General features: G+C 72.6%; 182 protein-coding genes, 1 tRNA gene, 4 pseudogenes and 1 riboswitch (1 of these 188 cut by a window edge). Of the genes and pseudogenes, 96 read left to right on the top strand and 91 right to left on the bottom strand.

Annotated elements, in window-relative coordinates:
* Nucleotides 1-266: 266 nt before the first annotated feature.
* Nucleotides 267-4,217, top strand: coding sequence for an ATP-dependent RNA helicase HrpA (gene hrpA, locus KGD83_RS23270; protein WP_212641170.1), 3,951 nt, complete (start codon nucleotides 267-269; stop codon nucleotides 4,215-4,217).
* A gap of 34 nt (nucleotides 4,218-4,251) precedes the next feature.
* On the opposite strand, the gene KGD83_RS28850 is transcribed toward hrpA, so the two are convergent.
* Complete coding sequence (locus KGD83_RS28850) at nucleotides 4,252-4,767, bottom strand: type II toxin-antitoxin system TacA family antitoxin (RefSeq protein WP_249352009.1); 516 nt, start codon at nucleotides 4,765-4,767, stop codon at nucleotides 4,252-4,254.
* 364 nt (nucleotides 4,768-5,131) lie between these two features.
* On the opposite strand from KGD83_RS28850, the gene KGD83_RS23260 reads away from it, so the two are divergent.
* Nucleotides 5,132-6,217 (top strand): lactonase family protein, encoded by a 1,086-nt coding sequence (locus tag KGD83_RS23260; RefSeq protein ID WP_394358124.1) that lies wholly within the window; start codon nucleotides 5,132-5,134, stop codon nucleotides 6,215-6,217.
* 98 nt (nucleotides 6,218-6,315) lie between these two features.
* Here the strand turns inward: KGD83_RS23260 and KGD83_RS23255 are convergent, their stop codons facing one another.
* Nucleotides 6,316-7,380 carry a Kelch repeat-containing protein gene (locus tag KGD83_RS23255; protein WP_212641169.1) on the bottom strand — a complete coding sequence of 355 codons (1,065 nt, stop codon included), beginning with the start codon at nucleotides 7,378-7,380 and terminating at the stop codon, nucleotides 6,316-6,318.
* Nucleotides 7,381-7,485: 105 nt separating this feature from the next.
* On the bottom strand, nucleotides 7,486-8,409 hold the full coding sequence (locus tag KGD83_RS23250; RefSeq protein WP_212641168.1) for a hypothetical protein: 924 nt from the start codon (nucleotides 8,407-8,409) through the stop codon (nucleotides 7,486-7,488).
* Between the two features lie 388 nt (nucleotides 8,410-8,797).
* Here KGD83_RS23250 and KGD83_RS28845 point away from each other — a divergent pair.
* The 10 genes and pseudogenes from KGD83_RS28845 to KGD83_RS23205 form a co-directional block, all read left to right on the top strand.
* Nucleotides 8,798-9,304 (top strand): annotated as a pseudogene (locus KGD83_RS28845) (Scr1 family TA system antitoxin-like transcriptional regulator); the annotation flags it as partial.
* Nucleotides 9,294-10,727, top strand: a complete 1,434-nt coding sequence (locus tag KGD83_RS23245; protein WP_212641167.1) for a choice-of-anchor A family protein — start codon at nucleotides 9,294-9,296, stop codon at nucleotides 10,725-10,727. The pseudogene KGD83_RS28845 and the gene KGD83_RS23245, both read left to right, overlap by 11 nt.
* Before the next feature lie 206 nt (nucleotides 10,728-10,933).
* A complete protein-coding gene (locus tag KGD83_RS23240) occupies nucleotides 10,934-11,566 on the top strand; it encodes a biotin transporter BioY (RefSeq protein ID WP_212641166.1) in 633 nt (210 codons plus the stop codon).
* Entirely contained in the window at nucleotides 11,566-12,246 is a 681-nt protein-coding gene (locus tag KGD83_RS23235; protein WP_212641165.1) for an energy-coupling factor ABC transporter ATP-binding protein, read from the top strand. Before KGD83_RS23240 ends, KGD83_RS23235 begins: the two co-directional genes overlap by 1 nt.
* On the top strand, nucleotides 12,243-12,857 hold the full coding sequence (locus tag KGD83_RS23230; protein ID WP_212641164.1) for an energy-coupling factor transporter transmembrane component T family protein: 615 nt from the start codon (nucleotides 12,243-12,245) through the stop codon (nucleotides 12,855-12,857). Before KGD83_RS23235 ends, KGD83_RS23230 begins: the two co-directional genes overlap by 4 nt.
* Before the next feature lie 133 nt (nucleotides 12,858-12,990).
* Entirely contained in the window at nucleotides 12,991-13,971 is a 981-nt protein-coding gene (locus tag KGD83_RS23225; RefSeq protein WP_212641163.1) for a serine hydrolase, read from the top strand.
* Nucleotides 13,972-14,115: 144 nt separating this feature from the next.
* A complete protein-coding gene (locus KGD83_RS23220; RefSeq protein WP_165435997.1) occupies nucleotides 14,116-15,693 on the top strand; it encodes a recombinase family protein in 1,578 nt (525 codons plus the stop codon).
* 945 nt (nucleotides 15,694-16,638) lie between these two features.
* Entirely contained in the window at nucleotides 16,639-16,857 is a 219-nt protein-coding gene (locus KGD83_RS23215; RefSeq protein WP_013151564.1) for a hypothetical protein, read from the top strand.
* A gap of 86 nt (nucleotides 16,858-16,943) precedes the next feature.
* Nucleotides 16,944-17,789: a P22 phage major capsid protein family protein gene (locus tag KGD83_RS23210; RefSeq protein WP_212641162.1), complete on the top strand. Its 846-nt coding sequence runs from the start codon at nucleotides 16,944-16,946 to the stop codon at nucleotides 17,787-17,789.
* A gap of 442 nt (nucleotides 17,790-18,231) precedes the next feature.
* On the top strand, nucleotides 18,232-18,756 hold the full coding sequence (locus KGD83_RS23205) for a hypothetical protein (RefSeq protein ID WP_212641161.1): 525 nt from the start codon (nucleotides 18,232-18,234) through the stop codon (nucleotides 18,754-18,756).
* 132 nt (nucleotides 18,757-18,888) lie between these two features.
* Here the strand turns inward: KGD83_RS23205 and KGD83_RS23200 are convergent, their stop codons facing one another.
* Entirely contained in the window at nucleotides 18,889-20,094 is a 1,206-nt protein-coding gene (locus KGD83_RS23200; protein ID WP_013151566.1) for a helix-turn-helix domain-containing protein, read from the bottom strand.
* A gap of 159 nt (nucleotides 20,095-20,253) precedes the next feature.
* Between KGD83_RS23200 and KGD83_RS23195 the strand changes: the two genes are divergently transcribed.
* From KGD83_RS23195 to KGD83_RS23185, 3 genes are all read left to right on the top strand, one after another.
* Nucleotides 20,254-20,508, top strand: coding sequence for a hypothetical protein (locus KGD83_RS23195; protein WP_126625042.1), 255 nt, complete (start codon nucleotides 20,254-20,256; stop codon nucleotides 20,506-20,508).
* Between the two features lie 220 nt (nucleotides 20,509-20,728).
* On the top strand, nucleotides 20,729-21,073 hold the full coding sequence (locus KGD83_RS23190; protein WP_013151569.1) for a hypothetical protein: 345 nt from the start codon (nucleotides 20,729-20,731) through the stop codon (nucleotides 21,071-21,073).
* A 56-nt stretch (nucleotides 21,074-21,129) separates the two neighbouring features.
* Nucleotides 21,130-21,279, top strand: a complete 150-nt coding sequence (locus KGD83_RS23185; protein ID WP_156095246.1) for a hypothetical protein — start codon at nucleotides 21,130-21,132, stop codon at nucleotides 21,277-21,279.
* 229 nt (nucleotides 21,280-21,508) lie between these two features.
* Here the strand turns inward: KGD83_RS23185 and KGD83_RS23180 are convergent, their stop codons facing one another.
* Nucleotides 21,509-21,775: a GntR family transcriptional regulator gene (locus tag KGD83_RS23180; RefSeq protein ID WP_013151570.1), complete on the bottom strand. Its 267-nt coding sequence runs from the start codon at nucleotides 21,773-21,775 to the stop codon at nucleotides 21,509-21,511.
* A 424-nt stretch (nucleotides 21,776-22,199) separates the two neighbouring features.
* On the opposite strand from KGD83_RS23180, the gene KGD83_RS23175 reads away from it, so the two are divergent.
* Entirely contained in the window at nucleotides 22,200-22,352 is a 153-nt protein-coding gene (locus KGD83_RS23175) for a hypothetical protein (RefSeq protein WP_165435999.1), read from the top strand.
* 738 nt (nucleotides 22,353-23,090) lie between these two features.
* Here the strand turns inward: KGD83_RS23175 and fabG are convergent.
* Complete coding sequence (fabG, locus tag KGD83_RS23170) at nucleotides 23,091-23,828, bottom strand: 3-oxoacyl-ACP reductase FabG (protein WP_212641160.1); 738 nt, start codon at nucleotides 23,826-23,828, stop codon at nucleotides 23,091-23,093.
* A 340-nt stretch (nucleotides 23,829-24,168) separates the two neighbouring features.
* Here fabG and KGD83_RS23165 point away from each other — a divergent pair, with 340 nt between their 5' ends.
* Entirely contained in the window at nucleotides 24,169-24,666 is a 498-nt protein-coding gene (locus KGD83_RS23165) for an ATP-binding protein (RefSeq protein ID WP_212644570.1), read from the top strand.
* Between the two features lie 249 nt (nucleotides 24,667-24,915).
* Nucleotides 24,916-25,764, top strand: coding sequence for a helix-turn-helix domain-containing protein (locus tag KGD83_RS23160; RefSeq protein WP_212641159.1), 849 nt, complete (start codon nucleotides 24,916-24,918; stop codon nucleotides 25,762-25,764).
* Nucleotides 25,765-25,995: 231 nt separating this feature from the next.
* Here the strand turns inward: KGD83_RS23160 and KGD83_RS23155 are convergent, their stop codons facing one another.
* The 5 genes from KGD83_RS23155 to KGD83_RS23135 all read right to left on the bottom strand — a co-directional run bounded on the left by KGD83_RS23155 (nucleotide 25,996) and on the right by KGD83_RS23135 (nucleotide 31,160).
* Entirely contained in the window at nucleotides 25,996-26,229 is a 234-nt protein-coding gene (locus KGD83_RS23155) for a DUF397 domain-containing protein (protein WP_013151575.1), read from the bottom strand.
* Nucleotides 26,230-26,640: 411 nt separating this feature from the next.
* A complete protein-coding gene (locus tag KGD83_RS23150; RefSeq protein WP_249352006.1) occupies nucleotides 26,641-27,708 on the bottom strand; it encodes a metal ABC transporter substrate-binding protein in 1,068 nt (355 codons plus the stop codon).
* 142 nt (nucleotides 27,709-27,850) lie between these two features.
* Nucleotides 27,851-28,522 carry a potassium channel family protein gene (locus KGD83_RS23145; protein ID WP_013151577.1) on the bottom strand — a complete coding sequence of 224 codons (672 nt, stop codon included), beginning with the start codon at nucleotides 28,520-28,522 and terminating at the stop codon, nucleotides 27,851-27,853.
* 28 nt (nucleotides 28,523-28,550) lie between these two features.
* Nucleotides 28,551-30,002, bottom strand: a complete 1,452-nt coding sequence (locus tag KGD83_RS23140; protein WP_212641158.1) for a TrkH family potassium uptake protein — start codon at nucleotides 30,000-30,002, stop codon at nucleotides 28,551-28,553.
* A 243-nt stretch (nucleotides 30,003-30,245) separates the two neighbouring features.
* A complete protein-coding gene (locus tag KGD83_RS23135; RefSeq protein WP_212641157.1) occupies nucleotides 30,246-31,160 on the bottom strand; it encodes a cation diffusion facilitator family transporter in 915 nt (304 codons plus the stop codon).
* A gap of 117 nt (nucleotides 31,161-31,277) precedes the next feature.
* Here KGD83_RS23135 and cmtR point away from each other — a divergent pair, with 117 nt between their 5' ends.
* From cmtR to KGD83_RS23115, 4 genes are all read left to right on the top strand, one after another.
* Nucleotides 31,278-31,607 (top strand): Cd(II)/Pb(II)-sensing metalloregulatory transcriptional regulator CmtR, encoded by a 330-nt coding sequence (gene cmtR, locus KGD83_RS23130; protein ID WP_212641156.1) that lies wholly within the window; start codon nucleotides 31,278-31,280, stop codon nucleotides 31,605-31,607.
* Nucleotides 31,608-32,281: 674 nt separating this feature from the next.
* The gene (locus KGD83_RS23125; RefSeq protein ID WP_212641155.1) at nucleotides 32,282-35,485 is read left to right on the top strand and encodes an efflux RND transporter permease subunit; all 3,204 of its coding nucleotides are present in this window, start codon (nucleotides 32,282-32,284) and stop codon (nucleotides 35,483-35,485) included.
* A 495-nt stretch (nucleotides 35,486-35,980) separates the two neighbouring features.
* Complete coding sequence (locus KGD83_RS23120) at nucleotides 35,981-36,838, top strand: SigB/SigF/SigG family RNA polymerase sigma factor (protein WP_212641154.1); 858 nt, start codon at nucleotides 35,981-35,983, stop codon at nucleotides 36,836-36,838.
* A 200-nt stretch (nucleotides 36,839-37,038) separates the two neighbouring features.
* Nucleotides 37,039-37,209, top strand: coding sequence for a hypothetical protein (locus KGD83_RS23115; protein ID WP_212641153.1), 171 nt, complete (start codon nucleotides 37,039-37,041; stop codon nucleotides 37,207-37,209).
* A 132-nt stretch (nucleotides 37,210-37,341) separates the two neighbouring features.
* Here the strand turns inward: KGD83_RS23115 and KGD83_RS23110 are convergent, their stop codons facing one another.
* Nucleotides 37,342-37,824 (bottom strand): ATP-binding protein, encoded by a 483-nt coding sequence (locus tag KGD83_RS23110; RefSeq protein ID WP_212641152.1) that lies wholly within the window; start codon nucleotides 37,822-37,824, stop codon nucleotides 37,342-37,344.
* 681 nt (nucleotides 37,825-38,505) lie between these two features.
* Here KGD83_RS23110 and KGD83_RS23105 point away from each other — a divergent pair.
* The 6 genes from KGD83_RS23105 to KGD83_RS23080 all read left to right on the top strand — a co-directional run bounded on the left by KGD83_RS23105 (nucleotide 38,506) and on the right by KGD83_RS23080 (nucleotide 48,256).
* A complete protein-coding gene (locus KGD83_RS23105) occupies nucleotides 38,506-40,149 on the top strand; it encodes a family 2 glycosyl transferase (RefSeq protein WP_212641151.1) in 1,644 nt (547 codons plus the stop codon).
* 595 nt (nucleotides 40,150-40,744) lie between these two features.
* The gene (locus tag KGD83_RS23100; protein WP_212641150.1) at nucleotides 40,745-41,725 is read left to right on the top strand and encodes an ABC transporter permease; all 981 of its coding nucleotides are present in this window, start codon (nucleotides 40,745-40,747) and stop codon (nucleotides 41,723-41,725) included.
* Nucleotides 41,726-41,795: 70 nt separating this feature from the next.
* Nucleotides 41,796-42,707: an ABC transporter permease gene (locus KGD83_RS23095; protein WP_212641149.1), complete on the top strand. Its 912-nt coding sequence runs from the start codon at nucleotides 41,796-41,798 to the stop codon at nucleotides 42,705-42,707.
* Nucleotides 42,708-42,718: 11 nt separating this feature from the next.
* The gene (locus KGD83_RS23090) at nucleotides 42,719-44,902 is read left to right on the top strand and encodes a dipeptide ABC transporter ATP-binding protein (protein ID WP_212641148.1); all 2,184 of its coding nucleotides are present in this window, start codon (nucleotides 42,719-42,721) and stop codon (nucleotides 44,900-44,902) included.
* 85 nt (nucleotides 44,903-44,987) lie between these two features.
* Nucleotides 44,988-46,694, top strand: coding sequence for an ABC transporter family substrate-binding protein (locus KGD83_RS23085; RefSeq protein ID WP_212641147.1), 1,707 nt, complete (start codon nucleotides 44,988-44,990; stop codon nucleotides 46,692-46,694).
* Nucleotides 46,695-47,200: 506 nt separating this feature from the next.
* A complete protein-coding gene (locus KGD83_RS23080; protein WP_212641146.1) occupies nucleotides 47,201-48,256 on the top strand; it encodes a pectate lyase family protein in 1,056 nt (351 codons plus the stop codon).
* On the opposite strand, the gene KGD83_RS23075 is transcribed toward KGD83_RS23080, so the two are convergent.
* The 3 genes from KGD83_RS23075 to KGD83_RS23065 all read right to left on the bottom strand — a co-directional run bounded on the left by KGD83_RS23075 (nucleotide 48,249) and on the right by KGD83_RS23065 (nucleotide 52,236).
* The gene (locus KGD83_RS23075) at nucleotides 48,249-49,163 is read right to left on the bottom strand and encodes a hypothetical protein (RefSeq protein ID WP_249352005.1); all 915 of its coding nucleotides are present in this window, start codon (nucleotides 49,161-49,163) and stop codon (nucleotides 48,249-48,251) included. The two genes, KGD83_RS23080 and KGD83_RS23075, sit on opposite strands and share 8 nt — an antisense overlap.
* Nucleotides 49,164-50,173: 1,010 nt before the next feature.
* A complete protein-coding gene (locus tag KGD83_RS23070; RefSeq protein ID WP_212641145.1) occupies nucleotides 50,174-51,049 on the bottom strand; it encodes a hypothetical protein in 876 nt (291 codons plus the stop codon).
* Between the two features lie 86 nt (nucleotides 51,050-51,135).
* Nucleotides 51,136-52,236, bottom strand: a complete 1,101-nt coding sequence (locus KGD83_RS23065) for a pilus assembly protein TadG-related protein (protein WP_212641144.1) — start codon at nucleotides 52,234-52,236, stop codon at nucleotides 51,136-51,138.
* 421 nt (nucleotides 52,237-52,657) lie between these two features.
* Between KGD83_RS23065 and KGD83_RS23060 the strand changes: the two genes are divergently transcribed.
* Nucleotides 52,658-53,629: a hypothetical protein gene (locus tag KGD83_RS23060; RefSeq protein ID WP_212641143.1), complete on the top strand. Its 972-nt coding sequence runs from the start codon at nucleotides 52,658-52,660 to the stop codon at nucleotides 53,627-53,629.
* A gap of 13 nt (nucleotides 53,630-53,642) precedes the next feature.
* Here KGD83_RS23060 and KGD83_RS23055 read toward each other — a convergent pair whose 3' ends face one another.
* From KGD83_RS23055 to KGD83_RS23035, 5 genes are all read right to left on the bottom strand, one after another.
* On the bottom strand, nucleotides 53,643-56,069 hold the full coding sequence (locus tag KGD83_RS23055) for a glycosyltransferase family 4 protein (RefSeq protein ID WP_212641142.1): 2,427 nt from the start codon (nucleotides 56,067-56,069) through the stop codon (nucleotides 53,643-53,645).
* Nucleotides 56,070-56,367: 298 nt separating this feature from the next.
* A complete protein-coding gene (locus KGD83_RS23050; RefSeq protein ID WP_212641141.1) occupies nucleotides 56,368-57,039 on the bottom strand; it encodes an aggregation-promoting factor C-terminal-like domain-containing protein in 672 nt (223 codons plus the stop codon).
* A 35-nt stretch (nucleotides 57,040-57,074) separates the two neighbouring features.
* Nucleotides 57,075-57,599, bottom strand: a complete 525-nt coding sequence (locus KGD83_RS28840; protein ID WP_249352004.1) for a hypothetical protein — start codon at nucleotides 57,597-57,599, stop codon at nucleotides 57,075-57,077.
* Nucleotides 57,600-57,611: 12 nt separating this feature from the next.
* Nucleotides 57,612-58,121, bottom strand: coding sequence for an OmpA family protein (locus KGD83_RS28835; protein WP_249352003.1), 510 nt, complete (start codon nucleotides 58,119-58,121; stop codon nucleotides 57,612-57,614).
* A gap of 596 nt (nucleotides 58,122-58,717) precedes the next feature.
* Nucleotides 58,718-58,954, bottom strand: a complete 237-nt coding sequence (locus tag KGD83_RS23035; protein WP_212641139.1) for a hypothetical protein — start codon at nucleotides 58,952-58,954, stop codon at nucleotides 58,718-58,720.
* Nucleotides 58,955-59,691: 737 nt separating this feature from the next.
* Between KGD83_RS23035 and KGD83_RS23030 the strand changes: the two genes are divergently transcribed.
* Nucleotides 59,692-60,873, top strand: coding sequence for a TIGR04222 domain-containing membrane protein (locus KGD83_RS23030; RefSeq protein ID WP_212641138.1), 1,182 nt, complete (start codon nucleotides 59,692-59,694; stop codon nucleotides 60,871-60,873).
* A gap of 179 nt (nucleotides 60,874-61,052) precedes the next feature.
* On the opposite strand, the gene KGD83_RS23025 is transcribed toward KGD83_RS23030, so the two are convergent.
* Nucleotides 61,053-62,060, bottom strand: coding sequence for an LLM class flavin-dependent oxidoreductase (locus tag KGD83_RS23025; protein ID WP_212641137.1), 1,008 nt, complete (start codon nucleotides 62,058-62,060; stop codon nucleotides 61,053-61,055).
* 186 nt (nucleotides 62,061-62,246) lie between these two features.
* Between KGD83_RS23025 and KGD83_RS23020 the strand changes: the two genes are divergently transcribed.
* The gene (locus KGD83_RS23020; protein ID WP_212641136.1) at nucleotides 62,247-62,600 is read left to right on the top strand and encodes an ArsR/SmtB family transcription factor; all 354 of its coding nucleotides are present in this window, start codon (nucleotides 62,247-62,249) and stop codon (nucleotides 62,598-62,600) included.
* 226 nt (nucleotides 62,601-62,826) lie between these two features.
* Nucleotides 62,827-64,932, top strand: coding sequence for a serine/threonine protein kinase (locus KGD83_RS23015; RefSeq protein ID WP_212641135.1), 2,106 nt, complete (start codon nucleotides 62,827-62,829; stop codon nucleotides 64,930-64,932).
* A 170-nt stretch (nucleotides 64,933-65,102) separates the two neighbouring features.
* Here KGD83_RS23015 and KGD83_RS29265 read toward each other — a convergent pair.
* Nucleotides 65,103-65,546: pseudogene (locus KGD83_RS29265) on the bottom strand (DUF418 domain-containing protein); the annotation flags it as partial.
* Nucleotides 65,547-66,751: 1,205 nt separating this feature from the next.
* Between KGD83_RS29265 and KGD83_RS23010 the strand changes: the two are divergent.
* Nucleotides 66,752-67,687 carry a nitroreductase/quinone reductase family protein gene (locus tag KGD83_RS23010; protein ID WP_212641134.1) on the top strand — a complete coding sequence of 312 codons (936 nt, stop codon included), beginning with the start codon at nucleotides 66,752-66,754 and terminating at the stop codon, nucleotides 67,685-67,687.
* 128 nt (nucleotides 67,688-67,815) lie between these two features.
* Here the strand turns inward: KGD83_RS23010 and KGD83_RS23005 are convergent, their stop codons facing one another.
* The 8 genes from KGD83_RS23005 to KGD83_RS22970 all read right to left on the bottom strand — a co-directional run bounded on the left by KGD83_RS23005 (nucleotide 67,816) and on the right by KGD83_RS22970 (nucleotide 75,605).
* Entirely contained in the window at nucleotides 67,816-68,730 is a 915-nt protein-coding gene (locus KGD83_RS23005; protein ID WP_212641133.1) for a type II secretion system F family protein, read from the bottom strand.
* A gap of 13 nt (nucleotides 68,731-68,743) precedes the next feature.
* Nucleotides 68,744-69,676, bottom strand: a complete 933-nt coding sequence (locus KGD83_RS23000) for a type II secretion system F family protein (protein WP_212641132.1) — start codon at nucleotides 69,674-69,676, stop codon at nucleotides 68,744-68,746.
* Nucleotides 69,677-69,728: 52 nt separating this feature from the next.
* Complete coding sequence (locus tag KGD83_RS22995; RefSeq protein ID WP_212641131.1) at nucleotides 69,729-71,054, bottom strand: CpaF family protein; 1,326 nt, start codon at nucleotides 71,052-71,054, stop codon at nucleotides 69,729-69,731.
* 135 nt (nucleotides 71,055-71,189) lie between these two features.
* Nucleotides 71,190-71,558, bottom strand: coding sequence for a TadE/TadG family type IV pilus assembly protein (locus tag KGD83_RS22990; RefSeq protein WP_212644566.1), 369 nt, complete (start codon nucleotides 71,556-71,558; stop codon nucleotides 71,190-71,192).
* Nucleotides 71,559-71,695: 137 nt separating this feature from the next.
* On the bottom strand, nucleotides 71,696-72,052 hold the full coding sequence (locus KGD83_RS22985) for a pilus assembly protein (protein ID WP_212641130.1): 357 nt from the start codon (nucleotides 72,050-72,052) through the stop codon (nucleotides 71,696-71,698).
* A gap of 175 nt (nucleotides 72,053-72,227) precedes the next feature.
* On the bottom strand, nucleotides 72,228-73,643 hold the full coding sequence (locus KGD83_RS22980) for an AAA family ATPase (RefSeq protein ID WP_212641129.1): 1,416 nt from the start codon (nucleotides 73,641-73,643) through the stop codon (nucleotides 72,228-72,230).
* Nucleotides 73,644-73,646: 3 nt separating this feature from the next.
* Nucleotides 73,647-74,438 (bottom strand): Flp pilus assembly protein CpaB, encoded by a 792-nt coding sequence (gene cpaB / locus KGD83_RS22975; RefSeq protein WP_212641128.1) that lies wholly within the window; start codon nucleotides 74,436-74,438, stop codon nucleotides 73,647-73,649.
* Nucleotides 74,439-74,507: 69 nt separating this feature from the next.
* Nucleotides 74,508-75,605 (bottom strand): hypothetical protein, encoded by a 1,098-nt coding sequence (locus KGD83_RS22970; RefSeq protein WP_212641127.1) that lies wholly within the window; start codon nucleotides 75,603-75,605, stop codon nucleotides 74,508-74,510.
* A gap of 650 nt (nucleotides 75,606-76,255) precedes the next feature.
* On the opposite strand from KGD83_RS22970, the gene KGD83_RS22965 reads away from it, so the two are divergent.
* On the top strand, nucleotides 76,256-76,723 hold the full coding sequence (locus KGD83_RS22965; RefSeq protein ID WP_212641126.1) for a YkvA family protein: 468 nt from the start codon (nucleotides 76,256-76,258) through the stop codon (nucleotides 76,721-76,723).
* A gap of 148 nt (nucleotides 76,724-76,871) precedes the next feature.
* Here KGD83_RS22965 and rpsN read toward each other — a convergent pair whose 3' ends face one another.
* From rpsN to KGD83_RS22950, 3 genes are all read right to left on the bottom strand, one after another.
* Nucleotides 76,872-77,177 (bottom strand): 30S ribosomal protein S14, encoded by a 306-nt coding sequence (rpsN, locus tag KGD83_RS22960; protein WP_047871987.1) that lies wholly within the window; start codon nucleotides 77,175-77,177, stop codon nucleotides 76,872-76,874.
* The gene (rpmB, locus tag KGD83_RS22955; RefSeq protein WP_212641125.1) at nucleotides 77,177-77,413 is read right to left on the bottom strand and encodes a 50S ribosomal protein L28; all 237 of its coding nucleotides are present in this window, start codon (nucleotides 77,411-77,413) and stop codon (nucleotides 77,177-77,179) included. Before rpmB ends, rpsN begins: the two co-directional genes overlap by 1 nt.
* Before the next feature lie 90 nt (nucleotides 77,414-77,503).
* Nucleotides 77,504-78,598, bottom strand: a complete 1,095-nt coding sequence (locus KGD83_RS22950; RefSeq protein ID WP_212644565.1) for a GTP-binding protein — start codon at nucleotides 78,596-78,598, stop codon at nucleotides 77,504-77,506.
* A gap of 162 nt (nucleotides 78,599-78,760) precedes the next feature.
* Between KGD83_RS22950 and KGD83_RS22945 the strand changes: the two genes are divergently transcribed.
* Nucleotides 78,761-79,174: a VOC family protein gene (locus tag KGD83_RS22945; protein WP_212641124.1), complete on the top strand. Its 414-nt coding sequence runs from the start codon at nucleotides 78,761-78,763 to the stop codon at nucleotides 79,172-79,174.
* 72 nt (nucleotides 79,175-79,246) lie between these two features.
* Here the strand turns inward: KGD83_RS22945 and KGD83_RS22940 are convergent, their stop codons facing one another.
* Entirely contained in the window at nucleotides 79,247-79,534 is a 288-nt protein-coding gene (locus KGD83_RS22940; protein WP_212641123.1) for a YciI family protein, read from the bottom strand.
* 372 nt (nucleotides 79,535-79,906) lie between these two features.
* Here KGD83_RS22940 and KGD83_RS22935 point away from each other — a divergent pair, with 372 nt between their 5' ends.
* Together KGD83_RS22935 and KGD83_RS22930 are read left to right on the top strand one after the other, a co-directional pair.
* Nucleotides 79,907-80,395, top strand: coding sequence for a type II toxin-antitoxin system RelE/ParE family toxin (locus KGD83_RS22935; protein WP_249352002.1), 489 nt, complete (start codon nucleotides 79,907-79,909; stop codon nucleotides 80,393-80,395).
* Nucleotides 80,311-80,541 carry a helix-turn-helix transcriptional regulator gene (locus KGD83_RS22930; RefSeq protein ID WP_249352001.1) on the top strand — a complete coding sequence of 77 codons (231 nt, stop codon included), beginning with the start codon at nucleotides 80,311-80,313 and terminating at the stop codon, nucleotides 80,539-80,541. The genes KGD83_RS22935 and KGD83_RS22930 overlap by 85 nt, the downstream gene beginning before the upstream one ends.
* A gap of 41 nt (nucleotides 80,542-80,582) precedes the next feature.
* Here the strand turns inward: KGD83_RS22930 and KGD83_RS22925 are convergent, their stop codons facing one another.
* From KGD83_RS22925 to KGD83_RS22900, 6 genes are all read right to left on the bottom strand, one after another.
* A complete protein-coding gene (locus tag KGD83_RS22925) occupies nucleotides 80,583-80,756 on the bottom strand; it encodes a hypothetical protein (RefSeq protein WP_212641121.1) in 174 nt (57 codons plus the stop codon).
* Nucleotides 80,753-82,486 carry a TRAFAC clade GTPase domain-containing protein gene (locus tag KGD83_RS22920; RefSeq protein WP_249352000.1) on the bottom strand — a complete coding sequence of 578 codons (1,734 nt, stop codon included), beginning with the start codon at nucleotides 82,484-82,486 and terminating at the stop codon, nucleotides 80,753-80,755. Before KGD83_RS22920 ends, KGD83_RS22925 begins: the two co-directional genes overlap by 4 nt.
* Complete coding sequence (locus tag KGD83_RS22915) at nucleotides 82,483-85,122, bottom strand: GTPase-associated protein 1-related protein (protein ID WP_212641120.1); 2,640 nt, start codon at nucleotides 85,120-85,122, stop codon at nucleotides 82,483-82,485. The genes KGD83_RS22920 and KGD83_RS22915 overlap by 4 nt, the downstream gene beginning before the upstream one ends.
* Before the next feature lie 110 nt (nucleotides 85,123-85,232).
* Complete coding sequence (locus KGD83_RS22910; protein ID WP_212641119.1) at nucleotides 85,233-86,447, bottom strand: TRAFAC clade GTPase domain-containing protein; 1,215 nt, start codon at nucleotides 86,445-86,447, stop codon at nucleotides 85,233-85,235.
* Nucleotides 86,441-90,604, bottom strand: coding sequence for a hypothetical protein (locus KGD83_RS22905; RefSeq protein WP_212641118.1), 4,164 nt, complete (start codon nucleotides 90,602-90,604; stop codon nucleotides 86,441-86,443). Before KGD83_RS22905 ends, KGD83_RS22910 begins: the two co-directional genes overlap by 7 nt.
* Before the next feature lie 466 nt (nucleotides 90,605-91,070).
* Nucleotides 91,071-93,098, bottom strand: coding sequence for an acyltransferase family protein (locus KGD83_RS22900; RefSeq protein ID WP_212641117.1), 2,028 nt, complete (start codon nucleotides 93,096-93,098; stop codon nucleotides 91,071-91,073).
* Between the two features lie 520 nt (nucleotides 93,099-93,618).
* Between KGD83_RS22900 and KGD83_RS22895 the strand changes: the two genes are divergently transcribed.
* Complete coding sequence (locus KGD83_RS22895; RefSeq protein ID WP_212641116.1) at nucleotides 93,619-94,758, top strand: hypothetical protein; 1,140 nt, start codon at nucleotides 93,619-93,621, stop codon at nucleotides 94,756-94,758.
* A 134-nt stretch (nucleotides 94,759-94,892) separates the two neighbouring features.
* Here KGD83_RS22895 and KGD83_RS22890 read toward each other — a convergent pair whose 3' ends face one another.
* Both KGD83_RS22890 and KGD83_RS22885 read right to left on the bottom strand, forming a co-directional pair.
* A complete protein-coding gene (locus tag KGD83_RS22890; RefSeq protein ID WP_212641115.1) occupies nucleotides 94,893-96,269 on the bottom strand; it encodes a choice-of-anchor A family protein in 1,377 nt (458 codons plus the stop codon).
* Nucleotides 96,270-96,615: 346 nt separating this feature from the next.
* Nucleotides 96,616-97,365: a TetR/AcrR family transcriptional regulator gene (locus KGD83_RS22885; RefSeq protein ID WP_212641114.1), complete on the bottom strand. Its 750-nt coding sequence runs from the start codon at nucleotides 97,363-97,365 to the stop codon at nucleotides 96,616-96,618.
* A gap of 112 nt (nucleotides 97,366-97,477) precedes the next feature.
* Between KGD83_RS22885 and KGD83_RS22880 the strand changes: the two genes are divergently transcribed.
* Entirely contained in the window at nucleotides 97,478-98,215 is a 738-nt protein-coding gene (locus tag KGD83_RS22880; RefSeq protein ID WP_212641113.1) for an SDR family oxidoreductase, read from the top strand.
* 98 nt (nucleotides 98,216-98,313) lie between these two features.
* Nucleotides 98,314-98,979: a DUF6518 family protein gene (locus KGD83_RS22875; protein ID WP_212641112.1), complete on the top strand. Its 666-nt coding sequence runs from the start codon at nucleotides 98,314-98,316 to the stop codon at nucleotides 98,977-98,979.
* Between the two features lie 552 nt (nucleotides 98,980-99,531).
* Here the strand turns inward: KGD83_RS22875 and KGD83_RS28995 are convergent.
* Nucleotides 99,532-99,918, bottom strand: a complete 387-nt coding sequence (locus tag KGD83_RS28995) for an NAD(P)-dependent oxidoreductase (protein WP_256448806.1) — start codon at nucleotides 99,916-99,918, stop codon at nucleotides 99,532-99,534.
* A 124-nt stretch (nucleotides 99,919-100,042) separates the two neighbouring features.
* Nucleotides 100,043-100,153 (bottom strand): annotated as a pseudogene (locus tag KGD83_RS29260) (D-2-hydroxyacid dehydrogenase); the annotation flags it as partial.
* A gap of 413 nt (nucleotides 100,154-100,566) precedes the next feature.
* On the opposite strand from KGD83_RS29260, the gene KGD83_RS22865 reads away from it, so the two are divergent.
* From KGD83_RS22865 to KGD83_RS22830, 8 genes are all read left to right on the top strand, one after another.
* Entirely contained in the window at nucleotides 100,567-101,328 is a 762-nt protein-coding gene (locus KGD83_RS22865; protein WP_212641110.1) for a FadR/GntR family transcriptional regulator, read from the top strand.
* A 123-nt stretch (nucleotides 101,329-101,451) separates the two neighbouring features.
* On the top strand, nucleotides 101,452-102,279 hold the full coding sequence (locus tag KGD83_RS22860) for a hydroxypyruvate isomerase family protein (RefSeq protein WP_212641109.1): 828 nt from the start codon (nucleotides 101,452-101,454) through the stop codon (nucleotides 102,277-102,279).
* Nucleotides 102,276-103,271 (top strand): 2-hydroxy-3-oxopropionate reductase, encoded by a 996-nt coding sequence (locus KGD83_RS22855; protein WP_256448805.1) that lies wholly within the window; start codon nucleotides 102,276-102,278, stop codon nucleotides 103,269-103,271. Before KGD83_RS22860 ends, KGD83_RS22855 begins: the two co-directional genes overlap by 4 nt.
* A 145-nt stretch (nucleotides 103,272-103,416) precedes the next feature.
* On the top strand, nucleotides 103,417-105,534 hold the full coding sequence (locus KGD83_RS22850) for an alpha-amylase family protein (protein WP_212641107.1): 2,118 nt from the start codon (nucleotides 103,417-103,419) through the stop codon (nucleotides 105,532-105,534).
* A complete protein-coding gene (locus tag KGD83_RS22845; RefSeq protein ID WP_212641106.1) occupies nucleotides 105,531-107,558 on the top strand; it encodes an alpha-amylase family protein in 2,028 nt (675 codons plus the stop codon). Before KGD83_RS22850 ends, KGD83_RS22845 begins: the two co-directional genes overlap by 4 nt.
* A gap of 154 nt (nucleotides 107,559-107,712) precedes the next feature.
* Nucleotides 107,713-108,954, top strand: coding sequence for an ABC transporter substrate-binding protein (locus tag KGD83_RS22840; protein WP_249351999.1), 1,242 nt, complete (start codon nucleotides 107,713-107,715; stop codon nucleotides 108,952-108,954).
* Between the two features lie 3 nt (nucleotides 108,955-108,957).
* A complete protein-coding gene (locus KGD83_RS22835) occupies nucleotides 108,958-109,881 on the top strand; it encodes a carbohydrate ABC transporter permease (protein ID WP_212641105.1) in 924 nt (307 codons plus the stop codon).
* Nucleotides 109,881-110,759 carry a carbohydrate ABC transporter permease gene (locus KGD83_RS22830; RefSeq protein WP_212641104.1) on the top strand — a complete coding sequence of 293 codons (879 nt, stop codon included), beginning with the start codon at nucleotides 109,881-109,883 and terminating at the stop codon, nucleotides 110,757-110,759. The genes KGD83_RS22835 and KGD83_RS22830 overlap by 1 nt, the downstream gene beginning before the upstream one ends.
* Before the next feature lie 3 nt (nucleotides 110,760-110,762).
* Here KGD83_RS22830 and KGD83_RS22825 read toward each other — a convergent pair whose 3' ends face one another.
* Complete coding sequence (locus tag KGD83_RS22825; RefSeq protein WP_249351998.1) at nucleotides 110,763-111,452, bottom strand: GntR family transcriptional regulator; 690 nt, start codon at nucleotides 111,450-111,452, stop codon at nucleotides 110,763-110,765.
* Between the two features lie 339 nt (nucleotides 111,453-111,791).
* Here KGD83_RS22825 and KGD83_RS22820 point away from each other — a divergent pair, with 339 nt between their 5' ends.
* Together KGD83_RS22820 and KGD83_RS22815 are read left to right on the top strand one after the other, a co-directional pair.
* Complete coding sequence (locus tag KGD83_RS22820) at nucleotides 111,792-112,523, top strand: CPBP family intramembrane glutamic endopeptidase (RefSeq protein ID WP_212641102.1); 732 nt, start codon at nucleotides 111,792-111,794, stop codon at nucleotides 112,521-112,523.
* A gap of 360 nt (nucleotides 112,524-112,883) precedes the next feature.
* The gene (locus KGD83_RS22815) at nucleotides 112,884-114,065 is read left to right on the top strand and encodes a DNRLRE domain-containing protein (RefSeq protein ID WP_212641101.1); all 1,182 of its coding nucleotides are present in this window, start codon (nucleotides 112,884-112,886) and stop codon (nucleotides 114,063-114,065) included.
* A gap of 478 nt (nucleotides 114,066-114,543) precedes the next feature.
* Here the strand turns inward: KGD83_RS22815 and KGD83_RS22810 are convergent, their stop codons facing one another.
* The 7 genes from KGD83_RS22810 to KGD83_RS22780 form a co-directional block, all read right to left on the bottom strand.
* The gene (locus KGD83_RS22810) at nucleotides 114,544-115,584 is read right to left on the bottom strand and encodes a HEAT repeat domain-containing protein (RefSeq protein ID WP_212641100.1); all 1,041 of its coding nucleotides are present in this window, start codon (nucleotides 115,582-115,584) and stop codon (nucleotides 114,544-114,546) included.
* A 206-nt stretch (nucleotides 115,585-115,790) separates the two neighbouring features.
* A tRNA-His gene (locus KGD83_RS22805) sits at nucleotides 115,791-115,866 on the bottom strand.
* Between the two features lie 67 nt (nucleotides 115,867-115,933).
* Nucleotides 115,934-116,584, bottom strand: coding sequence for an oligoribonuclease (orn, locus tag KGD83_RS22800; RefSeq protein WP_212641099.1), 651 nt, complete (start codon nucleotides 116,582-116,584; stop codon nucleotides 115,934-115,936).
* A gap of 86 nt (nucleotides 116,585-116,670) precedes the next feature.
* Complete coding sequence (locus tag KGD83_RS29045; protein ID WP_212641098.1) at nucleotides 116,671-118,683, bottom strand: DUF2510 domain-containing protein; 2,013 nt, start codon at nucleotides 118,681-118,683, stop codon at nucleotides 116,671-116,673.
* A 99-nt stretch (nucleotides 118,684-118,782) separates the two neighbouring features.
* Nucleotides 118,783-119,526: a hypothetical protein gene (locus KGD83_RS22790; RefSeq protein ID WP_212641097.1), complete on the bottom strand. Its 744-nt coding sequence runs from the start codon at nucleotides 119,524-119,526 to the stop codon at nucleotides 118,783-118,785.
* A gap of 224 nt (nucleotides 119,527-119,750) precedes the next feature.
* A complete protein-coding gene (locus KGD83_RS22785) occupies nucleotides 119,751-121,526 on the bottom strand; it encodes a substrate-binding domain-containing protein (protein ID WP_212641096.1) in 1,776 nt (591 codons plus the stop codon).
* A gap of 269 nt (nucleotides 121,527-121,795) precedes the next feature.
* Nucleotides 121,796-123,553, bottom strand: a complete 1,758-nt coding sequence (locus tag KGD83_RS22780) for a substrate-binding domain-containing protein (RefSeq protein WP_212641095.1) — start codon at nucleotides 123,551-123,553, stop codon at nucleotides 121,796-121,798.
* A gap of 412 nt (nucleotides 123,554-123,965) precedes the next feature.
* On the opposite strand from KGD83_RS22780, the gene KGD83_RS22775 reads away from it, so the two are divergent.
* The 5 genes from KGD83_RS22775 (at nucleotide 123,966) to KGD83_RS22755 (ending at nucleotide 129,922) form a co-directional block, all read left to right on the top strand.
* Entirely contained in the window at nucleotides 123,966-124,589 is a 624-nt protein-coding gene (locus KGD83_RS22775; RefSeq protein ID WP_249351997.1) for a hypothetical protein, read from the top strand.
* Nucleotides 124,590-124,941: 352 nt separating this feature from the next.
* The gene (locus tag KGD83_RS22770) at nucleotides 124,942-125,760 is read left to right on the top strand and encodes a TrmH family RNA methyltransferase (protein WP_212641093.1); all 819 of its coding nucleotides are present in this window, start codon (nucleotides 124,942-124,944) and stop codon (nucleotides 125,758-125,760) included.
* Between the two features lie 57 nt (nucleotides 125,761-125,817).
* Nucleotides 125,818-126,750 (top strand): 2-hydroxyacid dehydrogenase, encoded by a 933-nt coding sequence (locus tag KGD83_RS22765; protein ID WP_212641092.1) that lies wholly within the window; start codon nucleotides 125,818-125,820, stop codon nucleotides 126,748-126,750.
* 165 nt (nucleotides 126,751-126,915) lie between these two features.
* On the top strand, nucleotides 126,916-128,592 hold the full coding sequence (locus tag KGD83_RS22760) for a bifunctional 3'-5' exonuclease/DNA polymerase (protein WP_212641091.1): 1,677 nt from the start codon (nucleotides 126,916-126,918) through the stop codon (nucleotides 128,590-128,592).
* Between the two features lie 163 nt (nucleotides 128,593-128,755).
* Nucleotides 128,756-129,922 carry a C40 family peptidase gene (locus tag KGD83_RS22755; protein WP_212641090.1) on the top strand — a complete coding sequence of 389 codons (1,167 nt, stop codon included), beginning with the start codon at nucleotides 128,756-128,758 and terminating at the stop codon, nucleotides 129,920-129,922.
* 391 nt (nucleotides 129,923-130,313) lie between these two features.
* Here KGD83_RS22755 and KGD83_RS22750 read toward each other — a convergent pair whose 3' ends face one another.
* Complete coding sequence (locus tag KGD83_RS22750; RefSeq protein WP_212641089.1) at nucleotides 130,314-132,119, bottom strand: gamma-glutamyltransferase family protein; 1,806 nt, start codon at nucleotides 132,117-132,119, stop codon at nucleotides 130,314-130,316.
* Nucleotides 132,120-132,677: 558 nt separating this feature from the next.
* Entirely contained in the window at nucleotides 132,678-134,195 is a 1,518-nt protein-coding gene (locus tag KGD83_RS22745) for an ICP22 family protein (RefSeq protein WP_212641088.1), read from the bottom strand.
* A 255-nt stretch (nucleotides 134,196-134,450) separates the two neighbouring features.
* Here KGD83_RS22745 and KGD83_RS22740 point away from each other — a divergent pair, with 255 nt between their 5' ends.
* On the top strand, nucleotides 134,451-135,410 hold the full coding sequence (locus tag KGD83_RS22740; protein WP_212641087.1) for a glycerophosphodiester phosphodiesterase: 960 nt from the start codon (nucleotides 134,451-134,453) through the stop codon (nucleotides 135,408-135,410).
* A 191-nt stretch (nucleotides 135,411-135,601) separates the two neighbouring features.
* On the top strand, nucleotides 135,602-136,855 hold the full coding sequence (locus tag KGD83_RS22735) for an alanine racemase (RefSeq protein ID WP_212641086.1): 1,254 nt from the start codon (nucleotides 135,602-135,604) through the stop codon (nucleotides 136,853-136,855).
* 76 nt (nucleotides 136,856-136,931) lie between these two features.
* On the opposite strand, the gene KGD83_RS22730 is transcribed toward KGD83_RS22735, so the two are convergent.
* Nucleotides 136,932-138,512 (bottom strand): beta-N-acetylhexosaminidase, encoded by a 1,581-nt coding sequence (locus tag KGD83_RS22730; protein ID WP_212641085.1) that lies wholly within the window; start codon nucleotides 138,510-138,512, stop codon nucleotides 136,932-136,934.
* Nucleotides 138,513-138,796: 284 nt separating this feature from the next.
* Between KGD83_RS22730 and KGD83_RS22725 the strand changes: the two genes are divergently transcribed.
* The 3 genes from KGD83_RS22725 (at nucleotide 138,797) to KGD83_RS22715 (ending at nucleotide 141,294) form a co-directional block, all read left to right on the top strand.
* Complete coding sequence (locus tag KGD83_RS22725) at nucleotides 138,797-139,666, top strand: DMT family transporter (RefSeq protein ID WP_212641084.1); 870 nt, start codon at nucleotides 138,797-138,799, stop codon at nucleotides 139,664-139,666.
* A 12-nt stretch (nucleotides 139,667-139,678) separates the two neighbouring features.
* Nucleotides 139,679-140,878, top strand: a complete 1,200-nt coding sequence (locus tag KGD83_RS22720) for a glycosyltransferase (RefSeq protein WP_212641083.1) — start codon at nucleotides 139,679-139,681, stop codon at nucleotides 140,876-140,878.
* A gap of 107 nt (nucleotides 140,879-140,985) precedes the next feature.
* The gene (locus KGD83_RS22715) at nucleotides 140,986-141,294 is read left to right on the top strand and encodes a hypothetical protein (protein WP_212641082.1); all 309 of its coding nucleotides are present in this window, start codon (nucleotides 140,986-140,988) and stop codon (nucleotides 141,292-141,294) included.
* 160 nt (nucleotides 141,295-141,454) lie between these two features.
* On the opposite strand, the gene KGD83_RS22710 is transcribed toward KGD83_RS22715, so the two are convergent.
* Complete coding sequence (locus KGD83_RS22710; RefSeq protein ID WP_212641081.1) at nucleotides 141,455-142,393, bottom strand: LysR family transcriptional regulator; 939 nt, start codon at nucleotides 142,391-142,393, stop codon at nucleotides 141,455-141,457.
* Nucleotides 142,394-142,539: 146 nt separating this feature from the next.
* Between KGD83_RS22710 and KGD83_RS22705 the strand changes: the two genes are divergently transcribed.
* Nucleotides 142,540-143,868: a pyridoxal phosphate-dependent aminotransferase gene (locus KGD83_RS22705; RefSeq protein WP_212641080.1), complete on the top strand. Its 1,329-nt coding sequence runs from the start codon at nucleotides 142,540-142,542 to the stop codon at nucleotides 143,866-143,868.
* 226 nt (nucleotides 143,869-144,094) lie between these two features.
* On the opposite strand, the gene KGD83_RS22700 is transcribed toward KGD83_RS22705, so the two are convergent.
* Nucleotides 144,095-145,234 (bottom strand): glycosyltransferase family 4 protein, encoded by a 1,140-nt coding sequence (locus KGD83_RS22700; RefSeq protein WP_249351996.1) that lies wholly within the window; start codon nucleotides 145,232-145,234, stop codon nucleotides 144,095-144,097.
* A 459-nt stretch (nucleotides 145,235-145,693) separates the two neighbouring features.
* On the opposite strand from KGD83_RS22700, the gene KGD83_RS22695 reads away from it, so the two are divergent.
* Together KGD83_RS22695 and KGD83_RS22690 are read left to right on the top strand one after the other, a co-directional pair.
* Nucleotides 145,694-145,948 carry a DUF6457 domain-containing protein gene (locus tag KGD83_RS22695; protein WP_212641079.1) on the top strand — a complete coding sequence of 85 codons (255 nt, stop codon included), beginning with the start codon at nucleotides 145,694-145,696 and terminating at the stop codon, nucleotides 145,946-145,948.
* A gap of 512 nt (nucleotides 145,949-146,460) precedes the next feature.
* Complete coding sequence (locus KGD83_RS22690) at nucleotides 146,461-147,879, top strand: alanine/glycine:cation symporter family protein (protein ID WP_212641078.1); 1,419 nt, start codon at nucleotides 146,461-146,463, stop codon at nucleotides 147,877-147,879.
* Between the two features lie 100 nt (nucleotides 147,880-147,979).
* On the opposite strand, the gene thiD is transcribed toward KGD83_RS22690, so the two are convergent.
* The 4 genes from thiD to KGD83_RS22670 form a co-directional block, all read right to left on the bottom strand.
* Nucleotides 147,980-148,783, bottom strand: a complete 804-nt coding sequence (gene thiD / locus KGD83_RS22685; RefSeq protein ID WP_212641077.1) for a bifunctional hydroxymethylpyrimidine kinase/phosphomethylpyrimidine kinase — start codon at nucleotides 148,781-148,783, stop codon at nucleotides 147,980-147,982.
* Nucleotides 148,771-148,869: riboswitch (TPP riboswitch) on the bottom strand. Its footprint overlaps the gene before it by 13 nt.
* Before the next feature lie 126 nt (nucleotides 148,870-148,995).
* Nucleotides 148,996-149,691: a DedA family protein gene (locus tag KGD83_RS22680; RefSeq protein ID WP_249351995.1), complete on the bottom strand. Its 696-nt coding sequence runs from the start codon at nucleotides 149,689-149,691 to the stop codon at nucleotides 148,996-148,998.
* Nucleotides 149,692-149,710: 19 nt separating this feature from the next.
* On the bottom strand, nucleotides 149,711-150,640 hold the full coding sequence (locus tag KGD83_RS22675; RefSeq protein ID WP_212641076.1) for a DUF368 domain-containing protein: 930 nt from the start codon (nucleotides 150,638-150,640) through the stop codon (nucleotides 149,711-149,713).
* Between the two features lie 488 nt (nucleotides 150,641-151,128).
* On the bottom strand, nucleotides 151,129-152,802 hold the full coding sequence (locus KGD83_RS22670; protein WP_212641075.1) for an acyl-CoA synthetase: 1,674 nt from the start codon (nucleotides 152,800-152,802) through the stop codon (nucleotides 151,129-151,131).
* A gap of 362 nt (nucleotides 152,803-153,164) precedes the next feature.
* On the opposite strand from KGD83_RS22670, the gene rocD reads away from it, so the two are divergent.
* Complete coding sequence (gene rocD, locus KGD83_RS22665) at nucleotides 153,165-154,439, top strand: ornithine--oxo-acid transaminase (protein ID WP_212641074.1); 1,275 nt, start codon at nucleotides 153,165-153,167, stop codon at nucleotides 154,437-154,439.
* Between the two features lie 26 nt (nucleotides 154,440-154,465).
* Here the strand turns inward: rocD and KGD83_RS22660 are convergent, their stop codons facing one another.
* Both KGD83_RS22660 and KGD83_RS22655 read right to left on the bottom strand, forming a co-directional pair.
* Nucleotides 154,466-155,914, bottom strand: a complete 1,449-nt coding sequence (locus tag KGD83_RS22660; RefSeq protein ID WP_212641073.1) for an SGNH/GDSL hydrolase family protein — start codon at nucleotides 155,912-155,914, stop codon at nucleotides 154,466-154,468.
* Nucleotides 155,915-155,965: 51 nt separating this feature from the next.
* Nucleotides 155,966-157,204, bottom strand: coding sequence for an 8-amino-7-oxononanoate synthase (locus KGD83_RS22655; RefSeq protein WP_212641072.1), 1,239 nt, complete (start codon nucleotides 157,202-157,204; stop codon nucleotides 155,966-155,968).
* Between the two features lie 247 nt (nucleotides 157,205-157,451).
* Here KGD83_RS22655 and KGD83_RS22650 point away from each other — a divergent pair, with 247 nt between their 5' ends.
* On the top strand, nucleotides 157,452-158,804 hold the full coding sequence (locus tag KGD83_RS22650; protein WP_212641071.1) for an adenosylmethionine--8-amino-7-oxononanoate transaminase: 1,353 nt from the start codon (nucleotides 157,452-157,454) through the stop codon (nucleotides 158,802-158,804).
* Nucleotides 158,801-159,538: a dethiobiotin synthase gene (gene bioD, locus KGD83_RS22645; RefSeq protein WP_212641070.1), complete on the top strand. Its 738-nt coding sequence runs from the start codon at nucleotides 158,801-158,803 to the stop codon at nucleotides 159,536-159,538. Before KGD83_RS22650 ends, bioD begins: the two co-directional genes overlap by 4 nt.
* On the opposite strand, the gene KGD83_RS22640 is transcribed toward bioD, so the two are convergent.
* The gene (locus KGD83_RS22640) at nucleotides 159,504-159,989 is read right to left on the bottom strand and encodes a DUF3291 domain-containing protein (RefSeq protein WP_212641069.1); all 486 of its coding nucleotides are present in this window, start codon (nucleotides 159,987-159,989) and stop codon (nucleotides 159,504-159,506) included. The two genes, bioD and KGD83_RS22640, sit on opposite strands and share 35 nt — an antisense overlap.
* 119 nt (nucleotides 159,990-160,108) lie before the next feature.
* Here KGD83_RS22640 and KGD83_RS22635 point away from each other — a divergent pair, with 119 nt between their 5' ends.
* Nucleotides 160,109-161,584, top strand: a complete 1,476-nt coding sequence (locus KGD83_RS22635; protein WP_212641068.1) for an aminotransferase-like domain-containing protein — start codon at nucleotides 160,109-160,111, stop codon at nucleotides 161,582-161,584.
* Nucleotides 161,585-161,735: 151 nt separating this feature from the next.
* Here KGD83_RS22635 and KGD83_RS22630 read toward each other — a convergent pair whose 3' ends face one another.
* Complete coding sequence (locus tag KGD83_RS22630; protein WP_047868874.1) at nucleotides 161,736-162,350, bottom strand: superoxide dismutase; 615 nt, start codon at nucleotides 162,348-162,350, stop codon at nucleotides 161,736-161,738.
* A gap of 778 nt (nucleotides 162,351-163,128) precedes the next feature.
* On the opposite strand from KGD83_RS22630, the gene KGD83_RS22625 reads away from it, so the two are divergent.
* The 3 genes from KGD83_RS22625 (at nucleotide 163,129) to KGD83_RS22615 (ending at nucleotide 167,913) form a co-directional block, all read left to right on the top strand.
* Entirely contained in the window at nucleotides 163,129-164,175 is a 1,047-nt protein-coding gene (locus KGD83_RS22625) for a class I SAM-dependent methyltransferase (RefSeq protein WP_212641067.1), read from the top strand.
* A 73-nt stretch (nucleotides 164,176-164,248) separates the two neighbouring features.
* Nucleotides 164,249-166,261: a glycosyltransferase gene (locus KGD83_RS22620; RefSeq protein ID WP_212641066.1), complete on the top strand. Its 2,013-nt coding sequence runs from the start codon at nucleotides 164,249-164,251 to the stop codon at nucleotides 166,259-166,261.
* Nucleotides 166,258-167,913 carry a glycosyltransferase gene (locus tag KGD83_RS22615; RefSeq protein WP_212641065.1) on the top strand — a complete coding sequence of 552 codons (1,656 nt, stop codon included), beginning with the start codon at nucleotides 166,258-166,260 and terminating at the stop codon, nucleotides 167,911-167,913. The genes KGD83_RS22620 and KGD83_RS22615 overlap by 4 nt, the downstream gene beginning before the upstream one ends.
* Before the next feature lie 91 nt (nucleotides 167,914-168,004).
* Here KGD83_RS22615 and KGD83_RS22610 read toward each other — a convergent pair whose 3' ends face one another.
* From KGD83_RS22610 to KGD83_RS22595, 4 genes are all read right to left on the bottom strand, one after another.
* On the bottom strand, nucleotides 168,005-168,460 hold the full coding sequence (locus tag KGD83_RS22610; RefSeq protein ID WP_212641064.1) for a MaoC family dehydratase: 456 nt from the start codon (nucleotides 168,458-168,460) through the stop codon (nucleotides 168,005-168,007).
* A 136-nt stretch (nucleotides 168,461-168,596) separates the two neighbouring features.
* Nucleotides 168,597-169,754, bottom strand: coding sequence for an enolase C-terminal domain-like protein (locus tag KGD83_RS22605; protein WP_212641063.1), 1,158 nt, complete (start codon nucleotides 169,752-169,754; stop codon nucleotides 168,597-168,599).
* A 394-nt stretch (nucleotides 169,755-170,148) separates the two neighbouring features.
* Complete coding sequence (gene ald, locus KGD83_RS22600; protein ID WP_212641062.1) at nucleotides 170,149-171,270, bottom strand: alanine dehydrogenase; 1,122 nt, start codon at nucleotides 171,268-171,270, stop codon at nucleotides 170,149-170,151.
* A 324-nt stretch (nucleotides 171,271-171,594) separates the two neighbouring features.
* Nucleotides 171,595-172,812 carry an amidohydrolase family protein gene (locus KGD83_RS22595; RefSeq protein WP_212641061.1) on the bottom strand — a complete coding sequence of 406 codons (1,218 nt, stop codon included), beginning with the start codon at nucleotides 172,810-172,812 and terminating at the stop codon, nucleotides 171,595-171,597.
* A 388-nt stretch (nucleotides 172,813-173,200) separates the two neighbouring features.
* On the opposite strand from KGD83_RS22595, the gene KGD83_RS22590 reads away from it, so the two are divergent.
* Both KGD83_RS22590 and KGD83_RS28815 read left to right on the top strand, forming a co-directional pair.
* Nucleotides 173,201-175,396: a cytochrome c oxidase assembly protein gene (locus tag KGD83_RS22590; RefSeq protein ID WP_212641060.1), complete on the top strand. Its 2,196-nt coding sequence runs from the start codon at nucleotides 173,201-173,203 to the stop codon at nucleotides 175,394-175,396.
* 87 nt (nucleotides 175,397-175,483) lie between these two features.
* A pseudogene (locus KGD83_RS28815) lies at nucleotides 175,484-175,831 on the top strand (LLM class flavin-dependent oxidoreductase); the annotation flags it as partial.
* A gap of 319 nt (nucleotides 175,832-176,150) precedes the next feature.
* On the opposite strand, the gene KGD83_RS22580 reads toward KGD83_RS28815, so the two are convergent.
* From KGD83_RS22580 to KGD83_RS22560, 5 genes are all read right to left on the bottom strand, one after another.
* Entirely contained in the window at nucleotides 176,151-176,579 is a 429-nt protein-coding gene (locus tag KGD83_RS22580; RefSeq protein WP_212641059.1) for a hypothetical protein, read from the bottom strand.
* A 47-nt stretch (nucleotides 176,580-176,626) separates the two neighbouring features.
* Nucleotides 176,627-179,614, bottom strand: coding sequence for an AAA family ATPase (locus KGD83_RS22575; protein WP_212641058.1), 2,988 nt, complete (start codon nucleotides 179,612-179,614; stop codon nucleotides 176,627-176,629).
* The gene (locus KGD83_RS22570) at nucleotides 179,614-180,771 is read right to left on the bottom strand and encodes an exonuclease SbcCD subunit D (protein ID WP_212641057.1); all 1,158 of its coding nucleotides are present in this window, start codon (nucleotides 180,769-180,771) and stop codon (nucleotides 179,614-179,616) included. Before KGD83_RS22570 ends, KGD83_RS22575 begins: the two co-directional genes overlap by 1 nt.
* Nucleotides 180,772-180,874: 103 nt before the next feature.
* Nucleotides 180,875-181,534 (bottom strand): O-methyltransferase, encoded by a 660-nt coding sequence (locus KGD83_RS22565; protein ID WP_212641056.1) that lies wholly within the window; start codon nucleotides 181,532-181,534, stop codon nucleotides 180,875-180,877.
* A 145-nt stretch (nucleotides 181,535-181,679) separates the two neighbouring features.
* On the bottom strand, nucleotides 181,680-182,393 hold the full coding sequence (locus tag KGD83_RS22560; protein ID WP_212641055.1) for a metal-dependent hydrolase: 714 nt from the start codon (nucleotides 182,391-182,393) through the stop codon (nucleotides 181,680-181,682).
* 413 nt (nucleotides 182,394-182,806) lie between these two features.
* Between KGD83_RS22560 and KGD83_RS22555 the strand changes: the two genes are divergently transcribed.
* From KGD83_RS22555 to dapB, 11 genes are all read left to right on the top strand, one after another.
* Nucleotides 182,807-184,690, top strand: coding sequence for an ABC transporter substrate-binding protein (locus KGD83_RS22555; protein ID WP_212641054.1), 1,884 nt, complete (start codon nucleotides 182,807-182,809; stop codon nucleotides 184,688-184,690).
* Complete coding sequence (locus KGD83_RS22550; protein WP_212641053.1) at nucleotides 184,687-185,757, top strand: ABC transporter permease; 1,071 nt, start codon at nucleotides 184,687-184,689, stop codon at nucleotides 185,755-185,757. The genes KGD83_RS22555 and KGD83_RS22550 overlap by 4 nt, the downstream gene beginning before the upstream one ends.
* Nucleotides 185,754-186,800, top strand: a complete 1,047-nt coding sequence (locus tag KGD83_RS22545; RefSeq protein WP_212641052.1) for an ABC transporter permease — start codon at nucleotides 185,754-185,756, stop codon at nucleotides 186,798-186,800. The genes KGD83_RS22550 and KGD83_RS22545 overlap by 4 nt, the downstream gene beginning before the upstream one ends.
* On the top strand, nucleotides 186,797-187,819 hold the full coding sequence (locus tag KGD83_RS22540) for an ABC transporter ATP-binding protein (RefSeq protein ID WP_212641051.1): 1,023 nt from the start codon (nucleotides 186,797-186,799) through the stop codon (nucleotides 187,817-187,819). Before KGD83_RS22545 ends, KGD83_RS22540 begins: the two co-directional genes overlap by 4 nt.
* Nucleotides 187,820-187,853: 34 nt before the next feature.
* The gene (locus KGD83_RS22535) at nucleotides 187,854-188,933 is read left to right on the top strand and encodes an ABC transporter ATP-binding protein (RefSeq protein ID WP_212641050.1); all 1,080 of its coding nucleotides are present in this window, start codon (nucleotides 187,854-187,856) and stop codon (nucleotides 188,931-188,933) included.
* 145 nt (nucleotides 188,934-189,078) lie between these two features.
* Entirely contained in the window at nucleotides 189,079-189,987 is a 909-nt protein-coding gene (locus KGD83_RS22530) for an arylamine N-acetyltransferase family protein (RefSeq protein ID WP_212644560.1), read from the top strand.
* A gap of 213 nt (nucleotides 189,988-190,200) precedes the next feature.
* Nucleotides 190,201-191,487: an ergothioneine biosynthesis glutamate--cysteine ligase EgtA gene (gene egtA, locus KGD83_RS22525; RefSeq protein ID WP_212641049.1), complete on the top strand. Its 1,287-nt coding sequence runs from the start codon at nucleotides 190,201-190,203 to the stop codon at nucleotides 191,485-191,487.
* The gene (gene egtB / locus KGD83_RS22520) at nucleotides 191,484-192,824 is read left to right on the top strand and encodes an ergothioneine biosynthesis protein EgtB (RefSeq protein ID WP_212641048.1); all 1,341 of its coding nucleotides are present in this window, start codon (nucleotides 191,484-191,486) and stop codon (nucleotides 192,822-192,824) included. The genes egtA and egtB overlap by 4 nt, the downstream gene beginning before the upstream one ends.
* Nucleotides 192,824-193,567, top strand: a complete 744-nt coding sequence (egtC, locus tag KGD83_RS22515; RefSeq protein WP_212641047.1) for an ergothioneine biosynthesis protein EgtC — start codon at nucleotides 192,824-192,826, stop codon at nucleotides 193,565-193,567. Before egtB ends, egtC begins: the two co-directional genes overlap by 1 nt.
* A gap of 65 nt (nucleotides 193,568-193,632) precedes the next feature.
* Entirely contained in the window at nucleotides 193,633-194,607 is a 975-nt protein-coding gene (gene egtD / locus KGD83_RS22510; RefSeq protein WP_212641046.1) for an L-histidine N(alpha)-methyltransferase, read from the top strand.
* Between the two features lie 112 nt (nucleotides 194,608-194,719).
* Nucleotides 194,720-195,463, top strand: a complete 744-nt coding sequence (gene dapB / locus KGD83_RS22505; RefSeq protein ID WP_212641045.1) for a 4-hydroxy-tetrahydrodipicolinate reductase — start codon at nucleotides 194,720-194,722, stop codon at nucleotides 195,461-195,463.
* Nucleotides 195,464-195,544: 81 nt separating this feature from the next.
* On the opposite strand, the gene KGD83_RS22500 is transcribed toward dapB, so the two are convergent.
* From KGD83_RS22500 to KGD83_RS22480, 5 genes are all read right to left on the bottom strand, one after another.
* Nucleotides 195,545-196,228, bottom strand: a complete 684-nt coding sequence (locus KGD83_RS22500; protein WP_212641044.1) for a class I SAM-dependent DNA methyltransferase — start codon at nucleotides 196,226-196,228, stop codon at nucleotides 195,545-195,547.
* Between the two features lie 52 nt (nucleotides 196,229-196,280).
* Entirely contained in the window at nucleotides 196,281-196,625 is a 345-nt protein-coding gene (locus KGD83_RS22495; RefSeq protein WP_212641043.1) for a hypothetical protein, read from the bottom strand.
* Nucleotides 196,622-197,002, bottom strand: a complete 381-nt coding sequence (locus KGD83_RS22490) for a hypothetical protein (protein WP_212641042.1) — start codon at nucleotides 197,000-197,002, stop codon at nucleotides 196,622-196,624. Before KGD83_RS22490 ends, KGD83_RS22495 begins: the two co-directional genes overlap by 4 nt.
* Before the next feature lie 360 nt (nucleotides 197,003-197,362).
* Nucleotides 197,363-198,235 carry a 1,4-dihydroxy-2-naphthoate polyprenyltransferase gene (locus KGD83_RS22485; protein WP_130396845.1) on the bottom strand — a complete coding sequence of 291 codons (873 nt, stop codon included), beginning with the start codon at nucleotides 198,233-198,235 and terminating at the stop codon, nucleotides 197,363-197,365.
* 157 nt (nucleotides 198,236-198,392) lie between these two features.
* Nucleotides 198,393-198,947 carry a GNAT family N-acetyltransferase gene (locus KGD83_RS22480; RefSeq protein ID WP_212641041.1) on the bottom strand — a complete coding sequence of 185 codons (555 nt, stop codon included), beginning with the start codon at nucleotides 198,945-198,947 and terminating at the stop codon, nucleotides 198,393-198,395.
* A 96-nt stretch (nucleotides 198,948-199,043) separates the two neighbouring features.
* Here KGD83_RS22480 and KGD83_RS22475 point away from each other — a divergent pair, with 96 nt between their 5' ends.
* The 9 genes from KGD83_RS22475 (at nucleotide 199,044) to KGD83_RS22435 (ending at nucleotide 209,923) form a co-directional block, all read left to right on the top strand.
* On the top strand, nucleotides 199,044-199,424 hold the full coding sequence (locus KGD83_RS22475; RefSeq protein WP_082768262.1) for a phage holin family protein: 381 nt from the start codon (nucleotides 199,044-199,046) through the stop codon (nucleotides 199,422-199,424).
* Between the two features lie 353 nt (nucleotides 199,425-199,777).
* Entirely contained in the window at nucleotides 199,778-200,749 is a 972-nt protein-coding gene (dapA, locus tag KGD83_RS22470; protein WP_212641040.1) for a 4-hydroxy-tetrahydrodipicolinate synthase, read from the top strand.
* Nucleotides 200,746-202,431 (top strand): ribonuclease J, encoded by a 1,686-nt coding sequence (locus tag KGD83_RS22465; RefSeq protein WP_212641039.1) that lies wholly within the window; start codon nucleotides 200,746-200,748, stop codon nucleotides 202,429-202,431. Before dapA ends, KGD83_RS22465 begins: the two co-directional genes overlap by 4 nt.
* A gap of 252 nt (nucleotides 202,432-202,683) precedes the next feature.
* Nucleotides 202,684-205,200 carry a DNA translocase FtsK gene (locus KGD83_RS22460; RefSeq protein WP_212641038.1) on the top strand — a complete coding sequence of 839 codons (2,517 nt, stop codon included), beginning with the start codon at nucleotides 202,684-202,686 and terminating at the stop codon, nucleotides 205,198-205,200.
* Nucleotides 205,201-205,434: 234 nt separating this feature from the next.
* Nucleotides 205,435-206,643, top strand: a complete 1,209-nt coding sequence (locus tag KGD83_RS22455) for a helix-turn-helix domain-containing protein (RefSeq protein WP_212641037.1) — start codon at nucleotides 205,435-205,437, stop codon at nucleotides 206,641-206,643.
* A gap of 171 nt (nucleotides 206,644-206,814) precedes the next feature.
* Nucleotides 206,815-208,257, top strand: coding sequence for a 30S ribosomal protein S12 methylthiotransferase RimO (gene rimO, locus KGD83_RS22450; protein ID WP_212641036.1), 1,443 nt, complete (start codon nucleotides 206,815-206,817; stop codon nucleotides 208,255-208,257).
* Nucleotides 208,254-208,859: a CDP-diacylglycerol--glycerol-3-phosphate 3-phosphatidyltransferase gene (gene pgsA, locus KGD83_RS22445; protein ID WP_212641035.1), complete on the top strand. Its 606-nt coding sequence runs from the start codon at nucleotides 208,254-208,256 to the stop codon at nucleotides 208,857-208,859. Before rimO ends, pgsA begins: the two co-directional genes overlap by 4 nt.
* Nucleotides 208,856-209,407 carry a CinA family protein gene (locus KGD83_RS22440; protein WP_212641034.1) on the top strand — a complete coding sequence of 184 codons (552 nt, stop codon included), beginning with the start codon at nucleotides 208,856-208,858 and terminating at the stop codon, nucleotides 209,405-209,407. The genes pgsA and KGD83_RS22440 overlap by 4 nt, the downstream gene beginning before the upstream one ends.
* Nucleotides 209,408-209,566: 159 nt before the next feature.
* The gene (locus KGD83_RS22435; RefSeq protein WP_013151706.1) at nucleotides 209,567-209,923 is read left to right on the top strand and encodes a helix-turn-helix domain-containing protein; all 357 of its coding nucleotides are present in this window, start codon (nucleotides 209,567-209,569) and stop codon (nucleotides 209,921-209,923) included.
* Nucleotides 209,924-210,028: 105 nt separating this feature from the next.
* Here the strand turns inward: KGD83_RS22435 and KGD83_RS22430 are convergent, their stop codons facing one another.
* The 5 genes from KGD83_RS22430 to KGD83_RS22410 all read right to left on the bottom strand — a co-directional run bounded on the left by KGD83_RS22430 (nucleotide 210,029) and on the right by KGD83_RS22410 (nucleotide 215,665).
* Entirely contained in the window at nucleotides 210,029-210,493 is a 465-nt protein-coding gene (locus tag KGD83_RS22430; RefSeq protein WP_013151707.1) for an RrF2 family transcriptional regulator, read from the bottom strand.
* A 237-nt stretch (nucleotides 210,494-210,730) separates the two neighbouring features.
* A complete protein-coding gene (locus KGD83_RS22425; RefSeq protein ID WP_212641033.1) occupies nucleotides 210,731-212,203 on the bottom strand; it encodes a glycoside hydrolase family 3 protein in 1,473 nt (490 codons plus the stop codon).
* Nucleotides 212,204-212,336: 133 nt separating this feature from the next.
* Nucleotides 212,337-213,305, bottom strand: a complete 969-nt coding sequence (locus tag KGD83_RS22420) for a carbohydrate ABC transporter permease (protein WP_212641032.1) — start codon at nucleotides 213,303-213,305, stop codon at nucleotides 212,337-212,339.
* Complete coding sequence (locus KGD83_RS22415) at nucleotides 213,302-214,297, bottom strand: carbohydrate ABC transporter permease (RefSeq protein ID WP_212641031.1); 996 nt, start codon at nucleotides 214,295-214,297, stop codon at nucleotides 213,302-213,304. Before KGD83_RS22415 ends, KGD83_RS22420 begins: the two co-directional genes overlap by 4 nt.
* A 90-nt stretch (nucleotides 214,298-214,387) precedes the next feature.
* Complete coding sequence (locus tag KGD83_RS22410; protein ID WP_212641030.1) at nucleotides 214,388-215,665, bottom strand: extracellular solute-binding protein; 1,278 nt, start codon at nucleotides 215,663-215,665, stop codon at nucleotides 214,388-214,390.
* A gap of 274 nt (nucleotides 215,666-215,939) precedes the next feature.
* Between KGD83_RS22410 and KGD83_RS22405 the strand changes: the two genes are divergently transcribed.
* Complete coding sequence (locus KGD83_RS22405) at nucleotides 215,940-217,154, top strand: ROK family transcriptional regulator (RefSeq protein WP_212641029.1); 1,215 nt, start codon at nucleotides 215,940-215,942, stop codon at nucleotides 217,152-217,154.
* A gap of 167 nt (nucleotides 217,155-217,321) precedes the next feature.
* On the opposite strand, the gene KGD83_RS22400 is transcribed toward KGD83_RS22405, so the two are convergent.
* Nucleotides 217,322-217,861, bottom strand: a complete 540-nt coding sequence (locus KGD83_RS22400) for a GNAT family N-acetyltransferase (protein WP_212641028.1) — start codon at nucleotides 217,859-217,861, stop codon at nucleotides 217,322-217,324.
* 235 nt (nucleotides 217,862-218,096) lie between these two features.
* Nucleotides 218,097-222,626, bottom strand: a complete 4,530-nt coding sequence (locus tag KGD83_RS22395) for an ATP-dependent helicase (protein WP_212641027.1) — start codon at nucleotides 222,624-222,626, stop codon at nucleotides 218,097-218,099.
* A 75-nt stretch (nucleotides 222,627-222,701) separates the two neighbouring features.
* Between KGD83_RS22395 and KGD83_RS22390 the strand changes: the two genes are divergently transcribed.
* From KGD83_RS22390 to recX, 3 genes are all read left to right on the top strand, one after another.
* Complete coding sequence (locus tag KGD83_RS22390; protein ID WP_212641026.1) at nucleotides 222,702-222,896, top strand: DUF3046 domain-containing protein; 195 nt, start codon at nucleotides 222,702-222,704, stop codon at nucleotides 222,894-222,896.
* A 175-nt stretch (nucleotides 222,897-223,071) separates the two neighbouring features.
* A complete protein-coding gene (gene recA / locus KGD83_RS22385) occupies nucleotides 223,072-224,208 on the top strand; it encodes a recombinase RecA (RefSeq protein WP_047871766.1) in 1,137 nt (378 codons plus the stop codon).
* Nucleotides 224,201-224,785 (top strand): recombination regulator RecX, encoded by a 585-nt coding sequence (gene recX, locus KGD83_RS22380; RefSeq protein ID WP_047871767.1) that lies wholly within the window; start codon nucleotides 224,201-224,203, stop codon nucleotides 224,783-224,785. The genes recA and recX overlap by 8 nt, the downstream gene beginning before the upstream one ends.
* Before the next feature lie 239 nt (nucleotides 224,786-225,024).
* On the opposite strand, the gene KGD83_RS22375 is transcribed toward recX, so the two are convergent.
* From KGD83_RS22375 to KGD83_RS22355, 5 genes are all read right to left on the bottom strand, one after another.
* Nucleotides 225,025-227,151 carry a S9 family peptidase gene (locus KGD83_RS22375; RefSeq protein ID WP_212641025.1) on the bottom strand — a complete coding sequence of 709 codons (2,127 nt, stop codon included), beginning with the start codon at nucleotides 227,149-227,151 and terminating at the stop codon, nucleotides 225,025-225,027.
* Nucleotides 227,152-227,331: 180 nt separating this feature from the next.
* Nucleotides 227,332-228,462: an amino acid ABC transporter permease gene (locus KGD83_RS22370; protein ID WP_212641024.1), complete on the bottom strand. Its 1,131-nt coding sequence runs from the start codon at nucleotides 228,460-228,462 to the stop codon at nucleotides 227,332-227,334.
* Nucleotides 228,459-229,133, bottom strand: a complete 675-nt coding sequence (locus KGD83_RS22365; RefSeq protein ID WP_212641023.1) for an amino acid ABC transporter permease — start codon at nucleotides 229,131-229,133, stop codon at nucleotides 228,459-228,461. Before KGD83_RS22365 ends, KGD83_RS22370 begins: the two co-directional genes overlap by 4 nt.
* 77 nt (nucleotides 229,134-229,210) lie before the next feature.
* Nucleotides 229,211-230,062, bottom strand: a complete 852-nt coding sequence (locus KGD83_RS22360) for a glutamate ABC transporter substrate-binding protein (RefSeq protein ID WP_212641022.1) — start codon at nucleotides 230,060-230,062, stop codon at nucleotides 229,211-229,213.
* A gap of 44 nt (nucleotides 230,063-230,106) precedes the next feature.
* Nucleotides 230,107-230,686: the 3' portion of an amino acid ABC transporter ATP-binding protein gene (locus tag KGD83_RS22355; RefSeq protein WP_013151724.1), read on the bottom strand. 164 nt of this gene lie beyond the right edge of the window; the window shows 580 of its 744 coding nt (coding positions 165-744); the start codon falls outside the window, past its right edge; it ends in the stop codon at nucleotides 230,107-230,109.

Genomic DNA, 230,686 nt, shown 5'->3' with positions numbered 1-230,686 from the left:
GGATACTAGACGGAGTGACCAGGCGGGACAAAGTATGGGTAATGGCGGTTTATCCGCTCCGCGTGGAAACGGAGCCGCCCGGGGCCGGCCCCACCGGGCCGCCGTCCAGCGCGCGGCGGCGGGACGCACGCCCCGGAACAGAACGGACCCGCCTGGCGTTGGCCGGTACGTGCCCGCGGCTCCCCTTCGCCCGCCCGCGACCGCGCGTCCACCGCGCGGACCCGGCGGCGAAAACCGGTTGCCGTCCCTCCTACCCTTGACTACTGATGAGCACCACCACGCCCGCGCCCGCCGCGGACACGCTGCGCTCCCGGCTGCGCGACCTCATGCCCTCGGACCGCCACCGGCTCCGTCGGCGTATCGACGGCCTGGCCAAGATCGGCGACGAGCGCCGCCGCGCCTCCGTCGCCGCCCAGATCGCCGGGGACGTCGACGAGGCGCTCCTGCGCGTGAACCTGCGCCGCGAGTCCGTGCCCGAGCTGAGCTACCCCGAGTCCCTGCCGGTCAGCTCCCGGCGCGACGACATCGCCGAGGCCATCCGCGACCACCAGGTCGTCATCGTCGCCGGTGAGACAGGATCGGGCAAGACCACCCAGCTGCCCAAGATCTGCCTGGAGCTGGGGCGCGGCGTCATGGGCACCATCGGCCACACCCAGCCCCGGCGGCTGGCCGCCCGCACCGTCGCCGAGCGCATCGCCGAGGAGATCGGCACCCCGCTGGGCGAGACGGTCGGCTACAAGGTCCGCTTCACCGACTCCTCCAGCGACAGCACCTTGGTCAAGCTGATGACCGACGGCATCCTCCTCGCCGAGATCCAGCACGACCGCATGCTGCGCCAGTACGACACGCTCATCATCGACGAGGCCCACGAGCGCAGCCTCAACGTCGACTTCCTGCTGGGCTACCTCAAACAGCTGCTGCCCCGGCGTCCCGACCTCAAGGTCGTCATCACCTCGGCCACCATCGACCCCGAGCGCTTCTCCCGCCACTTCGACGACGCCCCCATCGTCGAGGTCTCCGGGCGCACCTACCCGGTCGAGGTCCGCTACCGGCCCATCTCCGAGGAGATCCTCGACCCCGAGGAGAGGAATCCCGGCGGCGGCACCGACCGCGACCAGACCCAGGCCATCCTGGACGCCGTGGACGAGCTCGGCCGCGAGGCCCCCGGCGACGTGCTGGTCTTCCTCAGCGGCGAGCGCGAGATCCGCGACACCGCCGAGGCCCTGGAGAAGAAGAAGCTCCCGGGCACCGAGGTCCTGCCGCTCTACGCGCGCCTGTCCACGAACGAGCAGAGACGCGTGTGGTCCTCGCACAGCGGGCGGCGCATCGTCCTGGCCACCAACGTCGCCGAGACCTCCCTGACCGTCCCCGGCATCAAGTACGTCATCGACCCCGGCACCGCGCGCATCTCCCGGTACTCCCACCGCACCAAGGTGCAGCGCCTGCCCATCGAGGCGGTCTCCCAGGCCTCCGCCAACCAGCGCAAGGGCCGCTGCGGCCGCGTCTCGGAGGGCATCTGCATCCGGCTGTACTCGGAGGAGGACTTCCTCTCCCGCCCCGAGTACACCGACCCCGAGATCCTGCGCACCAACCTGGCCTCGGTCATCCTCCAGATGGCCGCCCTGGGGCTGGGCGACGTCGCGGCCTTCCCGTTCGTGGACGGCCCCGACCACCGACAGATCAAGGACGGCGTCAACCTCCTCAACGAGCTGGGCGCCCTGCACCCCGACGAGTCCGGGGGCAGGCGCAGGCTCACCCCGACGGGCCGCCGCCTGGCCCAGCTGCCCATCGACCCCCGCCTGGGCCGGATGGTCCTGGAGGCCGAGGAGCGCGACGTCCTGGGCGAGGTCCTGGTCATCACCGCGGCCCTGTCCATCCAGGACCCGCGCGAGCGGCCCACGGACAAGCAGCAGCAGGCCCAGCAGGCGCACGCCAGGTTCACCGACAAGGAGTCGGACTTCCTGGCCTACCTCAACCTGTGGAACCACCTGCGCGAGAAGCAGCGGGAACTGTCGGGCAACCAGTTCCGCAGGCTGTGCCGCGAGGAGTACCTCAACTACCTGCGCGTACGCGAGTGGCAGGACATCCACGGCCAGCTCAGGCAGGTCCTGCGCTCCATGGGCGTGGAGGTTCCGCAGCCGCGCGAGGAGGCCGCCGACCCCCGCGGCGTGCACATGTCCCTGCTGGCCGGACTCCTGTCGCACGTGGGCCTCAAGGACCCCGAGAAGCACGAGTACCTTGGGGGCCGGGGCGCCCGCTTCGCCGTCTTCCCCGGTTCGGCGCTGTTCAAGAAGCAGCCCCGCTACGTGATGGTCGCCGAGCTGGTGGAGACCTCCAAGCTCTGGGGCCGCATGGTGGCCCGGATCGAACCCGAGTGGGCCGAGGAGCTGGCCGGGGACATCGTCAAGCGCAGCTACAGCGAGCCGCACTGGGAGCGCAAGCGCGGCGCCGTCATGGCCTTCGAGCGCGTCACCCTCTACGGCGTGCCCATCGTCGTGCAGCGCAAGGTCTCCTACGGAAAGATCGACCCCGGGCTGTCCCGGGAGCTGTTCATCCGCCGCGCCCTGGTCGAGGGCGACTGGGAGACCCGCCACCACTTCTTCCACGACAACCGCAAGCTCCTGGACGAGGTGGAGGACCTCGAACACCGCGTCCGGCGCCGCGACATCGTCGTGGACGACGAGACGCTGTTCCAGTTCTACGACGCCCGCCTGCCGGACTCGGTGGTCTCGGCCGCGCACTTCGACTCCTGGTGGAAGAAGGCCCGCCGCACCGAGCCCGAGCTGCTGGACTTCACCCGCGACGAGCTCATCAACGAGGGCGCGGGGGCGATCAGCGAGGACGACTACCCGGACGTGTGGCGCCAGGGCGAGTTCACCTTCCCGCTCAGCTACCAGTTCGAGCCGGGCAGCGACTCCGACGGCGTCACCGCGCGCGTCCCGGTGAAGTTCCTCAACCAGGTGGAGGACACCGGGTTCGACTGGCAGATCCCCGGTCTGCGCGACGAACTGGTGACCGCGCTCATCCGGTCGCTGCCCAAGCCGCTGCGCCGCAACTTCGTCCCCGTCCCGGACAACGCCGCCCGCGCCCTGGCCGGACTGGCCCCCTACGAGGGGCCGCTCACCGCGGCGCTGGCCGCCGAGCTCACCCGGATGGCGGGGGAGCGGATCGCCCCCGGCGACTTCCAGCTGGACCGGGTGCCCGACCACCTGCGCATCACCTTCCGGGCCGTGGACGACCGGGGCCGGACCCTGGCCGAGTCCAAGGACCTGGAGAAGCTGCGCGCCAAGCTCAAACCGCGCCTGCGCGAGGCGATCTCGGCCGAGGCCAAGGGCGTGGAGAAGAAGGGCCTGACCTCCTGGGACTTCGGCCCGCTGGAGCAGACCCTGGAGCGCAAGGCGCTGGGGCCCAAGGTCAAGGGCTACCCGGCGCTGGTGGACGAGGGCGACAGCGTCGCGATCCGCATCTTCGACACCCGCCCCGAGCAGCGCGCCGCGATGTGGGCGGGCACCCGCCGACTGCTGCTGCTCACCGTGCCGTCCGTGGCGAACGTGGTGAGCAAGGGGCTCAACAACCCCGACAAGCTGGCTTTGGCCGACAACCCGCACGGTTCGATCCGCAGGATGCTCGACGACGCCGAGGCGGCCGCCGTCGACCACCTGCTCGCCCGCGAGGGCGGCCCGGTGTGGAACGGCCAGGACTTCGCCGGGCTCGCCGACCGGGTGCGCGCCGACCTCGGCGACACCCTGGCCGAGATCCTGGACAGGGCGGCGCGGGTCCTGGTGCTGTGGCGCAAGGTGTCCAAGAAGGTCAAGGGGACCACATCCCTGGCCGTGCTGCCCTCGCTCAACGACGTGCAGGGCCAGCTCGGCGACCTGGTGGGCGAGGGGTTCGTGACCCGCACCGGCCTGGCCCGTCTGGAAGACCTGCACCGCTACCTGCGCGGGGTGGAGTACCGGCTGAACAAGCTGCCGGAGAACCCGCGCCGCGACCAGGTGAACATGTCCAAGGTGGAGCAGATGCGCCAGGCCGTGGCCAAGCTGCGCGGGAGCCTGCCGCCCGGCCGCGCGGCCGACCCGGACGTGGCGGAGTTGCGCTGGATGCTGGAGGAGTACCGGGTGAGCCTGTTCGCGCAGGAGCTGCGCACGGCCTACCCGGTCTCGGACAAGCGCATCCTCAAGGCGGTCGAGGCCGTCAAGGCCGCCGACGGGAAGTAGGAGGGGTCGCGCCCGCCGGGGCGCTCCTCCTGGCCTACCGCGAAGGAGCCCTGCCCGTCGATCGGGCAGGGCTCGTCGTCATCCGGGCGTCTTGGCGATGTCGCTCATCTTGCGGTACAGGCGCATGCTCCCGGGGATTCCGCGGAACCCGTGTTCCTCGTGGAAGGTCTACGCGTCCTCGTCCAGGGCGTCGACCACGAGGGACCGGACCGCGAAGACCTCGTTGCCGGCCAGGGCCCGCTCGAAGGCGTCCACCAGCAGAACCGGGCCGAGCCCCTGTCCCCGAGAGGGTGTGCAGCGCCGGCCGCGCCAGCAGCACCGCGGGAATCCTGTGCGTGCTGCCCCGGGCCAGGGACTCGACCATGGCGTCGAAGAACGCTGCGGGGACCGTGGTGGTCTGCTCGCGCTGCACGACCTCCTCAGCCGCCTCCCGAGCCACCCGGACGACGAACTCGGAATCGGACCCGTGGCTGATACGGGCCGCCTCGAGGAGCAGGTCCTTGTCCTCGGGCGTAAGGCGGACTTCGATGCGTTCTGTGGCGGTGCTCATACGATGGGTTCCTCTGGGGTGGGGGACCTTCCGCCCAGTTGCTGCCGCAGCCAGGCGGGAGTGCCACCGGTTGTACGGCACTTGTACGTAACCCTCCATCGGGAAGTGGTGTTCCTTGGAGTAGGCGCACCATCGCGTTCTGTCCAGATGGCGGGTCGGAGGAAGGTTCTGCGCCGTTCGGGGGCGGTCTTGCGCCGGGCTGGGAAAGTACTTCGGGACACTGGGCTCGCCGGGTCCGCCCTCATAGCCGAGGATCAGGGCCTGTAGCATGCGCCCTGTGCCCCAGTGGTGTAGACCACTGTCGGCGGACATCACAGGCGCGAGGGAAGCGAGGCCCCCGGTGGGCGGATCGGCGAACAGCTCGGTGGGCGACTCGGTGGACGGCAAGCGGCTCCTGCTGGTGGGCACCTACACCCCCGACTCCGACCCTCCCGGGGAGGGCGAGGGGATCTACCGCGTCTGGTTCGACCCGATGACCGGCGAGATGACCGACGGCGGCGCCGCCGCCCGCACCCCGGGTCCGTCCTTCCTGGCCTTCCGCGAGGATCCGCCCACGGTGTACGCGGTCAACGAGCGCGAGAAGGGCACCGTCACCGCCTTCCGTATCGACGGCGGCGCCGTGCTCACCGAACTGGGCCGGTCCCCGACCGGCGGCGGATCGCCCTGCCACGTGCTCGCGCGCGGCTCCGAACTGGCGGTGACCAACTACGCCAACGGAGTGGCCACCGTGTACGCCCTGGCCGGTGACGGTTCCCTCGACGGAACGGTGGCGGAACTCGCGCACTCCGGAAGCGGCCCGGTCACCGACCGCCAGGAGGGGCCGCACGCGCACAGCACCGCCGCCCCCGACGAGTGCCACCTACTGGTGGCCGACCTGGGCACCGACGAGCTGCGCGTCCTGCGCGGCGGCGAGCAGGCCGGCGCCGTCGCCCTGCCCCCGGGCACCGGTCCCCGGCACACGGCCGTCCTCGGCGAGTACCTCTACGTGGCGGGCGAGCTGGACTCGCGCGTGCACGTCCTGCGCTGGAACCCCGCCGAAGGCACCGCCGAGCACCTGGGCTCCGTCCACGCCACCGGTGAGGAGGCGGCGGGCCAGAACTTCCCCGCCGAGGTCCTCACCAACGGCGACCACGTCTACGTGTCCAACCGGGGCGCGGACGCGATCGCCACCTTCGCCGTCCGCGACGGCGGCGCCCGCCTGGAGCACGTCGCCGACACCCCGGCCGGAGGGGCGTGGCCGCGCAACTTCACCGTCGTGCGCGGCCACCGCGACGAGCCCGACCACCTGGTCGTGGCCGCCCAGAACGGCGACTCGCTGGCCGCGCTGCTCCTGGACCCCGACACGGGCGTCCCCGCCGACACCGGCCACCGGCTGAGCCTGCCCGTCCCCGTGTGCGTGCTCCCGGTCCCGATCACCCGGATCCGCCGCGCCGGGGGAACCCGCGGCTGACCGCGCGGCGCCCCGCGCCGCCGGGGCGGGGCGCCGTCGCATGCTTCCCCGGCGCGGCCGAGCCCCGGCAGCCGATAGGACCACGGGTCCGCGTCGGCTCAGAGCGGGAGGTCCACGGCGAGGCCCTCCTCCGTGTAGGTGACCGGGGTGTCGCCCTGACAGGTGGGCCCCGACCACGACAGCAACCGGTCACCAGCGATGACGGAGTAGTCTCCCAGGAGGCAGGGGGCAATGCCTTCGTCCACCTGGTAAGCGGTGAATTCGCCCTCGGAGGTGCTGTAGACCCCGACCGACCCTCCCGCGACCGACACCAGCCTTCCCTCCGACCATTCGAGGAGAACCGAGGAGGCGGTACCCGTGCTCGGGGCCCCGGGAGCGCGGAAGTAGCCCGCCTCGTCCTCGTGTTCGAGCTTCCAGGAGGCGCCCCCTTCTTCGAGGGAGTAGACGGAGGAGGACTCGCCCGACTGGCCGGACAGGACCGTCCAGAGCCCTCCCCGTCCATCGCCGGCGAGGGAGACTCCCTCCCATGGGCCCTCGTGGATTCCCCGCGCCGGTATGCGGTGGCTCCTCCCGGTCCTGGGGTCGACGGCACCGAAAAGCGGCTCTCCCCCCTCCCCGATTCCGGCGAGGGCTACCTCTCCCGTCCTCAGGGGAGCGCCGTCCAAGGCCGGTAGGGCCGTGTCGGCCCGGGACCAGGTGTCGTCTTCGGGGTCGTAGAGGTGAACCGAGTGTTCTGAGAGGACGACGGCGTCGCCGTCGAGCGGAAAGCGGGCGACGGCACCGGTGATCCCGGGCGAGGGGGAGATTACGCGCCACGTGTCGGACGAGGGGTCGTACGCCGCGCTGGTGGATGCGTTCCCCACCTGGCTCTGTCCGGAGAGGACCAGCATTTCGCTTCCCGTCCACACCGCGACGTGTCCGTAGCGTCCGGCGAGTTCCTCGGGGACGGCGATGCTTCTCCACGCTCCGGTTTCCGGGTCGTACGCGGCACCGTCGGAGAGCGTGCTTCCTGCCCGCCCTCCCCAGACGATGAGTTCTTCTCCCGTCCACACCGAAGAATGGCCTTCGCGCCCTTGGACGGGGGCTGCATCGATGAGCTCCCATGATGCTTCCTGCGGGGACGGCGCGGAAGAGCAGGCGGAGGCCAGGATGAGGACCACCATGGCATGGATGAGGGCTGTGGTTTTTTTCATCTCGCCGTGCTCGGAATCGGGAAAAGGGGCTCCCGGGCCCGGGAGCCCCCTGTCAGAGGACAGTGTCAGAAGTGTCTACCACGGGACCCAGCCGAGGTCCTTCCACAGGATGAACTGCTCCTCAGGCCTGCCCTGGGGTCCTCGGTGGTTGACCTCGGCCCAGGCGTAGTCGGCCAGCTTCGGGACTACCGTGGTGTTGTCCGCCTCGAAGACCATGCCGTAGTCCAGTGTCTTCTGGCGTCGTACTTCGCCCTCGAAGACCTGTCCCATCTTTCCCTGGTTCGGGATGGCGTCGACCCAGGTCTCCTCGCAGTCGGTCGTGGGGAAGGTGATCCCCGTACCGTCCACACCGATCGACACCGAAGTGCCGGGGGTGCACGTGCTCTCGGGTGAGATCGGGGCCCAGTCCACCATCCTGTCCACGCTGCCCTCGTCACCGTTCCAGGGCTGGGTGCGCGCGGAGAAGTCGACCAGGCGCGGCGACATGGCCAGCTCGCTGTTGGGGATGGCGTTCGTCCAGGTGGCCCTCCTGTAGTAGCCCCACAGGTCCGTACCGGCCTCGGCGAATTTCTCGTAGCACGTGGTCAGGTGATGCTTCTGATTGGTCGAGGGCGCGTCCGGGTCCGCGGCGTAAGCCGGTTCGTAGAAGAAGTCCAGACAGAACCTGTGGTCCATGTACATGTTTTCGGGAATGGCGATGGAGTTGGATTCGCTGCTTTGGGGAGATTCGCCCTCCGTGGCTGCTGAATCCTCCTCGACCAGTACGCCGATACCCGTCTGGCCGCCGTGGTCTCCGAAGTCCGCGTAGGCGACGTCGAGGGAGGCCGGGATGATCCCCTCGTCCCAGACGATCTCGATACCACTCCCCGCTCCCGTTGGGTCCTCGACAACCGCGTAGTTCACGTCCTCCGCGCCAGCGCCGCGAGCGGAACGGTCGGTGTTGTCGAGGGCAAGGGCCACCGCCTCGGTGTTCGCGCTGGGGGAGGTGTCGACGTTCAAGTCTGAGAACGTTATCCGCTCGGACGTGATGACGGGCCGGTCCGGTGCGTCCTCCTCGGCCGTCGCGGGAGCGGACGAGAGAAGGAAGGCCGGAACGAGGGCGAGCACGGCAGCGGATGCAGACCGGCTGCGCGGCAGGGGGTGGTTGCTCAAAATTCCGCTTTCTCTGGGGGATTCATATCGGGGTTCCACGAGAACCATAGTGACGGGATTGCCTGGGAACAAGCCGGTTTTTTTTGATTCGCGTTTCCGGTCAGCGCCCTTTATGGCCTGCTGTTTTTTCGGTGGTTGCAGGTGGTGGGCTTAGTGTTTTTTGCTTATTTTTCGTGGCCCTGCAGGTCAGGGTTGCTCTAATTTTGGATGACCTAAACGGAGGTATGCGGAAGTTTTTCGCGTGGCTTGGTCGGCGGGTATTCGGGAAGCCGGTCGGGTGGAGCGCCTGCTCGACACCCGTGTCTCCCGTCAGCGGATGTCGGAGCGGGAACGGCCGCCATTGATGTGGTCAGTTCTCCATGAGAGCGTTCTGCGGCGCCCCGTGGGAGCCCGGGGTGTGATGACCGCTCAGCCTGGGCGTCTGGCCGAGCCGGCGGCTGGGACTCGCGTTCGCCTGCCGGGTCCCACGTCCGCGACGCCCGGGACCGCCCCCTCGGACACCTGTCCTTCCCGTCCGCCGCACGGGGCGTCCTCCTCTCCGCCCTGCGCGGAGACGGCCCGGGCGAGTAGTCGCCGGGTTCCCGCGTGGGTCGGTCGGCCCCTTCGTTCCCACGGCTGGGCCCCAGGAGCGGACCGGCCCCGTACCCGCCGATGGGGAAACGCTGACGTTTTCCCCCTCGCCCCCGTCGTGCCTTCCCACTTCCAGGTCATGGCATGGTCACAATGTGTGCATGATTTATGACGCAAAGTACGCACGCCGGTCGGCCGCCAGGGGAGCGGGCCGGACCTTCCTGGTCACGGCCGCCACCCTGGCCCTGGCCGCGGGCACCATGTCGGCCGCGCCGGGGTTCCGGGGCTGGTGGGCCCCGGCCCCCGCCGCCGCGGCGGTCACGGTCAACCCCGTCGCCCCCGCGCTCGGCTTCAACGCCATCTCCGAGGGCGACACCTACCTGGCCGGAACCGAGTCCGAGGGCCCGATCGCGGTCGGCGGCGACCTGTCCTTCGGCCGCGACTACCGGGTGCGCATCCACAACGACGGCACCTTCACCGACACTGGGGAGAGCAACCCCGTGGCGCTGCTGGTCCAGGGGGAGGTGGACTTCGACGACAGCGACCCGCAGGGCGTGCTCAGCATCCCCACGGGCGCCTACGTCAAGATCGGCGACCTCGACGACGCCGACGTCTTCACCACCGACCTCAACAACGCCTCGGCCAACACCCGCATCGTCCCCCAGGGCGCCGGTTACGAGGGCTATCCGCGGGTCCAGCTCAGCACCATGCAGCCCGCCGACTCGGTGGGACCGCACCCGGACCTGATCGACTTCGAGGAGGCCTTCTCCGCCTTCCGCTCCTACTCGTCCGGGTTCGCGCTCTGCTCCACCACGGCCACGCTGACCACCCCCAACGGCGACCCGATCGACCCGGACGCCATCCCCGAGGGGGCGGACCTGCACGTCAGCCTCACACCCGGAGAGCAGAACGTCCTCAACATCACCGCCGAGGAACTGAACTCGCTCTCCCAGCTGACCTTCGACGACCAGCCCAACCAGGACACCCCGCTGATCATCAACGTCGACACCTCGGGCGTCGGCGGCGACTTCACCTGGGAGGGCCCCACCGGCGCCGGGTTGAGTTCCTCCACGGCCCCCTACACCCTGTGGAACTTCTCCGACGCCCGGACGGTCACCATCCCCGTGGGCACCGACACCATCGAGGGCACCGTCTACGCCCCGAACGCCGCGGTCAACCACTACTCCTCGGCCAACATCGAGGGGACGGTGGTCGCCCGCGAGTTCACCCAGGACTTGGGCGGCCCGCGTGAGAGCCAGCGCGACACGCGTGTCATCCGGCCCTTCGAACTGCACTACCACCCGTTCGACGCCGAGCTGACCACGTGTGACGCGGGTGAGCCGACCGATCCGGACGAGCCGACGGACCCGGATGAGCCGACGGACCCGGATGAGCCGACCGATCCGGACGAGCCGACCGATCCGGACGAGCCGACGGACCCGGATGAGCCGACCGATCCGGACGAGCCGACCGATCCGGACGAGCCGACGGACCCGGATGAGCCGACCGACCCGGACGAGCCCACTGATCCGGACGAGCCCGGCCGTCCGGACGAGACGGACGACCCCGACGACCCGGCCCCGGGCTACCGGTAGGGGACACCGGTCGCCCGGGCCCGATCCCTCCGGGGAGGCCGCACGGGTCCGCGGGGCGGGGGAGCCCCGCCCTGTGACACGCGTCTCAGGCGACCCCCTACAAGGCCGGGGCCCGCAGAACTGTGCGCCCCGGCCTTCGTCCTGGTCACCGCCATAACGGACAATGGGCAAAGATCCGCCTCCACGACCTCCCGAGGGAAACGCCCATGCCCACGACCAGGACCGACATCCGTCACAGGGGCCTGACCGCCCGCGACCTCGCGCTCATCGCCGTGTTCGCCGGGCTCATCGCCGCCCTCAGCGTCACGGTCGCCATCCCGCTGCCGTTCTCGCCGGTGCCCATCACCCTCCAGACCCTGGGCATCATGCTCGCCCCCAGCCTCCTGGGCTGGAAGCGCGGCCCCCTCGCCGTGGCGGCCTTCATCGTGCTCGGCCTGGCCGGACTCCCGCTCTTCGCGGGCGGCATGGGCGGCGTCGGGGTCCTGGCCCGGCCCTCGGCCGGGTTCATCGTCAGCTGGGTCTTCGCCGCGCTGGTCATCGGCCTGCTCACCGACCTCATGGTCCGCGGCACCCGGGGCCGCTACCGGTTCTGGGCGGGCCTGGGGATCAACGTCGTCGGCGGCATCCTCGTCATCTACGCCATCGGCGTCCCCTGGATGGCCGTCGTCATGGGCGACGGGGTCCTGGCCGCCGCCTACTCCATGGTGGCCTTCCTGCCGGGCGACCTGGCCAAGGCCGTGGTCACCGCGCTCATCGCCAGCGCCGTCTACCGCGCCTACCCGATCCCGCCCGCGGGCCGCCCCGTCCCGGAGACCGCCACCGGCCGCGGGGAATCCTGATGCTGCGCCTGGAGGGCGTCTCCCACTCCTACGACGACCGCGCCGTGCTGCGCGACGTCACCCTCGACCTCGCCGAACACCGCATCGGCGTGATCGGGGCGAACGGATCGGGCAAGTCCACGCTCGCCCGCACCCTCAACGGCCTCGTCGTCCCCGACGAGGGCCGTGTGACGCTGGGGGAGTGGGACACCCGGCGCCACGCCAAGCGGATCCGGCGCCGTGTCGGCTTCGTCTTCTCCGACGCCGCCAACCAGATCATCATGCCCACCGTCGCCGAGGACGTGGAGATCGGCCTGCGCTCCCTGAAGCTGGGCCGCGAGGAGACCGCCCGCCGGGTGGAGGCGGCCCTGGTCCGCTACGGGCTCGACGGCCACCGCGACCACCCCGGCCACCTGCTCTCGGGCGGGCAGAAGCAGCTCCTGGCCCTGGCCTCGGTACTGGTCACCGAGCCCGAGGTGCTGGTCTGCGACGAGCCCACCACCCTGCTCGACCTGCGCAACACCCGCATGGTGCACAGGACCCTGGACGGCCTGGACCAGCAGGTCGTCCTGTTCACCCACGACCTCGACCTGCTCGACGGCTTCGACCGGGTGCTGGTCATGGACGCGGGGCGGGTGGTCTTCGACGGCGTTCCCGGCGACGCCGTGCGCCACTACACCAAGCTCATGGACGAGCGGTGAGCACGGTCGGCCTCTACGTCCCCGGCACCGGGTTCCTGTACCGGATCCCGGCCGGGGCCAAGCTCCTCGCGCTGCTGCTGGCCGGTGTCGGCCTCGTCGTCTGGGCCGACCCCCGGGTCGCCGTCGGCGCCCTGGCCGCCGCGCTCGCGCTGCACCCGCTGGCCGGTCTCCCGCTGGGGCGGGCCTGGTCCGCGCTGCGCGCGCTGTCGCCGTTCCTGCTGGCCATCGGCCTGTTCCAGGTCCTGTTCGCGGACTGGCAGACGGCCCTGCGCCTGTGCGCGCAGCTGGCCGCGCTCGTCCTGTCCGCCAACCTCGTCACGCTCACCACCCGCGTGCGCGCGATGCTCGACCTCTTCGAGCGCACGGCCCGCCCGCTCAGGCGCGTCGGCGTCAACCCCGACCGCGTCGCCCTCGTCCTGGCGCTCACCGTCCGCTCCATCCCGATGGCCGCCTCCGCCTGGCAGGCCGCGCGCGAGGCCTACCGCGCGCGGGGCCTGTCCGGCCGTCCCCACCTGCTCGTGGTCCCGGTCATCGTCCAGCTGCTGCGGATGGCCGACGCGACGGGGGAGGCCCTGGTGGCCCGCGGTATCGACGAGGACACCCGCCGCTGAGGATTCGCCCGCCGGGACGGACGAAAAGAGGGAACCGGGTACCGATTCGGTATCGAGATGTTCGTATTCGCGACATTTCACTGGATAATGGCGGTATCCCAGCCCATCCGCGTGTCAGCGAACCGGTGATAGCGTGCCCCGGCATCCCCCCGCCGACACCCGAGCCCGGTCCGTCGCCGTCGTGGCGGCCGTCCTCGCGGTGATCATGGCCTTCACCCTGCCCGGCGCCACCTCGGCCTCCGGGGCCGCGCCGCCCCGCCCGGACCCCGCGCTGTTCCGGTCCCTGGTCTCCGAGGACGCGTTCCCCCTGGTGCCCTTCGCGCCCGTCGGCGCGCCCGCCACCGGAGGGCAGGGGCTCACCCCCGCCCAGCGCGGGGAACTCACCGCGCGCGTGGAGGCGATCGGGGAGGAGCACCCGGCCGACTTCGCGGTCGCCGTGCAGGACCTGCGCACCGGGGCCACCTTCAGCCACGGCGCCAACCGGCGGTTCCCCACCGCGAGCGTGGCCAAGCTGACCATCCTCACCATGCTGCTGCTGCGCGCGGAGGGGGAGGGCCGCGACCTCACCGGAGCCGAGCGCTCGCAGGTCTCGGCCATGATCCGCCACAGCGACAACGAGGTCACCGACGGCCTGTACTCGCGGATCGGGTTCACCGACGGCTTCGTCGAGGGCTCCGAGACCCTGGGCTTCACCAACACCGAACCCCACCCCGGCGGCAGGTGGGGCGCCACCATGACCACCGCCGCCGACCAGGTGCGGCTGCTGCGGGCCCTGTACTGCGACGGGAGCCCGCTGGCGGAGGAGGACCGGGCCTACGCGCGCGGACTGATGGAGTCCGTCGCCGCCGAGCAGTCCTGGGGGATCTCGGCGAGCGCCGGCCCCGACGACACCGTCGGCCTCAAGAACGGGTGGACCCCGCGCGAGGCCAACGGCGGCCTGTGGAACGTCAACAGCGTCGGCTACGTGGCCGGACCCGGCCGCGAGTACCTGATCGCGGTCCTGACCGACGGCAGCCCCGACTACACCACCGGCGTCGCCCTGGTGGAGGAACTGGCGACCACGGTCACGGCGGCGATGGAGGAGGCCCGCGCCGCCGGGGACCCGGACGGGTGAACGGCCCGGACCCCGGCCCGCGCACACGCGCGCCCCGCCCGGAGGGCTCCGGGCGGGGCGCACGGCGGCTTTTCGGTCAGCTAGTCCAGCGGGCCGCCGATGGTGCACTATGTACCAACTAAGCGGGCCGGTAGCCTCCGAACCATGGGAGCGGTTGCATTGGGCCAGCTAAGAGCGGTTGTCGCCGTGCGGTTGAGCGACTTCACCGACACGTCCACGTCCCCCGAACGGCAGACGGACGCGGGGAACGAGGCCGCGCGGGACCTAGGGGCCCGTGTCGTCGGCTATCCGGTGGACCTGGACGTGTCCGCGTCCAAGACGACGCCGTGGGAGCGGCCCCAACTCGCCGAGTGGCTGAACAAGCCGGACGAGTTCGACGTCCTCATCTGGTGGCGCATGGACCGCGCGGTTCGGTCCATGGCGGACATGTCCGCGTTGGGCCACTGGGCACGGGAGCACAACAAGCGGCTCGTGTTCGCGGAGGGCCCGACCGGGGGCCGCCTGGAACTCGACATGGGTTCCGCTACCGGGGAACTCATGGCGATTCTCATGGCGTTCGCCGCACAGATGGAAGCGCAAGCCATCCGGGAGCGCGTTACCGGTTCCCGTGCACAGCTCCGCCGAACGGGCCGTTGGGGCGGAGGACAACCGCCGTACGGGACGCAGCCCATCCCGAACCCGGACGGGCCCGGCGTCGTGTTGGGTGAAGACGCCGACGCCGTCCAGGTCCTCCGCTACGGTCAGAAGCTTCTACACGCGGGTATGCGGCCCCACCCGATCGCGGAGCACCTAAACGGCATGGCCATCCCCAACGCTACGCGGCACTTCGCATTGAAGGCCGGGACGAGCACGGACAAGGCGGGGAACTGGACGGGATTCGCGTTCAAGAAGATCATGCGTAACCCCGCGTTGCTCGGATACGCCGTCCACGGCGGGACTATCGTCCGCGACGAACGAGGGGAACCGGTCATCGTTGGGCCGGAGATCTTCACCCGAGAGGAGTTCGACGCTGTCGGCGTGATCCTGGACGAGATGGAGAATCCCAACGCGGACAAGCGGCCCCGGAAGGACTCCGGAAGTCGGATGCTCAACGTTGGGTTCTGCGGAGGCTGTGGCGGGAAGCTGTACCCCACCAAGCCCACCAAGAAAGCCGCACGGCGGTACATGTGCCGGAAGGCTTCCGCTGGCGTCAAGTGCGCGCGGCCCGTCTCCATCCGCGCGGATTGGCTGGAGGACTACGCCGAACGCGAGTTCTTGAAGCGGTTCGGCCGTATGGACGTCGTCCGCGTCGTCTCGCACGGCGGGTACGACCCGGGGCCGGAGATGGACGAGGTCACGCGAGAGCTCCGCGTCATGATCGCGCGGCTTACGGAGGCCAAGACGCGGACCACACAAGCCGTGTGGCAAGAGCGCGTGGACGCCCTGGAAGCGCGCGCGGCCACGCTGGAAGCCACGCCCGTTACGGAGCCCTACGAAGAGCAGATACCGACGGGGGAGAAGTACGCCGCTATGTGGCACAACGCCGACGACATGGGCAAGCGGCGCATGATGCAAGACGCGGGCGTGCGCATCGTTGTTCAGCGCAAGGCTCCGGCGGAAGGCAAGACGCGTACCGGCCGCGTGACGCGGCTAGATGAGTCGCTGCTGAGTTTCGACGTGGCTACCAACCGCGACCCGGTAGCGGACGCGGAGGCGGAAGCGTTGTACCAAGCCACGTCCTAACGCCCCTCGTCCTCTCCGGGCCCTCGTTCCCCTCCGCGTCACGGGGGCGGGGGCCCTTGTCATGTCCGGGCCGTCCCTATCCATGCCGTGGAGTGGCCCCGGAGCGTCCGCCGGAGCGGGTCCGGAAGGAAGCCGAAACCTCCGCTCCGGCGGCCGTGGAGCCGGAAGTGTTCCACGCGGAGGAGGCGGCGGAGTAGTCCGCCCTCCGGGCCCTCCTGACGTCCAGGGTGACGAAGTGACGTTTTAGACGTCGTTTCGGTATTCCTTAAGAGTTTTCTATAGGAAACAAGAAACATCCTTCAAAACGTCACTTCGTCACCGACGCGGCCCGCTCTCCGCGAACCTCGTCCCGCGTCCCGTCCAGCACGGCCCCGGGGGCGTCCACGCGGACCGCTCTGCCCTCGTCCCGAGAACGACCACGAGCCGGGCCCTCCGTGTGACGCCCCGGAGACGCCGAGCGTGGCCCATGCCCGCACGCGTAGGGGCATGGTTAGCCCCTGTGCTCTCTGTACAGCTTCACAATGGACGCTAGTGACCTTTTGCCTCCGGCTTCGACTTGGGGGAAGGGTCGCGCGATTCTAAGCCGCCTGCGTCCATTTGAGCGCTTTTGCGTGGAGCCACCCCGGACGCCGCCCGCCTCGTCCTCCGGAGCGGCCCCGTGAACGGTCCGGAGCTTCGGCGGAGGCTACGGGCCGTCTCGTCCGCAATCACCGGGACACACAACTCCGTCGGGCAACTTTCCGCCCGGCAACCTAGGTGATCCATGGAGCGATTCATGTCTTTTGAGCAGTACACGCGCGTCCTGGATGCGCTCACTTATGCCGTTCACGCCACCGCCCACCGACGGGACCCGAAGAACACCGCTGTGTTCATCGCTACCCGTGACGCGTTCGCGGCCCTGTACCCGGAGCACCGGGACGCCTATGTTCCCACCGGGGACCGCTAATGTTCGCTTCCTTTGGCCAGCCCGGCCACGTGACGACCGCAATTGACAAAGAGCTCAACACGCTTCCGTCGGAGCTGGAAAAGCTGGCAACGGACGGGGATATCTCCGAACTTAAGCGCGTCGCCACCGCACTTAACAAGCGGTTCATGGAACGGCAGATGAAAGAAGATCCCCGTGTCCTCGTCTCCGCGATCATGAAGGCCAAAAACGGCAAGTAAGCCGACCCTTTTCTAGCTTCCAGCGCACGGCGCACCCGTGGCGCTTTTTCTATTTCTGGAGTACATATATGGCTCACACTATCCAGGTGTCCGACGTTATTAACGCGTCGCTCGGTCTGGTCGAAACCGAAAGCGTTCTCGGTAATCTCGTTTACCGTGACGCGGAGGCGGGATTCACCGGCGGAGTCGGGGACACCGTCCGCGTGCGCGTGCCTAACGTGATCGACGCTCAGAACGGGGCCGGACAGGCCACGGTGTTCTCTGACATCGCGGAGGGAGCCGTGCCCGTTACTCTTACAGACGAGGCATATTCCGCCGTCAAGCTCTCGGACAAGGAACTTTCCCTAGACATCGTGAATTTTGGTGCTCAGGTTCTCCAGCCTCAGGCGGCGGGCGTTGCGAAGTACTGCGAAAAGGCTATCGCGGGCGTGATGAACGCTCAGGTCAACGACGCGGCGAACACCAACACCATTAACCCGGATGCCCCGCTTTCCGCGATTGCTAGGGCAGCGGCGGAATTCACGCGTCGTGAGCTTCCGATGAATGGTCGTATTCTGGTGATCGGCCCGGAGATGCTGGAGGCTTTTCTTAACCTTCCCGCTCTCCAGGATGTAGCATCCGCCGGGGCGGACGAGGCCCTTAGGGGCGGAGAGCTCACCAGGCTTATGGGTTTCTCTGTCCGCGTCTCTCCTTACACGGATGGGGCTGTGGCTTTCACTCGTGAGGCTTTCACGCTAGCGTGCCGCGCACCGCTCCCTCCGGAGGGAGCCGGGTTCGCGGAGACGCGCGCTCACAACGGCTACGCGCTCCGCTATCTCCGCGATTTCGACATTTCCGTCCGCGCGGATGTCTCTCTCATGGGGACTTTTGTTGGCGCGGGAAAGATGGACGATCGTCGCTTTATGGCTTTCAAGGTTGCCATGTCCGCCTAGTCGTTCGCGAACAGTTCTGCATCAGTCCAGGGATATTCTCCTAGGTATTTTCTTATTTGGTCCTGGAGCTCTCTTGTCTGATATGAGTTACGCGAACGCACGGCGAGAGAAACGAGCACGTGAACCGGAGCGACACCCGCGCGGATGATCAGCGACGTTTCCCCTGGTCAGGGTGGGGAGGACCCCCAAACCTCGGGGGCTATGCTCCGGCGGGGGATAGCGATCCTGTCGCCGTACGGGTCTGAGGTTTTTACTTAGGTGCGTGACTAGCGCGAACATGCGGGCGTATGCGCGTGCAACGCGGGCGCGCACGAGGAATGGTGTTGATTTGCCCTTTCATGTTCCCTTATCTACTTTCAATAGTTTTGCCCTGAAAGCATCTCTTGTCGTGTCCTATGCGCGTATTTAGATGGCCTGATGAAATCATTGCTATGCTGTCTCCATGGGTAACTACGTGAGGGACGTGAACAGCGGAACCGTCGTTCAGGCGCACAAGATCGATACTTTGGTTGTCGGGGGTGAAGAGTCGCCGAAGATTGATTTGCTTGGGGGGCATCTTTCGCGACATGGGGATTGGAAGGGAGTTCCATTTGGGCAGGCGATTAAGGGTTGGCAGGTGGTTCAAGGAGACTTGAACCCGGCTCTCGTTATCAAGGTGGCAAATCCAACATCGCGTTCAATTTTTGTAGAGCAAGTTAGTATTGATATTGCCCAGGATGGCGACTTTGATCGCTATGTGCCGCACTTTCTTTCTGATTGCGAGCATCCATGGTTCCCGCGTCCAGTCAAACGAGAGATTCCTTCTCGTCGGGGTGATTCTTGGTTGGTGAATCTCAAATTGTTTGGTGATATGGTTCGGTTGCTGATGGGTGATCCAGAGTGGCCAATTTTTCATGTTCGGGCGAGGGCTGTAACGGAAGACGGTAGGCGGCTGGAGGATTCCTGGAGCAGATTTCCTCCGAAATGATCTAAAGTCACGAATATTCTTAGTGTTTCAATGTTTTGGATGTTGTTTAAGTTTCGTGAACTTCGCCTTATTTGGCACGCCGGGGCACCCCGAAAGCCCATTTCTTCATGCTTGGTAATTGTTTAGCGCTGTTCAAGCCGGACCGACGCTGTCCAGCACTTCCCGGACCTCCGGGACGTCTGGGAAGTCGGCAAGTCGCGACAGCACGACACGGACCCGGTCCGATGTCCGCGCGGATGCCACGTCTCCGGATAGTTCGATCACGCGGGCCGCGACGCGTGCGGCCTCTTCTGGTTCGTTCGCGTCCGCGTAGGCCACGGCAAGCCACGATTCATACAAAGCCCGCTCTCTTGTGGACGTGGCCGGGTATTCACGGAGGACACGAGAGAGCAGGGGAACCGCGCGCAGGGGACGGCGGAGTTCCGTGTAGACGCGGGAATCCATGACCTCTAGTTCCGCCTCGTTCACCCAGTAAGCCCACTCCGGAGTGTCCCCGCTGTCCTCCGCTAGTGCCTCGTGGGCGGCCCCCAACGACCGCATAGCGGCTTGCGCGTCCCCGGCTTGTGTATGGGCCCACGCGGCCCGGTCATGGAACAGTGCCCGCGTCTTCCCGGGAGCGTCCGGTCCCGCCTCCGCCACGGCCGCGACCGACAGCGCGGCCCCATCGGCAACACGTCCGTTGTTCACCAAGTGGTAGCCGAGAGACCCGGCAAGCTGCGCGGCCAACGGGCCGTCCCCGGCTTCCCGTGCCGCGTCCAGCCCAAGCCGATAGGCCCCCTCCGCCCGGGAGTCCGCCGCGTCGCTGGCAATCCATCCGGCTATCTGCGCGAGTTCACCAACCGCCCGGAGTAGTTCCCGCCGGACCTCGTCCGTGTGCGTCGATTCCCGGAGGACGCGAACGGCCGCGTCCAGTTCCCGGAAGGCCGGACCGATCAAATCGCCTCCGGCTAGAACGTCGTCGGCAAGCCGCAGACCGTGCGCACGGGTCGCCAGATCATCCGCCGTCGTCTGCCCCACCCTCCGGCCTGCTCGGGCCTGTAGCGGCGCGACAGCCTCCCCCGGAGGCAAGAGAGACGCCAGCGTTTCCGCAACCGGAAAGGGCTCCGGCTCCGTGACCGTAGCCCGTTCCAACGTCTCCCGGGAGACGTCCAGAACCTCCGCGAGGTAGGGAAGCCACGCACGCGGGACACGCTTCCCCCGCTCCCACCGCGACACATCGTGTCGGGTCACCGTTGGACGTCCCGACACGTCACACAGCGCTTCCGCCAACCGCGCTTGCGACCAACCACGCGCGGACCGGAGTTCACGGAGCACCAGACGGAACGGTTTGGGGGCCATGCCGCCATTGTGAACCACTGGCCCACAGCAGGGCTCACACCTGGGCTACTCCGTGGAATCTCTTGTGGCGAAACGCTGGACACAGGCATTCAGAAGTGAGTCCCGCGCGGAAGGCCCCCTATGTCGTGCTCGTTCACCCCACTTGACCAGAGAACCGGCGTGGAAAGCCCACTGTCGGACCTCGTGGACTTCCTCCGTACGACGCACGGCGTCCAGGCGGAGGCCGGACCGCTCCCGGGATACGTCACGGCCTCGTCCGGGGACCGCTCCGTGACCGTGATCCTCGTGGGCCGCCAGTGGTTCCGCCAAATCCCGGCGGAGCGCGGGAACACGCTCGTCCCGCTGCACTGGCACGGCATGGAATGGTCCGTGGCCCGCACGGTGGCGGAGACGTTGGCGGAGGACGAGACATGACCGCCTGGACGTGTCCCGCGTGCGCGCACACGGAGACGAGCGGCCACAAGGCACACACGGCGTGTCCCAAGGGCAATCCACAGGACGACAGCGCGGACGTGCCCGCTGTGCTCCACGAGGCGGAGGCGACGCGGCCCCGGACGCCGGAGCCGTCCAGGCTTCCCCAACGGGACCGCCGGGTCCACCGCTGGCCGCTATCAATCAGACAGGAAAGGACGTCATGACGGCATACGACCCGGCGGAGGACGAGGTCCCCGACCCGACACGGGACCCGGAAGGGTTCGCGGATTACCTCTTTGACGCGGTGTCGGGGAACCTCCGGGAGCGGCCCGACGCGGGGGCTTGGGCCGCTCCGCCGTCCCGCGCGACCAAGGCACAGCTCCGGGCCGCGCTTGCGACAGCGGACGAGGATTACAAGGCACTCCGCCGGAACCTCGTGGAGACGGACGCGGCTTTCGACCAACTCCATGAGTGGCTTATGGCGGGTCGGCCGCTTCCGGACCCGTGGCGCAAGCACTTCCGCCCCGTGGACGACGTCCAGGACGAGGACGAGCCGGACGCGTAGCCGCACGGCTTCCGGCGGGACCTCCGCCGGGATACCCACACACGGAAGGACGACCTGTGGCCACTGAAGAAGAAAAAGCCGCCGCTTTGGCCGCCATAGCCGCCGCCATGGAGAAGAAGGGCCAGGAACGGACAGGACCGGTTCGCGGCGCGGACGGCGGCAAGGAGAAGACACAGCCGCAAAAGGGAGACCCCCGCCGCGACTAGAGACCTCCGCGCACGCGTCGGGATGCCCTCGTGTGCGCGGACGCCGGTCCCGCTGCACTTCCCCGTAGCGGGCCCGGCACCAACAAGCCACGCGGGTCTAGGTTCGTGGCTGTCCTAGACCCTTCCAGGGGCCCGGAGAGAGAACGGGCCCCACGCGCTCCGCCGTCCGCTTCCGGCGGAGCGCACACGGCCCCGGGAACGCTGACACGGGCGCGTTTCCGGGGCCGCTTTACGTATGGACCGGCCACGCTCCCTTGCCGTTGGACACGCGGACCCGTCCGTGTTCTGCGAGCACGGAGACCGCCCGTTGCGCAGTCCCCCGCGAAACGCCGTATGCGGTTTGCAGCTTCGCCACAGATGGAAGCGGAGTGTCCTCCGGGAAGTCTCCACGGTCGATCCTGGCCGCAAGGATGGCCGCAAGTTGCACGTACTTCGGTTCCGGGCCCTCCTTGATACGGCTGTTCGGTCCGTACCCGTCAGGAAGCGGTGTGGTCATGTGCCCAATGGTGTCACGGTGGGTAGCTCTGAACTCTGTAGACAGGTCTGAACGGTTGCGGTAGCGTCACGGGTGCCGAAACGGCAGAGCCCCGGCGGGTGCTGGTAACACCCCCGGGGCCATGGTCAACGCTTACAGGAGCGTCAACATGCACACCCTACTTTCCGTGCTCGCAACCCTCGTTCGGTTGCTCCGCCCGGCCCGGGGACTCCACGCGGGCCCCGGTGACTTCCTCCGCGAACTCCAGGCGGAGGCGCGGGCCCGACGCGCGAACCGCGTCCGCCGTTACGCGGCCGACCCTGTTCCCGCTTGTCCGGCCGGACCGGGTTACGTGTATCCGTCTCCGTGCGGAGCGGCCCCCCTGGAAGCGGGCCGGACGTCCCGCGTTCCGGCCCCGCGTCGTTCTCTGGACAAGGTCCTGTCCGTGGCGCTCCGCCCGGCCCCGACGGACTACGTCCCCGTGGTGGACCCGGAAGGCGTCCAGCCTCCGGCCGCGATGGTGCGCGGGTACTACTGCGCACACGAGGCAAGCCAGGACGCGACGCGCGCGACCCGCATGGCGAAGGTGACCGCGTGAGCACCCCCGTATTCATTCCCTGCTCTGTAGACGCATGCGTCAACCGTGCGCACCACGCGGATATTCACCGTGACGCCGATGGCAACGCCGTAGGGCCGTGTGCCGCACGCCGCCCCGGTTGGGAACACGGTCCGGCTATCGGACGCCGTCGTCTGCCGTGTGTGCTTCCACCGGGACACACGGGTCCGCACGCCAACGCGCTTAACGACCCGTGGAACGAGGACAGCATGCCGGAGCATGCACGCGGGACCGCGCGTGACGTGGGCACGCGCAATCGTGCGTACGAGGGCCCCGGCGTTGATGCCCTCGTCCGCGAACTCTCCACCGTTCTGGCCAACCCTGGACATCCGGCACATGCGCCCGTCCGGCTCCGGCAGTGTGACCGGTTGTTCGGTGAACTGGACGCACACATGCGCCGAGGCGGCCCCGCTCCCGTGTCATGGCGTGTGGCTCCCGGGGCCTTGCCCGCCTGGGTGTGTGTCGCTGCGTGTTACGGCGCTCTGTCGGAAACTCTCAGAGAACGTGTCGGAGTGACGGCCGCGCGGAGGGTCCTCGTGGACGCCGCGCGCTGGTGGGAATCCCTGGACGAGGCCCTCCGGAGCGGCGGGCCGTTGCCAGAGCCGTGGAAGCGGGACGTGTAGCCGTTCACGCGAGCACCAACGCCCGGAGGGCCCCGCCAGCGTCACAAGCGGGGCCCTCCGTTTTGCGTTCACGGGTCGCGTAGGTTAGTACTTAGTGCTACAGCGGCCCGCCGGCGACGTAGAGGACCTGGCCCGAGACGAACCCGGCCTCCTCGCCGGTGAGGAAGGCGACGGCGTTGGCGATGTCCTCGGGCACGCCCACCCGGCGCACCGGGATCTCGGCCTCCTTGAAGGCCTTCATGTCCTCGTACTCGACGCCGATGCGCTCCGCGGTCGCCCTGGTCATGGCGGTCTCGATGAAGCCGGGCGCGACAGCGTTGCAGGTCACGCCGAACTTGCCCAGCTCGATCGCCAGGGTCTTGGTGAAGCCCTGGAGCCCGGCCTTGGCCGCCGAGTAGTTGGCCTGGCCCCGGTTGCCCAGCGCGGAGGAGCTGGACAGGTTGACGATCCGGCCCCAGCCGCCCGAGGTCATGTGGGCCTGGGCGGCCTTGCTCATCAGGAACGAGCCCCGCAGGTGCACGTTCATCACGGTGTCCCAGTCCTCCACGGACATCTTGAACAGCAGGTTGTCGCGCAGGACGCCCGCGTTGTTCACCAGGATCGCGGGCGGACCCAGGCGCTCGGCCACGGTGTCGACGGCGGCGGTCACCTGGTCGGGGTCGGACACGTCACAGCCCACGGCCAGGGCGGTGCCGCCCGCGGCGTTGACGCGGTCGACGACCTCCTGGGCGTCGGACTCCCCCAGGTCCAGCACTGCGACGGAGCGGCCCTCGCGCGCCAGGCGCTCAGCGACGGCGGCACCGATCCCACGGGCCGCACCGGTCACAATGGCCACACGGGGCGTTGGTGACATGGGATTACCTCCAAGAGTTCGCGTGGTGGGCGCGAGGAGATCCTACCCACATGCCAACCGGTCGGTAGGTGTACGGGGTGCGTCCGGGGCCGGCCCGCCCTCAGGCGGGCGGATCCGCGACTACCCGCTTCACGGGTCGGCCGAAGTCGTCTCCCTGTTTGCCTGCACATCGTCGGGGCTTGGCCTACGATTGCCTGCAAGACGAAGATGCACGTGCATTCGAGTCGTGCAGCGGCACGCGCCCGACCTGCACGCCGACACGGCCCGCCCCGGCCGTGTCACCGACGCCCACGCAGCGGTGCGTCAGGGAGGAGTGGAAGGCATGGAGTGCGCTGAGGCGGTGGCCGACCCGGCTGGTGGCTGGTGGCTCAGGGTCCTGACGCACAGTTCCCGCCGCTGGAACACCCCCGTCTGCGGGGACCGCCACGACGCCGTCACGTGGAGCTTCGAGCCGCGCCCCCACTCGGTGGGGGCGGCGCGCGAGATTTCCGAGGCGCTTCTCCACGAATGGGAGATGCACTACTTGTCCAGCGATGTCGCGGTGGTCGTTTCGGAATTGGTCACCAATGCGCTCCGGCACGGTGGCCCTCTGCCCTTGACAGGGCAGAGCGAGGGCGGTATTCAGCTCTCGCTCATGCGCAGCGGCAGTGAATTCATCTGTGCGGTTCGTGACGGCGGAGACCGGCTGCCGGAGAGAAGGGAAACCGATCTCGACCTGGAGGGCGGCCGGGGGCTTGCCCTGGTGAGTGCTTTCGCGCGAGAGTGGGGTGTGATTCCCACGCCGCCCGGTGGAAAGTTCGTTTGGGCGCAATTCGTGTGAGTCCCGGGGTTCCCGCCGGGCGCCGCGCCGGATCACTCCCGGCGGCGGGGCCCTCCCCGGAGGTGCCGGGGGATCCGCCAGCGAGGCGAAGGCACCACTGCTCTATCGTTCTATCGTGTACCTGTAGTGTCTTGTCCGCACGGCAAAGGTGTCCCTTCACACGGATACCCTTGTGCGAGGAATGAGGGAGAGGCGGCGAACGTGGATATCGCTCGATTGCGCCAGGGGAGCGGCCCCACTGTGCGCCGCATGCTGATCGGGCACGAGCTGCGCCAGCTTCGCGAAGCGCGTGGTATCAGCCGAGAGGACGCCGGGAACAAGATTCGGGCATCGGCGTCGAAGATCAGCCGTATGGAACTCGGCCGGGTCGGTTTCAAGCTGCGCGATATCGAGGACCTCCTCAAGATGTACGGGGTCTCCGACCGCAAGAGGATCAAGGAAATCCTCGAAGTCGCGCGCGAATCCAACAAGCCCGGTTGGTGGAAGGAGTACGGGGAGTCACTGCACAAGTGGTTCATCCGCTACGTCGGCTTCGAGGAGGCCGCCGACCACATCCGCATCTACGAGTCCCAGTTCGTCCCGGGTCTTCTCCAGACCGAGGAGTACGCGCGGGCGGTCATCTCCGGCGGCGTGGAGACCGACGAGGTCACCGAGCAGCGCGTCGACGCCAGACTCAAGAGACAGCGGCGCCTGCGCACCGATACGAGCATGCGCATGTGGGTGATCCTCGACGAGGCGGCGGTCCGCAGACCGATCGGCGGCCCGGAGGCCGGGCGCGAGATCATGCGCGGCCAGCTGGAGTGGCTCATCCAGCTGAGCAAGGAGTACGACAACATCACGCTCCAGATCGTTCCCTTCGCGGTGGGCGCGCACGCGGCCGAGGCGGGGTCGTTCACGCTCCTGCGCTACTCGGAGTTCGAGCTCGCGGACATGGTCTACCTGGAGCAGCTCACCGACGGCGAGATCATCGACCGCAGGCCGGTGGTGGAGGCCTACACCAAGGCCATGACCCGGCTCAGCGTCGCCGCGGCCACGCCGGACGAGACGCTGGAACTGCTGGAGCAGATGTTGGAGGACCTGGACAAGGAAACCGGCTGAGCAGCTGCGTGGGACGGGAGGAGGGACCCCGAACACGCTCCCAGGGATACGAGAGGCTCGCCGAGGCGGGCCTTTCCGGGTTTCGGGGCACGTGCGCGCACGCGGACGGCCCCGCGGTCGCGGAGCGGCCGGGGCGCGGCGATCGGGCGGTGCCCGAGGAAGGGGTCACCGCCGAGCGGTAACCCCTCCTGTGTGCGTCGGGGCGAAACGCGCCCGACGGGACGAAAGGCCCTAGCTGAGCAGGTTGTCGAAGTCCCCGTCCTTGGCGCCCAGGATGAGGCAGTCGATCTCCTCCTGGGTGTAGACCAGCGCAGGTCCGGACGGGAACCGAGAATTGCGTACGGCGATGGAGCCGTCGCCGAGGCGGGCCATCTCGACGCAGGCACCCTGCGAGTTGCTGCGCCGGGCCTTCTGCCAGGCGGCCTCGGTGAGCTGGGTCGCGGGGATGCCGTTGTGTGCGGTCATGCTGCTCCTTTTTTCGTCGAGGGGAACGTCCGTGCTTATGCACTGCCACATGCACGTGCATTGGCACCGACACGTTCACAAGCATAGCGTGACCCCCGCCACTTGTCCGAGGGTTTGGTGGTATGTAAGCGCCATGTAATCCATGGCCTGCCCGTGTGTTGCGCCCACGTGTCCCGGGGGCTGTTTCGGTCGGGAGGCAAAGGCGGTTAGGACGCGCGGCTCCCCCTGACAGGGGAACAGGGGATCGGTAACACGCGGGCATTCCGGGCCGTGGGGGCGCGGGGGCGCGGGATGCGCGGACACCCCGCCCGGCGGGAGGGCGGTGCGGGGAGGGAGCGGGCACGCGACGGCCCCGTCGGCCGGGGCGGGTGCCCGGGGCCGACGGGGCCGGTGCGGTGGACGGGGCGGGAGTCAGGAGCAGGACAGCGCGGTGGTCAGCGCCTCCAGGTTGCCCCGCATGATCGACGGGTAGTCGTCGCCGGGGGAGTCCTCGGTGACGCCCTCCAGCGGGTCGAGCACCTCCACCTGGGCGCCGGTCTCGGCGGCGATGGTCTCGGCGGTCGCCGCGGGCATCAGCGGCTCGGTGAAGATCGTCTCGATGCCGCGCTCGTTGACGACGTCGGTGATGGCCGCGATCTGCGAGGGGGAGGGCTCGGTCTCGGGGTCCACCCCGCTGACCCCGATCTGCTCCAGGCCGTAGGCCTCGGTCAGGTAGGTGAAGGCGGTGTGCCCCACGACCACCTCGTCGTGCTCGCAGGAGGACAGCCCCTCCTCGTACTCCTGGCCGATCGCCTCCAGTTCGGCGGTCACGGCCTCCACGCCCTGGGCGTAGCCTTCGGCGCCCTCGGGATTGACCTCGGCCATCCGGTCGCCGAGCGCCTGGGCGGTCTGGGCCATCAGGTCCACGTCCAGCCAGAAGTGGGGGTCGTACTCGCCGTGGTCGTGCCCCTCCTCGGCGGCGGCCTCCTCCTCCGCGTGCGCCTCGTCCTCTGCGTGGTCGTGGCCCTCCTCGTCGTGGCCGTGCTCCTCCTCGCCGTGCCCGTGCCCCTCCTCGGCGTGCCCGTCGCCTTCGGCGTGGTCGTGGCCGCCCTCTCCCGCAGGGTGCAGCTCCACGACGTCGGCGACGTTGAACGCGCTCTCGGCGGCCTCCTGCGTGATCGCCTCGTCCACGGCGGGCTGGAGGCCCTCCACGTAGAAGGCGACGTCGGACTCGCTGACCTCGGCGACCTGGCGGCCCGTCAGCTCCAGGTCGTGGGGTTCGGTGCCGGGCTCGGTGAGCTGGACGACCGCCACCCGGTCGCCGCCGATCCGCTCGGCCAGCCACTCCAGGGGGTAGACGCCGGTGACCACGGTCAGGTCCGCGTCGGCGGGTGAGACACCCGAGTCGTCCGCCCCCTCGCCGCCGCTTCCGCAGGCGGTGATCGTCAGAAGTGTCGCGGCGCCGAGGGCGGCGGCCCGCACGGTTGTCCCAGTTCGCATGGGTCAATTGTCGGGAGAATGAAAACGGTTGTCAATTTGTCTGTTTGGAGCGGACCGCTCACGCGCCCCCGGAACCGCCGTCCGCGGGCACGGGGAGCGGGCGGCCGGACGCGGAACCGGGGGAGCCGCGCGGCCCCCCGGCTCAGGTGGACTCGGAGAAGCGCTCCACGTCGTCGGTGCGCCCCGCGACCACGATCACGTCGCCCTTGTTCAGCACCGTCTCCTGGGTGGCGTAGGTGAACTCCTCCCCCATCCGCTTCACCGACACCACCGTGATCCCGTAGTGCTGGCGCACCCGCGTCTCGCGCAGCGTCTTGCCGATGAGCTCCTTGGGCGCCTTGGTCTTGCCCAGGGAGAAGCCCTCCTCCAGCTCCACGTAGTCGAGCATCCTGCCCGACAGCAGGTGCGCCACCCGCTCACCCATGTCGTGCTCGGGCAGCACCACGTGGGTGGCCCCGACCTGTTCCAGGATGCGGCCGTGGCGGCGGCTCGTCGCCTTCGCCCAGATGTTGGACACGCCCATGTCCACCAGCAGGGAGGTGGCCAGGATGCTCTCCTCCAGGTGGGTGCCGATGGCCACCACCGCGCTGTGGAACTGGCCCGCGCCGACCTGGCGCAGCGCCTCCTCGTCGGTGGCGTCGGCGATCACCGTGTGCGTGAGCGCGTCGGCGAAGGACTGCACCAGCCGCGGGCTGGAGTCCACGCCCAGCACCTCCCACCCCCGGCTGACCAGCTCCAGGCCGAGCGAACTGCCGAACCGGCCCAGGCCGATGACCAGGACCCGCTTGTCGGTGAGTCTCCTGTGCTGCTGCACGGTGTCCCTTCCTTCCCTCGGAGTGCTCTCAGCCGATGATCGGCCGCGCCTCGGCGAGATCGTAGCGCCGGCGGTGGTCGCGGAAGGCCAGCGCCGTCACGAAGGTGATGGGGCCGATCCGGCCCGCCACCATCAGCAGGGCCAGCAGGAACTGGGTCCACGGCGCCAGTTCCGCGGTGATGCCCGTGGACAGGCCGACCACGCCGACGGCCGAGACCACCTCGAACATCACCGGGAGCAGTTCGAACGGGGTGGTGCGCACCAGCAGGACGGTGGTGAAGGCCACGACCGTCGCGGACAGGAACACCAGGCTCAGCGACTGCCGGATCACCTCGGGCGACAGCTGGCGTCCGTAGACGTGCACCTTGTCGTTGCCGCGGACCTCGGCCGCCACCACCAGGAAGATCACCGCCAGGGTGGCCACCTTGATGCCCCCGGCCGTTCCGGCGCTGCCGTTGCCGACGAACATCAGCATGATCGTCACCAGCAGCGTGGCGTCCTCCATCTCCCCGGTGTCCACGGAGTTGAGGCCGCCGCTGCGCGGCATCACGCCGTGGAAGAAGCCGTCGACCAGCCGGGACCACCAGTGCATCTGCCCGAGGGTCTGGGGGTTGTGCCACTCCATCAGGGTGACCAGCAGGGCCCCGCCCACGAAGAGGATCGAGGTGGTGGTGACGGTGAGCTTGGTGTGCAGGCTCCACAGGCGCGGGGTGCGCAGTTCGCGCCGCAGCTCCAGCAGGACGGGGAAGCCGATGCCGCCCAGGATCACCGCCAGGGCGACCGGCACCAGGATGAACGCGTCGCCGGAGAACCGCATCATGCTGTCCCCGTACAGGGAGAGACCGGCGTTGTTGAAGGCCGAGACCGAGTGGAAGAAGCCCGAGTAGGCGGCCTCCCCGAGCGTCATGTCGTAGCCCAGCCACAACCTCGGGGTGATCAGCAGGAACGTCAGTCCCTGACAGATGAGGAAGATCAGGGCCACCCGGCTGACCAGGCCGCGTACGTCTCCCACCCACATGCTCCGGGTCTCGGTCTGCACGGTCAGCTGCATGCGCAGTCCGAACCGGCGGATCATCGCGGTGCCCAGCAGGGAGGCCAGGGTCATGATGCCCATGCCGCCCACCTGCATGAGCGCCAGGACCACCCCCTGACCGAAGGCGTTGAGGTCGTTGCCGATGCTGACCACGCTCAGCCCGCACACCGAGAGCGCCGAGGTCGCGGTGAAGAAGGCCTCGACGAACCCCAGTCCCCGGTGGTCGGGCGTGGTCAGCGGTGTCATCAGCAGCGCCGTGCCCATCAGGTCCACGACCACGTAGGCCATGAGGAACACGCGCGCGGGCTGGCGCCACGTGCTGGCCTCGCGGGTGGTGCTCAGTTCCCGGCGCAGTTTGTACGACAGCCTCGCCGCCCTGAGCGGCAGGAGTGAGCCGCGCAGTCTGCGCAGGGAGCGCAGCCCCGTTCTCAGCCGGTTCTCACTCATCGCTGACCGCGGGTCGGGAAGGGTGCCACGGTGTCTCCTTAGACGTTCCTGGGCGCGGGGAAGTGTGCCGGAGGGTTGCGATCGCGGCACGCCGACCGCCCGTCCTGCATCGTAACCGCGCGGGGGGTGTGCCGGTGGCGCCCGCGGCGGTCTCCACCAGCGGGGACGCGGCCCCGCACCCGGGCCCGCTGCGGCGCCCCGACGCGGGCCCGGGCGCGCCGACCGGGTGCGCCCCGCCCCAGGTCATGCGTGGCGGGCGCCCTCGTGGTCGGCGTGGCCGGGCGGCTCCAGCTGCAGGGTGGAGTGCTCGACGTCGAAGTGACCGGTCAGGCACTCGTGGAGTTCGTCCAGCATGCGGCCGCTGTCGCGCAGGTGCTCCTCGGCGACCACCACGTGCGCCGACATCACGGGCACGCCGGAGGTGATGGTCCAGGCGTGCAGGTCGTGGACGTCCAGGACTGCGGGGTGTCCGAGCAGGTGGTCGCGGACCTCGCTCAGGTCCATGCCCTGCGGTGTGGCCTCCAGGAGGATGTGCACGGCCTCGCGGAGGAGGGACCACGCGCGGGGCACGATGATCGCCGCGATGCCCAGTGAGACGAGGGTGTCCACCCGGTCCCACCCGGTCAGCCAGACGACGACACCGCCCGCGATCACCCCGACCGAGGCCAGGGCGTCGCTCAGGACCTCCAGGTAGGCGCCCTTGACGTTGAGGCTCGCGCGGGCGCCCGAGCGCAGGACGAGCAGCGCGCCGATGTTCATGACCAGGCCGAAGGCGGCCACTGCGATCATGCCCGGCCCGGACACGTCGGCGGGCGCGCGGAGCCGTTCGACCGCCTCCACCACGATGAACCCGCACAGGACGAACAGCACCAGCGCGTTGACGGCGGCGGCGAGGATCTCCGCGCGCTGGTAGCCGAAGGTGCGCCTGCTGGTGGCGGGCCGGGCTGCGATCCACACGGCCACCAGGGCCAGGGCCACTCCGAAGGAGTCGGTGACGGTGTGCCCGGCGTCGGCGAGCAGGGCCAGGCTGTCGCTGAGCGCGGCGCCGACCACCTGGACCACGGCGACGGCGAGCATCATCCCCAGGACCACCGCCAGCCGCCTGCTGTTGGCGGCTCCGGCGGTGACGCCGTGCCCGTGGTCGTGTCCCAGGCCCATCAGCCCTCCCGTTCCGACGTCCTCTCCCGGGGGCGCCGTCCGCGGCGCCCATGGTTCAGCCTCCACTGTTTATACAGCCTGTGCTGTCTATACAGCAAGCCATGTACAATGGTTTTCATGTTGACCTCCGAGCAGCGCCTGTCCGCCATCCACCGGCTCGGCCGCGCCCTGTCCGACCCCACCCGCTGCCGCCTCCTGCTGGCGCTCCTCGACGGTCCCCACTACCCCGCCGGACTCGCCGACCAACTGGGGCTCACCCGCCAGAACGTCTCCAACCACCTCGCCTGCCTGCGCGACTGCGGTCTGGTGAGCACCTCCGCGCGCGGGCGCCAGGTCAGCTACGCACTCGTGGACGACTCCCTGGCCCACGCCCTGGAGGACCTCCTGCGCGTGGTGTGGGGTACCGCGCAGCCGCACGAGGCCCCCGGCGAGCCCCGGTCCGCCTGAGCGCCGCCGCCGCGGGGGCGTCCGGCGGCGTCCGGCGGCGGCCGGTCCGGTGCGCGTGCGCACCGGGCGCACGCCTCCCCGTCACCGCGTGTCCGGGCGCCTGGCTCCCCGCCGCACCCGCCCCGTCACCCCCGGTGTCCCCGTGTCCGGACCGTTTCCGGTTGGCCGGAAGTTGCCACCGTGATGTCCGTTACAGGGCGCGCCCTCCGCGCGGGCACAGGACGCCGCATTTCATCCCATCCGGCTCCGACTTACGGATGAGGACACCTACTTTGGTCAGAAACCGACCCTGCCAGAAGGCTGACGCGTCCCTGAGACTTCCCTGAATCGCGCGGGGAGAGCCCCAAGTCCCGATATAACGCGACGTATGGTGAGTAGAGCGCCCGGCAGGTGCACGAGGCCCGGCAGAGGCGGCCGACACGGCCGCCCCGCACCCGGCAGCCGGACACCGGTACCGCTGTCACCACACCTTCGATCCCGGTCCCGGAACCGGCGGACGACCGTGTGCTGCCCCGGCGCGTACACGCGCTCGACGACCCACACATCACGGCCCGCCCCGTGTCCGCAGTGAACTAGGAGCGAGAACCTCTCATGTCCAGATCGGCCGCAAGGGCCCGCGCCGCGGGTCTCCCCCGGACGGGGACCGCTGCCACCAGCGTGGAAGGGACCCAGGTATGAACCGCGCCGCGGTCATGTCGCTCGGCAACCGGGCACTGGTCCTGCTCATCACCCTGGCAGTCCTCTTCTTCGGAGTCCTCGCAGCGGCGTCGGCCAAACGCGAGCTCTTCCCCGACATGTCCCTGCCGATGGTGATGGTCTCCGGCACCTACCAGGGGGCCGCCCCCCAGGTGGTGGAGAGCCAGGTCACCGAGCCGCTGGAACAGGCCGTCCAGAGCGTCCCGGGCGTCACCACGGTCACCTCGACCTCCAGCACCGGCTCCTCCCAGGTCACGGTCGAGTTCGACTACGGCCAGGACCAGGACGACCTCGTCCGCCAGACCCAGATCGCCGTCGACCAGGTCGCGGGCATGCTTCCCGAGGGCGTCGACACCAGCGTCATGTCCTTCAGCACGGACATGATGCCGGTCGTGATGCTCGCGGCGGGCGCCGCCGACGGCGACGACCAGGCCATGGTCGACCCGCTGGAGACCCACCTCATCCCCGAACTGGAGTCCGTCGAGGGCGTGCGCTCGGCGACGCTCACCGGCGCGGTGGAGTCCGACGTGGTCGTCACGCCGGACGAGGACGAACTCGCCGAGAACGGCCTGTCCCCGCAGAGCCTCGTGGACGCCCTGCAGTCCAGCGGCCTGCTCCAGCCGGGCGGGGACGTCGAGTCCGACGGCCGCAGCCTGAGCGTGACCACCGGTGACCAGTTCACCTCGATCGAGCAGGTCGAGGAGGTCTGGCTCCAGCCCGCCGCCGCGGGCGCGGACATGTCCGCCGCGGCGCCCGGCGCGCCCCCGGCCGCCCCGGCCGACCCGGTCCGGCTCTCCGAGGTCGCCGACGTCGAACTCGTCCAGGACGAGGCCTCCAGCCTGGCGCGCGTCAACGGAGACCCGAGCATCGGCGTCATGGTCATGAAGACCCCCGACGGCAACACCGTCGAGGTCTCCGAGGGAGTCCAGGCGGTCCTGGACGACCAGGCCGACGTCCTGGGCGAGGACATCGACATCAGCGTGGTCTTCGACCAGGCCCCCTACATCAACGAGTCCATCGTCGCGATGCTCGAAGAGGGCGGCATGGGCCTGCTGGCCGCCGTGATCGTCATCCTGGTCTTCCTGTTCTCGATCCGCTCCACCCTGGTGATCGCGGTGTCGATCCCGGTCTCGGTGCTGATCGGGTTCCTGGGCATGCAGGCGTTCGACTTCTCGCTGAACATGCTCACCCTCGCCGCCATCACCATCTCCATCGGGCGCGTGGTGGACGACTCCATCGTGGTCCTGGAGAACATCCGCAGGCACCTGGACTACGGCAAGGAGCGGATGGCCGCGGTCAAGCAGGGCGTGCGCGAGGTCGCCGCCGCCGTGGTCTCCTCCACGCTCGCGACCATCGCCGTGTTCCTGCCGCTGGCCTTCGTCGGCGGCCAGGTCGGCGAGATCTTCCTGCCGTTCGCGGTCACCGCCAGCCTGGCCCTCGCCGCCTCCCTGATCGTCTCCATCACGCTCATCCCGGTGCTGTGCTACTGGTTCATGAGCCCCAGGGACATCGGGGACGCCACCCAGGAGGAGATCGAGCGCGAGGAGTACGAGCGGGAGATGCGCAGCCCGCTCCAGCGCGCCTACCTGCCGGTCATCCGCTGGATCACCACCAAGCGCAGGACCGCCACGATCACCACGCTCCTCGCCAGCGTCTTCATCTTCGGCGGCACGGTCGTCATGGCCAGCGGCATCGAGACCGACTGGATGGGCCAGTCCGAGGAGAACACCTACCAGGTCGTCCAGGAGCTGCCCCCGGGCACGTCCCTGGATGTCGCCGACGAGGAGGCGGCCAAGGTCGAGGACCTCCTCGCCGGCTACGCCTGGGTGGAGTCCTACCAGACCAACGTCGGCGGCGGCGGTATGGCCGCCATGATGGGCGGCGGCGGTGCGGCCCAGGTGGACTACAGCATCACCGCGGACCCCGACACCGACCAGACCCGCAACCGCGAGGTGCTGCGCACGGCCCTGGAGGACCTGGACACCGAGTACGAGCCGCGCCTGAGCGCCATGGCCGCCATGGGCGGTTCGAGCATCGAGGTGCGGGTCAGCGCCGACGACCAGGACACCCTGGCCGAGGCGGCCGGGATGGTCGAGGAGGAGCTGCGCGGCATCGACGGCGCCGACGACGTCGCCAACAGCATCTCCGAGTCCCAGCCCGCGCTGGAGGTCCGCGTCGACGGCGAGGAGGCCGCCGAGCGGGGCATGACCGAGGCCATGATCGGCCAGCAGGTCACCGCCGCCTTCAACGGGCAGAACGTCGGAACCGTCACCCTCGACGACACGCGCCGCGACATGGTGGTCCGCGTCGACGAGGCGCCCCGGACCGTGGCCGATCTGGAGGACCTGCCCGTCACGGGGCCGACCGGCCAGGCGGTCCCGCTGTCCGACGTCGCCGAGGTGACCGAGGTGCGGCAGCCGCCGGAGCTCACCCGGATCGACGGCATCACCAGTGCAACCGTGTCGGCGAGCGCCACCGGTTCCGACCTGGGCGCGGTGAGCGCCGAGATCACGCAGGCCCTGGACACCATGGACCTTCCCGAGGGCGCCACCGCGACCCTGGGCGGCGTCAGCCAGGACCAGAGCGAGGGCTTCGCGCAGCTGATGCTGGCGATGGTCGCCGCGATCGTCATCTGCTACCTGATCATGGTGGCGACCTTCAAGAGCCTTCTCCAGCCGCTGATGCTGCTGATCTCGGTGCCGTTCGCGATCACCGGTTCGCTGGGGCTGCTCCTGGTCACCGGTACCCCGCTGGGTGTGGCGGGCATGGTCGGCATGCTGATGCTCATCGGTGTGGTGATCACCAACGCCATCGTCCTGATGGACCTGATCAACCAGAACCAGAACAACGGGATGCCGCTCAGGGAGGCGATCGTGGAGGGTGCCCGGCACCGTCTGCGTCCCATCCTCATGACGGCGCTCGCGACCGTCGCGGCGCTGACCCCGATGGCCCTGGGCATCACCGGTGGCGGGGCGTTCATCTCCGCGCCGCTGGCGATCGTGGTGATCGGCGGTCTGCTGTCCTCCACCGTGCTCACGCTGATCCTGGTCCCCGTCCTCTACCAGCTGGTGGAGTGGGGCAGCCAGCGCGGCGCGGCCCGCAGGCAGGCGCGCCGCGAGCTGCGCGGGGAGCGCAGGGCCGCGGCCGCCGGGACCGAGCGCACCAAGGAGCCGGTCGGCTGAGCCCAGGCCGTTCCCGGTTCGGGGGCGCCCCGCGCACTGCGCGGGGCGCCCCTCGCCGTTGTCCGGGCGTCCGGCTTCGCGTCTGCGGGGCGTCGACCGGCCGCAGTGGCGCGAACGTGAGTTCGATAAGGAAAAATTCTGCCGAAGTGTTTCATGGAACGACTTGGCGGTAGTGGGCTGGTATCCGCGCCCGGCCCGCCGGTCGGGAAGGGCGCGGTCGCCGTGCCCCGTGGGCCTGCGGGGGTGCAAGCGCGGAGTGCGGCGCCCGCCTTCGTGCGCGCAGAGTCACCGCATGGGGATCGAAGGATATTTGTCGCGCGACAACTTTTTTCGCCCCGTCGCTTTTGAAGGCGTTTCTGAGGGAACGTACTCCTCGCACGGCGACCGTCCCCCGCCCGATCCGAGCTCCCGACAGCGCGTCAGGAGCGAGGGCCGAGCCGCAGGTGCTGACAGGCGACACAAGCACAGAAGGACAGAGCACCGGGGGGTCCTCTCTTGTCCGAGAACAGCGCGCAAACGTCCCGAACCGCCGCAGACCACACGACCGTCATCCCCAGGCCCCGCAGGCCGATGCCCGCCGAGGACGCCACGGCGGAGGAGCTGCTGTCCGTACTCGGAGGGCTGGGGGAGGGCGACCCGCGGGCCAATGGACTGCGTGAGCGGGTCATGGTCCTCTACCAGCCCCTGATCAACAAGATCGCGCGCCGCTACGGGGGGCGCGGCGAGCCGCTGGATGACCTGAAGCAGACCGCGATGGTGGGTCTGGCCAAGGCCGTGCGCGGCTACGACCCGGACCGCGGCAAGCCCTTCGTCTCCTACCTGCTGCCCACGGTGACGGGGGAGATCAAGCGGCACTTCCGTGACCACACCTGGGCGGTGCGGGTGCCGCGCCGCCACCAGGAGAACCGGGTGAGGCTGCGCCGGGTGACGGGGGAGTTCCAGCAGGAGCACGCGCGCACGCCCACGATCGCGGAGCTGGCCCACGAGATGGGGCTGCCCGAGGCCGAGGTCAGCGAGCTGGCGCAGGTCTCGGAGTCCTACCGGTCGCTGTCGCTGGACGCGCCCGACTCCTCCGACGCCGAGGGCCAGGAGGGCACGCGCCTGGAGGACCACCTGGGCTGTGAGGACACGGCATTGGACCGGGTGGTGGAGCGCGAGTCGCTCAGGCCCGCGCTGGCGCGGCTGCCCGCGCGGGAGCGGGAGATCCTGCGGTTGCGGTTCTTCGGGGACCACACCCAGTCCGAGATCGCGGACCGGTTGGGCTACTCGCAGATGCACGTGTCGCGGCTGCTGTCGGGGGTGCTGGAACAGCTGCGAGAGGAGGTCGGCGGGCACGCGCCCGGCCGCTCCTGAGACCTTCCGGAGGGGGCCGCGGGGCCCTCCTCCGGGCAAGCGGGGAACGCCCCCGGGCCGCGGGTCCGGGGGCGGTGCCCGCCGCCCGGACGCGGGCGGACCACGGGCGCAACTTCGCGAGGAGTGTGTTATCGGGCCTGTCGCTGCGTCACCGGAGCGGCGATTTGTGCTATCCGCGCACTCCAGGCAGGCTGCGTCCCATGGACGAAACGAACAAGAGCCTCGACGACCTGGTCCGCGACGAGCTGGGCGAGGAACCGTCGCAGGAGGCCAAGGACTACGCGCGCGAACTCTACGAGCGCTACCGACTGCCCGCGCCCGGCCAGGACGGCGGTGCGGCGGCGCCCCCGAGGGCCGACGCCGGGGAGTAGGCGCGCTCTCCCGGACGCGGCGGCGTACCGGCGCGGCCCCGAGCGGTCCGTGCTCCGGGGCTCCGCTCCGCTTCGCTCCGTGTCCGGGGGAGTGGGCCCGCCCACGGGGCGGGCGGTGACCCGCGTACCGGGTCAGTCGGAGAGGACGGCCTCGTCGGCGTCCTCCGCCGAGGTTTCGCACCCGCGGTCCCACACGAGCTCGAACCAGACCTTGCGGCCCATCCCGTCACCGCGGGGCTCGGTGCCCCACTTGCTGGAGAGCGCCTCGACCAGATCCAGGCCCCGACCGTGCTCGGTGGTGTCGTAGGGGTCCCGGTGCTGGGGCTCGGGCTCCTCGGCCACGTTGCCCAGGTCCCGCACCTCCACCCGAGCCCACCCGGGCGCCAGGTGGACACAGACCTCGAACTTGCCGGTGGCCCGGCCCGAGGCGCTGTGCGTGATGGCGTTGGTGGCCAGCTCGCTGGTGAGCAGCGTCGCCGTGGTCAGCTCCGGCGAGGCGACCAGCTGCCGGGCGACGAACCTCCTCGCGTAGGCGATCTGGCTCGGCAGGCCGGGGAAGCGCCGCCGCGCCGGTCTGGAGGCGGTCTCTGTGCTGTACGGGGTGCGCTCTTCCATGGAACTCGCCGGACGTTGAAAGGGACGGGACGAAGACACCGGGACCTGGAGTGCGTCCGGCTGCGAGGAGGCGGCCCCGCAGGTGGGGTCGTGTGTGTGGAGCACGGCGGGGGGACAGTGGGGTGCTGCGGTGTCACACATTGGGTTCACTCCCCGAGGACGTGTGTTCGCGGCGGTCATGGCAACGGAAGTGCCGGGCCCTCGAAGGCGTCCGTGCCCGTGTAACGGGTCACGGCGCGGGGTGGCCGCACGGGCCCGGGCCCCCTGGGACAGGGAGGGGTGCGTCGGTGCGCCACGCGTCACGCGCAAGGGCGGCGACAGGAGGGAGGAGGGAAGCCGCGAGACTTCCTCCGAGGCGGTGGTGGGTCCTGGGAGCGGTCCGGAGTGGTGGGTCATGTCGGGTGGCGGATGTGCCCTACGACACTGAAGGGCGTATTCGCGCTTAGCATACGCTCCGTGCCTCCCCGGAAACCCAGCTGACCTGGCTTGGCCAGGATAACCCCGGCTGAGCTGGAAAAAGGGGCTGTTCGATCGGATCGCGGGGGTGGCCGGGCACGGATATGTGCCGTGTTTCGGAACTGGTGGGGCCTGTGAGCATCGATAACGATTAGGTCAAGCTCTGCGAAATTTTGTGCCTCCCATGGTCTTGCGCGCTTGTGCTCGACCGGTCAGGGTGTGGACATGCCCTCCCGCGCGCCCCTGCCCCCAGGTCTCGGCGTCGAGATCGACCGCGCGGCGCGCCTGGCCGACGAGGGGCGCGTCCTCGTCGGCGGCAGCCCGCCGCGGGCGGTGCGCCTCAGCCCGGAGCGGGTCAGCGCGCTGATCCGCTGGCTGAGCCGGGCGGTGCCGCGGGACGCGGAGGAGGGCTTGTTCGCCCGCGACCTCATCGGGGCGGGCCTCGCCCACCCCCGGCCCCTGCCCCTCGCCCCGGGGGGCACGGTCGAGGTGGCCGTCGTCGGACTGGACAGCTCCGCCGCGCTGCACGCCACCCTGGACCACCTCGACGAGCACCGCCACGGGACGCGGACCGTGGTCGTCGGGGCCACCGGACCCGAAGCCCGTGCGGCCCGCGGCCGGGGCGCCCGCGTCGTCCCCGGTCCGGCCGGGGGAGCCGGGGCCCGGGCGGCGGCGCTGCGCGCGTGCTCCGCCGAGTTCGTGGCCCTGGTCGAGGCGGGCACCCGTCCCGGCCCCGGGTGGCTGGAGACCGCGCTCGGCCACTTCGCCGACCCGGAGGTGGCGGCCGTGGTGCCCCGGGTCCTGACCGACCGCTCCGCCTGCCTGGGCCACACGCGGATGACCGTGGCCGCCGTCGCCCGCGGGACGGGCGCTGACCGGGGCGCCGACCCCGCCCCCGTCCTGCCCTGGGGGCACGCCCTGCCCTGGCAGGAGCGCCCGGGACCTGCCAACGGGCACACCGACCCGCTGCGGCCGGTCCCCGTCCTGGTGCTGCGCCGCCGCGCCGCCGACCTCGACCCCGGCCTCGGCTCCGCCGCCGGGCTCGACCTGCTGTGGCGGCTCGCCGAACAGGGCTGGTCGGTGCGGTACGAGCCCCGTTCCAGGGTGTGGGCGCCGCCGACCACCGACCTGGGCGCGTACCTTAGCGCCTGCTTCACCTCCGGGGCGGTCGCCGGCCCCCTGGCCCGCCGCCGCGGCGCACGCGCGGCCGGACCCGCGCTGTCCTGGACGGGCGCGGTCGGGCTCGCCCTGCTGTTCGCGGGACGCCCCGCCGCGGCCCTGGCCGCCGGTGCGCTGGGCGGCGCGGCGGTGACGGGCGCCCTCGTGGCCGGGGCGGGCACTCCGCTGCCCGAGGCGGTGCGGCTGGCCGGGCTGGACCTCGCGCACACCGTGCGCACGGGCACGCGCGCGGTCCGTACGGCCTGGTGGCCGCTGGCCGCGGCGGTGGCGGGCGCCGCGGTGCTCGGACGGCGCGGTCGCGGGGTCCCGGGCGTGCCCGGTCCGATCGCCCCGGACCCGCTCGCGGGTCTGGACCGGCCGCCGCGGCGAGGCGGCGCCGCAGGACGCGCCGGCCGCGCCGCCCTGGCCGCGGGAGCGGCCCTGGTCGTGCCGCACCTGGCGTCCTGGCACCGGGGAAGGGGCGCCGCCCTGGCCGGCCCGGTGACCTGGACGGTCCTGGGGATGGTCGGCGACGCGGCGCGTTCCCTGGGCACCTGGTGGGGGATCGCGCGGTCGGGTTCGCCCGCGCCCCTGGTGCCACGGCTCGTGCCCCTGGCCGCGTCCGGCACGGCCGTGCGGGAGCGCTCCGGCCGCACGCGCGGCGCGCGGGTGCCCAAGTGCGGCTCAACGGCGGCCGTGAGCCGGGCTTGACACCTCCGGGGCGGGCGGGGGAGACACTTCCGTGCGGACCACGGGTGTTCTCCGAGCACTTCCGCGCCTTTCGTGAAACCGTCCTGTGGTGGCCCCTGGCCCGCGGGAGGGTGGTTTCGACCATGCTGCGGCAGATTACCGTTTAGCGACATTTTTGTGGTCGTATGTCCGAATGTAAGGCCGCCGGAGGCGTGCCCGCAGGGGGCATGGAGTGTGTTTTCCCAGTTCACGCCAGTCGTCGGTTACCGTACAGAGTTATTTCATTGCAGAACGTGTGAAACTTGACAAATCGACTGCAATCGGGTGCTCAATTGGGCACTGTTGTCTTTTCTTGATGCAGTGTTTACCGTCGAGTGTCTAGCTCACCGCAGACTCTTGACATTCCGGTCACGGATCGTGAACCGGGCGCAAGCGTGTTTCGGCAGTCACCGGGAGCGACCCCCGCCGGTGGTCGCGGGATCGTGAAGGCTTAACGGTGCCATCCACCGATGGCACCGTTCTCCGGCCCTTCGGACCCCCGACCGCGGGCGCCCCCGGCGACGACCGCGCACAACAGGACGAGTGCCGGGCTCGGCCGTGAGGTTCGGAGATAGTTTTGGGCAAGTTCCTGGCCAGGCGGCTGCTGAACTACGTCGTGCTGATCTTTCTCGCGACGAGTTTCGCCTACCTGCTCGCCGCGACGAACCTCTATCCGCGCGGATACTTCGAGCAGATGCAGCCGCCGCCGACGCCGGAGGCGGTCAACGCCCAACTGGACGCGCTCAACCTCAACGACCAGGCGCCGCTCGCCGAGCGTTACGCCGTCTGGCTCGGCGGGGTGGTCCAGGGCGACTTCGGCAGGACCATCCAGGGCGTCGACGTCACTGAGCAGATGTGGATGAAGGCGGGCGTGACCCTGCGCCTGATCACGGTCGCCACCGTCCTCGGCAGCGCCATCGGCATCGCGGTCGGCGCCTACGCCGCCGTGCGCCAGTACCGCAGATTCGACAAGGCGGCCACGGCGGCCTCCTTCTTCGTGCTCTCGGTGCCCACCGTCGTCATCGCGATCGTCGTCCAGGTGCTCGCCGTCACGATCAACGACGGACTCGGCTTCCAACTGCTGCGCTACTCGGGAGAGTACTCGGCGGGCTTCGACGGACCGTGGTGGGAACTGCTGCTCAACCGGATCCACCATGCCGTCCTGCCCACGGTCGTGCTGGCGGTCGCCCTCTTCGCCTCCTTCGCGCGCTACCAGCGCAACATGATGCTGGACGTGCTCAACGCGGACTTCGTGCGCACCGCCATGGCCAAGGGCCTCACCCGCAGGAAGGCCCTGTTCAAGCACGCCCTGCGCACCGCTCTGATCCCCACCATCACCTACTTCACCTTCACCTTCGGTGCCCTGGTGTCGGGAGCCACCTTCACCGAGAAGATCTACGGCTGGCACGGCATGGGGGCCTGGCTGATCGACTCCATCTTCCGCCAGGACGTCCACGTGGTCGCTGCCGTCTCCTGGTTCATGGCGATCACGATCATGGCGGCGTCCTTCCTCTCGGACATCCTCTACGCCTGGCTCGACCCCCGGGTGCGGGTGTGAGCGCCTCCCCCGCCGCCGCCCGCAATGTTCCACCGCGCACGACCGCGCCAGTCCGCCTGGAGAGCACGCCATGAGCACGATCGAAAAGAGCAAGGAGCCCGTCGAGGCGCCGACGGTGCCGCCGGCCCCCAGCCGGTTCAAGGACGTCGTACGCCAACTCCTGGGCACCCGACGGGTCGTCGTCGGCATCGTCATGCTCTCCCTGCTGGCCCTCTTCGCCTTCGTCGGTCCGCTCGTCAGCGGTTGGGAAGTGGGTGAGCGCGACTACGCCGCTCTGCTCGAAGCCCCCTCGGGTGAACACTGGATGGGCACCAACCGCACCGGCCAGGACGTCTTCACCCAGGCCACCGCGGGTCTTCAGACCTCTGTGCTCATCGGCCTGCTGGTCGCCGTGATCTCCACAGCCGTGGCCGCCCTGGTCGGCGCCTTCGCCGGCTACTTCGGCAAGGTGCCGGACCGGGCCCTGATGTGGATCGCCGATCTGGCGCTGGTCCTGCCCAACTTCGTCATCCTGGCCATCCTCTCCAAGCACTTCGTCGGCCAAGGCGGCTGGCTCGTCCTCGTCGTCCTGCTCGCCGCGTTCAGCTGGATGGTCACCTCCAAGATGATCCGGGGCCTGACCATCTCCCTGCGCGAGCGCGAGTACATCCACGCCGCGCGCTTCATGGGCGTCCCTCCGCACAAGATCATCCTGCGCCACATCCTGCCCAACATGTCATCACTGCTCATCGCGGACGCCACTATCACGGTCAGCACGGCGATCATCGGCGAGACCGCGCTGAGCTACTTCGGGCTGGGCGTGCAGTCTCCCGACATCAGCCTCGGCATGGTCATCGCTTCCGGCTCCGCGTTCGCCACCACGGCCCCGTGGATGTTCGCGTTTCCCACAGTCCTGCTGGTGCTGATGGTGCTGGCGGTCAACATGATCGGGGACGGGCTGCGCGACGCCCTCGACCCGCAGTCCATGTCGCGCCGGTCCTGAGGGGGTACAGCATGACCACCGACACCATCGTGACCGCAGAGAGCGCCTCCGGCGGGTTCGCCAAGGACGTTCCGGTCCTGGAGGTCACCGACCTCACCGTCACCTTCCCCGGAATGAACGGCAACCCCGACGTGCGCGCCGTGCGCGGGGTGAGCTACTCCGTCCGCCGCGGCGAGGTGCTGGGCATCGTGGGCGAGTCCGGCTCCGGCAAGTCCGTCTCCTCGATGGCCGCCATGGGGCTGCTGCCCGACCACGCACGGATCACCGGCTCCGTGCGCCTGCACGGCGAGGAGATCCTGGGACTGGACGACCGCGTCATGGCCCGCAAACGCGGCAAGGTCATCTCCATGGTCTTCCAGGACCCGCTGTCCGGGCTCACCCCCGTGTACACGGTCGGCGACCAGCTCGCCGAGGCCGTCCTGATCCACGATCCCTCCGCCCCCGGGGCCAGGGCCCGCGCCCGCGCGGTGGAGCTGCTCGAACTGGTCGGCATCCCCAACGCCGAACAGCGCTACCGCTCCTTCCCGCACGAGTTCTCCGGCGGTATGCGCCAGCGCGTCATGATCGCCATGGCGATGGCCAACAACCCCGACGTCATCATCTGCGACGAGCCCACCACGGCCCTGGACGTCACCATCCAGGCGCAGATCCTCGACCTGCTGCGCACCGCCCGCAGGGAGACCGGCGCGGCCATCGTGATGATCACCCACGACCTCGGCGTCGTCGCCGGGTTCGTCGACCGGGTCCTGGTCATGTACGCGGGCCGCCCGGTGGAGACCGGCCGCGTCGACGACATCTACTACCGCAGCAGGATGCCCTACACCATGGGCCTGCTCGGCGCCGTCCCCCGCATGGACCTGGAGGACCAGGGCGCCCTCGTCCCCATCAAGGGCACCCCGCCGTCGCTGTCGGACCTGCCGCCCGGATGTCCCTTCGCTCCGCGCTGCCCCCTCGTCCGGCCCGAGTGCGAGCTGGCCGAGCCCGAGCTGCTGGCGGTGGGCTCGCAACCCCCCGAGGAGGAGATCCGAGCCCGAGGGGCCGAGGCGGCACCTGTAGCCGCGGAGGCCGACGCCGAAACCCAGAGGGTGGCGTGCATCCGCTCCGGCGAGATCACCGAACAGGAGTGGACCGCACAGGACATCTACCCGGTACCGGAGATCCCCGAGACCCCGTCCTCCGACGTGCCTCGGGAGGACCGACCGGAGGTTCTGCGGGTCACCGACCTCGTCAAGCACCACTCCCTGATGAAGGGCGCGGTGTTCAAGAGGCGTGTGGGCACCGTATTCGCGGTTGACGGCATCGACTTCGACATCCGTGAAGGCGAGACCCTCGCCCTGGTCGGCGAGTCCGGCTGCGGGAAGTCCTCCACGCTCATGGAGGTCATGGGCTTGGAGAAGCCGCAGCGCGGCGGTGTCTCCGTCATGGGCCGGGACGTCGCCGCCCTGGGGCGGGCCGACCGATTCGCACTGCGCCGGGACATGCAGATCGTCTTCCAGGACCCGATGAGCTCGCTCGACCCGCGCATGACGGTGTTCGACATCATCGCCGAGCCCCTGCGCACCCACGGCGGGGCTCCCGCCGACGTCACCCGCCGCGTGTACGAGCTGATCGACCTGGTGGGCCTCAACACCGAGCACGCCACACGCTTCCCCGCGCAGTTCTCGGGCGGCCAGCGCCAGCGCATCGGCATCGCCAGGGCCCTGGCGCTGGAGCCTAGGTTGTTGGTACTCGACGAACCGGTCTCGGCCCTGGACGTGTCCATCCAGGCGGGCGTGGTGAACCTGTTGCAGGAGCTCCAGGCGCGACTCGGCCTGGCCTACCTCTTCGTGGCACACGACCTCTCGGTGGTCCGCCACATCGCCGACCGGGTGGCGGTCATGTACCTCGGCCGGATCGTGGAAATCGGCGACACCCGTTCGGTCTACTCCCGTCCGGCCCATCCCTACACCCAGGCTCTGCTGTCAGCGATCCCGGTCCCCGACCCGGAGAGGGAGCGCACACGCAGGCACATCGTTCTGGACGGCGATCTGCCCAGCCCCGCCGACCCGCCCTCGGGTTGCCGCTTCCGGACCAGATGCCAGAAGTTCGCCACGCTCTCCGAACCCGACCGGGAGCAGTGCAGGAGCGTCGAGCCCCAGATCCTCGCCGTGAACGACGGTGACCAGGCGGCAGCCTGCCACTTCGCGGAGCGCTAGGAGGTCGTCCGACCCCCGACGACCGGCTCGTCACGGCCAGCGCCACCCCGCGCGCTGGCTGCATCACCCCAGAGAGGAAATCCCCATGCGAATCGGGAAGGCGCGCTACCTCGCCCCGGTCGCGGCACTGGTGATGGTCGCCAGCGCCTGCGGCGGCGGTGACGAGGGCAACGACCGAGAGGCGGCGCAGGAGGAGGTCGCCTCCCTCCCCGCCGAGGACCTGAACCCCGCCCCCCGCGAGGACCTGAAGGAGGGCGGCACCTTCGTGTGGGCCATCAGCGCCTACGACCAGCAGCACAACATGTGGCACACCCAGGGCAACCTGGCCAACGTGCGCCGCGTGTCCGCCGCCGTACTGCCCAACCCGACCCGCTACGACGCCGAGGGGCTGCCCTCGCCCAACGAGGACTTCGTCCTCGACTTCGGGGTCAGTGATGACGGCCTCGAGGTCTTCTACGAGCTCAACCCCGACGCCGTGTGGTCCGACGGGGAGCCCGTCACCTCCGAGGACTACGAGGCCCAGGTCGAGACCGTCAGCGGTTCGCGCGAGGGCGACTGGGAGCTCGGCGGTACCGCCGGATACGACCAGATCACCGAGTTCGTCCCCGGTGACGACGAGTACTCCTTCACCCTCAGGTTCGACGAGCCCTTCGCTGAGTGGCCGTCCCTGTTCTCCCCCCTGTACCCCAAGGAGTACATGGAGGACGAGGAGCTCTTCAAGGAGGGCTACGTCAAGGACTACCCCGTCACCGCCGGGCCCTTCGGCAACGTGGAGTTCGACGACGTCGCCGAGCGCATCACGATCACGAGGAACGAGGACTGGTGGGGGACCGAGCCCCTGCTGGACGAGATCGTCTTCGACGCGATGGGGACCGACGCCATGGCCGGTGCCTTCAACAACGGTGAGATCGACGGCTTCTATCTCGGCTACGACGCCGCGGGCTACGAGCTGCTCAAGGACCGTGAGGGCACGTACTTCACCGAGGCGGTCAACCACGGCCACCGGTTCGCCTCGCTCAACGGCGCCAGCCCGGACCTGGAGGACGTCCGCGTCCGCCACGCGGTCTCCCTGGGTCTGGACACCGACGCCCTCGCTGAGGTCGCCCTCGGCGCGGTCGACTGGCCGATCACCGGTGAGTCCAATCGCATGCTGAGGTCCAGCCAGTACGGCTATCAGGACAACAGCGAGGGGTACGGGGAGTACGACCCCGAACGTGCCGGGGAACTGCTCGACGAGGCGGGCTGGACCCTGGAGGAGGGAGCCGAGTTCCGTACCAACGAGGACGGCGAGACGCTGACCCTGGACTGGGTGGCCTCCGACGACATGGCCATCGCCCAGGACGAGGCCGAGATCGGTCGCGACATGCTCGCCGATATCGGCATCGAGGTCGACGTCCAGCAGGTGCCGAGCAACGCCCTGTTCTCCGAGTACGTCATTCCGGGCAACTATGAGGTGGCCACGTACGTCCTCGTCGGCTCCAACCCCTACGCGGGTGACGCCAAGGAGAACTACGCGATGCCGGACGAGAACGGTGAGTGGGGCAACAACCTCGCCCGTACCTCGACCGAGGAGATCGACCAGAAGTTCGACGAGATGCGTGCCGAGACCGACCCGGACCGCTACGCCGAACTCGCCAACGAGATCGACCGCCTCCTGTGGGAGGAGGTCGCGACCATCCCCTTCTTCGAGCGTCCTGGTCTCTACGTCATGAACGAGGACCTGCACAACTGGGGAGAGTTCGGTCTGGCCTCCGACTACGTCTACGAGGACATCGGCTGGACCGCCGAGTAGTCCCGTGACGTCACCGCGCGCCGCCTGAGCGGACGCGCCGGGGCGCCGGTCCCCGCACGGGGACCGGCGCCCTTCGCCGTGCACCGCCCGGTGCCGACGCGCCTCCCGCGCGGCCCGGCGCCGCGTGTGCGCCGTTCGCCGTTCCCCGTGCCGTGCGGTCCGGGGCCGTCCGCGCCGTTAGCCCTTCCCCCGCGTCCCGTCCGGCCCGGTGCCGACACGGCCGCGCGGCCCCCGTGCGGTGTGTCATCCCCCACACACGGCGCGTGCGCTGCTTTGGGGCGGGGGCTGGGGTTGGGGCCGCGGACCCGGCTGTGGCAAGGTCTAGGCATCGTTTCCGGCTCGCCGCGCCCGTCTGCCCGGGCAGGCGGACGACCGGGAACACCGGGGCCGTCCGCCGGGAGGCCCGCGCTCCCCCGTGGCCGTGCTGTACCGCCGCGGGTCCACGTCTCCTCCTGGCAGCGCCCCAGCCCCCACACCCCCTGTCCCGCTGCGTTGGAAAGCCCTTGATGAGACCTCACCCGATCGCCGCCGCGGCCGCGGCGGCGCTGCTGTGCTCTGCCCTCACGTCGTGTTCCCCGGAAGCGGAGGAGACCTCGGCGCAGCAGCAGACCGGTGCCGCCGCCGAACCGGACGCGGAGGCCGACGAGTCCGGTTCCCCGGCGGAACAGACCCCGGACGAGACTCCGTTGCGGACGCCGGAGGGGGATCGGGGCGGGCCGGTCGGCTGGGCGGGCGAGCCGCTGGAGCGCGACGGCGAGGAGTACCCGGGCGCGGTCGGCGGGGCCGAGGGGGAGACCGTCACGGCCTCCGACGCCGGGGAGCTGGCCGACCACCTGTCGGCCGAGGAGCCGCTCACCGTCGAGGTCACCGGATCGATCGACCTGGACGGGACGGTGGAGGTCGGTTCGGACAAGACCCTCGTGGGCGTCGAGGGCGGAGCCGAGCTCACCGGCGGGCGCTTGGTGGTCGACGGGGCCAGCAACGTCATCCTGTCCAACCTGCGGGTGGAAGCCGACGGGACCGCGGTGTCCGTGCGCGGCGGAGCCCACCACGTGTGGGTGGACGGCTCCACCTTCTCCAGCAGCGGGGACGACCCCCTCGTCTCGGTGACCGGCGGCGCCGACCACGTCACCCTGTCCTGGAACCACTTCGCCGACGCCGAGTCGGCGCTCGCCGTCGGGGGCGGGGAGGAGGAACCGGGAGCGCTGCGGGTCACCGTGCACCACAACTACTTCGACGGGACGGTGGGACGCCACCCCAGGGCGCGGTTCGCCGAGCACGTCCACGTGTTCAACAACTACTTCCGGGCCAACGAGGGGTACGGGGTGGAGTCGGCAGACGACTCCAACGTCCTGGTGGAGGGCAACTACTTCGAGGGCACCCGGCTCTCGGTGGCCACTCCGGAGGAGGAACCCGGCAACGTGGTCACCCGCGACAACCTGCTCGTGGACTCCGCGCAGCCCGACCTGCTCGGCGAGGTCGCCGATCCGCCCTACGCCTACGAGATGGACGACACCGCCCGCGTCCCCGACGTGGTCTCGGCGGAGGCCGGCATCAGCTGAACGAGTGGTACTCGTAGCTCTCCCCGACACCGCTCTCGGCGCGGTAGTCCAGCCTGCGGGGGTACCCCTGTTCGTCGATCCACAGCTCGAACTCGGCGTCCCTGACGGCGGTGAGTGTGTTGCGCCCGCTCTCGGGGTCGTAGCCGCCCAGCATCGCCGTGAACGTGCCCGTGTAGTGGTAGGCGCTGTGCGTGCTGTGCAGCTCCGGCCACTCCAGGCTCACCTCCTCCCGTCCCTCCAGCGCGAGGTCGGTGGAGGTGGCGAGCACCTCGCGGAGCTTGGCCGCCCCGTACGAGCGTGAGCACAGGTACCGGTCGGCGGAGCTGGGCGGGTCCAGCAGTTCCAGGCCCCGGTCGGCGGTCATCATGAGCTGGCCGCCGCCCACGTCGTAGCGGTACACGCTCAACCCGTCCGTGCTGGAGAAGTAGTGGTCGAACTCCGGTTCCGCCCCGGCGTCGTACATGGCCTGCCCGCGGCCCGAGGTGATCGGGTCGGCGGCGGCCGTGGGGCGGGGAGCGGGCGGCTCGGGGAGGGCGTCGGCCGATCCGGCGCCGGGGTCCGGCGCGTCCCGCGGGTCGGTCTCCCCGTCGTGCACGGTGAAGGTGAGGTGGAAGGCCGAGGAGTCCTCCACGAGTTCGACGGCGGCCTCCAGGTAGGCCTCGGCGTCCTCGGGGGCGGCCGAGGTACGGGCGGAACCGCTCCGCGGCGGACGGGACTCCGGGCCCTCCGCCACGTCCAGCGGCGGCAGCGGGTCGCCCACGACGAGCCGGGCCACCGCCCACCCGCTGGCGACCACGGCCAGGCAGACCAGCACCATGAGGAGGGAGACGAACCAGTTGGGCCGCCCTCCCGTTGAGGAGGGCTGCTCGTCGGGGTCGGAGGGGTGCGGCATCGACGGAATCGACACGGCCTGGGCCTCGTTTCTGCGGATCTTCGCGCGACCGCCGGGGGACACGGGACGCGGGGGGTTTGCTGATCGTTCTCGTCCGGCACCGGAGTGTGACGGGTGCTACGACGCGGTGACGCAGTGTTCCGTTCGATGGTCCCACGCATGTGATCGCTTCCGACATCCACGAAAGCGAGCACCCAGTCGCGGTGCGGTGACTCCACGAACGGTGCGAGGAAGCCGAAGGTGCGGGTCCGCGAGAGCCGTCGCAGGGTCTCCTGGGCGGCGTGCTCCCACAGCAGCCGGACCGCGGTCCGGGCTGCGGCGGAGGCGGCGAAGGTCGGACTGCGGAAGAGTTCGTGCAGATCCCGGCCCTCCAACCGCAGGACGGTGGCCTCCAGCACCCGCGCGTCCAGAAGACCCAGGAGGGACAGCGCGCAGTCCGTCCGGGCCACCGGGTCGGGTAGGGCTCCGGCCCGCGCGCAGCGCAGGACCGCCTCCGCGGCGTCGGCGGGATCGAGCCTCCAGTCCCCGTCCGGCGCGGGTTCGTGGCCGGTTGTGGCCGTGCCGTCACCGGTCTCGTCCGGGGGGCGGGAACCGGGCGTGTCACCCAGCGCACGGTGCACGGCTCCCCGCAGCTCCGCGGGGAGCCGTTCCAGTGCCCCGTGCGCGGCGGCCGCGACGGCCAGGGACAGTACGACCAGCAGCAGTGCGGCGTACTCCAGCAGGGTTCCGCCCCGGTCCACGTGTCCACCTCCTGTCGTTGCCCTGTCGCGTCGTGCCCGCCTCCGGCCCGGACCCGTTCCGGGGCGGCTCCGGGCTCGTGCCCTACCCGTGCCGTGCCCGGTTCGGGCCGTGCGTGCCCTGTGTCGTGTCCGCTCCGGGCCGTATCCGCTCCGAGCCGTGTCCGTTCCGGGTCGTACGTGTTCTGGGTCGTGCGCCCCGCTCCGGGAACCGGTGAGGGTGGGCCCCGCGCGGCGGCCCCCGGAGCTCGGCCGCCCTACGGACGGGTGCGCGGGTCCCCGGGGCCTCTAGGACCGCCGGGGGGCGAAGAGCTGTGGCGGCTCCCTCTCGTAGGCGCGCACGCGGCCGCGGACGAGCTCCAGGTGCTCGGGAGGGCACGACCAGCCCTGGCGGGTGAGCGAGCGCAGGATGCGGCGCAGCAGCCGTCCCGGCCGCAGTTGGAGGTCGTACACGCTCGCCGACACCACCTCCCAGCCCTGCGTCCGCATCGCCGCGTACCGGACCCGGTCGCTCGCCCCGGCCACCGTCGAGGAGTGGAACTCCGGGCCGTCGTACTCCAGCGCCACCCGTTGGTCGGGCCAGCCGAGGTCGGCGTGGAACACGCCCTCGTCGGTGTGGACCGGGCACCGCGGGACGGGGGGAGGCAGGAGCGCCTCCAGGACCAGCACACGCGTCCACGACTCGGCGGGCGACCGGCTCAGCGCGCAGGAGTAGCGCAGGGCGGTGCGCAGCTGCCCCAGCTGCCGCTGGGAGCGGGCCCGCCGGGCGGCGCGGAGCAGGTCCCCCCTGGTGGCCAGCCCCCGGGAGAGGAAGGCGTCGAGGCGGGCCGTGGCCGCGAAGACCGAGGGCGCGCGGGCGGCGACGTCGACGGCCGCGCGCACCGCCGTGGTGACGCGCACGCCCTCCACCACGTCGCGGTCCGCGGCGGGCACGTGCTCCCGGTGGGCGACCACCGGCATGCCGCTGGTGCGTACGCCCCGGGGGACCGCCACGTGCGGGCGGGTGAGTGTGGCGCGGGTGCCCGCCGGGTGCAGGTCCACGCCCCACACGTAGGAGGCGGTCACGTCGCAGACCACCGCGTCGGGGGAGATCGGGCCGACGATCGGCGCGAGCGTGCGCAGGAGGAGGGAACGGTCGGGAAGGGTGTGCTCACGGACTGTCATACCGTCCAGGTTCGGGGGCCCACGCAGCCCCGGCAAGGCCCTTCCGCGGTCTGTGGACAACCCCCGCACCCCCGCGCGGGGCTCGGTCACCGCATGGGACCGACGCCCGCCGCCAGGTGGATGTGGTCGATGTGGTTCTGGGTGTTGCTGCCCCGGTCGCCCATGGAGCGGCTCACGCTCGACCAGGGACCCACCGGGTCCGGGTTCGCACCGGTCGCGTTCCAGATGCGCTGCTCGTAGATGATGCCCTTGACCCCGAGCTGGTGGGAGTTCTGGATCACCCAGTCGATCACCGTGATGGCGGTGGCGTGCATCTGCGGGGTGGGCACCCCGCCCAGCTCCGCCATCATGTAGTCCACCGCCTCGCCGCTGTGGTGGTCGCTGCCCGGCTCGGTGCGCCGACCGCCCGCGGACAGGTAGAAGCCCGGGAACTGCTGCTGGAGGCGCTCGTGCGCCGAGCACATGATGGGGTGCAGAGACCCCAGCGAGGCGCAGTCCACGCTGGGTCCGCCGCCTCCGACGAAGTCGGGGTTGAAGCCGTAGCGGCCCTCCTGGTCGACCAGGTGCACGTCGATCAGCCGTTTGGCGGACGCGAGGTCGTCGACGGTGCCGCCGTCGCAGACCAGCTCGCCCCCGTCGCGCCCGCACTGGTGGGGGATGCGGACGATGGCGATGGCCGAGGCGTTGCCGACGACGGTGTTGGTCTCCTCCTCGCCGCCGTCGCAGACCACGTCGTTCCAGTGCCGGGACCCGTCCTCCTCCAGTTCGCGCTGGCACACGGCGCCGCGCACCTCCACCCGCACGATGTTCCCGCTGCGCCCCATGACGTTGTCGCTGGCGCGGATGTCGGTGAGGACCGCCCCGTTGCTCCGCGCGTACTCCTCGGCGCGCGCCTCGGCGGCCTCCTCGTCGAACCAGGGCATGGGGTAGGCGCCGTCCACGATGTCCTGCGCGGCCCGCTCCTGGAGGGCGCCCACCGCCGCCAGCGCGGCGGCGTCGGCGGCGGTCTGGGTCTGGGAGCGCTGGTCGTTGGCGGCGCCCACCCGTACGAACAGCAGGGTCAGCGAGAGCAGGGCCAGGGTGAGCCCGAACAGGAGCAGGACGTTGGCCTGTCCGTCGTCGCCTCCGCCCGGCGCGCGCCGCCGGGACGGAGGGGCGGTGTGGGGGAGGATCCGTCGCAGTCCCATGCCTTTTCCATCAGGGGAGGGGGTGCTCCCGGGAGGAGGGGAGCGCTGGAGGGGAAGGACCGGAGCGCGTCGCGCGTGGTGAGCACGCGAACACGCCCGGACAACGTCCCGACCAGCGCAGCTTATCCGGGCATGTCGGGAAGCGGTAGGGGCCTGTGGACGACCGCGTCCGCTCGTGGGGCCGGTGTGAAAGGTGTTCGCCCTGTTGGGACGCGACGTGGCGACGCGGCGGACGCGGGCCCGCGTCCGCCGGGCCGCGGGGCCGTACGACTTCGTAGGAATTGTCCGGCGGATTTCTGGCGAGTGTGGGGCCCATGACGGGTTCCGCACAGGGAGGATGGACCCTGTCCGACGCGTGCAGAGTCGTGGTGCGTGGTCGGATTCGCACCCATTCCACCGCAGAAGAAGCGAAGGCGAGGACATGAGCGCCCGTAAAGCGATGACCCCCGTCGAACAGGACGAGCTCCTCCGCAGGATCGGGACGGACCTGCTCCGGGCGGCCCCCGACGACTGGGTCAAGCTCCGGCTCGTGTACTCCGGACTGGGCGCATGCGAGACGGCCCTCTTCGAGGTGATGTTCGAGGAAGGCCGCAGCAGCGGCTGGGTCCCGCCGCTGTCCGCCCTGGAACGGCTGCGGGAGATCCGCGCGGGGATGTACGCCGAGAGGACGGGCACCTGGTACACGGCCTACTACGAGATCGACCGGCCCGCGAGCTACCGCGTCCGCTACGACTACGAGAACGAGCCGCACTTCGACGAACCGCGGGACGACGCCAGCTACCTGCTCGACCTGGAGCACTTCCCCCGCGACGACGAGCACGTCCCCGCCTGGCTGCGGGACCGGCTGGAGGGCGACCGCGTGCCCGAGACCCAGGACGGCGGATCCCCCTGGAGCCTGCTCATCGCCTCGCGTCCCGAGCCGCGGACGCGGATGTCCCCGGGGGACATGACCCCCGAGGAGATGATGGACACCGTCCAGGAGATCGTGGACCGCACCCTGGACGCGGTCCAAGGCCCCTGGACGGAGGTAGTCGTGGACTACCGGGGCCTGTTCGGGGTCTCCTCGTCACGGGTGAGTGTGCGCAGACCCGACGGCGGCACGGAGTGGGACCTGCTCCTCCCCGAGGTCGGACGGCTGCTGGACCGGTTGCGCACCGGCATGTACCAGCCGGGCAAGGGCACGTGGTTCACCGCCCGGTTCACGGTGCAGGAGTCGCGGGAGATCGGGGCGCACTTCGACCACGACGCCCCGCCCGAGTTCGACGTCGAACCCGACCCCCGAAACTTCCACCAGGACATCCAGCACTTCCCCCGCGGCGCCGACCACCTGCCCGACTGGCTGCTGGACCGGCTCAGCCTGGCCCAGCGCATGATCCGCACCGGGCAGCCCTGAGGGCTCGCCCCGGTCAGGGCATCCGTCGCCGGACGGCCTCCCACACGTGGACGTCGGCGACGGTGGCCTGGAGGTCACCGGACCCCAGGGGCGTCACGGTCGCCGAGCGCACGTACGGGCCGTGGCTCCAGCGGCGCGAGGTGCTGTCCGGGACCGCGGTGGCGCCCAGACGCCCCAGAGCCCCCGGCGGCCCCGCCAGCAGCCGCAGCCGCCACGTGGCCCGGACCGCGCCGGGGCCGTCGTACCCCGTCCCCGTCAGCAGCGGCAGGGAGCCCACCAGGCGGCCGCCGGAGGCGGAGCCGCCCTCGGCCCGCAGTGGGAAGCGCCGACCCATGTCGGTGCCGCGCACCACCTCCACGGCGTACTCCGCGCCCTCCGGGAGCGGAGAGGCCAGCCGCACCTCGAAACGCAGGAGCCCCGCGCGGCGCCCCGCGGGGCTCGCCCGCACGACGTCCACCTCCAGTGTGGGCGCCAGCGGCGACGTCACGAGCCCCAGCCGGTCGTTGACCGTGTAGTAGGGGCGCACCCGCGTGCCGCCCCCCTCGCCCCGCTCCACCTTCTGGTCCGGGTACCGGATGATCTTCCGGTAGCCCGCCACACCGGACAGGTGACGTCCCACGGTGCACTCGGTCCCGTCGGAGAGCACCAGACGCAGCTCCCACTTCTCCGATTCGCCGTACCGGTCGTGCACCACGACCTCGGGGTCCACCACCGCCGTGAAGCGGCCGTCACCGGCAACCGGCGCGGAGAACTCCCGCAGCGCCCCGGGAGACGTGCGCAGCCGCACCGCCAGGCGCGCGTGGGCGTCCGGGACGTCGCGGCCCAGCACCCGGCCCTGCACGGTGATCATCCCGTCGGCCGACTCCACGTGCTCCACCTCGGCGTGGTGCGCCGAGCGCCGCACGTGCAGCACCAGACGGCCCTTCGCCGAGCGGGAGGGCAGCACCAGGGACAGGCGCCCGACCCGTCCGGGGTCCAACGGGAACCCGTGCTGGCGGATCTCCACGTCGTGGACCGGGGTCTCCCGGTCGCCGTCGAGCCGCAGCACCTCCCACGTGCGCGCGGCCAGCCGATCGCGCGCGGCGTCCACGACCACGTCGCCGCCGTCCGGCTCCAGTTCCACCCGCCTGCCCTCCAGGGTCAGCACCACCCGGTCGGGCGGATCGGTGAACGACAGCACCGCGGCCCCGTCCCCGGCCACGCGCACCCGGCAGGCTGCGGCCGGTTCGGGGCGCGGCGCGGGCACCGACACCGGCGGCGGAGGCGTTGCGTGACCGGAGAGGTCGGAGAACAGCTCTTCGTGCATCAGCATGACGTTGGCCGGGTCGAAGCGCTCGGAGCCGGTCAGCGCGGCGGACGACATCCGCCGGCGCAGCTCGTCGTCGGCCATCAGCTGGGCCAGCCCCTCGGCGATCCCCGGGGCGGACCGGTTGGGCACCAGCAGCCCGTCCTCGCGGTCGCGGATGATCGACGCCGGGCCGTGCGGGCAGTCGGTGCTCACCACCGGCAGCCCCGATCGCATGGCCTCCACGATCGTCATCCCGAACGGCTCCTCGCTGGAGGTCACCGCCGCGAACGAGCCCTGGGCCCAGGCCTCCTCCACCCGCGGGTGCGCGCCCATCAGCCACACGCGGTCCTGGAGCCCGAGCGAGTCGACCAGTCGGACCAGCGCCGCACGCCGGTTGCCGCGCCCGTAGATCCGCAGCGTCCACTCGGGGAACTCCTCGCTGACCATGGAGAAGGCCTGCACCAGGAGGTCGTGCCGTTTGCTGGGGGCGAGCCGCCCGGCGGACACGATGGTGCGGCTGTTGTGCCCGTTGGCCGTGAACGCGGGCGCGGGCACCGAGTTCGGGATGGACAGCACGCGTACCCGGGGCAACGGCATCCGCTCCCGGTACGTGCGCGCGTCTGCCTCGGTCACCGTCACGAAGGCGTCCAGGTGGGGGTAGGCCTCCTCCATCACCCGGCGCAGCGGCTCGGAGTGCTGGTCGTAGGTCAGGTGCTCCTGGCCGACCTTGACCACCCGGCTCGGAGCGGCCCTGGCGATCACCACGTTCAGCCCCGGCCGGGTGCCCACCACCACGTCGGCGTCGGTGGTGGCCAGGTACTCCTCCAGCCGGTCGTCGGTCAGGCGGCTGTGTGTGGGACCGCGTGCGTCCTCCGGAGGAAAGAGCAGCGGCGGTACACCGGCCCGTTCCGATCCCTCGTACAGCGGGCGGCCGTCGGTCCCCGTGCCCTGGTCGCCGCCGTATCCGCGGACGTCCACGAGCGGACGCAGGCGCACCTGCGCGGGTACGGGCAGAACGGGCTCGGCGCGGTGCCGGAACACCGAGACGATCTCGACCTCGTGCCGGGCGGACAGCGCCGCCGCCTGGTTGGCGACGGTGCGCACGGTTCCGCCGATGCCGTACATGTCGTTGATCAGATAGGCGATCTTCACCGAACCCCCGGGTGGTCAGCGCCGACCCGTGCCCCCACGAGACGGCAGCGATGCACGTCTTCCACACCAGAGCCCCCGCAGAGGCGGCGTGGGAACGTTCAGGGTACGAACGCTCCGCAGAGAGAAATGCCCCTTATGTCTGATAAGACCCTGGTATTTACTAATTTCTGTGGGTGTTTTGCGGAACCTTAACAAGCCGCGGAGAAGCCGCACCCGGTCCTGTGAGCGGAGCTCGTGTAAGGGGGCGCGGGCACGAGTCGGCGGGGGAAGGCGGCTTGGGAAGGGGTGGACGGCACCCTCAGTAGGTGCCGGTGTCCTCCCAGTAGGCCCAGGCTGCGCAGGGCGAACCGTAGGCGTCGCCGATGTGGCCGATCCCCCAGGAGATCTGAGTGGACGGGCTCTCCCGGAAACCCTCGGGCATGGAGCCGTGCCTGGCCGGGTTGAACCCGGAGATGCCGTGGTCACCGGTCTCGGTGTTGACGAACGTGTGGTCCCAGTGGGAGACGACGTTCCACAGGTTGCTCAGGCACTCCCACTCGTTCTCGGTCCAGCCGCGGTCCGCGGCCATGCCCATCGCGAGCGCCTCGTTCTCCAGGGCGTTGGAGTTGCCCTGGCCCCACTCGTACTCCTCGGGTTCCTCCGGCCGGTCGGCGTCCACCCAGGTCTCGTCGCCGCAGCCGGGGCCCTCGACCAGGCACACCATCTGCCGGACGCCGCTGTTGAAGGTCTGGCTGAGTTCGAGCTGGTAGACCGCGACCATGATCGCCGCGGCCAGCACGGTGACCGCCGCCAGCTCGACGAACGCCGCGCCCCGGTCGCCCCCGGTCCTTCGAACGGGACGGAACCGTTGCAGGAACCGGCCGCCCCGGTGCCGCCTCGGCGGCCCGTTGCGCTCACCGGACCGCCCGGGCGGCCCGGTGGGGGAGGGCCGTCGGGTGTCCCCGAGCTCGGGGCGGTGGGGAGTGGGCAACGCCGCCTCCTAGGCGATCTGGTTGGCGGGGGGCTTCAGGAGATGGGGATGTCCTCGATGGGATCGAAGTTCGGTATTTCGACCGTCACGGATTCGATGTCGTCAGGAACCGAGAAGAGGGACCAGTAGGTGACCTCATCTCCACTCCCCAAGTTCTGGACAAGATCGTTTGAGATGCTTCCCGAGCAGAGGCAGGTGCCATTTCCGTCCATTATCGGGTGGTACCTTGTTCCTTCGTCTGAGTTTGCCATGGTAACCCCAGCGAAATTTTGCCCGGTATAGGAGTACGAGCGGTCCCTCAGCCAAAGCATGGATGCCTGGCCATTGCCGTTGTTTTTTATTCCCCAGGTGAGTGAGAGGAAGGATCCGGAGTCGTCCCTCTCTGCTTGATGGACCTCAGCCACGAGATCGCGTGATTCCTCTGTGCTTCCGGGAGAGGTGCCCAAGATTTCAAGGTCATTTTTTGGATGAGCTGAGGTGGCGCTGGCTCCTGCCGAAGTGGTAAGTGGCATCGAAATGGCGAGGAGCAGTAGGCCTAGAGAACGGGTCGAATTTTTCATACTGATTCCTCGCTATTTTTCGAAAGTGACACTGACTCTACGGTTGCGTTCGCGCCCTTCTTCTGTGTCGTTGCTGGCGATGGGTGCGCTGGATCCGTAGCCTTCAACTTCGAAGCTGATGCCGTCTCTGGTGATCAATTCAGAAAGAGATGATTCGACGGCTTCGGCTCGACCCCGGGACAGGGGGAGGTTGATTGATTCGCTGCCGGTGTTGTCGGCGTGGCCAGCGATGTTGACGGTATTTGAGCTTGCGTCGTCGATCTCTGTGGCGACCTGTTGTAGAATCTCCTCGGCATCTGTGCTCAGTTCATCGCTTCCTGTTTCAAACAGAACGTCGGAAGAAAGTATGATGCTGACTTCTTCGTTGCTTTCCGTTCGGCCGGTCTGGTCCTCAAGGTCGTCGGTGATGGTGACGAGGTCAATGATCCTAGGTTCTGACAGTCCCGAGCTCTCAATTGTTTCGGAAGATTGACTGATCGGAACATTGAGTAGGGGTGGCGTCAAGGGGTTGGTTACTGTCATGGATTCTACGTTGCTCGGTGGTGCTGGGTAGACGACCCACATTTCCAGGGTTTCGCCGCCTGCTATGTTCCCCCCACTGGGAGAACAAAAACAAGAACCGTCACTTTTTTCGTAGTTCAGATGGCGTTTTCTATTGACTGGGTCCAGTAGGGATACGCCGCTGGCTTCCTGTGGGTTGTCTGGTACCCCTAGGCCACTGTACAGGAGGAAGGGAGAACTGGATTTGTTGGTGACTCCAAATCGAAGTCTGAGACGGCCTTCGCCGATTTCCTCTAAGGCGTAGACGTCCAGTTGAAAATTTTGTCCTATGCTCGTTGCTGATGTAGTGCTGCTGGCTATGACCTCTTGGTTATCCGACCCGTTCGGTGATGCCGGAGAGGGCTCTGTGGATCGGTTATTGCTGTCTTCTCCCTCAGGGGTGTTGCCCGTATTGACCACGCAGCCAGTCACTAGGAACAGCGTGCAGACGCCGACTGTGGCCGCCTTCAGGTGTTTGCGGTCGCCCCTCGTGCGAGAAAGAAAGGGTGGCATGGAAATCCTATTGTTCTCTCTGGGGGCAACGGGGGGCATGCTAGTCGCTCGATCAGTATTTGGCTTTAGGGGGTGGTGCTGACGCTTTCGGTCCCCGGCCCTTGGAGGATGGACGTGATGGAGGCACCGATGCTGTCGCTGATTCTTCCGGCCAGTCCAAGCTGGTAGACCGCGACGGCGATACCTGCGACCAGAATGATTACGGCAACGTACTCGACGATCCCGGCGCCCTTGTCCTTCTCCTTGGAGGTCGGCGCAAGGAAGGTGCTCAGCGTCACCCAGAGTTTGGTCAGGCTGTTCACGGGGCTTAACTCCTTGAGGAGGGGGTCTTACGGCACCACATCTTCGCGGTCCTCGAGCAGGTGGGTCCCTGCCCGCGGTCCACCGGGGGAGTACGTGGGCGACGCGTGCTCACGGAGTCCCACTATCCGGCATGAACACCGCCGCCATCCCGCCTTCTGACCGGATGTGGCCATCTTCCTTCAGGATGCCCCATGGATCCCGGAACCACACTTTGTCCACAGGGCTGGATGAACGCCCAGGCGGAAGCCGGTGGTCGGGCCGATGCGCGGTCACAGTTCCTCGCCGAGACGGGGTCACGTTTGGTGGTCGGCGGATCACCATGATGGCACGTGTGCTACGGGGGCGCCACGGCCGGACGGCAGATACCGGATCACCGCCGGGCTCTCCGGAGCACCCGGTGTCGGACCCGGAGCGCCCCGTCGCGGACGGGGCCCTGCTTCCGCGCGAAGGCGTCACGGCGACCGGACGGGGCACTGCGGAAGGGGGCGCCCGCGGGACACACCGCTCCGCCGCCTCCCCTCTCCCCGGTGCGACGGCCCGGCCCGCCGGGACTTCCCCGGTTTCCGGCGGCTCGGGTCAGAACCAGGGGCCTTCGGTCGGCATCCCCACAGTCGGGACGCCGATCCTCGAGTACCTCGCCTCCTCCACGACCACTCACCCCCGTCCCCGCGAACCCCACTACCCCGACCCCAACGGCCCCCCACGACCCCCGAGACCGAAGACGAGAGGTGGCGGTTTGGACCCCAACCTGACCCTTCCCCTGGCGGCAGCCCTGATCGTGGGACTGGTGATCGGAGGCGTTCCGCTCTCCGCGGTCCTGAGGGGCGGATCCGCCCTCGGATCGGCGCTCCGCCGTCCCGCGCTCACCGGTCAGCCCCCGCCCGATCCGGACGGACTCGAACCGAACGAACTGGCCCTGCTCGCGGGAGGCCCGGTCCGCGTCGGGGAGACCGCGGTCATGGACGCCTTCCTGAGCGGTCGCATCCGCCAGCAGCCCACCGGAGGGCTCTTCACCCTCGTGGGCCCCTCCCGTCCCTACACACACGAGAAGGACGGCGTCCGCCGGGAGTTGGTGAAGGTCTTCCGCAAACGCGTCGGCGTCAGCGCCCTGCAGCTGCTGCGACGGGTCGCCGCGGGCCGGGGCGTGGAGAAGCTGCGCAGCGGTATGGCCGAGTCCGGCCTGATCGTCGACTCCCCGCGGCTGCGCCGAGCGCTGTGGCGCCGGGAGAGGGCCCCGAGGACGATCCGGCGGATGCGGCCCGTCGCGATCCTGGCCGCCGTCGCGGGCGCGGCCCTGCTCTTCCTGGTGGAGCCGGGCGCCGTCGCGCTCGGTCTGCTCGTCGCGGGGCTCGGCGCACTGGCCGTCCTGGTCGCCGCCCAGGTGGTGCTGACGGCGACCGGAGGACCCACGCTCAGCCCCAACACCCCCGCGGGGAACGCGGTACTGGAGCTGGCCCGCCGGAGGTACGGCGTCCCGGAGGCCGGGTTCACCGGGGTGGACTCCACCAGTGTGATGACCCGTGACCACGCGGTCCGGCACACGGCGGTCAGGGGCTTTCGCTCGCTGCGCGCGTTCGAGTCCCGCCAGCAGGTCAGGCGGGCCGGGTCGGACCACGAGTCCGCACAGGTCCAGCAGGACCCGGTTCCCGTCGCCGCCCACACGGGCGGCGCGGACTCCGAACCCGTCACTCTGGAGAGCCTGTGCCTGTTCGCCGAGCTGTGCCAGGGGCCGGGTGGTTCCGACGACCGTTCGGTCGGCACCGAGGGTTGGGGCGGTGACTCCGGTCACTACGGTGACGGCGGCGGCTGGGGAGGAGGCGACGCCGGCTTCGGCGGCGGCAGCTCCGGTGGCGGCTGGGGAGGCGGTGACGGCGGCGGTGGCGGCGGGGGGGACGGCGGCGGTGGCGGAGGCGACTGAGCCCCTCCACCCGAACACTTCCGTCCGACCCGGAGCCTCACCGCGCTCCGGAGCCAGGCGCCGGGCCGGGTTCTACGCGAACCCCGCCCGGCGCTCCCGCACCGGGAAGGCGGCGCCACTGCCTGCCCGCAGATTCGGCGCCGCCACCCTTGACCGTCTCCCTGTGCGGGGAGGTGGGGTCAGCCCTGGTCCGGACGCTTGAGGTCGGCCAGTTCCGCCAGCAGCTCGAACGAGCGCAGGCGAGCCTTCTGGTCGTAGATCATCGACGACACCATCAGCTCGTCCACGCCCGTGTCGGCGACGAACAGATCGAGCTTGCGACGGACTGTTTCCGGGGAACCCACGAACGAGTAACGAAGCATGTGGTCCAGTCGTTCCTTCTCCCCCGGACGCCATGCGGTGTCCAGGTCCTCCACCGGTGGGCGCAGCCGTCCCCGCGCACCGCGCAGGGTGCCGAGGAAGGCCTGCTGCATCGTCGTGAACAGGTGCTGGGCCTCCTCGTCCGTGTCGGCGACGAAGGCGTTCACCCCCGCCATGGCGTACGGCCGCTCCGACTGCTGTGAGGGGCGGAAGGCCTCCCGGTAGGCCTTCAACGCCTCGTACAGCGCGTCCGGGGCGAAGTGCGAGGCGAACGCGTAGGGCAGGCCGAGCTGCGCGGCCAGCTGGGCGCCGAAGAGGCTGGACCCCAGGATCCACAGCGGTACCCGCAGTCCCTCACCGGGGATGGCACGGACGGGCTGGCCGGGCTCGGCGGGCTCGAAGTAGGCCTGGAGCTCCTGCACGTCGTTGGGGAAGGTCGCCGAGGCGCTGTGGTCGCGGCGCAGCGCCATCATCGTGCGGGGGTCGGTGCCCGGCGCGCGGCCCAGGCCGAGGTCCACCCGTCCCGGGTAGAGCGACTCCAGCGTGCCGAACTGCTCGGCGATCACCAGGGGGGAGTGATTGGGAAGCATGACACCGCCCGCGCCGATCCGGATGGTGGAGGTCCCCTCGGCGATGAAGCCCAGGGAGACGGACGTGGCGGCGCTCGCGATGGCCTGCATGTTGTGGTGCTCGGAGAGCCAGAAACGCTTGTAGCCCAGCCGCTCCGCGTGCTGGGCGAGTTCTCTGGCGGAACGCAGCGCGTCACCGGGCGTGGACCCCTCGGCGATGCTGGCGTGGTCGAGCACCGACAGCGCGACGTCGGACATGGTGGCTCTTCCCCCTGTTGCGTGGCGGGTCCGGCTGCGAGGCCGTGACGGGAGGATCGATCCGCGTCCCCGGTCGGCCTGCGCGTTCGATATTCGACGAACATCGAATTACGAAGGTACACTTCCGACTGTCCATGAGCCAAATCTCGCCTGGTCCCGGCCGGGCGCCGCATGAGGAGGACCGCCTTGGCTCCCAGGGAGCACGCGCACCCCGCCCTCCACGAGGTGGAACTGGTCACGGTTCTCGCCGCGCTGGCCGAGCCGACCCGGCTGCGGATCGTGCGGATGCTCGCCGACCTGGACGGGGAGCACGCCTGGAAGGACATCGACCTGCCCATCGCCCAGTCGACCCTGAGCCACCACCTGAAGATCCTGCGCAACGCCGGTCTGGTGCAGAACCGCACCGAGGGGACGCGGTGCTTCATCTCGCTGCGCGACGAGGAGCTCGAGGGGCGCTTCCCCGGTCTGCTGGAGTCGGTGCTGGCGTGCCGCGACGCCACGGCCCCGCGTTCCGGCGAGGAGAGCGCCTCCGCCCGGTAGCCGTGGGCGCGCGGAATCCGCGCCGTCGCCGACCACGGAGCGGTGCCCGGTCCCCGGTCGCTTGGTGCCGGTACCGGGCGCGTGGCTAGCGTCGCGGAAGGCTCGTGGGCCGACCCGACACGGGGTATGCCCGGGAATGTACGGTCGGTACAGGTCTACGCAACCATGGGTCGGCGGTCCAGGCAGTGCGCGTTCCCCCGGCCCAGGAGAGTGGAAGGCGCCCCCCATGGCTCCGAACCCGCCAGCCCCCCTTCCGGCGCACGTGCGCCCGCTCACCTCGGGCGATCCCGCCGAGATCGGCGGTCACCGGTTGATCGGCCGCCTCGGCGGCAGCACCGTGGGCGTGGTCTACGCCGCCGTGTCCCCGGACGGCGAGGCGGTCGCCCTCAGGGTCGCCCACGCCGAGTGGGTTCCGGCCGCTGACCCCGACCGCACTATCACGCTCCTGCGCCGGTCCGTCGGGGTGTGCGCCGTGGGCGTCAACGCCAGCGGAACCTTCCACGGACGGCCGTGGGCCTCGGTCCGGTACCTTCCAGGCCCCGACCTGGCCCGCCGCGTGCGCGAGGACGGACCCCTTCCCGAGTCGGCCCTCCTGGTGCTGGCCGCCGGAACCGCCGAGGCGCTGACCTCGGTCCACGCCGCGGGCGTACCCCACGGGGACGTCAAACCCGGAAACGTCGTCCTGACCCCGCGGGGCCCCCGGCTCGTGGACCACGGGATCGCCCGCCGGGTGGACGACACGGACTCCCTGACCACCGCGGGCAGCGTCGGCTGGCTGGCCCCGGAGCGCTTCGCGGGCGCGCCGCCCGACACCGCCTCCGACGTCTTCTCCTGGGCCTGCCTGGTGGTGTTCGCCGCGACCGGGCACGCACCGTTCGGTACGGACGCCGCGCCGCCGGAGGCGGCCCGCCGGGCCGGGGAGGACACCGTCGACCTCGCCGACGTCCCCGATGGGCTGCGCCCCCTGCTGGCTCGGGCGCTGGCGGCGGACCCCGGTCGGCGCCCCGCCGCGGAGGAGGCCTACCTGGAGTGCCTGGTGCTGGCGGGCGTGGAGGACAGCGCCACCCCCGACGTGTGGGCGGACCGGCTGCGCGCGCTCGTCCGCGCCCACTGGCCGCGCGGGGACGCCGACCGCGGCCAGCCCGCGGCGTGGATCAGCTCCGCCCTGCACATGGCGGAGCGGGATGCCGAGGGCGCGGGTTCCGAGGCCTCCCCCCGGTGGAGCCTGCGCGCCCGCGGAACCCGGGGCCGGGCCGCCGGGGCCGTCCGCGATGGTGGGACCGGTGAGCGCGAGCCCGGTCGGCGCGCGACCAGCGTGCAGGCGGCCGACGGGCAGGTGACCGGCGGACGGGCGGTCGGCGGGCGCTCACGCGGGCGACGCCGCGCGCGAGCCGGGCGCCGGCTTCCCGTCCTGGCGGTCGCCGCGGCCGTGCTCCTGGCCGCGTCCGTCGGCGGCGGCTACCTGCTCCTGAACGCCCTGTCCGGTGAGTCCGGCACCACCACGGCCGACTCCGGCTCCGGGACGGACCGGGCCGCCGCTGGGGATCGGCCGACCGGCCCCCTCGGCGGAACGGAACTGGTGGCGGCCTCGCTCGACACGCTCCTGGCCGCGGACTCCTTCGAGCTCACCCTGCTCAGCCACGTCGGGAACGGAGGGGGCCACGGCCAGCCGCTTCCCACCGGCACCGACCCCACCCTCTTCGACCGGGTGCTCTACCGGGCCGGGCCGCCGGAGGCGCTGCGCTGGACGAGTACCGTCAGCGGCGCACGCACCAGCGACCTGCTGATGGTCGACGGCGACCTGCTGCGCGCGGAGAACTCCGCCTGGAACGCCACGCCGACCTGGTACGCGGCCGAGCCGGGGCTGACGGAGGAGGTGTTCTCCCCCGTGGAGGTGGTCGCACCGCTCGTCCGCGCGGCGGAGGATGGGACCGTCACAGGGGAGGAGGAAGTGGTCCTCGCCGCGCCCCCGCCCGCCCAGGACGCCTTCGGCCACCTGGGCGGCGAGGCCCCGGACGGCGTGCCCGCGATCCGGGTGGAGGGCACGATCCCCGCCGGGGGAGGGCCGGGGGATACGGCCACGGCGTTCGTCCTGGTCGCGACGGAGGACGGGGTCCCGCTCAGCTTCGCGACGGAGGGCGCCGGGGGAGGGCCGCTCAACGGACGCCCGGTGTCGGAGGGGGTTCCGGTCTCGTTCCTGGACCCCGCCGCCCCCGAACCGGAGCGGTGGTACACGCGGTACACGTTCGTGGAACTGGGCGGAACCCCCGACCTGGGCGTCCCCGAAGCCGGACAGGTCCGGCCCGCCGCTCCCGCGCCCGTCGGCGACTGAGCGCCGGAGCCGTTCGGTACGGGGACCGGTGGACTCCCGCGCGGGCTGCGACCGTTGACCGTGATCCGACCCCGTTCCCGCGCGTGCGACCGGGGGCGGGACTCCGCACGCCTGGTCGGGGCCGAGGACTCCGCGCGCCGTTCCGACCGGCGCAGACCCTGCGCCAGGACCACCGTGGCCAGCCACGCGGTGACCGCCACCCCCGCGGCGCCGGTGGTTCCCGGGCTCGCCCCCAGCCCCGCGGCGTAGGCGGCGAACACCAGGGTGAACAGCGACGACTGCGCCGGGTAGCAGCTCAGCGACCGCTGCCCCACCGCCGCGGCCGCCGTCACGGCGGCTCCCCGGCGCGTGCCCAGCCGGGCCGCGAACAGTGTGATCAGGGCGGCCCACCCCAGTCCGCCGCCCCATCCGGCAGCCTCGTGCAGGGCCGCGAGCAGGCCCTCCGCCAGCGGGGAGAGCCCGGTCCGGACCTCGGCGTAGACCAGCCCGCTCGGCAGGCCGACGGTGATCGCCGGTCCGAGGCCGAACACGGCCGTGCGGACCAGCAGCACCCGGTGCCCCCCGGGTTCCTCCAGGACGCGTGGGCGCCCCGCCCACGCGCCCAGGACGACCATGGGCAGTGCCACGGTCGGCATGGTGAGCGGCGTGTGCAGCAGCCACTCCTGGAACCGTCCGGCCGTGGCGAACCGGGAGTCGCCCTCGGCCAGGGACAGCGCGTCGACGGAGGTCCTCCCCTCGGCGTCGGCCAACAGGACGGTCAGGGCGGTGAGCAGGGAGGTCGAACCCGCGGCCAGCAGGCCCGGGGTCCACAGCAGCGCGGTGCCCCGTTCCCGCGCCAGGCCCGTGAAGAGCAGCAGCGCCAACCCGTGGGCGCCGACGATGTCCACCGGCAGCAGCAGGACGCCGTGTGCGAAGCCGATCACCGGCATCACCCAGCCGCGCCGCCGTGACAGGACCCGCACGTGGATCCGCCCGCCCCCGCCCTCGCGCACCCGGTGCGCTATCCGCGCCATCCCGTACCCGAACAGGAACGCGAAAAGCGGGACGGCGCGGGCGCCGGCCAGCGTCGTCTGGACAACGGTCACCGCCCGGTCCGCGAGGGAGCGCAGCGGGTCCGGGCCGGTCAGGAAGAACTGGGCGTCGACCAGGGCGATGAACAACAGCATGAAGCCGCGCGCCAGATCGGGGGCGAGGAAGCGTACGGAGGCGGGTGCCGCGGCGGCGCCCTCGGTATGGGGACTCGCGGTGTCCTACTCCCTCCCAGTTCGTGTGTCCCCGAAACCACGGACCGCGCCGACCCCGTCCCATACGGCCGCCGGGCCTCTCGCACGCGGGGTCCGCTCCACCCGCCGGGGTAGGGCCGAGCGTTCACCGGCCGCGAAGCGCGCGTGCCCGCATGGCGGATATGGGAAGCACACGCGTCCGTGCGGCGTACCCGGGCCGCGACGTACGGCGCGACGAGGACGGCCCCCGCTCACCTGTGGCGCTCCCCCGCCCGATGGTGTAGGTTCGCCTCCGTGTCGCGTGCCACCGACCACAGAGCAGTGGGCCGGTCGGTAGGTATGGAGGCACCTCGACATCCGGGGAGCGCACTGTGAACACACACACCGCGGACCGCGTCTAGCCGTTCCGACGGCGTCGGCCCAGCCGCGCCCGAACGCGCCCAGACCCCTCGCGACCTCCCCGGAGTCCTCTTCCGGCCCGGCCACGCCCGGGCTCCCTGTCACGTTCACCCGCCACCCGTGCGCCCGCGCGCACGGGCCGCCGCGGGTGCCTTCGGGGACGGTCGCGCCCATGACCACCATCCCGAAGGAGACCTGTGACCGAAAACCCGCACGCCCGGACCGCCGAACCCCACGTCAGCGACTTCAACGTCCCCGTCGTGGAGGAGTTCCGCGCCAACGGTGGCCGCGTCGGCGGCATGTTCGAGGGCGGCGACCTCCTGCTGCTCACCACCGTGGGGGCCCGCTCCGGCCGTGAGCACACCACCCCGCTCGGCTTCGTCCGCGTCGACGGCCGCGTACTCGTCGTCGGTTCCGCGGGCGGCTCGGACCGCCACCCCGACTGGTACCGCAACGTCCTCGCCCACCCCATGGTGCGCGTGGAACTGGGCACCGAGACGTTCGACGCCGTCGCCGTCCCCGCCGAGGGCGTCGAACGCGACCGCCTGTTCGCCGAGTTCGTCCGCGCGGACTCCGGATACGCCGACTACCAGGCCGGAACCGAGCGGGTCCTGCCGGTGGTCGCCCTGGACCGCGTCCACGCGGACGGACCCGCCGAGGTCGCCAACCTCGCCGACAAGCTCGTGGAGATCCACACCTGGCTGCGCGGTCAGCTCGCGCACGTGCGCACCGAGGCCGAGGCCCACCTCGCCGAGCGCGCCGCCGTGGCGGTCGGGGACGGCCCGCCACCGCTGGGGCTCAGCCTCCAGCTGCGCCAGCACTGCCTGGCCTTCTGCGAGTCCCTGCACTTCCACCACACCAGTGAGGAGTCCGGTGTCTTCCCGGCGTTGGGCCGACAGGCCCCTCACCTGGAGCAGGCGCTGCGGCGGTTGTCGGAGGAGCACCGCACCGTGGACCGCGTCCGCGGTGAGCTGGAGGCGCTCGTCTCCGATCTGTCCACGGCCGACCCCGAGCGCTTCCGCGCGGAGCTGGACCGGATGACCCGGGAACTGGAGGCCCACCTGGACTACGAGGAGGCCCAGCTGATCCCGACCCTGGCCGAGATCCCGTTCCCGCCCACCGGTCCGGTCTAGAGCCCGGCGGAACCGGAGGCTTCCGGGGTCCGCGGGGAACCTCCGCCGCGCCCCGCGGCCACCGGCCGCCTCCGGGAGGGCGGCCTGCGCACCCCTTCCCCGTCCCCCCGGGGAGGGGGCCGCCCTGGTCAGCCGCCCAGGATGAGGCCGAGGTTGACCTCGGTGCCCAGGAACATCGACCCCACGATGAGGATGAGCAGGCCCGGAAGCAGGGTCACCGCGGTCACCATCGTCACCCGGGGGTTCATCCGCTGGGCCTTGCGGCGCATGTACTGGGCGTCGGCGCGTCGCATGTCCTGGCTGATGGCGACCAGGGTGTCGCTGAGCGGGGCGCCCAGCTCCTCCGCCTGCTGGATCGCGGTCACGAACTTGCTCAACGACTCGTTGCGGTTGCGCCGGCGCAGCATCTCGAACGCCTCCCGCCGCGAGGTGCCCAGCTCCATCTGCTGGAGGGCCAGCGCGAACTCGTCGGCGAGCACTCCCGGCATCGACTCCGCCACCCGGGCCACCGCCGCCCGGAACGACATCCCGGCGCTCACCGTCACCGCCAGCACGTCCAGGAAGTCCGGCAACTGCGACTGCACCTTGTCGCCGCGCTCCTGGCCCTGCACGTACAGGCTCAGGTCGGTCAGCCCCATGAAGGCCAGCACCACCAGCCCGACCAGCGGGTTCCCCGAGACGAACATCAGCAGGCCCAGGGTGCCGTACAGCGCCACCTCGCCGACCTTGCGCCGCAGGTAGCGCTCCAGGGTAAGCCCCTCCGGCCTCCCCGCCGCCTCGATGCGCTCGGAGACGGAGATCAGGCGGCGCTGGCTCAGCGACGCGTGCAGCGAACGGGCGAACGGCCGTCCGATCGCCTCGGTGATCCGGTGCAGCACGAACGTGTCGTCGGACCGGACCCGCGTCGGGCGCGCGGCCGGGTCGTCCACCCGCACCCGGGTCTGCGACATCATCAGGTACAGGCCGTAGCACGCGACCAGCACGACCAGCGCGCCGGCCAGAGCGGCGGCGAGCGGCACCAGCAGGTAGAGGGGGGCGTTCATCGGGGAGCGGTCCTCACAGGTCGAACTTGGTGATACGGGACACCAGCACGAAGCCGATGGCGAACAGCGCGGCCACCACCAGCAGCACCGCCACCCCCGCCACGGACGTGGTCATGACGCGCATGATGCCCGGCTCGATGGCGTTGATCAGGAACAGGGCACCCACCGACATGAACCCCAGCGCCCAAACGGTGCTCGTGGTCTCACTGAGGATGGTCTGCACCTCGCGCCGGGTCTCCTTGCGGTTCTCCAAGGTGGTGGATATGTTGCGCAGCGCCGTGACCAGGGAGCCGCCCGAGCGCGAGGCCACCACCAGCGTGGACAGCAGGACCCCCAGCTCACGGGAGGGCATGCGCTCGCGCAGCTCCGCGACGGCCTCCTCGAAGCTGGCCCCCAGCTTCATGGACTCGGCCATGCGGCTCAGCTCCTCGCCCGCGGGCCCGTCCAGCTCGTCGGCGGCCATCGCCACTGCCGTGGGCAGGGCCAGGCCCGCCGAGGTCGCGTTGCCCAGCACCCGGGCCAGGTCCGGCAGCTGAGAGGTGAACTCCTCGCGCCGCTTGGCCTCGGCGCGGTTGAGGTAGGAGAAGAACAGGAACGCCACCCCGGCCGCCGCAAGCAGGCCGAAGAAGGGCGCCAGTACCTGCCAGACCACGACCACCGCCAGCAGCGAACCGCCCAGCAGCGCGAGCACGAACGTGGACAGGCGCACGTCCGCGCCCGACCGGGCGATCCTGCGGTACAGCCGCCCGCCCCACTGGGTGCGGTAGATGGCCGCGTCCAGCCGCGCCATGGGCGTGGACGCCTCGTACTCGGCCTGGTCCAGGGCGCTGCGGGCGGCGATCAACCGCCGGTGCTGTGCGCTGGACACGAACTCCCACAGCGCCCACAGCGCCAGGGCCAGCACCACGGCCAGGCCGCTGAGGATCGCCACGAACTGCCAGGTCACCGGAGCTCCATTCCGATCGGGGGGCGCGCCCGCCGGGGCGCGGGGGAGGGCTTCACCAGCCGTTGCGGGGGCGCTCGTCGGTGACCACCCCGAAGGCCGCGGGGATGGCCTCGCCCACGTGGTAGATCCGCCCGGCGATGTGCCGGGGCAGCGGGAAGTGCCGGAACTCGCCCTCCACGGCCCGGTTGGGGCCCATGGGAAGGGCGGAGAACTGCATCACCGGGTCCAGCCGGAACTCCTCGCGCCGCCGTGAGGAGACCACCGCGATCTCGTTGACCCGCCGGGACCCGTCCGGCCACCGGCCCAGGTGCACGATGGCGTCCACCGCGTTGTTGATCTGGTCGCGGATCGCCTCGTAGGGCACGTTGACGTCGCTCAGGGTGGCCAGGGTCTGCAAGCGGTGGATGGCGTCGTCGGCCGAGTTGGCGTGCACGGTCACCAGCGACCCGTCGTGGCCGGTGTTCATGGCCTGGAGCATGTCGATGGTCTCCGAGCCGCGCACCTCCCCGACGATGATGCGGTCCGGGCGCATCCGCAGCGCGTTGCGCACCAGGTCGCGGATGGCGATCTCGCCCCGCCCCTCGATGTTGGGCGGTCTGGACTCCAGGCGCACCACGTGGTCCTGCATCAGCTGGAGCTCGGCCGAGTCCTCGATGGTGACGATGCGCTCGTCGGAGGGCACGAACGCCGACATCGCGTTGAGGAAGGTCGTCTTTCCGGTACCGGTGCCGCCGGACACCACGATGTTGAAGCGGGCCCGCACCATCGCCGCCAGAAGGATGCCGGTGGGTGAGTCCAGGCTCCCCATCCGCACCAGCTCGTCGATGGGGTAGGGCTTGGGGAAGCGCCGGATGGTCAGCACCGGGCCCGACAGCGACAGGGGCGGGATGATCACGTTGACGCGCTCGCCGGTGGGCAGCCGCGCGTCCACCATCGGCGAGGACTCGTCCACGCGGCGGTTGACCAGCGACACGATGCGGTCGATGGTCTGGTAGAGCTGCTCCTCGCCGTTGAAGGCGGCGTCCACCCGCTGCATCCGGCCGCCGCGCTCGATGAACACGTTGTCGGGGCCGTTCACCATGATCTCGGTGACGGTCTCGTCGGCCAGCAGCGGCTCCAGGACGCCCAGGCCCAGGGCCTCGTCCACGACGCGGCGGATCAGCGCCGAACGCTCCCGGTCGGAGAGCACCGGGCCCTCGCGGGTGAGGATGTGCCCCACGACCTTCTCCAGGCGGACCCGGCGCTGGGCCAGGGTCAGCCTGGTGAGGTCCTCCAGGTTGATCTCCTCCAGCAGGCGCCTGCGCCAGTGCGTGACGCTGCTGCGCTCGGAGCGCCCCTCGACGGCGCGGTCCTCCTCCAGACGGTCCTTCAGACCCATGGCCCCGCTCTCCTTCCCCCCGGGGCCGGCGCGGCGGGCACACGTCCCGCCGCGCGGTGCCCCGACACGACTTCCGCTGAGTTCTCCCCGGGCGCCGGGGCGGTGCCCCGACGCGTACGGCGCACGGCGTCGACCTCACACATCGGGCATCTCCACGCGCCGGGTCAGCGTCAGGTCCAGGCCCGCCGCGGAGAACACGATCGGCAGCGGGTGCGAGACCTCCACGTAGAAGCCCTCGTGCTCGTTGACGCCGCTGGTGATGGTCGCCTCGTCCAGCCACGACGGCAGTGCCGCGCGGGCGGCGGCCTCCGCGCCCTCCAGTTGCTCGGCCCCGGCCACCCGCGCTCCGGCGCGGGCCGCGGACTCCAGCCGCTCGACCGCGACGAAGGCCAGGAAGGCCTCGACGGCGATGACCGCGACCAGGAGCAGGATCGGGAAGATCGCGGCGAACTCCAGCAGCGGGCCTCCCCGGTCGCCGTCCCGGCGCGGTCGGCCTCCGGGCAGGAGGCGCCGCCCTCCGCGGCCTCCGGCGCTCCGCCGTTCCGGGCCTCGGGCATCCCGCCGACCCCCGGGCGGGGGGTCGCGGTCCTCGGTGTTTCGGCGGGTGCGGCCCGCAGCGGTCCGCCCCACCGGTCGCGCGCTCACGGTGTCGCCCCCCGCGGCTCGACCTCGGTGACCACGCGCGCCTCGCCGGTGACGTCCCAGGGCCCCGAGGCCCCGGGCAGGAAGATGGGCATGGCCATGGTCACCCGGGCGTAGCGCGCGCCGTCGCGTTCCACGACCTCCACGGACATCACGTCCGGGCCGTCCCACGGCGGCCGGACGCGCTTGCGGGCCTCCTCGTCCACGCGCGCCATGTCGTCGGGGGTCACGGCGGCCTGGCGGGCGGCCTCGGCGGCGCCGTGCGAGGCGTACATGGCGGTGATGCCGAGCAGCAGCACCTGCCAGACCAGGGCCAGCGCCAGCATCATGAACGGCACCGCCGCGGCGAACTCCACGATGACCCCGCCGCGGTCGCCGCGCCGTCGCGGGCCACCGCGCCGCGGATCCGGCCGAGCCCCGCGACCCCGAGGACCGAGAGGACCCCGCGGTCCTCGGAGGTCCCGTGGGCCGCGCCGGGGCGCGCGGCCCGCCGGCCCCTGGCACCGGCCCGACTCCCGGCGGAGGCCGGACTCAGCTCCCGAAGCCACCGCGGCCTCCTCCGCCCCCGTGCGGCCCCGAACCCGGGCGTCCGCCGAAGGGCTGGCCCAGCGGCGGCACGGAGGCCTGCCCGTTGACCGCCGCGCGCGACGGGTTGGCCCCCGACGCGTTGAGGAAACCGGACACGTCACGGGTGGACGGCCCGCCGCCGCGCCGCTCGGACAGGGAGGCGAACCCGCCCAGCCCCGCGGGCGGGGTGGCCGAACCCCCGCCGCCCCCGGGCTGCGCGGGCGGGTTCAGCAGGTCCAGTTCCGCGGCCAGCCGCGAGAAGGCCCTGCGCAGCCCCTCGTCGGTCACCTTGGTCGGGTCGCCGTTGTTCTCCCCGGGCTCCAGTGCGCGGTAGGCGGCGGGGACCGGTGTGCGCAGCACCCGGGTGCCCAGCAGCTGCTGGAGGAAGTCCGGCTGGATCTCGTTCTTGCGGCTGTGCCGGGTGACCAGCGAGTACACGTCCGTGTGCGAACGCACCTGCAACCGCTCCCACATGCTCATCAGCCGCTGGGCGCCCCGCATCGCGGGCACGTCCGGGGTGACGGTGACGACCGCGCTGTCGGCCAGCTCGACCGCCATCGCGGTGGCCTCGTTCATGGTGGACCCGCAGTCCACCACCACCAGCTCGTACCGGGACCGGAGCGCGCTCAGCACCCGCCGGGCGGCGCTGGCGCCGACGTCCTCGCCGCGTTCGCCGTGTTCGGGGGCGAGCAGCACGTGCGGGCCCCGCGGGTCCACGTACAGGGTCTCCGCGAGCATGCCGGGGGTGATGTTGTCCCCGGCCTCGACCAGGTCGCTGATGGAGCGGCGGTGGCGCAGGTTGAGGAACGCGGGCAGGTCACCGGTCTGCAGGTCCAGGTCGACCAGGCACACCACCCGCTCGGCGGCGGCCGCGGCCATCGCCAGGTGCACGGCGCACGTGGTGGTGCCCACACCGCCCTTGGCGCCGCTGATCGCCACGACCCGGCCCCGCACGCCCGACGCGGGCAGGTCCATCGACGCCGACTCCAGGTGGCGGCGCAGCGTTCGCGACCACTCGGCGGCCTTGGTGACCCGGCTCTCCAGCTCGGCGATCCCGCAGTCGTCGGGCATCACCCCGCGTGCTCCGGCCTCCATGGCCCCGGTGAACGTGTCGGGATCCATCGTGGGCGACACCAGCAGGATCGCCACCTGGGGATGGCGGTGGGACAGGTCGCGTATGGCCTCGAAAACCGGCGCCGGGCCCAGATCCTGGTGGATGAGGACCACGTCGATCTCCGGGAACTCCCCGGCGGCGTCGATCAGCGCCGTCGTGGTGGCCCTGGAGGCCACCAGGGAGGCGCTGCCCAGCTCCTCGAAGCGCGCGGCGAGCACCATCTCCGACTCCGAGGTCGGCATACCCGCCAGGACACGGAAGTTCAACGCTTACCCCCCATGCGGCACGCGCCGCTCGTCGGCCGTCCCGCCCTCGTCCGGTGTCGTGCTCTCGTCGGCCGTTCCCCCGGCGACGAGGTCGTCGAAGTCCCCGCTGCAGAACTCGGACTCCGCCGGGGTTCCGCCGCCGTCGGCGCTCACCAGGGCCAGCCTGAGCCCGCTGGAGAAGTCCTCGGCGTAGGCGAGCCGGAGCGCCGCCTGCGGGTCCAGGCGGAAGGTCACCGGGACCACCCCGGCCACGCCGCCGCCCTCCTCCTCCCGGGTGCGCAGCTCGCCGATGTCGAGGACCTCCACCTCGGTGATGACCCGCACCGCGCACGCCTCGCCGTGGTCGCGCGCTGGGAAGGTGCCGTAGATGTCCACGAACGACCCGCGCCGCACCTTGCCCGCCACGCCTGTCTCGGCGTTGACCATGATGGCGATCTCCCGCTCCCCGGCGGTGAGGGTGGGCTGGGGCTGCACCATACCCCGCTGGAGGTAGACGCCCGCCTCCAGGTGTGAGGCGGCGACGAGCTGCTGGTCGGCCGGGGTCTCCACCTGGGCCAGGTCGGTGAGGAAGACCTCCGGGTCGAAGTACATGCTGGGCACCTCGACCCGCTCCACGGACTCCTCGCCGATGGGCTGGTAGGCGTCCACGGCCTCGGTCAGCCGCAGGACGGTCGCGAACTCGCCGAGGCGCTCCTGTTGGCTGTTGAGGTAGGTGAACACGGAGGCGAACACGGCGACGGCGCCGATAGCGGCAACGACCATGAGCAGGACGCCGCGTCGCTGACGGGGGTTCATAGGGGTTGCTTTTCCGTTTCCAGTGTCGTCGCGGGCCGTCCGCTCGCTCCGGGGGCGCGGCGCCGGTCCCTAACGGGAGTAGGTCCGGGGCGCGTCGGGGCGCGGGGCGCGGCCCGCGAACGGCGGACCCTGCGGTCGGTCGGTGGACGGTGGGGGAGGCGGGCCCGGCACGCGCCCCCCTTCCACGGGGGGAGGGGCCTGGACGGGCCCGGTGGTGCTGCCGGGGGAGGAGGTGTCGGTCCGGCCCGCGGCGCCGTGTGCGCCGGGAAGGGGCTCGTCGGCGCCTCCGGAGGCCTCCGGAGGCGCCGGGGGGCCCTGCCCGCCCGAAGGCCGGGGGCCGGATCGGGGAGCGGACCGCCGCGCGGCGGTGGCCGAGCAGAAGGGGCAGGTGCGTGCCGACATGGGTTCGCCGCACCAGGAGCAGGAGGCGGCGCGGATGGAACTGGCGGCGTAGGCCAGGGCCTGCGGGTGGGCGCTCAGCGCCACGAACTCCACGTACTTGGCGGTTCCCCAGTACAGGGGGCCGAGCGGCTGGGCGGGCAGGGTGCGGGTCGCCACGGGCTGGATGGCCTGCGGGAGGTGGTCGTCGAAGACCCCGCTGATCCCGGGGTCGGGGGTGGAGCACAGCAGCTGGACCGGCTGCACGGGCCGGAAGGGCAGTGTGCGGGAGACGTCGGACGCGCGCATGCGTCCCACCTGGTGGGTGGGCGCGCAGTAGGCGAGGAAGGACACGGACGGGGCGTAGGAGCCCATGTGCTGGCGCATCGAGGTCGGGATGGTGGTCAGGCCGGAGACGGTCCTGAGCCAGGCGCCCGCCAGCAGGTGCCTGGGCAGTTCGTCGCACAGCGCGGCGACCATCCCCGGCGGCAGGTAGGGGGCGAGGTAGGCGAGCTGGTCGGCGACCAGGGACAGGGCCAGGGGCGACAGGTCGACGCCGATCCCGGCGATGTGGTCGGTGCGCATCGCGCCGCGGGCGAAGTTGACCGCGCGCTCGGCGTCCGCGGAGTGCCACGCGGGGTAGAGCGCCACGACCTTGCGGCCCGCCTCGACCTGCTCCCTGGCGAAGGCGACGAACGCTGCGCTGCGCTCGCCGATGCCCTCACCGCGCATCGCGAACCGGTGGGCCCCGGCCTCACCCACATGACCCGTGCTGGGGATGTCCGCCAACAGGGTGACGGTCGTCGCCGACCGAGGTAGGGCTCTGGACACTGGGCAAGCTCCATCGGTTCTGCGCGCTGGGGCGAGATGGCTGAGCGGCCTTGTGGAGGGAGGCACTCGGACGCATCGTAACGAATGTGTGGCGGAGCGCGGGAGGCCTCGCATTCGTCGCCCCGGAACGCGGGGTGGACGGTGGTGGAGTGGACGGGGTGCGGCGGGTCGGCGGGGGTGACACGGGTGGCGCCGACTCCGTGCTGGCCGAAGGGGATCGGATCGTGTCCGTGTGCACCGCCTCCTTCCTGGGCAGACGTGTTCCGTGTTGGCCGCATGTGGCCAACGCGTGGACAGATCGGTACGCGACCGTTTTCGGGTCGTATGGGTTCTGTGTTGGTTTGTGGGGTTTGGGATACCTCCCGGTGACGTTTGGTGCCCCTCATCCTTTCTTCTTCAAGGATGCCCTTCCTCTCCCTGCCCCACCAGTCCCCTTCGCGGCCTGTGGACAACCCTCCCGGCTTCCGGACCCGGCTTCTGGGGCCAGGAAGGCGGGCGGGATGTCGCGCCGGTCACGTAGGGGATTGGACCCGCGCCGCGCGGGAACGAAACAGGAAGGCTTCGCGTCATATCTTGAGAAGCCACGTCCTCACCGAGGAGACCGAACGATGCGCAAGGCAAACCGCGCCGCGGCGGGAGCCGCCGCCTGGCAGGTCGTCCGCAACACCGACAGCGACATGTCCGTCTGGCAGAGGGCCGGAGCCGTCCCGCGGATGCTCGGCGCCAAGGTGCGTGGACGCTATCCCGAGCTGAGCAGCGGCAAACTGCTCGGGATGCTCGCGCTGGCGGCCTACATCATCTCCCCAGTCGACTTCGTCCCCGAACTGTTCGTCCCGTTGCTCGGCCTGGCCGACGACGTCGCCGTCGCCGTGTGGCTGACCACCATGGCGCTCGGCGAGAGCGAGCGCTTCGTGCTCTGGGAGCGCCAGAACCAGGCGCAGCAGGCCTTCCAGGAGGCCAACAGGCCCGGCGGACACGACAACGGCATGCGTGGCGGCCAGGCCGGACCGGAGCGCGGACACGGCGTCTCCGGCCACGACGGCCACCGCTCCTCCGCCGACGGCGCACGCAGCTGACCGTGGACGGCCCCCGATCGCACCCGGACCACACCCGAACCGCACACGGGCCCCGCGCGCACCGCGCGGGGCCCGTGGCGTCGGATCCGGCCCAGCCGCAGGGCGTCGGGGGTCGCACCGCCGAGCGCGCGACCGGATCCCGCTCGCGTCACCAGCTGGACTTGGTCACCCCGGGCAGCTCTCCCCTGTGGGCCATCTCCCGGAAGCGGATCCGGGAGAGCCCGAACTTGCGCAGGTGCCCTCGCGGCCGACCGTCCACGGCGTCGCGGTTGCGCAGCCGGGTGGCGCTGGCGTCCCGGGGCTGCCGGTTCAGTTCGGCCACCGCCGCCGCTCGCTCCCGCTCACCGGTGTGCGGGCTGCGGATGATCCGCTTGAGTTCGGCCCTGCGCTCGGCGTAGCGGGCCACCACGCGCCTGCGCTGCTGATCGCGGGCGATCTTGCTCTTCTTGGCCATCAGACCCTCCCGCCGCGGGCGCGGATCTGGGCGACCACCCGCTCGATGCCGCGGGCGTCGATCACCTTCATGCCCCTGGTGCTCACGCGCAGTTTCACGTAACGCCCTTCACCGGGCAGCCAGTACTTCTTCGTCTGGATGTTGGGGTCGAACCGGCGCCTGGTGCGCCGGTGGGAGTGGGAGACCGAGTTTCCGAAGGCCGGAGCCCTTCCGGTCACCTGACAGACACGGGACACGGCGGTCCCTCCTCTCGTTCGCGGCCCGCGGCCTCGCGGACCGTTCGGGTTCCCCGGTGTCCGGGGTTCTTCCGTCTTGGCGCCGTCCCCCTACAGGGCGTCGGCGAAGGGGTCGGACCGCAGCGGCCGCCCCGCCTCGTCCTCGGTCATCAGGCACGAGTCCAGCAGGGCCACCAGGCGCCGTGCGTCCAGGTCCACACCCGTGAACGCCAGGTGCTGGCCGCGGTCGCCCAGCACCGGGTCCCAGTCCAGGAGCGCGGAGACCCGGCGGGTCTCGGAGACCATCTCCACCGCTGCCTCGGGCAGCGCGCCCAGCCAGGGGCCGCCGCTCTCCAGCAGCAGGGCGTCGTTGTAGGCGTCCCACACCAGCAGGGTGTCCGGACGGCTGGCCAGCCAGATCCGGCCCCGGCCGCGCAGGCCCGCGGACACGATCCGCTCCAGCGCCTCGTGCAGCCGTACGGGGTGCAGGGGGCGCCTGCGGGTCCAGGTCACCGTGCCCACCCGCCCGTCCGCGCGGTCGGCGTAGTGCGCCCAGGCCGGGTTGAGCCGGTGCGCGGCCGCCTCGGGGTCGAACCGGCCGTGCGTCAGGTCCGCCAGCCCGCCGCCCGCGGGGACGACCACGGCGGCCGGGTTGAGGTGCTCGACCAGGGCGCGGGCCTCGTCGAGGTGGCGGGTCCCGTGCACGGCGACCGCCGTCGGGTACTCGACCTGGTGGGCGAGCACCTCGGCGACCGTGCGCTCGTCCTCCACGGCGATGTCCAGGTCCCGGTCGCTCAGGTCGTCGTGCCCGGACAGGTCCGGCAGCAGGCGGTCGGCGTCCACCGCCGCGATGACCGCGGCCAGCCGCAGCTCCTCCCGGGCCGCGACGACCTCGGCGACCTGCCGGGGCTCGACCCCGTCCCAGGTCTCGACCACGCACAGGGTGTGCTCACCCCGCTCGGCCAGCCGCAGCAGTGCGGGCACGAGGTCCTCGCGCAGCGTGCAGGACGCGCACAGGTGGTCCAGGTGGACACGGCTGTGGTCCACGGGACCCCAGCGGTCACGGGTGACGCGGTGGACGATTCCCTCGGCGATCCCGTCGAGGTCGTGGTGCACGGCCACGGACCCCGGGACCTGCGCCAGCAGGTCGTCCACGCTGCGTCCGCGCGCGTGGCGGTGCAGGCCGCAGACCACGGCCACGCGCATGGGGGTTGTCGGCTCCATAGGGGGACACCCTCCTTCCTGAGAAAACGATAATCATTATCGTATAGCACCCGTGTGGCGTCCGGGGAGGAAAGTCGGTTGTCATAATCACGATGGACGTAGTACTTTGCTTGAAGTGGTTGGAAGCGATCCCCTGGAGGCACCGTGAACATCGATCTCGTCGGACTGGCCGTGCTCTGCGACGACCCGCGCGCCAGCGCCGCGTGGTTCGCCGAGCACTTCGGCTTCGACGTCAACATCGACCTCGGCTGGTACCTGAACACCCAGCACGAGGACCACCCCAAGCTGTCGATCGACTTCGTGCTGCGCGACCATCCGTCCACGCACGAGGTCCTGCGCTCGGGGAGGGCGGAGTCGCTGGTCGCCTTCCTGGTGCCGGACGTCGACGCCGAGGAGAAGAGGCTGCGGGAGGCGGGCGTGGAGGTGATCATGCCGCTGGTCAGCGAGCCCTGGGGGCAGCGCCGCTTCCAGGTCTCGGGCCCGGAGGGCCTCTACGTCGAGATCCTCCAGATGGTGGCCCCCGACCCGCGGTGGATGAGGGACAACGGCCTCGCCTAGCAGTGACGCCGGGGGCCGCACACGACGCGGGCCGGGACGGGACCGACTTCCGCCCCGGCCCGCGTCGTTCGCTCAGAAGTGCTCGGAGAGCGGGCCCAGCACAGGGGACCACTCCTTGACGTCCACCTCGGAGACCAGGCCCTGGACGCGGAAGGGGTCCTTCTCGGTCAGGGCGACGGCCTCGTCGCGGGAGCCGGCGCGCAGGAGCAGGAGGGCGCCGGGAGCGTCCTGCGGGCCGAAGGGGCCCGAGCACAGGTTGGCGTCCTGCGCGGCCAGGTACTCGCGGTGCGCGGGGCGGTGCTCGTCGCGCGCGGCGGCGCTGTCGGGGGCGTAGGTGTAGGTGACGGCGAAGATCGCCATGGTTTCCCTCCCGGGGTGTGTGGCGGCCGACTGGTGCCGCGATCGCCGTCACTGTGCCACAGGCGCAGGTGGGAGGGGGTAGTCGGGGCGGGCGCCCCAGCCGCCACGGGATGTCCTCGGGGCTGTCCGGAGGCCCGCCGCGGTTCGGGAAGGGCTCATCGGCCCTGGGTGATGCGGGGCAGAGCGTAGGCCTACGCCCCCTGAAGGCAACCACCCCAAGCCAGACCACCGCCGCGGGCACGGCCATCGTGGAGGCTGAGGCGCATGCTGCTTCGAGTCAAGGGCAGGGAACAGGGGAATGCGTAAAACGCACGCGCTGTACAACATGTACGTCGTACCGTTGCCCTGGTGTGGGCGATATAACCGGGGTTGGTGGAGCCGTGGCTCGACAAGCTCGATCGGAGCTCCTGCGAGCAGCTGATCGCGGCACTGGAACTCCTCGCCGAGACCGGGCCTCCGCTCGGGCGTCCCCTGGTGGACGCGGTGCAGGGCTCAAGGCACAGGAACATGAAGGAGCTGCGCCCAGGTTCCTCCGGTCGCTCGGAGCTGCGAGTCCTGTTCGCCTTCGACTCCGCGCGCAAGGCGATCCTGCTTGTCGCGGGGGACGAATCCGGAAACTGGAACAAGTGGTATCGGAAGAACATCCCCATCGCTGACGACCTGTTCGACGAGCACATCGAGAAGCTGCGAGGAGGAGCCCGATGGGTACGAGCCTTCACGACATGCTGGCCAAGCGCCCCGTCGACCGCGAGGCGGTGGAGGTGCACAAGAGGCGCATGCTCGACGAAGTGCGTGCCTACCACCGGCGTGAGCTTCGCGAGCTGTCCGAGCTCACCCAGGACCAGCTCGCAGGGCGGCTGAACATCAGCCAGAACACGGTGTCTAGCATCGAGCGCGGCGACATCGGCCGCTCGCAGGTCGAAACCCTGCGCAGATACGTCGAGGCCCTCGGCGGAGAGCTGCGGGTGGAAGTGGAGATCGGCGCCCAGCGCTGCCGGGTCGCCTGATCTGTCCCAGGCACAGGAACAGGTCGTCCGGCCCCTCCGTGTCAGGAGCCCTCGGTGATGCGGGACAGGGCGTGGGCCCACACGCCCTGGACGGTGACCGCTCCCAGCCAGACCGCCGCCGCGAGAACGGCCACGGTCACCGCGCCCGCGAGCGCGTACGTCACCACTGCCACGGTCCGGCGCGTGCTCCGGTGTCCGGCTCCCCGATAGGTCATCGGCTCTCCTCCGCGTACTCGGACCGGTCCGGCTCCGTCCGCCCCGGCCGCGCGTGCCGAGGGCCGTAGCCCGGGACTCGGAACCCCTCCGATGCCCCGGGTCCCCCCGGCAGCCCCGGTGCCCCGGGCACCTCCCGGGTCTGCGCCGTCCCGGCCGCTTCCTGCGGCGCGGCGAGCATCGCGGTGAACGCGTCGTGCTCCCCGGCCAGCGTCCACCGCAGCAGGGCGCCCAGGCTGGGGTCGGCCCGCCCCTCCCGGTCGGTGACGGCCGAGGTCAGGAACACCCGCGCCTCCCCGAAGTCGGCCTCGGCGTCCCGCAGCAGGTTCCCCAGCCCCAGGGTCCGCTCCGCCCACACGCGCGGGTCGGTCCCCCCGGGCGCGACGGCCGTGCCACGCACCAGGTCGCCGCGCGTGACCACCACCGCGAGGCGGGCCTGGCGCAGTCCCCGTCCGCCCCGGCGCCGGGCCAGCATCCGGTACTGGCGCCGGATCTCGTCGCGCACCGCCCCGTAGGCCAGTTCCGGGTCGCGCGTGTGCGAGCGGTCCCCGGCCAGCCGGGCCCTCTCCCGCGTGGTCAGCGAACGCCACACCGACTCGATCCCCAACGGGTCCACCGCCAGCACGAACGTCGTCGCCCGGCCCAGGTAGGCCAGCTCCTCGACGGTCGCCGACCGGTTGAACCGCTCGCCCGCCGCGTCGAACAGCTGCATGAGCAGGGTCCTGCCGCTCACGCCCACCCGCACCGTCAGTCCCCGAACCTCGCGGCCCGGGGGAGTGGGCGCGGTCCGGGCCCCGGCCGCGAGCACCCGCTCGCCCTCCCGCAGCCGTCGCACCGTCTCCCCGCCCACCGGCTCCACGTACGCCTGCGGCACCCGGCGCGCGGCCTGCGCCAGCGCCAGGTTCATTCCGGTCACCAGCCGCGTCTTGCCCGCGCCCGTGCCCCCGAACAGCGGCAGCACGAACTCCCTGGCCTCGCCCGGACGGTGCTCCAGCCCCCGGTCGCAGTGCGGACAACGTGCCTCCAGGTCGGCCGAACCCAGCAGGAGCAGCGTGGGCAGGCGTGCTCCGCACAGGCACTCCCGGCGCCACAGCCCCCGCCCGCCGGGGCGGATGGCGCCGTGCCGCCGACCGCAGCGCGCGCACAGGTAGGCCGGGTAACCCAGCCGCAGGAAGCATCCCGGGCACACCATGCGGATCCGGCGCACCAGGAGCAGTCCCGAGTCGGCGAGCCGCAGGGCTCCGACGGCGGTCCACGCCGAGGCCAGGTAGAGGCCCACCACCAGGGCGTGCACCAGGAACTGCGGCAGCAGGAACACGCTCCAGGGCGCCGCGGCGCCCCAGCTGTGCCCCACCACCGCGCGCAGGTCCCACCAGGCCGGACCGCCGTGGTAGGCCAGGTGCGCGGGGTCGTCGCGGGTGCCGGGCAGCGGCTCGTCCGGGTGGTCGCCCGCCCACATCACCTCGCGCACACGGCGCAGGTAGGAGACCACCAGCACGCACCATCCGACGAGGAGGGCGGTGCCTCCCCCGAGCACCACGGCGCTCATCAGTCCCGCGAGCAGCCACCACCGCAGCAGGTAGACGACCAGCAGGCCCAAGCCCGCGCCGGCGGCGATCAGGAGCGCCGCTCCGATCTGCGCGCCGCCGTCGTCGCGCCGCGACCGCGCCGCGCGCCTCGTGGCCGCCCCGAGCATGGACGCCGCCCGCCCCGCGGACGCCGCCCCCCTCATGACCGCCGCTCGCCCGACCGCGAACCCAGCCCCAGGAACCCGCGCCCGCGCGGTTCGCGCGAGCGCTGCGCCCACTCGTCGAAACCGGCCGCCGACTCGCGCGGCAGCTGTCTGCGCATCCTCGCCAGGTGGCGCCGCCGCCACCCGCCCACGGCCGGTGCGAGCACCGACGCGTCCAGGCGCCCGGCCCGCCCGTGCCCGGCCAGGACCCGGTGCCTCGTCGCCCGGTACACCAGGGCGGCCGTGGCCGTGTCCGGCCGGTCGTCGGCCAGCCGGGCCGACACCGCCTCGCCGTAGGCCTCGAACACCCGCGCCGGGCAGTCCCGCAGGGCCTCGGCCAGCAGCGAGCACTGACACCACCCCAGCAGCACGCGTACCACCAGTCGCCAGGCCACCTCCTCCACCGCCGGATGGGTTCCCCGCACGGCCGTGTACACGGCGGCGAGGCGCTCGTGCGCCCGGTCCTCACCGGCCGCGCGCAGCGCGACCAGGGACGGGCGGACCTCCGACCACTCCATGACGACCCGTCGGCCGGAATCGGGAAGCCGGGTCCGCAGCCAGTGCCTGGACACCTCGTCCACCAGCTCCCGCCACGTCCGCTCCTGGCCCGCCCCGGGGGGCGCCGCCATCGCCTCGGCCACCCAGCCGCCCACTCCCGGCGCCACCAGGACCCCGGGGCGCAGCACCCGCAGGACCAGCAGGGCGGCCCGCGGCCCGTGCCCGGGGCCCCACACGTCGGTGAGCAGCTCCTCGTCCAGGTCGTGCGCGGCGAGCCCGGCGGCGCCCGCCGCCCGGCCCTCCCGGCGCACGGACACCAGGTACGACAGCAGCCCCGGAAGGTCGCTTCGGGGATCGGTGGCCAGCAGCCGCAGTTCGCGCAGCGGGGCGCTGGACCCGTCGCGGTCGTTGGCGAACAGGGCGCCCACCGGCCCGGCGGCGAGGGCCGACAACCCCTCTCGGGGCAGCGAGGCCAGGTGCCCGGCCGCGCCCCGACGCACCCCGGGGTGGGCGGCGACCAGGGCGCGCGCCTCCGGGGAGGGCAGGCGCGAGGCGGCCAGTAGCGGGGCGAGCACCGCGCCGCCGTAGCGCTCCATGCTCTCCTCGCAGGGCGCCAGGCCGCTGGCCCGGGCCCAGCGCAGCAGCACCACCGCCCGGTCGGGGGCGAGTTCGCCGCACTCGCCGTCCAGCAGGGCGGCGACCCGCTCCCGCGCCGCGCCGCGCACCGACTCCGTGCGCATCGGCGTCACCGCGGGGGCGCCCCCGCCCGCGGCGATGTCGTCCAGGGAGCGGCGGACCATCACGTGTTCGAGTCGCTCGGTGGTCCCCTCCGCGCCGCCCAACCGGTGCGCCACCCGCTGCAACCCGGCCAGGTCAGCGGTGTCGAGGACGCCCGCGGGCTGCTCGGTGAGCAGAGCGGCCGCCCCGGAGCCCCCGTTCAGGCCCCTTCCGGGTGGTCCGCCCCGTTCCCCGCAGGACGCCTCGTTCCTGCCGCCGCCGGGCACTTCGCCGACCGGCCCGCCCGCGGAGCGGCCGGACACGGCGCCCACCAGCTTCCGGTCCGTCCTCCGGTAGCTGACCTCCATCCCGACGCGGGCCTCTCCCGACGCCGCGGCGTCGGCGTCCAGGATCCGGTGGACCAGCGCCGCCGCTTCCCCGGGGGCGAGCCACTCCACGGCCTCGGACAGCCACTCGCGCACCTCCCGCAGGTCCTCGCGCGCGGGAGCGTCCGCGTCCAGCAGGGACGCAGCGGCCAGCACCGGGAGCCAGTCCGCCAGCGCGCCCTCGCGGCCCGATGCGTACGGCCGCGCCCTGTGCCACAGCGCCGCCGCCCGGCGCGTGCCCAGCCGGACCAGGCGGTCGGCCACGGCCCGCGCACGGGGATCGGGTTCGGGGAGCGCGTCCGGCGGGTCCTGCTCCGGGTCGTACACCGTGAACCTGGTGCGCCACAGCGAGGTGTCGGAGTCGGGAGCGACGCCGACGACCTGCACGAGCGCCTCGTCGGGGTCGCCGCAGTAGGTCGCGAACGACAGAAGCCGGGCCCGCCGCGGCGGAAGCAGGTGGCTCAGGGCCGCCACCCAGTGCGCCACGGACGCGCTGTCGGCCACCAGCACCAGCGGACGGGAGCCGTCCACGGCGTCGTCGGCGGCGAGCAGCAGCCGCGTCACCACCTCCGCCGGACGGCTCCGCACCCACGCGTCGGTGCGCGGGCGGTCCAGCGGGCCGGCGCCGACCTCCGGCTCCGACAGCTCCGCCAGCTCGGACAGGCCGGGGTCGCAGACCGGCCCCTCAGCCCAGAAGTCGGCCTCCCACAGTTCCGCGGGCAGCGGGCCGGACTCCTCGGGCCCCGGGGCCACCAGGCTGTGCGCGAAGTAGTTGCCCGGCCTCCCGGACGGGTCGTCGCCGCTGGAGACCACGCGGCTCACCACCGGCACCCCGCCCACGTCGGGGGAGTAGCACAGGTTGACCGGATGCTCGTCGACTCGCTCGCGGGACCGGGGCGGCTCGTACACGGTGAACCGCTCGACCTCCCTGAGCACCCGGGGGTCCACCCCGGGTGTCGCCGCGTTGAACTGGTACCCGGCGTAACCGGACAGGCCGTGCTCGCACGAGGTGTAGTACAGCTGCGCGAAGCCCATCGGCGCACCCCTTCGGTCTGGTCGTCGCGGGGGGTCTGGTTCTGGATCGGTGGTGGTTCGCGGGGGCCCGGGCACCGCGGACCGACGGGTCCGCCGGGCCGGGCCCGGGATCAGGACGCCCCGCGCGAGGGGATGACCCCGAACTCGCCGAGCATCCACAGAAACGGGTCGGCTACCCGGTAGGGGCGCACCCCGCCGCGCACACGGTTGCCCGCGTCGGGGACGCCGCCCAAGGCCGACACCCCGAAGTAGCGGGCGTTGCGGTAGTGGTTGCGCACGTGGCCGTCCACCCCGCCGCCGTCCCACCGGTGCAGCAGCTGTTGGATCTGGGCGTGCACGTCCTGGCTGTCGGACTCGTCGAAGAACGGCGCGGTGGGCTGCGGCCGGTGCAGCGGCGAGCCCTCGTCCAGCTCGCCGTGCAGCGCGTCGATCTTGGTCAGGCACACCGCCATGGGCACCTGGATCAGCTTGTTGACGGCTCCGGGGCGGCTCATCAGCAGGTCGGTGACGCGCCCCAGCATGTCCAGCGGCCGGCTCCGCGCCGTGTCCGGGGCGGGCGGTAGTCCGCCCGCCGCGGCCAGCTGGCGGGTGCCCTCCATCCGGAGCGGGTCCAGCAGGAGGATGATCCCGTCGGCGCTGTTGAGGTAGCGCAGGTTCGCCTCCACGCTCTCCCCGGAGGTCAGGTCCTCCCCGGCGGTGTCGAAGAACGACAGCAGCGTGTGCTGCGGCCGCCTGCCGCCCAGCCCCCGGCGCTGGGTGGTGAAGCGGAACACCAGCGGTTCGCGGGTGACCCCGGTGCGCCGGGTGGCCCCGAGCAGCCGTGCCTTCTCGTAGAGCGGGGTCTCGTAGTCGGCGTGGAACCGGTGCCGGGTCTGGTCGTCCGAACCCCCCACCGACGCGTCGAACCGGGAGCCCACGCGGTTCATCAGCTCGTGGATGAGCACCGTCATGAACACCGTCTTGCCCGCGTCGCGCGCCCCTACCAGGGCGATCATCCGGCTGCGGATCCGTCCGAAGTTCACGGGGAGCTGGGCGTGGCAGGTGGCGCACACCTGTCTGCCGGTGGTCGACGCGCACTCCGGGCACACCGCCCGGGCGCTGCGCCCGTCGGCCTCGAAGACCGGCGGCAGCCGTTCGCGCCGCCCCAGCTGGGCGCGGATCGCGGCGTCCTCCACCGGCGCGCACACCCGCCCGTCCGGCCCCGGGCGTCCCGTGCACCGGAAGCGGATGCGGCGCTCGGCGAACCGCGAGTAGCAGTAGGGGCACACCAGGAGGCGGCCCTCGACGGGTATCAGCGAGCGCACGGCGTCCAGGCTCCTCAGCACCTCAGCTCCCTCACCGGGGGCTGGCGCAGCCGCACCCCCCGCCCGTCGTCGTCAGCCGGGAAGCACATCAGCCAGCCCTGGCCCGTGCCCCGCGGAGGCCGTACGCGCACCGAGACCCACTCGCCCGCCGAAAGGTACTGGGCGGGCAGGATCGCCAGCACCGTCCCCTGGTCGGCGGTGTGCGGCTGCACCGGGCCGTCGGCGTACACCACGACCACCTCGGGCATGGTGCAGTCCTCCTCCGCGACCAGGTGCACCACCCGGTCCCGGCGCAGCAGGCCCGCCGACTCCACGCGGTAGTCGAGCACCGCCCGGCCGGGAACGGTGACGCTCGCGGCGGAACTCACCGCCTCCCCGCCCTCGAAGGGGACGACGGCGCGCACGTCCACCCGCACCGACTCGGGACCCATGAGCGTCTCGAAGCCCCCGTCGGAGGAGTACTGGCGGCGGGTGCAGCGCAGCTGGCCGCCGGTCCAGGTCTCGGTGCCGCGCTCCTCGGGGCGCCAGGAGATGATCGCCGCGCAGGCGTCCTCGGGCCAGGTCCACCCGAGCCGGACCGAGGTGTCGAACCGCTCCGCGCGCAGCCCCTCCACGGGCGGGGCCGCGGTCACCCGCACGGAGACGCCCACGACCGCCTGGTCGCCCGCCACCGTCACCGCCAGGACGTGGTTGGTGCCCGACTCCAGGGTGAACGCCACCCGCTCCCGTTCCTCCCGAGGGGCCTGGGCCTGGTGCGCGCCCTGCTCCTCGGCCGCGCTCATGCGGTTCGCGGGTACCGCCGTGGCGGCCGCCCTGCGGTTCCACGGGGCCGCACCGGCCGCTGGTGCCCCGGGAACCCCCGGAGTACCAGCGTGCGCGGCTGACCCACGGTTCCCGTTTGTTCCCGGGGCCCCAGGCACACCGGTGGGCGCTGCCGTCCCGGGGGCGTTGTGCGTGACGCCGGTGGCCGCCGCCGACCCGGGGTTTCCGGCTGTTCCCGTTCTGAGGCTCCCCGGTGCACTGGTGTCCGCTTCCACGTCAGGAGCCCCCTCGGTGTCGGGAGCCCCGGCCTTCGCATGTCCTCCGTGCGTGCCGCCGGGCGCGTCCGGGCCTCCCGCCACCCGGTCGCCGGGCGCCCCCGGACTCTCGGGTCTCTCGGGCCCGGAGTGCGTGACCGTGCCGCCGTGCCCGGCCCCGCAGGACGCCGCGTCCGTGAGCAGGCCAGTGGCGGCGCGGCCCTCGGCGCGGTCGTGGAGGGCGACGCCCTGCGGGGGCACCACCGGTCCGCCCCCCGACCGGTCGCCCGCGGCCGCGCGGTGCGACGGCGGGTTCGCCGTGCGGGTCTCGCCGTCATGGGGGTCGGCGCCGGTCCGCTCCGCGGAGCCGAACACGCGGGCGCCCTCGCCCTCTCCTCCCGCGGGCGGGGAGGGCAGCACCACGCGCGGCAGGTCGGCTCCGTCGGCCGCCGGGGCCGCCTGGGCGTTCACCGGGCACTCGCGCCCGTCGCGGCCGTTGGCCCCGGTGCGCGCGGGGGCTCCGAGGGCGCCGCCCCCCGCCCCGGTGGCCGCCGGTGCCGTGGACTCCGCGGCGGGGGAGAGCCTGGCGTGCCTTCCGACGCTGCGAACGCGGTCGCCGGGCCGCTGGGCCGGGTCGGAAGCACGGTCGCCCGCGGAGCCGCCGGACGCCGCGGAGCCGCCGGAGGACGCGTGCGGGGTACGGGTGTCCTGGCCGGGGGCGGTACGGGTCCGCCCCGAGGGCCGCTCACCGGGGGCCAGGATCCGGAACCCCTCCCCCTCCTCGTCCGCGAAGCCCCCGCTTCGGGAGTCCGTGCCGTGGTCGGCGCCTCGACTCCGGTCCGGGCTCCCCTCGTCCGGCCCCAGAACCCGGATGCCCTCGGCCTGCCCGTGCCCGTCCTCCTCGGAAGGAGCGGTGCGCGGGTGGCCCGTGTCGCGGAACGCGTCCTCGCGGGGGCGGTTCCTGCCATCCTCGGGCCTCGCGGCGCCGGTGCGCGGCGCGTGCGGGGTACGGGTCTCCTGGACGGGGGAGGTGCGGGTGCGGCCCGTGCTCCTCTCCCCGGGCCCGAGCACGCGCACACCCTCCCTCTCCTCGCCGGGCGTTCCCCCGCGCGCGGGGTCCGCGTGGCCGTTCGCCGGTCCCGGGGGCGGCCCCGAGGCCCGACCCGCACCGGCGCGGACACCAGTTCCGCCGATCCTGCCGACCCCTCCGACCTCAGGGGACCCCTCGTCCTCGGCCACCGGGGTCTGGGCCACCTCACGGCCGTAGGACTCCAGGTCGTCGGGGCCGACCACCGTGCCGAGGGGCCACTCGGGCGGTTCCTCCCCGACCCGCAGCACGACCCTCCCCCGGGAGGGCCGCGTCCACGAGGCCCGGAAGTCCGCGCCGCCGTCCGGCACCACGGACAGGTCCCGCACCGCTTCCGGGCACGGGCCCGGGCTGGCCCGGCGCACGAGCCCTGACGACCCCCGCGCGTGCCCGTTCGAGGTCACGTAGACCGCGCGGATCCGGTAGTGGTACTCCACGTCCATCTCGACGTCGGTGTCGCAGAACCCCGACCCGTCCGTCTCCACGCGCACGCCGTCGCCCGCCCCGCGCGGCGGCGCCCCCACACCGCGCAGCACCTCCACGCGCACCGCCTCCGCCGGGGCCTGCCAGGAGCCGGACACCGACCGCTCCCCGGCGCGCACCCGCAGCGAGGAGACCTCCGGCGCGATCATCACCGGCGCGGACGACGCCTCCTCCGACACCCCGAGGCCCTCGCGCACCGCCACCACCGCGTAGCGCGCCTCCGCTCCCACCGGCGCTCCGGTGTCGGTGACCTCGTTTCCCGACGACTCGCCCACCAGCGCCTCGCGGGCGCTCCCGTCCCGCCCGGTGCGCCGCGTCACCCGGTAGGTGACCGACTCGCCCGGCCCGGGGGCGGGCTGCCAGGAGACCACCACGCTCCGGCCGTCGACCCGGGCCTCCACACCGCGCGGCGGCGGCGTCGCCACCTCGCCGAGCCGGGCGGCGAGCGCCTCGTCGTCGGCGGCCGCGTCCGCCGCCGCGGCCAGGGCCCGGGCGGCCTCCTCCCGGTCGCCCGCGCGCAGCGCCCGCTCGGCCTGCGCGGTCAGCTCCTCCACCTGCTGCATCCGCGCGCGCAGGCGCTCGTGCAGGTCGTGGTCCTCGGGCAGGTCCTCGGCGGCCTCCTGCGCCTGGCGCAGCCGGTTGTCCGCGAGCAGGTCGTGCACGTCGCGCTCCGCCCGGGCGGGCGCTTCGGCGCCGGAGGCGGACCGCCGCACGGCCGCGGCCAGCAGCAGCGCCTCCTCCTCGGCCAGCCCCCGGCCGACCCAGTGCCGGGTCAGCCCGGACTCGTCCAGGGCCTCCGGGCGCTCCCGCAGGTCGTCGACGATCTCCCCCAGCACGAGGGCGTCGGCCCGGTCTCCCCCGGCGCGCAGGATCTCCAGAACGTTCTCGGCCGCCGCCCTGCCCTCGGACTCCGGTTCCAGCCGTACGCGCTGGACCGCCTCGTCGAGGGCGGCCTTGTCCAGGGCGGTGCCGTCGTGGAGCCGGAAGCCGTCCAGCACGCTGAACCCCTCGGCCAGGCGCTCTTCGCCGAAGACCTCCATGGGGGAGAAGGGCACGCCCCGGGTGCGCAGGTGCCCGCGCAGGGCGCGCAGGGTGTCCTCGGGAGGGGAGCCGTCCAGTTCGGGAAGCCGGTCCACGACGCGTACGCCGTGCTCGAGCAGGACGCGTTCGGCGTCGGCCTCGGTGACGCCCACCGGTGCGATCATCGACCGGAGGGTGTCGCGGTCCAGGAACGCTGTGGTCAGGCCCCCGGCGATCTCGGACCACGCGCTCAGGACCCGCTGGGCCTCGTCGGCGCGGACCCGGCGGAAGTGGGCGTGCGTGAGCGCGCCCTCGCCCTCCAGCCGCTCGTGCTCGGCGATGAGGCCGTCCAGAACCTCCCTCAGGGAACGGCGGCTGCTCCGGAGCGCGCGCCAGTGGGCGCACACCTCGTCGACGTGCTCGGTGAACGCGGCCGGGTCGGCGCACAACCGCAGTTCCAGGCGGGGTTCGACACCGTAGCGCGTGAACAGGTCCGCGGGCAGCCCGTGGGCGCGCGCGGCCACCAGCACCTCGTCCTCGTAGCGTGTGCGTTCCTGTGCGTCCCAGGGCATCGTGCGATCCCGCTCCCCTCGTGTGGTCGTGGTCGTACGGTCCGGTGAGGGGGGTGGGTGGCGGGCCCCGGAGGCGGTGCCGGTCAGTTCACGCGGCTCCTCTGGGGCCGGAGGCGGTGATCGCTCCCGCCCCGCCGGTCCCGGTCGCTTCGTGTCCCTGCATCGGCTCCGCCTTTCACGGCCGGGGATTTCCCGTGTTCTCCCTGTGCGGCCGTTTCGGGTCACGAGCATACCCCTCATGCGTGCGTTGACGGGGAGAACACGGGCCTTTTGGGTTCGCGCGTGTCCGCGGGCTTTTTCCGTGTGCCTGGAACCGGTTTGAACTGCTCATACGGCTACATCAGCCAATAAAAACACCCCTTTTCTCTTTTCATCGGAAAAGGGGTGTCGTGTGCGGGGAAAGGCGTCAAGGAGCGATATCCTGCGCCGCTTCGCGCCTTTCCCGCGCCGCCCGCGCGGGGCGCGCTCAGGACTCCAGCGCCTCGTCCATCCTCGCGGCCAGGTCATCGGTGAGCAGGTCGATGTAGGTGCTGGTGATGTGCCCTGAGTCGCGGTAGACCATCACGTTGCCGATCACCGCCGGGCACCCGCCGTCCACGCAGAACCGGTCGGTGAGGTCGACCCAGTGCACCTCGCCCCCGGACTCGCGGGCCGCGATCTCCTGCGGGTCGGCGTCCTGGAGCGCGTCCCGCTCGGACCGCTCGCACGGTGACGGGTCCTCCGGGTTGGCCGCCACGCACTCCACCACGTCCCGGCGGGCGCGCGGGGTGTCGCGCAGCGCCACGATCTCGCCGCTGACCCGGGCCACCTCCTCCCACAGCCGGTTCATGCCCTCGGCCACCACGACCAGGTCCTCCTCCGGGGTGGTCTCCTCGGCCGGGTCGCTGGCGGTGGAGGAGCTGGTGAACACCAGGTCCGGCCGCAGCTCCTCCAGTTCGCCGACCACCGCGCGGTTCCAGTCGCCGCACGCCGTGTACGGGCCCCCGTCGGGGCCCTTCATCACGGTGTCGGTGAAGGCGCACGAGGACTTGGTGTACAGGTGCAGCCGCCAGCCGCGCTCCTCGGCCATCCCCTCCAGCGCGGTGACCCACTGGGCGCTGTGCGAGTCCCCGAGCACGGCCACGTCCCGGGTGGCGTCCTCGGGGCCGTACACGCACGGGTCCGAGGGGTCGGTCTCGGAGTGCGAGGCCTGGCAGTCGTCGTCGTACAGCGCGGGCACGTCGTCCTCCGCGTTGACGGGGGAGGGGTAGAACGGCCCCGCGTCGGCGGTCTGCCCGAGGGCGGCGGGCCCGGTGTGCACCGCGGGGTCGAAGGTCACCGACCGCTCCTGGTCGGCCCGCACGTACACCGCGCCGCCCACCGCGGCCACCGTCACCACGCCCGCCGTGGCCACGGCCAGGGCGGAGCGGCCGCGGCGGACCAGGCCGCGGTCGCGCACCGGATCCTCCACCCACACCTTGGTCGCCCACGCCAGCAGCACCGACGCGGCCGCGACTGCCAGGGCCTCCAACGCGCCCAGGCTCTCCTGCCCGAGCAGCACCAGCGCGAAGACGATCAGCGGCCAGTGCCACAGGTACAGCGAGTAGGACACGTCGCCGATCCACCGGGCGGGCGCGGTGCCCAGCAGCCGGGACGCGGACAGCCTCACGGGTGAGTCCTCGGCGGCGATCACCGCCGCGCTGCCCAGGACCGGAAGGATCGCCGCCCAGCCGGGGAAGGGCGTGGCGTCGTCATAGGCCACCGCGGAAGCCGCGATGGCGGCCAGGCCGAGCCAGCCCAGGGGCGCGCGCCAGCGCTCGGGCAGGCCGCCGTGCGCCAGCCCGATCGCGAGCAGGCCGCCGACGGCCAGCTCCCAGGCGCGGGTCGTCGGCAGGAAGTACGCCGAGGCCGCCTCCTGCGAGGTCAGCAGAACCGAGCAGGCCAGGGACAGCACCAGCACCGCGCCCAGCAGGACGGTGAGGGTCCCGGCGGAGGCCCGCCAGCGCCGCCGGGCCAGGGTCCAGACCACGAACAGGAGCGGCCACACCAGGTAGAACTGCTCCTCCACCGACAGCGACCAGAAGTGCTGGACGGGGCTGGGCGGGTCGTCCGCGGCCAGGTAGTCCACCGCCTGCTGGGCCAGGTAGAGGTTCTCCACGTAGGCGGCCGACGCCACCAGCTGCCAGGCGGTGTCGACCAGGCGGGTGACGGGCAGCAGGAAGAGCGCCACCGCGCCGGTGACCAGGAGCACCGTCGTCGCGGCGGGCAGGAGGCGCCGGACGCGGCGCACGTAGAAGCCGCCGATCGACACCTTGCCGTGCTCGGTGGCCTCGCGGTACAGCAGTGACGTGATGAGGAAGCCGGAGATCACGAAGAACACGTCGACGCCGACGTAACCGCCCGGCAGCAGGGCGGGGTTGAGGTGGTAGACGAGGACCAGGAGGACGGCGACGGCGCGCAGACCCTGGACCTCGGGCCGGAAACGGCGTCCGGTCCGGGCGGGTGCTGAGAACATGGGCTGGCTCCGAGAGCGGGCTCGGCGACGAGGAGTGGACGGGGGTGCGTCCGGGGGCGAGTCGCGGGGGATGATCGCATTCTGTGCCGTTTCGCGGACCCGAGGCGACCCCGGAGGCGACACGGCGGCAGGTGTTCGCCCAACAGGGGTGCGGGGGACACGTTCCCTTGGTCGGGTGTTCGCCTGGCGGGCCCGGGAACCGTCGGCGGGGCGGTGGTTCTCCGAGGGGACACGCGGGGCCGCGGTTTCCGGTGGTGTGAGGGCCTCGCGGATGCGCCGGAGGATGCGTACGAGGGCGGGGCTCAGGGGGCGCTTGGGGTGCGTGGGACAGCACCGTTCGGGGCCCGGATCACGAGGCCCGCCCGGTGGATGTGACGTGCCCGGAAGGCGTGTGCGCCCGTTCGTGGCGCGTCCGCTCCGGATCTGGGGCAGACTGTCGGGTGTCGCCGGAAGGGATCGCGCCGGTTCGCCCAGGACCGTGCCGCGCCGCGGAGCCCCGTTCGCCCGAACGGTCCGGCCGGTGCGACCGCGCCGCGAGAGGAGGCACACAGTCACCCCCGTCACCCCCCTGACCCGCGCGCACCTCGTGGCGGCCGCCACGGTCGTGGTCGTCGTGCCCTGTGTCCTGTACCCCCTGATCGGCCTGTGGACCCTGCTGTGGATTCCGGTCGTGCTGGTTCTGGGCGCCCTCGTCGTGCACTCCGGTGACGCCGCGGCCGTCGCCGCGGCTCCGAACGCCGCCGACGCGACCGCAGGCTCCTCTTCCGGGCGGGTCCACGGCGGACCGGACGGAACGCTCCGTGCCTTCGGCGAACGCGGCGGCGCGCGCGGCACCCGGATCCGCCCGGTCGCGCTGGCCAGCGCCGCGCAGGACTACGACCTGGTGTTCTCCGCCGTGGTCCACTGGCGGTGGGAGGGCCACGTGGACCTGAGCCTGCGCAACCCGGTCGCCCCCGCCGTCCTGGCGGTGGTCATCCGCGCGTCCGCGCTGGCCCGCGGCGTCGAACCCGGCGACCACGGGACGGCCGAGTGCGAACTGGCCGCCCGGCTCGCGGTGGAGACGGCGGTCACCGGCGCCGGGGTCGTGGTGTGGGCGGAGGAGGTGAGCCTGCGCCTGTCGGAGGAGGACGCCGAACGGCTGCGCCGCATGGCCGCCCTGCGCAAGGACCGCGAGCTGCGCGAGGCCGTCCGCGACGCCGAGGAGGGACTGGAGGACCTCCCGCCCGCCCGTGTCGGCCGGGCGACCGCCCCGCGTCCGACCGCCCCCTCTTCCCCGCGCCCGGAGGGCCCTCCGCGGTCGGCCGTGGACGCGGGCCTGGACGCCTTCGGCGGTCTCGACCCGCTGGACGACCCGCTCGGCCTCGGCGGGGACGACGGGCCCGACCCCTCCCCGGGGCCGGGCAGCGACGTCGACGAGGAGGGGTACGAGAGCTACTGGTGGCCCGCCGACGAAGGCCCCGAGTCGGCCGAACGCGACGTGCAGGTGGCCATCCTGCGCGGGCTGGTCGACTCCTTCGAGGACGTCGAGGAGCGCGCGAAGTTCGTCCACGAACAGGTGGTCGTCTTGGAGCGGGGCGGCTTCACCGAGCTGGCGCTGCGCATCCGGGAGGAGTACCCCGAGCCGGAGGGACGGGGGCCGGACACCGAGGAGCCCCGGTGAACGCCGGGGCCCCGACCACCCGGACCGGAGCCCCCGTGCGCGACTCCGGCGGCCGGTGCCGGTTCCGGCCGCCGCCCCGGTCACCCGTCACCGGAGCGGCGTGCGTCCCGTACCGCTGCTCGCGCGGATCCTCCTCAGACGGAGGATCCGGACTTCCTGCGCCTGGTGAACACGAAGGCCGCCACACCGGCGCCGATCGCCACCACCGCCGCGCCGACCAGCCCCCACAGGCTCGCACCGGTCACGGGCAGACCGCCCTCCGACCCGGCCGCCTGCTCGGGTGACGGGGAGGCGGAGGGCTCCCCGCCGGGCGTCTCCTCCGTGACGGGACCCTCGGTGGCCTGCTCCTCCTCGGGGACCTCGGGCTCCTCACCGCCCGGGGTCGGCTCGGGCTCCCCCGGCTCCTCGGGGGTCTCGCCGCCGCCGGGCGCGCACGGGGTCAGCTCCGCGGAGAAGTCGCCGTTGTGCAGCTCACCGTTGCCGACGACGCCCGCGGACGGGGAGCCGTGCTCGAAGGAGGCGGCGACGACGTTGCCCTCGATGTTGCTCGGTGACAGCCAGCTCACCTTCGCGTCGGGGGCGAAGACGGTGCCCTCCAGGGTTCTGCTGTCGGGGGTGAAGGTGACGGACGTGGCGTCCCCGAAGTTGAACAGGACGTAGCGGGCCTCCTCCAGACCGATCCCGGCCATGTTGGGGGTGCGCCACTCGAACCGCCCGTCCACGCCCGAGGTGTCGACGTTGACGAGGAGCGGCGCGTCCGGACCGGGCTTGTCCTCGAAGGTGATGACCTCCAGGGCGGCCAGGTCCTCGGCGGCGACGTTCCACACGTTCTGGGCGCCCGGGGCCAGCGGCAGGGTGACGTTGGCGCCCTGGCCGAAGGGAGGCAGCGCCTCGGAACCGTCGCCCGTCCGCAGCGGGACCACTCCGCCCTCGCACGCGGCGAGTCCGGCCGAGCGCTCGCGGTAGGCGGGGAACAGGCCCGCGACGTCCAGGGCCGCGCCGGTGACGGACTCCTGCGGCTGGCGGACGGTGAGCGAGATCCTCGGCGTGCTCTCGCGGCCCTCGGTACCGGCGACCACGGTGTTGACCTGGGCTCCGTTGCGGTCCGTCGTGCTGATGTCGGCGTCCTCGGCGGCGCCGACCTTGACGTATCCGCTCTGGAGCACCTTGAGGTCGCCCCCGCTGGCGCCGAAGTCCACCCGGCCGTTCACCAGGAGGGCGGCGGGGTGCTCGTCGCCCTCGGCGGTGTACGAACCGGGTGTGTGGGCGGCGACGTTGTAGTCGCCGAACACGAGGTCGCCGCCGACCGCGACGGCTCCCTCGGACTCGTTGCCCGCCAGGACCGCGTCGCCTTCGGTGACCACCAGGAAGCCCTGGTTGCCGGACACGGGGTTGACGGCGGTCTCGGCCAGCGCGGGGGCGGCGGGCAGCAGCCCGAAGGCCAGGAGGGCGGAGGTGGAGGCGCAGGCCCCTCTCAGGAGCAGTGAGGGGGTCTGGGGACTTCTCGGCATCTCGGATGTTCCGTTCCGGAGTCTTCGTACTGGTGGGGAATGCGGACTGGTGCGAAGGGGCGGACGGGCGGGCGCGGGGGAACGGGGAGCGTTCCTGCGGGGTGCGCCCGACGGGGACGATGGGGTCGTACCGGCCGCGCGGCCCCGTCGCGCCCTCCGCTCCCGGTCGGGAGCCGGGAACACGGGCCGTGATCACGGAACGTGTTGGGAGCGCTCCCGGGAATGGCTCGCACGGTGTCCTCCCCTTCCACGCGCGACACGTGCCGCCGGTTGCCATGCCGTCGCCGTTGTTCCGCTTCCGTGTCCTGGGCGGTGCCGCCGCCGTCGGCTGAGGGGGCCGGGCGGGTCAGGGGTCGCGGGGCCCCGGTTCCGCCTCGGCCAGGCGGGTGAGGAGTTCGCCCAGCAGGACGCGCTCGCCGCGGCTGAACTCCGCCCGCGACCGGTCCAGGACCGAGCGCAGGGCGATCGCCCGTCGCGCGGGTTCGCGGTCCCGGTCGGCGCCGGGTGCGGTACCGGACGCCCCGTCGCCGTCGGCGCCGGGAGCTGACGTGATCGCCGCGATGACCGCCTCGCGCGTCCTGGCGGACAGCGACGGGTCGGGCCGGTCGGAGTCCGGCCCGATCAGGCTGAGGGTGACGCCCATGCCCGCGGCGTGCACCATGTCCGCCGCCTGTTCGACGCCGACGACGAGCCGTCCGGCCTCCGCGACCCGTTGCACCAGCGTGAGCAGTACGCGCCGGGCCTCCCGGGTGGTCTCGCCGTTCCCGCCCGGCGCGGGGTCGCCGTACATCAGCAGGTAGTGGGCCGGGTTCTCCACACCGAAACCGACGTGCAGGTTCCAGCCGGCGCGCAGGTCCTGCACCGGGTCGGACGAGGCCGGCTGGGCCGTCTTGCGCGCCAGGTAGCGGGCGAAACCGTCCGCGGCCACGGCGTTGAGCAGTCCGTTCATGTCACCGAACAGGCGGTAGATCGTCGGCGGCTGCACCTCGGCCGCCGTGCTGACGGCTCGCGTGGTGACCGCGGTACGCCCGTGGTTCCTGAGAAGGTCGGCCGCGGCCTCGATGACCTTCTGCCGGTTGTCGCTGCGAGAAGCCATGTATCGATGATAACGGGGTGGCGATAGCACTGTTGTGTTATCGTCGATCAGGCAATAACGCTATCAGTGATATCAACCGTGGGCGTGGGGCCGCCCCGACGGGAGGACGATCATGAGCGGTACCGAACGGCGTGCGGCACTGGTGACCGGCGGGTCGCGCGGCATCGGAAGGGCGGTGGCCGAGCGCCTCGCCGCCGACGGCCAGGACGTCGCGATCGTGTACGCGGGCGACACCGCCGCGGCGGAGGCCGCCGTCGCCGCGGTCACCGACGCGGGCGGCGGCGCCGTCGCGCTGCGGGCCGACGTCGCCGACGAGGACGCCGTGCGCGCGGCCTTCGACGCGGTCGAGGAGCGGTTCGGCGGCGTGGACGTCGTCGTCAACTCCGCCGGGATCATGGTCCTGGACACCGTGGCCGAACTCGATCTGGCCGACCTGGACCGCATGCACCGGACCAACATCCGGGGCGCCTTCGTCGTCAACCAGCAGGCGGCCAGGAGGGTGCGCCGGGGCGGGGCGATCATCAACCTCTCCACCTCGGTCGGCAGGCTCGCCCTGCCGAGCTACGCGGCCTACGCCGCCTCCAAGGGCGCCGTGGACGCGATCAGCCCGGTGCTGGCCAAGGAGATGCGGGGCCGGGACGTGACGGTGAACGCCGTCGCCCCCGGGCCCACCGCCACGGACCTGTTCCTGGCGGACAAGAGCGATGAGCGGGTGGAGCGGCTGGCCGGGCTGAACCCCTTCGGACGCCTCGGCGCCCCCGATGACATCGCCGAGGTGGTCTCCTTCCTCGCCGGGCCCGGCCGCTGGGTCAACGGCCAGACCCTCTACGCCAACGGCGGCATGGTCTGAGCCCGGCGAACCGGGGGAGCGGGGCGCGGCGTTAACCCCGGTGAGGACAGGCCGCCCTGTCCGTGGCGAGCACGCGACGACGGAACGGAACAGACCCCATGGCCGCAGACACGGAGAAGCCCGCGACCGAGCCCGTACCCGCTTCCCCGAGCGCTCTGCTGGCCCCTCTGGGCGCGGCCGTCGGCGTGGGGCTCCTCACGGGTTTCCTGACCTCCTACGCGCAGGGACTGCTTCCCCACGGCCTGGCCCCGCTGGCGAACTCGGCCGGGACCTGGAGCCTGGTCGCTTTCCTGCTCGGCATGCTCTCCCCGCGCCCGTGGGTCTGCGCCGTCGCTGGCGCGCTGTCGCTGGCGGCGATGGTCCTCGGCTACGACATCGCTTCCGTCCTGCGCGGATTCTCCGCCTCGCCGGGGGGAACGTTCTTCTGGCTGACCGCCGCCGCCCTGGTGGGGCCGGTCCTCGGCTGGGGCGGTAACGCGCTGCGCACGCGGTCCCGTCCCGCCCCGCTGGCTGCGGGCGCCATGAGCGGCGTGCTCGTCGGCGAGGGGGTGTACGGACTCCTCTACATCGCGGACACCACGTCCCCGGTCTACTGGTCCTGCTCCGTCGCCGCGGGCGCCGCGTTCCTCGGGTGGGCCGCGGTCCGGCGGTGCCCCGCCCCGCGCCCGCGCTCCCTCGCGCTCGCCGCGGGGGCCGCGGCCGTGGTGGCTACGGCCTTCGTCCTGGTCTACTCCCGCAACCTCATCATGTGGTTCCCCAACTGACGCGCTCGCGCGCGCTCCGCGGTCCCCGTGCCTTCCACGCCGCCCCCGGACCCGGACGGTCCGGAGCTCGGACCGGAGGGTGCCCGGCCGACCGCTGGTACGGCGGGGGAGCCTTGCGCCCCGGCACACGCGACGCACCGGTTCCGGCAGTCCGGCCCCTACCCCGGCTCCGCGGTCCGGAAGGCACCGCGCGCAGAGAGGGGCGGGGCCGTGGACGACCGGGCCGGGCCCGAGCAGGACGTGGGGGTCAGCGCCTTCGTTTCCGCGGACGAACCGGCCTTCGGCGAGGTGCCGGGGGTCACGCCCCGGACCCGGGGGGAACCGGGCCGCGAGGGCACCTCCGGCAGCGAACGCTCGGGGCTTTCCCGCGGCGTCCGCTCCGCGTCGGCTACCGGCTCGCGAACCTCCTCAGGCCGCCCGAGGAGGCGCCGCCGGACCCGGGCTCCCAGCTGGAGTGACCGCCTCGCGGGACCGCAGCGAAAGGCCGGTGGCCCGGCGTGCCCGTGCCGGTGCGCCCGTGCGGGTGCGAGCCGGGACCGGGCGCCGGCCGGGTCAGTAACCGGCGGACTTGTCGACCACGTTCACCAGCGGTCGGCCCCGTGCGTGGCGCTCCAGGTTCTCGACGAAGACGTCCACGCCCCGGCGCCGCGTAGCGGCGGTCGTCGCCCCGTTGTGCGGGGTGACGATGACGTTGGGCAGGTCCCAGAAGGGGCTGTCCGGCGGCAGCGGCTCCCGGCCGTGGGCGTCGAGCCCGGCTCCGGCGATCCACCCCTCGGTGAGCGCCCGCAGCAGTGCCCCGTCCGCCACGATCCCGCCGCGTGAGACCACGACGACGTACGCCGTGTCCTTCATCGCCCTCAGTTCCGCCTCGCCGAGGAGGTGTTCGGTGGCGGGCGTGTCCGGGGCCGTGACCACCACGAAGTCGGACTCGGCCAGCATGCGGTGCAGGTCCTCGGGGGCGTGGACGGCGTCGACGCCGGGGAGGGCAGGCCGGTGCGGCGCCGCACCCCACCACCCGCATGTGGAAGGCCCGTGCCTTGGCCGCCAGGTCGAGCCCGCAGTTCCCCAGGCCGATGATCCCGCAGGTGAGACCGTTGAGCTCACCGTGCTGGAAGCGCTCCCAACGGTGCTCGGACTGAGCCCTGGCCCACCGGGGGGCGTCCCTGTTCAGCATCAGCATGAGCATCATGGCGTGTTCGGCCAGCGGGACCGCGCCGTTGCCCGCCGAGGAGGTCAGGACCGCGGGGTGCGCGTCCAGTCCGGCCGCGAGGTCGTTGTTCACCCCCGCCGCCCAGCTGTGCACCCAGCGCACGGCGGGAGCGAGGGCCAAGTGCTCGCCGCTGAGGGTTCCGGCGATGACGGTCGCCGTTCCCAGGAGGTCGGCGCGGTCGCCGAGCCCGTCCACGAAATCCACCGGGGCGCCCGCGGCGGCCGCGCGGATGCGATCCCTCTCGTCGGGCTCGAAGCGACCGCTCACGAGTACTCGTCCGCGCTCGGGCACGAACATCACGTCCTTCGTACGCTCTGGTAATTTGTGGCTCGTATTGGTCCGACCGGTCAGGTGAGTATAGGGAAGGTGTGTGCCGGATGCCACAGGAGGGGCGTTCCGTCTTCCGCGCCGTCGAGCACGCCAAGGTCTACTCCTCGGTGGTCGACCAGATCCTCGCCGGGGTGCGTTCGGGGACCTTCCCGCCCGGGACGCCGCTGCCCGCGGAGCGCGTGCTGGCCGAGAGGTTCGAGGTCGGCCGCGGCTCGGTCCGCGAGGCGATCCGGGTCCTGGAGCACGCCGGGGTGCTCGACGTCCGCGTGGGCAGCGGCACCTACGTGGTCGGTGACGGGGGGTCGGAGGAGAACGCCCTCCGGGCCCGGGCCGCGGTCGCCGGAGAGCACAGCCCGCTCGACCTGATCGTGGCCAGGGCCGCCCTCGAACCCGTGTGCGCCGAGCACGCGGCCACCGCGAGGACCTCCAACGACCTGCGGGTGCTCGAGGACCTGGTGCTCGAGCAGGAGCGCGTGCTCGAAGAGGGCGCGGACCCCTCGGCGGTGGACGCCGACTTCCACCTGGCGGTGGCGGCGGCCTCGCACAACAGCGTGCTCTTCGCCTTGGAGCGGACCCTGGTCGACCTCATGCGCGAACCCATGTGGAGCGAGCTCAAGGGCCGCTCCCGCGGCCGTCGGGACCAGGCGCGGCACTACCTCGAACACCACCGGCAGGTCCTCGGCGCCATCGAGCGCCGCGACCACCGCCGGGCGCGGCAGCTGATGGCCGTCCACATGAGCGAGATCGAGACGGGACTGCTCACAGAGCTGGGCTCCGCGCAGGAGCGGGCCGAGGGGTCGGGCCGCTGACCTGTCGGACCGCTGACCTGTTGACACGGGACGCGGTACCGGCTTAGCTTCACCATCGGTCAGGTGGTCGGACCAATCTCCACAGGTCCGTCCGATTCTCGCACCGTGGTGAAGGAGAGAACCGTGGGCACACCCCGCTACGCCGTGAACTGCTCGATCATGATGAAGGACCGGCCGCCCGAGCAGAGGTTGGCGGCGGTCCGGGAGGCCGGGTTCGAGGCGGTGGAGTTCTGGTGGCCCTTCGCGGAGCCCGTTCCCGCCGAGGCCGAGGTCGAGTCCTTCGTCGACACGGTCCGCGCCTCGGGCCTGCGCCTGGTCGGGCTCAACCTCTTCGCCGGTGACATGCCGGGCGGCGACAGGGGCGTGGTCTCCTGGCCGGACCGGGCCGGGGAGCTGCGGGCCAACGCCGCGGTGGTCCGCCGTATCGGTGAGGCGCTGGGCTGCCGCTCCTTCAACGCCCTGTACGGCAACCGCCGCGCGGACGTGTCCGACGCCGAACAGGACGCCGCGGCCGTGCGCGCACTGGGCGAGGTCGCGGGCACCCTGGCCGAGATCGGCGGCACGGTGCTGATCGAGCCGGTCAGCGGTGCCCCGTCCTACCCGCTGCTCACGGCGGACGACGCCGTGGCGGTGATCGAGCGGGTCGAACACGAGACGGGCGCGGACAACCTCCGCCTGCTGTTCGACGTGTACCACCTCGCCGTCAACGGCGACGACGTCCCGGCCGCGCTCGCCCGGCACCGGGGGCGCGTCGGCCACGTCCAGGTGGCGGACGCGCCCGGCCGGGGCGCCCCCGGGACGGGCGGCCTTCCGCTGCGCGGCTGGATGAGGGACCTGGACGGGGGCGGGTACGACGGCTGGGCCGCTCTGGAGCACGCGGGCGACGGACCCGACCCCTTCGGCTGGACGCGCTCGTCCGACCTGCCGGGCCTGCCGGGCGCGGCGGAGTGATCCGGCCGCGACGGCCGTCGCGGCCCGCAGACCACACCCCGGCGGGCCGTCCGGCCCGCCGGACCGACACCGAATCGACCAAGGAGTCCGCAGTGAGTGTGCGAACGATCGCCTTCATCGGCCTGGGCGTCATGGGCGCCCCCATGGCGACCAACCTCGTCCGTGCCGGGTTCGACGTGGTGGGGTACAACCGCAGCGCCGCGAAGACGGAGCCGCTGGTGAGCGCGGGGGGCCGCGCCGCCGCCTCGGTGGCCGACGCGGTGGGCGGGGCCGACGCCGTCATCACGATGCTGCCCGACTCCCCGGACGTGGAGTCCGTGGTCCTGGGTGAGGGGGGCGCCCTGGAGCACATGCGGAGCGGCGCGCTGCTCATCGACATGAGCACGATCCGCCCCGACACGGCCCGCGCCGTGGCCGAGGCCGGGGAGGCCGCGGGGGTCGCGGTCCTGGACGCGCCCGTGAGCGGGGGCGAGCAGGGGGCGGTCGAGGCCAAGCTCTCGGTCATGGTCGGGGGCGAGGAGCGGGCCTTCGCCCTCGCTAAGCCGGTGCTGGACGCGCTGGGCACGACGGTGGTCCACGTCGGACCGGCCGGGGCCGGGCAGACCGTCAAGGCCGCCAACCAGCTGATCGTCGCCGGGACGATCGAGCTCGTCTCCGAGGCGATGGTCTTCCTCCAGGCCCACGGCGTCGACCGCGACAGCGCCGTGCGCGTGCTCTCCGGCGGGCTGGCCGGGAGCACGGTGCTCGACCGCAAGGCCGCGTCCATGCTCGCGCGCGAGTTCGACCCGGGGTTCAGGGTGGACCTGCACCACAAGGACCTCGGGATCGTGACGGCCGCCGCCCGTGAGGCCGGGGTGGCCCTGCCCCTGGGAGCGCTCACGGCGACCCTGATGGGATCGCTGCGCGCCCAGGGCCACGGTTCCCTGGACCACTCGGCGCTGCTTTTGCAGGTGGAGCGGCTGTCGGGGCGTGACGCGGACGCCCGGGACTGAGCAGAGGACCTCTCCTAGGCACATTGTCAGTCTTGAAATCTTGACTGACAATGTGCCTATACTGTCCTGCCTCCGTCGCGGAGCGCCACCGGCGCGCGAGCCGAGCCGCGGCCGCGGCGGCCGAGCCGACGAGAGGACCAGCCACATGGCACAGGGTGTGACGGAGAGCGGGCCCGGGACCGCGGCCAGCGCGCCGCGCGAAGCCGACTGGCATCTGGGCGCGACGCGCTGGACGCAGCTGACGCTGACCGAGAACGACCCCGGACGCTTCGACCCCGACTTCTGGATCCAGGTCATGCGTGAGACCAGGTCCAACGCGGCCTGCATCAGCGCGGGCGGGTACGTCGCCTTCTACCCGACCGACGTCCCCTACCACCACCGCAGCGTCCACCTCGGCGACACCGACCCCTTCGGCGCCCTGGTCGAGGGCGCGCGGGGCCTGGACATGCACGTCATGGCCAGGGTGGACCCCCACGCCGTCCACGCCGACGCCGCCAGCGCCCACCCCGAGTGGCTGGCGCGTACCGCCGACGGCAGCCCGGTGGAGCACTGGGGCTACCCCGGTATCTGGCTGACCTGCCCGTTCGGCCCGTACAACCGCGACTTCATCACCGAGGTCGCCCGCGAGATCGTCACCCGCTACGACGTGGACGCCGTCTTCGCCAACCGCTGGCAGGGCCACGGCATCTCCTACAGCGAGGCGGCGCTGCGCAGCTTCCGCGACGAGACGGGGTTCGACCTGCCGCGCCGGGAGGGGGACACCTCCGACCCCGCCTGGCGCGCCTACGTGGTGTGGCGCAGGCGCAAGCTGAGCGACCTGGTGAGCCTGTGGGACCAGGCGGTCCGCGACATCCGCCCGCACGCCCGCTTCATCCCCAACCTGGGCAGCATCGCCGCGCGCGACCTCGACCGCGGCATGCTGGCCCGGCACTTCCCGTTCTTCCTCATCGACAAGCAGGGCCGTTCCGGGGTGGAGGCGCCCTGGTCGGCCGGACGCAACGGCAAGCGCAGCCGTGCGGTCTTCCGGGACAGGCCGGTCGGACTCATCACCTCCATCGGCCCCGAGCACCACCAGCACCGCTGGAAGGACTCGGTCTCGCCCGGGGCCGAGACGACGATGTGGATCGTCGACGGCTTCGCGCAGGGCGCCTTCCCGTGGTTCACCAAGTTCAACGGCATGGTGCCCGACCGGCGTTGGGTCCGCCCCGTCGCCGAGGCCTTCGCGCTCCACGAGCGTCTGGAGCCCGAACTCGCGGGCCGCCGCATCACGGCGGACGTGGCCCTGCTGGAGACGGGCGGTCCGGAGAGGGGACGCGCGCACGAGGACGGCTTCTACCACGCCCTGGTCGAGGCCCGCATCCCCTTCGAGATCGTCGCCGAGCAGAACCTGACCGAGAGCGAGCTGGGCCGGTTCAGGGTGCTCGTCCTGCCCGACGCCGAGCGGCTGAGCCAGGACCAGTGCCGCGCGATCCGGGCCTTCACCGAGTCGGGGGGAAGCGTCGTCGCCGCCCACCGCTCCTCCCTGGACGACGAGTACGGCACCCCGCGGGCCAACTTCGGACTCGCCGACGTGCTCGGCGTGGACCTGAGCATGCCGGTGCGCGGCCCCGTCAAGAACAACTACGTCGCGCTCACCGGAGAGCACCCCACCACGGAAGGCTTCGGGGGAGCGGAGCGCATCATCGGCGGCACCGAACTCATCGGTGTGACCGCCCGCCCGGGGACCAACGTGCCCCTGCGCTTCGTGCCCGACTACCCCGACCTGCCGATGGAGGAGGTCTACCCGCGGGAGGAGCCCGCGAGCCCGGCCCTGGTCACCCGTGAGCTGCCCGGAGGCGGCCGCTCGGTCTACGTCGCCTTCAACCTCGGCTCCCTGTTCTGGGAGGCGCTCCAACCCGACCACGGGACGCTCGTCGCCAACGCCGTCCGCTGGGCCCTCGGGGGACCGGAACGGGTCCGGGTCCGCGGGCGCGGTCTGGTCGACCTCGCGCTCTGGGAGGACCCGGAGTCGGTCGCGGTTGTGATCGTCAACCTCACCAACCCCATGGCACTCAAAGGGCCCATGCGCGAGATCATCCCGCTGCCCGCGCAGAAGGTCTCGGTCGCCCTGCCGGAGGGCGCGGTGGGCGCCGAGGCACGCCTCCTGGTCTCCGGGTCCGACGTCCCGGTGCGCGTGCGCGCGGGGCGCGCCGAGGTGACCGTGGACTCCGCGGACCTGCTGGAGGCCGTCCGCTTCACGTGGATCCGGGGTGAGCGGTCATGAGCGGGCACGACCTGTGGTGGCACCGGCCCTTCCAGATGTTCCAGACCAACCTCAGGGAGATCGACGCGACCCTCGACGTCGAACGGGTCCTCGACTACCTGGAGGGCTTCGGCGCGCGCGCCTGGCTCCTCAGCGTCGGCGGCATCGTGTCCAACTACCCCACGGAGCTGGAGTTCCAGACCCGCAACCCCGCCCTGGACCAGCGGCCCTCGGGCGACCTCGTGGGCGACGCGGTGGCGGCGGCACGCGAGCGGGGCGTGCGGGTCCTGGCCAGGATGGACTTCTCCAAGATCGACCACCGCCGGGCCGAGCGCCACCCGGAGTGGTGCTTCACGGGGGCCGACGGGACGCAGCAGGTCTACAACGGCCTGACCAGCGTGTGCCCCAGCGGGGACTACTACCAGTACCGCCTCCTGGAGGTGGTCGACGAGGTCCTGGACCGCTACCCCGTCGACGGGTTCTTCTTCAACTGGATGTCCTTCAACGAGGTCGACTACAGCGGTGTCCACCGGGGGACGTGCCACTGCCTGCCCTGCCAGCGGGCGTTCGCGGCCTTCGCGCCCGGGGTCGAGATGCCCACCGGGCCCGCCTCCCCCACCTACCGGGTGTGGAAGCGCTTCACCGAGGCGGTGCTCGACGACCTGACCTCCCGCGTGCGCGACCACGTCAGCGCGCGCCGTCCCGAGGCGCCGCTCATCCTCGGCGACCGCGCCGACATCGTCTTCCACGAGGCCAACAACGCGGTCGGGCGGACCCTGTGGCACCACCGGACCGCCGAGCACGTCAGCGCGGCCCGGACGTACCGGCCCGGGGTGCCCGTGCTCACCAACGCCGTGGGCTTCGTCGACATGCCCTACCGACTGGCGGGCGAGGAGCCCCACCACTTCGCCCAGTACCTGGTCCAGGCCTTCTCCCGGGGGGCCAACCCCTCCACGTACATCATGGGGACCCCGGACGACGTCACCTACGAGTGCCTGGACGCGGCCGGTGAGCTGACCCGGTTCCACCGCGACCACGAGCGCTTCTACCGGGAGCTGGTGTCCGCGGCCAGGGTCCTCCTCGTCCGGCCGGACCCGCTCAAGCTCGCCCCCGCCCGGTGGGAGGAGGCCGTCCACGAGTTCCGGGGACTGTACTCGGCGCTCCTCGAACGCCACATCCCCTTCGACGTGCTGCCCGAGCCCCGTGTCCGCGACGTCGACCGCCAGGGCCGACTGGGGGACTACGGGCTGGTCGTCCTGCCCGACCTGGGACCGCTGGACCCGGAGACGGCGCGAGCCCTGGGACGCTACGCCGAGGCCGGCGGCGGCGTGCTCGCCACCGGCGCGAGCGGGTTCGACGGCGACGAGTGCCTGATCGAGGGTTCACCGGTGCTGCGCCGGACGGCGGTCCGGGACACGGTCGAGTCCGTGAGATCGCTGCACCTGCGCCGCCCCGGCCGGAGCGGGGCGCGACGCGGGGGCGACCTGCCCGTGGTGGGCGCCTTCCACGTGGTCGAGCCCGTCGCCGACGCCGACACCGACCTCCCGGTGCTGTCGCGGGCCCCCTACGGCCCGCCCGAGAAGTGCCACGGCCACCTCCTGCTCGACCACCCGGGAGCGCTGTGGCGCGACCACGGGCGCGGCCGGGTGGCCGTGCTGCCCTGGACGCCTGGCAGGGCCTACCACCAGCTGGGCCTGAGCGGGCACCGCGACGTGTTCGTCGAGACCGCGCTGCGCGCCGCCAACGGCCCGGTGCAGGTCGGGACCGACCTGCCCGAACAGGTCGAGGTGGTCCTCGGCGTCTCGGCGGCCGGGGGAGTGGTCCACCTGGTCAACCACTCCGGGGACGCGCCCCAGGGGTTCCGAACCCCGCTGCCGGTCGACGGACGCCAACTGCGGGTGCCGTGGTGGAGGCACCAGCCCACCCGCGCCCTGCGCGCCGACACGGACCTGACGGTTGCCGAACAGGGCGGGGAGGGCGTCGCGCTGCCCCGCGTCGGCCTCTTCGAGGTCCTGGTCACGGAGCGTCCCGTCAACGCCCGGTAACTTTGTAAAACAAGTATTCATGAGTTATTGACTTACCAAATCAGCACCGGAAACATGTCCTGTGAAGCTGCACACTCACTGGGGTGACCTCCCCCGCAGCGAAGGGAACGTGATGAGAGATTTCGATCGGCGCGCATTTCTCGCGTTGACCGGCATGGGCGCGGTAGGGGCCTCCCTGCTCCTGTCCGGCTGCGGCGGCAGCGGCTCGGGGAACGGCCTCCGGTACGCCTGGTGGGGCAACACCGTCCGCCAGCAGAACTACACCGAGGCCCTGGAGGCGTTCCAGGAGGCCAACCCCGACATCACGGTCGAGCCGGAGTTCGCCGAGTACACCGCCTTCCAGGAGCGCATGACCACGCAGATGGCGGCCCGCAACGTCGCCGACGTCTTCTGGATCGCCTCCCCCCAGGTCCTGACCTACAAGGCGAACGGGCTGTACCGCAGGCTCGACGACATCCCCACCCTCGACCTCTCCGACTACAGCGCCGAGGACATCGAGTCCTTCTCCCTGGGCGGTGAGCTCCTGAGCATGCCGCACGGAGTCTTCGTCCCGGTGGTCCGCCACAACGAGACCTTCCTGGAGGAGGAGGGCGCGCGGATGCCCGGGGAGGAATGGACCTGGGACGACCTCGCGGAGTTCCTCATCGACTACAGCGCGAACAACGCGCAGGGGCGCCGGGGCGCGACCTACACACCCGACCAGGACATGGCCTTCGAGGCGTGGCTGCGCCAGCGCGGCCAGGACCTGTGGACCGAGGACGGGAGCGTCGGCTTCGACGAGGAGGCCCTCGGCGACTGGTTCGAGTGGTGGCGCGTCCTCCTCGACGAGGGGGCGGTCCTGAGCCTGGGCGAGCAGGAGGGCATGCAGCCCGACTTCTCCGCGGTCGGCGACAGGGTCCTGCTCAACTTCGGCAGCTCCAACCACATCATCGACGAAGCCGCCATGTTCCCCGACTGGAAGTACCGCCTGCGGTCCGTGCCGGTGGGCACCGACGCCGCCGACGGCCACCGCTTCCTCTACTACCCCCGGCTGGCCGTCTACCAGGGCATCGACGACGCCGACGTCGAGGCTGCGGGCAAGCTCATCGACTTCAACGTCAACAACGTCGAGTTCCTGCGCACCGTCGGCCTCACCATGGGCGCGCCGCCCAACCCCCGCCTCCTCGCCGAGGCCTACGACTTCGCCTCCGACGACGAGAAGGAGATGCTGGCCGTGGTGGAGGCGGACCGCGCCGAGCCGCAGCGCCCCCGCTACGAGGCCCCGCCCGGGACGGGGACCTGGCGCGAGGCCATGTCACGGGCCTCGGAGAACGTCGCCCTGGGCAACGCCGGGGTCGCGCAGGTGACCGAGGAGCTCATCGCCGAGATCCGGTCCGGCATCGACCGGGGAGCGTAGGGCGTGCCCCCCTCCACGAGAACCCGCCGACGCCCCGCCGCGCCGTCCTCGCGGCGGCGGCAGGGCCGCGCCGCCTACGTGTTCCTCTCGCCCTGGCTGCTGGGCCTGGGCCTGGTGACGGCCGTCCCGCTGGGTGCCTCGCTCTACCTCGCCTTCACCGACTACAACATCCTCAGCACACCGGCCTTCACCGGGCTGGCCAACTTCGAGCGCATGCTCGGCGACGAACGCTTCTGGGCGGCCTCCTCGGTCACCCTCCGGTACGTGGTCGTCTCGGTGCCGCTCCAGCTGATGTTCGCCCTCCTGCTGGCCGTCATGCTCGACCGGGGGCTGCGCGGCCTCCCGTTCTACCGGGGCGCCTTCTACCTGCCCTCGCTGCTGGGCGCGAGCGTCGCGGTCGCCATCCTGTGGCGCGAGGTGTTCGGGCACAACGGCCTGGTCAACGACTTCCTCGGCCTGCTGGGCATCGAGGGCCAGAGCTGGCTCCAGAACCCGTCCACGGCCCTGTCCACCCTGATCGTGCTCAACGTGTGGACCTTCGGGTCGCCGATGGTGATCTTCCTGGCCGGCCTCCGGCAGATCCCCGAGGAGTACTACGAGGCGGCGCGCGTGGACGGCGCCTCACGCCTGCGGCAGTTCCGGCACATCACCGTCCCGATGCTGACGCCGATCATCTTCTTCAACCTCATCCTGCAGACCATCGGCGCCTTCCAGACCTTCACGCAGGCGCACGTCATCAGCGGCGGCACCGGGGGACCCGTCGACTCCACCCTCTTCTACACGCTCTACGTGTACCAGCAGGGGTTCAGGTCCTTCGACATGGGCTACGCCTCCGCGCTGGCCTGGGTCCTGCTGCTGGTGATCGGCGCCGTGACCGCGGTCCACTTCTTCCTGTCCAAGTACTGGGTCTTCTACGGAGACGACTGATGACCGACGCCCCCACGGTCGCGGGCACCAGCGGTCCGCGGCAGCGCCGCCGCCGACCGCGGACCGCGATCCTCAAGCACGGCGCACTGCTGCTGTTCCTGGTCGTGATGGTCTACCCGCTGGTCTGGATGGTCGTCAGCGCCTTCAAACCCGCGCACCTGATCCTGACCGAGCCGGGCCTGGTGCCAACCGAGGTCACCTTCGAGAACTTCCGGGAGGGCTGGCACGCCCTCAACCAGCCCTTCTCGGTGTTCTTCGTCAACTCCCTCGTGGTGACCGCGGGCTCGATCCTGGGCAACCTCGTCTCCTGCTCACTGGCCGCCTACGCGCTGGCCCGGCTGGAGTTCAGGGCCCGGCGCGCCTTCTTCGGGATCACCCTCGTCACGGTGATGCTGCCGATGCACGTGCTCATCATTCCGCAGTACATCTTCTTCGCCCAGCTGGGATGGGTGGACACCTACCTGCCGCTGCTGATCCCCAAGCTGCTGGCGACCGACGCGTTCTTCGTCTTCCTCATGGTGCAGTTCATCAGGGGCATCCCGCGCGACCTCGACCGGGCCGCCGAGATCGACGGGGCCGGGCACTTCCGGATCTTCTGGCACGTGATCCTGCCGCTGATGCGCCCCGCCCTGGTGACCACGACCATCTTCACGTTCATCTGGACGTGGAACGACTTCTTCACGCCGCTCATCTACCTGACCTCGACGGACATGTACACCGTTCCGGTCGCGCTGAGCTCCATGGTCAGTTCGGAGAGCCAGCAGGGCATCGGGATGCTGTTCGCGATGTCCCTGGTCTCCCTGCTGCCGGTCATCCTGTTCTTCGTCTTCGCGCAGCGCTACCTGATCCGCGGGATGGTCACCAGCGGTCTCAAGTGAGCCCTACTCGGCTCCGGCCGCCTCCCGGGTCCCCGCCTCCAGCAGGGCCAGGAGGCGGCCGCGCGCGTGGTCGAGGTGCTCGGCCAGCCTCAGTCGCGCCGCCTCGGGGTCCTGCGCCCTGATGCCCTCCAGGATCGTCGCGTGCTCGTGGGCCACGGTGCTGCCCTGCGTGGACCGGTGCGCCTGGAAGCGGCCCATGGTCAGGTGCACCTCGCCCATGATCAGCTCGTGCATCCTGCTCAGGCGCTCGCTGCCCGCGCCGGAGACCAGCGCGGTGTGGAAGGCGATGTCGGCCTCCACCTGGCGCTCGAAGTCGCCGTCCCTGGCCGCGGCCTCGATCAGCGCCTGCGCCTCCGTGGCCTCCCTGGGGACCGCCCCCTCGGCCGCCAGGACGGTGACCGCCGCGCTCTCCACCGTGCCCCGGCTGAAGAAGAGGTCGCGGATCTCGTCGGCGTGGAAGTCGGGGACGACCGCCGTCTTGTGGGCCGATCGGCGCAGGAGGCCGAGGGCGGTGAGCCGCTCCAGACACGCCTTGGCGGTGGGGCGCGCGACGTCGTACTCGCTGGCGATCCGGTGCTCGGTGAGCTTCTCGCCAGCCGCGATCTCCCCGTTGACGATGCGAGCGCGCAGCGACTGGTAGAGCGCGTCGGTCAGGGACGAGGGGGCGAGGGTGAAGTTGGCCTGTCGGTTCACGTCTTCATCGTGCCACAGCCGCGCCGCTGACACATACATCTGTCTTACCAGTGCACTGGTAAGTCCTGATGAGAGCGTCGGGCGTGTTCACTCTGTGACCGCCCGCACAGTGGCACGGCCGGGAAAGCGGTCCCCGCGGGGCCTCGCGCGCCGGGCGGGGAGGGCGTGAGGGGGCACGGGTTCCCGTGCGGCACGGAGGCGCCCGCCGGCAGCCGCGTTCGCGCGGGCGCGGCGGATCCCGTCTCCCCCCACGGCCTCACGGCGGGTCACCAGGGAAATGCCTACACCTTCCGAAGCCGGGTACTGGTACGCCCCAACAACCGAACGCAGGAAGGAAACATGTCCGCCAACGCTGAAGCACACCCCGGCCAGCGGCCCACGGCCCCCGACGCACAGGGCGGTAGGAGGCCCCGGGTCGGCTGGCCCGAGATCGTCGTCGGTACGGTCGTCGCCCTCGTGCTCTACGCCGTCGGAATCCTGCTGTTCCTCCAGATCCCCGCGGAGAGCACGGAGCTCGGCGGCCTCGCCCAGTACGCGATCTCCGGACTCGCCCCGCTCGGGGGCTTCGCCGCGGCGGTGCTCGTGCGCGTCCGCGGCCTCGGTCCGTTCGGTCTGCGGCGGGTCTCCGCCAAGTGGCTGGCCGTCGCGTTCGGGGCCGGGATCCTCATGATCGTGCTCAACGTCGCCAGTACCACGGCGATCTTCCTCTACTCCGGCGCGCAGGACACCCAGGCCTCCTACCAGGCCGCCGCCGCGGGCGGCCTGGCCTTCTTCGCCGCCGCTCTGCTCCTGGGCGGGGTGCTGACGCCCATCGGCGAGGAGTTCTTCTTCCGGGGGATACTCGCCAACGCCCTGAGCCGGTACGGGCAGTGGGTGGCGGTGCCGGTCAGCTCCGCCGTCTTCGCGCTGGCGCACGGAGTCAACTACCTCCTGCCGGTGGCCTTCGTCGCCGGTGTCATCGCGGCCGTGCTGCTCCACCGGACCAGGTCCGTCTGGCCCGGCGTCGTGGTCCACGTGGTCAACAACAGCTACTCGGTGATCGCCCCCGCCGTCATGGCCCTCATGGTCTGAGAACTCGTCCGGCGACGGGCCGGGACACTCCTGGCGGCCTCGCCGCGGAACCGGGTTCCGCGGCGAGGCCGCCGCCGGTGTGCGCCAAGCGGTAGCCGGTTTCCGGTCTGACGTGAATGGTTTTTCCTGGCTGCCGAATAAAGGATGCCCTCGTGTTCGCGTGCTTCTTTTCGGGTGGGCTGGGTTTGTGCGGTGCCGTTGTTTCTTCGGGTGATAACCAGGGTTTTGGTCAGCGTTTATATGACTGAGGTTTGTGGGGCGCTAGGGGAATTTGGTAAATTCCTCGTGGCTGAAGCGGGATGTGAACGTTTCTCCTGAATTCTTTTCGGTCATAGCTGGAATGTGTAGGCACCACCCGTAATGCGTCGTTCCCTGACCCGTGCGACGGCGGTCTGTGCGGCTTACGCCCTCGTGCTCGTGCTGGGGGCGGCCGCTCCCGCCGCAGCTGACGAGGGCGTCCTCGCCACCGCCGACGGCTCCGCCGCCCCCGGATGGGACGGTGCCCCGGGGGAGCGGAGCGGTGGACCGCGCGGGAGCCACCCGGACGCGGAGGGGACCAGCGGCCCGGTCGGACCCGGAGCAGCGTCCGCCACCGAGGGTCCTTCCGGCCCGGCGAGCCCCCACGGTGAACGGACCGAGGTCGAGAGCTCCGCGTGGACCTACGTGGACCGTGCCTTCCCCGACCGGCCCCGCGACGGCGCCGAAACCGCGAGCGTGGGCACCGGACGCCTCGAATGGGACCGGAACTACACCCGCCGGGCCCTGTTCCGGTTCCCCGTCGTGCCCGGCCCCGGCGCCGTCGTCGAATCCGCGGTGCTGCGCACCGAGGTGGCCTGGTCCTACGACTGCGGCAGCGTCTCCTTCGTACAGTTGCACCGGGTCGACCCCTTCGACGAGGGGGCCACCTGGAACGAACAGCCGCGGACACGCGCCCTGCTCGACACCCGGGGGATCAGGGGCGGGCGGTCCGCCTGCCCCGTGCCCGGCGGTGTGGAGTTCGACCTGACCGAGGCCTACCAGCGGGCCGTGGACGCCGGAGAACCCCACATCCACCTCCGGCTCGGCGAACGCGACGAATCCGGGACCACGGCCTGGCGCCGCTTCGACGTAGAGGACCACCCGCCGGTGCTGGTGGTCGACCACGGCACGCCGCCGTCCCCGGACGCGACCGCCGATCCGAACGCCCTGCGCAGCGACCCCGAGGAGGACGCGGCCGACGACGGTGCGCCCGCCGGTCGCGCCGCGGTCCATGGGGAGGGCTCCCCGGAGCCCGCGCCGACCACCCGGTTCGCGCAGGGACTCGACCTCCCCGGCGTCACCGCTCCCGGGGCCCGCGGAGACCACTACACCCGCGTTCCAGGCCTTGTCTCCGCTGACCGCCTGCCGGACGGGGGTGAACGGATCCGTCCCCGGCGGGGGCGACGGATCGGCCACCCCACCGCCGGGGACGGGCACCGGCGACGGGACGGAGACACGCCGCCCAGGGCCCGGGGGCCACCGCTCGCCGCCCGGTCGGAGACCGTTTCGGTCCACCGATCATGAATGGGGAACCGGTTGACGGACGACGGCACCCGCCTTTCCCGGTGCGTCATCCAGTTGGGTGCGAGGACGCACCGGCGGCAGCCCGAGGGGGTCGGGCTGGCCGCTTCCCGGAGCACCGCGTGAGGTGGGCGGAGCTCGGAAGCGGCCACGGAGCCACGCCACCGCCGCACCGGCCACAGGGCACGGTGGCCGTCGGCGGTGAGGGCACGGTTCCGTGCCGGTGAGAGAGGTGCTCGTCCCCGATACCGGACGCGTCCACGGCAGGGCCCGGCAGGGGGCTCCGCCGTCGGAAGCCGCAGCGGCCCGGAACCTCCTGTGTGCGTGGGCACCACCCAGGAGGACACCGGGCCGCCGTTCGGTCCGGCCGAAGCGAAGGGGGTCAGCGAAGAACTCCGAATGGCTTCGGCGCGGAGCACCAGACGAGCCCCTGCATATTCTTCGAAGCCGGAAATGGCTCGTTATCGGGCGGCGGCCGTATTCACGCCCACGGATCGTGGTCCCGCAGATCCCGCGTGTCCTCGCCGAGCACCTGCCGCGCACGCGCGCCGAGCATCTGGGTCAGGCAGCGGTGGATTCCGGTGTTGCCGGTGTCGACGTACCGCATCCACGGCACCCGGGACATCGTGCTGACCACCACCGACGTGAGCACCTGAGCCAGGACCGGGAGAAGCTGATCGGGCACCGGATCCTCCGTCAGGCACAGCCACGCGAGTGCAGCGCCCAGCCGTGTCTCGGCGGACTGGTCCGAGGACGACCACAGTTCACGGGTCCAGGCGATGACGTTCCAGCTTGTGTGGTGCTCGTGGGCCAGTTGCGCGATGGCCAGGACCAGGCTGACGCGTACCTCGGGAGCCTTCTCCTCGCCCAGTCGGCCGCGCAGGGCGGCCAGGGTTCGTTCGGTCTCGCCGGTGACCGCTGCGAGGGAGTAGCAGGCAGAGCAGCGCACCGCGGTGTCGGGATCGTCGAGGAGTTCGAGGACCATACGCACGTCCGCGGTGAGAGCTTCCCTGGAGGCCTGGACTGACCAGTGCATCGGATAGCCGGAGGAGTCGAACAGCCAGTACCCCGGTGGATGGGCGGTCTGGAGCAGTCCGGTCCGTGAGCCGTCACCGTGGTGGTTGCGCCGACCGGATTCGGCTGCCAGCTGTAGTACTTCCGCGCGGTGGTGTGAGGAGGGATCGACGGCGACGCGGAGCAGGAACGGTACGGCCAGAGCCGCGGGTGCGTAGGTGTCGCCCTGGTGGCGCACGCTGCTGCGCAGGGAGGAGAGCGCCCGCGCGGCGGCACGGGGGTCACCGGAGCGGATCTGCGTCAGCAGCTCGGCGACGTCGTCGGCCCGGCCGCTGGCATGGTGAAAGAGTCCACAGGGGACTTCTGCGTACTCCGCGCGCGAAGGCGGTTCGCGGTGCACCCGCGCCGCCAGCACACGGACGTCGCGGTCGGTCCCAGCACCGAACTCACGGTCCAGGTCGGCGTGCCCGCCATCCTGCTCCGGCTCGTGGGGCACCGCGTCGTCCACATGTCCTTCCGGCCCGGGTTTCCTCACATCATGGTCGCAGTCTGCTCCGTCGCGGACTCTGCGGCTGTGCTAGACCGGCGGCTGTCGACGCGCCTGGCTCCTGTGGGCGGGTCCAAGGGGGACCGCGTGTTCGCCGGTGCTGAGCCCCCGACAACACGGAAGGCCCTGACCTTTGCGCATCTGCGCTGGTCAGGGCCTTCCGGCTCTGGGGTGAGTGACGGGACTTGAACCCGCGACTTCTTGGACCACAACCAAGTGCTCTACCGGCTGAGCTACACCCACCACGTGCGCCGGGCCTCTCGGCCCCGCGTACGTATGAAAGCTTAGCGGACTCCGGGGAGTGCTTCGATCAGTTTTCCGCCGCGTCGTTCCCGAGAGCCGCCTCGCGCGCCTCCGCGCCGGTGCCACCGGCCACCACGTCGGCGGCGATGGCGCGGGCGGTGGCCGAGTTCGGGCCGGGCTCGGGCACGAAGGCCGCGGCGCGGTAGTAGCGCAGCTCGTGGATGCTCTCGGTGATGTCGGCGAGCGCCCGGTGCCCGCCGTTCTTCTCCGGGCTCGCGTAGTACACGCGCGGGTACCAGCGGCGCAGCAGTTCCTTGATCGAGGAAACGTCGACCATCCGGTAGTGCAGGAACTCGTCGATGCGCTTCATGTCGCGGGCCAGGAAGGTGCGGTCCGTGGCGATCGAGTTGCCGCACAGCGGAGCCTTGCGCGGCTCGGTCACGTACTGGCGGATGTGCTCCAGGACGAGGTCCTCGGCCTCCTGGAGGCTCACGCCCTTGTCCAGCTCCTCCAGCAGGCCGGAGGTCGTGTGCATATTGCGGACGAAGTCCCCCATACGGTCCAGTGCGTCCTGCGGCGGTCTGATCACGACGTCCACGCCCTCGTCGAGGATGTTGAGCTCGCCGTCGGTGATCAGGCAGGCCACCTCGATCAGCGCGTCGCGCTCGAAGTCCAGGCCCGTCATCTCGCAGTCAATCCACACCAAACTGTCATTCATACCGGTCAGCTTAGGGGTTGCGGGGAGTTCCGGGGGATGACGAAGGGGGCGGCCGGACCGTGTCCGACCGCCCCCTTGAGCCTGGGTCAGTCCCAGATCCAGGGGTCCGAGACGCCGGGCGGTGCACCGACGCCGAAGACGGCGTACATCCAGTCCCACACGCCCCAGAACTGGAGGTAGCCCAGGACCAGGAGGACGAGCAGGATGAGCAGGAAGGTGAAGCAGCCGCAGCCGCAGCTCCTGCACCCTCCCCGCTTCTTCTTGGGCTTCTGCGGGCGGTGCTGCTGGTAGGGCTGTCCCGGCCCCGGGGGCTGCCCCGGACCCGGCTGACCCCACTGCGGGCCTCCGGGGTGCCCGCCCATCGGCGGCTGTCCGCCCGGGGTGTTGGCCATGGGGCCGGAGACCTGCGGGTATCCGGGCGGGGGACCCGGCCGGTTGGCCCGCTGGCCGGGCGGCGGACCGCCGGGGGGCATGCCCTGCGGGGGACGCCCCGGGGTGTTCGGGCCGCCCATCTGCTGCGGGGGCGGGTAACCGGGCGGACCGAAACCACCCTGCTGGGGCGGCGGGGGCTGGAAATAACCGGGCTGGGGCCCCGACTGCGGGTGCTGCGGTCCCGACTGGCGCTGGGGCGGGAACATGCCCTGCTGGGGCCCGGACGTGCCCGCGGGCGGAACGGAGTGCCCCTGCTGGGGACCCGAGTGCGGCTGCGCGGGCGGGAAGCCCGGCGGCTGCTGGGCGCCGGGGAACGGCTGGGCGGAGGGCTGCGGCCCCGAGGGCTGCTGGTCCGGGGTCTGCTGCTGGGAGGAGTGCTGGCCGGGCTGATCGGGCTGCCCGGCCGGAGGCCACGGGGCCCCCGGCTGCGCACCGGCCGCCGAACCGGCGGCGGCAGCGGCGCCCGGGCCCTGTGCGCCCGGGGGCTGCTCCTCGGCGCGACGCCGGGCCTCCTCCTCGCCGCGCTTGGCCTCCTCCTGGAGTTCGGCCTCCCTGCGGACCCGCTCCTCCTCGCGGCGCTTGGCCGCCTCCTCCTCGGAGTGGCGGCGCTGCTCCTTGCGCTCCTCGGACAGGTCGGACCAGCCCTCCTTGAGGCTGCCCAGGAACTTGTTGAACTTGCCGCCCTTCCTGTCCCCCTCGTCCGCGCCTTCGGAGAAGGCGGGGTCGCCCGGGTCGAACACCGCGGTACCGGAGGTTCCGTCCCCGGAGGCCGCGCCCCCGGAGAAGGCCGGGTCGCCCGGGTCGAACACCGCGGTGCGCGGAGCCTCACCCGGGGGCCCCGCCGACCCAGGAGCACCGGGAGCACCAGAGGTACCGGAAGCACCGGGACCAGTCGGGTCGAACACCGCGGTGCGCGGAGCCTCACCGCCCAGGTCGTCGTCGGTCAGGTTGGACGTGGGTATCTCGTCGTCGGTGAGGTCGGCGGTGGGCAGCTCGTCCTCGTCGCGCCGGGGGAGGTCGGCCGGGTCGACCCGCACGGTCGCCCCGTCGCCCGCCCCGTACCCGTCGCCCGCCCCGGGGCCACCGCGGCCCGGGAGGTCGGCCGGGTTGACGCGCATCGTGGCGTTCGTGCCGCCCAGGTCGGCGGTGGGCTCCTCGTCCTCGTCGCCGCCCCGCGCCCAGGAGGGGTTGATGCGCATGGTGCTGGGCTCGTCGTCGATGGGCGCGCCGGGGGGCGGTGAGGCGGGAGAGGCGGGAGGGGAAGAGGGGGAACCCTGTGCCCACGACGGGTTGATCCGCATCGTGCTGGGCTCGTCGTCGATAGGGGGCTGGGGGGACGGCGGGGTGGTGTCCTGCTGGGGGGATCCCTGTGCCCAGGAGGGGTTGATGCGCATGGTGCTGGGCTCGTCGTCGATCGGTGCCGCCGAGCGCTCCTGGGCGGGGCCCAGCCGCACCGTTCCGGGGTCCTCGTCGTCGGAGGCGGGGGTGCCCTGCCCGGATCGGCCCAGGTCGGTGGTCTCGGCCTCTTCGTCGCCCGCGCCGCCACCGCCCTGGAGCTCACTCAGGGAACGGGTATGCCGTGTCCACTCGCTGCCGTTCCACCATCTGAGCGTCTGCGCGTCGCCCTGCGGGTCCGCGTACCAACCCGGCTCGATAGATCCACCCATGGGCGACAGACTAAAGGGTTCCGGAACGGCGATGAACCAGTGGTGTCCGATTACCGGTGGTCAGAGCAGCCGGACCATTTTTCTCCCGCCGCGGCGTACTCACCTCGTCGCGGAGGTCCGCGGACCGGAGGGAGCGCGCGGACCGCTCGGCGGCGGGACGAGGCCGGTGGCCAGCAGCCGCGCGGTGTCCAGTCTGCCGGGGCCCTTGGCGCAGGAGCCGGGGACCTGGTCGTGGCCGAAGTGCCCTCCCCTGGCCCACGCGCGCGCCACCCGCGCCGCGCGTGCGGTCTCGGCCGAATGCGGCGCCGTCGCGGCGTGCGCGGCCGCGCCACCCGTCGCCGCGGTGCCCGGAGTCCGCGCTTCCCCGCTCCCCTTCTGCGGGCTCCCCGCGTCCACGGTCCCCGCCACCGGCTCCACGGGGTCCGCGCGCCAGACCCGCTCCACCCCCCAGGAGTCGAGCCACGTCAGGATCTGGGACAGCCCGCGCAGCGGGCCGTCGGTGAAGGGGGTCTCCCCGGGGGACACCACCGCCACCACCAGACACACCCGCCCCTCATGGCCGTGGTCGTGGTACAGCTCGTGCTGGCGCGTGCCGCCCAGGGGCAGACGTCCGCGGCAGGTCGCGGCCAGGGTCTGGACCACGTCGCCGGTCAGCGGGTTCCACACCAGGTGGGCCTCGCGCTCCTCGTTCACCAGCCGCTGCGCCTCCTCGCGCGCGGACCAGGCCCCGGGGTCGGACCCCGTCACCGTCCACACGGCGCGCGGAGCACCGATCCCGGGGGGTGTCCGGGTGCTCGTCCCACCGCCGAACCTCTCGGCGCCGGGCATCCACGCCTCCGCCATGGCCTTCCCCCGTCCGGTCGTCGTGTGCCGGGCCCCCGGTACCGCGGGAGCAACCCCGACTCCTCTCTGAGTACGCCAACGCCACGGAGAAGTCCAGAGCCCCTCACCCGGAGGACAGGGACTTGTCACCGCCCGTCGCAGTCGCCTGGGAAGGGGCCGGAGCCGCGTGGGGGGAGGGCCGGGAGGGGGAGACGTCCGGGCCCGCGGCCCGGACGCCGTTCCGACTACTCCGTGGTCTCCTCGGAGTCCTCGGAGATGCGCAGGGAGAACGCCTGGAGGAAGATCTCACCGATCTCGGTGGGGTCCTCGGTCATGTAGGCGGCGCCGCCGGTGGCGGCGGCGATCTCCTGGAGCGGCTCCAGGTTCTGCACGTCGGGCCCGAACGCGATGGTGATGATCGGGATCGGCCGCGACGGGCTCGCCAGGGACTCGATCCGGGACATCAGCTCGTCCAGCCCCAGACCGCCGGGGTTGTCGTTGTCGCCGTCGGTCAGCATGAGGATGACGTTGGTCCGGTCCGGCTGGTAGGTGCGCGACATCTCCTGATAGGCGGCCAGGTAGGTCTCGTACAGCGCAGTGTCCCCCTGCGGCAGGGGTTGGAGCGAGGCCAGCGCGCCCGCAAGGACGTCCCGGTGCGCTGTGCCGTCGTCGGCGGCCGCCTGGAGTTCGCGGATCGGCGCGATCTCCTGGTAGTGCAGCTCGTCGTTGACGTCGGTGGAGAACTCCCACAGGCCCAGCTCCGAACTGGGCGTGAACATCTCCAGGCCCTGCGTGGCGGCGGCGCTGGTCACCTGCATGCGGGTCATCCCGGTCCCGGGCACCTCGGCCAGCATCGAGCCGGAGATGTCCACGATCGCCAGGACGCGGGAGTCCATCTTGAGCTGGTTCCAGGTGCGGACCAGCCCGGTGATCGACTCCGCCGCGGGCGTGGGCAGTTCGGCGGGCGGCTCGGCGGCGAAGCCGACCTCCCCGGTGAGCACGGAGGCGTCGATCTGGCCCTCGGGGCCGCGGAAGCCCTCCGCGAGCAGCCGGGTCCGCGCGTCCTCCCCGCGCACCGCCTCGCGGAACTCCTCGGCGGCGCGGGTGACGGCGCTCTCCTCGCTGCGCACGACGTAGGGGTAGTCGAGGTAGTAGGTGCCGCCCTCCATGTAGCCGGCCTGGGCGGGGGTGTCCCCGTGCGCGGCGTTGTAGCGCCACACGGCCTGTTCCGACATCACCATCATGGGCGGGGCCTCGGCGGCGCCGCCGCTGAGGGCGAGGAAGGCGGCCTCCTCGTCCGAGGACGCGCCCCGGTGCAGGGACTGCAGGGCCGCGGTCATCCGCGCGTTGAACGCGGCGGTGTCGGGGCTGGCCTCCTCCAGCGCGCCGTGCAGGAGGTAGAGGGTGCCCAGACCCGTGGCGTTGCGGGCGGGGTCGACCACGCGGACGGTGCGCTCCGCCTCCCGGCCCGGAGCGGTGGTGGGCACGACCTCCGCCCAACTGCTCGGGGAGTCCTCGTCGGCGAACTCGGTGAGTTCGGCGAGGACCAGCGGCGAACGGGCCACGGAGGTGCCCGTCTCGGTGATGACGGCGTCGCCCGCCTGGTTCTGGACCAGACGCGGCCACAGGGAGGAGTCCGGGATCCACACGTCGGAATCGGTGTCGCCCATGGTCGCGCCCGCGCCGGTGATGCCGAAGGCGACGTTGGCGGAGTCGACCTGGCGCACCTGCACCTGTACGCAGCTCCCGTCCACCTGGTGCTCCTCCGCGTTGAAGTCGGAGGCGACGTCGCTCAGGGCCGGGGCGAGTTCGGGGCTGACCGCGACGTCCAGCGCGATGTCGGAGCCGCCGCAGCCGTCGGACCGGCCGAACACGTAGACGCCCACCGCGGCGAGGCCGACCACGATCACCAGCGCGGCGGCCAGGGCCGCGAAGGCGCCGCCGCGTCCGCGACGGCGCCTGGACCGGCCGGAGGTCTCTTCTGAGGTCTCTTCTGCGTATCTTCCGCGGTGACGTCCCACAGCTTTCCTCACGGGTGGTGTACGGACGAGGCGTACAGGGGGGTGTTACTGGTGGGAAACGGTACTCAACAGTCCAGACCGGGTTAATGCCGATCGTGCCGCTCCCACGTCGGCCCCGACGGGGGCCCGCGGGTGTGAACCCGGGCACAGCGCCGACCACCTCGGGGATTCCGCCCGTTCGACCCGCGTCCTCCTTTCCGGGCGGGGCGGAGCGAAATTCGATTCCGATACCCAATCGAGACCGCGCCGGTCGGAGGCGGCTCCGGTCGTCAGCTGTCGCAGTCGGGCACGCAAAGACGCCGCGAGATGGAGCTGAGGAAGATGTCGCCGATCTCGTCGGGGTCGTCGGTGACGAACAGCGAACCGCTGGTGGCGGCCGCGATCCGCCGCAGCTCCTCCTCCGCGACCCGCTGCTCACCCGACCCGAAGGCGATGATGAACATGCTGACCGGCCGCTCGGGGTCGAAGCGGTCCTGGAGCGCCGCAACCAGGTCCGCGTGCGTGATGTCGCTGGACCCCTCGTCCTGCCCGGCGGTGAGCAGGATGACGCTGTTGATCTTGTCCTCGTCGTAGTCGTCCTGCACCCGGTCGTAGGCCGCCAGGATGTTGTCGTACAGGCGCGAACCGCCGCCGCGGACCGCGATCTCCTCGGCCACCCCGATGAGCTCCCGGCGGCGGGTGGCGGTGTCGCCGCGCTCCGTCCCGCCCAGGGGGTGCATGTCCGCGGCCTCGACTCGGCCGCTCGCGTTCTCGTCCGACATCAGCCACAGGCCCATGTCGGTCTCGTCGGGGAACAGCGACAGGCCCATGAGCGCCGCCTGCTGGGCGACCTCCATCCGGCTCGGGCCCCCGTCGAGGTCCCGCGCCATGTTCGCGGAGGTGTCGGCGAGCACCAGGGTGCGGCTGGGCATCGACAGCCGGTTCCAGTCGGTGACCGAGGCCAGCAGGGCGTCCCCGGTCAGGTCGTCGTGGGTGGGCGGCTCCTCGGCGGTCACACCGAACCCGTCGGGGTCCGCTCCGGCCGCGCCGGACAGGGTGCCGTCGGGGTCGCGGAAGCCGAGATCCCGGAGCCGGGCGCGGTAGGAGCCTTGGCGCAGCACCTCGTGCAGGCCGGCGGCGGCCGACCGCAGCGAGGCCGTGTCGGTGGTGGTGACGTAGGGGTAGTCGAGGCCGACGGTGCCCTCGGCGGGGTAGTGGGCCTCCAACAGCGGAGCGGACCCGGCGCGGTCCGCGTTGTAGGACACCACCGCCTGTTCGGGGACGGCGATCAGCGGGTCGACGCGCCCTCCGCCGCCTTCGCCGCCGTCGTGGCCGGAGGTGTAGAAGGTGGCGAGGTCGATCTCGCCGAACGCGCTGTCGAGCTGCACGTCGCGCACGAAGTCGGTCATGGCGGTGTCGGCCTCGTCACCGGTGCCCAGGTGACGGCGGACCGCGTGCATGACGGCCATACCGTCGGTGCCGCGGTTGGGGTCGACCATCACAAGGGGGCGCTCGCGGTCGTCGGGCAGGACCATGGGCCATTCGGCCCCGTCGGGTCCGGGCGCGCCCTCGCTGTCCCGCGGCGCGGCCAGGACCACCGGTGAGCTGGCCAGTGAGGGCGGGTCGGTGTCGATGCGGTGCGTGCCGCTGCCGGAGACGCGGGTCAGCTCGACCCAGGCCGAGGACTCGGGCACCCACACGTGCGGGGCGATGGTGGAGTCGCCCGCGCGGCCGCCGGACAGGGCGCTCATGATGCGGTGCGGCGCGATCTCGTCCACCTGCGCGTACACGCACTCGCCGTCGTAGCTGGGGCGCTCGTCGTTGAACTCGCCCGCGGCCTCGCGGAGCACGGGCGCGATGCTCTGGGTCGCCGACACGCGAAGGTAGCGGGTGTCGGCGCAGCCGAGCATGTCGAGTCCGACCGGGACCGCGACCGCGGCCGCCGCGATCAGGGCGACGACGATCGCGGTGGTCCCCAACGGGGACGCGACCGCCCTGCGGGTGTTCGCGGCGGTCGGTGAGGCCTGACGGTGGCGTCCACTGGGCACGGGCACTCCGGGGGGTCAATGCGGGGTCGATGCGGGTTCGCCGCCGGGGCGGGGCGGTGCCCCCGCGGTGCCACGGCACCGGCCCCGCGGAAGGAGGTGCGAACCTCCGCGCACCCGACGGCGTCACACGGTATGGATGACGAACAACCGCACCGTGAGGAGCGAACGACACGTTTCCAGGACCTTACTCGTTGGTAATGCAGGAGAGGAAGCCCTTCCTGATTCGACCGGGGTGATCGCTTTGTTACCGTGCCCGTCAAGGGTCACTCGGCGCTCCCCGCTAGGCTTAGGCCCCGCGTCCACACCCAGCCCACATTCCCCAGTGGACGTCCCGTGACACCGACCCCCGAGGGTTTTTGGCATGTCCCCATCGCATCGTGAACACCGGAGCCGAGGCACTCTCGGCACCGCCATGCTCGCCGGAGCGTGCTGCCTCGGCGCGGTCGCCTACGGGGCGATCGTCGGTCCGTCGATGCTGCCGCCGGAACAGCGTGACGTGCGGGCCACCACCGCGATGACCCCGGACCTGGCCCCCGACGCGGCCGAGCCCGAGGAGGTCGTGGAGGAGGGGCCCAGCGGTCGGCTCCAAGTCCAGGTGAGCGACCGCGGGCGCGCCTGGGTGCAGACGCTGATGTGCACGGGGAACCTGGAGGAGGACCCCGCCGCCTGCGCCGAGCTGGCCCGGGTCGCGGAGGAGTTCAACGCCGACGCCGGCGAGCCGGTCACCGTCGAGGAGGAGTCGGTCGCCGCCGAGGGCGGCGGGGACGGTGACGAGGCCGCGGGCGGGGCAGCGGAAGGCGACGCGGGTGACGAGGCCGACGCGGAGCCGACGGAGGCCGTCAACACGGGCAGCGCGCTGCTGTTCACCGAGGTCCGCGAGGGGACCGTGTGCACCGACAAGGTGTACGGGCCCCAGGAGGCCACCATCGTGGGCACCTGGGAGGGCCAGGAGGTCGAGACCACGCTCACCCGCAAGGGCTCCTGCGAGGAGGCGCGCTGGCAGCGCCTGCGCGCCCTCACCGAGCAGATCAGCTGACGGACGGCGCGACCGGACATCGGGCGGCGTGGGGCCCGCCACGCGGCTGGACCCGTGTCCGCGGGACACCCGTCCACAGGCCGGGATCGGGGCTTTCGGGCGCGGTCGCGCGGACGTAGGCTCGATGACGGGGGCGCCACGCGCCGCCGACAGCAGGGGGCGGCCCCCCGTTTTCCAGTGTGCCGCGCCGCCGACCGCGTCACCAGCCCCGCGCCGCCCCTGTGGACGGTGGTCTGTGCACGGCTTCCGACCGGGCTGCGCCGACCCCGTGCGCGGCTTCGGGCCGGGGCCCGCCAAGCCTGTGGGCGGTCTCGGGACCGCAACCCTCGCGGACCGGAGATAATCGTCCCCCATGGACGTCATCAAGGTCAGTGACCCCGCGGACCCGCGCCTGGCCGACTACACCCGCCTGCGCGACGTGAACCTGCGCCGCCACCTGGAGGCCGAGCACGGGCTGTTCATGGCCGAGGGCGACAAGGTCATCCGCCGGGCCGCCGCGGCCGGGTTCGAACCCCGCAGCTTCCTGCTCACCGAACGCCGGGCCGAGGCGCTCGACGACGTGGTCGCCGCCTCCTCCGCGCCGCTGTACGTGGTCGAGGAGGACACCGCCGAGGAACTCGTCGGCTTCGACCTGCACCGCGGCGCGCTGGCCGCCTTCCACCGCCGCGCCCTGCCCCCGCTCGACGAGGTCCTGGCCGGGGCGCGCACCATCGTGGTCCTGGAGGACCTGGTGGACCACACCAACGTGGGAGCTATCTTCCGCAGCGCCGCCGGTCTGGGCGTGGACGCGATCGTGCTCGCGCCCCGCTGCGCCGACCCCCTGTACCGGCGCGCGGTCAAGGTGTCCATGGGGGCGGTCTTCACCCTGCCCCACGCCCGCATGGACGACTGGTACGGCGGCCTGGACACCATGCGCGCGGCCGGGTTCCACCTCATGGCGCTCACGCCGGGGGAGGGCTCCCTGCCCCTGCGCGACGCCATGGCCGCCCTCGCGCCCGGCGACCGGGTCGGCCTCCTGCTCGGCACCGAGGGCGACGGGCTCTCCTCCCGCTGGCTGGAGCGGGCCACCGCCCGGGTGCACATCCCCATGGCCGACCGCGACGTCGACTCCCTCAACGTCACCGCCGCGGCCGCCATCGCCTGCTACGAACTCACCCGCTCCACCGGCTGACGCGCCCGTCCCGTTAGGGTGGCGCCTGAGACGGACCGAGGGGAAGGGCGGCGCGACATGGGCGGCCGAACGCTGGTGCAGTGGGAGCAGAACAGGGACAACGCCCCGGACTCCCTGACCGTGGACCTCTACGCGGGGGGAGCGGCGCCCGGCGGCGGACTGGACGAGGTCGCCTTCTACCAGGTGCCCTACACCCCCTCCACCCAGGGCGTGGACGCGCGGCTCGACATGATCGCGCGGATGCCGTCGCTGGAGGTCGTCCAGCTCCTGTCCGCCGGGTACGAGCAGGTGCTCCCGCTGCTGCCGGACCACGTGACCCTGTGCAACGGGCGCGGCCTCCACGACGCCAGCACCGCCGAGCACGCCCTCGCGCTCATCCTGGCCGCCCAGCGGGACCTGCCCCGGTGGGCGCTCGCGCAGAGCGAGCACCACTGGGGCTCCGCCCAGCTGCGCTCCCTGGCCGACTCGCGCGTGGTGATCGTCGGCTACGGCAGCATCGGCCAGGCCGTCGAGAGCCGCCTGCTGCCCTTCGAGGCCGAGGTCGTGCGCGTGGCCAGCCGCGCCCGTCCGGACGAGGGCGTGCACGGCGTGGACGAGCTGCACGCCCTGCTGCCCGGGGCCGACATCGTCGTCCTGGTCACCCCGCTCACCGAGGCCACCCGCGGCCTGTTCGGCGCCCGCGAGTTCGCCCTGCTGCGCGACGACGCCCTCGTGGTCAACGTGGGCCGCGGCCCGGTCCTGGACACCGGCGCCCTGCTGGAGCAGAAGGGCCGGGTGCGGGCCGCCCTCGACGTCACCGACCCCGAGCCGCCGCCGGCGGACCACCCGCTGTGGAGCGCCCCCGGCGTGTTCCTCACCCCGCACGTCGCGGGCGGTTCGGCCGCGTTCTACCCGCGTGCCCGCGCCTTCATGGACGCCCAGCTCGCCCGCTGGGCCGCCGGTGAGCCGCTGGCCAACGTGGTCCGCGCCGGATCAGCCCGCAACGGCTGACACCGCGTCGGTGCGTCCGGCCCCGGGCGGGGTCCCGCCCGCCCGGGCCGCACGGCCGACCCCGGAAAGCGGGCCCGGCCCCGTCCCTTCCGCGACGGAGCCGGGCCGGGCCTCCCGCGCGGCGCGTCCGCGGAACCGTCGCAGACGGGCGGCACACTGGGGAGGATGCGGATCGCGGTGGTCGCCGACGGCGAGGGCGGCGGCTGGCTCCAAGAACTGGACGACGCCCCCGGCCCGATCCGCCGCGTCGGCGACCTGGCCGCCGCCGTGCGCGAGGCCGAGCACGCCCGCCCCCAGCCGCCCCGCTGGGTGTGGTCGGCCGGTGAGGACGTCTACCCCGACCTCGTCCGCGCCGGGGTGCGGGTCTCGCGCTGCCACGACGCCGCGCTCACCGAGGCCCTGCTCCTGGGCTACTACGCCCGCCACGGCGAGGCCTCCTCACTGGGCGCGGCCTGGGCCCGTCTGCACCGGCTGCCCGTCCCCGACGACCCCGTGCGCCCCCTCGGCGAGGGCGGCGCCGCCCACACCCAGCCCGCGCTCTTCGAGGCCGACCGCTCCACCCTGCCCCCGGGTACCGACCGCCTCGCCGCCCTGGTCGAGGTGCACGCCGACCAGCTGCGGCGCCTCGCGCAACTCCCCGACCCCGCCCCCGGCCGCATGCGCCTGCTCGCCGCCGTGGAGTCGGCCGGGGGACTGGCCGCCGCGGAGATGAGCCACGACGGCCTGCCCTGGCGGCCCGACGTCCACGACGAGATCCTCACCGGCCTCCTCGGCCACCGGCCCCCCTCGGGGCAGCGCCCGCCCGTACTCGCCGACCTCGCCGCCCGCATCGGCGAGGCCGTGGGCCGCGAGGTCAACCCCGACTCCCCGGCGCAGGTCCTGCGGGCCATGGCGTGGATCGGCCACCCCGTCGACTCCACCCGCTCCTGGGTCCTGGAGAGGATCGACCACCCCGTCGTCCCGCTCCTGCTGCGCTACAAGGAGCTCTCCCGCCTGCACTCCGCCAACGGCTGGACGTGGCTGGACACCTGGGTGCGCAGGCGCCCCGGCCCGGACGGGACGACCCTCGGCCGCTTCCACCCCGACTACGTGGTCGGCGGCGTGGTGTCGGGCCGCTGGGCCACCCGGGGCGGCGGCGCCCTCCAGATCCCCCGGTCGCTGCGCGGGGCGGTCCGCGCCGACCCGGGCTGGGTCCTCGTCCGCGCCGACGCCGGGCAGCTCGAACCCCGCGTGCTCGCCGCGGTCTCCGGCGACGACGCCCTGGCCGCCGCGGCCGCGGAGGAGGACCTGTACGCGCGCCTGGCCGTGCACGTGGGCGGCGACCGCGACCGCGCCAAGATCGGCATGCTCTCGGCCATGTACGGCCAGACCTCCGGCGACGCCGCGCCCCTGCTGGCCACCATGCGCCGCCTCTACCCGCGCGCCCTGGAGTACGTGGACTCCGCCGCGCGCACCGGAGAGGCCGGCGGCGTCGTCCGCTCCTGGCTGGGGCGCACCTCGCCCGCCCCCTCGGGGTGGGACGCCGCCGTCTCCGGACCCGGCGGCGAGCGCCGCCGCCGCGCCCAGGGCCGGTTCACCCGCAACTTCGTCGTCCAGGCCACCGCCGCCGAGTGGGCCCTGGTCCTGCTCGCCTCGCTGCGCCAGCGCCTGCCCGACATGCCCGAGGGGGCGGGGATCGTCTTCTTCGTCCACGACGAGGTCGTGCTGCACGTGCCGGCCGGCCTGGCCGAGGATGCGGTGCGCGCGGTGGCCGAGGCCGAGGCCACGACCCGCGCCACCCTCTTCTCGGACACCCCGGTGCGCTTCCCGCTGACCCCCGTGGTGACGAGGAACATCGGGTGAGCACCGCGTGGCGGTCCGGTATCGGACGGCGTGGGCTTCTTGCAAACTCGTCCCGGTACGCCCATTCTTGGATCCGGAAAGTGTAAAACCGGCAACGGGCCGTACGCCGCAGGGGTTCCCCCACGCCCCGGTCGGCTCACTCACAGAAAGGTGAGATCCCCCCGTGCGGAGCCGCTTGAGAACGTGTGCGGGAACCACGGCCGCCTTCGCCGTCGCCTTCACCGCCTTCGGGACCACCCCGGCCTGGGCGGAGCCGGTGGTCGAGGACCGTCCCCCCATCAGCGAACAGCTCTCCTCCGAGGCCTCCGGCGCCGGCGGCCCCAGGCAGGAGACGTCCGAGCAGTCCCCCGAGGTCTCCGACTCCCGGTTGCGCCGCGACGCCTACGTGGCCCCCTTCCGCGAGGCGCGCAGCACCGAGTACTTCGCGGTCGCCCCCCGCGCCCTGCCGGGCGAGACCGTCGAGGCGGTCCGCGGTATCGAGGGCGTCGAGAGCGTCCTGGCCGTGGACGCCGCCCGCGTCGAGATCGAGGGCGAACCCACATCGGTGCTCGGCGTCAGCCCCTCCAGCTTCCGCAACCACGCCCCCGAGCCCTCGGCCGAGTCCGACGAGATCTGGCAGGGCGTCGCCGAGGGCCGCGTCGCCCTGTCCAAGGACGTCGGCACCGAGCGCGGACTGGAGGTCGGCCGCGAGGTCACCGTCGCGGGCGGGCGCGGAGAGGTCCCCCTGGAGGTGTGGACGCACGCCACCTCCGGCATCGCCGGGATCGACGCGCTGGTCTCCCGCGAGCGCGCCGCGGAGCTGGGCATGCCCAGGGGCAACGCCCTGGTGGTCTCGGCGCCCGAGGCCGACCTGGCCGAGCTGCACGGGGCCCTGGCCGAGGCCCTCGGCGAGGACGTCTCCCTCCAACTCGTCGCCGACTCGCCCGAGCCGCTGGTCGAGGGCGAGGCCGTGGCCCCCTCGGTCATCGAGCAGGTCATCGACAACGCCGAGAGCCAGCTGGGCGTCCCCTACGTCTGGGGCGGTGAGACCCCGGAGGGCGGCTTCGACTGCTCCGGTCTGCTCCAGTGGGCCTTCGCCCAGGCGGGCGTGTCCATCCCGCGGGTCACCCACGACCAGTGGAACGCCGGACAGCGCGTGGAGTTCGACGACCTCCAGCGCGGCGACCTGCTGTTCTGGCGCACGGACCCCACCGCGCCCGACTACATCTCGCACGTGGCCATCTACCTGGGCGAGGGCATGATGCTGGAGGCGCCGCGCACCGGCCTGGACGTGCGGGTCACCCCGGTACGCACCGCCGACTACGCCGGAGCCGTGCGCGTCAACACCTGACTCCGCGCGGCCCGCACGCGCACACGAAGCGGGCCGCGGCACCACCGCGCCGGTGGTGCCACGGCCCGCTCGTTCTCCTTGTCCGAAAAACCCAGCCGGGAGGGGAAGGCAGGCCTCGGTCAGGAGGGGGAACAGGGCCGTCACTGAGGGAGGGGGAGACAGCGCACGAGCCCTGATGCGGTGGTATTGAGTTCTGACGGAACGCGGTCGGGAGCTTTCCCGGAGTGCCGTCGCACAGGGTCTACATAAGCAGTGACCGGGCGATTTGGCAAGAGCCCAGATCAATGCAGGTAAGCGCTGTCAACCCCCCTGCGCAGCTTGTTCCGTGCAGCGTCGCGCCGCGTCGCGTGCCGTTTCGTCTTCCTCCGGTCCCGTGCGGTTCGGAGCCGGTTCAGCGGCCGACGGCGTACCCCTGGGAGGCCCGCGCGTCGGCGGCGGCGCGCAGCTCGCCGGTCTCGGGGTCGCGGGCCACGGCGGCGAGGCGCCCCAGCGCCCACTCCTGGGCGACCTGCACCCGGTGGCCGCGTCGGCGCAGCTCCTCGACGGTCCGCGCCCCCACACCCGGTTCCACGACCAGGCCGCCCGGAACAGTCTCGCGGGGGTGGAAGGAGCTGGGGAAGGCGGTGGTGTGGAACATCGGGGTGTCCAGGACCTCCTGGAGGTTCTCCACCCCGTTGAGGATCCGCAGCAGGGCGGTGAACGTCCACTGGTCCTGCTGGTCGCCGCCCGGGGTGCCGATCGCCAGCACGGCCCGGCCGTCCTCCCCGGTCACCAGGGTGGGGGACAGGGTGGTGCGGGGGCGCTTGCGGGGTGCCAGGGCGTTGGGGGAGGCCGGGTCGAGCCAGAACATCTGCGCCCGGGTGCCCAGCGGGAAGCCGAGGGCGGGGATGACCGGCGAACTGCTGAGCCAGCCGCCGCTGGGCGTGGCCGAGACCATGTTGCCCCACGCGTCCACGACGTCCACGTGACAGGTGTCCCCGCGCAGGTCGGCGGGGTTGGCGACGGCGTCCTGGCGTACCGTGGGCTCGCCCGTGGTGCGGTCGCCGGGGGTGCGGCCCGGCACGTACAGCGGCGGTTCGAAGGGCGCGCGGTCGCCGACGGAGCCGGGGCGCTGCTCCATGCTGGCGCGCGCACCGTCGACCAGTGCCGCGCGGCGGGCGGTGTAGTCGGCGCCCAGCAGCTCCTCGAGGGGCACGTCCGTGAAGTCGGGGTCGCCGTACCAGGCCTCGCGGTCGGCGAAGGCGAGCTTGGCCGCCTCGGTCACCCCGTGCACGAAGTCGGCGCTGACTCCGTCGAGCACGTCGCGGCCGGTGCCCAGGGCCTCGGCCAGGCGCAGCTGCTGGAGCATGACGGGTCCCTGCCCCCACGGGCCGGTCTTGTGCACGGTGTGGGCGCCGTAGACCGTGCTGGCGGGCTCCTCGTAGGAGGCGCTCCAGTCGGCCATGTCCTGCGCGGTGAGCAGGGCCCGCTGGGGCTCGCCCGTGCCGCTGGGCACGGGCGAGGACAGGAAGTCCCCGACCGCCTCCGCGACGAAGCCCTGCGACCAGGACCGCCGGGCCGCCTCGATCTGCGCCTCGCGGTCGCCTCCGGAGGCCTCGGCCTCGGCGACGATGCGCCGGTAGGCGGCGGCCAGGGCGGGGTTGCGCAGCCGGGAGCCGGGGCGGGGCGCGGCGCCGTGCGGGAGGTAGACGGCGGCCGAACCGGCCCAGTGGCGGGAGAAGACGGGGGTGAGCGCCTCGACGGCGGCGGCGATGCGGTCCAGGACGGGGTAGCCGCGCTCGGCCAGTCCGATGGCGTGGTCGAGGACGTCGCGGACGGTCATGGTGCCGTGGTCGCGCAGCAGGAGCATCCAGGCGTCGAAGGAGCCGGGGACGGTGGCGGCTAGCACGCCGCTGCCGGGGACGCGGTCCATGCCCGCGAAGGCGCCGACGGTCGCCGCGGCGGGGGAGACGCCCTGGCCGCACAGGACGCGGGGGGAGCCCCCGGCGGCCTGGAAGATGACGGGGACCTCCCCGCCGGGGCCGTTGAGGTGGGGCTCGACCACTTGGAGGGTGAACCCCGCGCCGACGGCGGCGTCGAAGGCGTTGCCGCCGCGTTCGAGCAGGGACATGCCCGTGGCGCTGGCCAGCCAGTGGGTGGAGGCGACCATGCCGAAGTCGCCGCGGAGCTGGGGGCGGGTGGTGAAACCGAGGGGCATCTGGGCGGGTCCTCCTCAGGGGGCGGTGGTGGCGGGGTCGCCACCGCGGTCCGGTCCGGGCCTGCCCCCGGTGGGGGACGCGGAGGCGGGGAGGGTGACCGCGGCCACCCGGACGCGGACCTGAGGTGACGTTACATCATGGGTTGTCCATATGAATGGGTTGATGTCTGGTTCGTGGGAGCGGTGCCCGGCGCAGTGGGAGGCGCGGGCCGCGCGGGACGCCGGTGGGACGGGTGCCCGCCCTAGGAGGGACCGTGCGCGAGCGGTTCACCGGGCCGTCGCCGGGTCTCCGGAGGAGGACGGCTGCCCGTGGACGGTCTCCGGTCGCGGTGCCGGGGAGCACCGTACACGGGTGCTCGCCCGGGGCGTCCGGTGTGCGAGGAGCCGAGCGCCGGGGACGCCCGGCCGGGACGGGCGCTACGGCGTCGTCCACAGGAGGAACCCGGGGCTGGTGCGTGAGCCCGGCCCCGGGTTGACTGGATGTAGGGGGCCCTCAGGGCCCGCCCGTACCGTGCTGCCCGCCGACCGCCGCCGCCTCGCGACCGGAGGGCGCGCTGTTCAGGAGGTCCCGGCCGGAAGGCGCCACGGCAGGGACCGCGTCAGCTCGGCCCACTCCTGTGCGCCTATCGGGTCCATGACCGAGGCGGCGTCCACCTCCACGGGCAGGGTGGCGTTCACCTCCTCCAGCGTGCGCGCCACGTTCTCCTCGTGCGTGGCGTCGTGCTTCTCGGCCTCCTCCACGAGCACGGCGATGATCCCGCCGAGGTCGGAGATGAGCCCCTCCAGTTCGGTGCGCGACATCTCGACGTCCTCGGCGCAGTGCTCGACGGCACCGGTCTTGACGCCCTCGTCGCCGTAGTACCAGACGGTGGCCAGCAGGCGGTCGAGGTCCCCGTCGCCGAGCCGCTCCGTGGCAACGGCCCGCTCCACGAACTCCGCGCTGGCCGGGGTCATCTCGCCCAGACGGGTCCGGCCGCTCCCGAAGCTCACGAACCGGCTGACGACGCACTCCTTGGCCATCCGGACGCGGGTCGCCCCGGGCTGCTCGGAGCCGGCGGTCTCACCGGTCTCCGCGGGTGCCTCCTGCGCGCCCTCACCGGCTGCGGGCTGCTCCTGCGCCGCCTCTCCGCCCTGCCCGGACGGGGCCTGGGGGGTCTGTGAGGTCTCAGCGGCTTCGGGGGTCTCCGGAGTCTCGGGTCGTCCGACGGGGGAGGCGTCCACCGCGGTCCCGTCGGCGGAGGACGCGCTCCCGTCCGCCCCGGCGGGCTCCTGCGGCTCCTTCTCCCCGGTCGTTTCGGGCGCCGACTCCACGGGTTCCTGGGCGCTCCCCGCCCCGGCGGGCTCCTCCTGTGTCGCCTCGCCGCCGGAGCCTTCCTCCGAGTCGGTGCCGCCCGCCTCGTTACCGGACCCCTCCTGCGCGTCCGGCCCGTCCTGCGCGGGCTCCTGGGCCGTCGGTTCCCCGGCGGCCGGTTCCTCCGTCCCGGACCCCTCGGGGTCGGTCTCCCCGGTCCCCTCCGCGGGCGCCCCCTCCTCCCTGGTCAGCGACTCCGCCATCCTGACCAGTTCACCGCTGCCCCACTTGTCCGGCTGGAGGTACAGGGCCACGGCCACGCCCGGCTCGTCGAGCCAGAACAGGTCGCCGGTCTCCGGCGACAGGTAGGCCTCACTGCGCAGCGCCTCGCCCGAGTCCAGGCGTTCCAGAGTCCTCTCGGGCAGGTGGCCGTACCGGCGCTCGCGCAGGTCGTCGAGCTGCTGCATGCTGTCCGAGCGCAGGATGGAGACCCTGCCGAGCAGCTGGTCGGGTCCGCGCATCCAGGACAGCTGCGACTGCCTGTTGCCCAGCCGGTCGGTCGTGGTCGAGGCGTGTATCCCGTGCCGCTCCAGTTCGGAGGGCAGATAACCGATCTCGTAGCCGTCCAGGCTGTACGAGGAGACGCCCTGGCCGATCTCCGGCCACGCCGGCGCCCGCATGTCCTTCTCGTCGGCCGCCACCGCCCCCGGGAGACCGACCAGTCCCGACGACGCGATCGCGGCGGCGCCGAGCAGCGCGACCCACCTCTTGTGGTGCTTGCGCATGAGTGTTCCTTCCCATCGACTACTCCTAGTGATGTTTTCAGCCTCTGAGTAATCGACCATGGGTGCGGCGGTCAAAAACCGTACATGAAGTGACCAAATGGATGCATTAAGTGAGAATGTCGTCGAACTGTCGGACACATCACCAGATGATGGGCCGCGGATCACCGGCTGCTCCGCAGACGGTAACCACGAGGTCACCATCCGCACCCAATCTGAGGAAGCAGCCGACAAGTTCACGCGCACTTGGGAGGTCCGGTGCAGCGCATCGGCATCGTCGTCGCAGCCGTGTCGTTCTTCGTCGTCACCGGCGCGAACGCATCGTCCGCGACGCAGGACACCGACCCCCGGTGGTCGGACGTCACCAGATCCGCAGTCATCGAGTACACGACAACCGAGCGCCCGCTGATCGCCGTCTCCCACCGCGGAGCCTCCGGTCACGCGCCCGAGAACACCCTTGCCGCCCTCGACGCCGCCGACCGGCTCGGAGCCGAGACCGTTGAGGTCGACGTCCAGCGCACCAAGGACGACGTCCTCGTGCTCATGCACGACACCACCCTCGAACGCACCACCGACGTCGAGGAGGTCTTTCCCGACCGCGGCTCCTACGAAGTCGCCGACTTCACCATGGAGGAGGTCCGCGAGCTCGACGCGGGCGCCTGGTTCGACGCCTCCTTCGACGGTGAGCCCGTCCCCACCTTCGCGGAGGGGCTCGACCGCCTGGAGCAGCTGGACCTCAACCTCTTCCTGGAGCTCAAGGAGCCCGGGCTCTACCCCGGCATCGAGCAGGAGATCGCCGACGAGCTGACCGAGCGCGGAACCTGGCTGGAGCCCGACCCGGACGGTGAACCCCGCCGCCTCGTCGTGCAGAGCTTCGACTGGCAGTCGGTGCGGCGCTCCAAGGACCTGCTCCCGTCGGTGCCGCACGCCCTGCTCGGGCGGGTCCCCGAGAGCAGCATCGACGAGCACGACTGGGCGCAGATGATCAACCCCAACCACACCACCATCGACGCCACCTACGTGGAGCGGGTCCACGAGGCCGGGATGGAGATCATGCCCTACACCATCAACGAGCGCTCCCGGATGGACACCGTCCTGGGCTGGAAGGTCGACGGGTTCATCACCGACTACCCCGACGTCGGCCAGGAGGCCATCGCCGCCCGGACCCAGCGGTCCCAGCCGGTGGTCAGGATCCCCGCGCTGCCCCTGCCCCGCTGACCCGCGTCGGCCCGGGGAGCGCGTGCGCCCAGGAAGGGGCGGCGTCCCCGGACCGCGCCCGGAGCGCTCCCTGGCCCCGGACGGCGTCAGGTGGGATGATCGGTCCGACCCACACGAGGTCCCCGCCCGCGGGGAGACCGCGCCGCGGTCTCCCCGCGGGCGGGGCGTTCGGACCAGGAGGCGGACACCACGTGAGCGATCGGCTGACCATCCCCCGGGAACACGTCGACTGGCGCACCAAGGGCCTGTGGTGGACGGACGACCCGATTCCCCTCGAGGAGTTCGCGGCCCGCCGCGACCACCTGTTCACCGGCCCCTTCACCTGGCCGCTGATGGTGCTGCGCGCCTCCGCGCTGGACCGCAACGTCGCCGCGCTCGCCGGCTTCGCCGAGCGCCACCGGCTGCTGTTCGCCCCGCACGGCAAGACCTCGATGGCTCCGGCCCTCATCCAGCGACAGCTGGACGCGGGCGCCTGGGGGGTCTCCGCCGCCAGTGCCAACCAGGTCCTGGACTTCCGGCGGTTCGGCGTGCGCCGGATCCTGCTCGCCAACGAACTGCTCGACGGCCGGGTGCTGCGCTGGGCGGCCGGTGAGCTGGACGAGGACCCCGACTTCGAGTTCCTCTTCTACGCCGACTCGGCCGAGGGGGTGGCGGTCGCCGCGGAGGCCGCCGCCGACCGGCCCGGGGGAGGCCCCGCCGGGCGGCCCCTGCGGGTGCTGGTCGAACGGGGGGTCCCCGGCGGGCGCACCGGCTGCCGCACCCGTGAGGAACTGCTCGCGGTGGCCGCGGCCGTCGCAGAGGCGCCGGGTCTGGAACCGGCCGGGGTGGCGGGCTACGAAGGATCGCTCGGCGACGCCGACGGCGTGCGCGGTTTCCTGCGCGACCTGGTCGGCGACGCCGCGGCGCTGGCCGCCCGGCACGGCCTGGACAGGCCGGTGCTGTCGGTGGGCGGCAGCGCGTGGTTCGACCTGGTCGCCGAGGAGCTCGGCGGACGCGAGGACGTCCTGTCGATCCTGCGCAGCGGCGCCTACGTGGTCCACGACGACGGCCTGTACCGGCGCACCACGCCCTACCGCCGCCTGCCCGAGGGCCCCGACGCGCTGGCCGGGGCCCTGGAGCTGTGGGCCCAGGTGACCTCCGTCCCGGAGGAGGGACTGGCGATCGTCGGCATGGGGCGCCGCGACGCCAACCACGACCAGGGCTTCCCCGTGCCGCGCCTCCTGCGCCGGGCGGACGGCGCCACCGTGGACGCCGGCGGCGCGGAGGTGACCGACCTCAACGACCACCACGCCTACCTGAGGGTCGCGCCGGGACTGGAGGTCGGCCCCGGCGACCTGGTCTCCTTCGGGATCTCGCACCCGTGCACGGCCTTCGACCGCTGGCGGGTCCTGCCGGTGGTGGACGACGACGACACCGTCGTGGAGATGGCGGCCACCTACTTCTGAGGCCCCCGGGCGCCGTCGGCGGAGCGGCGCGGAGCCCGACGCCCCGGGAGCGCCTACGGCTCCCGGGGCCGCGGGGTCACCCCCAGCCCACCACCCCCGGACGGGTGTGCCACGGGCGCGGCCCGTCCAGCGGCCGGTACTCCACCCCGGCCGCGTCGAGCCGCTCCAGGTGCCTCCTCAGCCGGGGCTCGAACTCGGCGTAGTCGCGTTCACCGGACGACCACACCTGCTCGGCGAAGGCCGACAGCCTGGGGAAGACCATGTAGTCCAGCCTGCGCGGCGAGTCGATGTGCTCGGTCCACACGTTCACCTGCGCGCCCAGCACGTGCGCGGCCTCCCCCTCGGTCAGCCCCGGCGGGACCGGCTCGGCCAGGTAGACGTCCTCGGTCCGCAGCAGCGTGCCCACCGGGACGGGTTCGTCGCCGGACTCGGACTGCCGGTAGTCCAGGTAGGAGGTGCGGGTGGGACTCATGACCACGTCGTGACCGGCCCGCGCGGCCGCGACACCGCCCTCCTCGCCGCGCCACGACATCACGGTCGCCCCCGGCGCGAGCCCTCCCTCCAGGATCTCGTCCCAGCCGACCAGGCGGCGGCCGCGCGAGGTCAGGTGCTCGTCCAGCTGGCGGATGAACCAGCTCTGCAACTCCTCCTCGTCGGCCAGCCCCTCCTCCTTGATCCGCCGCTGCGCGGACGCGCTCGCCCGCCACTGGGTCTTGGGGCACTCGTCGCCGCCCACGTGCACGTACGTGCTCGGGAACAGCTCGATCAGCTCGTCCAGGACGTTCCGGTAGAACTCCAGGACGTTGTCGGTGACCGCGAGCACCTCCTCGAAGATCCCCCACTGGTCGCCGACCGGGATCAGTCCGGACTCGCCCAGCTCGGGGTAGGCGTGGATGGCGGCCTGCGAGTGGCCGGGCACGTCGATCTCGGGGACGACGGCCACGTGCCGGGCGTCGGCGTAGGCGACGATCTCGCGGATGTCGTCCTGGGTGAAGAAGCCGCCGTGCGGGCGTTCGTCGAACACCGGCGGCTTCGCGGCGCCCACCTGGCTCCGGGCCCGCCACGAGCCCGCCTCGGTCAGTTTCGGGTAGCGGCGGATCTCCACGCGCCATCCCTGGTCGTCGGTCAGGTGCAGGTGCAGGACGTTGAGCTTGTGCATGGCCAGCAGGTCGATGAACCGCAGCACCTCGCGCTTGGGCACGAAGTGGCGGGCCACGTCCAGCATCACGCCCCGCCAGCGGAAACGCGGCGCGTCGGTGACGCTCACGGCGGGCAGGACCCACTCGCCGCCGCCCAGCGGGGCGTCCCGGTAGGCGTCGGCGGGCAGCAGCTGCCGCAGGGTCTGCGCACCGTAGAACACCCCGGCGGGGTCGTTGCCCACGATGATGGCTCCCTCGGAGTCCACGATCAGCCGGTAGCCCTCGCGGCCCAGGCCCGCCTCGGGGTCCACGCTCAGCCGGACCTGCGCGCTGGCCTCGTCCCCGGCGGCCAGGGGGAGGCCGGTGGCCGCTCCGAGTTCACGCTGGAGCCACGTGAGCGTGCCCCGTGCGTCGGGGTCGGCGGACACCCTGGTCGAGGCGGTCAGCGTGAGGCCCCCGGCACCTCCGGGAGCCGAGGAGCTGGGACGGGGGACGAGGGAGGGGGAAGCGTCGGGCACGGTGAACCGCTCCTATCCGGTCTAGACCAATACCGGACATAGTGCCACGTGGCTTCTCGCGGGCACACCCCCCACGGACAAACGGTCACCCGTACCCGGAGGCAACTGGGTACCGAAACCGGGACCGGGTAGGTGCGGGCGTGGTGGGGTTACCACCACGACGGATGGGGGGCTGGCGTTATCGCCGTGGCGCTGGGCCCGTCCGTACCGTTGCCGAGACGGCGGGACGCAGGGGGGTCGGCGATGCTCAGGAGACGGGGGACACCCGTGGGGCGGTGGCGCTGATGCTGGTGCCGATCCTCATCGCCGTGGCCGGGGCGTTCACCCTGGCGCTGGGTTCGGCCCTCCAGGAGCGCGACGCCGTCCGTGCCCCGGGCGGCCGGGTGGCGAAGGCGGGGTTCCTGCTGCACCTGCTGCGCCAGCCCCGCTGGATGATCGGCAGCGTGGCCGCCGTCCTGGGCGCGGGACTGCACCTGGTGGCCCTCAGCGGCGCACCGCTGACCATCATCCAGCCGATCGGCGTGACCGGCCTGCTGTTCGCCATCGTGCTGTCGGCCCTGTTCAACCGCCGCCGGGTCGGCCTCTCCCAGATCATCGCCGGAACCGCCGTCATGGTGGGCCTCACCGGGGTGATCTCCCTGTTCCCGCACACCGCCGACAGCCCCGTCATGGGCACCGGCACGGCGCTGGCGCTCACCGGGGTCGTCCTCGGCGCGGGAGCCGTCGTCCACTTCACGGCGCACCGGATGGAAAACGGGGTCCGGGCCCTCCTGCTCGCCCTGGCGGGCGGGGCGGCCATGGGCACCACGTCCGGCCTGGCCCGCGTCCTGTCCGCCAACGCCGTCGGGGACTGGACCAGCCTGATCAGCTGGCTGACCCCGCTCGCGGCGGCCGCGGCGGTCTTCGGCGCCCTGCTGATGCAGAACGCCTACCGCACCGGGCACTTCACGGCCGCCTACGCGACCCTCCTGATCACCGACCCAGTGGTCGGTGTGGCCATCGGCGCCCTCCTCCTGGGCGAGGGCGCGCCTCGGACCCTTCCCGCCCAGCTCGGCGCGCTGGTCTTCGCCTGCCTCGCCGTCGCCGGAACCGTGGCCCTCGCCCAGGCACGCCACCGCAACCCCGAGGTCGTCGCCGCCGACACCGAACGCTAAGGAGAGACCACCATGGCCGAACGCCCGCTGCGCGTCCTGATCGCCAGCGACACCTATCCCCCCGACGTCAACGGGGCCGGATACTTCACCCACCGCCTGGCCGAGGGGCTGGCCGGGCGGGGGCACCGGGTCCACGTGGTGTGCCCCTCCGAACGGGGCGAACCCTACGTCACGGTCAACGGCGCGGTGACCGAGCACCGCCTGCGCTCGGTGCCCATCCCCTTCATGCGCGCCGCAGTCCCGCTGGGGATGGGCGGGCACATCGCCAGGATCGTCGAGCGCCTGGACCCCGACGTCGTGCACGCGCAGAGCCACTTCCCGCTCAGCCGCGCGGCGATGCGCAGGGGCCGCGCCGCCGGCGTACCCGTCGTGCTCACCAACCACTTCATGCCGGACAACCTGTACGCGCACGCCCGGATCCCCGCGCCGATGCAGGAACTCGCGGGCCTCCTGGCCTGGAAGGACATGGTCCGGGTCGCGGGGGAGGCCGACCACGTGACCACGCCGACCCCGCGGGCGGCCCGGCTCCTGCGGGAGAAGGGGTTCACGCGCGGGGTCGAGGCGATCTCGTGCGGGATCGACCTGGAACGGTTCCGCCCCCACGAGGACCCCGCCGTCGCGCGGCGCCGGTTCGGGCTGCCCGACCGGGACACGATCGTGTTCGTGGGCAGGCTGGACGCGGAGAAGAGGATCGACGACACCATCCGGGCGCTGGCGCGGATCGTGCCCGGACGGGACGCCCAGCTGGCCCTGGCGGGAACCGGCCAGCGCGAGGAGGAGCTGCGCGCGCTGGCCGCGGAGCTGGGGGTGGCGGACCGGGTGTTCTTCCTGGGGTTCGTCCCGGACGAGGACCTGCCCCTGGTCTACGCGGCGGGGGACGCCTTCGCCATCGCGGGCGTGGCCGAGCTGCAGAGCATCGCCACCCTGGAGGCGATGTCCACCGGCCTGCCGGTGGTCGCCGCGGACGCGATGGCGCTGCCGCACCTGGTGGAGGAGGGGCACAACGGGTTCCTCTTCCCGCCGGGCGACCCCGCGCGCCTGGCCGACCGGCTGCTCCTCGTGCTCGGTCCCCGGGGGCGCGCCTTGGGCGCGGCCAGCCGTGAGCTCGCGCGGCGGCACGACCACCACCGGTCCCTGGAGCGGTTCGAGGAGGTCTACACCCGTCTGCGGGGCACGGCCCCCGCGCGGGTGGAGGGGCTGGTCGCCGCCTGAGGTGTCCGAAAGAGCCGTTTGGTTGATGTTTCGATTCTTCTGCCACTTTCCGTATTCTTTGCGTAGCGACCGGTGATGTTGTCCTCCTGTGGGATACACAAGATGTTGTGTGGTTCGAAGGGATCAGTGCACAGACCGGCCGGGGCAATGCCACCGAGGGCCTCACCGATCGGCTCGTCAGCGCCGAACGGGAGGCCGGGTTCCACGAGCGCGACATGTCGGTGTTCGAACGCGAGCGCATCGACCTGGAGCACCGGGTGAACCGGATGGAGGCCGAGCTGGAGGCACTGCGCAAAAGAAGACTGGAAGCCTACGCCCGATGGTGGAACGCCCGGGACGACCGTGACCGGGCACTCCACGTCTGCCGCAGACTGCGCCGCCGGATCGACCGGACGCGCGGCAGGGATAAGCAGTGAACGACGGCGAACGTGGTCCGGCCCCGGGGGGTTCGGACCACGCGCCGTTCCACGGCGGCCCCTCCAGGAGCCCGCCCCGGTGCCAGCGGCGGGGCGCTCGTGGAGTCCGTGCTGACGCGGGACCCGGCCGGATCGGCGCGGGACCGCCCGGCGCGGCCGGTCAGGCCACCGTGATCCCGGCGACCTCCCTGTTCACCTGCTGCGCTGCGTCCCTCAACGCCGCCAGCGTCACCTGCACCGCCGGTCGCCTCGCCGCCACCGACCGCACCACCGCGTACACGTGCCGCTCGGGCGCGGACGCGGGCAGCTTCCGGTAGACGAGTCCCGCCGGAGCCCCCACCATCGCCAGGGCCGGGACCGCGGCGATCCCGATCCCGCGCGAGACCAGGCTCAGCACCGTTCCCAGCCCCTCGAACTCCCAGGCCGCGGAGGGCAGTCCGCCCACCTCGGACAGGAGCCGGTCCGTCCCGTAGCGCGAACGTTCGCTCTCGGGCGTCACGATCCACGACTCGTTCAGCAGCTCCTCCAGCACCACCGGCGTCGAGGGGTCGGCCAGCGCGTGCCCCCGGGGCACCGCCAGCACCATCGGGTCGCGCATCAGGTTGATGTGCCGCAGCCCGCCCTCGGGCCCGCGCCCGGGGTGCTGTCCGGACCAGTCGTCGACCAGGGCGATGTCCACCTCCCGCGAGCGCACCTGCTGGGTTCCCGTCGCCAGCAGGGTCTGCCGCAGCAGCAGCTGCATCCCCTCGTGCCGGCGCAGCGGCGGCACCAACAGGGGCGCGAACGCCACGGCGGCGGTCGGGAACGCCGTGACGGTGACCACGCCCAGCGCCAGGTCGGACTGCTCGGCGAGCACCGACTCGGTCGCCTCCACCAGCGCCAGGATGTCCTCGGCCTGGGTCACCAGCAGCCGTCCGGCGTCCGTGAGCTCGGCGCCGCGCGCGGAGCGGTCCAGCAGCGCGACGCCCGTCTCCCGCTCCAGGGTGGCCAGTTGCTGGGACACCGCCGAGGGCGTGTAACCGAGGGCGCCGGCGGTGGCGGCGATGGTCCCCCGGACGCTGAACTCGCGGAGGACGTGCAGACGACGTAGATCGAGCATAAGAGGATCTTACGCTCAGCATCGAAAAGACGCGCTTGTACTGATGCCCGCACCTGGGCAGTCTGTGGGGTGACGGGCCGTCCTCCCAGGTGGAGCGGCAGTCCACGCATCACCCGCATTCACGACAAACCGGAGATGAGTCCTCGATGACCGTCACTGTGTCCGCGACCCTCGCCGTCAACGAAGCGCTCGCCGAGAAGCGCCGCCAGGGAGTCCGCGTGCTCCCCCTGGGCTTCGGCGAGGCCGGACTCCCGGTCCACCCGGTCATGCGCGACCGGCTCACCGCGGGGAACGGTGCCAACGCCTACGGTCCCGTCGCCGGGTCCGCGGCCCTGCGCGAGGCCGCCGCCGGGTACTGGGAGCGCCGCGGGCTGCCCACCGACCCCGGTCTGGTCGTCGCCGGGCCCGGCAGCAAACCGCTCCTGTACAGCCTCCTGCTGGAGATCGGCGGCGACACCGCGATCGCCGCGCCCAGCTGGGTCAGCTACGCCGCGCAGTGCCGCCTGGTGGGGCAGCGGCCCGTCATGGTCCCCACCGCCACCGGCGAGGGGGGCGTACCCCAGCCGGACCTGCTGCACGCCGCCGTCACCGCCGCCCGCGAGCAGGGGCGCACGGTCAACGCCGTCGTCGTCACCGTTCCCGACAACCCGACCGGTACCGTGGCCGGGGCCGACACCGTCCGGCGCCTGTGCGAGGTGGCCCGCGAACTCGACCTGGTCATCGTCTCCGACGAGATCTACCGCGACCTCGTCCACCCCGCGGCCCCCGGCGAGCAGCCCGCCGAGGTGCACAGCCCCGCCGAGTACGCGCCCGAGCGCACCGTCATCTCCACCGGACTGAGCAAGAACCTGGCCCTGGGCGGCTGGCGCATCGGCGTCGTGCGCCTGCCCGACTCCGAGATCGGCCACCGGCTGCGCGGAGGTCTGCTCGGTGTGGCCAGCGAGATCTGGTCGAGCCCGGCCGCCCCGGTCCAGGAGGCCGCCGCGCACGCCTTCACCGAACCCGCCGAACTCCTCGACCACGTCGACCGCAGCCGCCGTCTGCACGGCATCGTAGCCGGGGCGGTCACCGAGGCCTTCGTCCGCGCGGGCGCGACCGTGGCCGCCCCCCGGGCGGCCTTCTACCTCTACCCCGACTTCGAGCCGGCCCGGGAGCGGCTGGCCGTCCTCCACGGCGTGGCCACCGGCCCGGACCTGACCGGGCTGCTGCTGGAGCGCTTCGGGGTGGGCGTACTGCCCGCCGCGGAGTTCGGTGAGGGCGCGGAAGCCCTGCGCATGCGGGTCGCCACCAGCCTGCTCTACGGCGACACCGAGGAACGCCGCTACGCGGCCCTCGCCGCCACGGACCCGCTGGCGCTGCCCTGGATCCGCGCACACCTGGACCGCCTCGACGAGGTCCTGGGCGCGCTGCTCCCCGAGGGCGCCGACGCCGGTCCCGTCCTGCGCCGGTCCACCGAACCACAGGCGGTCAGCTGACCGCTCCCCGCGTCCGCCCCGTGTAAGGGGGCGGGGCGGACGCACCGTCCTCCGGCCTCCCCCGGCCGCTCCTTCCGGGGGAGGCCGGACCTCCGTCCGGCCCCGCGCGGCGGGACGCTCCGGTCGTTGGGCGGCACGCTGTCTTCCGTGCCGACGGCACGTCCCCACCCGCGGCACCGCCGGACCCCCGTCCGGTGAGGCCACCGCGCGGACGCCGCCCGCGCGCTCACCTCGGACCGGACGCGGCGCCCTCCACCCCCGCCTCGCGCGCGGCCAGTTCCGCGCTGGAGGCGATCACCGCCCGGTAGTGGTCGAGCAGCTGCTCACCGACCGCCTCCCACGTACGGTGCTCCACCGAGGGGCGCGCGCCCCGCGCCATCCGCTCCCGCACCTGGCGGTTGTGGGCCAGCCGCCCCACCGCCACCCGCAGTTCGCGCACCGAGTCCGGGGCGTACAGCAGCCCGTTGTGCTCGGGCACCACCAGGTCCAGCGGACCGCCCGAGGCCGGGGCCACCACCGGCACCCCCGAGGCCAGCGCCTCCTGGACGGCCTGGCAGAACGTCTCGTCCGCGCCGGTGTGCACGAACACGTCCATGGACGCGTACAGGCGCGACAGGTCGCCGCCGGTGCGCTGCCCGGTGAACACCGCGTCGGGCAGCCGCCTGCGCAGCCGCGCCCGTTCGGGGCCGTCCCCCACCACGACCAGCCTGATCCCGCGCAGGCGGGACACGTGTTCCAGCATCTCCACCCGCTTGTCCCTGGCCAGCCGTCCCACGTAGCCCACGACCGCCTCCCCGTTCGGGGCGAGCCCGCGCCGCAGTCCCTCGTCGCGGTGCGCGGGGGAGAAGCGCTGGGCGTCGACCCCGCGGCGCCACAGGTCCAGGCGGGGGAACCCGCGCGCGGACAGCGCCTCCATGGTGGCCGAGGACGGTGCCAGCGTGCGGTCCACCGCGGCGTGCGTGCGCCGCAGCAGCGACCACAGGGCGTCCCCGCCGGGCAGGCGGTAGCGCCCGGCGAAGCCGGGGAGGTCGGTCTGGAAGACCGCCACGGTCGGCAGCGCCCACCGGCGGGCGGTCTCCACGGCCGCCGCCCCGAGCAGGGCGGGCGAGGCCAGGTGCAGCACGTCGGGGGAGAAGGCGCGGATCGCCGCGGTCATCACCCGCCGTGCGGGCAGCCCCACGGAGAAGTCGCGGTAGAACGGCAGGGGCACGGAGGGCAGCCGGACCACCGGGAAACCCGCGTAGGAGGAGGGGCCGGGCCCGGGGGCCAGCACCAGGGCCTCGTGGCCGCGCGCGGCGAGCAGGTCGGCGACCCGGCACACGGAGTTGGTCACCCCGTTGACCTGGGGGAGGAAGGACTCCGTCACGATCGCCACCCTCAGCCGGCCCCGGGCGTCGGCCTGGGGCACGCGGTCGAACGGGGGCGTGTGTGCCGCCGCGGCGCGGTGCCCGGCAGCGGGAACGCGAGCGGACGCGTGGTCGGCCGCGGTCCTGGGAGCGGCCGAGGGCACGGAGGGTGCGCGTGCGGACGAGGGGCGGTGAGCGGCCGGGGACGTGCGCGTGGCCGGAGACGTACGGTCGGTCGGGGACATGCGGGTGGCTCCCAACGCCGGGGGGACGGCTGCCTACGCCGGGGACGGCTGTCTCCGACGCTAGGCTCGTGGGGTGAACCTCGGTTTGGGTACGGGGGAACCGCGCCCGAAGACCAGGCGTGGGCAGTCCGAGCGGTCGGTGACCGCGCCCGTGCGCCCGTGTGTCCGCCGGGTGACTCCCCGGTGGATATGATTGCTGAATGTAGCCAATATATTGCTCTAAGGAGTCATGCGGTGACCCTCGTGGAATGGGCCGAAGCAGTCCGAAGTGAACTGGGCCTGACCGGCACCGAACCCCTCCGCAAGGAGGACGTCGACCGTGTGCTCGACCTCGCCCGGGACGCCGCCCACTCCGTGGCCCGGCCCGCCGCGCCCCTGACCACCTACCTCCTGGGCGTGGCGGTGGGTCAGGGCGCGGACCCCGACGAGGCCGCGGCGGTCCTCAGCAGGCTCGCCCTGGCCCAGGTCGACGAGGAGGACCGCGTCTGACACCCCGCCGCCGTCCGCGCCGGTCGGCGGCGCTCCGTCCGTACCGACGGGCCCTTCCGTCCGTTCCGGCCGCCTCCGGCGGCGCCGTCGCGGCCGTGTCCGTGAGGAACACGGCGCCCTGAGCCCGCCGGAGCCGCACCGGCTCGACACGGTCGCGTCGGCTGGCCGTCCGCACCGGCCGCCCCCACCGGGTCGCGCGCGGGCCGCACCGGCGCCCTCGGGTCCGCCGACGTCCGGGCCCGGCCCCGGTCCCGGAGCCAGGGCCCGGCCAGCGCGGAAGCCTGCCGGAAGGCACCGCCCGCACCCGGGAGGTACGCGGAAGGGAAACCGGAAGTTCCCGAAGAAACAGGCATGTGGGTTACGTGTGATGCGGTTGTTACGCGTCGATGCGATTCTGTGCCGGTATCGCGGGCCTTCCCCCAGTGCCGACGCGATCTCGAGGGCGTCGGATCCCCCGTACTTCGCTACCGGCGACCCCCGTCCCCACACACTCACCGATAGGGAGATCCCCTGTGGACCAGCTCCTCGAAATGGCTGGCATCGTCAGCAGCATCATCTGGGGGCCCTTCGTCCTCATTCCGCTGCTGTTCGGTGTCGGCCTGTTCCTCACCGTCCGCCTCCGCCTGCTCCAGCTCCTGCGGCTGCCCCACGCGCTGTGGCTCGCCCTCGTCCGGCGCAAGGAGGACGCCTCCGTCGAGGGCGACATCTCCCACTACCAGGCGCTGAGCACGGCCCTGGCCGCCACCGTCGGCGTCGGCAACATCGCCGGTGCCGCGCTCGCCATCGGCGTCGGCGGACCCGGCGCGCTGTTCTGGATGTGGGTCGTCGGCTTCCTCGGCATGGCCACCAAGTACAGCGAGGCCCTCCTGGGCGTGAAGTTCCGCCGTACCGACGCCAAGGGCGAACAGAGCGGCGGCCCGATGTACTACCTCAAGTACGGGATACCGGGCGGCCTGGGCACCACCCTGGGCGTGGCCTTCGCGGTCTTCGGAGCCATCGCCGCCTTCGGGATCGGCAACGGCACCCAGGCCAACGCCGTCTCGCAGCAGATCACCAGCGTCACGCCGCTGGAGCCGTGGATGGTGGGCCTGGCCCTCGTGGTCCTCGCGGGCGCCGTCATCCTCGGCGGCATCAAGAGCATCGGCCGCGTCGCCTCCGGCCTCGTGCCGATCATGATCATCGGCTACGTGGGCGTCTGCCTGGTCATCCTGGCCGCCAACTGGGCCGCCATCCTCCCCGCGCTCCAGCTCGTGGTGACCGACGCCTTCACCGGCACCGCGGCCACGGGCGGCTTCGCCGGGGCGGGCATCATGCTCGCCATCCAGCAGGGCTTCGCCCGCGGCATCTTCTCCAACGAGTCGGGCCTGGGCACCGGTGCCATCGCCGCCGCGGCGGCCAAGACCAGCCAGCCGGTCCGCCAGGCGATGGTCTCGATGACCCAGACCTTCATCGACACCATCATCGTGGTCACCATGACCTGCCTGGTCATCATCACCACCGGTGTCTGGTCCGCCGGCGGCGAGGACGGCTCGCTGATGACCAGCAGCGCGGTCTCCGAGGGCCTGGGGTCGATCAGCCCGGCGCTCGCTCCGGCCGGTACCGTCATCGTGGCCGTCGCGGTGGCCGTGTTCGCCTTCACCACCCTGCTCGGGTGGGCCTACTACGGCGAGCGCTGCATGGTGTTCCTGGGCGGCCGCCGCCTGGTCCTGCCCTACCGCCTGGTGTTCATCGCCGTCATCTACGTGGGCTCGGTCGCCAGCCTGGACTCGGTCTGGCTGTTCAGCGACATCGCCAACGGCCTGATGGCCCTGCCCAACCTCATCGGGCTCCTGCTCCTGTCCCCGGTCATCGCGGCGGAGACGCGCAAGTTCTTCGCCCACCCCGACTGGAGGGACCCGGACAAGGTCATGGAGGACGTGACCAAGGCCTGACCCGGTAGGGGCCGCGAGCCCGACCGGAGGACGGTGACGAGGAGGGGGGACCGGCGCGGAGCCGGTCCCCCCTCGGCGTTCCCTCCTCCGGACGCCGCCCCTACCACCAGGCGTGGAAGTGGTGCACGGGGCCCTGTCCGCCGCCCGCGTCGATCTCGTCGGCGCGCCGGATGGCCTCGGTCAGGTAGTCCTTGGCGTCGCCCACCGCGGCGGCCACGTCCGGCCGCTGCGGCAGCAGGGCCGCGATCGAGGAGGACAGCGTGCACCCGGTGCCGTGCGTGTTGCGGGTGGCCACCCTCGGGGCGCGGAACTCGACCGGGTCGGCGTCCCGGGCGACCAGGACGTCGACGCTCTCCCCGCCGGGCAGGTGGCCGCCTTTGAGCAGGACCCTGCGCGGGCCGAGGTCCAGCAGCCGCCAGGCCTGGGCGCGCATCGACGCCAGGTCGGTCGCCTCGGGCTCCTCCAGCAGGTCCGCGGCCTCGGGCAGGTTCGGGGTGACCAGGTCCGCGCGTGGCAGGAGCTTGGTGCGCAGCGCGTCGACGGCCGAGGCCTCCAGCAGGCGGTCCCCGCTCTTGGCGACCATCACCGGGTCCACCACCACGTTCGGCAGCGTGTGGCGGTCGATCGCCTCGGCCACGGCCTCGGTGACCTCCGAGGTGCCCAGCATGCCCACCTTGACCGCGTGCACGACGGCGTCGGTGAAGAGGGTGTCCATCTGGTGGGCGACGAAGCGCGCGGGGATCGGGTGGACCCCGGCGACCCCGAGCGTGGACTGGGCGGTCAGCGCGGCGATCACCGTCATGCCGAAGGTCCCGTGCGCGGAGAAGGCCTTGAGGTCGGCCTGGACGCCCGCGCCCCCGCTGGGGTCGCTGCCGGCGATGGACACGATGTTGTACGCGCTCATGGCGTTCCTTCGCTAGTGCTAACTAGGGCAGGTTCGACGGGTGTGCTCTCAGCCGGGAACGTGTCCCGGCACCCCGCGCCTCCGGAGCCGCGTCGGCGGCCCCGGTCATGATGTGTTTGTGGTGCGTTCCGGGCAGGATACCCACAGAACGCAGAAGGGGTCCGCCCGGGGACGCGGGCGGACCCCTGGAGGGGTTCACGGGGAGCGGGGGCTCAGGCGGAGGTGCCCTCGGTCCGGCGGGCCCTGGTCCGCTTGTAGACGCGGGCCAGGATGAACCACAGCACCAGCAGGCCGATGAGCACGACGACGATGTTGCTGATCACACCGCTCCACTGGACCAGAACGGGCTCGATGGCCGGGCCGAACACGTAGCCGAGGCCGATCCAGATGGTGTTCCACACCGCGGAGCCGATGACCGTGTACAGCGAGAACTTGAACAGGGGCATCCGCTCGATCCCGGCGGGCACCGAGATGAAGCTGCGGACCAGGGGCACGCACCGGCCCAGCAGGACGGCGACGCCGCCGAAGCGGGCGAAGAAGCGCTCGGCCTTGTAGAAGTCCTCGATCTCCAGCAGCGGGGTCTTCTCGACCAGCCAGGCCGTGCGCTCGCGGCCCAGGAGCGCGCCGATCGCGTAGAAGCCCCACGCGCCGACCAGGCAGCCGATCGTCGCCCACAGGATGGCCAGCCACACGTTCATGTGCCCGGCGTAGGCGAGGAACCCGGCGCCGGGCAGGACCGCCTCACTGGGCATCGGCGGGAAGAAGGTCTCGATGAACAGCGCCACGCCGACACCGGGTTCGCCCAGGGTCGTCATCAGGTTCAGGACCCACCCGATGAACCCCTCGTACTCGTGGGCGACGTCGACGTCCGTCGTCGAGGCCGCGGTCATCAGCAGATTCGTTGTCATGCGGTTGTCGTTCCCGTTCTCAGACGTGGGTGGGGGACCGGTGGAGTTCGGCTTCCTCCATCCGGAGGCGCTTGCGGCGCTCCCAGACGATGGCCGCCGCCACGATCGCGAAGCCGACCGCCATCAGGCCGACCGTCACCGGGACGTCGGTGGGGGCCAGGAACGTGCGGTCCTCGTCCTGCCAGGGCCACAGGGCGCGCAGCGAACCGGCCATGAGGCCGGTGAGGACCACCAGGGTCATGTGGTGGAAGTTCTCCAGCAGGTGCTGGAGCAGCTTCACGAACAGCGACAGGCCCGTGAGCATGCCGAGCGCGAACACCGAGAGGTAGGCGATGTCCATGTCCCCGACCGCGCTGATCGTGGGTTCGTACAGACCCAGCGTGAGCAGGATGAAGGATCCGGACAGCCCCGGCAGCACCAGCGCGCAGACGGCCACCGCCGCGGCGAGGAAGACGACGACCGGGTGGGTGGGCAGGTTGGCGCCGGGCAGGCCGGTGAGGAAGAACGCGCCCGCGGCGAAGACCAGGGCGACGAGGTAGTGCCAGGCCCGCCACCTGCGGCCCGCGCCGGTGTAGGGGATCCACAGGCAGGCCAGGACCAGGCCGAAGAACAGCGCGTACGCGTACTGGGTGTGGGTCTCGACCAGCGGGGCGAGGACCACGGCCGCCATACCGAGGAAGGCCACCATGCCGACGAGCGCGGGGACCAGCACGCTCCAGTCCACCTGGCGGAACTGCTCCTGGGCGCGCTCCCTCCCGCGTCCGCGCGGGACGTCGGTGACGTAGCGCCTGACACCGCTGACCATGTGGCCGGCGCCGCCGATGAGCTTGTCGTAGAGACCGACGATGAGGGCGACCGTGCCGCCGCTGATACCGGGAAGGGCCTCCGAGGCGCCCACGGCGCCGCCGCGCACCGCGTTGAAGATGTAGCTGCCTACTGAGTTGGGCATCTGGGTTCTTGGGAGCGCTTCGGGCGGGGCCCGGGGAAGCGCGCCGTCCTCCGTCCTAGTGGTGTCACCGCACGCGCACCGTGTGCACGGGTGGAGGGGTGGGTCAAAGGTGGTCCTCGCGGTCCACGGCCTCGACCGGAGGCGGGGCGGACCGGTCGGCCCCGGCCGGGAGTGTGCGAACCGGTCGGAACGGGGGAGGGGAAACCGTGGGGCCTTGGACCAGGCGACGCCAGTCTAGCGGTGGCGGAGGGGGTCCAGAGCGGCCGACGCCCTGTGAAACCCCTGTTTCGGCTGGGTAAGTCCATATTGAACCTGTGCCCGAAATGAAGGGTCCGGTACCGCCCGGGTGCGCAGTTCCGCAGCAGACCGCCGGGGAGGCCGGGTGCCCGGCCGCCAGCGCCGTCTCCGGCACGGCCGGCACCCGTTCCCAAGTCCGTCCCCGGGCCCGTGGAGGAGCCCCCGGCGGGGCCCGGAGGGCGGACCGGCTCTCAGGGAAGGGTAGGGGCGGCAGGAGCGGGCGAACCGGTCCCGGTGACGGACGCCGCCCACCGGTAGTCCTGCTTGCCGACCGCCGTTCGCCGCACCCGGTCCACGAAGTGCACGGTGCGCGGCACCTTGAACCCGGCGAGCCGGACCCGGCAGTACGCGCGCAGTTCCGCCTCCTCCAGACGGGCGTTCGCGGCCAGCGAGACCAGCGCGGTCACCCGCTGCCCGAGGTACTCGTCGGGCGAGGGCACCACGATGGCGTCCTCCACCGAGGGGTGCGCCTTGAGCGCGGCCTCCACCTCCTCGGGGTAGACCTTCTCCCCCGCGGTGTTGATGACCGCGCTGCCGCGTCCCAGCAGCGCGATCGAGCCGTCTGCGTCCCACGTCCCGAAGTCGCCCGACAGCGCCCAGCGGCGCCCCCCGGCGTCGGTGGGGAACGTGCGCGCGGTCGCCAGTGGGTCGTTGTAGTAGCCCAGCGGGATCCGTCCGGTGCGCGCGATCCGCCCCACCTCCCGCGAACCCGGGGGCAGCGGGCGCAGGGACGCGTCCAGCACCGCGATGCTGCCGCCCATGGTGAAGCTGCGGCTGCCCGAGGGACCGCCCCCGGAGGGGGCCTCCGCCGGACCGGCCGGTTCGGCGCCGGTCGCCGACCCGCACACGCCCGTCTCCGAGCCCCCGTAGGCGTCGGAGAGGGACACGTCCTCGCGCCAGGCGTGCCACAGCGCGCGCACCGCCGGGGTGAGCGGGGTGCCGCCGGAGCGGACCGAGGCCAGGTCCGGGCACAGCCCCGGTTCGGTGAGCAGGTGGCGGGCCAGCGGGCGGGCCATGGCGTCGCCCACCAGCTGGAGCGCGTGCACGCCCTCCCGGTGCGCCGTCTCCAGCACCCGGTCCGGACGGAAGCTGCGGTCGGTGGACAGCACCACCCGCTTGCCGCACAGCAGCATGCTCAGCGCGTTCCACTGTCCGGCCGCGTGCATGAGCGGACCGAGGACCAGCATGCGCTGCTCGAAGCAGCGCGTGGCGCGCTCGGCCACCTCCCGCGGGGTGCGGGCGCTGGGCGTGCCCGGAGCGCGGCGCTCCAGGGCCGCGCGGAAGATGTCCGCCTGCCGCCACAGCACGCCCTTGGGGTAGCCCGTCGTGCCGCCGGTGTAGAGCAGGTAGTGGTCCTCGCCGCTGGTAGGGGGCAGGACCGCGTCCTCGGGCGCCGAGGCCAGCGCTTCTTCGTAGTCGAGGCCCCGCGTCCCGCGCGCGGAGCCGTCCGCGACGAGCAGGACGTGGCGCAGCCGGGGCAGGTCGGAGCGGACCGTGTCCACCGCCCCGGCCAGAGAGTCCTCCGCGATCAGCGCGACCGCGTGCGAGTCGGCCAGGACGTGGCGCAGCTCGCCCGCGACGTAGCGGTAGTTGACGTTGACCGGGACCGCTCCCGCGCGCAGGACGCCGAGGAAGGACTCCACCCACTCGGCGCGGTTGAAGGCCAGGACGGCGACGTGCTCGCCGGGGCGCACGCCCGCGCCGACCAGGTGGCGGGCCAGCCGCAGCGAGCGCTCGCGCAGGGCGCGGTAGGTGAGCCGACGGGGGCCGGCGACAAGGGCGGTCCGCTCGGGCACGGCGTCGGCGACCGCCGCGAACAGGCGGGAGAGCGAGAAGGGGGCGTCCGGGGACGCGGAGGTGGGCACGCCTGACCTCCCGGGCACGGTCGACGGGGCCGTCCACGGCTCGGGGCTCGCGGCGGCTGACTGGCTGATGGTGCGACCGTACCCCTCGGGGGGCGGCCCGACCGCCGTCGGGGCTGTGGAGCGCGTCACCAGGGGCGTTATCGCAGGTCACCATGGATGCGACGGCCCCGCTCAGAGGGTGTGCGCGGCGTTTCGCGGACGGGTTTTCGGGCATCGCCCCCGGGCTGTGATCTGCCCCACCCCTTGTGGGCTCACCGGATCATCTGCTCAACTCTTGGGGACCTCCCGCCGAAGGGGCGCGATCCGGCCCGATGGTGGGTATCAACTGTCTGACATCGGTCAATGGTGATCGGAGCTGCTAGATGGGCAACACCCAGAACCTGGGGCAGCGGGACTCCGCCGGGAACCCCGGTGGAGAGGCACTCTCCGGCGCGGACCACATCGCGCTCGCGCGGGCGCGGTCGGCGCACAACTACTCACCCCTTCCCGTCGTGATCGCCGAGGGCCGTGGCGCCTGGGTGACCGACGTCGAGGGCAGGAAGTACCTGGACTGCCTGGCCGGGTACTCCGCGATGAACTTCGGCCATCACAACCCCGACCTGCTCGCGGCGGCGCACCGGCAGATCGACCGGGTGACCCTCACGAGCCGTGCCTTCTACAACGACCAGTTCGGCCCGTGGGTCAGCGCCCTCGCCGACATGGTCGGCAAGGAGAAGGTCCTGCCGATGAACACCGGCGCCGAGGCGGTGGAGACAGGCATCAAGGTGGCCCGCAAGTGGGCCTACGAGGTCAAGGGCGTGCCCGAGAACGAGGCGACCATCGTCGTGGCGGGCGCCAACTTCCACGGCCGCACCACCACCATCGTCTCCTTCTCATCGGACCCGGAGGCCAGGACCGGTTTCGGGCCCTACACGCCGGGTTTCCGGTCCGTGCCCTACGGTGACGCCGAGGCCATCGAGGCCGCCATCGACTCCACGACCGCGGCGGTCCTCATCGAGCCCGTGCAGGGCGAGGCGGGGGTGATCGTGCCGCCGGCGGACTTCCTGCCCCGGGTGAGGGAGATCTGCGACCGCGAGCGTGTGCTGTTCATCGCCGACGAGGTGCAGTCCGGCCTGGGACGCACCGGGACGGTCCGGGCCTGCGAGCACAGCGGGGTGGTCCCCGACGCCTACCTGTTCGGCAAGGCGCTGGGCGGCGGCGTCCTGCCGGTGTCGGCGATGGTCGCCGACGAGGACGTGCTCGGCGTCATCCAGCCCGGCCAGCACGGCAGCACGTTCGGCGGCAACCCGCTGGCCGGAGCGGTCGGGAGCACGGTCGTGCGGATGCTCACCGAGGGGCCCTACCTGGAGAACACGCGCCGTCTGGGCGAGGTGCTCAAGCGCCGCCTCAAGGAGTTCGTCGGGGACGGTGTGGTGTCCGCGCGCAGCATCGGGCTGTGGGCCGGCATCGACGTCGACCCGTCGCTGGCCTCGGGCCGGGAGCTGTGCGAGCGCCTCGCCGACCGCGGGGTCCTGGTCAAGGACACCCACGGCTCCACCGTGCGGATGTCGCCGCCCCTGGTGATCAGCGAGGAGGACCTCAACTGGGGCCTGGACCGCTTCGCCGAGGTGATCGGGGAGCTCCAGGCGGGCCGGTAGCGACGCGGGGCCGACGTCCCCCCGTCTCAGGGGGCGTCGGCCTCGTTGCCGGGCGGTTCGGTGGCGAACTCCGGGTCCAGCGGTCCGCCCAGTTCCGACCTCAGCTGCTCGGGATCGACCTTCTCAAGTGTCTCCCGGGCCACGTAGACCTCCCGCTCGGGGCCCTGCACGATCTGCAGGCGCACCCGCTCGGCGATGGACAGCTGCCCCTGCGCCGTGGGGTGGAAGCTCGCCCGGTCCACGCGCAGGCCCTCGCCCAGCTGCCCGAGCACGATCCCGTTCAGCCATGCCGCGTCCGCGCTCACCTCGTGCCCGCTCAGGGCGGAGAAGGTGTTCACGTACTCCACGCTGCCGGTCTGGCGCCCGCCGTAGACGTCGCCGTCCACCCGGTAGGCCGTGTCGCGGATGAGCTCGTTGAACCGCTGGGCCAGACCGTTCAGCCAGAGCTGATCGCTCCTGGTCAGCGTGTAGTACATGCCCGGGGGGTCCTCCGGGAACAGCCGCGGGTAGCCCAGCACCAGGATGCGGGCGTCGGGCGCGCGGTCGCGGACCTCGCCGAGGATCTCTGTCAGGGTCTCCTCGAAGGCCCTCATCCGCTTGTCGACATCCTCCTCCTGCTCGACGCAGACGCTGCTCTCCAGGAGCGGCATCCGCACCATGCAGGTGCGCAGGACGGGGATGAAGCCCAGGTCGTTGCCGCCGATGCCCAGGGTCACCAGGGACGTGTTCTCGGTGACCCGATCGATCTGGGACTCGGAGGCGCCGATCTGCTCGATCATCTCCGAGCCCTTGTGGCTGCTGCACGCGTAGAAGGCCAGCGAACCGGTGAAGTCGAACTCCTCGGCGACCACCCGGGGGTAGGCGTTCTCCGAACGCCAGCACCCGCCCGCCTCGGCGGTGTCGGGGGCGTAGTCGCCCGCGCCGTCACCTGAGGAGTAGGAGTCGCCCAAGGCCACGTAGTTGCCCCACAGCGCGGCCTCCTCGGGCTCCATCCGGACCCGCCAGTCGGTCTGCTCCTCCTCGGTGATCGGGGGGAGCTCCTCGGCCGGGCACACGCCGTCGGTGGCCTCGCACCACAGGGAGACCAGGCCCTCGCGGGTGGCGGGCAGCGCCAGGACGGCCACCATGACCAGGATCAGCGTGACCGAGACGGCGGCGGCCACCCGGGAGCGCCGACGCCGTCGGCGCGGACGGCCTCCCCCGGCCTCCCCGCCGGAGCCGTCCCCGCCGCTGCCGTCGTCGGCCCCGTCACCGGAACCGCCGCGGCCGTCCGAGCCGCCGGTGCCGCCCGGTCCCGCGCCTGTGCCGCCGCCGTCGGGGCCGCCGGTGCCCCCCGGGCCGCCGCTGCCGTTCGCTTCCTCGCCGTAGGGGTCCTCCTCCGGCTCGCGGGGGGCGGCGTCGGGTACACGGCCGACGGCGGAGGGGTCCGCGGGGACCGGCTCCGGCGCCTCGGGGCCCTCACCACGTGCTGACACGGCCGCTATCGCCTCCCCGGGTCCCGGCGGACTCTCGTCACCTCCGCAAGACTATCCGGGACGGTTCGCCGCGATGACGTCCACGGCCCGGTCCACGTCGGCCCCGCTCAGCGTCGCCCGGGCGGTCAGCCGCAGCCGGGACCGGCCGTCGGGGACCGAGGGCGGGCGGAAGCAGCCCACGCGCACGCCCGCGGTCAGACAGGCGTCGCGCCAGGCCAGAGCGGCCCCGGGGGAGGGCGCCGTCACCGACACCACGGCGGCGTCCGGGGCGCTCGCGGGCAGCCCGCGCCCGCGCAGCCCCTCCGCCAGCCGCCGCGCGCGGTCGCGCACCGCGTCGGCCAACCAGGGTTGTGCGCGCAGCACGCGCAGTGCGGCCAGGGCCGCGCCCGCCGATGACGGAGCCAGGCCGGTGTCGAAGACGAACGTGCGCGCGGTCTCGGTCAGGTGGCGGACCACCCGGTGCGAGCCCAGCACCGCGCCGCCCTGGGAGCCCAGCGACTTGGACAGGGTCACCGACACCGCGACGTCGTCCGCGCCGCGCAGCCCGGCTGCGGTCGCCGTCCCGCTCCCGCCGGGTCCCACCACGCCCAGGCCGTGCGCGTCGTCCAGCAGCAGGGCTGCGCCGTGCCCGCGGGCCGCGCGCGCCAGGGCGGCCGCGTCGGTGAGGTCGCCGTCCACGGAGAACACGGTGTCGCTCAGCAGCAGGGCCCGCCCCTCGGCGGTCGCGAGCGCCTCGGCGGCCCGGTCCGCGTCGGCGTGGTCGTAGAGAGCCACCCGCGCTCCCGACGCCCGGGCCAGCCGGGTCGCGTCGATGAGGGAGGCGTGGTTGTACCGGTCGCACACCAGCAGGGGAGGGGCGCCGCCGTCCGGCGCGGCCAGCGCGGTGACCATCGCCAGGTTCGCCGCGTAACCGGAGGAGAACACCAGCGCCGACTCCGCGCCGTGGAAGTCGGCGAGCTCGCGTTCCAGCTCCCGGTGCAGGCCGGTGTCCCCGGTGACCAGCCTCGATCCACCCGCGCCCGCGCCCCACACGCGGGCGGCGTCCCCGGCCGCGGCCACCACGTCCGGGTGGCGCAGCAGCCCGAGGTAGTCGTTGCCCGCCAGGTCCAGCAGGCCGTCGGCCGCGGGCCGGGGCGTGGCGCGCCGCGTCAGCCCGGCCTCGGCGCGTGCGCGGGCGGCGGCGTCCAACCACGCGAAGGGGTGTCCCGGCGGCAGCGTTTGAGCGTGGCGCGCGCGGGCCGTGGCGCGCAGGGGCCACGGGCGGCGGGTGGATGCGGCGGTGCTCGGCATACGCGGGTCGGCCTCCTGGGTCGTGGGCGCGGTCGGGCCGGGAGGCGAGGGCGCGTCCCCGGCGGGGACCGACCCAGCGGCGGCCAATCCCGCTGGGGCGGTCCGGTCCTTCGTGCCAGGGAGGCGTCTACGACTCTGCCGTTCCGCGCACGTGCGCGTCATTCACCGAAGCCCACAAAGATCCGCCCCGTTTCCTGGTGGGACCGCACGGGGGCGCGCACGGGCGCGGGGTGAACAATGGAGCCCCATGACCCCGACGTCCCCCGCGGCCCCCGCAGACCGGGCGCCCGCGGACCGCTCCGCCCGGATCCGCGCCGCGGACACCGCCCGTCTGTGGCACCCCTACACCACGGTTCCCGCCGCGGAGCGGCCGTACGTGGTCACCGGTGCCGAGGGGGCGACGCTGACCCTGTGGTCTGAGGAGGGCGAGCGGCGCGTGGTGGACGCGATGTCGTCCTGGTGGTCGGCGGTGCACGGCTACCGCCACCCGGTGCTCGACGCCGCGGTGCGGCGGCAGGCCGACGCGTTCAGCCACGTCATGTTCGGCGGGCTCACCCACGGGCCCGCCGCGGACCTGGCCGAGGCCCTGGTGGCGGTCACCCCGCAGCCGCTGGAGCACGTCTTCCTCGCCGACTCGGGCTCCGTGGCGGTGGAGGTCGCCATGAAGATGTGCATGCAGTACCACCGCTCCACCGGCAGACCCGGGCGGCGCCGCTTCCTCACCTGGCGGGGCGGCTACCACGGCGACACCTTCCACGCGATGAGCGTGTGCGACCCCGATGGCGGCATGCACTCCCTGTGGGGCGACGTGCTCCCAGCCCAGGTGCACGCCCCCGCGCCGCCCTCCGGGTTCGACGCCGAACCCGATCCCGGCTACGTTGCCGCCTTCGAGCGCCTGGCGGCCGAGCACGCCGACGAGCTGGCCGCGGTCATCGTCGAACCCGTGGTGCAGGGCGCGGGAGGCATGCGCTTCCACCACCCGGGCTACCTGCGGGAGCTGCGGCGGATCGCGGACGAGTACGGGCTGTTGCTGGTCTTCGACGAGATCGCCACCGGCTTCGGCCGCACCGGTGAGTTCTTCGCCGCCGACCACGCCGGTGTCGCCCCCGACGTCATGTGCCTGGGCAAGGCGCTGACCGGCGGCTACCTGACCCTCGCCGCGACGCTGTGCACCGCACGGGTGGCCCGCGGCATCGCCGGGGGCGAGGTGCCGGTGCTCGCCCACGGACCCACGTTCATGGGCAACCCGCTGGCCTGCGCGACCGCGCTGGCCTCGGTGGACCTGCTGACCGGCGGGGACTGGAGGGGCGACGTGGCGCGGATCGGGACCGGCCTGCGCGAGGGGCTGGCCCCGCTGGAGGGGCTGCCGGGCGTGCGCGAGGTGCGGGTGCTCGGCGCGATCGGGGTGGTGGAGCTGGACGCGCCGGTGCGCATGGCCGAGGCCACGCGGGCGGCGGTGGAGGCGGGGGTGTGGCTGCGGCCCTTCCGCGAGCACGTGTACGCCATGCCGCCCTACGTGTGCACCTCGGAGGAGGTGGCCGCCGTCGCCGACGGGATGGCCGCCGCGGTGCGGGCCTGTCTGGGGGAGGAGCGCCGATGAGCGTCCTGGTGGTGACGGGGACCTGTACCGGGGTCGGCAAGACGGTGGTCACCGCGGCGGTGGCCGCGCTGGCGGTCGCGGCGGGACGGCGGGTGGCCGTGCTCAAACCCGCCCAGACCGGGGTGGGGACCGGCGAACCCGGCGACGCCGACACCGTGGCCGCACTGGTCCCGGGCGTGACGACGGCGGAACTGGTCCGCTACCCCGAGCCGCTGGCCCCCGCCACGGCCGCCGCCCGCTGCGGGGCCGAACCCGTGCGGGCCGAGGCGGTGGCCGAGGCCGTGTGGCGCCTGGCGGGCACGCACGACCTGGTGCTGGTCGAGGGTGCGGGCGGGCTCCTGGTGCGGCTCAACGCCGAGGGGCAGACCCTGGCCGACGTCGCCGTGCTGCTGTCCGCGCCGGTCCTGGTGGTGGCCCGACCCGACCTGGGCACCCTGAACGCCACCGCGCTGACCGCCGAGGCGCTGCGCACCCGGGGCCTGTCCCCGACAGGGGTGGTGGTCGGGTCCTGGCCGGACCGCCCGGACCTGGCCATGCGCTGCAACCTCACCGACCTGTCCGCCATGGGGGCGGGTCCCCTGGCGGGAGCCGTGCCGCGGGGCAGCGGGGCGCTGGACCCGCGCGCGTTCGCGGACGTGGCCCGCCGCTCCCTGACGCCCCGCCTGGGCGGGGTCTGGCGGGGCGGCGCCGGGGCGGGGATCAGGACGGAGGGGGCACCGGCGAGGACAGGGTGAACGCCCGCGCGCCCGGACCGTGCGCGCGTAGCCACGCCGCGCGCTCCCCGGCCTCCCGCGGCGACACCGGGGTTCCGGCGGCCGACCACCACAGCGTGCGCTCCACCTGCGGGAAGGAGCCGACGGCCGCGCGGAAGGCCAGCACGTCCCGGTGCGCCGCCTCCACGAAGGACCGAAGGTCGCCGGGGGAGCGCCACAGCGAGATGAGCCGGACGCGGTCCCCCTCGTCGAGGAAGTGGACCTCCTCCAGGTGTCCGGGGCCCCGCCGGGCCCGTTCGCGCAGGGCGGCGGCGAACGCGCCGAGGCGGCGGCGGTCGCCCCGCAGGACGCGCGCCTCCACCAGCACCGGCCGGCCTGTGCGGAGCGCGGGACCGTGCTCTCCGGGGCGGTCCGGGCGGCGGCGGGGCGTGCGGCGGACGGTGTCGTGTCGGCGCCGGGCGAGGAAGTGCATGACCGCTCCCGAGAAATTGGACTGCTTTTTCGGGGGCCACTCCGGCTCTGGTGGCATCCCCCCGGTGATGCCATTATGGAACCCGGGGGCCACTCCCCACAGATCCAATGGAGGGGAAAATGGACTCTTCCCGGAGTTCCGCCGAACTCGCCGACATCCTCGGCGCCTGGTCCAGGGGAAGCGGGCCCCTCTACCGGCGCCTCGCCGACACCCTGCGCCAACTGGTCGACCAGGGCAGCCTCACCCCCGGCGAGCGCCTGCCCTCCGAACGCGCCCTCGCCGGCGGCCTCCGGGTCAGCCGCACCACCGTGGTATCCGCCTACGACGCCCTGCGCGCGGACGGCATCCTCGACAGCAGGCAGGGCAGCGGCACCCGCGTCAGCAGCCGGATCGCGCCCGTGCGCTCGGACGGCTGGACCGCCAACGGCACGGGCAACCCCATGTACCGCAACCTCTTCCAGCACGAGGAGGGGCTCATCTCGGCCGCCTGCCTGTCCACCCCCGCGCTCCCCGGCGTGGAGGAGGCCATCCGCCGGGTCGTGGCCGAGGACCTGCCCGCGCTCATGGCCGAGGGCAGCTACCACCCCAGCGGTCTGCCCGCGCTGCGCCGGGCCGTCGCCGACCACTACACCGCCCGGGGCCTGCCCACCACCGACGACCAGATCGTCGTCACCACCGGCGCCCACCAGGCCGTCAACCTGGTCGCCCAGCTCTACCTGCGCAACGGCTCGCCCGTCGTGGTGGAGGACCCCAGCTTCGCGGGCTGCCTGGACCTGATGGGCGACCGGGGCGCCCGCTTCCTGCCCGTGCCACTGGACGAACAGGGGCTGGACGCCAACGGCGTGCGCCGCGCCGTGGCCGAGCACGCACCCCACCTCGTCTACACGATGCCCTCGTACCACAACCCCACCGGCACGATGATGTCCGCGGCGCGCCGCCGCGAGTTGGGCGAGCTGTCCGCCCGCCACGGCGTGCCGGTGCTGGAGGACCACGCCTACACCGGCCTGCGCGCCCCCGACGAGCCCCCGCCGCTGGCCGCGTTCGCCCCGCGCGGGGCCGAGGTCATCACCGTGGAGTCGCTGTCCAAGGTCGGCTGGGCCGGGCTCCGGCTGGGCTGGCTGCGCGCGCCCGCCGAGATGGCCCTGCGCCTGAGCCGCCGCAAGGTCCTCGCCGACCTGGCCAGCCCTCTGCTCGACCAGGCGGTGACCGTGCGCCTCCTGGAGCGCTACGACGAGCTGTCCCGGCAGCGCTCCGCACTGATGCGAGAGGCCCTCGACCACATGGAGGAGCTGCTGCGCGGGGCCCTCCCCTCCTGGGAGTGGCGGCGCCCCGACGGCGGGGCGGCGCTGTGGGTGCGCCTGCCAGGTGTGGAGGCCCGCGCCTACGTGCAGGTCGCGCTCTGCCACGACGTGGAGCTGGTCCCGGGCTCGGTGATGTCGGCGTCCGGAGGGGAGCGCCACGCCGAGTGGTTCCGGCTGCCCTTCGCCTACGACGCCCCCACCCGCGAGGAGCTGGTCTGGCGGCTGGCGCGGGCCTGGCGCGAACTCGACCGGCACGGGCCGGTGGAGGCCGACCCCGTCCGCCTCGTGGTCTGACCCGCCGGGGCGGGCGCGCCGGGCCCGGGAACGGGGCTCGGCGCGGGCGGGGGCCGGGAGAGGCGGCCCCGCACACGCGCGAGGGCGGCATCACCGGTGGGTGGTGCCGCCCTCCGCCGTGTCCGGCGACGAACCGGACGGGGGACCGGGCCTAGCCGATCTTGACCCCGCGGGCGTTGGTGAAGCGCTCCTGGACGTCGGCCCAGTTGACCACGTTCCAGAAGGCCTTGGCGTACTCGGCCTTCACGTTCTTGTACTGGAGGTAGAAGGCGTGCTCCCACATGTCCAGCATCAGCAGCGGAACGGAGCTGAGGGCGGTGTTGCCCTGCTGGTCGTAGAGCTGCTCGATGACCAGGCGCTGACCCAGCGCGTCCCAGGCCAGGATCGCCCAGCCCGAGCCCTGGATGGTGGTGGCCACGGCGGTGAAGTGCGAGCGGAAGGCGTCGAAGGAGCCGAACTGGTCGTCGATGGCCGCGCCCAGCTCGCCCTCGGGCTTGTCACCGCCCTCGGGGGACAGGTTCTTCCAGAAGACGGAGTGGTTGACGTGGCCGCCAAGGTTGAAGGCCAGGTTCTTCTCCAGCATCGGGATGGTGCCGAAGTCGCCGGTCTCCCGGGCCTCCGCCATCTTCTCCAGAGCCGTGTTGGCACCGGCGACGTAGGTCGCGTGGTGCTTGTCGTGGTGCAGCTCCATGATCTGACCGGAGATCCACGGCTCCAGGGCCGCGTAGTCGTAGGGCAGTTCGGGAAGCGAGTACGGCGCAGACATCTCTGACGCACCTTTCCAATGACGCGGTTCGTCGTGTTCACCAGCGATGGGATCGCCTAGGCAGCAAGCTATCAGTCGAGCGGCGGCTCACCCGATGTCAGGCTCTTTACACTCCGGCACGGGAATAAACCGAGGTCGTCGGCCCCGGTCCGGAAGGGCCCGGCGGCGTCCCCGCGGCCGTCGCCCCTCGGGGGAGCGGACCCCGCACGGACCGTCCGCGCGGCCGAGGTCCCACCGCCGCCTCCTCTCCGCACTGCCCGGCACGGCCGCTCCCAATCCTGGCTTTCGCGGTGAAATCGCCCGGGACGCGGATACGGGCGCGCGGAGTTCGCGGAAAACACCCGCCGGTGTCCGCGGCCGCCGCGTTGAATTCGCAGGTGGGAGGAGGAAGAATTGGCCGTGGTGCTCCGAACGGCGCGCGGCCGCACGCGCCCGGGCCCCGGCGCCCCCGCGCGGGAGGTCCCACGTGAGGCCAGCGGGTCCCGGGACGGGGTCGCCGACGCCCCGGGAAAGCCCCGGATGCGTGCAAACGAGAAGCACGTGATGCGCGGGTGAACGGAAGGCGAATTGCGTGTAATCCGGGTTTCGATTCCCCTTCGGGGGCGTCCGTTATTTCCGCGAAGGGCTAAGGTCGAAAGCGTCTGAGCGGATTGCCGGCCTCCCCGAAACACCGGGCGAAGCGGCAGTTCAGTGCCGGGAAACCAGCCCTTCCCCTCTCGTCCCCCCGCGGCCCGCGCCCGGCGGAACCGTGTCGAAACTCCCGTGGAGGTATCCGCCCATGCGGTCGCTTCGCAGCCGTCTCCGTCCACTCCTGGTCACCGGCGCGGTGGTCGGCGCCGCCGTGCTCTGCGTGCCGACCGCACTGGGGATCGCCGGCCTGATCGGCTGGACGGACGTGCTCACCCTCACCTTCCTCGGCCTGCTCACCGGTGCCGTGGGCGTGCTCGGGCTGGGCACGCTGCTCCTGTACCGCAGGGTGGGCGCCCTCTCCAGAAGCGTGTCCACCTCCATGGAGGCCCACAGCCGCGGCGTCGCCGAGACGCTGGGACGGGACCGTCTGGAGGCGGTCCTGGCCATGGACGGCGTCCGCGAACGCCTCGCCCACCTCCAGGACCACACGCTCCCCAAGGTCAGCCGCGAGATCAGGAACGTGGTCACCGCGCGGGGCCGCGACGACTACGAGCAGCAGGTCGCCTGGACCGAGCTGCGCGAGCACCTCGACACCGCCGTGTTCATGCCGCCCCTGCGCGGCTGGGCCGCCTCCCCCGACGTGCTCCGCATCCTGGTCCGCCAGATCGACCGGCTGCGCCCCGACCTGGTCGTGGAGTGCGGCAGCGGCGCCTCCAGCGTCTGGATCGGCTACGCCCTGCGCCGTGCGGGCACCGGCAGACTCGTCGCCGTCGAGCACGACGCCCGCTACGCCGAGCTCAGCCGCGAACTCGTGGCCGCGCACGGGCTCGACGACATCGTCGAGGTCCGGCACGCCCCGCTGGTCCCGACCCCCAACACGACGGTCACCGTCGAGGGCGGGGAACGGCCCACCGCCGACCGCTGGTACGACACCTCGGTCTTCGCCGACCTGGAGGGCATCGGCCTCGCCTTCGTCGACGGCCCGCCCCAGGCCACCGGCCTGCAGGCCCGCTACCCCGCGCTGCCCGTCCTGCTGCCGCGCTGCACCGAGGACGCCGTCATCGTCCTGGACGACGCCGCGCGCGTGGACGAGCGCGCCATCGGCGACCGCTGGCTGGCCGAGCACCCCGAACTCCAGCGCGTCGAGGAGGCCGCCGAGAAGGGCGCCCACGTCTTCAGCCGCAAGGGCGTCTAGCCGACGCCGCGTTCCCACGCACCGCCTGACGGGCTCCCCGCCGGGCCCCGACCGACACACCCGAGGTCACCCGATGATTACCACCGCCCTGCGGCAGGCACTGCGCGCCCGTGGCACCGAGGCCGCCGTGCTCTGCCACGCGGGTGCCGACACCCGCTCCGCCCTGGCCGAGCTGCCGCTCCGCCCCGACGACGTCCTGGTGGACCTGGACGCCCACCCCCTGGGACAGCCCCTGGAGCTTCCGCGCGCCTGGATCCGGGACGGGGAGCCCGAGGTGGGGCTGGTCGCGGTCGTGGCCGCTACGACCACCGACCTGCACCGCGCCCTCACCGTCTCCACACACCTGCCCAGAGCCGTGCACATCGTGGTCGCCGTGGTCGCCACGTCCGGCCATCAGGAGCCCCCGATCCCGGCCTCCCCGGGCATGGGCCAGTGGCGCGAACTCCAGGAGGTGCGGGTCCGCCGCGTCAACAGGAACGGCTGGCTGTGCGAGCTGTTCTTCCCCAACGGGATGGACGCCGTCCAGGTGGTCGACGCCGTCGTGCACGGCACCCGTGGACGGCGCCGGGGACCGGCCACCGCGCCGCTGGCCGTCCTCAACGGGACCGAGGCCGCCCTGTGGCGGCCGGGCGACACCGGCGTGCGGGGCGTGGAGGCCCGGGGGCCCGTCCCGCTGCGCCGGGTGACCCCCGTGGGGGACCTGGCGCTGCGCGTGTCCGACGGCGTCGAGCGGCCCGAGTGGACCGACCCGGTCGTCCCCGTCCTGGACCGCGCCACCACCGCCGCCGACTCCTGGGCTCGGATCGCCGGGCCGGACGGGCACGTGCGGGCCCGCGGGGCGGTGCCGGACGCCGCGCACGCGGTCGCGCCCGTGGACGAGCTCACCGTCAACCCCACCGGGTTCACCAGGGTCAAGGACGGCAACCTGGCCGACCTGACCGTCCACGGCCCCCACGCCGTTGTCAGGGAGGGCGGCAAGGACCTCGTCACCGTCGCCGCCGACGGCACGGTCACCGACGTCGACCTGGCGCGCCTGCGCCACCTGCGCGGGGTGAGGGTGGACTGGTCCGGGCACACCGGGCCCAGCGCCGCGGTGCGCGCGGTCGCCTCCCTGGCCGCCGGCGGGGTGCCCCTGATCAGCGGTGAGGTGCCCGCCTGGGCGTCGGGCCTGGGCGGGCCGCTCACGGACCTGATCACCGGAGCGCGCGACGAGGACCTGCGCGACCAGCTGCGCCGCGAGGAGTACAGCGTCCGCCTGCGCCGCACGGCCCTGCGCGCCCACGGCCAGCGCTCCCGCTGGCGGGCCCTGGGGGCGCAGGCCGGGATCCCCCTGCCCAGGGAGCCGCGGATCTCGGTGATCCTGTGCACGCGCCGCCCCGAGATGGTCGGGTTCGCGCTCGCCCAGATCGCCCGGCAGCGCGACGTGGAACTGGAGGTGGTACTCACCCTCCACGGGTTCACCGCGGACCTGCCCGAGGTGCGCGCGGCGATCGACGCCTTCCGGGAGACGGGGCTGCCGCTGGTCCTGCACGAGGCCGACGCGGGCCAGATCTTCGGCTCGGTGCTCAACGACTCCGTCCACCGCGCCTCCGGAGACCTGATCTCCAAGTGGGACGACGACGACTGGTACGGCCCCGACCACCTGGCCGACCTGCTTCTGGCGCGGGCCTACTCCGGCGCCGAGCTCGTGGGCACCGGACAGGACTTCATCTACCTCCAGGAGGTGGACCTTACCGTCTGGCGCAACCGCAGGTCGGAGGCGGCCACCCGGTTCATCGCCGGGGGCACGATCCTCACCGACCGCGTGGTGATGGAGGAGATCGGCGGCTTCCGGCCGCTGCCCCGCGCCATCGACACCCAGCTGCTCCTCGCCGTCATCCGGGGCGGCGGCCGCATCTACCGCGCCCATGGACTCGGGTACGTGCTCCGCCGCACCGGCGGCGGGCACACCTGGTCCGAGGACATGGCCTTCTTCCTGCACAACCACACCCAGCAGTGGTTCGGCTGGCGTCCGAGCGCCATCGTGGAGGGCGAGCCCTCGCCCCTCGGCCAGCCCGCCACCGAGTACACGGGGGAGAACCGTTGACCACGCTTGACACTACTCCGGAACCGGTCTCCGGCGGCCGCGCGACCGCGCCGCTCCTGCCCCGCGCGCAGACCGACTACCGGGACCAGCCCCGCGCGCGGCGCAACGACTACTCCGTGCTCCAGCCGCCCGCGATCGGCGAGTGGACCCCGACCCTGTCGGTGTCGGTGGTCATCCCCGCCCACGGGCACCAGGACAAGCTCGAACTGGTCCTGGCCTCCCTGTCCGCGCAGAGCTACCCCGCGCACCTGATGGAGGTGATCGTGGTGGACGACGGCTCGCCCGAACCCCTCACGCTCTCACCGGTGCGCCCGCAGAACACCCGGCTGATCACCTCTGCCCCCGGCGGCTGGGGTTCGGCGCACGCCGTCAACAGCGGCGTGGCCGTCTCCTCCGGCCAGGTGGTCCTGCGCCTGGACGCGGACATGCTGGTCTACCGCGACCACGTCGAGTCGCAGATGCGCTGGCACCACCTGGTCGACTACGGGGTCGCCCTGGGCCACAAGATGTTCGTGGACTTCGACCCGGAGGCCATGACCGCCGAGTACGTGGCCGCCGAGGTGCGCGAGGGGCGCGCCGACCAGCTGTTCGACCGCGAGAGCGCCGACCCGCACTGGGTGGAGCAGACCATCGACGGCAAGGACAAGCTGCGGAGCGCCGACCGCCTGGCCTACAAGGTGTTCATCGGCGCCACCGGCTCCCTGCACCGCACCCTGTTCGACGCCGCGGGCGGCCTGAACGGTGAGCTGGTCCTGGGCGGCGACAGCGAGTTCGCCTACCGGGTCTCCCAGCAGGGCGCCCTGTTCGTCCCCGACCTGGACACCAGCAGCTGGCACCTGGGCCGCACCCAGATGCAGACCCGCCGCGACGCGGGCACCCGCTACCGCGCCCCCTTCGTGGCCAACCGGGTGCCCGACTTCCACCTGCGGCGCAAGCGCCCCGACCGGCAGTGGGAGGTCCCGCTGGTCGACGTGGTGATGGACGTGGACGGCGCCACCCTGGAGGACGTGGACACCACCGCGTCCGCCCTGCTGTCCGGCACCACCCCCGACATCCGGTTGTGGCTGGTCGGCCCCTGGGACGTGCTGGACGAGGGTCGGCGCTCCCCGCTGGACGAGGAGCGGCTCGACCTGCGGCTGATCCGGGAGACCTTCCGGGGCGACCCCCGGGTGCGCCTGGTGGAGGAGGCGCCGGGCCACGACCCGCTCGTCAACTTCCAGCTGCGCGTGCCCGCCGGTCCGGCGCTGAGGGAGCGGGCGGTCGTCGAGCTGGTCGACATGGCCAACAAGAACAAGGCCGGGCTGCTGTGCTCGCCGGTGCCCGGCGCCACGCGCGGTGACGGCGTCATGCGCCTGGAGCGGATCGCCGCCTACGCCAGGGCCCGCCACCTGTGGCCCGAGGCGGGCTCCGAGGAGCTGGACCGCCGGGTGGAGGAGGTCTACGGCACCCACTGGGTCCCCGGGACGGACTTCGTGTTCCCGGAGGAGGGCGAGCGGACCAAGCCCGAGAACCCCGAGGTGCTGCGGCGAAAGCTCGACCACGCGCTCGCCGAGGTGGAGCGCATGCGCGCGCGGGCCAGGCGCGCCGAGCGCAAGCTGCGCTGGTTCACCCCGGGGCTCACCCGCAGGGCGCTGCGCAAGCTGGCGCGCTGAGCACGCGGCCCCGGCCGGGAGGGAAGAGCGCCCGGCCGGGGCCGCGCCCGCGATCCCGGGCGGCCCCGCGGCCTCCCGGGAGCGGAGGGCCTCAGGGCACCCAGAGGCCGAGCGACTCGGCCACCAGGGCGGGCCGCTCCCGGCCCTCGATCTCCACGGTGTGGGTCGTGGTGACCAGGTAGCCCTTGGGGGTCTCCTGGACCGAGCTGAGCTCAACGCCGTCGCGGATGCGCGAGCCGGACACGACCGGCTGGAGGAAGCGCACCTTGTTGAGCCCGTAGTTGATCGACATGCTCGGCTTCTTCGTCACCGAGATCACCGACTGGGAGAAGTGGGCCAGCATCGACAGGGTGAGGAACCCGTGCGCGATGGTGCCCCCGAAGGGGCCCGCGGCCGCCCTCTCCGGCTCGGTGTGGATCCACTGGTGGTCCTGCGTCGCGTCGGCGAACAGGGAGATCCGGTCCTGGTCGATGGTCACCCAGTCGGTGTGGCCCAGGTGCTCGCCCTGTGATGCGAGCACCTCTCGGATGTCGGCGAATACGCGCACCGCGCCTCCACGGTCGTCGGGTCCGGAAACGGGGGCCGGACGGTTCCGCAACTCTACCTAACACTGTTCGGTTAGGGGAGGAGGGAACCCGGCCGGGCGCGGCGGGCTCCTGCTGCGGTTGCCCGGGGGCCGCCGGTCAGCGCCGCCGTCGGGCGCCGTTGGCGCGCCCGCGTTCCACGCGTGCCTCGCGCGGGCCGTCGGCGTCCACGACCAGGGCCCGGGCGGTGCGCTCGGCCACCGCCGAGCGGTCCACCGTGTGCCCCAGACCGCTCTCGGTCAGCGGAACCGGCACCACCCCGTCGTGCGCGCGCACGGGCGGGAGCACCAGGTCGCGGCCACGGTTCCCGGCGCCGGGCATCTCCACGGGCAGTGAGGCCCCCGACAGCGAGGCCAGCGCGACCGTCGCTGCGCGGCCGACTCCGGTCGCCGCCGAGGAACCGCACCACACCCGCCAGCCCGCGTCCACGGCTCGGTCCACCGCGCGGCGGGCGGCCGTCAGGCCGCCCATACGGGCCGGGTCCACGTTCACCGCGCCGCCCGCCTCGGCCCGGATCGCCTCGGTGAGGTCGTCCACCGACTCCAGGGACCGGCCCAGCGCCACCGGCGTGCGCATCTGGGCGGACAGCCGGGCGTGCGCCGCGAGGTCGTCCGGTGCGAAGGGGTCCTCGACCGCCAGCAGGCCGAGCCCGTCCAGGGCGCGCAGCGCGTCCAGGTCGGCGGCGGACTCGGTGTAGCGGCAGCCCGCGTCCGCCTGGAGGACCAGGAACGGGAAGCTCGACTGCACCGCGCGCACCACGTCCGCGTCCCAGCCCGGCGCGATCTCCAGCCGGATCCGCCGGAAGCCCGCCCCCACTTGGCGGTTCACCTCCGTGACCACCGACTCCACGGCCGCCTGGCGGGGCAGCGTCACCCCCGCTGTGAGCGCGGTGCGCTCCCCGCCCAGGGCGTGCGAGAGCGGGGTGTCGCGCTGGCGGCTCCACAGGTCCCAGCAAGCGGCGTCCAGGGCCCCGGCCACGACCGGGTCCCAGGGCAGGTCGGCCCAGGCCTCGCCCGCCTCGGTCGGACGCCGCCAGGAGTGGCCGAGCAGGGCGGGGGCGAAGGCGCGGGTCAGAGCGTCCCACTGGGCCGCGCTGGCCTCCGGCAGCTCTCCCCAGCCGCTCACGCCGTCACCGTCGGCCACCCGGACCAGGACGGGGCCGTCGGTGCCGGGGCCCCGGCCGCCGGCCGGGGGCCGCAGCCGGATCAGCTCTAGTTCGACGATCCGGGTCGCGGTCGCCGAGCCGGTGTGTGCCACGCTGTCCCACCTCGGTGCTCGTCCTCCCGCGACCGGCCGCAGAGCCGGACGCGCGGGCTTTCCCCTCGACCGTACCCCCGGCCGACCTGCGCGACCACCCCGAACGGTGCGGTCCGCGCCATCCGTGCGGCCGGGAGGCGCGGACCCCGGGCGCGTGCCGCCCGCGTGCGGGGGCGGCAGCCCTTCCTGGGAGTGTTCCGCGGAGGCCTTCGGATCAGCGAGCGGCCGTCGGGGGCGGCCCCTCGCGAGGCGGTTCGCGCGGGTCGGCCCGGCGGGCCCTCCGAGCGAAACCGGCGCGGCGGGAGGCGGCCCGGCGCCCGTGGAAGCACTGGAGCCGGAAGCTCTCCGTTGAGGGCGGCGGAGGGCGACGGGCGGGACCGAAACGCTAAGGAACCTAGCCCTGGACCAGAACCTCGTCCAGCGGGCGGTGCTTGAGCCCGTGCGCCTCGGCGACCGGGGCGGAGACCACGTCACCGTCGAAGGTGTTCAGGCCCCCGGCCAGCGCCTCGTCCTCGTTCATGGCGAGCCGCCAGCCCTTCTCCGCCAGTGCCACCGTGTAGCGCAGGGTGTCCTTGGTGAGGGCGTGCGTGGAGGTGTTGGGCACCGCGCCCGGCATGTTCGCCACGCAGTAGAACACCGTGTCGTGCACGTGGAAGGTGGGGTCGGCGTGCGTGGTGGGGCGCGAGTCCTCGAAGCACCCGCCCTGGTCGATCGCGATGTCCACCAGCACCGCGCCCGGCCGCATCCGCGACACCAGCTCGTTGGTCACCAGCTTGGGCGCCTTGGCCCCCGGCACCAGCACCGCGCCGATCACCATGTCCGACTCCAGCACCGACAGCTCCAGCTCGAAGGCGTTGGACACCACCGTCTTGACCCGGCCCCGGTAGAGGGAGTCCACGTGCCGCAGCTTGTTCACGTTCAGGTCCAGCACGGTCACCTCCGCGCCCATGCCCACCGCGATCTGCGTCGCGTTCAGGCCGGAGACGCCCGCGCCGATCACGGTCACGCGCGCCGGGCGCACGCCCGGCACTCCGCCCATCAGCACGCCTCGCCCGCCGCTGGGCCGCTGGAGGGTCACCGCGCCCATCTGCGGGGCCAGGCGCCCCGCGACCTCCGACATCGGGGCCAGCAGCGGCAGGGAGCCGTCCGGAAGCTGCACGGTCTCGTAGGCGATGCCGGTCACCCGCCGGTCCAGCAGGGCGTCGGTGCACTCGCGCGAGGCGGCCAGGTGCAGGTAGGTGAAGAGGGTCTGCCCCTCCCGCATGCGGTGGTACTCGGCCGCGACCGGCTCCTTGACCTTCAGGACCAGCTCACCGGCGTCCCACACCTCGTCGGGGGAGTCCAGGACGCGCGCTCCCGCCGCCTCGTACTCGGCGTTGGGGATGGAGGAGCCCAGGCCCGCGTCGCGCTCGACGACCACCTCGTGGCCGCGTCGGACCAGTTCGTGGACACCGGCGGGGGTGATGGCCACCCGGTACTCGTGGTTCTTGATCTCGCGGGGCACGCCGATGCGCACGGTTCCTCCTACGGCCGTCTCCGGTGATACCCCCACTGTGAACTGCGGGGGTGCCCTGGCGCCATCGCCAACATGCATCGCTGTCGACGATCTTGTTGACAGGGTGTAAGCCCGGTGTGTGGTCCGGGACACGGGTACCTGCCCGGGACGCGCGGCCTCAATCCCCGGGGGCCCGAAGCGCTGGAAACCGGCGCCCCGGGCACTTCCGGTCCGGGCGCGCCCACCGCCCGCTCCTGCTCCGGGCGCGCCCCACCGCGCGCTCTCGGTCCGGGCGCCGTCCCGCCGGGAACCGCCCCGCGGGCCGCCGCGGGTCGGGCCGCCGCCCTAGCGGACGCCGCCCGCCGGACGACCCGAGATCCACACCCGCCGTACCCGGCCGGTCAGCTCCCGGCCCGCGTAGGGGCTGGGGTCCGCCGCGGGGACCGCCACCCGCGCGCCGGGGTCGAAGGCGACCAGGTCGGCGTCGAACCCCGCCGCGATCCGGCCCTTGCCCACCAACCCCAGCAGTTCCGCCGGGGCCCGCGCCGTCCACCGTGCGAGGTCGGCCAGCCCCCGGCCGCGCCGGTGCGCCGCCGTCCACAGCGCCGACAGGCTCCACTCCAGCGTGTACAGGCCGTGGGCGGGCAGGTGCCCCGACCCCACCGTGGTGATCGCCGAGTCCCGCGCCAGCAGCGCGTTCCACAGCGCCTTGCGGTTGGCGTCCGAGCGCAGCGGCGGACGACAGGCGTGCGCGGGCGACTCCGGCGCCAGCGTCTCCGAGGGCAGGCACAGGTAGTGCGGGCAGGTGTGCGCGGTCAGCGCCACCCCCACCGTCCCCGCCGTCGCCAGCAGCGCCGCGCACTCGGCCGCGGTGAACGACCCCACGTGCGTGCGCGTCCCCACCGCGCGGGCCGCCGCGATCACCCGCTCCAGCCCGCGCCGCTCCGCCCGGGGCGGCCGGTGCTCCGCCGCCGTCGGCGGGGTCCCCAGCTCGGCCGCGTCCTCGGCGTGCACCAGCAGCACGCTGTCCAGCGCCGCGAGTTCGGCCATCGCCTTGCGCAGCTGGGCGTCATTGAGCGCCGCGATGTCCGGGGCGCCGCCGTCCGACAGCGAGCAGTGGAAGGCCACCGCACCGGCGGCCTGGAGGTCGGCCAGGTCCAGCGGGCCGGTGCCCGGGGCCACCCCGCCCAGGAACAGCACCGGTACGGGGGACAGGGCCGCCGCGCGCTGGTGCGCGGCGAGGGCGTCCGCGTAGGTCAGGGCGGGCCGTGCCGGGGCTGGGGACGCCACCACGCAGGTCACACCGCCGCGCAGGGCGGCCGCCCCCGTCCGGCGGTAGGACTCGGCCAGGTCCTGCCCGGGCACGTGCGCGCCGGTGCCTACGTCCACCGCGCCGGGCAGCAGGGCCACGGCGCCGAGATCGGTCGTCACGTGGGCGGGCATGCGCGCGCCGTGGGCGCCCACGGCCTCGACTCGCCCGTCGCGCACCCCGACCGAGGCGGGCCGGACCCCCTCGGGGAGGACCACGCGGGTGGACCTGACCACACTGTCGTATACGGCCATCCGCCGTCCCCTTCGCTGCGCTCGCTGGAGGATGTGCTGAGAGGAGCCGCGGGCGACCGCGGCACGGGAGGGGAGGCCGGACGCCGAAGGCGGGGAAACCGTCGTCTCGACCGGATACGAGCGTATCGCGAGGAGCCCCTCCGCAAGGGGGGAATCCGACATCCCGGCCCCGGCGGCCGCTCCGCGCGCTTCGCGGACGCCTCGGATCCGCCAGCGGGGGTGTACGGGGACGCCCAAGTCCGACACCGTGTAGTAGACGGACTAACCTTGTCCGAGGTGTTCCTCCGTGCGCGGCCCCTGCCGGAAAAGTTCCGGACAGCGGCGAGGCGGTCACACGGCCAAGGGCGCTGACCAGCCAGTTGCAACGAGACCGACGACGGAGTGGCGCGTGGCTCCTCCCGCACAGAACCAGAAGTCCCCCCTCAAGGAACACCATGACGACGCCCCGGGCACGGGACGGGCGCCCCTCTTCGCCGCCGCGGCCGCCGCCCTGTGCCTGGCCGGCCTGAGCCTGACCCTGGTCCTGGGCGGAGCCGCCTTCCCCGAGGTCATCCCGGGGCTGCCCGACGCGGGTGAAGCGGTCCGCTGGGGCCTGCCGCTGGCCAAGGTCACCATGGACGCCTCCGCGGTCGTGGCGATCGGCCTGCTACTGCTCGCCGCCGTCCTGCTGCCCTCACACAAGGGCGGGCTCTCCCCGCAGGCGACCTCCTACGTGCGCGCCGCGAGCTGGGCGGGCCTGGTCTGGGCCCTCGCCGCCGTGTTCACCCTGTACTTCCAGGCCGCGGAGTTCCTGGCCCGCAAGGTCGGCCAGATCAGCGTCGACGAGGTCACGGCCTACGCCGGGTCGGTCTCGGGCGGCATCGCGCTGATGTTCGTCGTCCTGCTCACGACCGGCATCGCCCTGTTCGGCCGCACGGCCACTACCGCCACCGGCGGCCTGTGGCTGCTCGTCCTGGCCCTGGCCGCCACCACGCCGCCCGCGCTGACCGGCCACTCGGCCTCCTCCGGCTCGCACGAGCTGGCCGTGACCGGGCTGGCCCTGCACGTGATCTCCATCAGCGTGTGGGTGGGCGGCGTGGCCGCGCTGACCTACCACGCGCTGCGCCGCGACGCCCAGGACCCGTCGGTGGCCGCCAACCGCTTCAGCCGCCTGGCCCTGTGGGCCTACGCAGGCGTGGCCGTCAGCGGCGCGGCCAGCGCGCTGGCCCGCCTGTACTCGATCGGGGACCTGGTCGCCACCGAGTACGGCCTGATCATCCTGGTCAAGATCATCCTGTTCGGGGTCCTGGGCGCGTTCGGCTACATGCACCGCGAGTTCGTCTTCAAGCGCCTGGAGGGCGCCCCGACGGGACCGGCGGGCGAGGCCTTCCGGCGCCCGCTGTTCCTGCGGGCGGCGCTGGCCGAGGTGCTCATCATGGCCACCGTCATCGGCGTGTCCGTCGGTCTGGGGCGCACCGCGCCGCCCCCGCCGCTGGAGGGCACCGTGGACCCGGCCGCCGCGATCCTCGGCTTCCCGGTCCCGCCGCCCATGACCGCCCAGACCCTGCTCACCCTGTGGCGCCCCGACCTGTTCTTCATCATGATCGTGGTCGTCGCGGGCGGGCTGTACGCGGGCGCCGTGACCCGGCTGGTGCGCCGGGGCGACTCCTGGCCCGTGGGGAGGACGGTCGCCTTCGCGGCCGGGCTGCTCACGATCGTGGTCACGCAGCTCACCGGGTTCGCGACCTACTCCATGGTGCTGTTCTCGACGCACATGATCCAGCACATGGTGCTGTCGATGCTCACCCCGATCCTGCTGGTGCTGGGCGCGCCGATCACCCTGGCCCTGCGGGCGCTCAAGCCCGCCGCGCGGCGCGGGGACCGGGGGCCGCGCGAGTGGCTCAACCTGTTCCTGAACAGCCGTTTCTCCAAGCTGGTCACGCACCCGGCGATCGCGGCCCCGCTGTTCGTGTTCGGCCCCTACGCGCTGTACTTCACGCCGTTGTTCGGCACGCTGATGAACGACCACCTGGGCCACCTGCTCATGGGCGTGCACTTCCTGCTGGTGGGCTTCCTCTTCTACTGGATCATCGTGGGCGTGGACCCGGCGCCCAGGAAGGTGCCCTTCCTGCTGCGCATCCTGCTGCTGCTGGTGGTGATGGGGTTCCACGCCTTCTTCGGCATCACGATCATGATGCAGTCCGAACCCCTGGCGATGGACTACTACGGCCAGTTCGACATCCCGTGGCTGGAGGACCAGGCCGCCGACCAGTACGCGGGCGGCGGCGTCGCCTGGGCGCTGGGCGAGATCCCCACCGCGCTGGTCATGATCGCGCTGGTGCGGCAGTGGTCGCGCGACGACGAGAAGCAGGAGCGCCGCCGGGAGCGCCACAGCCGCCGGGGCGGCTCCGACGACGCCGACATGGACGCCTACAACGCCTACCTGGCCGAACTAGAACGCCGCTCGCGGGGCGGGGCCCCGGCCGGGGCCAGCGCGGCCACGGAGGCGCCGCCGCGCACCGGCGGTGAGCCGGAGGCGCGCAGCGCGCCGGCGGCCGGGTCCGGGGACGACGATCCCGACCCCGCCGCGAGCAAGGGCGGCTGAACCGACACGCGGGGGGCGCACCGGCCGGTGCGCCCCCGCCGTCGTCTCGGGCCCGGCCGGAGCGCGCGGTGGTGTTGGCCCGGTCCCATGAGGAGATTCCGCTTCGGAGCCGACATGCTCGCGGACGGGCCCGGGGACTGGGCCGACGTCCGCCGCGCCGTCGAGGCACGGGGCTTCGACGCCCTGCTCGCCCCCGACCGCCCGGGCATCGCATCGCCCTTCGTCCGGCTGGCCGCCGCGGCCGAGGCCACCAGCCGTCTGGGGCCGGGCACCCACGTGCTCGACAGCGGGTTCCGGAACCCGGCGCTCCCGGCGCTCCCGGCGCGCGGGGCCGCCACCCTCGACCAGGTCTCGGGCGCCCGCTTCGGGCTGGTACTGGGCCCGGGCCACATGGAGTCGGAGTTCGACGACGCGGGTATCCCCTGGCGGCCCCACGCCGAGCGCACCGCGAACCCGGCCGCGGCGCTGGACGAGCCGGACCGGATCCTGGGGCAGGCGGTCCCCGGAGCGCTCCCGGACGGCGAACCGCCGTGGGAGGACCCCTACGCGCTGACGGGCACACCCCGGCGGATCGCGGACACGCTCCTGGAGCGCAGCGACGGGTACCGGTTCAGCTACGTGGTCACCCGGGCGTCCCACCGCGACGCCCTGGCCGAGGCCATCCCGCTGGTGCGGGCCCGGGAGGGCGCGGCCCGACGGGTGGACCCGTGCGGAGGGGCGGGGCCACGGGGCGCGCGGACGCGCGAGCGCGGGGTCAGACGACCAGGGCGGCCACGGAGGCCCCCACCAGGCCCAGGACCAGGCAGATCAGCAGGGCCGCGGCCAGCAGCGGCAGGGACGGCCGCAGCGCGGAGACCGCGGACCCGCCGCCCCCCGAGGACTGGCGGCGCGCCACCACCGGCAGCATGACCACGTTCACGGCGCACACGACGGCCGCGACGCAGGCGGCCGCGGCGAACCCCGTCCAGAAACCGGACCCGGCGGCCAGCGTGTTGGCCGCGGCCAGCGTCGGCAGCGCCACCAGCACCACCACGGAGGCGATCCCGAACGCCGCCCGCGACCGGGGCGACGCCCCGCGCGAACTCCCGGAGACGACGAGGAGCAGACCGAGCAGGGCCGCCATCAGGATGGCGCCCACGACTCCGAACACGGCGATGTTGACCAGCGAACTCACGCTCGCCATTGTCGCACCGAACCCCGGGTGCCCGGATCCGGGGTGGACGTGCGCGCTCAGCCGGTGTGCTCCACCCGCGAGCCCGCCGCCGTCTTGACCACCCTCAGGCGGGTGGACACCCTCTGCCGCAGGTCGGCGACGTGGCTCACCACGCCCACCGCACGGCCGCCGTCCCGCAGCCGGTCCAGGACGTCCAGCACCTCCTCCAGGGTGTCCTCGTCCAGTGTGCCGAACCCCTCGTCCACGAACAGGGTGTCGATGTCGGCGCCGCCCGCCTCGGCGCTGGCCACGTCGCCCAGGCCCAGGGCCAGCGCCAGCGAGCTGAAGAACGTCTCCCCGCCCGAGAGCGTGGCCGGGTCGCGCTCCACGCCCGTCCAGGCGTCGACCACCCGCATGCCCAGGCCGCCGGCCGAACGCGCGCGCCCGTCCCCGGCGGCCTTGTCCACCGTGTACCGCAGCTCGTACCGGCCGTCCGACATCGTCACCAGGCGGTCGTTGGCGGCGGCCACCACCTGCTCCAGGCGGGCCGCCAGCACGTACGCCGACAGGCGCACGTTGCCGGCGTTGTCGGAGGAGGTCCCGGCGGTCAGGCCGCGCAGCCCCTCGGCCACCGCGTAGCGGCGCAGCGCCGGTTCGCAGTCCCGCAGCCGCAGACCCAGCTCCCCGCGCAGGGAGGCGAGCCGACGCGCCCGCTCCTCCAGCATGCTCCGCCAGGCCACCGCGCGGTCGGCGGCCTCCGACGCGGTCCGCGCGGCGCGGGCCAGCTCCTCCGGGTCCGGGACGGGCAGCTCCCCGGCCGCGGTCAGCGCCGGGTCCGCCAGCGACGCCTCGACGGCGGCCAGTGCGTCGTCGAAGGAGCGGGCGCGCTCGCGCAGCGCGCGGCGCCGCTCCTCGTCCAGCGCGGCCTCCCACACCCCGGCCTCGTCGGCGAAGCGGGCGTCGGCCCGCTGCCGCTCGGCCTCGGCGGCGGCGGCGCGCAGTTCGTCGGCAGCCCGGTCGCGGTTGACTGCGGCCTCGGCCGCGGCGCGCAGCAGGTCGGCCTCACCGCCCAGCCTGGCGATCCGCTCGTCCAGCCCGGCGTCGTCCCCGCGAGCCCGGTCCAGCAGCGCGGTCAGCCGCCCGTGCTCGCGGACGGCGTTGTCCCGGTCGGCCCCTGCCTGGACCTCCTGCCGGACCAGCTCGCCCTCGCGGGCGCGGGCGCGCTCCAGGTCGCCGGTGACGCGCTCCAGCTCCTCCTCCACCCGCCGGGCCTCACCGGCGGCGGCCCTGGCCTCCGCCAGCGCCGCGGTGTGCGCCTCCACCTCCTCGCGGGCGGTGTCTGCGGTGCCGTCCTCGGCGCGCTCCCGCGCGGCGGTGCGCCGCTCCCGCAGGGCCACCACGTCGCTCTCGGCCTCCGCGCGGCGCGAGGCCGCGGCGTCGGCGGACGCCTGGGCCCGCCTCTCCTCCTCGGCCGAGACCAGGCCCTCGCCGCGGGGCCGGGCGGGGGAGGGGTGCGCCACCGATCCGCACACCGCGCACGGCTCCCCGTCGGCCAGCCCTGACGCCAGTTCGGCGGCCATGTGGGTGATACGGCGCTCGCGCAGGTCCAGGGCGCGGTCGCGGGCGGCCTGGGCCCCGTCCACGGCCTCGCGGTAGCGCTCCTGCGCCCGCGCCAGTTCCCGGCCCAGACGCTCGTACTCCGCGGCGGCGTCGAGGCGCCTGCGGGCGGCGGCCAGGGCGGTCTCGGCGGCCCCCTCCTGCCCGGCCTGGTCGTGCAGGCGCCGCAGCTCGGCGGTGAGCGCCTCCACCCGGGGCGGCAGGGAGGCGGCCAGCGCGCGCTGGCGCTCCAGCTGCGCGGCGATCTCGTCCAGGCGCCCCGTGAGCGCGGTGACGGAGCGGCCCAGGGACCGGCTGCGCTCGGCGTCCGCGCGCAGCGCGTCCAGACGGGCCAGCTCGTCCCGGCGCTCCCGCTCGGCGGCGCCCAGCTCCTCGCGCGGCACCGCCTCGCCAGGCCGCTCGGAGAAGCCCGGCAGCCCGCACACCAGCGCCAGGTGGTCGGCGACGGCGAGCTCGGCCTTGTCCAGCTCGGTGCGGCGGTTGTCGCGGGCCCGCAGGAAGGGCAGCACCGACTCGGCGCGCTCGGCGTCGCCGAGCTGGACGTCGATCGCGGACCGCCAAGCGGTGTGCTCGGCCAGTCGGGCGCGGCGTTCCCGGGCGTCGGCCAGCCGCTCCTGGAGCGCGCGCAGCTCGCGTCCCTCGGACAGGGCGCGCTGGGCGTCATCGCGGGCCCCGGTGAACTCCCCGGCCACCCGCCCGGCGTCGTACGCGGTCGCGGCGGTGACGCAGGCCAGTTCCGCGGCCCAGGCCGACAGCTCCTCGGGCGGTTCGGGGGCCCGGGACCCGCCGACCTCGGCGATCCGGTCCGCGACCGCGCGCACCTGGGCGTTGGCGGTCCGGACCTCGTGTTCGAGCCGTTTGGCGTGCGCTCCCAGCCACGTCTCCACGTCCCGGAACAGCCGGGTGTTGAAGATGCGCTCCAGGGACTCGCGGCGCTCCTCGGACTTGGCGCGCAGGAACCGGGCGAAGTCGCCCTGGGGGAGCATGACGGTCTGGCAGAACTGCGCGAGGGTCAGGCCCAGCAGGTCGCTGATGAACTGCCCCGCCTCGTCGGGGCGGGTGGTCACCCCCTCCCACCTGCCGCCGGTGAACTCCTTGACGACGACCTTGGTGTTCTGCGACACCGTGCCGGTGCCCCGCTTCTTGGGGCGGTCCCAGCGCGGCTTGCGCTCGATCCAGACGCGCCGCCCCTGGACCGTGAACTCCAGGACCACCCTGGGCTCGGCCTCCGGCGGCGCGTGGTCGCTCTTGGGGGAGCGGTCCTTGCCGCGGGCGCCCGGCACGTTGCCGTACAGGGCGAAGCACACCGCGTCCAGCACGGTGGTCTTGCCCGCGCCGGTGGGGCCGTGGACGAGGAAGAGCCCGCCCGCGCTGAGGCGGTCGAAGTCCACCTTCTCGGTGCCCGCGAACGGGCCGAACGCCTGGACGGTGAGGGTGTGCAGCCGCATCAGCGCGTCCCCTCCTGGAGCCGGACCTGCTCGACGGCGGTGTTCACGAGGGCCTCCTCCTCGGGGGTGGCGGGGGTGCCGCGGGCCCACTCCACGAAGTCGCCGACCACCTGGCGCTCGCTGCGGTCGGCGACCGAGGCGGCGATCGGGCGGGTGTCGGGGGCGCCGCCCTCGGGGGCGAAGTCCAGGACCAGGACGTGGGGGAAGCGTTCGCGCAGCCGGTCCATGGGGTGGGCGGGGCGGCGCGGGTCGGTCAGGGTGATCTGGAGCCAGTGGCCGGTGCGGGACTCCCACTCGGGGCGGGTGAGCAGGTCCTCGATCCGGCCGCGGATACGGGCCAGGGGGCGGGGGACGGGCGCCGCGGCGAACTCGGCGCCCGCGAGGCCGTCGGCGTCCAGGTCCACCAGCCAGTAGCCCTTGACGTGGTGCTCCTCGGAGAAGGAGTAGGCCAGCGGGCTGCCCGAGTAGCGCACGGACGGGGTGATGGTCTGGCGCCCGTGCAGGTGGCCCAGGGCCACGTAGTCGACCCCGTCGTAGACCGGGACCGGCACGTGCGAGGCGCCGCCCACCGAGATGTCGCGTTCGCTGTCGGAGGGCTCGCCGCCGGTCACGAAGGCGTGCGAGAGGACCACCGACCGGGTGCCGGGCCGCTCGGCGAGGTCGGCGCGCACCAGGTCCATGGCGTGTCCGAGCGCCGCCGCGTGCCCCCGCTCGGGCAGGTCCCAGTGGTGGCGCGCGATCTCCGGTTCCAGGTAGGGGATGCCGTAGAAGGCCACGGGCCCGTGCTCGTCCTCGATGACCACGGGCGTGCCCACGCCGTCCAGGGAGCTGCGCAGGTGGACGCCGGAGGCGTCGATGAGGCCGGTGGCGAAGGACATCCGAGCCATGGAGTCGTGGTTGCCGCTGATGAGGACGGCCCGGGCCCCGGTCTCGCGGATCCGGCCCAGGGCGCGGTCGAAGAGCCGGACCGCGTCCACCGACGGCAGGGCGCGGTCGTAGAGGTCGCCGGCGACGACCACCACGTCGACCCGGTGTTCGCGGATGGTGTGGACGAGGTGGTCCAGGAAGGCCGCCTGGGCGTCGACGAGGTTCTCCCGGTGGAAGGAGCGGCCCAGGTGCCAGTCCGAGGTGTGCAGCAGGCGCATGGCACTGGACATTACCGAAGCCCGACGCTCCGCGTGCGGGACGAGGGCCGTCCCGTGGACGGCCTCCGGGCTCGGCGCTCCCCCCGGCGCTTCGGTGCTTGGGCGCGTCGGGGCGTCAGCGCTTGCGGGCGAGGGTGAGGCCGTCGCCGATGGGCAGCAGCACCTGCGTGACGCGCTCGTCGGAGACCAGCCGGTCGTTGAAGTCGCGGATCCCCCGTACGGCCGCAGAGGTGTTCTCGCGGTCCACGACCCGCCCGTGGGAGAGGGTGTTGTCGGCCAGGATCAGGCCGCCCGGCCGGACGCGGGGGACCAGCTCCTCCCAGTAGCCGACGTAGCCCTCCTTGTCGGCGTCCACGAAGGCCAGGTCGAACCGCGGCTCCCCGGGAAGCTCCCGCAGCGACTCCAGGGCCGGGCCCAGCCTCAGGGTGATGCGGTCCGCGACCCCGGCGCGCTCCCAGTACCTCCGGGCCACGGAGGTCCACTCCTCGCTGACGTCCAGGGCCAGGAGGCGGCCGTCCTCGGGCAGGCCGCGCGCGAAGCAGATCGACGAGTAGCCGGTGAAGGTCCCGATCTCCACCACCTCGCGCGCGCCGCAGATCCGCGTGAGCATCGTGGTGAAGGCGCCCTGCTCGGGGCCGATCTGCATGCCCCGGTGGTCCGGGAACAGCCGGGCGGTCTCCTCGGCCAGGTCCGCCAGGACCTCGTCCACGGGCTCGCTGTGCTCGACGACGTAGGCGTGCAGTTCGGGGCTGAGGCCCTCTGTGGATCGTGTCACGCCCGACAGCCTAGGCCAGCCGGGGCGCGGCCGACAGGTGCCGGGCCGTCGCGTGGGAGGCCGGACGCGGCTCCGGCGGCGGGGCGCGTCGCGGGGTCCCGCGCGTGCCCGGGTGGGTCGGCGCGGGGGCGCCCCCGCGCCCCCGTCAGTACTCGGGCAGCAGCGCGGGCCAGTCGAACAGGTAGATGGTCCCCACGATCACGCCGATGGTCAGCAGCGGGGTGACGAACTTCTGCTCGACCGGACCGTCGGTGACGAAGCCCTTCCCCTGGCCGAAGCGCTTCTTGAAGAAGGGCCAGAAGACGGGCACGCCCATCTTGGTGATCATGTCGCCGAAGAAGTGCAGGACCACGCCGAAGGCCACCGCCAGGCCCAGCCAGCTGTAGTTCACGCCGGAGGTGAACAGCGCCAGCGTGATGCCCGCCGTGGCCATCGCGTTGATGACCCCCGACGCGACCTTGTTCTTGTCCAGGCCGAAGCCCAGGCCCTGGAGGGCGATGCCGATCAGCAGGAACACGAAGACCTGGACGGCCAGCTGGGACCACAGCGCCAACAACTGCACCAGCACGCCCATGAGCACCGCGAAGAAGAACGAGTGCGTTCCCATCCGGTGCCCGCCGAACAGGAAGCCGAGCATGCCGCTCAGCACCTCGGTGACCTTGCCGTAGGTCTTGGTCACCGTGGCGCTCTTGTGGTCCAGATCGGGCAGCAGTGCCGCACCGGCACAGACCAGGGAACCGGCGATGATCTCACCGGGACCCAGGTGGAAGCTGAGTCCGATGAATTCCCTGCCCTGGACCAGCGGAACGACCGCCATCCAGCCAACCACGCCGCTCAGTGCGTGCGAGTGCCCCATCATGGCGGGAACCGTAGCGGAGTACGGCATTTACTGCCAACGCGGGGTGTCCGCCAACGGCGCACCGGTCACGCAGCGCACACGGCCCGCTTCCCACGCGCCCTCCCGGCGGCGCCCCTCCGCCACCCAGCGTGTGCCCGCGACCCCTCTGCGTGCGAACGCGGGGCCGCGGTGCGCCTTTCCGCGCTCCCCGGGCACCGGTCGCGCACTCCGGCCGTTCTCTTTCCGCGTGTCCAGGACATTTCCGGTGACGGTTTCCGGACGCTTTCGCGGGGACATTCTTCGGGCCGAATCCAAACCGATGTCACGGCGCTCCACGAAGGTCATTGACGCTCGTCGTCGTCCGTTGGTAAACAACCACCAACCCCCAGGTGGCGTGCCACCGACCCACGATCCTCTGACAGGAGGGGCCGCACATGAACGCCCACCACCCTCCCCCCGGTTCCCCCGTGCGCCGCACCGCCCCTCCCCACGCCCCTTCCGCCGGCGCGTTCGCGCGCCGCACCGCGGCCACGGCCGCCGCGCTCCTCCTCCTGGCCGGTACCGCCGCGGCCCCCGCCGCCGCGGACACCTCCGACGGCCAGACCCTCAGCATCGCCACCTCCCAGCAGGTGGACTCCTTCAATCCCTTCACCGCGCAGCTCGCGATCACCACCAACGTCCTGCGCCACGTCTACGACTCCCTCGTCACGGTCGACCCCCAGACGAACCAGCCCGCCCCCTCCCTCGCCGAGTCCTGGGAGTCCAGCGACGACGGTCTCACCTGGACCTTCCACCTGCGTGAGGGCGTGCAGTTCTCCGACGGCGAGCCCCTGACCGCCGACGACGTGGCCTGGACCTTCACCACCATGATGGAGAACGAGGCCGCGGCGGTCGCCAACGGCAACTACGTCTCCGGCTTCGACACGGTCACCGCCGAGGACGACCGGACCGTGGTCGTCGAACTCGACGAGCCGCAGGCCACCATGACCTCCCTCAACGTCCCGATCGTCCCCAGGCACGTGTGGGAGCCGATCCTGGAGAGGGAGGGCGACGCCTTCTCCGACTACGGCAACGAGGACTTCCCGACCGTCGGCAGCGGACCCTTCGTCCTCGCCGGCCACGACCGGGGCCGCTCCATCACCCTGGAGGCCAACCCCGACCACTGGCGCGGCGCACCCGCCTTCGAGCGGATCGTCCTGCGCTACTACTCCGAGAAGGACGCGGCGGTGGAGGCGCTGCGCAGCGGTGAGGTCTCCCTCGTCTACGAACTCACCCAGGCGCAGGCCGCCGCCCTGGAGTCGGCGCAGGACATCGAGGTCAACACCGCCGACGGCAAGCGCTTCCAGGCCTTCACCATCAACCCCGGCGCGGTCACCCAGGACGGCGAGGAGTTCGGCGACGGGCACCCCGCCCTCGCCGACCGCACCCTGCGCCAGGCCATCGTCATGGCCATCGACAACCAGGAGATCGTCGACAAGGCGCACGGCGGCGAGGCCGTGGCCGCGGGCGGCTACATCCCGCCCCGCTACGAGGACTTCCACTGGGCGCCGGAGGGCGGGGAGGCCGTCCTCGACTTCGACCCCGAAGCCGCCAACGCGATGCTCGACGAGGCCGGGTACGAGCGGGGCGAGGACGGCGTGCGCGTCTCACCCGAGGGCGACCGCCTCGAACTGCGCATGCACGTCCACCAGGACCGGCCCGACAACGTCAACACCGGACTGGTCATCGTCGAGCGCCTGGCCGACATCGGCATCGAGATCGAGAACCTCACCGTCGACCCCGGCGTGCTCAGCGACGCCCTCTTCGCGGGCGAGTACGACCTCATCTTCACCGGCTGGACGGTGAACCCCGACCCCGACTACGTGCTGAGCATCCACACCTGCGGCGCCCTGCCCACCGAGCCGGGCACCATGCAGGGCGACGCCTACTTCTGCGACGAGGAGTACGACGAGCTCTACGAGGCCCAGCTCGCCGAGTACGACCGCCAAGCCCGCGCGGAGATCATCCACCAGCTCCAGGAGGTCCTGTACCGCGAGGCCGTCGTGAACGTGCTGGCCTACCCCAACATCATGGAGGCCTACCGCACCGACCACATCGCCTCCATCCAGTACGAGCCCGCCGAGGGCGGCAACATCTGGGGCCAGGACGGCTACTGGGCCTGGTGGTCGGCCGAACCCGCCGACGAGCGGACCGCGGGAGCCGCCTCCGGCCCCTCCACCGGTGTCTGGATCGGCGTCGGCGCCTTCGTGCTCGTCCTCGCCGCGGTCGGGGGCTTCCTGCTGCTGCGCCGACGTTCCACCATGGAGGACCGCGAGTGACCACTACTCCCACCGCCGAGGGAGGCCCGCCCGGGGAGGACGCGCCCGCCGCCCCCTCCCCGGCCGGACCCGCCGGAGCGGGCCGCGCCCGGCGCGCCGCCCGCTACGTCGCCGGACGCCTGACGACCGCGGTGGTCTCCCTGGCCGCCGTGGTCGTCGCCGGGTTCTTCCTCTTCCGGATCCTGCCCGGCGACCCCGTCCGCGCCATGACCGAGGGCCGCGAGGTCACCGCCGAGCAGCGCGATGAGCTGCGCCGCCAGTTCGGGCTCGACCAGCCGCTGTGGCAGCAGTTCCTCGACTACGCGCTCGGGCTGCTCCGCCTCGACCTCGGCGAGTCCTTCCAGTACCACGAACCCGTCACCGAGCTCATCCTCGACCGGATCGGCCCGACCGTCCTGCTCGCCGGGACAGGCACGGTCGTCGCCGCGCTGCTGGGCCTGTTCCTGGGCGCCCGGGCGGGCTGGCGGCCGGGCAGCCGCTCGGACCGGGTCAACACCGCCGTCGCCCTGTTCTTCTGGTCGGTGCCCACGTTCTGGCTCGGCCTGCTGCTCATCGTCTTCCTGGCCTCTGGGCGCGGGTTCGTGCCCGGCGTGTTCCCGACCGGCGGCATGGTCGACCCCCGCACCGGCGGGGGCCTGGAGACAGTGCTGAACACCGCCTGGCACATGGTGCTGCCCGTCACCACCATGGTCGCGGTCGTCTACGCCCAGTACCTGATGATCATGCGCTCCTCGCTCATGGACGAGAAGGGCGCCGACTACCTCACCACCGCGCGCGCCAAGGGCCTGCGCGACGCCCTGGTGCGGCGCAGGCACGCCGTGCCCAACGCCCTGCTGCCCACGGTGACGCTCCTGTTCCTCAACCTCGGACAGGTCGTGTCCGGGGTCATCCTCGTGGAGACCGTGTTCTCCTGGCCCGGCCTCGGACAGCTCTTCTACTCCGGCCTGCGCGTACCCGACCTCGGCCTCGTCCAGGGCCTGTTCGTGGTGTTCGCGGCCTCGGTGATCCTCATGAACCTGCTCGCCGACCTGGTGTACCCGCTGCTCGACCCCCGGGTGCGTCCGTGAACGCCCCCGCCGGGACGCCCGGCAGCCCGAGCGGCGGGGAGGACAACCCCTCCGCCCGGCCGGAGGGCTCCGGCGGAGTCCCCGCCGGGGGCGGAACCGCCACGGCCGCCGCGCCGCCGCCGACCGCACCGCCCTCTCCCCGCGTCCTCGCGCGCAGACGCCGTCGGGAGGCCCTGCGCCGCTTCGCCCGCGAGTACGCCCGCAACCGGGCCGGGCTGGTCGGCCTGGCCGCGCTGCTGGCCATCGGCGCGCTGGCCCTGACCGCGCCGCTCTTCGTCGACCCGGCCGACCTCACCGTCACCGGAGCGCCCGGCACCGCCTACCAGGAGCCCAGCGCGCGGTTCCCGCTCGGCACCGACAACTTCGGCCGCTCCATCCTGGACCTGGTCGTCTGGGGCTCACGGGTCTCGCTCACGGTGGGCTTCCTGGCCACGGCCGTCTCCGTGGTCCTGGGCACCCTGGTCGGGGTCACCGCCGGGCACTTCGGCGCCTCCGGCGGACCGGCCGGGCGGTTCGTGTCCTCCGCGCTCATGCGCGTCACCGACTGGTTCCTGGTCCTGCCCACTCTGGTCCTGGCCGTGGCGCTGGCCGCCGTGCTGCCGCGCGGCACCGGGACCATCATCATCGCCATCGGCCTGACCGTCTGGCCCGCCACGGCGCGCCTGGTGCGCGCCCAGACCCTCGCGGTCGAGGCGCGCCCCTACGTGGAGCGGGCCCGCGCCCTGGGCGGCGGCCACGGCCACGTCATGCTCTGGCACGTCCTGCCCAACGTCATGCCGGTCGTGCTCGCCCAGACCACCCTGCTCGTGGCCACCTCGATCATCGCCGAGTCCACGCTGGCCTTCCTGGGCGTGGGAGACCCCACGACGATCTCCTGGGGAGGCATCCTGGACGCGGCCCGCAACGCGGGCGCGATCAGCTCCGGGATCTGGTGGTACATGGTGCCGCCCGGCCTGGCGATCGCCGTGGTCGCGCTGTCCTTCACACTGTGCGGCCGGGCCCTCGAATCCGTCATCAACCCGCGACTCCGGGAGCAGCGTTGACCTCCCTCCTCGACGTCCGCGACCTGCGCGTCACCTACCGCACGGGCGGCGGCGAGGTCCCCGCCGTGCGCGGCGTGGACCTGTCCCTGGACCCCGGCGACACCCTGGGCCTGGCGGGGGAGTCGGGCAGCGGCAAGTCCACCGTGGCCCTGGCCCTGCTGCGCCTGCTGCCCGAGACCGCGCGCATCTCCGGCGAGGTCCTGCTGGAGGGCGAGAACGTCCTGGACATGCGCTGGGGCCGCCTGCGCGCGGTCCGCTGGGCGGGCGCCTCCATCGTCTTCCAGGGCGCCATGCACTCGCTCAACCCGGTCCGGCGGATCGGACAGCAGATCGCCGAGCCGATGAGCGTGCACGGCACGGTCCCCGCGGCGGAGGCGCCCGCCCGCGTGGGCGCGCTGCTCGAACAGGTCGGCCTGCCCGCCTCCCGCGCCCGCGACTACCCCCACCAGCTGTCCGGCGGGCAGCGCCAGCGAGCCATGATCGCCATGGCCCTGGCCTGCGAGCCGCGCCTGGTCATCGCCGACGAGGCCACCACCGCCCTGGACGTGATGATCCAGGCCCAGATCCTGGCCCTGCTGCGGCGGCTCGTCGCCGAGCACGGCATCGGCATGCTGATGATCAGCCACGACCTGTCGGTCCTGGCCTCGACCTGCGACCGGGTCGCGGTCATGTACGCGGGCCGGGTCGTGGAACAGGGACCGGCCCGGGAGGTCGTGCACGAACCCGCGCACCCCTACGCCAGCGCGCTCAGCGCCGCCTTCCCCCGCATCGGCGACCCGGCCTCGCGCCTGGCGCCCCGGGGCCTGCCCGGCGACCCGCCGGACCCGGCGGACCCGCCCTCGGGCTGCGTGTTCCGGCCGCGCTGCGCGGTGGCCGAGACCGTGTGCGCCACGGTCGACCCGCCCCTGTGGCCGGTGGACCCCGCCACCGGGGGCGCGTCCACCAGGCAGGCGGCGTGCGTGCACGTGGGCCCCGCCCGGCCGCTGACCGCCACCGGGGACGACGGGGGCCGTCCGTGACCGCGACCGCCGCACCCACCGAGGAGACGCGCCCGTGAGCACCACCGAGACCGACCCCCACGAGACGCCGCCGACCCGCGGGCAGGAGGCGGTCCCCGTCCTGAGCGCCCGGGGGGTGGAGGTCGCCTTCCCGGCCGGGTTCGCCCCCGGCGGCGGCCGGGGCACCGCCCGCGCCGTGGACGGCGTCAACCTCGACGTCTCCGCGGGCGAGATCGTGGCTCTGGTGGGGGAGTCCGGCTGCGGCAAGACCACACTGGCCCGCGTCCTGCTGGGCCTGGAGCGGCCCACGGGCGGCGACGTGGCCTTCGAGGGCGACCCGCTGCGCTACGGCTCCCGCGACATGCGCCGCTACCGCCGCCGGGTGCAGCTGGTCCAGCAGGACCCCACCGGGTCGCTCAACCCGCGCCGCACCGTCTACGAGTCCGTGGCCGAGGGGCTGCGCATCCACGAGGGCACCGTGTCCGACGAAGCCGAGCGGGTCGGCGAGGCGCTGTCCAAGGCGGGCCTGCGCCCGCCGGACCGGTTCTTCCCCCGCTACCCGCACGAGCTGTCGGGCGGCCAGCGCCAGCGCGTGGTGATCGCCGGCGCGCTCATCCTCGACCCCGAGGTGCTGGTGGCCGACGAGCCTGTGGCCTCCCTGGACGCGTCGGTGCGCGGCGAGATCCTGCGGCTGCTCCTGGACCTGCGCGCAGACCTGGGGCTGTCGGCCCTGGTGGCCACGCACGACCTGGGCCTGGCCTGGAACATCGCCGACCGGGTCGCGGTGATGTACCTGGGGCGCGTGGTGGAGTTGGGCACCGTGGAGGAGGTCCTGTCCGCTCCCGCCCACCCCTACACCCGGGCGCTGCTGTCGGTGCTGCCCGAGGCGGACGGGGAACCGGTGGTGCTCTCCGGCGAGCCGCCGGACCCCAAACGCGTGCCCGGGGGCTGCCGCTTCCACCCGCGCTGCCCGGTGCTGGCCTCCGGTGAGGCCGAACGCGCCGGGGTGGCCGACCGCTGCCGCACCGCGGACCCGGCGATCCTGGGGGGCGGCGCCGAACGGCGGGTGGCCTGCCACTGGGCGGCGGCCGACGCCGCCGGACGCGTGCGCGAGGGGGAACCGGCCTCCGGCTGAGGCGGCGCGAGGCCCCTCCGGCGCGCTGACCACGGACGTCTCCACGTCATTACTTTCCATTCCCGCTCTCCGTGACCGTTTCCGGACAGGAGAGGAGAGTGATTCGTCCGGAATAGGGCTTTTAGGGGGTCGGTTCGTGATCGACATGACGCACGAAACCCTCGTTTCCGACAGCTTGGCCCCCGCGCCCCGGCCCTCCCTCCTCACCACCGACCGCGACTTCTGGCACGGCAGCGAACTGAACCTGGACGCCTACCTGGCCCGCCTGGGCCTGTCCGGCGACCTGCCGCCCACGCTGGACACCCTGCGCGCCCTCCACCGCGCCCACCTGGCCGCCATCCCCTTCGAGAACCTCCAGATCGTCCTGGAGCGCCCCATCCCGCTGGACGTGCCCGCACTGGTGGACAAGATGGTCCTCCGGTCCAGGGGCGGCTACTGCTACGAGCAGAACCTGCTGCTGGCGGCCGCGCTGGACCGGCTCGGCTTCTCCGTCACCGGCTTCGCCGCCCGCGTGCTCTCCGGCGGCACGGGCGCCCCGCGCCCCGCCACGCACGCCCTGCTGCGGGTGGACCTGGAGGAGGGGCCGTGGCTCGCCGACGTCGGCTTCGGCGGCGGCCTGCTCGAGCCGCTCCCCCTCTCCGACGGGCACCAGGAGATCCAGGGCGGGTGGGGCCTGCGCCTGGACCGCGTGTCCGAGGTGGGCGAGGACGAGTGGCTGCTGCGCTCCTTCGACGGTCGCGGGTGGAATCCGCTGTACTCCTTCTCCGCCACCGCGATGGTGCGCCAGGACTACGCCGTCTTCAGCCACCACCTGGTCACCCACCCCCGCTCCCCGTTCCGGGGCAGGCTGGTGGTCCAGCGCATCGGACCGGGCGCCCATCGCATGCTCATGGACACCACCCTGACCACCGCCGCGCCCGACGGCACCCGCACGGAACGAGAGGTGCCCGTGGAAGAGGTGGGACAGGTGTTGCAGGAGGTGTTCGGTATCGGCCTTGACCAGCACGAACGGGCCGTCGTCGAGGAGCGCCTCCGGGAGTTCACTCGAACGTGACCGGCATCACACATCGGTGGGTGGGTGTGCGCCCACCCACCGCGACGGCCGTTGCCACCTGGCGTCCCGCCGCCCGGTCTCCCCGTCCGTATCGGGAGTGTCCCGACATCATCGGAGAGTCGTGGACAACACGCACGTTCGGCATGACGACCGGATGGGCAGGATTCCCGGGGCGCCGCCCGGCGGGGGCGGCCGTTCGCGAGGGGACAGCCCATGGCCCACCACATGACCACGGAAGACGTCCACGAGTACATCAACGGCGTCTGTTTCAAGACCGGTCCTCCCGGCAAGGTCGGAGCCGAGACCGAATGGCTGGTCGCCGACTCCGCGGACCCGACCGCACCCGTTCCCGTCGACCGCCTCGCCGCCCTGGTGGAGTCCTGCGGCCCGCCGCCCTCGGGAAGCGGTATCACCTTCGAACCCGGCGGACAGCTCGAACTCAGCTCACCCGCCCTTCCCGGACCGGCCCGGGCGCACGCGGCGCTCTCCGCCGACCTGGACCACATCGGCAAGGCCCTCGCCGAGGGTGGACTCCACCTGGTCGAGACGGCTCTCGACCCCGTCCGCCCGCCCCGGCGCCAGCTCCGTGAAGCCCGCTACACGGCCATGGAGCGCTTCTTCGCCCACCACCGCCAGCCCAGCGGCTACACCATGATGTGCAGCACGGCCTCGCTCCAGGTGTGCCTGGACACGGGGGAGGACGCCGCCGACGTCCGCGACCGCTGGGAACTCGTCCACCGGCTCGGCCCGGTGCTCGTCGCCGCCTTCGCCAACTCCGCCGTCTGGCGGGGCCGCCCCACCGGATGGAAGTCCACCCGCTGGGCGATCTGGGCGGCCACCGACGCCACCCGCACCCGGCCCGTCCTGGACGCGGACAGTTCCGCCGACCCCGCCACGGCGTGGGCCGAGTACGCTCTGGCCGCCAGGGTCCTGGCCGTTCCCGGGAACGGTGGCCCCTGGACCCCGGACCCGGGCGTGACCTTCGCCCAGTGGCTCGACGGACAGGGCCCGCGCCCGGCGACCCGGGCCGATCTGGAGTTCCACCTCAGCACACTCTTCCCGCCCGTGCGCCCGCGCGGCTGGTGGGAGCTGCGGATGATCGACGCGCTGCCCGTGCGCTGGTGGCCGGTCCCGGTGGCGCTCGCCGCCGCCCTGGTCGACGACCCCCGCGCCCGCGCCGCGGCCGGGGAGGCCACCGAGGAGCTGTGCGGGGGACGCTTCCCCGACCGCCACCTGTGGCTGCGCTCGGCGCGCCTGGGCATGGCCGACCCCGAAGCGGCCCGGTGCGCCCGCGCCTGCTTCGACGCCGCCGTCGAGGCGCTGCCCCGCATGGGCGCCGCCTCCCTGGCCGCGCTGGTCGACGACTACGCCGACCAGTACACGCGGCGCGGGCTCAGCCCCGCCGACACCCGGCCGACCGTGCCCGTGCCGCGCCCGGCGCGGGCGGAGCGGGTACGGCCCGCGGCAGCGGACCCCGCACACGTGGAAGGAGCACGGTGAACCACGAACAGGAGCGCGCCAAGGAGCGCATCGCCGCCGAACTCGACCGGGCCAGGGACCGCAGCAACGGTCTGACCCTCCACGCCCTCGACGAGGGCGAGCTGCTCGCCCAGCACTCGCCCCTGATGTCGCCGCTGGTCTGGGACCTGGCGCACGTGGGCAACTACGAGGAGCAGTGGCTGCTGCGCGCCGCGGGGGGCCGCGAGGCGCTGCGCCCCGACATCGACACGCTCTACGACGCCTTCGAGAACCCGCGCGCCGAACGCGTCAGCCTCCCGCTGCTGCGGCCCGAGGAGGCCCGCGACTACAACGAGCGCGTGCGCAGGGAGGTGCTCGACGCGCTGGAGTCGGCCGACCTCACCCGGGTGGGGACCGGCCCGGACGGCGAACGCTCCCTGCTGGACGCAGGGTTCGTCTTCCACATGGTCATCCAGCACGAGCACCAGCACGGCGAGACCATGCTGGCCACCCACCAGCTCCGCAGGGGCGAGCCCGTCCTGCTGGAGGAGGCCGCGCCCGTCACCGCGCTGCGCCCGCCGGTCCGGGACGAGGTGTTCGTGCCCGAGGGGCCCTTCACCATGGGCACCGACGACGACCCCTGGGCCTACGACAACGAGCGCCCCGCGCGCACCGTCGACCTGGGCCCCTACTGGATCGACACCGCCCTCGTGACCAACGCCGCCTACCAGGAGTTCATGGACGACGGCGGCTACCAGACCCGCCGCTGGTGGACCCGCGACGGCTGGGATTGGAAGGAGAAGCGGGGAGCGGTCTCCCCGGCCTTCTGGACCCGGGAGGGCACCGGGTGGTCGCGCCGCCGGTTCGGCCGCCGGGAGATGGTGCCCCCCGACGAGCCCGTGCAGCACGTGTGCTTCCACGAGGCCCGGGCCTACGCCGCCTGGGCGGGCAAGCGCCTGCCGAGCGAGCCCGAGTGGGAGAAGGCCGCGCGCCTGGACCCGGTCAGCGGCCGGTCCCGGCGCCACCCGTGGGGCGACACCGGGCCCGGGCCCGGACACGCCAACCTGGGCCAGCGCAGGCTCGGCCCCTCCCCGGCCGGGAGCCACCCCGACGGCGCCTCGCCGCTGGGCGTCCAGCAGCTGATCGGCGACGTGTGGGAGTGGACCTCCACCACCTTCACCGGCTACCCGGGGTTCCGCTCCTTCCCGTACGAGGACTACTCGGAGGTGTTCTTCGACGACGGGTACAAGGTGCTGCGCGGCGGCTCCTGGGCCACCCACCCCACCGCGGTCCGCGCCACGTTCCGCAACTGGGACCACCCGATCCGGCGGCAGATCTTCAGCGGGTTCCGCTGCGCGCGCGACGCGGAACCCGCCTGATGTGCCGACACCTGGCCTACCTGGGGCCGCCGCGCACACTGCACGACCTGCTGTACGCGGCGCCCCACTCACTGCACGTCCAGTCCTGGGCACCGCGCATGCAGAGGTACGGCACCGTCAACGCCGACGGGTTCGGCGTCGGCTGGTACCCCCCGGGGGACGGCCCCGCCGAACCGCTGCGCTACCGCCGCGCCATGCCCGTCTGGGGTGACGCCTCCTTCGCCGACGCCGCCCGCGCCATCGCCTCCGGGTGCGTGGTGGCCGCCGTGCGCGACGCCACCGTCGGGTTCGGCTCGGAGGAGTCGGGCGCCCAGCCCCTCCGTGCCGACCTGCTGCTGTTCAGCCACAACGGCGCGGTGGAGGACGACGAGGCGCTCACCGCGGCGTTCGCCACGCCCCCGCCCCGAGGCGCGCTGGACGCCCGCGCCCCCCTGGACTCCGCACCGCTGTTCGCGCACACCGTGCGACTGTGGCGCGACTCCCAGAACCTGTCCGAAACCCTGGCCACTGTGGTCCGCGAGGCCCGCAAGCACTCCGGGGGCCGCTACAACCTGCTGGCCAGCGACGGCCAGACCCTCGCCGCCACCGCGGCCGGGGACACCCTGTTCACCCTGCGCGAGCCGGACGGCGGGGTCTTCCTTGCCTCCGAACCCTTCGACGACGCCTCAGGATGGCGCGAGGTCCCCCAGGACTCGGTGGTCGCGGCCACGGGGGAGCGCACCGAGATCCGCCCGCTCGACTGACCGGCTTCGCCCATCTTTCCGACACCACCTGTCCCGGGTACAACTTCGGGGACACAGGAGGCACCATGTTCCGGATTGACCGAAACCTGACCGCCGACGACCTCGACAAGGCACTGCGCACCGACGTCGCCGAAGGGCTGACCGCGCGCCCCAAGCGGCTCCCGCCCAAGTGGTTCTACGACGAACGCGGCAGCTCCCTGTTCGAGGAGATCACCGCCCTGCCCGAGTACTACCCCACCCGCGCCGAACGCGCGATCCTGGAGCTGCGGGCCGACGAGATCGCCGCAGCGGCCGGCGCCGAGGTCCTCATCGAGCTCGGGTCCGGATCGGGAGTCAAGACCCGCCTGCTCCTGGACGCGATGCGCCGCCGGGGCAGCCTCACCCGCTTCGTGCCCGTCGACGTCAGCGGCGACTTCCTCGACTCCTCAGCCCGCCGCGTGGCCGACGACTACCCCGGCCTGGACGTGCACGCCGTCGTCGGCGACTTCGAGGAGCACCTCGGGCTGCTGCCGGTCGGCGGGGAGGGCGGTCGCCAGCTGCTGGCCGTCCTGGGCTCCACCATCGGCAACCAGGAACCGGAGCCGCGCGCCGCCTTCCTGCGCGACGTCCGCGGCGTCCTGCGCCCCGGGGACTCGCTGCTGCTGGGCGCGGACCTGGTCAAGGACCCCGCGCGCCTGGTCGCCGCCTACGACGACGCCCAGGGGGTCACCGCGGCCTTCGACCGCAACGTCCTCGCCGTCATCAACCACCGGCTCGGCGCCGACTTCGACCCGGCCGCCTTCGACCACGTGGCGCGCTGGAACGCCGAGCGCGAGTGGATCGAGATGCGGCTGCGCTCGCGGACCGCCCAGCGCGTGCGGGTCGCCGACCTGGACCTGGAGGTCGAGTTCGCCCCCGGGGAGGAGATGCGCACCGAGGTCTCCGCCAAGTTCCGACGGGAGGGGCTGACCGCGGAGCTGGAGGGGGCGGGGTTCGCCCCCACCCACTGGTGGACCGACCCCGAGGGGGACTTCGCGCTCACCCTGGCCGGCGTCCGCTGACACCTCGCGGCCCGGTCCGGGCGGTCGCGGCGGCTGCCCGGCCGGGCCCGTCCGCCCACGTCGCGGGCCGGGCCGCGACGACCCGCCTCCCCGGCTCCGGTACGCTCGTGCCGTGTTCAAGGTAGGAGTTTTCGGCGCCGACGGGCGCATGGGGTCAGAGGTCGTCCGAGCGGTGCGGGGCGCCGACGACATGGAACTCGTCGCGGGGGTGGACGCCGCCAGCGACAGGGACGCGGTGCTGGGGGCCGACTGCGTCGTCGACTTCACCCACCCCGAGGCGGTGATGGACAACCTGGAGTGGCTCATCGGCCACGGGATCCACGCCGTCGTCGGCACCAGCGGGTTCGACGAGGCCAGGCTGGAGCGCGTGCGCCGGATGCAGGAGGCGAAGCCCGGGGCCAAGGTCCTCATCGCCCCCAACTTCGGCATCGCCGCCGTCCTGATGATGCACTTCGCGCGCAAGGCCGCGCCGTACTTCGACTCGACCGAGATCATCGAGCTGCACCACCCCAACAAGGCCGACGCCCCCAGCGGCACCGCCTACCGGACCGCCGAGCTGGTCGCCGAGGCCCGCCGCGGGGCCGGGACCGCGCCGATGCCCGACGCCACCACCTCCGAGATCCCCGGCGCCCGCGGCGCCGACGTGGAGGGCGTGCGGGTGCACGCGCTGCGCATCTCCGGGCTCATCGCCCACCAGGAGGTCGTGTTCGGCACCGACGGGGAGACCCTCAAGATCCGGCACGACTCGATGAACCGCGCCTCGTTCATGCCGGGCGTGCTGCTGGGCGTGCGCGGGGTGGACGGCCTGGCCGACCCCCTCACCGTGGGTCTGGACGCGCTCCTGGACCTGGACTAGCCAGCCGCCCCGAACCGTCGCCGGCGGGGGCGCTCTCCGGACCACCGCACGGGGGCCGCGCGCCGCGCGGCCCCCGTCCCGTCACGCGCCGCGACGGCAGGTGAGGAACACCTGGACCTCGGGCCGGGCGCCCTCGGGCTCGTAGGAGACGACCCGCTCGTCCTCCACGACCAGCCCGGCCTCCTCCACCACCCGGCGCAGTTCCCCGTTCGGATAGCCCGACACCCGGATGTCCGTGCCCAGGAAGGGGATCGGGGCGTCGTCCAGGTCGGCCTCCACCATTGACAGGCACAGCAGGCCGCCCGGGACCAGCGAGGCGCGCACGCGGCTCAGCGCCTCGGGGATGCGGGCCTTGGGCAGGCAGAGCAGGGAGAAGAACGCCACGATGGCGTCGTAGGAGGACTCCGCGGGGTCCAGGTCGAGGATGTCGGCCCGGACGAACGTCGCCTCCGGCACGTTGCGGCGGGCGATCTCGACCATCCGCCCGGAGATCTCGTAACCGGTCACCCGCGCTCCCGCCGCCACCAGCTGCCGGGCGGTGGGCACGCCCGTGCCCGAGCCCAGGTCGAGCACGTGCGCGCCGGGCGGCAGCAGGTCCAGCAGTCGGCGCACCCGGTCCTCCTGGCCCTCCTTGCGGGGGAACGCCTCGTCGTAGCGCTCGCCGATCGCGTCGAACGCCGCGGCCTGGAGGGCCGAGCGCCGCGCCCACTCCTCCGGATCCGGAATATGGTCGAGGGGGTCGGGGGCGGTGTTCTCGCTGGGCACGGTGTCGTCTCTCCCTGCCGTGTCGTACGCGCGTGTCTGGGGTGCGCGCATCCTAACCCGTCCCCGCCTGACCGGGGCCCCGGCGCCGCCTCCCGGCGTCCGGCGTGTCGTCTCGGCCTTCCTCGGCCACCGGCGGGTCCAGGTCCGCCACGGGAGCCTCCAGCTCCTCCACCTCCGCCTCCGGGTCCAGGACGGGGGCGGTGGCGACCGGGGCGTCGTTGACCGGTGGGGCGATCAGCTCGCCGCGGTGCCCGGCGGGCGGGGGCTGCGGCGGCTCCCACAGCAGCGCGTACGCGAGGTAGGCGGTGCAGGCGGCGGCCAGGGCGGCCAGCACGAGGGGGGCCGAGGGCCCGCCCGCGGCGGGAACCGGTCCGCCCCGGAGCGCCCCGCCCCTCATCCGCGGACAACGCTCACCCCGGTGAACGTACCGGCGAGCGGGACGCGCACGTCCATCGCCCGCACCTCCTCCGGCGGGGCCGCGAAGGTCGCGCTGAGCTCCACGGAGTCGCCCGGCCGCAGCACCAGAGCCGGGTCGGGGTCGGAGCAGACGCATCCGCCCGAGGAGTCGCGCGCCACGCGGTGCACCCCGCCGTTGGCGGCGTCGACCAGCTCGACGGCGGCCATGCCCTCGTCCGACCCGACCAGCTCAGCGAACGCCGGGCTGCCGGCGCCCCCGCCGTTGTGGATCCGCAGCACCAGTTCGACCGTCGCCCCGCCGCTGACCAGCTCGCGCACGCTCACGACCGGCTCGATGCCCCCGCGCCGCGTGGTCACCTCGTCGCGCGGCTCCCGTGGCTCGCGGCCCTCCTCCGCCCCCCGCGGTCCCCTCCGCTCCGCCGTCACCGGACACCGGAGGCGGGGGCGGGTCCTCCCGCGCCGCCCCGGTCGGCGGGGTACTCCCCTGCGGGGGGCGGTCCTGTGGTCGAAGGAGGCCTCGGGTCCCCTGGGGCCTCGGCCGGGTTGCCTCCGGAGCGGGCGGTCGCGATCAGCGTCAGCGCCGCTGCGATGAGCGCCGCGGCGGTCGTGCGGGGGGCCGCCATGCCTCGAAAGGCTGGGACCCGCGGGTCTCCCGACGGTCACGGGCCCGCTCGGGCCCGCTCACGAAGGGCACGTCGGCCGCGCGCGGCCATCGCCTCACCCCAGGAGCAGGGCGACCGAGAACAGCACGCCGAACGCCATCTGGAGCCGCCCGGTCTCACCCAGGCCCAGCACCAGGTCGCGGCCGGTCTGACCGCCCAGCACACGCCGCAGCGGGGGCACCGCCAGCGGCGCCGACACCAGAACCAGCGGCGTCCACCAGAACACCGGGGTCAACGCCAGCGCCACCAGGTAGGACAGCGCGATCGCGCCCCCGTACAGGCGGCGGGTGCCTGCGTCGCCCAGCCGCACGGCCAGCGTGACCTTGCCGGTCTCGCGGTCGGTCGGGATGTCCCGCAGGTTGTTGATCACCAGCACCGAGCAGGACAGCAGGCCCACCGGCACCGACGCCACCCACGCCTGCCAGGGCGCGGAGCCCAGTTGCACGAAGACCGTGCCCACCACGGCCACGACGCCGAAGAACACGAACACCGAGACCTCGCCCAGGCCCCGGTAGCCGTAGGGGCTGCGGCCCCCCGTGTAGTACCAGGCCGCCGCGATCGCCAGGGCGCCCACCAGCAGCAGCCACCACGAGGACGTGGCCACCAGCACCAGGCCCACCACCCCCGCGAACGCGAAGCTGGCCAGGGCCGCCGCCAGCACCTGCCGCGGGGCGGCCAGACCGGTCGCGGTCAGCCGGGTCGGCCCCGTCCGCGCCTCGGTGTCGGTGCCCTTGACGCCGTCGCTGTAGTCGTTGGCGAAGTTCACGCCGACCTGGAGCGCCATGGACACCACCAGGGCCAGCAGCGCCTTCCACCAGACGAACCCGTCCAGGGCGAAGGCCAGGGCCGTGCCGACCGCCACCGGAACGATCGAATTCGGAAGCGTACGGGGGCGCAGCCCCGAGACCCATTCACTGACCGTGGCCACGCTCCGGCCCCTCCCCGCTCACCACCGGCGCGCCCGTGCGCGCCGCGACAACCACCCCACGTTAGACCCTGTCGGCGGCGCTCCCGTCCGCGCCCCGGCGCCGGGGCGCGGACGGGCCCCTACCGCTCGGTCCGGCCGGTCCGGGCTCCGGCCCCCGCTACTGGGAGATGGCCGCGTGCAGGCGCACCATCGGCAGCAGCCGCCCCATGTCGATCTCGCGGCGGGCGCCGTCCGCGCGCCAGCCCGAGGCCTCGAAGAACGCCCGCAGCGCGTTGTCGGCCTCGGGCACCCACACGTGCAGGGTGGCGAAACCGTCCTCGACCAGGTGGTCCACGCACGCGTTCACCAGGCGGCTGCCGTGCCCCTGGCGCGCCCGCGCGGGGTCCACGTGCAGGGCGAACACCTCCGCGTCCTTGGCGGGCCACAGGTCCGGGTCCCCGGCGGGGCCGAACGCTGCGAAGCCCGCGACCGTGCGCGTTCCCTCCACCTCGTCGGTGGCCACCACCAGCCGGTGCCGGGAGGTCGGCGGCGACTCCAGGGCCGCCGTCCACTGCTCGCGGAACCGCCCCCGGGCCTCCTCGCCGCCCAGGGCCCCGGACACCTCCTCGGGCAGCAGCGCCCCGTACACCGCCCGCCACGAGGCCACCTGGATGTCGACGACCGCGTCCACGTCGGCGGTACGGGCGGGACGGACGAACCGGGCACTGGACACGGGGGGCTCTCCTTCTGGGGTGGGCGACACGCCTGGCGACAAGATCACCTACGCCGGAGTTTCCGGACCTTGCCACAGCATGGGAACATCTACGTTGTGAGCCTCATTATCAGAGTTATCGTGAACGCGCTCGCCCTTTGGGCGGCTGTCCTCCTGATCGACGGCATCGAAGTCACCGCGCAGGACACGGTCGGCCAGATCCTGGTCTACCTCGCCGTCGGCGCCATCTTCGGCGTGGTCAACGCGGTCATCAAACCGATCGTCAAAACGGTCGGATGCCTGTTCTACGCTCTGACCCTGGGGCTGATCGGCCTCCTGGTGAACGCGCTGCTGCTCATGCTCACCAACTGGATCGCGGGACTGTTCGACCTGCCCTTCCACATCGACGGGTTCTGGCCCGCCTTCTGGGGCGCGATCGTGGTCACCATCGTCAGCTGGCTGCTCAGCATGTTCCTGCCCGACGGCAACGACGACTAGCCTCCTACCACGGACTCCGTACGCCCCGAACCGCGGGCGGTCCCGGGCCCGGCCGGATGGCACGGGCCCGGGGCGGGTAGGTTCGTCTTGCCGGGGACCACTCAACCTCGACCCACGAGGACGGTGGACCGGACGGGGCCAGGCCCCTCGCCCCCGCCGCGGGGGCACCACAGATCTTTCCCGCGACCGTCGCGCGTCCGCCGGTCGCGGTGGCGCACACGCAGCGCCGACCACCCGTGCCCGAGGCACACCCGCACGGGATACCACAACTGTTTCGGAGTACACCGAGAGGAGGAGGGGCAACCACGGACCCCACCGCCCGAGGGCGGCGGTCCGCACGCCTTTCACACACGATGATGGACACCAAGAACCGCCCGTTCGGCAAGATGTTGACCGCGATGGTCACTCCGATGCTGGAGGACGGGGAACTCGACTACGAGGGCGCGGCCCGACTGGCCACCTACCTCGTCGACGAACAGCACAACGACGGCCTCGTCATCAGCGGTACCACCGGTGAGTCGCCGACCACCAGCGACGACGAGAAGGACCGGCTGCTCCGCACCGTCCTGGAGGCGGTCGGCGACCGCGCCACGATCGTGGCCGGGGTCGGCACCAACGACACCCGCCACAGCATCAGGCTGGCCCAGGCGGCCGAGAAGGCGGGGGCGCACGGTCTGCTGACCGTCACCCCCTACTACAACAAGCCGCCGCAGGAAGGCCTCATCCGGCACTTCACGTCGATCGCCGACTCCACCGACCTGCCGGTGATGCTCTACGACATCCCGCACCGCACCGGGACGCCGATCGCCTCCGAGACCCTGGTCCGCCTGGCCGAGCACCCGCGCATCGTCGCCAACAAGGACGCCAAGGACAACGTCGGCGCCAGCTCCTGGGTCATGGAGCGCACCGACCTGGCCTTCTACTGCGGCACCGACATCCTCAACCTGCCGCTGCTGTCCGTCGGCGCGGCCGGGTTCGTCAGCGTCGTCGGCCACATCGTGGGCGCCGACCTGCGCGACATGATCGACGCCTTCGAGAAGGGCGAGGTCGGCCAGGCCCTGGCCATCCACCGCCGTCTCACGCCGGTCTACACGGGCATGTTCCGCACCCAGGGCGTCATCACGACCAAGGCCGTCCTCAACCTGTTCGGCCTGCCCTCCGGGCCGGTCCGCACCCCGCTCGCCGACGCCTCCGCCGAGCTCCAGGCACTCCTGCGCGAGGACCTGGCCGCCGCGGGCGTCAAGGGCCCGATCGGGCTCGCCCCGCACCAGGCCGTCCCGGCCAGCGCCGTCGCCGTCGAGCGCCTCACGGAGGGATCCGTATGAGCCACCCGCACCCCGAACTGGGCTCGCCGCCGCCCCTTGGCAAGGGCGTGCTGCGCATCGTCCCGCTGGGCGGACTCGGCGAGATCGGCCGCAACATGACGGTCTTCGAGTACGGCGGGCGCCTGCTCATCGTGGACTGCGGCGTGCTCTTCCCCGAGGAGGAGCAGCCCGGCGTCGACCTGATCCTGCCGGACTTCGAGTACATCCGGGACCGGCTCGACGACATCGAGGCGGTCGTGCTCACCCACGGGCACGAGGACCACATCGGCGGCGTGCCGTTCCTGCTGCGTGAGCGGGCCGACATCCCGATCGTCGGCTCCAAGCTCACCCTTGCGCTGATCACCGCCAAGCTCGGCGAGCACCGCATCAAGCCCGAGACCGTGCTGGTGGAGGAGGGCGAGCGGCACGACTTCGGCCCCTTCGACCTGGAGTTCTTCGCGGTCAACCACTCCATCCCGGACGCGCTGGCCGTGGGCATCCGCACCCCGGGCGGGTCGGTGCTGCACACCGGCGACTTCAAGATGGACCAGCTGCCGCTGGACGGGCGCCTGACCGACCTGGCCGGGTTCGCCCGGTTCGGCGACGAGGGCGTGGACCTGCTGCTGTCGGACTCCACCAACGCCGAGCAGCCCGGCTTCATCGTCAACGAGCGCAACCTGACCGAGGCCATCGACAAGGTGTTCTGGCAGTCCCAGAAGCGCATCGTGGTGGCCTGCTTCGCCTCGCACGTGCACCGCGTCCAGCAGGTCATCGACGCGGCCGTCGAGCACGGGCGCAAGATCGCCTTCGTGGGCCGCTCCATGGTCCGCAACATGAACATCGCGCGCGACCTGGGCTATCTGAGCATCCCCGGCGACACCGTCGTCGACGTCAAGCAGCTCGACCAGATGCGCCCGGACGAGGTGCTCCTGGTGTGCACTGGCTCGCAGGGCGAGCCGATGGCCGCGCTCAGCCGCATGGCCAACCGGGACCACCAGATCCGCATCGAGGAGGGCGACACCATCCTGCTCGCCTCGTCGCTGATCCCGGGCAACGAGAACTCGGTGAACCGGGTGATCAACGGTCTGACCCGCTGGGGGGCCAAGGTCGTGCACAAGGGCAACGCCCTGGTGCACGTCTCCGGCCACGCGCCCGCGGGCGAGCTGATGTACGTGCTCAACATGGTCCGCCCGCGCAACTTCATGCCCGTGCACGGCGAGTGGCGGCACATGCGCGCCCACGCCGACCTCGCCAAGCTGACCGGGGTCCCGAGCGACCGGATCGTCATCGCCGAGGACGGCGTGGTCGTCGACCTGCACAAGAACCGGGCCAGGATCGTCGGCGCGGTGCAGGCCGGGTACGTGTACGTGGACGGCTCCTCGGTCGGCGACGTCACCGACGCCGCGCTCAAGGACCGCCGGGTCCTCGGCGAGGAGGGGTTCATCTCCGTCGTCGTGGCGGTGGACTCCGGCTCCGGCAAGATCCTGGGCGAGCCCGAGATCCACACGCGGGGCGCGGGCATCGGGGCCGACGCCTACGACGACGTCATCGACCGGATCCAGGACGCGCTGGACAAGGCGGCCCGGGACGGGGTCAACGACCCCCACCAGCTGCGCCAGCTCATCCGCCGCAGCGCCGGACGCTGGGTCAACGAGACCTACCGGCGGCGGCCCATGATCATCCCCGTCCTGGTCGAGGTCTGACCGGCACCCGACGACGACGAACGGCCCGACGACGCCCCGCGGCGCGTCCGGGCCGTTCGCGTCGCCGGGACCGGGAACCGGTACCGAGGCGGTGACGGAACCGGGCCGGGGTGGGACGTGGAGCACAGCGGCGCCCGGGCGACACGCCGCGCGGGATACGGGCGCGAGGGGTGGACGCCGCAGTAGGCTGCCCGCCGTGGCGGGCCGTCCTGCCCGACCGTCCGCACGACCCCGTCCCCTGGAGGTGACCCCATGGCCACGCGCGCCTCCTCCGGCGGTTCCGGACGCAAGAAGCCCGCCGCGCGCAAGCCCGCGGCGAAGAAGCGCATGCCCGACGGGCCCATCGCCTTCGCCGTCACCATGTTCGGCCAGTTCCTGCTGGTGCTGTGGAAGCTCGTCGCGCACACCGTCGGCGGCTCCGCCCGCGCGGTCGGCCGCGGCGCGCGCGGCCTCGATCCCGACCTGCGCCGCGACGGCGCCGGGCTGGTCCTGCTGGCCGCGGGCGTCCTCATCGCCGCAGCCGTGTGGTGGAACAGCGACGGGCTGCTCCTGGAGTACACCCGCACGGTCGTGGTCGGCGCCTTCGGCACGTTCTCGCCGATCCTGCCGCTGCTGTTCCTGCCGATCGCGGTCAGACTCATGCGCACCCCGGGCGACAGCAAGGAGGGCGACGCCGGGAGGCTGCTCATCGGCTTCAGCTCGATCATGCTGGGCCTGCTCGGCCTCATCCACATCGCCCACGGCATCCCGCAGCCCTCCGAGGGCCTGGAGGCCCTCCAGGAGGCCGGCGGGCTCATCGGCTTCGTCGCCTCGGGGCCGCTCAGCGCCGTCGTCACCCCGTGGCTGACCGGCGTCCTGCTGGCCCTGGTGCTGGTCTTCGGGATCCTCGTGGTCACCGCCACACCCATCCGGCGCATCCCCGAACGCCTCCAGGTCCTGTTCGGCGCGCTCATGGAGCGCGACGCCGGCCCCGACGCGGGCATCGGCCTGCTGGGGGCGGAGAAGAAGAAGCCCGCCAAGCCGCGCAGGAGCGCGCCCAAGGCCAAGAAGGCCACGGGCACGGTCGCGGGCGACCACGAGCGCCCCTACGACAGCCCGGTGCTGCCCGACGAGCCGATCGTCCCCGCCCTCACCGACGAGGAGGAGACCGCGCGGACCGGCGCCGAGGCCGTGGAACCGGCCGCGGCCTCGGCGGAGGCCGCGCCCAAGGGCAGGAAGGCCGCCCGCGCCAAGCGGGAGGTCCCCGACCCCACTCCGGCCCCCGCCACCACCGAGCAGCTCACCATCCCCTCGCGCGTGGTGGAGGGCGACTACGAGCTGCCCGCGCCGACCATGCTCAAGCCCGGAAGCCCGGTCAAGCCGCGCACCAAGGCCAACGACGAGGTCGTCGAAGCCCTGTCGGGGGTGCTCACCCAGTTCAACATCGACGCCGACGTCACCGGATTCACCCGCGGGCCGACCGTGACGCGCTACGAGATCGAGCTGGGCCCCGCGGTCAAGGTCGAGAAGGTCACCGCCCTGGCCAAGAACATCTCCCTGGCGGTCAAGAGCGCCGACGTGCGCATCCAGTCGCCCATCCCAGGCAAGTCCGCCATCGGCGTGGAGATCCCCAACACCGACAAGGACCTGGTCAGCCTGGGCGACGTGCTGCGCTCGCCCGCGGCCACCTCCGACGACCACCCCATGCTGGTGGGCCTGGGCAAGGACGTCGAGGGCTCCAACGTGGTCGCGAACCTGGCCAAGATGCCGCACGTCCTGGTCGCCGGCGCCACCGGCGCGGGCAAGTCCACCTGCATCAACGGGCTCATCACCTCGCTGATGATGCGCGCCACCCCCGACGAGGTGCGGATGATCCTGGTCGACCCCAAGCGGGTCGAGCTGACCATGTACGAGGGCATCCCGCACCTGATCACCCCCATCATCACCAACCCCAAGCGGGCCGCGGAGGCCCTCCAGTGGGTGGTGGGGGAGATGGACCGGCGCTACGACGACCTGGCCGCCTCCGGGTACCGGCACGTGGACGACTTCAACGCCGCCGTGCGCACGGGGGAGCTGACCGCCCCGCCCGGCAGCGAGCGCCAGTACGAGCCCTACCCCTACCTGCTGGTCATCGTGGACGAGCTGGCCGACCTGATGATGGTCGCCCCCCGCGACGTGGAGGACGCCGTCGTGCGCATCACCCAGCTGGCCCGCGCCGCCGGGATCCACCTGGTGCTGGCCACCCAGCGGCCCAGCGTCGACGTCGTCACCGGCCTGATCAAGGCCAACGTGCCCTCCCGCCTGGCCTTCGCCACCTCCAGCCTCTCCGACAGCCGCGTCATCCTCGACCAGCCCGGCGCCGAGAAGCTGGTCGGCAAGGGCGACTCGCTCTTCCTTCCCATGGGCGCGGGCAAGCCCATCCGCCTCCAGAACGCCTGGGTGGGGGAGAAGGAGATCCGGGCGATCGTCGAACACTGCAAGAAGCAGTCCGAGCCCAGCTACCGCGAGGACGTGGCCGTCCCCGACACCAAGAAGAAGGAGATCGACGAGGAGATCGGCGACGACCTGGACCTGCTCCTGCAGGCCGTCGAGCTGGTGGTCACCACCCAGTTCGGTTCCACGTCCATGCTCCAGCGCAAGCTGCGCGTGGGCTTCGCCAAGGCGGGCCGCCTGATGGACCTCATGGAGAGCCGCGACGTGGTCGGCCCCAGCGAGGGGTCCAAGGCCCGCGACGTGCTCGTCCAGCCCGACGACCTGCCCGCCGTGCTGGCCGACATCCGGGGTTCCTGACCCGTGCCGCTCGCCCCCGCGCGGCGGCGCGCGGGCACCGACCGGCACCCGGGAAGTCGGGCTTCAGGCTTCGTGTTACGGCCTTTCCCGAAACTCCACGGGCATCCCTTAAAAACAGGCATGCCCGATTTGGTGGGATCTTGGAGGCTTCATGGGGCGTGGTGACCTGCGCGAAAGCGCCCCGGGCGGCAGAGTGGTCTCTTGCAGCTACACACAGTCGCGGGGGGAGTGCGCATGGCGACGATCGGTCAGACCCTGTCCGCCGCCCGGGTCGCGGCGGGGTACACGGTCGCGGACCTCAGCATCCGTACACGTATCCGGGAACCCGTCCTCACGGCCATCGAGCAGGAGGACTTCTTCTCCTGCGGCGGGGACTTCTACGCACGCGGCCACATCCGCGGCATCTGCCGCACGCTCGGCCTGGACCCGGCGCCGCTCCTCGCCGAGTACGACCGCGAGCACGCGTCCCGCGCCATACCCGCCTTCGTCCCCCCGCAGCGCCACCCGGCGTCCGTGCCCGAGGCGGCTCGCGTGGCCGCCGCGGCGCGCGCCGAGACCCGTCCCGGGGAGGACGGGGAGGCGGTCATGGCCCACCGCTTCGGCGAGGACGACTCCGGAGTCGGTGCCCAGCGCTGGGGCCACTTCGAGCGCAGGCAGTTCCTGACGCGCCAGCCTGACGAGGAGCCCCGGGAGACCCAGGAGCGCCGTGGGCCCCGCAGGCCGCGGCTGGCCGGGTGGATTCCCGGCCCCCGCGGGACCGCGGAGGGGCGCCGCCCCCGTGCCCGGGCGCCCGAGGACGGAGCGCCCGAGGACGGGGCCGCCGGCGTCGGCACCGCGCGGACCGGATCCGTGCGGGGCGGGTACGCCGACGGCAGGCACCGGAGCAACGGGCCCCGGGCCCGCGGTCCCCAGGGCGGCGGGACCCGGGGCGGCAGGCACGGCCGGGGCGACCCCGTCACCCGCCCCGTGGTCATCGCCGCGAGGCCCCGGACCGTCGACGCCGTCCGGCGCCACTGGCCCTGGGCCGTGGTCGGGGCCATCTTCCTCCTGGCGCTCTTCGTCGGGGTCCGCACCTGGCAGGACTGGGACGCGGGCAACCCGCTGCGCTCGGCCTTCGACTCCTCCGCCACCGAGAGGACCGTCGACTCCGCCGCGGGGGCGGAGGAGGCCGCGGCGGAGCAGGGGCCCGTCGAGTTCACCGTCGAACTCGGCGCCTCCGGACGCAGCTGGGTCGAGGTCACCGGGGCAGACGGCGAGGACCTCTACGTCGGCTACCTGCTGGAGGGCGACGTCAAGGAGTACGTGACCGAGGACATGCTCGGCCTGTGGGTCGGCGACGCCGGGGCGGTCAGCGCGACCGTCGACGGCGAGAGCTCCGGCCCCCTCGGCCTTCCGGGCGAGGTCAAGGAGATCGTCATCGGTCCGGACGGCGTGCGGCAGTGACCGGATCGCGCCCCGGCCCGGATCGCTCCGGGCCGGGGTACGGGCGGGTGAGCCGACCAAGGTAATGTGGGGGGCTGCGGGCGGCGCCGGACCTCGCCGTGCACCGAGCACGGCCGACCGGTCCGGGACGGCCCCCGCGCCACCCGAAGCTCTCCCACACGCTTGGAAGCCATGTCATCGCGCCGTACTGTCTCACTCGTCACCCTGGGGTGTGCGCGTAACGAGGTCGACTCCGAAGAGCTGGCCGGGCGCCTGTCCGCTGGCGGCTGGGACCTCGTCGAGGGCGACACCGAGGCCGACGTCACCATCGTCAACACCTGCGGGTTCATCGACGCGGCCAAGCAGGACTCCATCGAGACCCTCCTGGAAGCGGCGGAGAACGGCGGCAGAGTCGTCGCCGCCGGGTGCATGGCCGAGCGCTACGGTTCCGAGCTGGCCCAGGCCCTGCCCGAGGCCCAGGTCATCGGCTTCGACGACTACGCCGCCATCACCGACCGGCTCGACGACGTCGTGGCCGGGCGGACCCTGGTCCCGCACGACCCCCGCGACCGGCGCACGCTGCTGCCGATCAGCCCGGCCGAGCGCGACGCCTCCCAGGCCCACGTTCCCGGCCACGCCAGCTTCGCCGACTCCGCCGGGGCCGAGGGCACCGAGCTGCCCTACCGCGCCTCCGTCCCGCGCCGCCGCCTGGTCGGCGGACCGGTGGCCAACCTCAAGATCGCCTCCGGCTGCGACCGGCGCTGCACCTTCTGCGCCATCCCGACCTTCCGGGGCGCCTACCTCTCCCGCCGCCCCGACGACATCGTGCGCGAGGCCGAGTGGCTCGCCTCCGAGGGCGTGCGAGAGGTGTTCCTGGTCAGCGAGAACTCCACCTCCTACGGCAAGGACCTGGGCGACGTGCGCGCCCTGGAGAAGCTCCTGCCCCGGCTGGCCGCCGTCGAGGGCCTGGAGCGGGTCCGGGTCAGCTACCTCCAGCCCGCCGAGGTCCGCCCCGGCCTGGTGGACGTGCTCACCGGGACCCCCGGCGTGGTGCCCTACTTCGACCTGTCCTTCCAGCACGCCAGCGGCACCCTCCTGCGCCGCATGCGCCGCTTCGGCGACCGCGAGCGCTTCCTGGAGCTGCTGGACACGGTCCGCGAGCGCGCCCCCGAGGCCGGCTCGCGCTCCAACTTCATCGTGGGCTTCCCCGGTGAGACCGAGGCCGAGTTCGAGGACCTGGTCTCCTTCCTCTCCGAGGCCCGGCTGGACGCCATCGGCGTGTTCGGCTACTCCGACGAGGAGGGCACCGAGGCGTTCGGCCACGGGGGCAAGCTGCCCGACGAGGTCGTCGCCGAGCGAGTGGACCGGCTCAACCGCCTCTCCGAGGAGCTGATGGCCCAGCGCGCCGAGGAGCGGATCGGCTCGGAGGTCACCGTCCTGGTGGAGACGGTGCTGGAGGACGGCGCCTACGAGGGCCGCTCCGAGCACCAGGCCCCCGAGGTGGACGGCAGCACGATCCTCTACGGCGAGGGCCTGGCCGTCGGCGACCTGGTACGCGCCACCGTCATCCAGTCGGCCGGGGCCGACCTCATCGCGGAACAGGACGACACCCACGGGGAAGCCGCGGACAGATGAGCACCCCCGACCCCGCGGCCACCCCCGCCCCCCGCGTCCCCCTGTGGAACATCGCGAACATCCTCACGATGAGCCGCCTGGTCATGGTGCCGCTCTTCGTGTGGTTCATGTTCCTGGACGGCTCGTGGTGGCGGTTCGCCGCCTTCTCCGTCTTCGTGCTGGCCGCCATCACCGACCGGGTCGACGGCGAGATCGCCCGCCGCCGCAACCTGGTCACCGACTTCGGCAAGATCGTCGACCCCATCGCCGACAAGGCGCTCACCGGCTCCGCGCTGGTGGTGCTCTCCCTCCAGGGCGACCTGTGGTGGTGGGTGACCATCGCGATCCTGGTCCGCGAGTGGGGCATCACGGCGCTGCGCTTCGCGGTCCTGCGCTACGTGGTCATGCCGGCCAGCCAGGGCGGCAAGCTCAAGACCGTCCTCCAGATCGTCGCGATCAGCGTCTACCTCTTCCCGCTCCAGGTGCTGCCCTTCAGCGAGGTCTTCGTCTGGTTCGCGCACGTCGTGATGGCCGCCGCGCTGGCGGTCACCCTGTGGACCGGCCTGACCTACGTGTTCGACGCCGTGCGCGCGGTGCGCGCCCGCAAGGGCCCCGCCGCGTGACGGAGGAGCGGGACCGGCCGGTCCCCGGCGGCCCGGACCCGCGCGCCGCGGCACTGGCCGCGGCCGGTGCCGCCCACCGGGCCCTGCTCGCCGCCGGCGCCACCTGCGCCACCGCCGAGTCGCTGACCGGGGGACTCGTCGGTGCCCACCTCACCGCGATCCCGGGCGCCTCGGGCACTTACCGGGGCGGCGTCGTGGCCTACGCCACCGACGCCAAGGACAGCGTCCTGGGCGTGCCCGCGGACCTGCTGGCCGAGCACGGCGCCGTCCACCCGGAGGTCGCCGGGCACATGGCGCTCGGCGTCCGCCGCCTGCTGGGCTCCGACTACGGCGTCGCGGTCACGGGTGTGGCCGGACCCGATCCCCAGGACGGCCAGCCCGTCGGCACGGTCTTTGTGGCCGTCGCCACGCCCGACGGGGCCACGCGGGGCCGCCGTTTCCGTTTCACCGGTGACCGTGCGGGTATCCGATACCGCACGGTCGAGGGGGCGCTGCTGCTCCTGGACGCCGTTGTGCGCGGGAGCACGGAAGGAAACGCCCGGGACTGAACTTTCCGGGCTGTTCTTCCTTTCCCCACCCTTGGGAACAAAACCACCCTCGGGCGGGGTTCCCCCTCCAGCGAACAGGACGGCAAGAGGTGCCCGAATCGGGCGTGGGACAGGTACGGTGGTGTATATGAAGGTCGCTACCGGTGGGAGGGAGCGCGAATGATGGTCCTGCTTCGTCACCTACTTGGTGACGTGCTCAGGCGGCTCCGGCAGCGCCAGGGCCGCACCCTCCGTGAGGTGTCGGCCGATGCACGTGTATCCCTCGGTTACCTGTCGGAGGTCGAGCGCGGGCAGAAGGAAGCCTCTTCCGAACTGCTCTCCTCGATCTGCGGGGCGCTGGGCGTCCCGCTCTCGCAGGTACTGAGAGAGGTCTCCGACCAGCTCGCCCTCGCCGAGCTCCAGGAGGCCGCGCTGCTGGGTGACGCGGTCACGACCGACCCCGTCTCCGCCCAGGACCTCGGCATCGACCCGGTACCGGATCGCGTTCCCCAAGTCGCCGACATGGTGGGGGTCTGACCCCTCCTCGGAACTGTCCGTCCATCGTCACCGTGACCACGACGAAGGAGCCGACCAGACGGTCGGCTCCTTCGGTGTTCACGGGACCTGCGCGCGGGACGGCGGTCAGCGGTGGGTGTGGTTCACCCAGGCCTCGGGGTCCTCGGCCAACGAGCGCACCGTCTCGGGCAGCTCGTTGGTCACCAGGTGCTGGAGGTTGACGCCCTCCAGGATCGCGCGCTCACTGGCGCGCAGCGCGATCCACACCTGCTGGAGGCTGCGGGCCGCGCCGTCGTAGTCCACGTGCTCGGGGCGTTCCCCGCGCACGTTGGCGAGCGGTCCGTCGACCGCGCGGATGATGTCGGCCAGGGAGATCTCCCCCGCCGGACGGGCCAGCCAGTAGCCGCCGACGGGGCCGCGCTGGCTGCGTACCAGACCGGCCCGGCGTAGCTGGGTGAGGATGTTCTCGAGGAATTTTCCGGGGATGGCCTGCGCGCGTGCGAGCTGTTCGGCCGTCACCGGCCCCTCGTCGGCGACGGCGAGTTCCGCCGCCGCGCGTAGCGCGTAGTCGACCCGGGCTGAAAGGCGCATGCTGTGATTATGCCGTGTGTAAGTGGGCGAATGGGGCACCGGTCGTCGACGGGAGCGCCGCCGACCGGGGTGCTTCAGGCCAAGGGTACTTCTCCTACCGGGTTGCGGGGACATCGGTGACGTCCCCGCTCTCGGGGTGTCCCGCCCCAGTATGTCCGTCGCGGTGACGAGCGTCACCCGAACGCGCCGACCCGGCCGGTCGCGGACCGGCCGGGTCGGGGAGCGGAGCCGGGGCGCTCAGTTCACGCCGGGGGAGGGGGCGCCCACCGGGGCCCCCAGCAGCTCCGCCGCGCTCAGCCCGTTCACGTGCGCGGCGCCGTAGGTGCTCACGTGCGCGCCGCAGTCGGGTCGCCAGATGGGCAGTCCCATCTCCACCACCACGGCGTCGGGGTGCGCGCTGAGCAGGCGGTTGACGAGCGCCTGGGCGGACGGGTAGCGGTGCGCGTCCCGCACCACCACGACCAGGTCGCGGTCCCGGGCGCTGGCGGCCAGCCGGTCGGCGTGCGCGACGTCGGGGGAGACGCGCTCGGTGCCCGGGAACCAGGGGGACAGGCCCCAGGGGACCTCGCCCACCGCCATGCCCGAGGGGGCGTCCACCTCCACCACGTAGGGGTCCGCCAGCGGCGGCAGGTCGCCGTGCACGCGCACCGCCCGGCGGGCGCCGACCAGGCCCACCCCGTCGGCCGCGGGAACGTCCGGGCGCCGGGTCCGGGCCGTGCGGATCCAGCTCCGCAGCTCGGCGTTGCGTCCGGCGGCCTCCTCCAGGCGCTCCCCGGACAGGCGGCCCTCCCGGACCGCGTCCACCAGCGCGGCGCGGATCAGCTCGACCTGGTCGGCGTAGACGAACCGGCCCAGGCAAAGCAGGTCCACCCCGGCGGCCACCGCGCGCACGCAGGCCTCGGGGATGCCGATCCGGCCGCTGACCCCCTGCATGTCCATGGCGTCGCTGACCACGGTGCCGGTGAAGCCCAGCTCGCCGCGGAGCAGGTCGTTGAGGATGCGCGGCGTGAGCGTGGCGGGGCCGTCGCCGCCCAGGCCCGGCATCTCGATGTGCGCGGTCAGGATCGACCGGACGCCCGCCTCCACGGCCGCGCGGAACGGCAGCAGCTCGCGGCGGCGCAGCAGATCGGCGTCGGCCTCCACGCGCGGCAGCACGTGGTGGGAGTCCTGGGAGGTGGCGCCGTGGCCGGGGAAGTGCTTGGCGCACGCGGCCACGCCCGCCTCCTGGAGGCCGAGCACGGCGGCCGCCGCGTGCCGGGCAACCAGTTCGGGGTCGGAGCCGAAGGAGCGGGTGCCGATCACCGGGTTGTCGTCGGCGACGTTGACGTCCACCGAGGGCGCCAGGTCCAGGTTGAAGCCCAGCTCGGCCAGGCGCCCGCCCAGGGAGCTCAGGGTGGCGCGGGTCAGGCCGGGGTCGTCCACCGCGCCCAGGGCCGCGTTGCCGGGGTAGTCGCTGCCCTGCGCCTGGCCGATGCGGGTGACGTCGCCGCCCTCCTCGTCCAGGGAGATCAGCGGGGTGTCGGTGACCCCGGCCAGGGTCGCGTTGAGCGCGGTCACCTGCTCGGGGCCGTCCAGGTTGTTGTGGAACAGACAGACGCCGGAGATCCCGTCCGCCAGACCCTCCAGGACCCAGCGCGGGGCTTGGTAGGACTCGAAGGGCACCAGCAGCGTGGCGTTGGCCAGACGCGCCAGGGTCGGGTCGTACGGCATGACGAACTCCGTTCGGTGAGCGAAGGGGTGCCCGTGGTCGGGCAGACGAAGGGCGGGGAAACGGGGGGAGGGCGCGCCCGGGGCGGGGCCCGCGGTGTCCGTCGCGGGACCCGCCCCGGAGGGAGGGACGCGGTCAGCCCTTGACCGCGCCCATGGTCAGGCCGGAGACCATGCGCCGCTGGACGAACAGGAAGAAGATCATCACGGGGATGGTCAGCAGGGTGGAGGCGGCCATGATCGGCCCCCACTCGGTGCCGAACCGGCCGAAGTAGTAGGACAGCGTCAGCGGCAGCGTGTAGTTGTCGGTGCTGCGGCCCAGGAACGTCAGCGCGACGATGAACTCGTTCCACGCGGTGATGAAGGCGAAGATGCTCGCCGCGACCAGGCCCGGCGCGACCAGGGGCATCAGGATGCGCCAGAAGACGGTCCAGGCGCTGGCGCCGTCGATGGCCGCCGCCTCCTCCAGCTCCTTGGGCACCGCGGCCACGAAGCCCCGCAGCATCATGATGGTGATCGGCAGTGACACGGCCGTGTACACGATGAGCAGGCCGGACAGGTTGCCGAGCAGCTGCACGCCGCTGACGTCGGACAGCTGGCGGAAGTTGATGAAGATGGAGATGATCATCGCCTCCATCGGCACCATCTGGATCACCAGCAGCAGGATGATGAACGCGGTGCGCAGCCGGAAGCGGAACCGGGCCACGGCCACGGCGGCCAGCAGCGACAGGAACGCTCCCATGGCCACGGAGGCCACGGTGAGGAACAGGCTGTTGCCCAGGAACTGCCAGAAGTTCACCCCGGGGATCAGCTGGCCGTTGAGCACCCGGTCGAAGTGCTCCAGGGTCGGCGCAGTCGGGAAGACCGTCTGGTCGCGGGTGAAGATCTCGCCCACCGGCTTGAAGGCCGTGATGACCATCCAGTACACGGGGAACACAGAGAACAGGAACACCGCGAGGCCGGCCAGGTACAGCGGCAGGCGCCGCAGCCGGCGAAGCGGGCCGCGGCGGTAGACGCGCCGGGAGCCGCTCGGGCCGCCCGCCCCGGCGCCCCCGGTGGCGCGCTCGCGGACGGCGGAGGCGGAGGTCTGGTCGATCGCGGTCATCGGGTCTCCCCCTGGCGGATCATGATGCGCAGGTAGTACGCGGTGACGGCGAGGATCATCACGGTCATGACCACCGCGATAGCCGAACCCATGCCGTAGTTGGCCGGGCTGGCGCTGAAGCCCTGCTGGTAGATGTAGTACGAGAGCAGGTAGACGTCCTTGTTCTGGAAGCTGTTCGCCAGGATGTAGAGCTGGGTGAACACGCGCAGGTCCCAGATGATCTGCAGGACCAGCAGCAGGGCGAACAGCGGGCGCAGCATCGGGAACGTGACGTTCCAGAAGGCCTTCCAGCCGCCCGCGCCGTCCATCCTCGCGGCCTCGTACAGCTCGTAGGGGATGCTCTTGAGTCCGGCGAGCACGGAGACGGCCACGAAGGGGAAGGACTGCCAGACGATCACGGTGATGAGGATCGAGAACAGCGGGAGCGGTTCGAGGAACCAGTTGTACTGCAGCCATCCGCTGCCCACCAGCCAGTCCGGCATCCGGTCCAGGATGACGTTGACCAGGCCCCGCTCGGGCAGGAACAGCCAGCGGAAGACCAGGGAGGCGCTCAGCGCGGGGGTGGCCCAGGCGAGCATCATGCCTAGGGCCACGAACCCCGAGAACCACTTGGGGAGCTTGTTCAGCAGCAGCCCCACGAGGGTGCCCATCACCATCGTGATGCCGACCATCAGCACGCAGACCACGACCGTGTTGCGCAGGATCCCCCAGAACTCGGGGTCGGTCAGCAGCGTCTGGTAGTGGGCGAAGTCGTTCCAGGCCGGGCCGGGCTGGTTGGGCAGGAGGTTTCGGGTGGTGAAGCTGGTGAGCGAGTACCACACCATCTGCACGATCGGCCACAGCAGCACGACCGCGAGGAGGATCAGAGCCGGTGCGATGAGCAGGTACGGGGTGGGGAGCGCGAGGCGGCGGCGAGGCGCGGGCTCGGAGGCGGGGGCCTTCACGGCCTCCTCCCGCTCGCGCGCGGGCGCCGGTTCGACGGTTTGTGCCATGGTCTTCTCAATCGAGGCGTGGGCCGACCGCGGCGGGCGGGGCCGTTGGACCCCGCCCGCGCACAGCTCTACTCAGTAAGGCGGAGGGGGCTACTCGACCGGCTCGTTGAGGATCGAGGTCAGCTCCTCGTTGGCCGCCGCCAGGACCTCCTCTGCGTCGCCTCCCTGCACGATCTCCAGGACGGCGCCCGGCAGGATCTTGTTGTCCTGGTCGGCCGCGGTCCAGCGCGGGGTGGTCGGGAAGAACTGGGTGTGCTGCATCTGCTCGGCGGCCGCGGCGGTGGCGGGGTCCTCCTGGTACGTCTCGCTCTCCAGCAGGTGCGGGTAGGCCGGGAAGAAGCCCGCGACGTCGGCGTAGCCCTGGCCGCCCTCCTCGTCACCGAGGACGGTGAGCAGATCGAAGGCCAGGTCCGGGTGCTCGGTGGTGGTGAACACCGTCAGGGCGGAACCGCCCGCGAAGGCCGGGGCGATGCCCTCGGCGCCGGGGATGGGCGCGGCGACGATGTTCTCGATGACCGCCGGGTCCTCGGCCTGCTCCTCCATGGAGCCGACCGCCCAGCCGCCGTCGATGTACATGCCCAGCTGGCTGTTGGCCATGTCGGCCAGCGCGATGAGCTCGTTCTGGCCGACGTAGTCCTGCGGCGAGATGCCGTCGGTGGTCAGGCTGGAGTAGAACTCGATGGCCTCGACGGTGGCGGGGTCGGTGAGGGTGCCCTCCCACTCCTCGCCGTTCTGCTCCGCGATCGAGCCGCCGTTGCTCCAGATGAAGCTGGCGATGCCGTTGGTGAAGTCGGTCGGCGCGGCGAAGCCGGGGACGTCGTACTCCTCCTCGATGGCCCCGGCCACCTCGACGAGCTCGTCCCAGGTCGTCGGCGGCTCGTGGCCGATCTCCTCCAGCCAGTCCGCGCGGTAGTACAGGGTGCGCACGCCCGAGAACCACGGGACGCCGTACTGCACGCCCTCGTAGGTGCCGTACTCCAAGGCGTTCTCGTCGATGCCCGCGGCGGCGTCCCAGCCGCTCACCTGCTCGGTGATGTCCATCAGGGCGCCCTGCGCGGCCCAGCCTGCCACCTGGTCGTTGCCGACCTCCAGCACGTCGGGGGCGTCTCCGCCGGCGAGGGCGTTGGTGATGGCCTCCTGCGCGTCGGGCCAGGGGATGAACTCGACATCGACGGCCACGTCCGGGTTGCTCTCCTGGAAGCGCGCCTCGACGTCCTCGAAGTACTCGACGAGGGGCTCCTGGGAGGTGCCCATGACCCAGACGGTCAGGCTGTCGGCCTCGCCGCCCCCGTCACCGGAGTCGGAGCCGCCGCACGCTGAGGCGAGCAGGACCACGGCCGTGGCCGCGGCGATCTTGGGGAACCTCATCTGTATCTCTTCTCCCTTCGCACGACGCGCCGGGGTGCGACGCCTGTGCTCGAACCGAACTGGGATGATCGTGGGAATCACCCCGCGGCTCGACGTCTTGTGGGGGTTGTGCTGGGATAGCACGTTGGCCGCCCCGCCGGAGCGGGTACCGGGAGGGCCCAGCGAGTATCGGAAGGGCCCGAAGCGGGCCTTACGAGGACGTGACCTCCTGTGAGGTTGTGAGCTAAATTAACAGGAAACTTTCCTAATAAAAACAGGGTGAGGTGTCACGGTTATGTCTCAACGTCCGGGGACTCCCCGGCTGCTACGCCAGCTCAACGACCGCGCGGCACTGGAACTGCTCCTGTCCGCGGGGCCCTTGACCAGGACGCAGCTGGGAACGCGTACCGGCCTTTCCAAGGTGACCGCCTCCCAGCTGCTCGCGCGGCTGGAAGAACGGGACCTGGTGCGCGTCGTGGGCAGCCAGGCGGGCGGGCGGGGGCCCAACGCCGCGCTGTACGCGGTGGTGCCCGAGAGCGCCTACGTCGCTGCCCTGGACGTCAGCGCGAGTCGGGTGACCGCGACGATCGCCGACATCACGGGCCGCATCGTCAGCGACGTCGCGGTCGACCCCAGCGCCTCCGACGACCCCGTCGCGCTCGTCCACACCGCGGTGATGCGCCTGGCCGACACGGCGGGGGTCGCGCTGGACAGGGTCCGCGCCTGCGTCATCGGCACCCCCGGCGTCGTCGATCCCCGCACCGGCGACATCCGCTTCTCCTTCGACCTGATGTCCTGGCACGAGGGCATCCTGGAGGCCCTGCGCGCCGACCTCAAGCGCTCGGTCATGATCGAGAACGACGTGAACCTGGCCGCCCTGGCCGAGCACTCCGAGGGCGCCGCGGCAGGGGTGGCCGAGTTCGTCCTCATCTGGCTCAGCGCCAACGGCGGCGTGGGCATGTCCACCATGATCGACGGCCGCATCCACCGGGGCCGCTCGGGCGGCGCGGGCGAGATCGGCTACCTGCCGGTGCCCGGGGCGCCCATGCCCACCGACGTGGGCCTGTCCGGCGGCTACGAGTCCCTGCGCGACGGCGTCAGCCGCGAGCTGCCCCACGGGTTCCAGGCGCTGGTCAAGGCGGGGCAGGTGGTCGAGTTGGCCGCCGGGTACGGCATCGAGGGCACCGACGTCACCGAGGTGGTCGGGGCGGCCTCCGCCGCGGGGACCCCGGAGGCGGACGCCTTCCTGGACGCCTTCGCCGAGCGCCTGGCCCGCGGGGTGGCCGCGGTCGCGGTGATCCTGGACCCCGGCCTGGTCGTGCTCGGCGGGGACGTGGCCCGGGCGGGCGGTGTCAAGCTGGCCGAGCGGGTCCAGGCGGCCGCCGCGCGCATCGCCCCGAACGCGACCGAGGTCGCGCTGGGAAGGGTGGAGGGCAGCCCGGTCGTGCGGGGCGCTCTGCTGCACGCCCTGGAGCGGGCCCGGGAGGACGTCTTCTCCTCGACGGTCTGAACCCGCCGGGCTCCGGCCCCATGGGAGCCCTCCCACGGCGGCGGGAGCGGGCCCTCACCAGGGGGAGCCCGTCCCCGGCAGCCCCTTTCGCTCCTTCGTCCGCGCCCCGGCTTCCCCACCCGGCCGGGGCGCGGCCACCCGCCCCGCGAGGGCCGGGCACGGAGGGCTCAGGACGGCCGGGCCAGCTCCCGGACCATCACCACGCGCGGCAGCACCCGGATGCCCGCCCGCTCCTCGGCCCGCCAGACCTCCTCCAGGCCCGGGCCCCACTCCGCAGGGGGGAGAACGGAGAACCCGCGGTCCGCGTACCAGGGCCCGTTCCAGGGCAGGTCGCGGAAGGTGGTGAGGGTGAGGCGGGTGTGACCGGCGGCAGCCGCCTCGGCGCACACCGCCTCCAGCAGGGCACCGCCGACCCCGCGCCTGCCGTGCCCGGGGTGCACGGCCAGCTGCTCCAGGTGCGGGCGCCCGTCCACGGTCACCGTCGCGGCCATGCCGACCACGGAGCCGCCCGTCGCGGTGTCCTCGGCCGAGCCCTCGGGAAGGGCCCCGACCGTGTCCCCGGCGGGTCCCTCGGCGACCAGGACCCGTTCCGCGTGCGCGAGCACCTCCCGAGGGTCGTCGGGGGGCAGCACCACCCCGGCCGCGGCGAACACGGTGTCCGCCGCCAACGACACCTCCACCACCCGAGGTTCGTCCTCCGGCCGCATCGGTCGGATCCCCTGTCGCCCCACCGGTCCCCCTCGTACTCGTGCCCTCTCCGGCGCGGACGCCATCCTGACCGGTTCCGGCCGCCGCTGCCAGCCGTTTTCGCGTCCCGGCGAAGGGCGCGCGGGCCCGCTCGTGCGCGCTCACGCGCACAAGGACCACCGATGCCGCCGGACGGGGGACACCACCCTGCGAAGCGTCGACGCCCGCGCCCTGCGGGTGTCCGGCCGGGACGGGTCAGGGGCGCAGGCGCAGCCCCTTCGGGGTCACGTGGAACCCCGCCGCCACCAGCGCGGCGTCCACCGGCGTCGCGAACACCTCGGCCCCGTCGGCGCGCTCCACCGTCAGCGCCCCCGCGCGTCCGTCCCGCACCGCCCCGGCCAGGGCGCGGGCCGCCCGCTCCAGTAGGGCTGGCGGCGAACCGAAGGTCAGCACCGAGCGGCCGCCCCGCCCCACGTACAGGGTCAGCCGCCCCTCGTCGATCACCACCAGGGAACCCGCCGACCGGCCCGGCCTGGCCTGGGCGTCCCCGGGCCAGGCCAGGTCCGTGCCGAACGGGTTCGCCGGGTCGGTCGCCGCCAGCACCACCGGTTCCGCCGCGCCGCCGGAAACCGAGCGCAGCCGGTCCACGGCGCCCGGCAGCGCGAACTGGGCGCCGCCCAGGCCGTCCACGAAGTAACCGCGGCGCACCCGGCCCGACTCCTCCATCGTCCGCAGCACCCGGTACTCGTCCGGGGAGATCCGCCCGCCCTGGTGGCCGCGCACCAGCACACCCCGGCGCTCCAGTCGCGCCTCCAAACGCGCCAGGAGCCGCCTGGTGGGATCGCCCTCCCGCTCGGGCAGGGCCCACCACCGCCCCGCGGCCGTGGGCGGTCCCGACCGGGTGGGCAGCACCGGGCGCGCCAGCCGCCCCGCACGCGAGGGCGCGCGACGCGGGGCGGCCCCCGAGCCCAGCACCGCGCGCAGCGGGGCCAGGGTGTCGTTGGTGACACAGCCCGACCACACCAGCTCCCACAGCGCCGCGACCAGTTCCGCGTCCGTCACGGCCGAACCCCCCAGCGCGCCCGCCACACGGTCGGCGAGGTCGCGCAAGAACAGCGCCCCGCCCCCGCGCAGCGCCTCCAGCACCGCGTGGGCCGTGGTGCCCTCCCGCGGCGGCACCGGTTCGGGCAGCAGCAGGGCCGCCTCGTCGGCCGGTGCCAGGCACACCCATCCGTCCCGCCCGGGCAGCGCGCCCGCACCGGCCCACACGACCTCGCCCGCCTGTGTCAGCTCGTCCAACCGCCGGGGAGCGTAGTCCTCCACACGGGAGGGCAGTACGAGGGCCTCCAGCGCCGACGCCGCCACCGTCGCGCCGCGCAGCGACTCCACGGCCTCGAACACCGCGTCGGGTCCGCGCCACCGCTCGCCCGCGACGGCGCGCTGCCACAGCGGCGCGAACGCGGCCAGGGCGGTCTGCGCGACCGGTTCCACCTCGCTGCGCAGCCGCGCGACCGACCCGCGCCGCAGCCGCCGCAGCACGTCGGCGTCGCACCACTCGGTGCCCGTCCCGCCGGGTCGGAACCCGCCACGGTGGACGCGCCCCAGCCGGGACAGCTCCCGCAGCACGCCCTCCACCACGTCCGCGCCCAGCCCCAGCCGCGCCGCGGCCTCCCCTGAGGAGAACGGCCCGTGCGTGCGCGCGTAGCGCGAGACCAGGTCGCGGGTCGGCGCCTCCACCGGTTCCAGGAGGGCCCCGGCGACACCGGCGGGCGGCCGCGCGCCCAGCGCGTCGCGCAGCCGCGCCGCGTCCTCCACCGCGCACCAGCGCTCGGCGCCCGCCACGGCCATCCGCACCACCCGGCCCGCGGACTCCAGCTCCTCCAGCCACTCCCGCCGGGCTCCCCGCGCCCCGGCCTCCTCCGTGGTCAGCGGCCCCACCCCGCGCAGCAGGTCGGCCGCGCCCTCGGCGTCCCGGGCCCCCGAACCGGGCGCGGTCCGCTGCAACAGCGCGCCGACCTCCTCCACCACGCGCGGATCGAGCAGCTCCCGCAGGTCCGCCTCGCCCAACAGGTCGGCCAGCAAAGAGGTGTCCAGGGTCAGCGCCTGCGCGCGCAGCTCGGCCGCGGGGGCGTCCCCCTCGTACAGGAACGCCGCCGTGTACTCCATCATCAGCGAGCGCGCGAACGGCGACGCCGTCTCGGTGCGCACCTCCACCACCCGTGTCCGGCGGGACCGGACGCCCTCCAGCGCTTCCACCAGGGCGGGCACGTCGAACACGTCCCGCAGGCACTCGCGCACCGCCTCCAGCACGATCGGGAACGACCCGTAACGGCCCGCCACCGACAACAGGTTGGAGGCCCGCAGCCGCTGCTGCCACAGCGGCATCCGCCGGTCCGGCCGCTGGCGGGGCAGCAGCAGGGCCCGCGCCGCGCACTCGCGGAACCGCGCGGCGAACAGTGCCGACCCGGGCAGCTCGCCGGTGACCGCGTCCTCCACCTCCTCGGGATCCAGCGCCACCAGGTCGGCCAGCTCGCCCGGCCGGTCCCAGCCCCCGTCGTCCGGCAGCCGCAGCACGATCCCGTCGTCGCCGTGCACGACCTGCGCGTCCGCGCCGAACCGGTCCCGCAGCCGCCGCGCCAGGGCCATCGCCCACGGCGCGTGCACCCGCGCTCCCAGCGGGGAGTGCACGACCGCGCGCCAGTCCCCGACCTGGTCGCGGAAGCGCTCGACGACCACGGTCCGGTCGTCGGGTACGTGCCCGGTGGCCTCCCGCTGCTCGGAGACGTACTCCACCAGGTTGCGCGCGGCCCACGCGTCCAGTCCCGCCCCCTCGGCCAGGGCCAGCGCCCGCGCCGGTTCCGCCGCGGCCAGCTCCCGGGTCAGCGCGCCCACCGCCCTGCCCAGCTCCGCGGGCCTGCCCTGCGCGTCGGCCTTCCAGAACGGCATCCGGCCCGGTCGCCCCGGCGCGGGGGAGACCAGCACCCGGTCGGCGGTGATCGCCTCGATCCGCCACGAGGTGGACCCCAGCACGAACACGTCGCCCACCCGAGACTCGTAGACCATCTCCTCGTCCAGCTCGCCGACCCGGGTGGGCGCCCGACTCGGCGCGGAGTCCCCGTCCCGCCCGGTCAGGTGCACCCCGTACACGCCCCGGTCGGGGATGGTGCCGCCGCTGACCACCGCCAGCCGCTGTGCGCCCGGGCGCGCCCGGAGCACGTCCGCCTCCCGGTCCCACACCAGGCGGGGGCGCAGCTCGGCGAACTCGTCCGAGGGGTAGCGGCCGGACAGCATGTCCAGGACCGACTCCAGCACCGTGTCGGCCAGGTCGGCGAAGGGCGCGGCCCGCCGGACCAGGGCGGCCAGCTCGGCCACCGGCCAGTCGTCCATGGCGGTCATCGCCACGATCTGCTGGGACAGGACGTCGAGGGGGTTGCGCGGCATCTCCAGGCGCTCGATGGCGCCCGCGCGCATCTGTCCGACCACCACGGCCGTCGCCAGCAGGTCGCCCCGGAAGCGGGGGAGGAAGACCCCGCGCGATGTCCCGCCCACCTGGTGCCCCGCCCGGCCGACCCGTTGCAGGCCGCTGGCCACCGACGGCGGCGAGGCCACCTGCACCACCAGGTCGACCGCGCCCATGTCCACGCCCAGCTCCAGGCTGGAGGTGGCCACCACGCAGCGCAGCCTCCCCCGCTTCAGCTCGTCCTCGATCAGGGTCCGCTCGGCCTTGGACATCGAGCCGTGGTGGGCGCGGGCGACCACCGGGGGGCCGCCGCGGCTGTGCCCGGACTGGGCGATGACCTGCGCGGGCACCTCCTCCGGCGGCAGGCGCCCGCCGTGCCGTTCGGCGTGCAGGTCGTTGACGCGGGCGCACAGCTTCTCCGCGGTGCGGCGCCCGTTGGTGAACACGATGGTGGAGCGGTGGGACTCCACCAGGTCCAGGACCCGCCGCTCCACGTGCGGCCACAGGGACCCGCCGCCCGGGCCCCGGGCGCCGCCGTCGTCCTCCGCGCCGCCGGAGGGCCGGACCGGCCCCGGGTCGCCGGGCTCCTCCATGTCGGGGACGGGCACCACCACGCGCAGGTCCATGCCGGGGGCGCCGGGCGGGGCGACGACGTCCGCGCCGCCCAGGAACCGCGCCACCAGGTCGGGCGGGCGCACGGTAGCCGACAGGCCGATCCGCTGCGCCGGTCGGTCCAGCAGGGCGTCCAGCCGCTCCAGGCTCAGCGCCAGGTGCGCGCCGCGCTTGCTCCCCGCGAGCGCGTGCACCTCGTCGACGATGACCGTCTCCACCCCGGCCAGCCCCTCCCTGGCCCGCGAGGTGAGCACCAGGAACAGCGACTCGGGCGTGGTGATGAGCACGTCCGGCGGCCGGGTGGCGAGCCTGCGCCGCTCGGCGGCCGGGGTGTCGCCGGTGCGCACCCCCACGGTGACCGGGGAAAGCGCGTGCCCCCCGGCCTCGGCGGCGGCCGCGATTCCGGCCAGGGGGACGCGCAGGTTGCGCTCCACGTCCGCCGCGAGGGCCTTGAGCGGGGACACGTACAGCACCCGGCAGCGGCGGGCGCGGTCCTCGGGGACGGGGGCCGAGGACAGCCGGTCCAGCGACCACAGGAAGGCCGACAGGGTCTTGCCCGAGCCGGTCGGGGCCACGACCAGCGTGTTCCTCCCGCCTTGGACCGATTCCCAGGCACTGGTCTGGGCGGGGGTGGGGCCCGCGGGAAAGGCCCGGTCGAACCAGGCTCTGGTGGCGGGTCCGAAGCGTTCGAGGGGGCGGGGCGCACGGCTCATGCCGCCAGTGTGCCCGCGGGCGGGGACAAAGGGGAGGGGGCGCGGCGGACGCCGCGATCACCGATACTGGGCCCGATGAGACTCACGGTTTTCTGGCACAACATGCACGAGCAGTTCGGCGAGGCCTACGCGCAGAGCGTGGCCCGCGACCACGTCCTGGAGGGTCTCGGCTCCCGCACGGTGGAGCAGGCGCTCGCCGACGGGGTGGCCGTCAAGGAGGTTTGGCGCGCCGTGTGCGACGCCTTCGACCTGCCCGCCTCCAGACGCTGATCCGGCGACCGACCGCCCGCGAGGCCGCATCCGTTTCGTACGTCGCATCGAACACAGGTTCGGGTAGGGTGGGTTATCCACAGGCGGACGTGGGACGTCGCGATTGTCGTAGCGACCGCGTAGCGTCGTGCTCACCATGAAGAAAAAGGCATCCACCCAACAACAGGGGTATCCCGTGGCATCTGGAGACCGAGACAAGGCTCTCGAAACAGCGCTCGCCCAGATCGAGCGGCAGTTCGGCAAGGGCTCCATCATGCGCCTGGGCGACGACGACCGCCCGCCGGTGGAGTCGATCCCCACCGGGGCGATCGCCCTCGACGTGGCGCTCGGCATCGGCGGCCTGCCCCGGGGCCGCGTCGTGGAGGTCTACGGCCCCGAGTCCAGCGGTAAGACCACCGTGGCCCTGCACGCGGTGGCCAGCGCCCAGCGGATGGGCGGCATCGCGGCCTTCGTCGACGCCGAGCACGCGCTCGACCCCGAGTACGCCAAGAAGATCGGCGTCAACACCGACGACCTGCTGCTCTCGCAGCCGGACACCGGTGAGCAGGCGCTGGAGATCGTCGACATGCTCATCCGCTCCGGCGCGGTCTCCATCATCGTCATCGACTCCGTGGCGGCCCTGGTGCCCCGCGCCGAGATCGAGGGCGAGATGGGCGACAGCCACGTCGGACTCCAGGCCCGCCTGATGTCCCAGGCGCTGCGCAAGATCGCCGGTGCGCTCCACCAGACCAACACCACCGCGATCTTCATCAACCAGCTCCGCGAGAAGGTCGGCGTCATGTTCGGCTCGCCCGAGACGACGACCGGCGGCAAGGCGCTCAAGTTCTACGCCTCGGTCCGCCTGGACGTGCGCCGCATCGAGACGCTCAAGGACGGCACCGACGCGGTCGGCAACCGCACCCGCGTCAAGGTCGTCAAGAACAAGGTCGCGCCGCCCTTCAAGCAGGCCGAGTTCGACATCCTCTACGGGGTGGGCGTCTCGCGCGAGGGCAGCCTCATCGACCTGGGCGTGGAGCACGGCATCGTCCGCAAGTCGGGCGCCTGGTACACCTACGAGGGCACCCAGCTGGGCCAGGGCAAGGAGAACGCGCGCAACTTCCTGCGCGAGAACGCCGACATGGCCAACGAGGTCGAGAAGAAGATCAAGGAGAAGCTGGGCGTGCCCGTCAAGGGCGACGACAGCGCCTCCGGCCCGGCCGCCGAACCGGCCAAGGCCGCCGCGGAGGCGGCTGCGGACCCGGCCGCCGCGGCCAAGGCTCCCGCCAAGCGCGCCGCGGCCAGGACTCCCAAGGCGCCCGCGGCTGATGCGTGAGGGGGGCCGGTCCCCGGACCGGCACCACTCCGAGGACGACGGCCCCTTCCCGGGCGGGGCCGCCCCGCCCGGGAAGGATCCCGAGGCCGAGGCCCGCGCCCTGGTCCTGCGGATGCTCACCCACTCCCCGCGCACCCGCGCCCAGCTTGAGCGGGCCCTGCACCGCCGGGAGTACGAGGAGGAGGTCGTCACCTCGGTCCTGGACACGTTCGGCGAGGCCGGGCTGATCGACGACGCCGCCTTCTCCCAGGCCTGGGTGTCCTCCCGCCACCACGGCAGACGGCTCTCCCGTCGTGCCCTGGCCCAGGAACTGCGCACCCGCGGCGTGGAGGAGGACACCGTCCGGGAGGCCGTCGGCGAACTCAGCGACCAGGACGAGGAGGAGGCCGCCCGCGACCTGGCGCGCCGCCGCCTGGCCGCCACCCGGGGCAGGGACCAGGAGACGCGGACCCGCCGCGCCCTGGGCTTCCTGGCCCGCAAGGGCTACTCCGCGGGCCTGGCCTACCGGGTGGTCCGCGAGGAGCTCGAACGCGAGGGCGTGGAGGCCGAACTCCACGCCCCCGACCCCGACTTCTGAGCCGTCACCGCCGTCCGGGCTTCGGTCCCGACGGAGACCGCCTGCGCGTGGGCACCCCGAAGCGCTGAGTCACACGAGGACCCGGAGCGTTGTACGGCGACGGCTCCGAGGCCGCCCCGCCGCCTTCCGGCCCGAAGGCCCGCGGACCCGCGCAGGGTCAGCCGCCGCGAGCGGTCGGGGCCGTGGTGTCCTTCTCCGGCCGTGGGGACCGCCCGTCCCGCCGCCCCGTTTCCGAAGGGTCAGTCGCCGGCGGTCGTCGGACCGGCGGCGGCCTCAGCGGGCCTCGGGGACCCGCCGTCCCGTCCGGGGTCCCGCGCGAGCGCGCCGGCGGTGTCCTCCGCGCTCGGGGCGTCCCCGGGGCCCTCGGGCTCCCCGGCGGCATCCGCGTCCGCTTCCGCGCCGTCCCCGGTCTCCGGCGGAACGGTCACCAGCTCCAGCGGCGCCACGTCGGCCTCGAACCCGAACACCCGCGCGTAGAAGGCCAGTTCCGACTCCAGGGAGCGGATCCGCGCCTCCTGCCCGGTGAACCCGTGCCCCTCGCCCTCGAACTCCACCAGCGCGTACGGCGCCCCGCGCCGCCCCAGCGCCGTCGCCATCGCCGTGGCCTGGTCCGGGGTCACGACCCTGTCCTCCAGGCCCTGCACCAGCAGCACCGGCACGTCGATCTCCCCGGCGCGGTTGACCGGAGAGCGCTCCCGGTACCGCTCCGCGAACCCCGGCAGCGTCCCCACCAGCGAGTCCAGGAACCGCGACTCGAAGTCGTGCGTGGTCTGACTGAACCCCAGCAGGTCGGTGACCCCGAAGAGGGACACCCCGCACGCGAACGTGTCCCCGGTCAGCGCCATCAGCGCCGTGTACCCGCCCGCGCTCGGACCGCGGATCGCCAGCCTGCGGGGATCGGCCACCCCCTGTTCCACGAGGGCCCGGGCCGCGGCCACGCAGTCCTCCACGTCCACCACGCCCCACTCCTTGTGCAGGCGCTTGCGGTACGGGCGCCCGAACCCCGTGGAACCGCCGTAGTTGACGTCCACCACACCGATCCCCCGGCTGGTGAAGTAGGCCTTGGCCAGATCGAACTCCAGAGTGCTGACCGACACCGGGCCGCCGTGCGCCCACACCACGTACGGCGCGGGGCCGTCCGCGGACGCGTCGGGGTGGGTCGGCGGGTAGACGTTCGCGTGCACCGGCGCCCCGTAGCGGCCCGGCAGCGTCTCCTGGCGGGGCACGGGCAGGTAGGCGGTGTCCGGCAGCTCCTCGGCGGCCCGGCGCAGCACCTCCACGACACCCGAGGCCGGGTCCAGCCGCACCAGGCACGGCGGCTCGGTCGGCGAGGAGGCCACCGCCACCACGGTGCGCCCGTCGGTGTCCAGCATCGACCACGTGGTCAGGCCGGTCGCCACCGGCGTCAGATCCAGGGTGTCGGGGTCGTACACGCTCGGGGTCAGGTCGGCGTGCCCGTGCAGCGCGACCACCCGGCCCGAGTCCAGCACGCAGAACGACCGGTTGCCCAGGCGGCCGGGGGAGGCGTGGAACTCCTCCTCGGCCGGGTACAGCGCCAGCGCCTGCCCGGTCATCCCCGCCTGGTACAGGTTCCACCAGCCCGGCCAGTCCGAGGCCACGTACAGCGTCGCGTCGTCGGCCCAGGTCGGGGAGACCACCGACTCGTCCACCCCGCCCTTGAGGGTGTACTCGCCGGTCAGCCCGGTCTCGCCCAGGGCGCCCACCCTCAGTTCGCTGCCGTCCCAGGGCATCCTTGGATGGTTCCACCGCACGTAGGCCAGGTGGGCGCCGTCCGGCGACGGGGTCGGGGAGGCGTAGAAGTCCGAGCCCGAGACCAGTTCGCGCACCGCGGAGGGGTCCTGCGCGCCCCGGCCCGACAGCGGTACCGACACGATCGAGCGGCGGACCGCCCCCTCCCCGTGCCTCTCGCGCACGCACAGCACGGCGCGTCCGTCCGCGCTCAGCGCGGGGTCGGCGTAGCGTGAGGCACCGTCGTCGGGGGTGAGCGGCACCGGCTCCGAGGAGCCGCGTTCCAGCAGGTAGAGGCGCTGGTCGGAGGAGTGGGAGAACACCACGCCCATGCGGGTGATGGCCTTGTCGTCGCGGCGCGGGACCGGCAGGTAGGCGCGCCCGCCGTACTCGTGCACCCGGGTCCCCGCGCTCCAGGGCGCGGGCAGCAGCTCGGTCACCGTTCCGTCGGCGTCGCGCCGCATGAGGGTGGTCCGCCCCTCCTCGGGGCGGCCCTCCTCCCACCAGACCTCCGCGCCCGCGACGGACGGGAACGCCATCCGCCGCACTCCTCGGGCGACGACACCGGCGCTGATGGGCGATGGCCAGGAGCCGTGGGGGCTCGACAGTTCAGACATGTCCGCTCAGGGTGGGTCGAGGATTCGATGCGATGACATGTCGACCTTAGTCCTCGTTCGCCTGCTTGTGCAGTCCCGAAGGGCCCTCCGCGCGCCGCCCTCCGCGGGGCCGCGAAGACGACGGCCCCGTACGCGCCGAGGGGCGCGCACGGGGCCGTACCGGCCGTGGGGAAGGAGGGGTCAGTCCTTCCGGTCCCCCTCGCCGTCCGCGTCGTCGGACCTCACCGGGCGGGACTCGTCCAGCGCGTCGGGCAGCGGCTCCTGCACGGTGGGCTCCACCGCCACGGAGCCGGCGGGGCCGCTGACCTTGGCGGTGCCGTCACCGAAGCCGCCGCCGGTGCCCGCGGGCCCGACCGGGACGTCCTCGCCGCCCGCGGGCTTGGCCGAGGGCCTGCCGCGGCGGGCGTTGCGCCGCTCCAGCCAGATCGCGACCCGGCTCAGCGAGAGGTTGATGGCGATGTAGATGGCCGCGCAGATGATCGCGGCCGGGATCACGTTGCCCTCGCGCGTGGCCAGCAGGGTGAAGCTGCGCAGCATCTCGGGGAAGGCGATGATGTAGCCCAGCGCGGAGTCCTTGAGCAGGACCACGAGCTGCGCCACGATCGCGGGCATCATCGCGGTGATCGCCTGCGGGATGAGGATCATCCGCATGTTCTGGCCCCGGGTCATCCCGATGGCCTGGGCGGCCTCGGACTGGCCCTTGGGCACCGCGAGGACCCCCGCGCGGAAGACCTCCGCCAGCACGGAGCCGTTGTACAGGGTCAGACCCGTGACGACGGCGGCCAGCGCCGAGACCTGGAAGGTGCCCGCGGGGATGTCGAACACCTGGTAGGCCACGATGGGCAGCGCCATCGTGAAGAAGATCAGCATCAGCAGCGGGATGCCGCGGAAGAACTCCACGACGGCCCCGGACGGAACGCGGATCCACCACTTGTCGGACAGGCGGCCGATGCCGAACACCAGGCCGAAGAGGATGGCCAGGACCGAGGCGGTCAGCGCCGCGGTCAGCGTGTTCTGCAGGCCCGGGACGACGTAGTCGGTCCAGGTGTCGGGCCGCAGGAACGGCTCCCACTTGTCCGAAGCCCACTCGCCCGCGGGGTTGACCGCCCAGGTGGCCGGTTCGCCCAGCGGCCCCCAGGTGAGCGGGTTGAACAGCGAGAACGCGGTGTCGCGCAGGGTGCCGTTGAACCCCAGATACAGGATGGCCAGGCCGATCAGGGCCAGGAACACCGTGACGACCGTGTAGAGGGCGTTGCGCCTGCGGGCCTTGGGGCCGGGGGCGTCGAAGAGGACGGAGCTCTGCGCGCTCATCGGACCACCGCCACGCGCTTGGAGAGCCAGCCGAAGAAGTAGCCCGTCGGCAGGGTCAGGATCAGGAAGCCGATCGCGAAACCGACGAAGGTCGGCAGGACCGGAGCGATGCCCTGGTCGAACATGAGCTTCATCTCCCTGGACGCCTCCTGAACGCCCAGCCCCGCGACGGAGGCGACGGTCGTGTTCTTGATCAGCGCGATGAGCACGCTGCCCAGCGGGCCGACGACGGTGCGCAGCGCCTGCGGGATGACGATCATCCGCAGGTTCTGGGTGAAGGTCAGGCCCAGCGAACGCGCCGCCTCCACCTGGCCGAGGGGGATCGTGTTGATCCCGGCGCGCAGCGACTCCGAGACGAAGCAGGCGGTGTAGCCGGACAGGCCGATGACGGCCCACCAGAACACGTCCCACGCGACGCTGTCGGCCAGGGCGATTCCCAGCGCGCTGTTCAGGCCCAGACCGCAGAAGAGCAGGACCAGGGTCAGCGGCGTGCTGCGGATGCCCTCGACGTAGGCGGTGGCTATGCCGCGCAGGAGCGGGACGGGGGAGACCCGCATGGCCGTGAGCAGGACGCCCAGGACGAAGGAGAAGAGGGCGCTGAGGAGGGTGAGCCGGACGGTCCATGAGAAACCGTCGACAACCCTGTCGATATTGCTGAGAAAGGCTTCCATGGGTCCCAGCTGGTCAAGGGCCGGGCGGCGGGGCCGGGGACGGCCCGCCGCGGGGCGCACGGTCGGGGAAGGGGAACCTACTGGCAGGCGTCGACCTCGGGAGCGGCCTCCTCGTAGGCGAAGTCGGTCTCGCCGAAGGCGGTCTCCAGGGCCTCGACCGCGTAGCCCTCGTCCCACATCTTCTGGACGGCGGCGTTGACCTCCTCGCACCGCTCCGTGGATCCGGCGGGCAGGCCCACGCCGTATCGCTCCTCGCCGAAGGGGTTGTTGACCACGCGGTAGGTGCCCGGGTCCTGCGCGGCGAAGCCCGCGAGGATGGTGTTGTCGGTGGTCACCGCGTCGACGGTGCCGTTGCCCAGCAGGGACAGGCACTCGGAGTAGTTGCCCGCCTCGCGCAGCTCGGCGTCGATGCCCATGTCGTCGACGATGTTGTTGGCCGAGCGGGAGCCGGAGGCCGAGCACAGGACCTTGCCAGCCAGGTCGTCGGGGCCCTGGATGTCCTCGTTGTCGGCCTGGACCAGGATGTCCTGCTGGGCCACGTAGTACGGCCCGGCGAAGTCGACGACCTGACGGCGCTCGTCGGTGATCGAGTAGGTGGCGATCACCATGTCGACGGTGCCCTGCTGGAGGAAGGACTCGCGGTTGGCGGAGGCGGCCTCGGTCCACTCGATCTGCTCGGGCTCGTAGCCCAGTTCGCCGGCGATGTAGGTGGCCACGTCCACGTCGAAGCCGACGGGGGCGTCGCCGTCCAGCAGGCCCAGGCCTGGCTGGTCGTACTTGACGCCGATGGTGATGGTGTCGCCGCCACCCTCGCCGCCGCCTTCGCCGCCACCGCTGCCGCCGCCGACGTCGGCGGTGCCACAGGCGCTGAGGGCGAAGGCCAGGGCCGCGGTGCCGCCCAGGATGGTGCTGATGCGACGGACTCGCATGTGGGGTACCTCTTCCTTGCTTCGTGCGAAGAACGCGGGGAAACCTAGTGGGTCAGGATCTTGGACAGGAAGTCCTGGGCGCGCTCGGACCGGGGGTTGGTGAAGAACTCGTCGGGGGTGTTCTCCTCGACGATCTGTCCGTCGGCCATGAAGACGACCCGATTGGCCGCGCGGCGCGCGAAGCCCATCTCGTGGGTGACCACGACCATCGTCATGCCCTCGGATGCGAGGTCGGTCATGACGTCGAGGACCTCCTGGACCATCTCCGGGTCCAGGGCCGAGGTCGGCTCGTCGAAGAGGATCACCTTGGGGTTCATCGCCAGGGCGCGGGCGATCGCCACGCGCTGCTGCTGACCCCCGGAGAGCTGCGCCGGGTACTTGTTGGCCTGGTTGCCGATCCGGACGCGCTCCAGCAGTTCCATGCCCCGGGCGTCGGCCTCGGCCTTGTTCATGCGCAGGACCTTGGTGGGGCCCAGGGTCACGTTCTGGAGCACGGTCTTGTGGGCGAACAGGTTGAACGACTGGAAGACCATGCCCACGTCGCTGCGGAGCCGGGCCAGGCCGCGGCCCTCCGCGGGCAGCGGCTGTCCGTCCAGCGTGATGGTGCCGGCGTCGATCGTCTCC

The organism is Nocardiopsis akebiae (genome assembly GCF_018316795.1).
Taxonomy (GTDB): domain Bacteria; phylum Actinomycetota; class Actinomycetes; order Streptosporangiales; family Streptosporangiaceae; genus Nocardiopsis; species Nocardiopsis dassonvillei.
This window is presented reverse-complemented; position numbering and strand designations above follow the sequence as displayed.

Excerpts from the sequence above, each read along its gene's own strand:
- hrpA (WP_212641170.1), top strand. The coding sequence starts at position 267 with ATGAGCACCACCACGCCCGCGCCCGCCGCGGACACGCTGCGCTCCCGG.
- KGD83_RS28850 (WP_249352009.1), bottom strand. The coding sequence starts at position 4,767 with ATGAGCACCGCCACAGAACGCATCGAAGTCCGCCTTACGCCCGAGGAC.
- KGD83_RS23255 (WP_212641169.1), bottom strand. The coding sequence starts at position 7,380 with ATGGTGGTCCTCATCCTGGCCTCCGCCTGCTCTTCCGCGCCGTCCCCG.
- KGD83_RS23245 (WP_212641167.1), top strand. The coding sequence starts at position 9,294 with ATGATTTATGACGCAAAGTACGCACGCCGGTCGGCCGCCAGGGGAGCG.
- KGD83_RS23240 (WP_212641166.1), top strand. The coding sequence starts at position 10,934 with ATGCCCACGACCAGGACCGACATCCGTCACAGGGGCCTGACCGCCCGC.
- KGD83_RS23235 (WP_212641165.1), top strand. The coding sequence starts at position 11,566 with ATGCTGCGCCTGGAGGGCGTCTCCCACTCCTACGACGACCGCGCCGTG.
- KGD83_RS23220 (WP_165435997.1), top strand. The coding sequence starts at position 14,116 with ATGGGAGCGGTTGCATTGGGCCAGCTAAGAGCGGTTGTCGCCGTGCGG.
- KGD83_RS23215 (WP_013151564.1), top strand. The coding sequence starts at position 16,639 with ATGTTCGCTTCCTTTGGCCAGCCCGGCCACGTGACGACCGCAATTGAC.
- KGD83_RS23205 (WP_212641161.1), top strand. The coding sequence starts at position 18,232 with ATGGGTAACTACGTGAGGGACGTGAACAGCGGAACCGTCGTTCAGGCG.
- KGD83_RS23200 (WP_013151566.1), bottom strand. The coding sequence starts at position 20,094 with ATGGCCCCCAAACCGTTCCGTCTGGTGCTCCGTGAACTCCGGTCCGCG.
- KGD83_RS23190 (WP_013151569.1), top strand. The coding sequence starts at position 20,729 with ATGACGGCATACGACCCGGCGGAGGACGAGGTCCCCGACCCGACACGG.
- KGD83_RS23180 (WP_013151570.1), bottom strand. The coding sequence starts at position 21,775 with ATGACCACACCGCTTCCTGACGGGTACGGACCGAACAGCCGTATCAAG.
- KGD83_RS23165 (WP_212644570.1), top strand. The coding sequence starts at position 24,169 with ATGGAGTGCGCTGAGGCGGTGGCCGACCCGGCTGGTGGCTGGTGGCTC.
- KGD83_RS23160 (WP_212641159.1), top strand. The coding sequence starts at position 24,916 with ATGCTGATCGGGCACGAGCTGCGCCAGCTTCGCGAAGCGCGTGGTATC.
- KGD83_RS23155 (WP_013151575.1), bottom strand. The coding sequence starts at position 26,229 with ATGACCGCACACAACGGCATCCCCGCGACCCAGCTCACCGAGGCCGCC.
- KGD83_RS23150 (WP_249352006.1), bottom strand. The coding sequence starts at position 27,708 with ATGCGAACTGGGACAACCGTGCGGGCCGCCGCCCTCGGCGCCGCGACA.
- KGD83_RS23140 (WP_212641158.1), bottom strand. The coding sequence starts at position 30,002 with ATGAGTGAGAACCGGCTGAGAACGGGGCTGCGCTCCCTGCGCAGACTG.
- KGD83_RS23135 (WP_212641157.1), bottom strand. The coding sequence starts at position 31,160 with ATGGGCCTGGGACACGACCACGGGCACGGCGTCACCGCCGGAGCCGCC.
- cmtR (WP_212641156.1), top strand. The coding sequence starts at position 31,278 with ATGTTGACCTCCGAGCAGCGCCTGTCCGCCATCCACCGGCTCGGCCGC.
- KGD83_RS23125 (WP_212641155.1), top strand. The coding sequence starts at position 32,282 with ATGAACCGCGCCGCGGTCATGTCGCTCGGCAACCGGGCACTGGTCCTG.
- KGD83_RS23115 (WP_212641153.1), top strand. The coding sequence starts at position 37,039 with ATGGACGAAACGAACAAGAGCCTCGACGACCTGGTCCGCGACGAGCTG.
- KGD83_RS23110 (WP_212641152.1), bottom strand. The coding sequence starts at position 37,824 with ATGGAAGAGCGCACCCCGTACAGCACAGAGACCGCCTCCAGACCGGCG.
- KGD83_RS23105 (WP_212641151.1), top strand. The coding sequence starts at position 38,506 with ATGCCCTCCCGCGCGCCCCTGCCCCCAGGTCTCGGCGTCGAGATCGAC.
- KGD83_RS23095 (WP_212641149.1), top strand. The coding sequence starts at position 41,796 with ATGAGCACGATCGAAAAGAGCAAGGAGCCCGTCGAGGCGCCGACGGTG.
- KGD83_RS23090 (WP_212641148.1), top strand. The coding sequence starts at position 42,719 with ATGACCACCGACACCATCGTGACCGCAGAGAGCGCCTCCGGCGGGTTC.
- KGD83_RS23085 (WP_212641147.1), top strand. The coding sequence starts at position 44,988 with ATGCGAATCGGGAAGGCGCGCTACCTCGCCCCGGTCGCGGCACTGGTG.
- KGD83_RS23080 (WP_212641146.1), top strand. The coding sequence starts at position 47,201 with ATGAGACCTCACCCGATCGCCGCCGCGGCCGCGGCGGCGCTGCTGTGC.
- KGD83_RS23070 (WP_212641145.1), bottom strand. The coding sequence starts at position 51,049 with ATGACAGTCCGTGAGCACACCCTTCCCGACCGTTCCCTCCTCCTGCGC.
- KGD83_RS23065 (WP_212641144.1), bottom strand. The coding sequence starts at position 52,236 with ATGGGACTGCGACGGATCCTCCCCCACACCGCCCCTCCGTCCCGGCGG.
- KGD83_RS23060 (WP_212641143.1), top strand. The coding sequence starts at position 52,658 with ATGAGCGCCCGTAAAGCGATGACCCCCGTCGAACAGGACGAGCTCCTC.
- KGD83_RS28840 (WP_249352004.1), bottom strand. The coding sequence starts at position 57,599 with ATGAAAAATTCGACCCGTTCTCTAGGCCTACTGCTCCTCGCCATTTCG.
- KGD83_RS28835 (WP_249352003.1), bottom strand. The coding sequence starts at position 58,121 with ATGACAGTAACCAACCCCTTGACGCCACCCCTACTCAATGTTCCGATC.
- KGD83_RS23025 (WP_212641137.1), bottom strand. The coding sequence starts at position 62,060 with ATGTCCGACGTCGCGCTGTCGGTGCTCGACCACGCCAGCATCGCCGAG.
- KGD83_RS23015 (WP_212641135.1), top strand. The coding sequence starts at position 62,827 with ATGGCTCCGAACCCGCCAGCCCCCCTTCCGGCGCACGTGCGCCCGCTC.
- KGD83_RS23005 (WP_212641133.1), bottom strand. The coding sequence starts at position 68,730 with ATGAACGCCCCCCTCTACCTGCTGGTGCCGCTCGCCGCCGCTCTGGCC.
- KGD83_RS22995 (WP_212641131.1), bottom strand. The coding sequence starts at position 71,054 with ATGGGTCTGAAGGACCGTCTGGAGGAGGACCGCGCCGTCGAGGGGCGC.
- cpaB (WP_212641128.1), bottom strand. The coding sequence starts at position 74,438 with ATGAACCCCCGTCAGCGACGCGGCGTCCTGCTCATGGTCGTTGCCGCT.
- KGD83_RS22965 (WP_212641126.1), top strand. The coding sequence starts at position 76,256 with ATGCGCAAGGCAAACCGCGCCGCGGCGGGAGCCGCCGCCTGGCAGGTC.
- rpsN (WP_047871987.1), bottom strand. The coding sequence starts at position 77,177 with ATGGCCAAGAAGAGCAAGATCGCCCGCGATCAGCAGCGCAGGCGCGTG.
- KGD83_RS22950 (WP_212644565.1), bottom strand. The coding sequence starts at position 78,598 with ATGCGCGTGGCCGTGGTCTGCGGCCTGCACCGCCACGCGCGCGGACGC.
- KGD83_RS22940 (WP_212641123.1), bottom strand. The coding sequence starts at position 79,534 with ATGGCGATCTTCGCCGTCACCTACACCTACGCCCCCGACAGCGCCGCC.
- KGD83_RS22930 (WP_249352001.1), top strand. The coding sequence starts at position 80,311 with ATGCTCGACGAAGTGCGTGCCTACCACCGGCGTGAGCTTCGCGAGCTG.
- KGD83_RS22925 (WP_212641121.1), bottom strand. The coding sequence starts at position 80,756 with ATGACCTATCGGGGAGCCGGACACCGGAGCACGCGCCGGACCGTGGCA.
- KGD83_RS22920 (WP_249352000.1), bottom strand. The coding sequence starts at position 82,486 with ATGAGGGGGGCGGCGTCCGCGGGGCGGGCGGCGTCCATGCTCGGGGCG.
- KGD83_RS22915 (WP_212641120.1), bottom strand. The coding sequence starts at position 85,122 with ATGGGCTTCGCGCAGCTGTACTACACCTCGTGCGAGCACGGCCTGTCC.
- KGD83_RS22905 (WP_212641118.1), bottom strand. The coding sequence starts at position 90,604 with ATGCCCTGGGACGCACAGGAACGCACACGCTACGAGGACGAGGTGCTG.
- KGD83_RS22900 (WP_212641117.1), bottom strand. The coding sequence starts at position 93,098 with ATGTTCTCAGCACCCGCCCGGACCGGACGCCGTTTCCGGCCCGAGGTC.
- KGD83_RS22890 (WP_212641115.1), bottom strand. The coding sequence starts at position 96,269 with ATGCCGAGAAGTCCCCAGACCCCCTCACTGCTCCTGAGAGGGGCCTGC.
- KGD83_RS22885 (WP_212641114.1), bottom strand. The coding sequence starts at position 97,365 with ATGGCTTCTCGCAGCGACAACCGGCAGAAGGTCATCGAGGCCGCGGCC.
- KGD83_RS22880 (WP_212641113.1), top strand. The coding sequence starts at position 97,478 with ATGAGCGGTACCGAACGGCGTGCGGCACTGGTGACCGGCGGGTCGCGC.
- KGD83_RS22875 (WP_212641112.1), top strand. The coding sequence starts at position 98,314 with ATGGCCGCAGACACGGAGAAGCCCGCGACCGAGCCCGTACCCGCTTCC.
- KGD83_RS28995 (WP_256448806.1), bottom strand. The coding sequence starts at position 99,918 with ATGCTGGCCGAGTCCGACTTCGTGGTGGTCACGGCCCCGGACACGCCC.
- KGD83_RS22865 (WP_212641110.1), top strand. The coding sequence starts at position 100,567 with ATGCCACAGGAGGGGCGTTCCGTCTTCCGCGCCGTCGAGCACGCCAAG.
- KGD83_RS22850 (WP_212641107.1), top strand. The coding sequence starts at position 103,417 with ATGGCACAGGGTGTGACGGAGAGCGGGCCCGGGACCGCGGCCAGCGCG.
- KGD83_RS22845 (WP_212641106.1), top strand. The coding sequence starts at position 105,531 with ATGAGCGGGCACGACCTGTGGTGGCACCGGCCCTTCCAGATGTTCCAG.
- KGD83_RS22840 (WP_249351999.1), top strand. The coding sequence starts at position 107,713 with ATGGGCGCGGTAGGGGCCTCCCTGCTCCTGTCCGGCTGCGGCGGCAGC.
- KGD83_RS22830 (WP_212641104.1), top strand. The coding sequence starts at position 109,881 with ATGACCGACGCCCCCACGGTCGCGGGCACCAGCGGTCCGCGGCAGCGC.
- KGD83_RS22820 (WP_212641102.1), top strand. The coding sequence starts at position 111,792 with ATGTCCGCCAACGCTGAAGCACACCCCGGCCAGCGGCCCACGGCCCCC.
- KGD83_RS22815 (WP_212641101.1), top strand. The coding sequence starts at position 112,884 with ATGCGTCGTTCCCTGACCCGTGCGACGGCGGTCTGTGCGGCTTACGCC.
- orn (WP_212641099.1), bottom strand. The coding sequence starts at position 116,584 with ATGAATGACAGTTTGGTGTGGATTGACTGCGAGATGACGGGCCTGGAC.
- KGD83_RS29045 (WP_212641098.1), bottom strand. The coding sequence starts at position 118,683 with ATGGGTGGATCTATCGAGCCGGGTTGGTACGCGGACCCGCAGGGCGAC.
- KGD83_RS22790 (WP_212641097.1), bottom strand. The coding sequence starts at position 119,526 with ATGGCGGAGGCGTGGATGCCCGGCGCCGAGAGGTTCGGCGGTGGGACG.
- KGD83_RS22775 (WP_249351997.1), top strand. The coding sequence starts at position 123,966 with ATGCTCGCCGGAGCGTGCTGCCTCGGCGCGGTCGCCTACGGGGCGATC.
- KGD83_RS22770 (WP_212641093.1), top strand. The coding sequence starts at position 124,942 with ATGGACGTCATCAAGGTCAGTGACCCCGCGGACCCGCGCCTGGCCGAC.
- KGD83_RS22765 (WP_212641092.1), top strand. The coding sequence starts at position 125,818 with ATGGGCGGCCGAACGCTGGTGCAGTGGGAGCAGAACAGGGACAACGCC.
- KGD83_RS22760 (WP_212641091.1), top strand. The coding sequence starts at position 126,916 with ATGCGGATCGCGGTGGTCGCCGACGGCGAGGGCGGCGGCTGGCTCCAA.
- KGD83_RS22750 (WP_212641089.1), bottom strand. The coding sequence starts at position 132,119 with ATGCCCCTCGGTTTCACCACCCGCCCCCAGCTCCGCGGCGACTTCGGC.
- KGD83_RS22745 (WP_212641088.1), bottom strand. The coding sequence starts at position 134,195 with ATGCGCAAGCACCACAAGAGGTGGGTCGCGCTGCTCGGCGCCGCCGCG.
- KGD83_RS22725 (WP_212641084.1), top strand. The coding sequence starts at position 138,797 with ATGCTGGTGCCGATCCTCATCGCCGTGGCCGGGGCGTTCACCCTGGCG.
- KGD83_RS22720 (WP_212641083.1), top strand. The coding sequence starts at position 139,679 with ATGGCCGAACGCCCGCTGCGCGTCCTGATCGCCAGCGACACCTATCCC.
- KGD83_RS22710 (WP_212641081.1), bottom strand. The coding sequence starts at position 142,393 with ATGCTCGATCTACGTCGTCTGCACGTCCTCCGCGAGTTCAGCGTCCGG.
- KGD83_RS22705 (WP_212641080.1), top strand. The coding sequence starts at position 142,540 with ATGACCGTCACTGTGTCCGCGACCCTCGCCGTCAACGAAGCGCTCGCC.
- thiD (WP_212641077.1), bottom strand. The coding sequence starts at position 148,783 with ATGAGCGCGTACAACATCGTGTCCATCGCCGGCAGCGACCCCAGCGGG.
- KGD83_RS22680 (WP_249351995.1), bottom strand. The coding sequence starts at position 149,691 with ATGACAACGAATCTGCTGATGACCGCGGCCTCGACGACGGACGTCGAC.
- KGD83_RS22675 (WP_212641076.1), bottom strand. The coding sequence starts at position 150,640 with ATGCCCAACTCAGTAGGCAGCTACATCTTCAACGCGGTGCGCGGCGGC.
- rocD (WP_212641074.1), top strand. The coding sequence starts at position 153,165 with ATGGGCAACACCCAGAACCTGGGGCAGCGGGACTCCGCCGGGAACCCC.
- KGD83_RS22655 (WP_212641072.1), bottom strand. The coding sequence starts at position 157,204 with ATGCCGAGCACCGCCGCATCCACCCGCCGCCCGTGGCCCCTGCGCGCC.
- KGD83_RS22650 (WP_212641071.1), top strand. The coding sequence starts at position 157,452 with ATGACCCCGACGTCCCCCGCGGCCCCCGCAGACCGGGCGCCCGCGGAC.
- bioD (WP_212641070.1), top strand. The coding sequence starts at position 158,801 with ATGAGCGTCCTGGTGGTGACGGGGACCTGTACCGGGGTCGGCAAGACG.
- KGD83_RS22640 (WP_212641069.1), bottom strand. The coding sequence starts at position 159,989 with ATGCACTTCCTCGCCCGGCGCCGACACGACACCGTCCGCCGCACGCCC.
- KGD83_RS22635 (WP_212641068.1), top strand. The coding sequence starts at position 160,109 with ATGGACTCTTCCCGGAGTTCCGCCGAACTCGCCGACATCCTCGGCGCC.
- KGD83_RS22630 (WP_047868874.1), bottom strand. The coding sequence starts at position 162,350 with ATGTCTGCGCCGTACTCGCTTCCCGAACTGCCCTACGACTACGCGGCC.
- KGD83_RS22625 (WP_212641067.1), top strand. The coding sequence starts at position 163,129 with ATGCGGTCGCTTCGCAGCCGTCTCCGTCCACTCCTGGTCACCGGCGCG.
- KGD83_RS22620 (WP_212641066.1), top strand. The coding sequence starts at position 164,249 with ATGATTACCACCGCCCTGCGGCAGGCACTGCGCGCCCGTGGCACCGAG.
- KGD83_RS22595 (WP_212641061.1), bottom strand. The coding sequence starts at position 172,812 with ATGGCCGTATACGACAGTGTGGTCAGGTCCACCCGCGTGGTCCTCCCC.
- KGD83_RS22580 (WP_212641059.1), bottom strand. The coding sequence starts at position 176,579 with ATGGCGAGCGTGAGTTCGCTGGTCAACATCGCCGTGTTCGGAGTCGTG.
- KGD83_RS22575 (WP_212641058.1), bottom strand. The coding sequence starts at position 179,614 with ATGCGGCTGCACACCCTCACCGTCCAGGCGTTCGGCCCGTTCGCGGGC.
- KGD83_RS22570 (WP_212641057.1), bottom strand. The coding sequence starts at position 180,771 with ATGTCCAGTGCCATGCGCCTGCTGCACACCTCGGACTGGCACCTGGGC.
- KGD83_RS22560 (WP_212641055.1), bottom strand. The coding sequence starts at position 182,393 with ATGATGGGGCACTCGCACGCACTGAGCGGCGTGGTTGGCTGGATGGCG.
- KGD83_RS22555 (WP_212641054.1), top strand. The coding sequence starts at position 182,807 with ATGAACGCCCACCACCCTCCCCCCGGTTCCCCCGTGCGCCGCACCGCC.
- KGD83_RS22530 (WP_212644560.1), top strand. The coding sequence starts at position 189,079 with ATGACGCACGAAACCCTCGTTTCCGACAGCTTGGCCCCCGCGCCCCGG.
- egtA (WP_212641049.1), top strand. The coding sequence starts at position 190,201 with ATGGCCCACCACATGACCACGGAAGACGTCCACGAGTACATCAACGGC.
- egtC (WP_212641047.1), top strand. The coding sequence starts at position 192,824 with ATGTGCCGACACCTGGCCTACCTGGGGCCGCCGCGCACACTGCACGAC.
- egtD (WP_212641046.1), top strand. The coding sequence starts at position 193,633 with ATGTTCCGGATTGACCGAAACCTGACCGCCGACGACCTCGACAAGGCA.
- KGD83_RS22495 (WP_212641043.1), bottom strand. The coding sequence starts at position 196,625 with ATGAGGGGCGGGGCGCTCCGGGGCGGACCGGTTCCCGCCGCGGGCGGG.
- dapA (WP_212641040.1), top strand. The coding sequence starts at position 199,778 with ATGATGGACACCAAGAACCGCCCGTTCGGCAAGATGTTGACCGCGATG.
- KGD83_RS22465 (WP_212641039.1), top strand. The coding sequence starts at position 200,746 with ATGAGCCACCCGCACCCCGAACTGGGCTCGCCGCCGCCCCTTGGCAAG.
- KGD83_RS22460 (WP_212641038.1), top strand. The coding sequence starts at position 202,684 with ATGGCCACGCGCGCCTCCTCCGGCGGTTCCGGACGCAAGAAGCCCGCC.
- KGD83_RS22455 (WP_212641037.1), top strand. The coding sequence starts at position 205,435 with ATGGCGACGATCGGTCAGACCCTGTCCGCCGCCCGGGTCGCGGCGGGG.
- rimO (WP_212641036.1), top strand. The coding sequence starts at position 206,815 with ATGTCATCGCGCCGTACTGTCTCACTCGTCACCCTGGGGTGTGCGCGT.
- pgsA (WP_212641035.1), top strand. The coding sequence starts at position 208,254 with ATGAGCACCCCCGACCCCGCGGCCACCCCCGCCCCCCGCGTCCCCCTG.
- KGD83_RS22435 (WP_013151706.1), top strand. The coding sequence starts at position 209,567 with ATGATGGTCCTGCTTCGTCACCTACTTGGTGACGTGCTCAGGCGGCTC.
- KGD83_RS22430 (WP_013151707.1), bottom strand. The coding sequence starts at position 210,493 with ATGCGCCTTTCAGCCCGGGTCGACTACGCGCTACGCGCGGCGGCGGAA.
- KGD83_RS22425 (WP_212641033.1), bottom strand. The coding sequence starts at position 212,203 with ATGCCGTACGACCCGACCCTGGCGCGTCTGGCCAACGCCACGCTGCTG.
- KGD83_RS22420 (WP_212641032.1), bottom strand. The coding sequence starts at position 213,305 with ATGACCGCGATCGACCAGACCTCCGCCTCCGCCGTCCGCGAGCGCGCC.
- KGD83_RS22415 (WP_212641031.1), bottom strand. The coding sequence starts at position 214,297 with ATGGCACAAACCGTCGAACCGGCGCCCGCGCGCGAGCGGGAGGAGGCC.
- KGD83_RS22410 (WP_212641030.1), bottom strand. The coding sequence starts at position 215,665 with ATGAGGTTCCCCAAGATCGCCGCGGCCACGGCCGTGGTCCTGCTCGCC.
- KGD83_RS22405 (WP_212641029.1), top strand. The coding sequence starts at position 215,940 with ATGTCTCAACGTCCGGGGACTCCCCGGCTGCTACGCCAGCTCAACGAC.
- KGD83_RS22400 (WP_212641028.1), bottom strand. The coding sequence starts at position 217,861 with ATGCGGCCGGAGGACGAACCTCGGGTGGTGGAGGTGTCGTTGGCGGCG.
- KGD83_RS22395 (WP_212641027.1), bottom strand. The coding sequence starts at position 222,626 with ATGAGCCGTGCGCCCCGCCCCCTCGAACGCTTCGGACCCGCCACCAGA.
- KGD83_RS22390 (WP_212641026.1), top strand. The coding sequence starts at position 222,702 with ATGAGACTCACGGTTTTCTGGCACAACATGCACGAGCAGTTCGGCGAG.
- recX (WP_047871767.1), top strand. The coding sequence starts at position 224,201 with ATGCGTGAGGGGGGCCGGTCCCCGGACCGGCACCACTCCGAGGACGAC.
- KGD83_RS22375 (WP_212641025.1), bottom strand. The coding sequence starts at position 227,151 with ATGTCTGAACTGTCGAGCCCCCACGGCTCCTGGCCATCGCCCATCAGC.
- KGD83_RS22370 (WP_212641024.1), bottom strand. The coding sequence starts at position 228,462 with ATGAGCGCGCAGAGCTCCGTCCTCTTCGACGCCCCCGGCCCCAAGGCC.
- KGD83_RS22365 (WP_212641023.1), bottom strand. The coding sequence starts at position 229,133 with ATGGAAGCCTTTCTCAGCAATATCGACAGGGTTGTCGACGGTTTCTCA.
- KGD83_RS22360 (WP_212641022.1), bottom strand. The coding sequence starts at position 230,062 with ATGCGAGTCCGTCGCATCAGCACCATCCTGGGCGGCACCGCGGCCCTG.